This window comes from Streptomyces sp. NBC_00075, assembly GCF_045041225.1.
Taxonomy (GTDB): Bacteria; Actinomycetota; Actinomycetes; order Streptomycetales; family Streptomycetaceae; genus Streptomyces; species Streptomyces adonidis.
On the sequence record NZ_CP108243.1, the window covers coordinates 8,323,879 to 8,554,564 of the forward strand.

Annotated in this window: 210 protein-coding genes, 1 pseudogene and 2 riboswitches (2 of these 213 running past the window's edge); of the genes and pseudogenes, 127 read left to right on the top strand and 84 right to left on the bottom strand. The window is 69.6% G+C overall.

Annotation, left to right across the window (positions count from 1 at the left end; translation table 11 throughout):
* Positions 1–62 carry the final stretch of a hypothetical protein gene (locus tag OG787_RS36435; protein ID WP_369037839.1) on the top strand. It extends 235 nt beyond the left edge of the window, so the window shows 62 of its 297 coding nt (coding positions 236–297); the start codon falls outside the window, past its left edge; its stop codon occupies positions 60–62.
* A gap of 43 nt (positions 63–105) precedes the next feature.
* Here the strand turns inward: OG787_RS36435 and OG787_RS36440 are convergent, their stop codons facing one another.
* The 4 genes from OG787_RS36440 to OG787_RS36455 form a co-directional block, all read right to left on the bottom strand.
* The gene (locus tag OG787_RS36440; protein ID WP_369037840.1) at positions 106–714 is read right to left on the bottom strand and encodes a PspA-associated protein PspAB; all 609 of its coding nucleotides are present in this window, start codon (positions 712–714) and stop codon (positions 106–108) included.
* A 17-nt stretch (positions 715–731) separates the two neighbouring features.
* Positions 732–1,661, bottom strand: a complete 930-nt coding sequence (htpX, locus tag OG787_RS36445; RefSeq protein ID WP_405538089.1) for a zinc metalloprotease HtpX — start codon at positions 1,659–1,661, stop codon at positions 732–734.
* A 459-nt stretch (positions 1,662–2,120) separates the two neighbouring features.
* Positions 2,121–3,488, bottom strand: coding sequence for a hypothetical protein (locus tag OG787_RS36450; RefSeq protein ID WP_405538091.1), 1,368 nt, complete (start codon positions 3,486–3,488; stop codon positions 2,121–2,123).
* Between the two features lie 126 nt (positions 3,489–3,614).
* The gene (locus OG787_RS36455) at positions 3,615–3,881 is read right to left on the bottom strand and encodes a hypothetical protein (RefSeq protein ID WP_369037843.1); all 267 of its coding nucleotides are present in this window, start codon (positions 3,879–3,881) and stop codon (positions 3,615–3,617) included.
* Positions 3,882–4,109: 228 nt separating this feature from the next.
* Between OG787_RS36455 and OG787_RS36460 the strand changes: the two genes are divergently transcribed.
* Positions 4,110–4,871, top strand: coding sequence for a tyrosine-type recombinase/integrase (locus OG787_RS36460; protein ID WP_405538093.1), 762 nt, complete (start codon positions 4,110–4,112; stop codon positions 4,869–4,871).
* A gap of 156 nt (positions 4,872–5,027) precedes the next feature.
* On the opposite strand, the gene OG787_RS36465 is transcribed toward OG787_RS36460, so the two are convergent.
* From OG787_RS36465 to OG787_RS36485, 5 genes are all read right to left on the bottom strand, one after another.
* Positions 5,028–5,462, bottom strand: coding sequence for an ATP-binding protein (locus tag OG787_RS36465; RefSeq protein WP_405538094.1), 435 nt, complete (start codon positions 5,460–5,462; stop codon positions 5,028–5,030).
* Between the two features lie 60 nt (positions 5,463–5,522).
* Complete coding sequence (locus OG787_RS36470) at positions 5,523–6,353, bottom strand: helix-turn-helix domain-containing protein (protein WP_405540695.1); 831 nt, start codon at positions 6,351–6,353, stop codon at positions 5,523–5,525.
* A complete protein-coding gene (locus OG787_RS36475; protein WP_405538095.1) occupies positions 6,350–6,871 on the bottom strand; it encodes a DUF6879 family protein in 522 nt (173 codons plus the stop codon). The genes OG787_RS36470 and OG787_RS36475 overlap by 4 nt, the downstream gene beginning before the upstream one ends.
* Positions 6,858–7,049: a hypothetical protein gene (locus OG787_RS36480; RefSeq protein WP_405538096.1), complete on the bottom strand. Its 192-nt coding sequence runs from the start codon at positions 7,047–7,049 to the stop codon at positions 6,858–6,860. Before OG787_RS36480 ends, OG787_RS36475 begins: the two co-directional genes overlap by 14 nt.
* Before the next feature lie 235 nt (positions 7,050–7,284).
* Positions 7,285–7,632, bottom strand: a complete 348-nt coding sequence (locus OG787_RS36485) for an Lsr2 family protein (RefSeq protein ID WP_405538098.1) — start codon at positions 7,630–7,632, stop codon at positions 7,285–7,287.
* 699 nt (positions 7,633–8,331) lie between these two features.
* On the opposite strand from OG787_RS36485, the gene OG787_RS36490 reads away from it, so the two are divergent.
* From OG787_RS36490 to OG787_RS36535, 10 genes and pseudogenes are all read left to right on the top strand, one after another.
* On the top strand, positions 8,332–9,171 hold the full coding sequence (locus tag OG787_RS36490; protein WP_405538100.1) for a hypothetical protein: 840 nt from the start codon (positions 8,332–8,334) through the stop codon (positions 9,169–9,171).
* A 402-nt stretch (positions 9,172–9,573) separates the two neighbouring features.
* Complete coding sequence (locus tag OG787_RS36495) at positions 9,574–9,906, top strand: hypothetical protein (RefSeq protein ID WP_405538101.1); 333 nt, start codon at positions 9,574–9,576, stop codon at positions 9,904–9,906.
* A gap of 314 nt (positions 9,907–10,220) precedes the next feature.
* Complete coding sequence (locus OG787_RS36500) at positions 10,221–10,691, top strand: hypothetical protein (protein ID WP_405538103.1); 471 nt, start codon at positions 10,221–10,223, stop codon at positions 10,689–10,691.
* 713 nt (positions 10,692–11,404) lie between these two features.
* Positions 11,405–12,780 (top strand): annotated as a pseudogene (locus tag OG787_RS36505) (IS1380 family transposase).
* Between the two features lie 235 nt (positions 12,781–13,015).
* Complete coding sequence (locus tag OG787_RS36510) at positions 13,016–14,224, top strand: hypothetical protein (RefSeq protein WP_405538104.1); 1,209 nt, start codon at positions 13,016–13,018, stop codon at positions 14,222–14,224.
* Positions 14,225–14,331: 107 nt separating this feature from the next.
* Complete coding sequence (locus OG787_RS36515) at positions 14,332–15,717, top strand: phage portal protein (RefSeq protein ID WP_405538106.1); 1,386 nt, start codon at positions 14,332–14,334, stop codon at positions 15,715–15,717.
* Positions 15,718–15,874: 157 nt separating this feature from the next.
* On the top strand, positions 15,875–16,261 hold the full coding sequence (locus OG787_RS36520; protein ID WP_405538107.1) for a phage scaffolding protein: 387 nt from the start codon (positions 15,875–15,877) through the stop codon (positions 16,259–16,261).
* 66 nt (positions 16,262–16,327) lie between these two features.
* Positions 16,328–17,296 carry a phage major capsid protein gene (locus tag OG787_RS36525; RefSeq protein ID WP_405538109.1) on the top strand — a complete coding sequence of 323 codons (969 nt, stop codon included), beginning with the start codon at positions 16,328–16,330 and terminating at the stop codon, positions 17,294–17,296.
* 71 nt (positions 17,297–17,367) lie between these two features.
* Positions 17,368–17,784 (top strand): hypothetical protein, encoded by a 417-nt coding sequence (locus tag OG787_RS36530; protein WP_405538111.1) that lies wholly within the window; start codon positions 17,368–17,370, stop codon positions 17,782–17,784.
* Between the two features lie 11 nt (positions 17,785–17,795).
* A complete protein-coding gene (locus OG787_RS36535; protein WP_405538112.1) occupies positions 17,796–18,182 on the top strand; it encodes a hypothetical protein in 387 nt (128 codons plus the stop codon).
* Positions 18,183–18,336: 154 nt separating this feature from the next.
* On the opposite strand, the gene glnA is transcribed toward OG787_RS36535, so the two are convergent.
* The gene (glnA, locus tag OG787_RS36540) at positions 18,337–19,746 is read right to left on the bottom strand and encodes a type I glutamate--ammonia ligase (protein WP_235479713.1); all 1,410 of its coding nucleotides are present in this window, start codon (positions 19,744–19,746) and stop codon (positions 18,337–18,339) included.
* A 197-nt stretch (positions 19,747–19,943) separates the two neighbouring features.
* Between glnA and OG787_RS36545 the strand changes: the two genes are divergently transcribed.
* Positions 19,944–20,411: an RDD family protein gene (locus OG787_RS36545; RefSeq protein ID WP_235479714.1), complete on the top strand. Its 468-nt coding sequence runs from the start codon at positions 19,944–19,946 to the stop codon at positions 20,409–20,411.
* 93 nt (positions 20,412–20,504) lie between these two features.
* Here OG787_RS36545 and OG787_RS36550 read toward each other — a convergent pair whose 3' ends face one another.
* The 4 genes from OG787_RS36550 to lipB form a co-directional block, all read right to left on the bottom strand.
* Entirely contained in the window at positions 20,505–21,203 is a 699-nt protein-coding gene (locus tag OG787_RS36550) for a DUF4191 domain-containing protein (protein ID WP_105975996.1), read from the bottom strand.
* Positions 21,204–21,283: 80 nt separating this feature from the next.
* Entirely contained in the window at positions 21,284–21,484 is a 201-nt protein-coding gene (locus tag OG787_RS36555; protein WP_235479716.1) for a hypothetical protein, read from the bottom strand.
* A 292-nt stretch (positions 21,485–21,776) separates the two neighbouring features.
* Positions 21,777–22,766, bottom strand: coding sequence for a lipoyl synthase (lipA, locus tag OG787_RS36560; protein ID WP_405538113.1), 990 nt, complete (start codon positions 22,764–22,766; stop codon positions 21,777–21,779).
* A gap of 311 nt (positions 22,767–23,077) precedes the next feature.
* Positions 23,078–23,917 carry a lipoyl(octanoyl) transferase LipB gene (gene lipB / locus OG787_RS36565; RefSeq protein ID WP_405538115.1) on the bottom strand — a complete coding sequence of 280 codons (840 nt, stop codon included), beginning with the start codon at positions 23,915–23,917 and terminating at the stop codon, positions 23,078–23,080.
* Between the two features lie 248 nt (positions 23,918–24,165).
* Here lipB and OG787_RS36570 point away from each other — a divergent pair, with 248 nt between their 5' ends.
* Positions 24,166–25,611, top strand: coding sequence for a regulator (locus OG787_RS36570; protein WP_369037851.1), 1,446 nt, complete (start codon positions 24,166–24,168; stop codon positions 25,609–25,611).
* A gap of 93 nt (positions 25,612–25,704) precedes the next feature.
* Here OG787_RS36570 and OG787_RS36575 read toward each other — a convergent pair whose 3' ends face one another.
* Both OG787_RS36575 and OG787_RS36580 read right to left on the bottom strand, forming a co-directional pair.
* Positions 25,705–27,108: an NAD(P)/FAD-dependent oxidoreductase gene (locus OG787_RS36575; RefSeq protein WP_405538118.1), complete on the bottom strand. Its 1,404-nt coding sequence runs from the start codon at positions 27,106–27,108 to the stop codon at positions 25,705–25,707.
* 217 nt (positions 27,109–27,325) lie between these two features.
* Positions 27,326–28,225 (bottom strand): TIGR01777 family oxidoreductase, encoded by a 900-nt coding sequence (locus OG787_RS36580; protein ID WP_369037853.1) that lies wholly within the window; start codon positions 28,223–28,225, stop codon positions 27,326–27,328.
* Between the two features lie 62 nt (positions 28,226–28,287).
* On the opposite strand from OG787_RS36580, the gene OG787_RS36585 reads away from it, so the two are divergent.
* Positions 28,288–28,827 carry an N-acetyltransferase family protein gene (locus OG787_RS36585; protein WP_369037854.1) on the top strand — a complete coding sequence of 180 codons (540 nt, stop codon included), beginning with the start codon at positions 28,288–28,290 and terminating at the stop codon, positions 28,825–28,827.
* Between the two features lie 34 nt (positions 28,828–28,861).
* Here OG787_RS36585 and OG787_RS36590 read toward each other — a convergent pair whose 3' ends face one another.
* Positions 28,862–30,046 (bottom strand): MarP family serine protease, encoded by a 1,185-nt coding sequence (locus OG787_RS36590; protein WP_369037855.1) that lies wholly within the window; start codon positions 30,044–30,046, stop codon positions 28,862–28,864.
* Between the two features lie 233 nt (positions 30,047–30,279).
* Between OG787_RS36590 and OG787_RS36595 the strand changes: the two genes are divergently transcribed.
* Together OG787_RS36595 and OG787_RS36600 are read left to right on the top strand one after the other, a co-directional pair.
* On the top strand, positions 30,280–31,056 hold the full coding sequence (locus OG787_RS36595) for a peptidoglycan recognition protein (protein ID WP_369037858.1): 777 nt from the start codon (positions 30,280–30,282) through the stop codon (positions 31,054–31,056).
* A 104-nt stretch (positions 31,057–31,160) separates the two neighbouring features.
* Positions 31,161–31,415 (top strand): hypothetical protein, encoded by a 255-nt coding sequence (locus OG787_RS36600; protein WP_369037856.1) that lies wholly within the window; start codon positions 31,161–31,163, stop codon positions 31,413–31,415.
* Between the two features lie 21 nt (positions 31,416–31,436).
* Here OG787_RS36600 and OG787_RS36605 read toward each other — a convergent pair whose 3' ends face one another.
* The 4 genes from OG787_RS36605 to OG787_RS36620 form a co-directional block, all read right to left on the bottom strand.
* On the bottom strand, positions 31,437–31,961 hold the full coding sequence (locus tag OG787_RS36605; RefSeq protein WP_235480195.1) for a DUF4240 domain-containing protein: 525 nt from the start codon (positions 31,959–31,961) through the stop codon (positions 31,437–31,439).
* On the bottom strand, positions 31,961–33,013 hold the full coding sequence (locus OG787_RS36610; protein WP_369037857.1) for a helix-turn-helix transcriptional regulator: 1,053 nt from the start codon (positions 33,011–33,013) through the stop codon (positions 31,961–31,963). Before OG787_RS36610 ends, OG787_RS36605 begins: the two co-directional genes overlap by 1 nt.
* 229 nt (positions 33,014–33,242) lie before the next feature.
* Positions 33,243–35,951, bottom strand: coding sequence for a pyruvate dehydrogenase (acetyl-transferring), homodimeric type (gene aceE, locus OG787_RS36615; RefSeq protein ID WP_405538119.1), 2,709 nt, complete (start codon positions 35,949–35,951; stop codon positions 33,243–33,245).
* Between the two features lie 234 nt (positions 35,952–36,185).
* A complete protein-coding gene (locus OG787_RS36620) occupies positions 36,186–36,809 on the bottom strand; it encodes a GntR family transcriptional regulator (RefSeq protein WP_369036745.1) in 624 nt (207 codons plus the stop codon).
* Positions 36,810–37,103: 294 nt separating this feature from the next.
* Between OG787_RS36620 and OG787_RS36625 the strand changes: the two genes are divergently transcribed.
* Complete coding sequence (locus tag OG787_RS36625; RefSeq protein ID WP_405538120.1) at positions 37,104–37,775, top strand: hypothetical protein; 672 nt, start codon at positions 37,104–37,106, stop codon at positions 37,773–37,775.
* A gap of 182 nt (positions 37,776–37,957) precedes the next feature.
* Here the strand turns inward: OG787_RS36625 and sucB are convergent, their stop codons facing one another.
* The 5 genes from sucB to OG787_RS36650 form a co-directional block, all read right to left on the bottom strand.
* Positions 37,958–39,757 (bottom strand): 2-oxoglutarate dehydrogenase, E2 component, dihydrolipoamide succinyltransferase, encoded by a 1,800-nt coding sequence (gene sucB / locus OG787_RS36630; protein WP_405538122.1) that lies wholly within the window; start codon positions 39,755–39,757, stop codon positions 37,958–37,960.
* Between the two features lie 58 nt (positions 39,758–39,815).
* Entirely contained in the window at positions 39,816–41,204 is a 1,389-nt protein-coding gene (gene lpdA, locus OG787_RS36635) for a dihydrolipoyl dehydrogenase (RefSeq protein WP_405538123.1), read from the bottom strand.
* A 356-nt stretch (positions 41,205–41,560) separates the two neighbouring features.
* The gene (locus tag OG787_RS36640) at positions 41,561–43,090 is read right to left on the bottom strand and encodes a leucyl aminopeptidase (RefSeq protein WP_405538125.1); all 1,530 of its coding nucleotides are present in this window, start codon (positions 43,088–43,090) and stop codon (positions 41,561–41,563) included.
* Between the two features lie 266 nt (positions 43,091–43,356).
* Positions 43,357–44,181 carry a hypothetical protein gene (locus tag OG787_RS36645; RefSeq protein WP_405538127.1) on the bottom strand — a complete coding sequence of 275 codons (825 nt, stop codon included), beginning with the start codon at positions 44,179–44,181 and terminating at the stop codon, positions 43,357–43,359.
* Between the two features lie 437 nt (positions 44,182–44,618).
* Entirely contained in the window at positions 44,619–45,458 is an 840-nt protein-coding gene (locus OG787_RS36650; RefSeq protein ID WP_405538130.1) for an adenosylcobinamide-GDP ribazoletransferase, read from the bottom strand.
* Positions 45,459–45,548: 90 nt separating this feature from the next.
* Here OG787_RS36650 and OG787_RS36655 point away from each other — a divergent pair, with 90 nt between their 5' ends.
* Positions 45,549–46,316: a hypothetical protein gene (locus tag OG787_RS36655; protein WP_405538132.1), complete on the top strand. Its 768-nt coding sequence runs from the start codon at positions 45,549–45,551 to the stop codon at positions 46,314–46,316.
* Here the strand turns inward: OG787_RS36655 and OG787_RS36660 are convergent.
* From OG787_RS36660 to cobT, 3 genes are read right to left on the bottom strand one after another with little or no spacing between them, the layout of a single operon-like run.
* Positions 46,253–46,954 carry a hypothetical protein gene (locus OG787_RS36660; protein WP_369036753.1) on the bottom strand — a complete coding sequence of 234 codons (702 nt, stop codon included), beginning with the start codon at positions 46,952–46,954 and terminating at the stop codon, positions 46,253–46,255. The two genes, OG787_RS36655 and OG787_RS36660, sit on opposite strands and share 64 nt — an antisense overlap.
* A gap of 17 nt (positions 46,955–46,971) precedes the next feature.
* Positions 46,972–48,753 carry a phosphatidylglycerol lysyltransferase domain-containing protein gene (locus tag OG787_RS36665; RefSeq protein WP_405538133.1) on the bottom strand — a complete coding sequence of 594 codons (1,782 nt, stop codon included), beginning with the start codon at positions 48,751–48,753 and terminating at the stop codon, positions 46,972–46,974.
* Positions 48,754–48,806: 53 nt separating this feature from the next.
* Positions 48,807–49,919 (bottom strand): nicotinate-nucleotide--dimethylbenzimidazole phosphoribosyltransferase, encoded by a 1,113-nt coding sequence (cobT, locus tag OG787_RS36670; RefSeq protein ID WP_405538134.1) that lies wholly within the window; start codon positions 49,917–49,919, stop codon positions 48,807–48,809.
* Between the two features lie 134 nt (positions 49,920–50,053).
* Between cobT and OG787_RS36675 the strand changes: the two genes are divergently transcribed.
* Positions 50,054–50,893, top strand: coding sequence for a class I SAM-dependent methyltransferase (locus OG787_RS36675; RefSeq protein WP_405538135.1), 840 nt, complete (start codon positions 50,054–50,056; stop codon positions 50,891–50,893).
* Between the two features lie 233 nt (positions 50,894–51,126).
* On the opposite strand, the gene OG787_RS36680 is transcribed toward OG787_RS36675, so the two are convergent.
* Positions 51,127–52,326, bottom strand: a complete 1,200-nt coding sequence (locus OG787_RS36680) for a bifunctional adenosylcobinamide kinase/adenosylcobinamide-phosphate guanylyltransferase (protein ID WP_369036757.1) — start codon at positions 52,324–52,326, stop codon at positions 51,127–51,129.
* Positions 52,327–52,439: 113 nt separating this feature from the next.
* On the opposite strand from OG787_RS36680, the gene OG787_RS36685 reads away from it, so the two are divergent.
* Positions 52,440–52,655, top strand: a complete 216-nt coding sequence (locus tag OG787_RS36685) for a hypothetical protein (protein WP_369036758.1) — start codon at positions 52,440–52,442, stop codon at positions 52,653–52,655.
* Positions 52,656–52,762: 107 nt separating this feature from the next.
* On the opposite strand, the gene OG787_RS36690 is transcribed toward OG787_RS36685, so the two are convergent.
* Complete coding sequence (locus OG787_RS36690) at positions 52,763–53,470, bottom strand: class I SAM-dependent methyltransferase (protein ID WP_369036759.1); 708 nt, start codon at positions 53,468–53,470, stop codon at positions 52,763–52,765.
* An 83-nt stretch (positions 53,471–53,553) separates the two neighbouring features.
* Positions 53,554–54,180, bottom strand: a complete 627-nt coding sequence (locus OG787_RS36695) for a DUF3043 domain-containing protein (protein WP_369036760.1) — start codon at positions 54,178–54,180, stop codon at positions 53,554–53,556.
* A gap of 225 nt (positions 54,181–54,405) precedes the next feature.
* Between OG787_RS36695 and OG787_RS36700 the strand changes: the two genes are divergently transcribed.
* The 6 genes from OG787_RS36700 (at position 54,406) to OG787_RS36725 (ending at position 63,242) form a co-directional block, all read left to right on the top strand.
* Entirely contained in the window at positions 54,406–55,233 is an 828-nt protein-coding gene (locus OG787_RS36700) for a PspA/IM30 family protein (protein WP_369036773.1), read from the top strand.
* 43 nt (positions 55,234–55,276) lie between these two features.
* On the top strand, positions 55,277–55,555 hold the full coding sequence (locus tag OG787_RS36705; RefSeq protein WP_369036761.1) for a PspA-associated protein PspAA: 279 nt from the start codon (positions 55,277–55,279) through the stop codon (positions 55,553–55,555).
* Between the two features lie 43 nt (positions 55,556–55,598).
* Positions 55,599–56,828 (top strand): sensor histidine kinase, encoded by a 1,230-nt coding sequence (locus tag OG787_RS36710; RefSeq protein ID WP_405538137.1) that lies wholly within the window; start codon positions 55,599–55,601, stop codon positions 56,826–56,828.
* A 50-nt stretch (positions 56,829–56,878) separates the two neighbouring features.
* On the top strand, positions 56,879–57,562 hold the full coding sequence (locus OG787_RS36715; RefSeq protein WP_369036763.1) for a response regulator: 684 nt from the start codon (positions 56,879–56,881) through the stop codon (positions 57,560–57,562).
* 180 nt (positions 57,563–57,742) lie between these two features.
* The gene (locus OG787_RS36720) at positions 57,743–60,853 is read left to right on the top strand and encodes an efflux RND transporter permease subunit (RefSeq protein WP_405538138.1); all 3,111 of its coding nucleotides are present in this window, start codon (positions 57,743–57,745) and stop codon (positions 60,851–60,853) included.
* A 121-nt stretch (positions 60,854–60,974) separates the two neighbouring features.
* Positions 60,975–63,242 (top strand): protein kinase domain-containing protein, encoded by a 2,268-nt coding sequence (locus OG787_RS36725; protein ID WP_405538139.1) that lies wholly within the window; start codon positions 60,975–60,977, stop codon positions 63,240–63,242.
* A gap of 34 nt (positions 63,243–63,276) precedes the next feature.
* On the opposite strand, the gene nadA is transcribed toward OG787_RS36725, so the two are convergent.
* Positions 63,277–64,461 carry a quinolinate synthase NadA gene (nadA, locus tag OG787_RS36730; RefSeq protein ID WP_369036766.1) on the bottom strand — a complete coding sequence of 395 codons (1,185 nt, stop codon included), beginning with the start codon at positions 64,459–64,461 and terminating at the stop codon, positions 63,277–63,279.
* Between the two features lie 291 nt (positions 64,462–64,752).
* On the opposite strand from nadA, the gene OG787_RS36735 reads away from it, so the two are divergent.
* Positions 64,753–65,109 (top strand): iron-sulfur cluster assembly accessory protein, encoded by a 357-nt coding sequence (locus tag OG787_RS36735; protein WP_369036767.1) that lies wholly within the window; start codon positions 64,753–64,755, stop codon positions 65,107–65,109.
* Between the two features lie 87 nt (positions 65,110–65,196).
* Here the strand turns inward: OG787_RS36735 and OG787_RS36740 are convergent, their stop codons facing one another.
* Together OG787_RS36740 and OG787_RS36745 are read right to left on the bottom strand one after the other, a co-directional pair.
* Entirely contained in the window at positions 65,197–66,771 is a 1,575-nt protein-coding gene (locus OG787_RS36740) for a hypothetical protein (protein WP_405538140.1), read from the bottom strand.
* 180 nt (positions 66,772–66,951) lie between these two features.
* The gene (locus OG787_RS36745; RefSeq protein WP_369036769.1) at positions 66,952–67,167 is read right to left on the bottom strand and encodes a hypothetical protein; all 216 of its coding nucleotides are present in this window, start codon (positions 67,165–67,167) and stop codon (positions 66,952–66,954) included.
* Between the two features lie 136 nt (positions 67,168–67,303).
* On the opposite strand from OG787_RS36745, the gene OG787_RS36750 reads away from it, so the two are divergent.
* Positions 67,304–68,278, top strand: coding sequence for a carbohydrate kinase family protein (locus OG787_RS36750; protein WP_369036770.1), 975 nt, complete (start codon positions 67,304–67,306; stop codon positions 68,276–68,278).
* Between the two features lie 64 nt (positions 68,279–68,342).
* Here OG787_RS36750 and OG787_RS36755 read toward each other — a convergent pair whose 3' ends face one another.
* Positions 68,343–69,719, bottom strand: coding sequence for a cysteine desulfurase/sulfurtransferase TusA family protein (locus tag OG787_RS36755; RefSeq protein ID WP_369036771.1), 1,377 nt, complete (start codon positions 69,717–69,719; stop codon positions 68,343–68,345).
* 316 nt (positions 69,720–70,035) lie between these two features.
* Here OG787_RS36755 and coxB point away from each other — a divergent pair, with 316 nt between their 5' ends.
* From coxB to OG787_RS36775, 4 genes are all read left to right on the top strand, one after another.
* Entirely contained in the window at positions 70,036–71,028 is a 993-nt protein-coding gene (coxB, locus tag OG787_RS36760; protein WP_405538141.1) for a cytochrome c oxidase subunit II, read from the top strand.
* Positions 71,025–72,761: a cytochrome c oxidase subunit I gene (gene ctaD / locus OG787_RS36765; protein ID WP_405538142.1), complete on the top strand. Its 1,737-nt coding sequence runs from the start codon at positions 71,025–71,027 to the stop codon at positions 72,759–72,761. Before coxB ends, ctaD begins: the two co-directional genes overlap by 4 nt.
* Positions 72,758–73,156, top strand: coding sequence for a cytochrome c oxidase subunit 4 (locus tag OG787_RS36770; RefSeq protein ID WP_369037389.1), 399 nt, complete (start codon positions 72,758–72,760; stop codon positions 73,154–73,156). Before ctaD ends, OG787_RS36770 begins: the two co-directional genes overlap by 4 nt.
* A gap of 130 nt (positions 73,157–73,286) precedes the next feature.
* On the top strand, positions 73,287–74,549 hold the full coding sequence (locus OG787_RS36775) for an Ig-like domain-containing protein (protein ID WP_369037388.1): 1,263 nt from the start codon (positions 73,287–73,289) through the stop codon (positions 74,547–74,549).
* Positions 74,550–74,629: 80 nt separating this feature from the next.
* On the opposite strand, the gene OG787_RS36780 is transcribed toward OG787_RS36775, so the two are convergent.
* Positions 74,630–75,031, bottom strand: a complete 402-nt coding sequence (locus OG787_RS36780) for a hypothetical protein (RefSeq protein WP_369037387.1) — start codon at positions 75,029–75,031, stop codon at positions 74,630–74,632.
* Between the two features lie 181 nt (positions 75,032–75,212).
* On the opposite strand from OG787_RS36780, the gene OG787_RS36785 reads away from it, so the two are divergent.
* The 6 genes from OG787_RS36785 (at position 75,213) to OG787_RS36810 (ending at position 82,251) form a co-directional block, all read left to right on the top strand.
* On the top strand, positions 75,213–75,833 hold the full coding sequence (locus OG787_RS36785) for a heme-copper oxidase subunit III (protein WP_369037386.1): 621 nt from the start codon (positions 75,213–75,215) through the stop codon (positions 75,831–75,833).
* 84 nt (positions 75,834–75,917) lie between these two features.
* Positions 75,918–76,730 (top strand): c-type cytochrome, encoded by an 813-nt coding sequence (locus OG787_RS36790; RefSeq protein WP_369037385.1) that lies wholly within the window; start codon positions 75,918–75,920, stop codon positions 76,728–76,730.
* A complete protein-coding gene (locus OG787_RS36795) occupies positions 76,727–77,794 on the top strand; it encodes a Rieske 2Fe-2S domain-containing protein (protein WP_369037384.1) in 1,068 nt (355 codons plus the stop codon). The genes OG787_RS36790 and OG787_RS36795 overlap by 4 nt, the downstream gene beginning before the upstream one ends.
* Entirely contained in the window at positions 77,791–79,434 is a 1,644-nt protein-coding gene (locus OG787_RS36800; RefSeq protein WP_405538143.1) for a cytochrome bc complex cytochrome b subunit, read from the top strand. The genes OG787_RS36795 and OG787_RS36800 overlap by 4 nt, the downstream gene beginning before the upstream one ends.
* A 142-nt stretch (positions 79,435–79,576) precedes the next feature.
* Entirely contained in the window at positions 79,577–80,641 is a 1,065-nt protein-coding gene (gene trpD, locus OG787_RS36805) for an anthranilate phosphoribosyltransferase (RefSeq protein ID WP_369037382.1), read from the top strand.
* A gap of 75 nt (positions 80,642–80,716) precedes the next feature.
* Positions 80,717–80,834: riboswitch (SAM riboswitch) on the top strand.
* A gap of 40 nt (positions 80,835–80,874) precedes the next feature.
* On the top strand, positions 80,875–82,251 hold the full coding sequence (locus OG787_RS36810) for an aminotransferase class V-fold PLP-dependent enzyme (RefSeq protein WP_369037395.1): 1,377 nt from the start codon (positions 80,875–80,877) through the stop codon (positions 82,249–82,251).
* Between the two features lie 142 nt (positions 82,252–82,393).
* Here the strand turns inward: OG787_RS36810 and OG787_RS36815 are convergent, their stop codons facing one another.
* Both OG787_RS36815 and OG787_RS36820 read right to left on the bottom strand, forming a co-directional pair.
* Positions 82,394–82,675 carry an Lrp/AsnC family transcriptional regulator gene (locus OG787_RS36815; RefSeq protein WP_369037381.1) on the bottom strand — a complete coding sequence of 94 codons (282 nt, stop codon included), beginning with the start codon at positions 82,673–82,675 and terminating at the stop codon, positions 82,394–82,396.
* Entirely contained in the window at positions 82,672–83,394 is a 723-nt protein-coding gene (locus tag OG787_RS36820) for a rhomboid family intramembrane serine protease (protein ID WP_405538144.1), read from the bottom strand. Before OG787_RS36820 ends, OG787_RS36815 begins: the two co-directional genes overlap by 4 nt.
* Before the next feature lie 158 nt (positions 83,395–83,552).
* On the opposite strand from OG787_RS36820, the gene OG787_RS36825 reads away from it, so the two are divergent.
* The 5 genes from OG787_RS36825 to OG787_RS36845 all read left to right on the top strand — a co-directional run bounded on the left by OG787_RS36825 (position 83,553) and on the right by OG787_RS36845 (position 88,988).
* Positions 83,553–83,792, top strand: a complete 240-nt coding sequence (locus OG787_RS36825) for a hypothetical protein (protein ID WP_369037379.1) — start codon at positions 83,553–83,555, stop codon at positions 83,790–83,792.
* Positions 83,793–83,832: 40 nt separating this feature from the next.
* The gene (locus OG787_RS36830; protein WP_369037378.1) at positions 83,833–85,182 is read left to right on the top strand and encodes an NYN domain-containing protein; all 1,350 of its coding nucleotides are present in this window, start codon (positions 83,833–83,835) and stop codon (positions 85,180–85,182) included.
* Positions 85,183–85,415: 233 nt separating this feature from the next.
* On the top strand, positions 85,416–86,447 hold the full coding sequence (locus OG787_RS36835; protein ID WP_369037377.1) for an NlpC/P60 family protein: 1,032 nt from the start codon (positions 85,416–85,418) through the stop codon (positions 86,445–86,447).
* A gap of 257 nt (positions 86,448–86,704) precedes the next feature.
* Positions 86,705–87,733, top strand: a complete 1,029-nt coding sequence (locus OG787_RS36840) for an NlpC/P60 family protein (protein ID WP_369037376.1) — start codon at positions 86,705–86,707, stop codon at positions 87,731–87,733.
* Positions 87,734–87,773: 40 nt separating this feature from the next.
* Entirely contained in the window at positions 87,774–88,988 is a 1,215-nt protein-coding gene (locus OG787_RS36845; protein WP_405538145.1) for a hypothetical protein, read from the top strand.
* A gap of 257 nt (positions 88,989–89,245) precedes the next feature.
* Here the strand turns inward: OG787_RS36845 and OG787_RS36850 are convergent, their stop codons facing one another.
* Positions 89,246–90,499 (bottom strand): glycosyltransferase 87 family protein, encoded by a 1,254-nt coding sequence (locus tag OG787_RS36850; RefSeq protein WP_405538146.1) that lies wholly within the window; start codon positions 90,497–90,499, stop codon positions 89,246–89,248.
* Positions 90,500–90,663: 164 nt separating this feature from the next.
* On the opposite strand from OG787_RS36850, the gene OG787_RS36855 reads away from it, so the two are divergent.
* Positions 90,664–91,806 (top strand): glycosyltransferase family 4 protein, encoded by a 1,143-nt coding sequence (locus OG787_RS36855; protein WP_405538147.1) that lies wholly within the window; start codon positions 90,664–90,666, stop codon positions 91,804–91,806.
* Between the two features lie 152 nt (positions 91,807–91,958).
* The gene (locus tag OG787_RS36860) at positions 91,959–93,545 is read left to right on the top strand and encodes a GMC oxidoreductase (RefSeq protein ID WP_405540697.1); all 1,587 of its coding nucleotides are present in this window, start codon (positions 91,959–91,961) and stop codon (positions 93,543–93,545) included.
* Positions 93,546–93,627: 82 nt separating this feature from the next.
* Here the strand turns inward: OG787_RS36860 and OG787_RS36865 are convergent, their stop codons facing one another.
* Complete coding sequence (locus OG787_RS36865; protein ID WP_369037374.1) at positions 93,628–95,424, bottom strand: long-chain fatty acid--CoA ligase; 1,797 nt, start codon at positions 95,422–95,424, stop codon at positions 93,628–93,630.
* A gap of 339 nt (positions 95,425–95,763) precedes the next feature.
* On the opposite strand from OG787_RS36865, the gene OG787_RS36870 reads away from it, so the two are divergent.
* From OG787_RS36870 to OG787_RS36895, 6 genes are all read left to right on the top strand, one after another.
* The gene (locus tag OG787_RS36870; protein ID WP_369037391.1) at positions 95,764–96,519 is read left to right on the top strand and encodes a metallophosphoesterase; all 756 of its coding nucleotides are present in this window, start codon (positions 95,764–95,766) and stop codon (positions 96,517–96,519) included.
* Positions 96,520–96,636: 117 nt separating this feature from the next.
* A complete protein-coding gene (locus tag OG787_RS36875) occupies positions 96,637–97,077 on the top strand; it encodes an SRPBCC family protein (protein WP_369037373.1) in 441 nt (146 codons plus the stop codon).
* Between the two features lie 210 nt (positions 97,078–97,287).
* Complete coding sequence (locus OG787_RS36880) at positions 97,288–98,469, top strand: ArsA family ATPase (RefSeq protein ID WP_369035360.1); 1,182 nt, start codon at positions 97,288–97,290, stop codon at positions 98,467–98,469.
* A 57-nt stretch (positions 98,470–98,526) separates the two neighbouring features.
* Positions 98,527–99,030, top strand: coding sequence for a DUF5304 domain-containing protein (locus OG787_RS36885; RefSeq protein WP_369035361.1), 504 nt, complete (start codon positions 98,527–98,529; stop codon positions 99,028–99,030).
* A 126-nt stretch (positions 99,031–99,156) separates the two neighbouring features.
* Entirely contained in the window at positions 99,157–100,110 is a 954-nt protein-coding gene (locus OG787_RS36890) for an ROK family glucokinase (RefSeq protein WP_369035362.1), read from the top strand.
* A gap of 208 nt (positions 100,111–100,318) precedes the next feature.
* Positions 100,319–101,074: an endonuclease/exonuclease/phosphatase family protein gene (locus OG787_RS36895; RefSeq protein WP_405538149.1), complete on the top strand. Its 756-nt coding sequence runs from the start codon at positions 100,319–100,321 to the stop codon at positions 101,072–101,074.
* Positions 101,075–101,226: 152 nt separating this feature from the next.
* On the opposite strand, the gene OG787_RS36900 is transcribed toward OG787_RS36895, so the two are convergent.
* A complete protein-coding gene (locus tag OG787_RS36900; RefSeq protein ID WP_369035364.1) occupies positions 101,227–101,829 on the bottom strand; it encodes a hypothetical protein in 603 nt (200 codons plus the stop codon).
* Positions 101,822–102,682: an alpha/beta hydrolase gene (locus OG787_RS36905; RefSeq protein WP_405540698.1), complete on the bottom strand. Its 861-nt coding sequence runs from the start codon at positions 102,680–102,682 to the stop codon at positions 101,822–101,824. The genes OG787_RS36900 and OG787_RS36905 overlap by 8 nt, the downstream gene beginning before the upstream one ends.
* 190 nt (positions 102,683–102,872) lie before the next feature.
* Between OG787_RS36905 and OG787_RS36910 the strand changes: the two genes are divergently transcribed.
* From OG787_RS36910 to OG787_RS36925, 4 genes are all read left to right on the top strand, one after another.
* Complete coding sequence (locus OG787_RS36910; protein WP_369035365.1) at positions 102,873–103,601, top strand: lysophospholipid acyltransferase family protein; 729 nt, start codon at positions 102,873–102,875, stop codon at positions 103,599–103,601.
* A 112-nt stretch (positions 103,602–103,713) separates the two neighbouring features.
* Positions 103,714–104,931: a MacS family sensor histidine kinase gene (macS, locus tag OG787_RS36915; RefSeq protein ID WP_405540699.1), complete on the top strand. Its 1,218-nt coding sequence runs from the start codon at positions 103,714–103,716 to the stop codon at positions 104,929–104,931.
* Positions 104,928–105,635, top strand: coding sequence for a response regulator (locus OG787_RS36920; protein WP_405538150.1), 708 nt, complete (start codon positions 104,928–104,930; stop codon positions 105,633–105,635). The genes macS and OG787_RS36920 overlap by 4 nt, the downstream gene beginning before the upstream one ends.
* Before the next feature lie 88 nt (positions 105,636–105,723).
* Entirely contained in the window at positions 105,724–106,752 is a 1,029-nt protein-coding gene (locus tag OG787_RS36925; protein ID WP_369035368.1) for a 6-phosphofructokinase, read from the top strand.
* Positions 106,753–106,919: 167 nt separating this feature from the next.
* Here the strand turns inward: OG787_RS36925 and OG787_RS36930 are convergent, their stop codons facing one another.
* On the bottom strand, positions 106,920–108,779 hold the full coding sequence (locus OG787_RS36930; protein WP_405538151.1) for an anthranilate synthase family protein: 1,860 nt from the start codon (positions 108,777–108,779) through the stop codon (positions 106,920–106,922).
* Positions 108,780–108,904: 125 nt separating this feature from the next.
* Positions 108,905–109,027, bottom strand: a complete 123-nt coding sequence (locus OG787_RS36935) for a trp operon leader peptide (RefSeq protein ID WP_369035370.1) — start codon at positions 109,025–109,027, stop codon at positions 108,905–108,907.
* 88 nt (positions 109,028–109,115) lie between these two features.
* Between OG787_RS36935 and OG787_RS36940 the strand changes: the two genes are divergently transcribed.
* Together OG787_RS36940 and OG787_RS36945 are read left to right on the top strand one after the other, a co-directional pair.
* Complete coding sequence (locus tag OG787_RS36940; protein WP_369035371.1) at positions 109,116–110,468, top strand: class II 3-deoxy-7-phosphoheptulonate synthase; 1,353 nt, start codon at positions 109,116–109,118, stop codon at positions 110,466–110,468.
* Positions 110,469–110,639: 171 nt separating this feature from the next.
* Entirely contained in the window at positions 110,640–110,867 is a 228-nt protein-coding gene (locus tag OG787_RS36945) for a bacterioferritin-associated ferredoxin (protein WP_369035372.1), read from the top strand.
* On the opposite strand, the gene bfr is transcribed toward OG787_RS36945, so the two are convergent.
* Positions 110,864–111,343: a bacterioferritin gene (gene bfr, locus OG787_RS36950; RefSeq protein ID WP_369035373.1), complete on the bottom strand. Its 480-nt coding sequence runs from the start codon at positions 111,341–111,343 to the stop codon at positions 110,864–110,866. The genes OG787_RS36945 and bfr overlap by 4 nt on opposite strands.
* A gap of 197 nt (positions 111,344–111,540) precedes the next feature.
* Between bfr and OG787_RS36955 the strand changes: the two genes are divergently transcribed.
* A complete protein-coding gene (locus OG787_RS36955; protein WP_369035374.1) occupies positions 111,541–112,188 on the top strand; it encodes a sulfite oxidase-like oxidoreductase in 648 nt (215 codons plus the stop codon).
* A gap of 17 nt (positions 112,189–112,205) precedes the next feature.
* On the opposite strand, the gene OG787_RS36960 is transcribed toward OG787_RS36955, so the two are convergent.
* The 6 genes from OG787_RS36960 to thiO form a co-directional block, all read right to left on the bottom strand.
* Positions 112,206–112,697 carry a DUF4396 domain-containing protein gene (locus OG787_RS36960; protein WP_369035375.1) on the bottom strand — a complete coding sequence of 164 codons (492 nt, stop codon included), beginning with the start codon at positions 112,695–112,697 and terminating at the stop codon, positions 112,206–112,208.
* A 69-nt stretch (positions 112,698–112,766) separates the two neighbouring features.
* Positions 112,767–113,639: a deoxyribonuclease IV gene (locus OG787_RS36965; RefSeq protein WP_369035376.1), complete on the bottom strand. Its 873-nt coding sequence runs from the start codon at positions 113,637–113,639 to the stop codon at positions 112,767–112,769.
* A gap of 192 nt (positions 113,640–113,831) precedes the next feature.
* Complete coding sequence (gene pknB, locus OG787_RS36970) at positions 113,832–115,811, bottom strand: Stk1 family PASTA domain-containing Ser/Thr kinase (RefSeq protein ID WP_405538152.1); 1,980 nt, start codon at positions 115,809–115,811, stop codon at positions 113,832–113,834.
* Between the two features lie 229 nt (positions 115,812–116,040).
* Positions 116,041–116,835 (bottom strand): thiazole synthase, encoded by a 795-nt coding sequence (locus OG787_RS36975; RefSeq protein WP_369035378.1) that lies wholly within the window; start codon positions 116,833–116,835, stop codon positions 116,041–116,043.
* 3 nt (positions 116,836–116,838) lie between these two features.
* Entirely contained in the window at positions 116,839–117,039 is a 201-nt protein-coding gene (gene thiS, locus OG787_RS36980; RefSeq protein WP_369035379.1) for a sulfur carrier protein ThiS, read from the bottom strand.
* Positions 117,036–118,208, bottom strand: a complete 1,173-nt coding sequence (thiO, locus tag OG787_RS36985; RefSeq protein WP_405538153.1) for a glycine oxidase ThiO — start codon at positions 118,206–118,208, stop codon at positions 117,036–117,038. The genes thiS and thiO overlap by 4 nt, the downstream gene beginning before the upstream one ends.
* Positions 118,206–118,317, bottom strand: a riboswitch (TPP riboswitch). (Overlaps the previous gene by 3 nt.)
* A 51-nt stretch (positions 118,318–118,368) precedes the next feature.
* On the opposite strand from thiO, the gene OG787_RS36990 reads away from it, so the two are divergent.
* The 6 genes from OG787_RS36990 to OG787_RS37015 all read left to right on the top strand — a co-directional run bounded on the left by OG787_RS36990 (position 118,369) and on the right by OG787_RS37015 (position 123,424).
* Positions 118,369–118,722, top strand: a complete 354-nt coding sequence (locus OG787_RS36990) for a hypothetical protein (protein ID WP_405538154.1) — start codon at positions 118,369–118,371, stop codon at positions 118,720–118,722.
* A gap of 53 nt (positions 118,723–118,775) precedes the next feature.
* On the top strand, positions 118,776–120,014 hold the full coding sequence (locus OG787_RS36995) for an NAD(P)/FAD-dependent oxidoreductase (RefSeq protein ID WP_405538155.1): 1,239 nt from the start codon (positions 118,776–118,778) through the stop codon (positions 120,012–120,014).
* A gap of 96 nt (positions 120,015–120,110) precedes the next feature.
* Positions 120,111–120,482, top strand: a complete 372-nt coding sequence (locus OG787_RS37000) for an Rv2175c family DNA-binding protein (protein ID WP_369035382.1) — start codon at positions 120,111–120,113, stop codon at positions 120,480–120,482.
* A gap of 102 nt (positions 120,483–120,584) precedes the next feature.
* On the top strand, positions 120,585–121,271 hold the full coding sequence (gene thiE, locus OG787_RS37005; RefSeq protein WP_369035383.1) for a thiamine phosphate synthase: 687 nt from the start codon (positions 120,585–120,587) through the stop codon (positions 121,269–121,271).
* Positions 121,272–121,376: 105 nt separating this feature from the next.
* Entirely contained in the window at positions 121,377–122,300 is a 924-nt protein-coding gene (metF, locus tag OG787_RS37010; protein ID WP_369035384.1) for a methylenetetrahydrofolate reductase [NAD(P)H], read from the top strand.
* 56 nt (positions 122,301–122,356) lie between these two features.
* Complete coding sequence (locus OG787_RS37015; protein ID WP_369035385.1) at positions 122,357–123,424, top strand: hypothetical protein; 1,068 nt, start codon at positions 122,357–122,359, stop codon at positions 123,422–123,424.
* Positions 123,425–123,457: 33 nt separating this feature from the next.
* On the opposite strand, the gene OG787_RS37020 is transcribed toward OG787_RS37015, so the two are convergent.
* The 5 genes from OG787_RS37020 to OG787_RS37040 all read right to left on the bottom strand — a co-directional run bounded on the left by OG787_RS37020 (position 123,458) and on the right by OG787_RS37040 (position 129,475).
* Positions 123,458–124,966 carry a phytoene desaturase family protein gene (locus tag OG787_RS37020; RefSeq protein ID WP_405538158.1) on the bottom strand — a complete coding sequence of 503 codons (1,509 nt, stop codon included), beginning with the start codon at positions 124,964–124,966 and terminating at the stop codon, positions 123,458–123,460.
* Positions 124,967–124,976: 10 nt separating this feature from the next.
* A complete protein-coding gene (locus OG787_RS37025) occupies positions 124,977–125,579 on the bottom strand; it encodes a DUF4126 domain-containing protein (protein WP_369035387.1) in 603 nt (200 codons plus the stop codon).
* 404 nt (positions 125,580–125,983) lie between these two features.
* Positions 125,984–126,613: a TetR/AcrR family transcriptional regulator gene (locus tag OG787_RS37030; protein ID WP_369035388.1), complete on the bottom strand. Its 630-nt coding sequence runs from the start codon at positions 126,611–126,613 to the stop codon at positions 125,984–125,986.
* A 44-nt stretch (positions 126,614–126,657) separates the two neighbouring features.
* Entirely contained in the window at positions 126,658–128,742 is a 2,085-nt protein-coding gene (locus tag OG787_RS37035) for a YhgE/Pip family protein (RefSeq protein ID WP_405538159.1), read from the bottom strand.
* Complete coding sequence (locus tag OG787_RS37040) at positions 128,714–129,475, bottom strand: ATP-binding cassette domain-containing protein (RefSeq protein ID WP_405538161.1); 762 nt, start codon at positions 129,473–129,475, stop codon at positions 128,714–128,716. The genes OG787_RS37035 and OG787_RS37040 overlap by 29 nt, the downstream gene beginning before the upstream one ends.
* A 182-nt stretch (positions 129,476–129,657) precedes the next feature.
* Between OG787_RS37040 and OG787_RS37045 the strand changes: the two genes are divergently transcribed.
* From OG787_RS37045 to OG787_RS37055, 3 genes are all read left to right on the top strand, one after another.
* Positions 129,658–130,233 (top strand): SAV_6107 family HEPN domain-containing protein, encoded by a 576-nt coding sequence (locus OG787_RS37045; RefSeq protein WP_405538162.1) that lies wholly within the window; start codon positions 129,658–129,660, stop codon positions 130,231–130,233.
* A gap of 136 nt (positions 130,234–130,369) precedes the next feature.
* Positions 130,370–131,140 carry a methyltransferase gene (locus OG787_RS37050; protein ID WP_369035392.1) on the top strand — a complete coding sequence of 257 codons (771 nt, stop codon included), beginning with the start codon at positions 130,370–130,372 and terminating at the stop codon, positions 131,138–131,140.
* 275 nt (positions 131,141–131,415) lie between these two features.
* Positions 131,416–131,829 (top strand): DUF3040 domain-containing protein, encoded by a 414-nt coding sequence (locus OG787_RS37055; protein ID WP_369035393.1) that lies wholly within the window; start codon positions 131,416–131,418, stop codon positions 131,827–131,829.
* A gap of 97 nt (positions 131,830–131,926) precedes the next feature.
* On the opposite strand, the gene OG787_RS37060 is transcribed toward OG787_RS37055, so the two are convergent.
* The 4 genes from OG787_RS37060 to OG787_RS37075 all read right to left on the bottom strand — a co-directional run bounded on the left by OG787_RS37060 (position 131,927) and on the right by OG787_RS37075 (position 137,520).
* Complete coding sequence (locus OG787_RS37060) at positions 131,927–134,317, bottom strand: DUF3488 and DUF4129 domain-containing transglutaminase family protein (RefSeq protein ID WP_369035394.1); 2,391 nt, start codon at positions 134,315–134,317, stop codon at positions 131,927–131,929.
* Entirely contained in the window at positions 134,314–135,678 is a 1,365-nt protein-coding gene (locus OG787_RS37065; RefSeq protein ID WP_369035395.1) for a DUF58 domain-containing protein, read from the bottom strand. The genes OG787_RS37060 and OG787_RS37065 overlap by 4 nt, the downstream gene beginning before the upstream one ends.
* Positions 135,675–136,715 (bottom strand): AAA family ATPase, encoded by a 1,041-nt coding sequence (locus OG787_RS37070; RefSeq protein WP_369035396.1) that lies wholly within the window; start codon positions 136,713–136,715, stop codon positions 135,675–135,677. Before OG787_RS37070 ends, OG787_RS37065 begins: the two co-directional genes overlap by 4 nt.
* A gap of 250 nt (positions 136,716–136,965) precedes the next feature.
* Positions 136,966–137,520 carry a beta-class carbonic anhydrase gene (locus OG787_RS37075; RefSeq protein WP_405540700.1) on the bottom strand — a complete coding sequence of 185 codons (555 nt, stop codon included), beginning with the start codon at positions 137,518–137,520 and terminating at the stop codon, positions 136,966–136,968.
* 269 nt (positions 137,521–137,789) lie between these two features.
* On the opposite strand from OG787_RS37075, the gene rsmH reads away from it, so the two are divergent.
* The 16 genes from rsmH (at position 137,790) to OG787_RS37155 (ending at position 155,814) form a co-directional block, all read left to right on the top strand.
* Positions 137,790–138,746: a 16S rRNA (cytosine(1402)-N(4))-methyltransferase RsmH gene (rsmH, locus tag OG787_RS37080; RefSeq protein ID WP_405538164.1), complete on the top strand. Its 957-nt coding sequence runs from the start codon at positions 137,790–137,792 to the stop codon at positions 138,744–138,746.
* A 52-nt stretch (positions 138,747–138,798) separates the two neighbouring features.
* A complete protein-coding gene (locus OG787_RS37085; RefSeq protein ID WP_405538165.1) occupies positions 138,799–139,362 on the top strand; it encodes a hypothetical protein in 564 nt (187 codons plus the stop codon).
* Positions 139,363–139,367: 5 nt separating this feature from the next.
* Positions 139,368–141,320, top strand: coding sequence for a peptidoglycan D,D-transpeptidase FtsI family protein (locus OG787_RS37090; RefSeq protein ID WP_369035400.1), 1,953 nt, complete (start codon positions 139,368–139,370; stop codon positions 141,318–141,320).
* Between the two features lie 30 nt (positions 141,321–141,350).
* The gene (locus OG787_RS37095; RefSeq protein WP_405538166.1) at positions 141,351–143,039 is read left to right on the top strand and encodes a UDP-N-acetylmuramoyl-L-alanyl-D-glutamate--2,6-diaminopimelate ligase; all 1,689 of its coding nucleotides are present in this window, start codon (positions 141,351–141,353) and stop codon (positions 143,037–143,039) included.
* Between the two features lie 4 nt (positions 143,040–143,043).
* On the top strand, positions 143,044–144,474 hold the full coding sequence (gene murF, locus OG787_RS37100) for a UDP-N-acetylmuramoyl-tripeptide--D-alanyl-D-alanine ligase (protein WP_369035402.1): 1,431 nt from the start codon (positions 143,044–143,046) through the stop codon (positions 144,472–144,474).
* Positions 144,471–145,544, top strand: coding sequence for a phospho-N-acetylmuramoyl-pentapeptide-transferase (gene mraY, locus OG787_RS37105; RefSeq protein WP_369035403.1), 1,074 nt, complete (start codon positions 144,471–144,473; stop codon positions 145,542–145,544). The genes murF and mraY overlap by 4 nt, the downstream gene beginning before the upstream one ends.
* Positions 145,526–146,968, top strand: coding sequence for a UDP-N-acetylmuramoyl-L-alanine--D-glutamate ligase (gene murD / locus OG787_RS37110; protein ID WP_369035404.1), 1,443 nt, complete (start codon positions 145,526–145,528; stop codon positions 146,966–146,968). The genes mraY and murD overlap by 19 nt, the downstream gene beginning before the upstream one ends.
* Before the next feature lie 169 nt (positions 146,969–147,137).
* Positions 147,138–148,511 (top strand): putative lipid II flippase FtsW, encoded by a 1,374-nt coding sequence (gene ftsW / locus OG787_RS37115; protein WP_405538168.1) that lies wholly within the window; start codon positions 147,138–147,140, stop codon positions 148,509–148,511.
* A 6-nt stretch (positions 148,512–148,517) separates the two neighbouring features.
* Positions 148,518–149,609, top strand: coding sequence for an undecaprenyldiphospho-muramoylpentapeptide beta-N-acetylglucosaminyltransferase (gene murG, locus OG787_RS37120; RefSeq protein ID WP_369035406.1), 1,092 nt, complete (start codon positions 148,518–148,520; stop codon positions 149,607–149,609).
* A 29-nt stretch (positions 149,610–149,638) separates the two neighbouring features.
* The gene (locus tag OG787_RS37125) at positions 149,639–150,454 is read left to right on the top strand and encodes a cell division protein FtsQ/DivIB (protein ID WP_405538169.1); all 816 of its coding nucleotides are present in this window, start codon (positions 149,639–149,641) and stop codon (positions 150,452–150,454) included.
* Between the two features lie 276 nt (positions 150,455–150,730).
* Positions 150,731–151,921 (top strand): cell division protein FtsZ, encoded by a 1,191-nt coding sequence (gene ftsZ, locus OG787_RS37130; RefSeq protein WP_369035408.1) that lies wholly within the window; start codon positions 150,731–150,733, stop codon positions 151,919–151,921.
* Entirely contained in the window at positions 151,918–152,655 is a 738-nt protein-coding gene (pgeF, locus tag OG787_RS37135) for a peptidoglycan editing factor PgeF (protein WP_369035409.1), read from the top strand. The genes ftsZ and pgeF overlap by 4 nt, the downstream gene beginning before the upstream one ends.
* A 6-nt stretch (positions 152,656–152,661) precedes the next feature.
* Positions 152,662–153,381, top strand: coding sequence for a YggS family pyridoxal phosphate-dependent enzyme (locus tag OG787_RS37140; protein WP_369035410.1), 720 nt, complete (start codon positions 152,662–152,664; stop codon positions 153,379–153,381).
* 129 nt (positions 153,382–153,510) lie between these two features.
* Entirely contained in the window at positions 153,511–154,170 is a 660-nt protein-coding gene (locus OG787_RS37145) for a cell division protein SepF (protein ID WP_369035411.1), read from the top strand.
* 50 nt (positions 154,171–154,220) lie between these two features.
* Entirely contained in the window at positions 154,221–154,511 is a 291-nt protein-coding gene (locus OG787_RS37150) for a YggT family protein (RefSeq protein ID WP_369035412.1), read from the top strand.
* A gap of 52 nt (positions 154,512–154,563) precedes the next feature.
* Complete coding sequence (locus OG787_RS37155) at positions 154,564–155,814, top strand: DivIVA domain-containing protein (protein ID WP_405538171.1); 1,251 nt, start codon at positions 154,564–154,566, stop codon at positions 155,812–155,814.
* Positions 155,815–156,037: 223 nt separating this feature from the next.
* Here OG787_RS37155 and ileS read toward each other — a convergent pair whose 3' ends face one another.
* Positions 156,038–159,187, bottom strand: coding sequence for an isoleucine--tRNA ligase (gene ileS, locus OG787_RS37160; protein ID WP_405538173.1), 3,150 nt, complete (start codon positions 159,185–159,187; stop codon positions 156,038–156,040).
* A 581-nt stretch (positions 159,188–159,768) separates the two neighbouring features.
* On the opposite strand from ileS, the gene OG787_RS37165 reads away from it, so the two are divergent.
* The 4 genes from OG787_RS37165 (at position 159,769) to OG787_RS37180 (ending at position 163,030) form a co-directional block, all read left to right on the top strand.
* Positions 159,769–160,827 carry a TraR/DksA family transcriptional regulator gene (locus OG787_RS37165; protein WP_369035415.1) on the top strand — a complete coding sequence of 353 codons (1,059 nt, stop codon included), beginning with the start codon at positions 159,769–159,771 and terminating at the stop codon, positions 160,825–160,827.
* A 101-nt stretch (positions 160,828–160,928) separates the two neighbouring features.
* A complete protein-coding gene (lspA, locus tag OG787_RS37170; protein ID WP_369035416.1) occupies positions 160,929–161,531 on the top strand; it encodes a signal peptidase II in 603 nt (200 codons plus the stop codon).
* A gap of 84 nt (positions 161,532–161,615) precedes the next feature.
* The gene (locus OG787_RS37175; RefSeq protein ID WP_369035417.1) at positions 161,616–162,560 is read left to right on the top strand and encodes an RluA family pseudouridine synthase; all 945 of its coding nucleotides are present in this window, start codon (positions 161,616–161,618) and stop codon (positions 162,558–162,560) included.
* The gene (locus OG787_RS37180; RefSeq protein WP_405538174.1) at positions 162,557–163,030 is read left to right on the top strand and encodes a GNAT family N-acetyltransferase; all 474 of its coding nucleotides are present in this window, start codon (positions 162,557–162,559) and stop codon (positions 163,028–163,030) included. Before OG787_RS37175 ends, OG787_RS37180 begins: the two co-directional genes overlap by 4 nt.
* A 31-nt stretch (positions 163,031–163,061) precedes the next feature.
* On the opposite strand, the gene OG787_RS37185 is transcribed toward OG787_RS37180, so the two are convergent.
* Positions 163,062–164,177, bottom strand: a complete 1,116-nt coding sequence (locus OG787_RS37185) for a mechanosensitive ion channel family protein (RefSeq protein WP_405538175.1) — start codon at positions 164,175–164,177, stop codon at positions 163,062–163,064.
* A gap of 116 nt (positions 164,178–164,293) precedes the next feature.
* On the opposite strand from OG787_RS37185, the gene OG787_RS37190 reads away from it, so the two are divergent.
* Positions 164,294–164,863 (top strand): dienelactone hydrolase family protein, encoded by a 570-nt coding sequence (locus tag OG787_RS37190; RefSeq protein ID WP_369035420.1) that lies wholly within the window; start codon positions 164,294–164,296, stop codon positions 164,861–164,863.
* A 29-nt stretch (positions 164,864–164,892) separates the two neighbouring features.
* Here OG787_RS37190 and OG787_RS37195 read toward each other — a convergent pair whose 3' ends face one another.
* The 4 genes from OG787_RS37195 to OG787_RS37210 form a co-directional block, all read right to left on the bottom strand.
* Positions 164,893–166,563, bottom strand: a complete 1,671-nt coding sequence (locus OG787_RS37195) for an alkaline phosphatase D family protein (protein ID WP_405538176.1) — start codon at positions 166,561–166,563, stop codon at positions 164,893–164,895.
* Between the two features lie 137 nt (positions 166,564–166,700).
* Positions 166,701–167,549: a thioredoxin domain-containing protein gene (locus tag OG787_RS37200; protein ID WP_369035422.1), complete on the bottom strand. Its 849-nt coding sequence runs from the start codon at positions 167,547–167,549 to the stop codon at positions 166,701–166,703.
* A gap of 96 nt (positions 167,550–167,645) precedes the next feature.
* Positions 167,646–168,329, bottom strand: a complete 684-nt coding sequence (locus tag OG787_RS37205; protein WP_405538177.1) for a hypothetical protein — start codon at positions 168,327–168,329, stop codon at positions 167,646–167,648.
* A gap of 115 nt (positions 168,330–168,444) precedes the next feature.
* Entirely contained in the window at positions 168,445–169,770 is a 1,326-nt protein-coding gene (locus OG787_RS37210; RefSeq protein ID WP_369035083.1) for a DUF2252 domain-containing protein, read from the bottom strand.
* 201 nt (positions 169,771–169,971) lie between these two features.
* Here OG787_RS37210 and dnaE point away from each other — a divergent pair, with 201 nt between their 5' ends.
* Positions 169,972–173,511 (top strand): DNA polymerase III subunit alpha, encoded by a 3,540-nt coding sequence (gene dnaE, locus OG787_RS37215; protein WP_369035084.1) that lies wholly within the window; start codon positions 169,972–169,974, stop codon positions 173,509–173,511.
* Positions 173,512–173,582: 71 nt separating this feature from the next.
* On the opposite strand, the gene OG787_RS37220 is transcribed toward dnaE, so the two are convergent.
* Positions 173,583–173,756, bottom strand: coding sequence for a hypothetical protein (locus OG787_RS37220; protein WP_369035085.1), 174 nt, complete (start codon positions 173,754–173,756; stop codon positions 173,583–173,585).
* Between the two features lie 237 nt (positions 173,757–173,993).
* Between OG787_RS37220 and OG787_RS37225 the strand changes: the two genes are divergently transcribed.
* From OG787_RS37225 to OG787_RS37240, 4 genes are all read left to right on the top strand, one after another.
* A complete protein-coding gene (locus OG787_RS37225; protein ID WP_369035086.1) occupies positions 173,994–175,214 on the top strand; it encodes an NYN domain-containing protein in 1,221 nt (406 codons plus the stop codon).
* Between the two features lie 109 nt (positions 175,215–175,323).
* Positions 175,324–176,295: an ABC transporter ATP-binding protein gene (locus OG787_RS37230; protein WP_369035146.1), complete on the top strand. Its 972-nt coding sequence runs from the start codon at positions 175,324–175,326 to the stop codon at positions 176,293–176,295.
* A gap of 127 nt (positions 176,296–176,422) precedes the next feature.
* Entirely contained in the window at positions 176,423–177,250 is an 828-nt protein-coding gene (locus OG787_RS37235; protein ID WP_369035087.1) for an ABC transporter permease, read from the top strand.
* A gap of 34 nt (positions 177,251–177,284) precedes the next feature.
* Positions 177,285–178,016, top strand: a complete 732-nt coding sequence (locus OG787_RS37240; RefSeq protein WP_369035088.1) for a hypothetical protein — start codon at positions 177,285–177,287, stop codon at positions 178,014–178,016.
* Between the two features lie 347 nt (positions 178,017–178,363).
* On the opposite strand, the gene ybaK is transcribed toward OG787_RS37240, so the two are convergent.
* The 4 genes from ybaK to OG787_RS37260 all read right to left on the bottom strand — a co-directional run bounded on the left by ybaK (position 178,364) and on the right by OG787_RS37260 (position 182,409).
* A complete protein-coding gene (gene ybaK, locus OG787_RS37245) occupies positions 178,364–178,867 on the bottom strand; it encodes a Cys-tRNA(Pro) deacylase (protein WP_405538178.1) in 504 nt (167 codons plus the stop codon).
* A gap of 19 nt (positions 178,868–178,886) precedes the next feature.
* Positions 178,887–179,627, bottom strand: a complete 741-nt coding sequence (locus OG787_RS37250; protein ID WP_369035090.1) for an LON peptidase substrate-binding domain-containing protein — start codon at positions 179,625–179,627, stop codon at positions 178,887–178,889.
* A gap of 11 nt (positions 179,628–179,638) precedes the next feature.
* On the bottom strand, positions 179,639–180,715 hold the full coding sequence (locus OG787_RS37255) for a hypothetical protein (RefSeq protein ID WP_405538180.1): 1,077 nt from the start codon (positions 180,713–180,715) through the stop codon (positions 179,639–179,641).
* Between the two features lie 95 nt (positions 180,716–180,810).
* Positions 180,811–182,409, bottom strand: a complete 1,599-nt coding sequence (locus tag OG787_RS37260) for an oxidoreductase (RefSeq protein ID WP_405538181.1) — start codon at positions 182,407–182,409, stop codon at positions 180,811–180,813.
* Between the two features lie 218 nt (positions 182,410–182,627).
* Here OG787_RS37260 and hisD point away from each other — a divergent pair, with 218 nt between their 5' ends.
* From hisD to hisF, 8 genes are read left to right on the top strand one after another with little or no spacing between them, the layout of a single operon-like run.
* Positions 182,628–183,953, top strand: a complete 1,326-nt coding sequence (gene hisD / locus OG787_RS37265) for a histidinol dehydrogenase (protein ID WP_405538183.1) — start codon at positions 182,628–182,630, stop codon at positions 183,951–183,953.
* On the top strand, positions 183,950–185,062 hold the full coding sequence (locus tag OG787_RS37270; protein WP_405538184.1) for a histidinol-phosphate transaminase: 1,113 nt from the start codon (positions 183,950–183,952) through the stop codon (positions 185,060–185,062). Before hisD ends, OG787_RS37270 begins: the two co-directional genes overlap by 4 nt.
* Positions 185,059–185,652 (top strand): imidazoleglycerol-phosphate dehydratase HisB, encoded by a 594-nt coding sequence (gene hisB, locus OG787_RS37275; protein WP_105975738.1) that lies wholly within the window; start codon positions 185,059–185,061, stop codon positions 185,650–185,652. Before OG787_RS37270 ends, hisB begins: the two co-directional genes overlap by 4 nt.
* Positions 185,653–185,655: 3 nt before the next feature.
* Complete coding sequence (locus tag OG787_RS37280) at positions 185,656–185,820, top strand: hypothetical protein (RefSeq protein ID WP_369035095.1); 165 nt, start codon at positions 185,656–185,658, stop codon at positions 185,818–185,820.
* Positions 185,817–186,467, top strand: a complete 651-nt coding sequence (hisH, locus tag OG787_RS37285) for an imidazole glycerol phosphate synthase subunit HisH (protein WP_405538186.1) — start codon at positions 185,817–185,819, stop codon at positions 186,465–186,467. The genes OG787_RS37280 and hisH overlap by 4 nt, the downstream gene beginning before the upstream one ends.
* Positions 186,467–187,195 (top strand): bifunctional 1-(5-phosphoribosyl)-5-((5-phosphoribosylamino)methylideneamino)imidazole-4-carboxamide isomerase/phosphoribosylanthranilate isomerase PriA, encoded by a 729-nt coding sequence (priA, locus tag OG787_RS37290; RefSeq protein WP_405538187.1) that lies wholly within the window; start codon positions 186,467–186,469, stop codon positions 187,193–187,195. Before hisH ends, priA begins: the two co-directional genes overlap by 1 nt.
* Positions 187,192–187,590, top strand: coding sequence for a RidA family protein (locus OG787_RS37295; protein WP_405538188.1), 399 nt, complete (start codon positions 187,192–187,194; stop codon positions 187,588–187,590). The genes priA and OG787_RS37295 overlap by 4 nt, the downstream gene beginning before the upstream one ends.
* Positions 187,587–188,342 (top strand): imidazole glycerol phosphate synthase subunit HisF, encoded by a 756-nt coding sequence (gene hisF / locus OG787_RS37300; RefSeq protein ID WP_369035098.1) that lies wholly within the window; start codon positions 187,587–187,589, stop codon positions 188,340–188,342. The genes OG787_RS37295 and hisF overlap by 4 nt, the downstream gene beginning before the upstream one ends.
* Positions 188,343–188,413: 71 nt before the next feature.
* On the opposite strand, the gene OG787_RS37305 is transcribed toward hisF, so the two are convergent.
* A complete protein-coding gene (locus OG787_RS37305; RefSeq protein WP_369035099.1) occupies positions 188,414–189,049 on the bottom strand; it encodes a TIGR03085 family metal-binding protein in 636 nt (211 codons plus the stop codon).
* Between the two features lie 83 nt (positions 189,050–189,132).
* Between OG787_RS37305 and hisI the strand changes: the two genes are divergently transcribed.
* The 11 genes from hisI to lgt all read left to right on the top strand — a co-directional run bounded on the left by hisI (position 189,133) and on the right by lgt (position 198,182).
* Positions 189,133–189,540: a phosphoribosyl-AMP cyclohydrolase gene (gene hisI / locus OG787_RS37310; RefSeq protein WP_369035100.1), complete on the top strand. Its 408-nt coding sequence runs from the start codon at positions 189,133–189,135 to the stop codon at positions 189,538–189,540.
* A gap of 11 nt (positions 189,541–189,551) precedes the next feature.
* On the top strand, positions 189,552–191,030 hold the full coding sequence (locus OG787_RS37315; RefSeq protein WP_369035101.1) for an anthranilate synthase component I: 1,479 nt from the start codon (positions 189,552–189,554) through the stop codon (positions 191,028–191,030).
* Between the two features lie 83 nt (positions 191,031–191,113).
* Positions 191,114–191,761: a TIGR02234 family membrane protein gene (locus tag OG787_RS37320; protein WP_405538191.1), complete on the top strand. Its 648-nt coding sequence runs from the start codon at positions 191,114–191,116 to the stop codon at positions 191,759–191,761.
* A 221-nt stretch (positions 191,762–191,982) separates the two neighbouring features.
* The gene (locus OG787_RS37325; protein WP_369035103.1) at positions 191,983–192,225 is read left to right on the top strand and encodes an HGxxPAAW family protein; all 243 of its coding nucleotides are present in this window, start codon (positions 191,983–191,985) and stop codon (positions 192,223–192,225) included.
* Between the two features lie 84 nt (positions 192,226–192,309).
* Entirely contained in the window at positions 192,310–192,759 is a 450-nt protein-coding gene (locus tag OG787_RS37330) for a DUF2752 domain-containing protein (RefSeq protein ID WP_405538192.1), read from the top strand.
* Between the two features lie 165 nt (positions 192,760–192,924).
* A complete protein-coding gene (trpC, locus tag OG787_RS37335) occupies positions 192,925–193,734 on the top strand; it encodes an indole-3-glycerol phosphate synthase TrpC (protein WP_369035105.1) in 810 nt (269 codons plus the stop codon).
* 22 nt (positions 193,735–193,756) lie between these two features.
* Entirely contained in the window at positions 193,757–193,924 is a 168-nt protein-coding gene (trpM, locus tag OG787_RS37340) for a tryptophan biosynthesis modulator TrpM (RefSeq protein WP_405538193.1), read from the top strand.
* A 107-nt stretch (positions 193,925–194,031) separates the two neighbouring features.
* A complete protein-coding gene (gene trpB, locus OG787_RS37345; RefSeq protein WP_369035107.1) occupies positions 194,032–195,324 on the top strand; it encodes a tryptophan synthase subunit beta in 1,293 nt (430 codons plus the stop codon).
* Complete coding sequence (trpA, locus tag OG787_RS37350; protein ID WP_405538195.1) at positions 195,321–196,139, top strand: tryptophan synthase subunit alpha; 819 nt, start codon at positions 195,321–195,323, stop codon at positions 196,137–196,139. The genes trpB and trpA overlap by 4 nt, the downstream gene beginning before the upstream one ends.
* A gap of 101 nt (positions 196,140–196,240) precedes the next feature.
* Complete coding sequence (locus OG787_RS37355; RefSeq protein ID WP_369035109.1) at positions 196,241–197,017, top strand: DsbA family protein; 777 nt, start codon at positions 196,241–196,243, stop codon at positions 197,015–197,017.
* Positions 197,018–197,153: 136 nt separating this feature from the next.
* Positions 197,154–198,182, top strand: coding sequence for a prolipoprotein diacylglyceryl transferase (gene lgt, locus OG787_RS37360; protein WP_405538196.1), 1,029 nt, complete (start codon positions 197,154–197,156; stop codon positions 198,180–198,182).
* A gap of 64 nt (positions 198,183–198,246) precedes the next feature.
* On the opposite strand, the gene OG787_RS37365 is transcribed toward lgt, so the two are convergent.
* The 7 genes from OG787_RS37365 to OG787_RS37395 form a co-directional block, all read right to left on the bottom strand.
* The gene (locus OG787_RS37365) at positions 198,247–199,074 is read right to left on the bottom strand and encodes an HpcH/HpaI aldolase/citrate lyase family protein (protein ID WP_405538197.1); all 828 of its coding nucleotides are present in this window, start codon (positions 199,072–199,074) and stop codon (positions 198,247–198,249) included.
* Positions 199,071–200,306 carry a CaiB/BaiF CoA transferase family protein gene (locus tag OG787_RS37370; protein WP_405538198.1) on the bottom strand — a complete coding sequence of 412 codons (1,236 nt, stop codon included), beginning with the start codon at positions 200,304–200,306 and terminating at the stop codon, positions 199,071–199,073. Before OG787_RS37370 ends, OG787_RS37365 begins: the two co-directional genes overlap by 4 nt.
* The gene (gene rbsK, locus OG787_RS37375; RefSeq protein ID WP_405538199.1) at positions 200,303–201,205 is read right to left on the bottom strand and encodes a ribokinase; all 903 of its coding nucleotides are present in this window, start codon (positions 201,203–201,205) and stop codon (positions 200,303–200,305) included. The genes OG787_RS37370 and rbsK overlap by 4 nt, the downstream gene beginning before the upstream one ends.
* Positions 201,202–202,671: an ADP-ribosylglycohydrolase family protein gene (locus OG787_RS37380; protein ID WP_405538200.1), complete on the bottom strand. Its 1,470-nt coding sequence runs from the start codon at positions 202,669–202,671 to the stop codon at positions 201,202–201,204. The genes rbsK and OG787_RS37380 overlap by 4 nt, the downstream gene beginning before the upstream one ends.
* Positions 202,659–203,846: an ADP-ribosylglycohydrolase family protein gene (locus tag OG787_RS37385; protein ID WP_405538202.1), complete on the bottom strand. Its 1,188-nt coding sequence runs from the start codon at positions 203,844–203,846 to the stop codon at positions 202,659–202,661. The genes OG787_RS37380 and OG787_RS37385 overlap by 13 nt, the downstream gene beginning before the upstream one ends.
* 8 nt (positions 203,847–203,854) lie before the next feature.
* The gene (locus OG787_RS37390) at positions 203,855–205,057 is read right to left on the bottom strand and encodes an ADP-ribosylglycohydrolase family protein (RefSeq protein WP_405540702.1); all 1,203 of its coding nucleotides are present in this window, start codon (positions 205,055–205,057) and stop codon (positions 203,855–203,857) included.
* Between the two features lie 187 nt (positions 205,058–205,244).
* Positions 205,245–206,339: an ADP-ribosylglycohydrolase family protein gene (locus tag OG787_RS37395; RefSeq protein WP_405538203.1), complete on the bottom strand. Its 1,095-nt coding sequence runs from the start codon at positions 206,337–206,339 to the stop codon at positions 205,245–205,247.
* 274 nt (positions 206,340–206,613) lie between these two features.
* Between OG787_RS37395 and OG787_RS37400 the strand changes: the two genes are divergently transcribed.
* The 3 genes from OG787_RS37400 to OG787_RS37410 all read left to right on the top strand — a co-directional run bounded on the left by OG787_RS37400 (position 206,614) and on the right by OG787_RS37410 (position 213,799).
* Positions 206,614–207,357, top strand: a complete 744-nt coding sequence (locus OG787_RS37400; RefSeq protein WP_405538205.1) for a VIT1/CCC1 transporter family protein — start codon at positions 206,614–206,616, stop codon at positions 207,355–207,357.
* Positions 207,358–207,720: 363 nt separating this feature from the next.
* Positions 207,721–212,346, top strand: coding sequence for a glutamate synthase large subunit (gene gltB, locus OG787_RS37405; RefSeq protein ID WP_369035119.1), 4,626 nt, complete (start codon positions 207,721–207,723; stop codon positions 212,344–212,346).
* A complete protein-coding gene (locus tag OG787_RS37410) occupies positions 212,339–213,799 on the top strand; it encodes a glutamate synthase subunit beta (RefSeq protein ID WP_369035120.1) in 1,461 nt (486 codons plus the stop codon). The genes gltB and OG787_RS37410 overlap by 8 nt, the downstream gene beginning before the upstream one ends.
* Before the next feature lie 112 nt (positions 213,800–213,911).
* Here the strand turns inward: OG787_RS37410 and OG787_RS37415 are convergent, their stop codons facing one another.
* Complete coding sequence (locus tag OG787_RS37415; RefSeq protein ID WP_405538208.1) at positions 213,912–214,751, bottom strand: chitosanase; 840 nt, start codon at positions 214,749–214,751, stop codon at positions 213,912–213,914.
* Between the two features lie 90 nt (positions 214,752–214,841).
* Here OG787_RS37415 and OG787_RS37420 point away from each other — a divergent pair, with 90 nt between their 5' ends.
* The 6 genes from OG787_RS37420 to OG787_RS37445 all read left to right on the top strand — a co-directional run bounded on the left by OG787_RS37420 (position 214,842) and on the right by OG787_RS37445 (position 220,738).
* The gene (locus OG787_RS37420) at positions 214,842–215,561 is read left to right on the top strand and encodes a VWA domain-containing protein (RefSeq protein WP_405538210.1); all 720 of its coding nucleotides are present in this window, start codon (positions 214,842–214,844) and stop codon (positions 215,559–215,561) included.
* 75 nt (positions 215,562–215,636) lie between these two features.
* Positions 215,637–217,277, top strand: coding sequence for a cytochrome bc complex cytochrome b subunit (locus tag OG787_RS37425; protein WP_369035123.1), 1,641 nt, complete (start codon positions 215,637–215,639; stop codon positions 217,275–217,277).
* A 54-nt stretch (positions 217,278–217,331) separates the two neighbouring features.
* Positions 217,332–218,120, top strand: a complete 789-nt coding sequence (locus OG787_RS37430) for an SDR family oxidoreductase (RefSeq protein ID WP_405538212.1) — start codon at positions 217,332–217,334, stop codon at positions 218,118–218,120.
* A 31-nt stretch (positions 218,121–218,151) separates the two neighbouring features.
* Positions 218,152–218,766 carry a TetR/AcrR family transcriptional regulator gene (locus OG787_RS37435; RefSeq protein ID WP_369035125.1) on the top strand — a complete coding sequence of 205 codons (615 nt, stop codon included), beginning with the start codon at positions 218,152–218,154 and terminating at the stop codon, positions 218,764–218,766.
* A 23-nt stretch (positions 218,767–218,789) separates the two neighbouring features.
* A complete protein-coding gene (locus OG787_RS37440; protein WP_369035126.1) occupies positions 218,790–219,947 on the top strand; it encodes an acetyl-CoA C-acetyltransferase in 1,158 nt (385 codons plus the stop codon).
* Between the two features lie 32 nt (positions 219,948–219,979).
* Complete coding sequence (locus OG787_RS37445; protein WP_405540703.1) at positions 219,980–220,738, top strand: SDR family oxidoreductase; 759 nt, start codon at positions 219,980–219,982, stop codon at positions 220,736–220,738.
* A gap of 337 nt (positions 220,739–221,075) precedes the next feature.
* On the opposite strand, the gene OG787_RS37450 is transcribed toward OG787_RS37445, so the two are convergent.
* Together OG787_RS37450 and OG787_RS37455 are read right to left on the bottom strand one after the other, a co-directional pair.
* Positions 221,076–221,813, bottom strand: a complete 738-nt coding sequence (locus tag OG787_RS37450) for an ankyrin repeat domain-containing protein (protein ID WP_405538213.1) — start codon at positions 221,811–221,813, stop codon at positions 221,076–221,078.
* A 75-nt stretch (positions 221,814–221,888) separates the two neighbouring features.
* The gene (locus tag OG787_RS37455; RefSeq protein ID WP_405538214.1) at positions 221,889–222,821 is read right to left on the bottom strand and encodes a hypothetical protein; all 933 of its coding nucleotides are present in this window, start codon (positions 222,819–222,821) and stop codon (positions 221,889–221,891) included.
* A gap of 191 nt (positions 222,822–223,012) precedes the next feature.
* Between OG787_RS37455 and OG787_RS37460 the strand changes: the two genes are divergently transcribed.
* Positions 223,013–223,807 carry a trypsin-like serine protease gene (locus tag OG787_RS37460; RefSeq protein WP_369035129.1) on the top strand — a complete coding sequence of 265 codons (795 nt, stop codon included), beginning with the start codon at positions 223,013–223,015 and terminating at the stop codon, positions 223,805–223,807.
* Between the two features lie 914 nt (positions 223,808–224,721).
* On the opposite strand, the gene OG787_RS37465 is transcribed toward OG787_RS37460, so the two are convergent.
* Positions 224,722–226,506, bottom strand: coding sequence for a glycoside hydrolase family 35 protein (locus OG787_RS37465; RefSeq protein WP_405538215.1), 1,785 nt, complete (start codon positions 226,504–226,506; stop codon positions 224,722–224,724).
* A 123-nt stretch (positions 226,507–226,629) separates the two neighbouring features.
* Here OG787_RS37465 and OG787_RS37470 point away from each other — a divergent pair, with 123 nt between their 5' ends.
* The 4 genes from OG787_RS37470 to pepN all read left to right on the top strand — a co-directional run.
* On the top strand, positions 226,630–227,520 hold the full coding sequence (locus OG787_RS37470) for an AraC family transcriptional regulator (RefSeq protein WP_369035131.1): 891 nt from the start codon (positions 226,630–226,632) through the stop codon (positions 227,518–227,520).
* A gap of 78 nt (positions 227,521–227,598) precedes the next feature.
* The gene (locus OG787_RS37475; protein ID WP_369035132.1) at positions 227,599–227,943 is read left to right on the top strand and encodes a chorismate mutase; all 345 of its coding nucleotides are present in this window, start codon (positions 227,599–227,601) and stop codon (positions 227,941–227,943) included.
* Between the two features lie 139 nt (positions 227,944–228,082).
* Positions 228,083–228,559: a two-component system response regulator gene (locus OG787_RS37480; protein ID WP_405538216.1), complete on the top strand. Its 477-nt coding sequence runs from the start codon at positions 228,083–228,085 to the stop codon at positions 228,557–228,559.
* A 126-nt stretch (positions 228,560–228,685) separates the two neighbouring features.
* Positions 228,686–230,686, top strand: the 5' portion of a protein-coding gene (gene pepN / locus OG787_RS37485; RefSeq protein WP_405538218.1) for an aminopeptidase N. Its footprint extends 519 nt past the window's final position; the window shows 2,001 of its 2,520 coding nt (coding positions 1–2,001); it begins with the start codon at positions 228,686–228,688; its stop codon lies beyond the right edge, outside the window.

The window sequence follows — 230,686 nt, forward strand, 5'->3', positions numbered from 1 at the left end:
AGCGCCGCTACCGTCGTGAGCGTCCCCTGGAGTCCCGCCGCCAGGACCGCAAGGGCAAGTAGCACGAGGAGGACTTGCAGAAGGGCGTGTCCCCGGTCTGTCACGTCACAGACCGGGGGCACCCCACACCGGGAACCACCGGCTCAGATCCTCCTCGATCCGCAGATCCCCGGAGAGTGCGGCCCGCACCTGCAACTCCAGGGAACTGTCCCGCCGTTGACCGTGACCGTCACCGCCGGCCAACGGAGAGAAGGGATAGAAGGTCCCGCGCTTGTAGAGATAGACAAGAGCAAGCCGCCGGGCACCCTCTCCCGAACCGTCGGGATCCTCGAACCCGACCACGGAACACAACAACTGCGGCCCGAACCCACTCGCCTCCAACGCACTGTTGACCGCGTGCAGATCCCCCACGAGCGCGGGCAGATCCTCGGGCCCGCGCCGCGACACCAGCCATGAGTACCCGTACTCGTCCCGGACCAGCTCGACCGGCGGCCCGGTCCGCTCCGTGTCCGCGTCGAGCAGCTCCTGGACCTCCTTGCGTACGTCGTCGAAGGCCGCGCCCTCCACGGTGGCGAAGCACACCGACCCGCGGCCCGTGGGCGTGAAGCCGGCCGCGGCCTGGAGAGTCACCGCGGCCGAGGGCAGCCCGAAGAGCCGGTCGAGATCGGGGGCGACGGGCCTGGTACGCCCGAGCAGAATGTCCAGCAGCCCCATAAGGCCTCCTCACACCTTCAAAGCTTCCCGGAGCCGCCGCCAGGAGCCGCGGCTTCCCCCAACTCGCCGGAGATCCGCCCGAGTTGGTCGAGCCGCTGCTCCAGGCTGGGGTGGGTGGAGAAGTACCGTGCCAGGCCCGGCTCCTTGCCGAGGGCGGGCGTGAAGTAGAAGGCGTTGAAGGCCTGCGCGGTCCGCAGGTCCTTCGACGGGATCCTGGCGATGTCGCCGGAGACCTTGGTGAGCGCGGAGGCCAGTGCCGAGGGCCGCCCGGTGAGCAGCGCGGCGGAGCGGTCGGCGGCCAGTTCCCGGTACCGGGACAGGGCACGGATCAGCAGGAAACTGATCGAGTACACAGCGGCGGAGACACCCATCACGGCCATGAAAATGACGGCGGTGTTCTGATCCCGCCGCCCCCCGCCGAACAACTGCGAGTAGAAGGCGAACCGCACGACGAGCCCGGCGATGACGCCGAGGAAGGACGCGACGGTGATCACGGCGACGTCCTTGTGCGCGACATGGGACAGCTCGTGCGCGAGCACACCCTCCAGCTCGGCGGGCTCCAGCCGCCGCAGCAGCCCGGTGGTCACGCACACCACGGCGTGATCGGCGTTCCGCCCGGTGGCGAACGCGTTCGGCATGTCCATATCCGAAACGGCGACCACGGGCTTGGGTAGATCGGCCACGGCACACAGCCGGTCGATCACCCCGTGGAGCTGCGGATACTCCTCCCGCTCCACGACCCGCCCGCGCATCGCGAAGAGGGCGACCCGGTCGGAGAACCAGTACTGCGCACCGAGGAACCCCGCCGCGACCACCACGACCAGCACCCAGGACTTCAGCAACACGATCAACGCGGCGACAAAGGCCACGTACAGCAGTCCGAGCAGAAACAGCGTGACCGTCATCCGCACGGTCAGCCCTCGATCGCTCCGCACCCGGTTCGACATCGGTACCACCCCGCAGTCAGGCACTCGCCCCACTGCCCAGTGTGCACCCGCCCCATCCCATGAAGCGGTCGCGCCCAGCCCTAGTCCCAGCAAAGGCTCGCCCCCGGCACCGACCTCGGACCACTCAGCACCCACTACCAGGCCAGCTGCCGCCCCCGGGCCAGCAACTCGACCACCTGCGCGGCCCAGCAGGGGTTCGGTTCCGATGCTGACCTGGGACCGGTCGTGCCCGCTCGGCAGGTGCTTCCGGCCAGCTGCCGTCCTGGGGCAGGCAGCGCGACCACCTTCGTGGCCCAGCAGGGGTTCGGTTCCGATGTCGACCTGGGACTGGTCGTGCCCGCTCGGCAGGCGCTTCCGGCCAGCTGCCGTCCTGGGGCAGGCAGCGCGACCACCTCCGCAGACCAGCAAGGGCTCGGCCCGACGCCGACCAGGCCCGCCGCCCCCCCCGCTCAGCACCCACTACCAGGCCAGCTGCCGCCCCCGAGCAAGCAACTCGACTACCTCCGCCGACCCGCGCGGCACATCGGCAGTCGCCTGCCAGCCCCGTACGGACGCCGCGGCCCATTCCCGCAGCCGAACGTCGGGATCGTCGAGCAATGAGACCGCGGCCCGCAGCCGTACCAGCCCCCCACACGCGTCCAGCAACCGGAACGCGGCCACCCGCGCATACCGGGGCCACTCGCCACCGAGCCGTTCCGTCAGCCGCTCGGTGTCCAGCGACCGTGCGAAGGGCAGCAGCGCCAGCGTCGCCTCCCGCACCACTCCGGGCGCCGGGTCGTCGAGCAGCGCACGCAGGCGTCGTACGTCCGTCACGTCCAGCGTCCGTAGCCCCGCCACCGCCCGCGCCCGCACCCTGGCGTCGGGATGCCCGGCCAGCGGCCACAGCAACTCCGCGTCGGCCCGCTCGCCGCACTCCGCCAGTCCGGCGACGGCACCGGGGGACAGCGCCGGGTCGTCCGGCCGGGCACATCGGTCCCGGTACCAGGCAGCCGGGTCACCGCCCACCTGCCGTACGACATACCGAGCACAGGCCCGCACCACCCCGGCCCGGTCGGCGAGAAACCCCTCGGCCCGCTCCCCCTGCCCGGCCCGCCGCAGCGCGGTCACCCCGGCGGACCGCACCCGAGGCCCCCGCGCCCCGAGCAGAGCGTCGAGCACGTCGCCCTCCGCCCCTCCCTCCCGTACGGCGGCCAGGGCGGCCTCGGCGCACAGGTCCTGGACGACGGGGTCGGGGTCGCGGGCGGCGGCACGGGCGAGTTCGGCGGGGGAGAAGTCCCCCTCGTCGACGGCCAGCCGGTACGCGAACCGGCGTACGCCACGGTCGGCGGAGGTGAACATCGGCGCGAGACGCTCACGGGGCGCCCGGCGCAGCACCTCGTCGAGCAGATCGACGGCGAAGACACCCCGGCCGCGCCGACCGCCCGTCAGGATCAGCGGGGCCAGCCCGACGGCCGTGTCCACGTCGCCGAGAACCGCCCGCAGCACCTCCCGGGCGCGCTCCCGCACGGGCGCCACCCAGTCGGCGGTCCGGACGACGACCAGCGGACACAGCCCGGGACACCTGGCCGCCGACCCGAGAGCCGCCTCACGTATCCGCCCGTCGGTGTGGCACAGGGCGAGCGCCAGCCGGGACTCGGGGAGTGCGTCGGGGTACCGGAGAGCGGCGACCTCGGCGGGCGGCAGCGGAAGCCAGTAGAGCCAGGACCGAATACCGGCATCCAGTCCGAGCCAGGCCCCGGGGTCCCCGGCGTCGACCACGTCCGACAGCGCGGCCCCCTCGGCCAGCCGCCGAGCTGCCGCTTCGCCACCCCTGATGTCCTCGCGCATACCCGCCCCCGGGGCCGTCCGCCGTGTCGCGTGATCGTAGGCCGGGGTGCACCCGCAGGTCGCGCGATATAAGGACGGCCAGGACTCACGCCAGCACGGCCAGCACAGCCAGTACGGCCGCTACGGCTAGTACGGAGCCCGGAACTGGACGTACCCCAGCACCAGAATGACCGCGGCGACACAGCCGAGCACCACGACCGTCGATATCCAGGACGACCTGCGCGGCCCCGCCCCCTCGGGCTCACCCCGGAACGGCACCGCTTCCGGCGGATTCTCCTTCCACCGAGCGGCCAGCATCCGCGCCCGAGCGGAGGGCTCCTTCAACTCGGCGTTGTCCGCCCACTTGATGTCGAACTCCCGCTCGTTGTCGTCCTGTTCGGACCTGCCCGTCATCCCCGTTGCCTCTCTGATCCCGTCCGGTCCCATGCCTGTGCGAGTGCCTGTGCGAGGTCTTTTCAGCATAGTCCGTACGTATGACAGCGCCCCCGCCACCGAAACCGGGGCGAGGGCGCTGACGTACACCGTTACCGGGCGCCTGGCGGCGCCGGCCGACTCACACGTCGAAGTACAGCTCGAACTCGTGCACGCGAAACGCAAAAATCGCGGGAGTTCGAAGTAGACATGGAACTTCGACAGGCACAGTCGGGAACCTGCTTGGCTCTAGCCTACGAGCGGCTGGAAGCACGGGCCATCAAAGACAACACGTACAGGAGCTATCTCCAGACTCTGAGGGCTCTGGAGATTGAAGACCTTCCCATCGAGAAGGCAACCGTTCGGGAGTTGGGCAAGAGGCTCAACACGGTCATCACGCAGAGCACTCGACGTAAGCACGCAGTCAACATCCAAGCTTGCCTTGGAATTAAAGTTCCCTGCGCAGCTCCGAAGCAAAAGGTCTATGACCTGGCAGAGGTCAAGGACGTCAAGGAAGCGTTCGCAGAGAGCAAGTACCGCCCTCACGTCTACGGGATGCTCTTTGCCGGTATGCGTATCGGTGAGTCCCTGGTCAATCAGCCTCTCAAGGGCAGCACCCTCACAATCGACAGGCAGAGGACACCGCAGAACGACATCACGCCCCCGAAGACAACCGGACCGGTCATCATCCCCGATTGGTTCGCAGAGGAGTACGCGACCTATCAGCTTGGCTCCATCAATCACGCAACGGTCTACCGGGGCATCAAGCGTCTCGGTAAGAAGGCTCTTGGGATTGACCTGAACCCCCATCAACTCAGGCACATGTTCGCAACCAATCTGGTCAAGCTGGGAGCACCCCCGGAAGTACTCCGCCGACAGATGCGGCATCACGACGTAGCCGTGTCCCTCCGGTATTACGTCCAGACGACCGATGCTGACGTTGCGTCGGTCATGGCGCAGTTCGGAGCCTGAGAAGCCCCGTACGCCTCTCTGACGTTTCCGGGGTACAACGGAGACCTGGAAAGGCTCACAGGCTCTCAGTCGGGCGCACAGAGCCTCACAGAGGCAAGCAAGAGCCCCGGTTACCCATCCAACTCGGAAGGGGCCGGGGCTCTTTGCTGTCCATGGTCACTTCTTGAGTTCGAACCAAACGGTCTTCCCTGACAGGTAGTTGCCTTTCCCGTCGTTGAACACCCTGTGTCTGAAACCCCAGTTGTCGGCAAGGTGAGATACCAGGATGAGCCCTCTGCCGCGCTCGTCATCATCGGCGGTGATAGTCACAATCGGCTCTTCGGCGGACGCGTCGTCTACCTCAACCCTGAGCTTGTCCTCATAGAGCATCCATCGAGTGGGAATCAGCCTGTCCGGCGGGCAGAAGCGAAACGCATTCGAGAACAGCTCCATGAAGAGAAGGCTTGCGTTCTCTTCATAGTGAGATGCATCTCTACCGGACAGCCACTTTCTGAGAACTAGCCGAGAAAGTGGCGCGCTTCCTTCGGCGCAAGACCAACGCCATTCCTTGATATCCGGCTTTTCTGTATCCTCCGGCACTGTAGCTTTCACGTGCGCTCCCTGGGGCCTGTGTCGCTTCCCCAGAAGGCTAGGCACACCGTGCAGAGCAACCTACCCAGTTTCCTGTTCGCGCAAGAAGTCGTCTTGCACGCTTCCCAGCATCGAACGCATGTCGTCACCGCACAGGGCTGCTGAGGCGAACCCCTCGAACTTCTTGACGTATTGGGAAACGTCTCTCGGGTCCGTGACCACAAGCTCAGCATGGACAGTCTCAACCGTGACTGTCCTGTCATCCCGGATGACGAACGCGTGATTGGCAATGTCCCTCTGTTCCGCAGTAAACGGAACTACGCGCATGTCAATGTTCCGCAAACGTGAGAGGGATATGAGCCTGCCTATTTGCTCGGCCATCCTCAAGGGCGACACTATGCGCCAACGCAAGACATTCTCGGTGATGACGAACTGAAGCTCTTTGGTGGAGTCGTAGAGAACCTGTTGCCGTTCAAGGCGTGCGGTTGTGGTTCTCGTCAGCACGTCCTCAGTGAGGTCATGCCGAGAGAGGATTGCCCGGATGTACTCCGGAGTTTGCAGGAGTCCCGGAATCAGAGCCGGTTGGAACAGCCGCAGCAGAGTCATTTGGGATTCAAGAGCCCTGGTCTGCTGCTGAGCCTTATGGACTCCCATGCGCCGGACAAGTCGCCAAGCTGTCGTTTCCGTCGTAGACGCTCGAACGACTTCCAGGTATTCGGCCTTGACCTCATCAGAGACACCAATTGCCGTGAGGATGCTCTCTACGTCGGCAACAGAAGGCGCAGTCTTGCCAGTCTCAATCTTGCTCAGCTTGCTTGTGGACATGAGAGCACTGCGGGCCACGGCCTTAGCTTCCTTTCCGGATGCTTGCCGTAGTGCCCGCAGTGCGGCTCCCAGCTCTCCTCTGTTCACTCCTCGTACTTCGCCCACCATTCGGGGAACGGAATAGCCTGTGAGAGTGCCCTGTCCCGGTATTCGATGAACTCTTGCGCCCGGCTTTCTGGGAGAACCTCGGACCCTGTGTATGCGCCGTTGTCGTCGTAGTTCATGACAGCAGCGTTCACGGAATCGAAGAGCCAGAAGTCTCCTACTCCTTCAAGCGGGTTGAGCTTGTCGGTGGTGTCGAGAATGAAGAACTCTTCACCGCCCGTCGCGTTCTTCCGGTAACCCCACCCAAGCTCAAACCGGAGATACGGAGTGAGAGGCCGAGAAAGGATGTGCACGCGATAGACGCGCTTGCCCTTGCTGGTGTGAGAGAGGAGTTCCGACACCCAACCGTCGTTGTAGTCGTCCGGCTGAGGCTCACCAGCAAGGAACGCCTGATACGCGTCCGTGTTCCCGGAATTGCTGTAGTCGTCGAGAGTCTCAAGCCGGAACGCTTCCCGCTCGAACGTGTCGAAGAGTTCACCAAGGCTCTTAGATGAGCCCATCGGCAATTGCCTTCCTGATGAGTTCCACGGGGAGTTCAACCACGGTTTCGTGTCCGGGAATCTGTAGCCCGTGGTCGGTAGGAGTCTCCCCCTGGAAAAGGAGCGTGCCCCTGTCCGTGGCGTAGATGGTGGGGCAATCCCTGATGTCGCACGTAGTCGCAAGCATGGTCACCTTCATGGGGTTCCCTCCCTGTGCTGCTGTGGTCGTGTCCCTGCCCGATGCTGGCCAGCATCAACCCATAGGCGCAAGGGTGTTGCGTTGCCAGAACAGGAAACCGGGTCGACACGGCACCCTGTGCGGTGCTCAGCGCACGAGAGGGCACAGGACCCAGGGGGAACGAGCCAACGGCCGTCCAGAGACGCGCAGAGGCTCGGAGAGCGATTTCCCCGAGCCTCTGCCATGTCCGGCACCCTTACGCGTCTGCTGTCTCGCGCATGGCCTTTTCATAGGCTTCAACGAACGGCTTTGGCACTCGGCCACGGTCGCTGATTGGCTTGCCGTCAATCTCAATGCCGTTCTCAGATGCCCACTTCCGAACCTTCACAGGGTCGGGACCGGTGGGCTGAGTCGGAATGCTGGCCTGCCCGGTAGACGTGGCTTCCTCAGCAACATCAAGGTACGGCTTGAGTACCTTGGCAAGTTCTTCCTTCTCTGCCTCTGTCAGGTCCACTGTGTAGGCGGTCCCGTCGAAAGCAAAAGAGACGGTTTCCGCATCCGGCTCACCGGACAGGTCCGACTCGGTGATTACACGCTTTGCCACGTTCTCTCTCCCGTTGCTTGATGGGTGGCAAGAGAATACCAGACCCCACTGACAGGGCGCCGCCGAGAAGAGCCCTGAGTTTTTATCTGAGCGCTTCAAAAATTCTTCGGACAGGTCGAGCCGGCTCGGGAATCCAGGCCCATAGAAAATAGCCTGTGGATATTCGACAGAAAGGCCAGGCCGTGCTACTTTTTCACCGCGTCACGAAGAAGAGTTCTTGCCGAATCCTGTATCCCTGTCAGGGTTGTATCCCTCAGAAGGATAGAGCCTATCCCTGCGAGGGATAGACCGACAGCTCTATATCAAGACGAAACGGTAATGTGCTCTGTATCTATCTTTTAGCCAAGATGAGCATTTGGAAAAGAAGACGCATACCGCTACGCGGCACGCGTAGATTCATTCTGCCTAACCACGGCAAAGGGAGATGAGGGGCTTAGTAACTGTTACCTTCTTGTGACAGTTAAAGAGGTTCGATAAACTCTCTCTTGTCGGTACATCATGCTATACTTGAAGAGTAGGTAAAAGAAGTCATTCGGACATGGACTAGATGCCCGCAGGAGGAATTCCAAGAAACTTATTCAAGCTGAAGTTCGCTTTGTCGGCGTTCTTTTCTCAGTGTGTTCTTGCCCTCAGCAAGCTAGTCCCTTGCTGAGGGCATTTCTTTTGCCTAAATACACTGAGACTAAGGACTAAGAATAAATGCAGAACAATATTAATTTCGGCGGTAACCAGAGATGGGCCGCTGTATCAGATTCATACAACTTGAGAATGGCTAGCAACACAGATTTCCCCTTGTACGTAAGGCTTGTGTTTCTCACAGAGGCTCGTATGAACCGCATCGGTCATGCTGAGTTCGCCTCTGGAGAGTTGGAATCTCTCTTGCCAACGGTTGACCGAAATACCGGCGAGATTCGATATCCCTCACAGAACACCATCTGTAAGGCAATCCGTAAGGCTGTTGAAAACGGGAGCCTAGGTCACGACTCAAGTGCACGTTGCCTAGTGCTGAATGGCAATGACGCGCAGAGAAGCGCTAAGGCCTCTTCCTCTTGCAAGCATCACGGATTGCAGAGGGTTTCGAGTGGAGCAGTAGAGCCGGTTTCTCTGGAAAAGGCTCAGAAGCCCCAGGAAATTACAGAGGTCCAGGAACCCCAGGAAGATAAAACAGAGCCTTACACGGGCACTGAGACCCCTTCTCAGCCTTGCTCTGAGGACACTGACAACCAAGCAACCGACGAACAGCAGAGAGTAGAGCATATGGAGAACAAGGAAGATAAGACAAGCCTAGACATTGAGGCTTGGTTCAGTCGTGAGGATGTTTCAGAGGTGAGCAAGAACGTAGCCGCATATGGAATCACGTTCCGCAAGGGAGACAGTTACGGATACATCCTTGCCGTATCCGAGGAAGCGACTAAGCCTGAGTACGACCTATGGGGCAACAATTTTCATATGCGGTACACGTATGCGGCTCAGAACGTGGATGAGACCTCTATCCCTCGGAGGGATACAAGGCCACTAGTAGATGCTGACGCATGGTGAAAACCAGGCGGATTTAAGGAGAGAGAAGTGATTGAAGAACCAGAGGAAGAGTACGGCTATACAGAAGACGGACTCTTGGTAGATGTACTAACCGGAATCATTGATGAGTAAGACACCCGCCCGGTTTTCGGGCGGGTCTACCTGAAAGAGGAGACATGACCACACTACTTATCTTCCTTGCAGTCGTAATCATCGCGTACTACTCGGGCAAGCGTAAGGGTCTACAGCTAGGAAGAGAGGAAGGGTCTCGATACATCATTGAGGTCAAGAGAAAGAAGTAATGGGCAGAACGATTAGATGCGCTAGATGCGGAAAGGGCATCAGTAAAGATGAGAAGTGGGTGTTCATCCGAGAAGAGCCGTACCACAAGAAGTGTGCGGAGAGAGTCGAGAAGAGCGAGAGGTGAAGACGTGCAACACGTGCCTTGAGAGCAAGCCTCTTGAGGAGTTCCACAAGAACAAGAACAGCCCGGACGGGCGGCAGTACATGTGCCGAGAATGTCAGTCGGCCTACTATAAGCAATGGCGTAAGGATAACCCGCAGAAAGACAAGGAGCACTCTTCAGAGAGCACCCGACGTCTCTTGGAGAGACAGCCGGACTACTTCAAGGAATACGGGCGGGATTACTACGAGAAGCAGAAGGCAACAGAGGAAGGAAGAGAGAAGTATAGGCGTAACGCATTGGCTTGGTATTACCGCAACAAGGCCAAGGAGAAGGCGCGAGAAGAGGAATAGAAATACCCGGTCCGTCGATGCGTCGGTATTTGCCTTTAGGGTGAATTGCCTTTATGATTAGAGAGTAGCGCAAGAACTCCTTCTTTGTGGACACTCATTTTGTGATTGCGTTACATCTCCTTATTTCTATAGGGCACCCCGGCAAGCAATGTCAAATGGCTAGGCACTTCTCTAGCTTGCCGGGGTTTCTTATTATCGAGATATTGAGGCGACTCGACATCTAGTCGAGATGAGAAAAACTAAGAAAGGAAACGAGCGAGGAACAAGGGAATGTTTAATACCCGAGTTTCACGTATTCGTAATGGAAAATATCAGTGCCTGGACGAAAGTATACAGAACGGGAAAAGTTGGAGTATCTGGAAAAAGCTTCAGATATTGGACATAGTAGGGCTAAGCGTGAGCTTGGGTATCCAAACAGTTGGAGTACCGCAAACAGTTGGGCAAGGGAATTTGGGGTAGAGATTGCACTTTCTGAGCTAAAGCAGAAGTCAGCAGCATTTAACCAGTGGTATCGGGACGAAGAACTACTAATCGCTATGCAAGACATCATTGACCGAGGAATGGAATATATCAACGACTATGAGGGTCTAACGCCTGATGGATACAAGAAGACCGTAGAAGGTATTAAACGGGCAATCGAGACAAAGAATCTCATTGAGGGTAAGGCAACCTCTCGGGCCGGTGTCGAGACTGCCGAGAGCACCGATGAGGTCTTCAAAAACCTCCTGAGTGCCTTTCAGGGCGACGAACGGACTCCAGTCGGACAGGAACACCAAGGCTCTTGAGTTAGGCCCACGGGGGGCCACCTAGAGGCCATGCTACAAACATTGCTACAAAGGTAGTGCCGGCCTCTGGGGGTTGGTACAAATAGTGCTACAAAGCTCCGTGTCGGCAAGCAGGGGTGTCTGAGTTGGCCCCCAACTTCGACACCTAGGCATCTGACCAGGGGTTATCTACAGAAAGGAATGAACTAAGACAAAGCATGAAGATTACGAAATATATGACAACACTCGCAAAGGAGGTAGTCAGTGACCTAGGTACACGGGAAGGCAGGATTAGGCAGACAAGAGATAATCCCGCACTGTTCGCCATTCTCTACCTGCCGCATCACATTACGAATGATGCCGGGGTCAAGAGCGTCAGTGAATTCCATTTGGCTCTCTGTGAGTACGCAAAGAGTTGGGCCACTAAGCCAACCAAGGAAAGAGAGAGCCGAGACTCATTCATTGCTCCGAGAAACGGGGGCAAGAGTACGTGGCTGTTCACCATCCTTCCTATGTGGGGCGCAGCACACGGGCACATCACGTTCCTGGCAGCGTTCGCAGACTCGGCCGGACAGGCAGAGGAGCACCTACAGACGTTCAAGACAGAGCTAGCCTCGCGCTTTCATGAAGCGGGCTGTCCGATAGGCGGTCAGGCAAGCAGAAAGTGCCTCTGACCAGCAAGAATGAGGATTGTCTAGGTCCTTGTTCCCGCTGAAACCAAAGGCACTTTCCAGGTGAAGAAGCCTATCGGGTCCTACCCCCGTGTCCGTATCCGGGAGGACGGCCGGGCCGTGGTCTCGCAGGCCGGTTCGGTCCTGCTGATCGAAACTGTCCGCAAGACCGGTCTTGACCAGGCCTTATCCGCAGCCCTGACCTTGTGGCGGAAGCCGCGGGCCGTCCACGACCCCGGCAAGATACTCGTGGACCTCGCACTGGCGGTCGCGCTGGGCGGGGACTGCCTCGCCGATATCACCCTGCTGCGGTCCGAGCCTGCCGTGTTCGGGCCGGTCGCCTCCGACCCTACGGTCTCCCGGCTGATCGACACCCTTGCCGCCTCGGGCGAGAAGGCGCTGACCGCCATCCGCGCCGCACGTTCCGAAGTCCGCCGACGCGTCTGGGAGTTGGCCGGCAACCGGGCTCCGGACACCGGCGGACAGGTGACCGTGGACCTGGACGGGGTCCTGGTCGTCGCGCACTCGGACAAGCAGGACGCGGCCCCGACCTGGAAGAAGTCCTACGGTCATCACCCGCTCATGGGGTTCGTCGACCACGGTCCGGGAGGGACCGGTGAACCCGTCGCCGCCCTGCTGAGACCCGGGAACGCGGGCTCGAACACGGCCGTCGACCACATCGCAGCCGCCCGCCTGGCCCTCGCTCAACTGCCCAAAAAGTACCGGCAAGGACGGCGGACGCTGATCCGCTGTGATTCTGCGGGCGGCACCCATGAGTTCGTGGCCTGGCTCGCCCAGCGCGGGCGTTGGCTGTCCTACTCGGTCGGCATGGTGATCACCGAGGCCATCCACCAGCACGTTCTTCAGATCCCCGCATCGGCCTGGACGCCCGCGGTCGAGCCGGACGGCGAGGTTCGTGACGGGGCCTGGGTCGCCGAACTCACCGGAGACCTGCTCGACGGCTGGCCGCAGGGCATTCGGTTGCTCGTCCGCAAGGAACGTCCCCACCCCGGAGCCCAGTTGCGGATCACGGATGCGGACGGCATGCGTCTCACGTGCTTCGCCACCAACACCGCCGACCGGCCGATCGCCGAACTCGAGCTCCGTCACCGGTTGCGGGCTCGCGCGGAGGACCGGATCCGAGCCGCCCGGGCCACCGGGCTCCGCAACCTTCCCTGCACGACACCGCGCAGAATCAGGTCTGGCTGGAGACCGTCCAGATGGCGCTCGATCTGCTGGCCTGGATGCCCATGCTCGCCCTGACCGGCCAGGCGAGACTTTGGGAACCGCGTCGCTTGCGGTTCCGCCTGTTCTCCGCGGCCGGCCAGCTCGTCATCACCGGCCGGCGCCGCCTCCTCCGCCTTGCCCGCCACTGGCCCTGGACCCGCGAGATCACAGACGCCCTCGAACGGCTCGCACTCTTGCCGAACCCCGGCTGACCAGCAGCTTTCCCACCCCTACGAGCAGCATCACCCTCACCCGGAACAGTGGAAACCGGCGTCCACCCGAGACGACACCCGGGCCCCCGGCCTGCCCGGTCTCGGCCATCGACAACGAAATGGGCCGCCGACTTCGTCGACGGCCCATCAAGAAAGATCGAGGCTAGAGGGCAACAAGCCTCTTGCTGCTGACTTCCCTGAGCTGTGCACTCCTTTGGTCGGCAAGCGCAAGAACATGGCTGTTGCTCAGTCTCGTGACCAAATCAGGCAGGCTAACGGATTCATCTTTGTCGCCAAGGGTGCTGACTCTAAGACTCTTGGGCTAAAGATTGATAGCACGAGACCTAATCTAATTCTCTTTGATGACATCGAGCCGCAAGAGGCTAACTACTCAGAGAATGAAGCATTGAAGCGCAGGGGAACGGTATTGAATGCCATTCTCCCGATGAACATTTATGCGCGGGTTTGCTTTGCGGGAACAACAACAATGCCGGGCTCAATCATTGACCAAATGAGAATGGTTGAGGAAAAGCAGAGGGAGTACCTAGCTGAGAAATTGCACAATAGTAGGGTCCCTAATTCTCCGGAATGCAAAAGCGGTACTAAAGAATTCGATTCGAATCTACCTATATCTACACCCTTTCCAAATACAGAAAATCTGAAAACTTCGGACCCTGACTTCTATGAGTCTCTTGACCCTGACTTGCGGTGGGTGCTCGATGAGAACATCAGGGTTCACTACTTCCCGGTCATTGTGAAGGATGAGGACGGCTCGGAGCGTTCACTGTGGCCTGAGTTCTGGTCTATGGACTTCTTGAACTCGATTAGGGGCACTCGCTCTTTTGCGATGAACCTGATGAACCGGCCGGTGTCTCTTGATGCTGCCTATTGGCAGGACAAGGATGTTCAGATTGGTGAGCCTGCCGGTGGCTATGGGAACACTCTCCTTGTCGTTGACCCTGCTGTTACGACCAAGAAGCGCTCTGACTACACAGGCATAGCGGTTCTCTCCAGAGGCTTTGACGCTGAGGGCAAGCAAGAGGATTGCCTGTACGTCCGGTACGCGGAACAGCACAAGGTAAGTCCCGGTCCTGAGCTGAGAGACCTTGTCACGGGCCTATGTGAGCGCTATGGGGCCAAGGTGGTCTACGTCGAATCAAATCAAGGAGGGGATGTTTGGCGTTCTGTCTTTGACGGCATTCCGGCAAAGCTCCGCCTTGAGAGGTCGGTAGGGGCAAAGGAAGTGAGGGCAACCCATGCCCTTGACTTCTATCAGCGTAGAAAGGTCTGGCATACTGGCTTCTTCGACACGCTACAGACTCAGATGTTTGCCTTTCCGAGAGTGACGCATGACGACGTAGTGGACGCTGTTTGTTCTGGGGTTCTGTACTTCCTCGGTAAGCCTCAAGTGCAGCCAAGTATCAAGTCTCAGAGCTATGTCTGAGAAGTAATTGAGTGCAGCTCGGGAATCCCGAGCCGGCTCGGACCCATTAATTTGAATTAGGAAAGGAAATGACTTATACTCTGAATAAGAGTTGAGAACGAATATAAATGACAGACCTGACCCTTGCGGTTAACGAAATCCTTGATAGGAGAGATGGCTATCTAACCGCAGAAGAATATTATGAAGGAACCGCCGAAGAGGTATACACAACGGCGGCTATCAAGCGTGCTTTGAGGAAGACCGTCAATCGGTTCCGCCTCAACTTCGCAGCAACACCCGTTGATACGGTGAATAACCGCCTTGAGATTGCCTCTGTGTCCGCTATTTCAGAGAAAGCGGGCAGCTATCTCGACAAGGTATGGGCTTCGAATGAACTGACCCTAGAGGTTGGGGAGATTCACAAGAGAGCCCTGATTTACGGTGACGCCTATCTCATTGTCTGGCCTGATGGTGATTCGCTTCAGATTCACTACAACTCTCCGCTTACAACGGTTGTTCTCTACGATGAGGAGAACCCCCGCCTAAAGCGCGTCGCCGCTAAGGTCTGGGAAATCACCGTCAGTGGCAAGGCTAGGACTCGCGTAAACCTCTACTACGCCGACCGCCTAGAGAAGTACATCAGCCTTGGGGAGAGGCTTCCTCTTACTCCAAAGGATGCCGACTTTATCCCGTTCGTTGATGACACGACGGACGCTGACGGGGTCATGGTCCATGGCCTTGGGGAAATCCCTGTCTTCCACTTCCGTACGGAAAGGCCGAAGGGGAAACCGGAGCACCTAGCGGCATACGGCGTTCAGGACATGATTAGCAAGCTAGTCGTTATGCAGATGGCTAGCGCTGATTTCCACGGATTCCCCCAGAGATACGCCCTTGCTGCTGAGGGTTCGTCAGAGAGTGCTGACTTTGGCGACGACAGTGAATCGGTGGGTATCTCAAGCACTCCCGGCGAACTTGCCATTCTCAACGGCATTAAAGAAGTCGGGCAGTTTCCGGCCGCTGAGCCTTCTACCTTCCTTGAGCCTTTCAAGGCGTATGTCCGCTCAATGGCCAGCACCACATCAACGCCACTGCATTACTTTGAGCCAACCGGAAATGTCCCATCGGGTGAGGCTCTGAGAACGGCAGAGGCGCCGCTAGTGAAGAAGGTTCGAAATCGTCAGTTGGCCTTTGGGGCAACGTGGCGAGAAGTCTTCTCTTTTATTCTCCGTGACGGAGCATTCAACGAGGATGTACAGGTTCATTGGAAGCCTGTAGAGACTTTCGACACTAAGGAAGCGATGGAGATTGCTTACAAGAAGATTCAGATTGGCATCCCTCTTGCTCAGGTAGCCGCAGAAATGGGATACGACGCGGCCCTCATCAAGACCTGGATTGTCGAGAAGGAATCAACATCAGTGCAGCCCGGCAATGACATTCCGGGTGAGACATCAACGCATGACTTGCAGCCGGATACGGCCGGGGTTCCGGATAGCCCTTACGGGAAGGCAGCATGAACGAGGAAATACAGGCAAAGATTCAAGAGCTGCAAAGAGAGTTGGCCACACAACAGGCCCTAGAGAGACTCCAGAAAGCAGCAGACCACTTTGAAACATTCGGATACAGCGTATCCATTTCCATCACAAGGAAGGAACCGAGACGGAGGAAAACACAGTGACGGACAACGAACGACCAAACGACATTGAGGCTATGCAGGCGGCCCTACAGAAGGCTAATGCAGAGGCTCAGAAGCACAGAGAGCAGAGGAACACCTACCGGGGAATGGCGACGCGTCTAGCGGCTGAGAAGACACTCTCAGAGGCTGGACTGACCAACTCCAAGGTTGCTAAGTATCTCGATTTCTCACAGGTGACCGTGACGGACACCGGAGAGCTAGAGGGACTTGCCGAACAGCTCGATGCACTAAAGGAAGACCTCCCCGAACTATTCGGGGTTACTAAGCGAATCTCAGGTGGTGGGGATGCTGCCGATAAGGCACCGGCTACCCGTAAGCCCAAGACTTCCGCTGATGCTCTCGCTAACCAGCTCATGGGCAGTTAGTGAACAGCATGGAATGACCGGGTTGGCTCAGCCTTCCCGGGCTAACTGAATAAACAACTTAATCGGGTGCCTGTGAGCACCTACGGGATGCCTCTTCGGAGGCTCCCAACAAATAAATATTTTGGAGAACAACTAAAAATGGCACATGTAAATGCCGATGCGTGGATTCCGGAGGAGTATGACTCAGAAGTAGTCACGCGCGTTAATCAGAACTCGGCCGTTGAGGCTCTTGCCAAGCGCAAGGTAATGGGTTCAAACACAATTGAAGTTCCCCGCATGGGAGCTGTAAGCGTTGACGTTGTTGCTAAGGGCGTTGATTACACCGACGCTGAACCAACGCTTGACGTTGTAACGCTTACCACTCGCAAGTTTGGTAAGACGTTCACGATTACTGAGGAAGACCTAGGCGACACTCTCGTGGATGTCGTTACGGGTTATCAGAATGAGTGGGCAGTCTCTTACGCACGTAAGTTGGATAATGCCGCTCTTGCTTGCACCGGTACCGAGAATGGCGGAACTGTTCCGTTCACCTCTCTGTACAAGGCTGCGGGCTCAGGACAGAAGGTAAGTACTGCCGGTGCTGTGACCTACGCAAAGCTGTCACAGGCATTCGGAGTTTACGAGGGTGGCGACTATGCAAATGACGCCGACACCATCGTTATTGCTCATACTTCCTTCAAGGCTGCTTTCCGTGGAATCTTGGACGACAACAGCCGTCCAATCTTTGTTGAAGGTCTGGCGGGTACACCGTCAACTCTCTTCAATGTTCCCGTTCAGTTCTCTTACGGTCTGAAGTTGTCCACTACGGCAACTGACTCCCCAACTGGAACTGTTGGCGCTGCTGGAACTGCCGGAAACCCAATTCTTGTGGTTGGTAACCGTCAGCACCTTCTTCTAGGTCTTCGTTCCGGTCCTGAGTCATTGGTCGGTGAGGAATTCCGTTCTGACGAGAAGATTCTCAAGGTTCGCGCTCGCCGTGGATTTGCGGTAACCCGTACCGAAGCGTTCGGAATCCTTGAGGTTACCTCTTCCTAATCCCTGATTAGAAAGACTGTAGGGGCAGGGTTTCGGCCCTGCCCCTCTCTCATGAAAGGAGTGAGTTATGAATGTTCGCAACGATTGTTGAAGTGGAAGAAATCGCGGGGGTTACCGTTGATGAGCCTGCCATCAAGAAGGCGCAAGCCATTGTCGAGACAGCAGCAGGAAGACCAGAGGAAGTCATCATGGATGCGACAGACCTCATTTGGCTCAAGAAGGCTACGGCTTACCAGTGTGCCTATATGGCCGAAGACCCAACATCTGTCTTTGAACAGCCAAATCTGGAGTCTGTGACTCAGGGCGAGAACAAGATGGTGTTTGGGGACAAGGCTGTATGGCTGTCTCCGGTTGCTCAGAAAGCCCTGGGCAATCTGTCATGGCGTAGAAGCCGTTTGGTCCCTCTGCGGCCGTTCAACTACCGCAAGGAGCTATGGCGGCAGGATGTTGAGACCGTGCGCATGCGCGGTAGGTGGTGGTCCTGGTGAGACTTATGGCTATGAAGCGCTATGAGCTTCGGGCAGAGGTCTACATTGCGGCATGGACTCAAGACCCTGACTCAGGAAGTCTTGTCTACCAGTACGACTACGAGCATCCGACACACATCAAGTGCACCGGTAACTCTGTGAGGCCGTGGGGCTCTGTCCAGGACTTTGGAGCGACGTACAGATATCAGGACTACCTACAGCTCTTCACGCCGACAGAGGTTCCCTTGGTCGGCCGCATTGGCAAGGTGAAGAACAGGGCCGGTGAAGTTCTCTGGAGAGAGGACGACGGCAGTGCGACCCTCTTTGATGTCTTCGGTTGCTTCCCCGAGAACGATGCCAGCGGAAGAACCGTTGATTACAAGGTCTTGCTAGCCAGAGCAGTAGTGGATGACTCATGAGAAAGGACCCCCACCAATAATCGGTGAGGGTCCTTCTCGTTTTGGCCTAAGTAGAGGCTGGCTTATCGGGCCAATTACTCAGCTTGACAGCACTGCTAGACTCTTATGCTTGTCAGGCGTGCTTGAGTAGAACTTCTACTTCGACCGGAATGCATCACACGTCGAAGTAGAGCTCGAACTCGTGCGGGTGCGGACGCAGCTGAAGCGGCGCGATCTCGTTCGTGCGCTTGAAGTCGATCCACGTCTCGATCAGGTCCGGCGTGAACACGTCGCCCTGGAGGAGGAACTCGTGGTCGCGCTCCAGGGAGTCGAGGACGGCCGGGAGGGACGTCGGGACCTGGGAGACGCCCGCGTGCTCCTCGGGAGCCAGCTCGTAGAGGTCCTTGTCGATCGGCTCGGCCGGCTCGATCTTGTTCTTGATGCCGTCCAGGCCCGCCAGCAGCAGCGCCGAGAAGGCGAGGTACGGGTTGCCGGAGGAGTCGGGCGCGCGGAACTCGACGCGCTTGGCCTTCGGGTTCGAGCCCGTGATCGGGATACGCATCGCGGCGGAGCGGTTGCGCTGCGAGTACACCAGGTTGACCGGAGCCTCGAAGCCCGGGACCAGACGGTGGTACGAGTTCACCGTCGGGTTGGTGAACGCGAGCAGCGACGGGGCGTGCTTGAGGATGCCGCCGATGTAGTAGCGGGCGGTGTCCGACAGGCCCGCGTAGCCGGCCTCGTCGTAGAAGAGGGGCTGGCCGCCGGTCCACAGGGACTGGTGGACGTGCATGCCCGAGCCGTTGTCGCCGAAGATCGGCTTCGGCATGAAGGTCGCGGTCTTGCCGTTGCGCCACGCCACGTTCTTCACGATGTACTTGAAGAGCTGGAGGTCGTCGGCCGCGGCGAGCAGCGTGTTGAACTTGTAGTTGATCTCGGCCTGGCCGGCGGTGCCCACCTCGTGGTGCTGGCGCTCGACCTGGAGGCCGGAGTTGGCCAGCTCCAGGGAGATCTCGGCACGCAGGTCGGCGAAGTGGTCGACCGGCGGGGTCGGGAAGTAACCGCCCTTGTAGCGGACCTTGTAGCCGCGGTTGTCCTCCAGCGCACCGGTGTTCCAGGCGCCCGCCTCGGAGTCGATGTGGTAGAAGGACTCGTTCTCGCGGGTCGCGAAGCGCACGGAGTCGAAGACGTAGAACTCGGCCTCGGGACCGAAGTACGCGGTGTCCGCGATACCGGTCGACGCCAGGTACGCCTCCGCCTTCTTCGCCACGTTCCGCGGGTCACGGGAGTACTGCTCACCCGTGATCGGGTCGTGGATGAAGAAGTTGATGTTGACCGTCTTGTCCTTGCGGAACGGGTCGACCCGCGCGGTGGACAGGTCGGCGCGGAGCGCCATGTCGGACTCGTGGATGGCCTGGAAGCCGCGGATCGAGGAGCCGTCGAAGGCAAGTTCCTCGTCCGGGTCGAAGGCCGTCGCCGGCAGCGTGAAGTGCTGCATCACACCCGGCAGATCGCAGAATCGGACGTCGACGAACTTGACGTCCTCGTCCGCGATGAACTTCTTGGCCTCGTCGGCGTTCTGGAACATCCAGCTCCTCCTACTCCCGGCCGTCCGTGCCGGGGTGGTAGTTCGTTCGTGCGGCCAGTGCGGTGGCACACGTTGGATCCGACCTTAGGGACAGGTGATTTCTCAGGCATGACCCATTTGTTTCGACCAAGTTAACCGGACTCCGGCCGGGCGACCCACCTGTAGGTATCGAAAATCGGGCGCAGTACGGTGGTCGGGTGGACAACAGGGACGCAATCGGCTCGTGGCTCTCCGGACCGCGCGCAGCCGCGGAGGAAGCCGGTGTCGACTTCGGATACCGGGGCGAACAGCTCGGTCTGCCCGAGGAGGGCCCCGGCTCGATCGCCCGCCCGGGCCGCCGCCTCGGCGCCCTGGCGGTCGACTGGGGCCTGTGCCTCTTGATCGCATACGGCCTGGTCACGGACAGCTATAACGAGGCCGCGCAGGTCTGGGCGCCGCTCATCCTCCTCGCCCTGCTCCTGCTCACCCTGGGCACACTCGGCTTCACCCCGGGCAAGCGGCTCTTCGGCCTCCGGGTCGTCGCCCTGGACACCGGCCGCGTCAGCCCGCTCCGCGCCGCGCTGCGAACGATCCTGTTCTTCCTCGCCCTCCCACCCCTGATCTGGGACCGCGACGGCCGAGGCCTGCACGACCGGCTGGCACGCACGGTGGAGGTCCGGATCTAGCACTTCCGTGCCGTACGACGAGCCGTACGACGATGGGGCGCCCGGAGCAGATCGCTCCGGGCGCCCCATCGTCGTACAACGGGAATGTCGGTGTCAGCGCATCTTGCCGCCGCGCGGCATGCGCATCCCCTTGGGCATCGGGCCCTTGGGCAGTGGCATGTTGCTCATCAGGTCGCCCATCGCCCGCAGCCGGTCGTTGGTGGCGGTCACCTGGGGGCCGGCGAGAACGCGCGGCAGCTTGAGCATCGTCGTACGGAGCTTCTTCAGCTCGATCTGGCCCTCGCCCGTGCCGACCAGCAGGTCGTGCACCGGTACGTCCGCGACGATGCGGGCCATCTTCTTCTTCTCGGCGGCCAGCAGGCTCTTCACCCGGTTCGGGTTGCCCTCGGCGACCAGCACGATGCCGGCCTTGCCGACCGCGCGGTGCACCACGTCCTGGCTGCGGTTCATCGCCACCGCCGGGGTCGTCGTCCAGCCCCGGCCGATGTTGTCCAGCACGGCTGCCGCGGCACCCGGCTGACCCTCCATCTGCCCGAACGCGGCCCGCTCGGCCCGGCGCCCGAACACGATCGCCGTCGCGAGGAAGGCGAGCAGGAGCCCGAGAATTCCGAGATAGATCGGGTGACCGATCAGGAAGCCGATCGCGAGGAAGACACCGAAGGTGAAGATTCCGACAGCCGCGAGTACAAGACCGATCTTCTTGTCGGCCTTGCGGGTCATCTTGTACGTCAGAGCGATCTGCTTGAGTCGCCCGGGGTTCGCGGCGTCCGCCGCGGTTTCCTTCCTCGCCATGCCGTGAAGTCTACGTGGCCTTGGAAGCGCCGACGACGGCGGTGCCGTCGGGAGGCAGTCGGGAAGCGGGGGAGCGGTGCTCAGTGACGGGTGGCCAGGGCCTGCTCGAGGACGCGCTGCGCCTCGACCCGGTCCTTGGCGCGACGGCGGTCCTCCAGGACGGAGGTCCAGGCGTTCTGCCGGGCGGTGCGCTGGCCGCTGCTCATCAGCAGCGACTCGACGGCACGCAGTGCGTCGGTGAACGACGGAATGGGTGTGGCGCGAACGGGCGCGGCCTGCATGGTGGTGTTCCCCCCTCGGAACGGCTCTGGGTAAGGGTGCACATCGTGTAAAGCCAGGGTCACTGATTGGTGTTACCAGGGCGTGACCTGCCGGTCAAACACCGATGAAGCCTTGATACGGAAGGCGAAAACGCCGATGCGGCCCTGACGTATGCCCTCAACTGGGAGGACGGTCAGGACCGCACGGAATCGGCCGTTACTGGCGGGTAGTTACTTGTGCGCGAATTCACACGTCTGCTGCGCCCTTGCTGGGCAGGGCGGGTGACGGTGTGTCAGGCGCCGGGGGACCGGTTCAGACCGCCTGTGAGGCGATGTACGCGCCACCCCGCTGCGGAGCAGCTGATTGACGCAGCTCGACGGCCATCTGGTAGAGGCGGCCGGCGCGGTACGAGGAACGCACCAGCGGGCCGGACATGACCCCGGAGAAGCCGATCTGCTCGGCCTCCTCCTTCAGCTCGACGAACTCGTGCGGCTTCACCCAGCGTTCGACGGGGTGGTGCCGGACGGTCGGACGCAGGTACTGCGTGATGGTGATCAGCTCGCACCCGGCCTCGTGCAACTGCCGGAGCGCCTCACTGACCTCCTCGCGGGTCTCGCCCATGCCGAGGATGAGGTTGGACTTCGTGACCAGACCGTAGTCGCGGGCGTCGGTGATGACCTTGAGCGAGCGGTCGTAGCGGAAGCCCGGGCGGATGCGCTTGAAGATGCGGGGGACCGTCTCGACGTTGTGCGCGAAGACCTCGGGGCGGGAGGAGAAGACCTCGGCCAGCAGCTCCGGTACGGCGTTGAAGTCGGGCGCGAGCAGCTCGACCTTGGTCCGGCCGGCCTCGCGGTCCGCCGTCTGCTCGTGGATCTGGCGGACGGTCTCGGCATACAGCCATGCCCCGCCGTCCTCCAGGTCGTCACGGGCGACGCCGGTGATGGTGGCGTAGTTGAGATCCATGGTGACCACGGACTCGCCGACGCGGCGGGGCTCGTCGCGGTCGAGGGCCTCGGGCTTGCCCGTGTCGATCTGGCAGAAGTCGCAGCGGCGGGTGCACTGGTCGCCGCCGATGAGGAAGGTCGCCTCGCGGTCCTCCCAGCACTCGTAGATGTTGGGGCAGCCGGCTTCCTGGCAGACGGTGTGCAGGCCCTCGCTCTTCACGAGGTTCTGCATCTTCGTGTACTCGGGACCCATTTTCGCCCGGGTCTTGATCCACTCGGGCTTGCGCTCGATGGGGGTCTGGGCGTTCCGGACCTCCAGGCGCAGCATCTTGCGTCCGTCGGGTGCGACTGCGGACACGATGGCTCCCTGTAGCTTCGATTCTTCGGCGTACACCAGGGTACGCCCGTGCGCTTCCCGCCCTACGAGACGGGCAACCTTCGGGAGCGGGGGTGCATTCCCGAGGCCGTTTTTTCTCGCCCCCGCCGCCCCTACCCGTCCCATCCTCGGGGGCTCCGCCCCCGAACCCCCTTGTCCTCAAACGCCGGACGGGCTGACTACCCAGCCCGTCCGGCGTTCGAGGACGAGGCCGTTCAGGCCGACAGCGGGGGTCTGGGGGCGCAGCCCCCAGAAGGATGGGAACGGGTAGGGGCGGCGGGGGCGAAGAACCCCTACGCCGACGCCCGCTCCACCACCCGCGCCCGCAACTCCGCCCCCTCCAGAACCTCCCGCAACCGCCGCTCCACCACCGGCAGCACCTCCCCCACCGTCACATCCCGCCCCAGCTCGTTCGCGAGCGACGTAACCCCCGCGTCGCGAATCCCGCACGGGATGATCCGGTCGAACCACACATTGTCCGGGTTCACGTTCAGCGAGAAGCCGTGCATCGTGACGCCCTTCGCCACCCGGATCCCGATCGCCGCCAGCTTGCGGTCCTCGCGGCGCTGCCCGGCGTTCGAGGGTGCGTACTCGGGGCCGTTCAGCCGGGGGTCGAACTCGTCGTCCGTCAAGCGCGGGTCCAGGTCCAGGGAGAGGCCGCCGAGCGATGCCGCGGGGCGGGACTCCACCGGGTCCCCCAGCACCCACACCCCGCTCCGCCCCTCCACCCGGGACGTCTCGACACCGAACTCCGCGCACGTCCGGATCAGCGCCTCCTCCAGCCGCCGTACATGCGCCACGACGTCCACCGGACGCGGCAGCTTCTGGATGGGGTAGCCCACCAGCTGGCCCGGGCCGTGCCAGGTGATCTTGCCGCCGCGGTCCACGTCGATGACCGGAGTGCCGTCGAGAGGGCGCTCACTCGGGTCGGTACGCCGTCCGGCCGTGTAGACCGGGGGGTGTACGAGGAGCAGGCAGGTGTCGGGGATCTCGTCCGCGAAGCGGGCCGCGTGCACCCGGCGCTGCTCGTCCCAGGCCTCCTGGTAGTCGACGTACTCGACGCCGTCGACGACATCGGTGCCATCGGCGCCCTCCGCGCCGAATCCCATACGGACGAACCGCAACTCACTCACGGCAAGCGCCTCCCCGGCTACCTGGCTCCCTGGTTCCGTCAGGCACATAACGCGCCCAAGCCACTGTACGTCCGCCCGCTTCCCGTCAGTCCGGCGCCCAATCCTCACACGATCGGATGAATGTACGTCGAAATGTGCGATCGGCTGCTTACGCTCCGCTACATTCGCGCCGTTCGCCAGGCCATAAGGGCTGCTCACCAGCAAACCGGGCACATCAGAGGGCCCGAAGGCAGGAGACCGCACCGCAGATGACGGAACGACCCGCGCAGCGCACTCCCAATCGACAGCTCGCCGCGCTCATCGCAGAAGCGGGATTCTCCAACGCGGGTCTGGCCCGTCGGGTCGACCAGCTCGGCCTTGAACACGGACTCGATCTCAGATACGACAAGACATCGGTGACCCGATGGCTGCGTGGACAGCAGCCGCGCGGCACCACCCCCGCCCTCATCGCCGAGGTGTTCACCCGGCGCCTGGGGCGACGCCTCACCGCCCAGGACCTCGGGCTCGACGCCTGCGCGCCCGTCTACGCGGGGCTGGAGTTCGCGGCCACCCCCGAGGAGGCCGTCGACATCGTCAGCGGCCTGTGGCGCAAGGACTCCGGCAGCCATGCCGAGCTGCGCAAGATCGCCTTCACGCCGGCGGGGCTCGTCGTGCCCAGCCGGGACTGGCTGATCGGGCGGCCCGACGACCGGGTGGGACGTGGCGAGCAGCCGCCGCCCGCGGTCCGGGTGCCCGTGCAGGGGCGACCCGGCGTGCCCCGGCAGCGCGGGCAGGCCGAGCGCGGGCCCGGGCAGAAGGTCACCGGCGGCGACATCGCCGCCCTCCGTTCGGTGGGCGAGTTGTTCCGCACCCTCGACGACGCCTACGGGGGCGGCCACGCCAGACAGGCGCTCGTCCGCTACCTCGAACACGAGACCGAGCCCATGCTGCGCGGCACATACGGCGAGCAGACGGGCCGCCGCCTGTTCGCGGCGGCCTCCGATCTCACCCGGCTCGCGGGCTGGACGTCGTACGACATCGCCGCGCACGGCCTCGCCCAGCGCTACTTCGTCCAGGCGCTACGGCTCGCGCAGGCGGCGGGGGACCGGGCGTACGGCTCGTATGTGCTGGCCACGATGAGCCGGCAGGCCGTCTATCTCGGGCACGGGCGGGAGGCCGTGCAGCTCGCGCGGGTGGCCCAGCAGGGAGTCGGTACGACCGCGCCGCCCGTCGTGCAGTCGCTGCTGCACGCGTGCGAGGCGCGCGCGCATGGGGTGCTCGGTGAGGTTCGGGCCTGTACGGCCTCGCTCGTACGGGCCGAGCGCGCGCTCGAAGCGGCGCGGCCCGGTGATGAAGTGCCGCACTGGGCGCGGTTCTTCGACGAGGCGCAGCTTGCCGACGAGTTCGGGCACTGCCACCGTGATCTCCAGCAGTTCCGGGCCGCCGCGCAGCATGCGGAGCGCTCGTTGCAGCTGCGTGCGCCCGCTTTCGCCCGCAGCCGGCTCTTCTGCCGGGTCGTGCTCGCCTCGGCCCGGCTGGGCCTGGGTGAGCTGGACCAGGCCTGTCAGTTGGGGGCCGAGGCTGCGGGGGCGGCGGCGGAGATGCGGTCGGTGCGGGCGTCGGAGTATGTGCGGGACTTCGAGCGGCGGTTGGAGCCGTATCGGGACGCGGCGCCCGTCAGGGGGTACCGGGACAAGGTTGCTGCGCTCGGGTAGTCGGTTCGGTGCGGCGCCGTCGTGGCTGGTCGCGCAGTTCCCCGCGCCCCTGAAGGGGCGCGGTCGAACCGTCGCTATCAGGCCCGCGCCCGCTCAGGCCGCCTCTGCTGTCGCCGTCGTACACCTCGGCAACGGCTCCGGTACCCGCACCGGGTCCGCGCCCAAATCCGTCAGGATCGCTGACGCGGCCCGGTGGCCGGAGTGCAGGGCGCCCTGGACGGTGCTGGTGTCCCGGTGGTCGCCGCATACGTACAGGCCTGCCAGGAGGCGTACCGGGCGGCGTAGGTCGTGGGGTGGGCGCATTGCCGGTACCGCCTCGGCGGTGTGGTGGACGGCGAGGGTCTCCCAGTGGGTGGTCGACATGCCGTAGAGGCGGGACAGGTGGGCTCGTACCGCCGTGTCCACGTCCTGTGGAGGGGGGCCCAGCACCGTCGACGAGATCAGCGGGCGGCCCGCGGGGGAGCGGGACGGGTCCACGCGGCTGATCACCGACGTGTGTGCGACCGGGCCCCGGCGGTCCGCGTCCAGGAGCAGGAACGCGCCGGTCTCCGGGGGCTCGTCGGTCGTGTGGTGGACGACGGTCACCGGGTGGAAGTCGGGTACGCGCAGGCCGGGCAGCAGATCGGCGGCGGCGCGGGCGTCGGTCGCCACCAGGAGGGCCCGGCAGCGCAGTTCGCCGTGGTCGGCGGTGGTCACGAGGTTGGTGGCGATGGACGTGACCCGCACCCCGGTGTGCACCGTGCCCGGCGGCAGTGTCCGCGCCAGCAGCTCCGGCAGGGTCTCCGCGCCGCCCTCCGGCACACACAGCCGGCCGCTCGCGAACGCCCGCAGCGCGAGATCCGCGCACCGGCTCGACGTGGTCAGCTCGGGGTCGCAGAGCAGCGCGGCGAGCAGCGGGCGCAGGAAGCCCTCGATCGTCCGTGCGGGCAGGCCGCGGTTGGCCAGGGCGCGGGCGGCCGGTAGCTCGGGGCGGGCCAGTAGGCGCTGTACGGGGACGGCGGCGAGCCGGCCCAGTGCGGCGCCCAGCCGGGCTTGGTCGACCGCTCCGCCGACCGCCCCGGCGAGCGGTGCGCCGGTGCGCGCCCCCGCCGATGCCACCGGCCGGGGGGACCTGGCCGCCCGCGCCGGCCTGGGGGCGCTCGCCAGGGCGCGCACCGCACCGAGTGCGCCCCGTGCGCCCCCGCCGCTCAGCGGAGCGCCCGCGCGGTGCCTGCGTCCGTCGCTGTGCACCAGGACACCGGGTGCGAAGGGACGCAGGACGAGTGCGTCGAGGCCCGGGGTCAGCCGCAGTTCGGGGTACGACGTGGACAGCAGCTGCCCGATCCGGTCGAGCCGGAAACCGTCGACCTTCTCGGTCGCCATCCGGCCCCCGACGTAAGGGGCGGCCTCCAGGACCGCGGTCGTTACTCCTGCGCTGGTCAGCCGATGGGCGGCCGCGAGTCCGGCGACCCCGGCCCCCACGATGACGACGTCCGCCTGGTACGCGGGCTCAAGCACGTGCCCTCCCTCGATCGCGGTGTGACGCGGCCGGTCAGGGCTCCGCTGCCCCAACAGGCGTACGGGATAAGCGAGTTCGGTCGTTCGGACCGTTCGGACCGAGAGTAGGGCGGCTCGCGGCGGGCGGAAGTCGCGCATGAACAGGGCACGGTCGCACAGCGGTCGCATGCCGTCGCACACGGTCAACCGGGGTGCGGACCCGGGGCGCGGAGGGGGATCAGGCGAGCGCCGCCCGGATCGCGTCGTCTATCTCCGGGAACGCGAACGTGAACCCGGACTCGAGGAGCCGCTTCGGCAGCACGCGCGCGCTGCCGAGCACATCGCCGGACATCTCGCCCAGCACCAGCCGCAGCACGGGCGAGGGCACCGTGAAGAGCGTCGGCCGGTGCAGCACACGCCCCATCGCCGCCGTGATCTCGCGGTTGGTGAGCGGCTGGGGTGCGGTCAGGTTGAACGGCCCGGACAGCCCGTCGGTGTCGATGAGATGCCGGATCGCGGCCACCTCGTCGTGCAGCGAGACGAACGACCAGTACTGCCGCCCGTCGCCCATCCGCCCGCCGAGGCCCGCCTTGAACAGCGGAAACAGCTTGGCCCAGGCCCCGCCCGCGCGCGCCACCACCAGCCCGGTCCGCGCGAAGGCCGTCCGGACGCCCGCCTCCTGGGCCGGGCCCGTGGCCGCCTCCCACTCCACGCACAGGGACGGCAGGAAACCGTCCCCCGCGGGGGCGTCCTCGTCCACGGACCGCTCGCCGGTCTCCCCGTAGTAGCCCATCGCGCTGCCGTTCACGAAGACCCGCGGCGGCTCGTCCAGCGAGGCGACCGCCTCGGCGAGCGTCGCCGTCCCCAGGAGACGGCTCTCCCGGATCGTCCGCTTGTACGAGTCCGTCCAGCGCCGGTCCCCGACCCCCGCCCCGGCCAGGTTCACCACGGCGTCGCAGCCCACGAGCCCGGCCGTGTCGACCGTCCGCCCCGCGGGGTCCCAGCGGACCTCGTCCTTCGTCCGGGGCGCACGCCGTACCAGGCGGCGCACCTCGTGCCCGTCGGCGGTCAGGGACCGCACCAGGGCCGTACCGATGAGACCGGACGCACCGGCCACCACGATTCGCGAGCGTTCCATGGTCCTATCCTGCGCCACCTGCCCCTGACCCGTTGTCGTACCCCCGCTCTACAGTGATCTCCATGCCGCCCGACTCACAGCGATCACACCAGCGGAACGACGCGTACGGGAGCGGCGAGCCGTTCGTGCGCCTCGCCCAACCCGACGACGAGGACGTCCTCGGCCGGCTCGACCGCGCCACCTGGTCCACCCTGCACGCCGTCTCGCCCCGGCCCAGACAGCCGTACACCCCGTTCTTCAGCGAGAACTCCGAACCGGGCGACCATCTCGTCGCGGTGGCCGGTGACGGTCTGGTCGTGGGCTATGTCAAGCTCGCCCGGCCCACCCCGCTCGCGTCGAACGCGCATGTCCGGCAGATCCAGGGGCTCGCCGTCGCCGACGAGGCGCGTGGCATGGGCGTGGGGCGGCTGCTGATCCGGGCCGCCGTGGCCGAGGCCCGCAGCCGGGGCGCCCTGCGCCTCTCGCTGCGCGTCCTCGGACACAACACCCCGGCCCGCAGGCTGTACGAGTCGGAGGGCTTCGTCGTCGAGGGCATACAGCCCAGGGAGTTCCTCCTGGACGGGGAGTTCGTGGACGACGTACTCATGGGCCGGGAGCTGTAGCCACCAAGGAGCAGCCAAGGAGCCGCCAGGACGTCTACGACGTGACCAGGTCGCCCGTGTCCACCGGTGTCGTCGAGGCCGCCGCGCGTTCGGCGTCACCGGAGACCTCGTCCACCGTCAGGACGTAGCCCGTCTCGTCGTCGGACGTGGAGCGGGCGAAGACCACGCCGTACACCTCGCCGTCCGTGGTGAGGAGCGGGCCGCCGGAGTTGCCGGGGCGGACGGTCGAGCGGATCGAGTAGATCTCGCGGGTCACCGTCTCGTCGTTGTAGATGTTCTGGCCCCGCGCCCGCACCTTGTCGGCGACCGTCGCCGCCTGGAGATTCAGGTCGCCGTCCTGCGGATAGCCCGCGACCACCGCCGAGTCGCCCCGCTTCGCGCTGTCGTCGAAGCGCAGCACGGGGGCGCGCAGATCGGGGACGTACAGCACGGCCACGTCCTTGTCGGGGTCGAAGAGCACCACCCGCGCCTCGTACGCCGTCCCGACGCCGCCCACCCGGACGGTCGGGTCGTCGATGCCCGCCACCACATGGGCGTTGGTCATCACATGCCGGGCGGAGTAGACGAAACCGCTGCCCTCGCGGCCCTGGTTGCCCGCGACGCCCTCGATCTTGACCGTGCTCATCTTGGCCGCGTTCGTCGCGCTCGCCGTGACACTGTCCCCGGTGGGCTTGGCGACACTCGTCGCCGGTTCGTTCTCGAAGGGGTTGAAGACCTGCGGGAAGCCCGCCTGGGTGAGCGCGGACGTGGCCCGGGAGAACCAGGTCGGGGTGGTCTCCGGCATCGCGTCCTGCACCGCGCCCAGCAGCGCCGAGTCCCGGATCGCCGTCGTGACCAGCGGCGAGGAGGAGGCACCGAGGACGCTCGCGGCCACCCAGGACACCATCAGCACGGCGATCGCGTTGGCCACGGCCCCGCCGACCCCGTCGGCGACCCGCAGCGGCCCCTGGTCCAGCTCGCGGCGCAGCTTCAGCGCGAATCTGCCCATCAGCTCATGACCCACCACCGCAGGCACCAGCACCGTGAGCACGGCCGTCACCGTGGCACCGGGCGTCCCGGACTCGACCAGCTCCATGATCCACGGCAGCACCCACACCCCGATGACGGCGCCGCCCACGAACCCCGCCAGTGAGACACAGCCCGCCACCAGGCCACGCCGGTAACCGGACGCGGCATAGCCGAGGATCACCAGCAACAGCAGGATGTCGAGCAGGTCCACTCCGGCCGCCTTTCTCCTGGACCCCTTGGTCCCCCTGTACATGCGGTTTACATGCGGTAGTACGCGCGGGACGGGTCCGGTGATCAGCCGCCGCCCACTCCCACAGGCGCTTCAGATCCCCGGACCTCTAAAAACGTCCCGGACCGGGACGTTGGTTCCACCAAGTGGCACACCACACATCGCGGGCGGAACGGAACCGACCCACAGTTGGGCCCATGGGTTCCAAGGGGTCCATGGGCGACTCGCGTGTTCGCCGCGTGCCGGGCCCCGCCCGCGCGGTGCTCGCCTGCCTGCCCGGAATCGCCGCCGCCGTCGGCCTGGTCCTGTGCGCGGCAGGCATCGACCGGACGACCGCGCGTCCCGCCCACCCCGTCGCGGCCCGCCCGGCCGTCGCCCACCCCGCCGCCAAGCCGCGCATCGTGCCCCGTACCGCCTGGATCGCGGACGCCGAACGCAGCCAGCCGCCGCCGCGCTACGACGACCGGGTCGTCGCCGTGTTCATCCACCACACCGACTCCCCCAACGGCTACGACTGCGCCGACGCGCCCCGCATCATCCGCTATCTGTACGCGGGCCAGACCGGCAGCCGGGACTGGGACGACATCGGCTACAACTTCGTCGTCGACCGCTGCGGCACCATCTACGAGGGCCGCGCGGGCGGCGTGGACCGCCCCGTCACCGGCGCCCACACTCAAGGCTTCAACCACCGCACCACCGGCATCGCCGCCCTCGGCACCTTCACCGCGGGCGTACCCGTGCCGCAGGCCATGACCGACGCGATCGCCGCCCTCGCCGCCTGGAAACTCGGCCTCTCGGGCGTCGACCCGCGCACCCGCGTCCCCCTGGTCTCCAGCAACAGCCTGAGCCGCTACCGCTCCGGCACCAAGGTCTCCCTGCCCGCCCTGGCGGGCCACACGGAGGGCTATATGACGAGCTGCCCGGGCGCCGCCCTCACGGCCCGCCTCCCGGCGATCAGACAGACGGCGGCACGCCTTCAGGGCAGACGATGAGGCGGCAGCCGAAAAGGGCTCACAGGTACAGCACAGCGCACTCAACGGGGCGCCCCAACTCCCGGTCCTACCTTCGTCGTACGCACTGACTGGAGGTGGGGATCATGAGCAGCAGCAGTCGTACGAACCCGCTGGAGCGGACCGGCGGCAAGAGGTCTTCCGGCGGCTGGGTCGGGGGAGCGCGGGGTCCGTGGACCGTGCTCTGCGCGGTGGCGACGGTCGTCCTGGGCCCGGCGGCGGTCACGGCCTCCGCCCTCGACCAGGCCAACGCGGCTCCCATGCACCACGCGGTACGGGCCGACCAGACGCAGCAGGCGTACATCCCGTCGGACCTGACCCGCAGGCGCACGGCGGTATGACGAACGGGGCCCGTGGGCGGGTCAGCCGCCCTTGAAGCGCTGCCACAACTTGGGGAACCGGTCGGCGAGCGCCCCTTCGTCCGCGAGGTCGATCGGCGTGCCCTCGGGCTCCGCGGGCGCGGGCGGAATACCCAGATCCGGGGTGACGGTGCCGGTGAGCTGCTCGTACGCCTCGTCGGCCGCGTAGCCCAGCTCCTCGCCGTCCCCGTCGATCTCGTCGTCGAAGTCGTCGAGCAGATCGGCGAGCGAGTCGGGATCGCCGTGCAGAGCGCCCTCGAAAACCTCCCGGCCCTGCCCGATCAGCCAGCACCGGAAGAAGTCGAAGCCGTCCTCGCCGGCCCCGTCGAGCAGCACCCGGGCGGCGCCCCACAGGTCCCAGCGGTAGGCGCGGTTGTAGCGCGACTCGAAGTGCCGGGCGAAGTCGAGGACCGAGTCCGGATCGAGCTGGAGCAACCGCTCGACCAGCAGATCGGCCTGATCCTCGGGGTCACCCTCGGCGGCCTCACGGGTCGCGTCCACCAGCTCCCAGAACTCCGTCTCGTCCATCACGGGTCCAGCATCGGCCCTGGGGGAGAGGCGCGCACGTGGAGCTGCACGGATTGTGATGGGGTGTACAGGGCGGTGAGCCGTCGTGCGTCCTGTGCGAACCGCGTCCGCAGTTCCGGCGGAGCCAGCACCTCCGCCTCCGGCCCGAGCGCCGCCAGCTGCGAATGGGCGACCTCCGCCGACTCGACCCCGAGCGTCACGGTGACCCGGCCCTGGTCGTCCGGGTCGCCGCAGGCGGACAGCGCGTCCCTGGCAGCAACAGGATCGACGGCGTACGGCAGTCTGCGCGCCCCTTCCGCAGAGAGCCGTACGACGACCTCCGCGCGCAGGATCGACCGGGCGAACTGCGCCGCGCGCTCCGCCCAGAACGCGGGGAGGTCGAAGGTGTCGTCGCGGGTGAAGCGCTCGCGCTCCGCGGACACCTGGACCGAGGAGAACCGGTCCACGCGGTACACCCGAAAGGGACCAGGACCGGTGTGCTCCGGCACCCGGGCGCACAGATACCAGACGCCTGCCTTGAGGACGAGCCCGTACGGCTCCAGCGTGCGCTCCACGTCGGTGTCGGCGGGGCCGCGACGGTAGCGGGCCAGGACCGTACGGTCGTCCCACACGGCTTCCGCGACGGTGGGCAGCGACTCGGGGGTGGGGGGTTCGCTGAACCAGGCGGGGGCGTCCAGGTGGAAGCGTTGGGCCGCTGTGCGGGGGGTGTCGTGGAGGGCGGGCTGGAGCGCGGCGGCCACCTTGAGGCGGGCCGCCGAGGCGGCGTCCTCCAGGCCCATCTCGCGCAGGGCGCCCGGGACTCCGCTCAGGAACAGGGCCTCGGCCTCGCTGCGGGCCAGTCCGGTGAGACGGGTGCGGTACCCGCCGACCAGCCGATACCCGCCGACCCGCCCCCGGTCCGCGTACACGGGCACGCCCGCCTCGGACAGCGCCTGCGCGTCCCGGGCGACGGTCCGCTCGGAGACCTCCAGCTCCCGGGCCAGCTCGGCGGCGGTCATGGCGGGCCGGGCCTGAAGAAGCAGCACCATCTTGATGAGACGAGCAGCACGCATGGAGCCCATGATGCCGGGTTGTCTCGCCCCCGCCGCCCCTACCCGTTCCCATCCCTGGGGGCTGCGCCCCCAGACCCCCCTTCGTCCTCAAACGCCGGACGGGCTGAGTCAGTCAGCCCGTCCGGCGTTTGAGGACAAGGCCCGTTCAGGGCCGGAGCGGGGGTCTGGGGGCGGCAGCCCCCAGGGATGGGACGGGTAGGGGCGGCGGGGGCGAAGAAACTGCGGGTGCCTACAGCCCGTACCGCTCCCGCGCCTCCTTCACCGCCGTCGCCTTCACTTCACCCCGCCGAGCCAGCTGCGCCAACGCCGCGACGACGATCGACTCCGCGTCCACCCCGAAGTACCGCCGCGCAGCATCCCGCGTGTCCGACAGACCGAATCCGTCCGCGCCCAGCGACGAGTAGTCCTGCTCGACCCACTGCGCGATCTGGTCGGGCACCTGGCGCATGTAGTCCGACACCGCCAGCACCGGGCCCTCGGCACCCTGGAGCACCTGACGGACGTACGGCACCCGCTCCTCGCCCCGCAGCAGCGCCGCATCCGCCTCCAACGCATCCCGCCGCAGCTCCGTCCAGGACGTCGCCGACCACACGTCCGCCGCCACACCCCACTCCTCGGCGAGCAGCCGCTGCGCCTTCAGGGCCCAGTGGATCGCCGTACCGGAGCCGAGCAACTGGATGCGCGGCGCGTTGGCCGCCGGGGACAACCCCGCCGACTCCGCCGTGTTGAAGCGGTACAGCCCCTTGACGATGCCCTCGTCGATGTCGACACCCGACCCCGCCGGCTTCGCGGGCTGCGGGATCGGCTCGTTGTAGACCGTCAGGTAGTAGAAGACGTTCGGGTCCTCGCCGGGCGCAGCCTCGCCGTACATCCGGCGGAGGCCGTCCTTCACGATCACCGCGACCTCGTACGCGAACGCCGGGTCGTACGACAGCGCCGCCGGGTTCGTCGCGGCGATGACGGGGGAGTGACCGTCCGCGTGCTGGAGGCCTTCGCCCGTCAGCGTCGTACGGCCCGCCGTCGCGCCCACCAGGAAGCCGCGGCCGAGCTGGTCGCCGAGCTGCCACATCTGGTCGGCCGTGCGCTGCCAGCCGAACATCGAGTAGAAGATGTAGAAGGGGATCATCGCTTCGCCGTGCGTCGAGTACGACGTCGACGCGGCGATGAAGTCCGCCATGGAACCGGCCTCGGTGATCCCCTCGTTGAGGATCTGGCCGTCCTTGGCCTCCTTGTAGTACATCAGCTGGTCACGGTCGACCGGCTCGTACGTCTGGCCCTTGGGGGAGTAGATACCGAGGGACGGGAAGAGGCTCTCCATGCCGAACGTGCGTGCCTCGTCCGGCACGATCGGTACCCAGCGCTTGCCCGTCTCCTTGTCGCGGACCAGGTCCTTGACCAGGCGTACGAAGGCCATCGTCGTCGCCACGTTCTGCGAGCCGGATCCCTTGTCGAACGACGTGAACGTCTTGTCGGCGGGGGCGGGGAGTGCTGCCAGCGGCTGTGTGCGGCGGGCCGGAGCCGGGCCGCCGAGGGCCGCGCGGCGCTCCTGGAGGTAGCGGACCTCGGGGGAGTCGGCGCCCGGGTGGCCGTAGGGGACCACACCGTCGACGAAGTCGCTGTCCTTGATGGGGAGTTCGAGCAGATCACGCATCTGCTTGAACTCGTCCACCGTCAGCTTCTTCATCTGGTGGTTGGCGTTCTTCGACGCGAAGCCCTCGCCGAGAGTGAAGCCCTTGACCGTCTGGGCCAGGATCACCGTCGGCGCGCCCTTGTGCGCGAGCGCCGCCCTGTAGGCCGCGTACACCTTGCGCGACTCATGGCCACCGCGCGAGAGGTGGAAGCACTCCAGGATCTTGTCGTCGCTCAGCAGCTTCGCCATCTCGGCGAGCGCCGGGTCCTTGCCGAAGAAGTCGGCGCGGATGTAGGCGGCGTCACGGGTCTGGTACGTCTGCACCTGGGCGTCCGGCACCTCACGGAGCCTGCGCACCAGCGCGCCTGTCGTGTCGAGCTGGAACAGCTCGTCCCACGCCGTACCCCACAGGGTCTTGATGACGTTCCAGCCCGCGCCGCGGAACTGCGCCTCCAGCTCCTGCACGATCTTGAAGTTCGCGCGGACCGGGCCGTCGAGGCGCTGGAGGTTGCAGTTGATGACGAAGGTCAGGTTGTCCAGGCCCTCGCGGGAGGCCAGCGCCAGTGCCGCCGTCGACTCCGGCTCGTCCATCTCGCCGTCACCGAGGAACGCCCACACGTGGGACGCGGAGACGTCCTTGATGCTGCGACTGGTGAGGTAGCGGTTGAAGCGTGCCTGGTAGATCGCCGAGAGCGGGCCGAGGCCCATCGACACCGTCGGGAACTCCCACAGCCAGGGCAGCCGGCGCGGGTGCGGATACGACGGGAGGCCGTTGCCGCCCGACTCGCGGCGGAAGTTGTCGAGGTGGCCCTCGTTCAGCCGGCCGTCGAGGAAGGCGCGGGCGTAGATACCGGGGGAGGCGTGGCCCTGGATGTACAGCTGGTCTCCGGAACCGTCGCCCTCCTTGCCCCGGAAGAAGTGGTTGAAGCCCGTCTCGTACAGCCAGGCGGCCGAGGCGAAGGTGGCGATGTGGCCGCCGACGCCGTGTTTGCTGCCCCGGGTCACCATGGCAGCCGCGTTCCAGCGGTTCCACGCGGTGATCCGGTGCTCCATCGCCTCGTCGCCGTCCACGACGGGCTCGGCGGCGGTCGGGATGGTGTTGACGTAGTCCGTCTCCAGGAGCTTGGGCAGCGCGATGCCGTTGCCCTCGGCGCGCTCCAGTGTGCGGCGCATCAGATACGCGGCACGGTGCGGCCCGGCCGCCTTGGTGACCGCGTCCAGCGAGGCCTGCCATTCGGCGGTCTCTTCGGGGTCGCGGTCAGGGAGCTGGTCGAGCTCGCTCGGCTGGATGGCCTTGGGGTCGGTCATGTCGCCGCCTTCCTCGGTCGAAGGGGGGTGCCCATGGTCTTTGGCAGGACAGGGCTGTGGGTCCTTGTGGGGACCCGTCGGTGACAATAACTCTCTGATCGATGATCGATCAAAGGGGTGAAGGGCAAAACCTCTTGATCACGAGAAAGTAGGCACGGGGTGCCTTGCGGGCGGGCACGGGGTGCCGCGATTTCCCGGGGTTTTCGCAGGTGAGCGCCTATGGGCTCGCTTGCGTCACGGGCGCGGCGCGCACCCCAGCACATGCGCCTTCACCAGCTCCGCGATCCGCGGATCCCGGCGGCGGAATGCGGCGACCAGCTCCTCGTGCTCCTCCGCGTACGACTGCTGGACCGTTCCCAGCCAGCGGATCGACAGGGCCGTGAACACCTCGATGCCCAGCCCTTCCCAGGTGTGCAGCAGCACCGAGTTCCCGGCCGCGCGCACCATCTCGCGGTGGAACGCCACCGTGTGCCGGACCTGGCCGGTTCCGTCCGCCGCGCGGTCGGCCTCGTATAGGGCGGCCACATGCGGTTCGAGGGCCGAGCAGTCGTCCGCCAGCTTCGCCGCCGCCAGCTCGGCCGCGATGGCCTCCAGACCGGCCCGGACGGGGTAACTCTCCTCCAGGTCGGCGGCGGTCAGATTCCGTACCCGCACGCCCTTGTTGGGGGCCGACTCGATCAGCCGCAGCGACTCCAGCTCGCGCAGCGCCTCCCGTACGGGGGTCTGGCTGACCTCCAGCTCGGTCGCGATCCGGCGCTCGACGATCCGCTCGCCCGGCTTCCAGCGCCCGCTGACGATCCCCTCCACGATGTGCTCGCGGATCTGCTCGCGCAGCGAGTGGACGACGGGCGCGGTCATGAGGGCTCCTTGAGGGAGGGGCTTCGGCCCCAGGGGCGTTGACCTATAGACAATACGGCCGCGTCCCTGTCCAGAGGGTTTCCGGGCGCGAGTGCGGGCGTCCGTGAGACGAGCGTTACAGACCGGACAGGGCGCACGCCACAGCGCGTAGGGCGGCGCATGTACCGGAGCCGGTCCGGAGCCGTCACCGCCGTGTCACCGCCCTCTCGTCGGCGAAACCCGGTGGCCCGAAACGGTGTCGCCGCCTGCGGAGGGTTCGCGAACGGGGCGTCCCTCGGACCATCGGGGGATGGGATGAACGGTTTCGGGCTGTGGGTCGCGGTGGTGGTGGCCGGGGTGGTCGTGAGCGGGACGGGGTGCCGGTCGGGCTCCGTCACGAGTGGCGAGGAGAAACCGGCCACGGTGACCGGTACCGCGGAGGGGCTCCAGGGCATGTCGGCCGCCGCCGGGCCCCGGCGTTCCGGCGGTGCCTGCGTCTTCGTGAAGCCCGACGGTGCGCAGAAGTTCGGGCACGTCGGCTGGGGCTTCCGGGTCACGGGCACCGACCGCTGGGTGTACGGGGCGGTCGAGAACCCGTCGGGCAAGCTGTACACGCCGCCCGGCGGTGACATCGGGGCCTGGCACGCGGAGGGCTCGTACAAGAGGATGCTGAGCGAGATGTCCCGGGACGCGCACTATCCGGGGAAGTCGGAGCACCCGTACAGCCGCTATCGCTGTACGAACTCGTCGCGGAGCGATGTTCCGGCGGCCCGGGAGATGATCCCCGTCATCGAGGGGCGCGGGTTCCTGGTCGGCGTCGACCCGAAGACCGGCGAGTTGACCTCCAGGGACTGCCTGGACGCCACGTACGACGTCCTGAAGGCCTACCGGACCAGGCACCTCCCGAAGGCCGCCGAGCTGGCGATCCCGAACGTGTGGGTGGAGACGCTGGTGGGCTGGACGGACAACAAGCTGAAGCCCCACTGAGTGCTCTGCTGGAGGGCGGTTCGCCCGCTGCGGGCCGGTGGGGGCTGGTCGCGCAGTTCTCCGCGCCCCTGGGGGGCGCGTTCTGGACCCGGATTCCCAAGCTCGGCCAGACGCCTGCGCGAAACGGCGGTGCCCCGCCGGAGGACTCCGGCGGGGCACCGTACGTACTGCGTCGAGGCTGGTCAGAGGCCCAGCTCGACCTCGAACTCGCCTGCCTCCAGGATCGCCTTGACGGCGGTCAGGTAACGGGCCGCGTCGGCGCCGTCGACCAGGCGGTGGTCGTAGGACAGGGTCAGGTACGTCATGTCGCGTACGCCGATGACGGTGCCCTCCTCCGTCTCGATGACCGCCGGACGCTTGACCGTCGCGCCGATGCCCAGGATCGCGACCTGGTTCGGCGGCACGATGATCGTGTCGAAGAGCGCGCCGCGCGAGCCGGTGTTGGAGATGGTGAAGGTCGCGCCGGACAGCTCGTCCGGGGTGATCTTGTTGGCCCGGACCTTGCCCGCCAGCTCGGCCGTGGCCTTGGCGATGCCGGCGATGTTGAGGTCGCCCGCGTGCTTGATGACCGGGGTCATCAGGCCCTTCTCGGAGTCCACCGCGATACCGATGTTCTCGGTGTCGAAGTAGGTGATCGTGCCCTCGTCCACGTTGATCCGGGCGTTGACGGGCGCGTGCGCCTTCAGCGCCTGGGCCGCGGCCTTGACGAAGAACGGCATCGGGGACAGCTTGACGCCCTCGCGGGCCGCGAAGGAGTCCTTGGCCTTGCTGCGCAGGCGCATCAGGCGGGTGACGTCGACCTCGACGACCGAGGACAGCTGGGCCTGCTCGTGCAGGGCCTTCACCATGTTGTCGCCGATGACCTTGCGGATGCGAGGCATCTTGATGGTCTGGCCGCGGAGGGGAGAGGCCTCCAGGGCCGGAGCCTTCTTGGCGGCCGGGGCAGCGGCGGCAGCGGGCGCCGGAGCGGCAGCCGCGGCCTTCGCGGCCTCGGCGGCGGCGAGGACGTCCTGCTTGCGGATACGGCCGCCGACGCCGGTGCCCTTGACGGTGCCCAGGTCGACGCCGTTCTCGGCGGCGAGCTTGCGCACCAGCGGGGTCACGTACGCACCCTCGTCGGTGGCCCGCGCGGCGGCGGGAACCGGCGCCGGGGTGACCGGGGCGGGAGCGACCGGCGCGGGCGCCGGGGGAGCGACCGGCGCGGGCGCCGGGGGAGCGACCGGAGCCGCGGCCTGGACCGGCGCGGGGGCCGGGGCAGGAGCGGCCGGAGCCACGGGGGCCGGGGGCGCGACGGGCGCGGGCGCCGGGGCGGCGGCGACGGGCGCCGGAGCCGGGGCGGCCGGAGCCGGGGCAGCCGCCGGAGCGGCACCCGGGGCGCCGATCACGGCCAGCTTGGCGCCGACCTCGGCGGTCTCGTCCTCGCCGACCACGATCTCCAGGAGCACACCGGAGGTGGGCGCCGGGATCTCGGTGTCGACCTTGTCCGTGGAGACCTCGAGCAGCGGCTCGTCGGCCTCGACGCTGTCGCCGACCGACTTCAGCCAGCGGGTGACGGTGCCCTCGGTGACGCTCTCACCGAGCGCGGGGAGGGTGACGTCGGTGCCGGACGCGCCACCGGCGGGGGCGGCCGGAGCCGCAGCGGGGGCAGGAGCCGGAGCGGCTGGCGCCTCGGCCACGGGGGCCGGAGCGGCGGGCGCGGCGACCGGCTCGGCGGCCGGGGCAGGGGCGGCAGCGGGCGCGCCGCTGCCGTCGTCGATCAGGGCCAGCTCGGCGCCGACCTCGACCGTCTCGTCCTCGGCGACCTTGATGGACGCCAGGACACCGGAGACGGGCGAGGGGATCTCGGTGTCGACCTTGTCGGTCGACACCTCCAGCAGCGGCTCGTCGGCCTCGACGCGCTCGCCCTCGGCCTTCAGCCAGCGGGTGACAGTGCCCTCGGTGACGCTCTCACCGAGCGCCGGAAGGGTTACGGAAACCGCCATGGTTTCGGTTGCTCCTTACGAATTGCGGAAGTCTGTGTCGTCGTCCGTCGACCGAGGGTCAGTCGTGGGCGTGCAGCGGCTTGCCGGCCAGGGCCAGGTGGGCCTCGCCGAGCGCCTCGCTCTGCGTCGGGTGGGCGTGGATGAGCTGCGCGACCTCGGCCGGCAGCGCCTCCCAGTTGTAGATCAGCTGGGCTTCGCCGACCTGCTCGCCCATGCGGTCGCCGACCATGTGGACGCCGACCACGGCACCGTCCTTGACCTGGACGAGCTTGATCTCGCCCGCGGTCTTGAGGATCTTGCTCTTGCCGTTGCCCGCGAGGCTGTACTTCAGAGCGACGACCTTGTCCGCACCGTAGATCTCCTTGGCCTTGGCCTCGGTGATGCCCACGGAGGCGACCTCGGGGTGGCAGTACGTCACCCGGGGGACACCGTCGTAGTCGATCGGGACGGCCTTCAGACCGGCCAGCCGCTCCGCCACCAGGATGCCCTCGGCGAAGCCGACGTGCGCGAGCTGGAGCGTCGGGACCAGGTCACCGACGGCCGAGATCGTCGGCACGTTCGTCCGCATGTACTCGTCGACCAGGACGTAGCCGCGGTCCATCGCGACGCCCTGCTCCTCGTAACCGAGGCCGGCGGAGACGGGCCCACGGCCCACCGCCACGAGCAGCACCTCGGCCTCGAACTCCTTGCCGTCGGCAAGGGTGACCTTGACACCGTTCGCGGTGTACTCGGCCTTCGAGAAGAAGGTGCCCAGGTTGAACTTGATGCCGCGCTTGCGGAACGCGCGCTCAAGAAGCTTGGAGGAGTTCTCGTCCTCGAGGGGGGCCAGGTGCTTCAGACCCTCGATGATCGTGACGTCCGTACCGAAGGACTTCCACGCGGACGCGAACTCGACGCCGATGACACCGCCGCCGAGGACGATGGCCGACTCCGGCACCCGGTCCAGTACGAGGGCGTGGTCCGAGGAGATGATCCGGTTGCCGTCGATCTCCAGGCCCGGCAGCGACTTCGGCACGGAGCCGGTCGCCAGCAGGATGTGGCGGCCCTGGATCCGCTGGCCGTTCACATCGACGGAGGTGGGGGAGGAGAGCCGCCCCTCACCCTCGATGTAGGTGACCTTGCGGGAGGCGACGAGCCCCTGGAGTCCCTTGTACAGGCCCGAGATGACCTCGTCCTTGTACTTGTGGACCGCCGGGACGTCGATGCCCTCGAAGGTGGCCTTGACGCCGAACTGCTCGCTCTCGCGGGCCTGGTCGGCGATCTCGCCCGCGTGGAGCAGGGCCTTGGTGGGGATGCATCCCCGGTGCAGGCAGGTACCGCCGACCTTGTCCTTCTCGATCAGGGCGACGTCAAGCCCCAGCTGGGCCCCGCGCAGCGCCGCGGCGTACCCGCCACTGCCACCGCCGAGGATCACTAGGTCGAAAACGGTGCTGGCGTCGTTCGCCACGTCACGTCCTCCATGCATGTGCGCCGTACGCCGGTCGTCAGTGACCGGGCGGCGGCTGGTGTCCGGCCGTCTTTCTTCGGCCCTGTGGTGGGGGCCCTATCCTGCCGAGCCCCATCTTCGCACTTGTCGGACGCAGAAGAGACGCCGGGCTGGTGTGACGGACACCCCACACACTTTTCGGAGAAGGGTGAGATGACCCACCCAGGGGCGCGGGGCTGTGACATGTGCGGCTCCGCCGCGCGGGCGCGACAAGCCACGCACGACCCGCACCCGCCGATCAACACCAGGAACCGAGCTGCTGGGCGCGACGGGACCTCGGACTACCCGCCCACGAGGTCCCGTCACAAAAACGCCCCTCAGCCCAGGTCGCCGACAGCGGTCAGCTCGGCCAGCCGCACCAACGTACGAACCGCGGTCCCGGTACCGCCCTTGGGCGTGTACCCGAAGGGCCCACCCTCGTTGAACGCGGGCCCCGCGATGTCGAGGTGTGCCCAGGTGATCCCCTCACCCACGAACTCCCGCAGGAACAACCCCGCGACCAGCCCGCCCCCGTACCGCTCACCCATGTTCGCGATATCGGCGGTCGGGGACTCCATCCCCTTCTTCAGGTGATCCGGCAGCGGCATCGGCCACGCCGCCTCCCCGACCTCATCCGCCGCCTCGTGCACCGCGGAGCGGAACGCGTCGTCGTTCGCCATGATCCCGTACGTCCGGTTCCCCAGCGCCAGCATCATCGCGCCGGTGAGCGTCGCCACGTCGACGATCGCGTCCGGCTTCTCCGCCGAGGCGGCCCACAGGGCGTCGGCGAGGACGAGCCGGCCCTCGGCGTCGGTGTTGAGGACCTCGACCGTCTTGCCGCTGTACATGCGCAGCACGTCACCGGGGCGGGTGGCGGAGCCGGACGGCATGTTCTCGGCCAGCGCGAGCCAGCCGGTGACGTTGACCTCCAGGCCGAGCCGCGCGGCGGCGACCACGGCCGCGAAGACCGCCGCCGCCCCGCTCATGTCGCACTTCATCGTCTCGTTGTGCCCGGCGGGCTTGAGCGAGATGCCGCCCGAGTCGTAGGTGATGCCCTTGCCGACGAAGGCGAGGTGCTTGCTCGCGGCCTCGTGCGTGTACGTCAGCTTCACCAGCCGGGGTCCGGCGGCGGAGCCGGCGCCGACGCCGAGGATGCCGCCGTAGCCGCCCTCCTCCAGCGCCGCCACGTCCAGCACCTCGACCCCGATGCCGTGCTCCTCGGCCGCCGTCTTCGCGACAGCGGCGAAGGCCTCCGGGTCGAGGTCGTTCGGCGGGGTGTTGATCAGGTCGCGGGCGCGGTTCAGCTCCTCGGACACGGCGGTGGCACGGGCGACGGCCGCCTTGTACGCGGCGTCGCGCGGCTTGCCGCCGAGCAGGGCGATCTCGGCGAGCGGCGCCTTGCCGTTCTTGGCGTCCTTGCCTGCCTTGCCGATCTCCTTGTACGCGTCGAAGGAGTACGCACCGAGCAGCGCGCCCTCGCCGATCGCACCGGCGTCGGCCGCGTCCTCGATGGGCAGGGCGAAGGCGGCCTTCTTGGCGCCGGCGAGGGTGCGGGCGGCGACACCGGCGGCCCGGCGCAGCGACTCGGCGCCGAAGGTCTCGTCCTTCTCGGGCAGCGGGCCGAGGCCGACGGCCACGACGATGGGCGCCTTGAAGCCGGCCGGCGCGGGCAGCTTGGTCACCTCGCCCTCGGCACCGGAGGCGCCGAGGGTTCCCAGGACGTCGGCGAGCTTGCCGTCGTACGCCTGGTCCACGGCCTCGGCGCCCGGTGCGACGACCGGTCCTTTGGTGCCCTTGGCGACACCGACGACGATCGCGTCGGCCCGAAGGCCGGGCGCCGCGGCGGTGCTGAGAGTGAGAGCAGTCACGGTGGTGAATTCTCGCTTCCGTCTGAAAAGTTTCTGTGGCCGAGTGGAGTGGGTCGACCGGGCCCGACAAGCGACCCTAAATCCGGCCCTGGGGGGTGGTCCGTACCGGGGTCGGTACACCCGGCACGAGCCTACGCTCGGTGGCCGGTTTCGCTCATTCCTGCGGACGTTCACCCGAGGCGACGGCGCGGACACCGGGCGACCGCACTCCCGGCCACCGCAACTGGACGCTCGCTCAAGGCCTTTCGGCCGAACGCGCCGAGCCGCTACTTCGGGCTGAAGGTGAGTACCGGGGTGAAGTCGGTTCCGGCGTTGAACTGCACCCGCTGCGTACCCGTCGGTGAGCCGAGCCGGCTCAGCGGCAGCGTCCAGGTGTAGGTGGAGCCGCTGACCGTCTCCGTGGGACGGGCCGCGATCTCGCTCCACTTCCAGCTGGTCGACCGGCTCCGGTAGAGGACGCCGTTCTCGATCATGTAGTCGGCGCCGAGGGCCGAGGGCGACGGATAGGGGAGCTGGTAACCGGTCGCGGTGTTGCCGTCGGTGTCGAAGAAGGCGTGCAGGAAGCGCTCCGAGGTGTGGAAGGTCACCTGGAGACGGACGTTTCCGGCGGATGCGCAGGCGAAGTAGCCGGTGATGGCGCCGGAACCCGCGGTGGCGGTGCAGGAGGTGTCGGCATCGCTGCTGACCGACCCGTTCGCGACACCGCCGTCGTCGTCGGCGGCGGCCACGGTGGCGGACGGCTCGTCCTGAACGGGCGCGCCGGCACCGCTGTCCTTGGTGGGTTCCGCGGCCGGTGACTTCGGCGACGCGCTGGTGCGGTTCTTCGCCGACGGCGAGGTGGACGGCGAGACGGACGGCGAGGCCGAACCGGGCCTGCTCGGCTCACCCGCGGACGGCCCGCCGCCCTGGGTGGTGCCCGATACGGCACTCGGCGCGGAAGCCGACGCCTGCCCGTCATCGTCGTCGTCACCGGAGCCGACCACGATGATGGCACCGCCGATCAGCGCGGCCCCGACCACGATGGCACCGGCCAGCAAGGCGACTTGGGGCAACCGCCGCCCGGCCGGAGGCGGCGCGACAGTGGCCTTCACGGTCCTCGCGGGCTGCGCCGACGTCTCTGGCTCGGCGGGCGTTCCCGGTTTCGCCGTTTTCGCCGGCTGCGCGGGCGTCGCGGGTTCTGCCGGCTCCTCCACCACGAACGCGGCCGCCGCCGCGGACATCGGCGGTGTCGGGGCCTCGGGTTCCGGGCGGGGCTCGGAATCGTCCTCGGATTCGGAACCCGGCCTGGCGACGGCAGCGGAGGCTGCGGCGATCGCCGACGGTCCCTTCGACCGGCGTGGCAGCGGAGCCTGCACTGTGTCTCGATGTCCTTCCACGTGGGTCGCGTCGAACGCGTCCGGCGGCGCTGAGGCGCAGATCGTACCGGGGTTCGATATGAATCCGGGCCACGTTCCGGTGGCGCGCCGCGGCCAAGTGGTCTGCCAAGAGCCCGAGTTGGGCTCCGCGTCCGAGGAGGCGCCCGTCCGCACTACCCCAGCGAGAGCACGACCAGTGCCGCCGTCGCCGCCGTCTCCGCGAGGGCGCCGAAGACGTCGCCGGTGACCCCGCCGAGGCGGCGCGTGCAGTGCTGGAGGAGGCGTTCGGCGGCGGCGCAGGCGGCGAGGACCGCGAGGGCGGTGAGCACGGCGTCGTACGCCCCGAAGAGCGCGCCGTAGCCGGCCGCCACGGCCGTGACCAGGGCCGTCACCAGCAGCGCCGAGCGCACGGGCACCGTTCCCGCGACCGCCGCCCCCAGCCCGGCCGGCCGCGCGGCCGGTACGCCGGTGCGGGCGGCCAGGGTGAGGGCGAGGCGGGCGGCGGTCGCCGAGACGACGGCGGCGAGCGCACCCCGGCCCCATGAGTCGCCGTACAACTGGGCGAGCGCGGCCACCTGGGCCAGCAGCACGAACAGAAGGGCGATCACCCCGAACGGGCCGATGTCCGACTGCTTCATGATGCGCAGCGCGTCCTCGGCGGGCTTGCCGCTGCCCAGCCCGTCGGCGGTGTCGGCGAGACCGTCGAGATGCAGCCCCCGGGTGAGGACAGCGGGTACGGCGGCCGTGGCGACGGCGGCGAGCAGCGCGCCCGCGCCCAGGAAGAGCAGCAGCAGACCGGTCAGGGCGGCACCCGCACCGACGGCCAGACCCGCCACCGGCGCGCACAGCATGCCTCCGCGCGCCGCGTCCCGGTCCCAGCGGGTCACCTTCACCGGCAGCACGGTCAGCGTGCCGAAGGCGAACCGGATCCCGTCCAGGGGATCGGAGGGCGGGGAGTCGGAAGGCGGCTCGGAGGGCCTGGGCGGCTCGGTGGGCGGCGGGGGCGTGGACACCGGCGCAGAGTACCCGCGACGGTGCGACCTGCCCAGGGCGCCGGTGAGGCAAGCAGCCGATAACGGCGTATAAGCGGATAAAGTGCGCGCATGGGTCATTGGCTGGAGCGGAACATCGTCGAGCCGGGCAAGCTGCCGCTGCTCCTGGCGCTCGCCGCCTTCGTCCTGACGTTCCTGATCACCCGGGTCGTCACCCGGATGATCCGCGCGGGCAAGGGCCCGTTCGGCAACGTCAAGGCGGGCGGGATGCACATCCATCACGTCGTGCCCGGGGTCGTCCTGACCGTCGTGGGCGGATTCGGGGCCGTGGCCAGCGGACAGCGCGGCTTCGGCGCGGGACTGTGCGCGGTGATCTTCGGGATGGGCGCGGGGCTGGTGCTGGACGAGTTCGCGCTGATCCTGCATCTCGACGACGTCTACTGGACCGAGGCCGGCCGGCAGAGCGTCGAGGTGGTGGTGCTGACGGCGGCCCTGGTCGGCCTGGTCCTCCTGGGCTTCCTGCCGTTCGGCGTGAACGACCTCTCCGACGAGGACCTCCAGAACCGGGGCGGCGTCATGGTCAGCATCGCCATCAACTTCCTCTTCTCCCTCCTCGCCCTCAGCAAGGGCAAGCCCCGCACGGCGATCTTCGGTGTGATCGTCCCCTTCGTCGCGATCATCGGTGCGATCCGGCTGGCCCGCCCCGGCTCGCCCTGGGCGAAGCGCTTCTACGTCCGCCGCCCGCGCTCCCGTTCCCGCTCCACCCTGCGCGCCTACCGCCACGACCGCCGCTGGGCCGGCCCCCGCCGCCGCCTTCAGGACCTGATCGGCGGCAAGCCCGACCCCGAACCCGCCCGGGCTCCCGTCGTACGTCCGTGACGCAGCGCCGAGACCCCGCACAGGACGAGTACGGCCACGATGGCCGCCAGATGCTCCTTGCCCGCGAGGTTGTCCTTGAGGATCACCTCCACCACCATCGCGACGATCACCGCGGCGGCGGTCACGTACGCCCGGTAGCGCCAGCCCAGGAACACGGCGAGGCCCACCACGGCCGCCGACGGACCGGTGTCCACGACATGCGCGTCCGCGCCGGGCAGCCCCAGGAAGCCCGACGGGCCCACGGCGATGCCCACGCGCGCGTAGAGCGTGCCGGCGAGGGTGGCGACGTACGCGATGACGAGGGCGCGCCACCAGCCGAGGCAGATCTCCGCGATGCCGAACACGACCAGGATCTGCGCCAGCGCACCCCACACCGGCAGGTCCAGGGCGGGCACGAAGAGGGAGAGCGGGGTGCGGAGCAGCGCCAGCCAGAGGGGGTCCTCGGCGCGGACGGCACCGAGGTTCTGCACGAACCGATAACCCCACGACTGGTTCTGCGTGAACTGGACGAGCGCGGTCAGACAGACGGCGCCGAGGGTCATGGGCAGCGCCCGCCACCGGCGCCGGAGCAGGGGCCCGCGTACGGCGACGTACAGCGGCCCCCACTCGGCGCGGGCCCAGCGGACGACCGTACCCATCACTCATCTCCCCGCTGTCATCTCTTCGACTCCAGGTGCTTCCGGTGCAGCCACTTCGGCAGTCCCGGTGCCTCCAGGAAGCCCTCCGCGCGGGCCGCGGCGATGCCGATGCGCGGCAGGTCCGCGCTCTTCTCGAAGAGCAGGAACCGGGGCTCCCAGATGGGCCGGTACTTCGCGTTGGCGCGGTACAGCGACTCGATCTGCCACCAGCGGGAGAAGAAGCTGAGCAGCGACCGCCACAGCCTCAGCACCGGCCCCGCGCCGATGCGCCCGCCACGTTCGAAGACGGAACGGAACATCGCGAAGTTGAGCGACACCTGAGTGATCCCGATCTCCTGGGCACGCTGGAGCAGCTCGATCACCATGAACTCCATCAGCCCGTTGTCGGAGTCCCGGTCACGCCGCATGAGGTCGAGCGACAGCCCGTTGGGCCCCCAGGGCACGAAGGAGAGCACGGCCCTCAACTCGCCGCCTCCCCCCGCGCGGCTATCCGCACATTCGAGCATCACGCACTGCCCGTCCTCCGGGTCGCCGAGCCGCCCCAGCGCCATGCTGAACCCGCGCTCGGTCTCGCCGTCCCGCCAGTCGTCGGCGCGCTGGAGGAGGTACGTCATCTCCTCGGCCGGGATGTCCGCGTGACGGCGGACGCGCACCGTGTACCCGGCCCGCTTGACCCGGTTGTAGGCCTGCCGGACGGTCCGCATGGCCCGCCCCTCCAACGTGAACTCGGCGGTCTCGACGATGGCCTCGTCGCCGAGTTCGAGGGCGTCGAGACCGTGCCGTGCGTACACCGTCCCGGCCTCCTCGCTCGCCCCCATCACGGCCGGGATCCAGCCGTGGACGCGGGCCTCGGCGAGCCACGGCTCGATGGCGCCGGGCCAGGCCTCCGGGTCGCCGATCGGATCACCGGCGGCCAGCGAGACCCCGCCGAGGGCGCGATAGGCGATGGCTGCTTTGCCGGTGGGGGACCAGATGACGCTCTTCTCGCGGCGCAGGGCGAAGTAGCCGAGGGAGTCGCGGTCGCCGTTGCGGTCGAGGAGGGCGCGCAGCCTGGTCTCGTCGTCCTCGGTGAGCGGGTCGACGGCACGACGGGAGCGGAAGGCGGCGTAGAGGACGGCGAGGATCAGCAGCGTACTCATGACGTTGATGACGACGTCGACCCAGTTGGGCGTGGAGATCCCCGTGAAGCCCGAGTCGTCGGCGGCGACGGAGATCAGCCGCATCGTGCCGTAGTTCCAGCGCTCCAGGAACGTCGAACGGTGGCTGTCGTCCGCCTGGTTGGCGACGGTGACGAGGAGCGCGGCGAGGAGCGAGCAGACGAGCAGCCCGCCGACCCCGACGGCGGCGGCGAGCCGCGCGTTGGACCGGTCGCCCTTGGCGTAGAACTCCCGCTTCCCCACGACGAGCGCGGCGACGAACGCGGCGGTGAGGACGAGCGAGACCCAGTTCTGAGCGTGCTCCCGGATCTCCGCGAAGAACATCGCGAGGGCGAACAGCAGCAGGAACAGCGAGCCGAGCACGATGTTCAGGATCCAGGCGGCCCGTTTGCGGCGCCGCATGGTGATCGCGAGGAACATCGTGAAGACCCCGGAGGCGAAGCCGGCGGTCAGCAGGTACGGCGTGTAGAAGTTCTCCTCGTTGTGCCGCCGTACGTCGTTCCCGAAGGAGACCCACACCGCGCTGAGGAGATTGACGAAGGTGACGACCCGCAGATACCAGACGGCGAACGCGGCGGCTCGCCGTGAGGCGGTGGTGCTGGGGCGTCGCTGAACGTTCGGCGCGAGCGGGGCATCTCCCATAGAGGGAGATCATATGGGGCATGTTGTGTCGTATGCCCCATATGTCCCGCCGGTCAGAGGCCCTCTGCCCCGGAGGTCTCCTCCGCGGCCTCGGGAGTCGCCTCCTCCGTCTTGGGCGCCTCGGGGACCTCGGGAAGCTCTGCCGCCAGGGCCGCCGCGGCCTGCACCAGCGGCAGGGCCAGCAGTGCACCGGTCCCCTCGCCCACGGTCACGCCGTGGTCGAGCAGCGGCTCCAGTGCCATCCGGTCCAGGGCCTTCGCCTGGGCCGGCTCCCCGCTGTTGTGCCCGGCGAGCCACCAGTCCGGCGCCCGGAAGGCGATCCGCTGCCCGACCAGCGCACAGGCGGCCGATACGACACCGTCCAGGATCACCGGCATCTTGCGTACCGCGGCCTGCAACAGGAACCCGGTCGTCGCGGCGAGGTCGGCGCCGCCCACCGTCGCCAGGAGCTGCAACTGGTCCCCGAGCACCGGCCGGGCCCGCCGCAGCGCGTCACGGATCGCGGCGCACTTGCGCATCCACGCCAGGTCGTCGATCGGCAGCCCGCCCCGCCCGGTGACGACAGACGCGTCGGTCCCGCACAGCGCGGCGACCAGCACCGACGCCGGGGTGGTCCCGCCGACGCTCACATCGCCGAGCACCACCAGATCCGTACCCGAGTCGGCCTCTTCGTCGGCCACGGCGACCCCCGCGAGGAAGGCGGCCTCCGCCTCCTCCAGGGTCAGTGCGTCCTCGACGTCGATCCGCCCGCTGCCGCGCCGCGCCCGGTGCCCGGCGACCCCGTCGGGCAGCGCGTCCGGTTCGCAGTCCAGCGCCATGTCGACGACCCGTACGGGCACCCCGAGCCGGCGTGCGAGCACGGCGACCGGGCTGGAGCCGTCGAGCACGGCCCGCACGGACCGGTCGGCGCTGCCTGCGGGGCGCGCCGACACGCCCAGTCCGGCGATCCCGTGATCCCCCGCGAACAGCACGACCCGCGGCCGTTCGACCGGCTTCACCGGTACGGAGGACTGCGCCGCCGCCAGCCACTCACCCAGGTCGTCGAGGCGCCCGAGCGACCCGGGCGGCACGATCTGGCGCTCCCTGCGCGCCTCCGCGTCGCGGCGCACACCGCCGTCGGGACGCTCGATCAGATCGGTGAAGTCGTCGAGATTAAGCGAGCTCATTCGCCGAACAGTACCGGCAGCGATCGAACAGGGCGCCGCCACGTGGAAGCCATGTCATTGCACCCGGGATCACGATCCCCTACGTAACGTTTTGATACGCAATGTCGGAGCACCGCAGTCGGCAGGAGCCGCCCATGCCCCCCGCCCCACAGGAGACCGGGACGATCGACGGGTTCCACGAGCCGCGCCGGGAGGACTGCCCGTGGTGCGGCTCGAAGCGGCTACGCACGCGCCTGCGCGCACCGGACCTCCGACAGCGGGGGCGGCGCGGGCCGGGGACGTCCGTCGTGGACGAGTGCGGAGACTGCGCGCACGCCTTCCAGAACCCGCGTCTCACCGCGGAGGGCCTCGCCTTCTACCACCGGGACCTGCCCGAGGCCCGGCACCCGGTCGCGCCCCGCCGGCACCGGGCGGCGGCCCGCGCGATGCTGCGCTTCCCGGAGCCGGAGAGCTGGCTGGACGTGGGGACGGGGGAGGGGGCGTTCCCTGCGGCGGCGAAGCGCTACTTCCCGTACACGGCGTTCGACGGCGTGGACACGACCCGCCGCGTGCAGAAGGCGCGGGCGTCGGGCCACATCGAGGAGGCGTACAGAGGCCGCCTGTCGGACGAGAGGATCGTCAACGGCCTGCGCGCCCGCTACGACGTCGTCAGCATGTTCCATCACCTGGAACACACCCCGGATCCCCGCGAGGAGCTCCGCGCGGCTCTTCGGGTCCTGCGACCCGGCGGCCACCTCCTGATCGAGGTTCCGGATCCGCAGGGTGCGTTCGGCACGCTGCTGGGGAGGTGGTGGCCGTGGTACGCCCAGCCGCGCCACCTCCACCTGATGCCGCCGGCGAACCTGGTGACGGAACTGGAGTCCCACCACTGCACGATCATCACGACGACCCGCCGCGAGCCACAGGCTCTGCTGCGCAGGGCCCGCTTGGCGAACACGTACCGGATCATCGCGAGGAGAAACGGGGCGGTGTAGCGGCTGCGGGCCGGTGGGGGCTGGTCGCGCAGTTCCTCGCGCCCCTGGAGGGGCGCCCCGGCTGGGCGGGATTCGCAGGTGACGGGCCGCGTGGTCAGCTTGCGCGGCGGCTCCCGCTCAGCCCACCCAGCTGCGGGCATGCGTGCCGCTAAGGGCGGCTCCCGTCCCACCGAGAGCGGCACCCCGTACAGCGCCGGGTTGCGCGACCGCTCCCGCCTCAGCCGCAGCCGGCCTCAGCCTCGGAGTGCGACCGCCTGGCCCGCCACCACCAGCAGGACGTGCTCGCACTCGGCGCCGAATGCCGTGTTCAGGCGTCCCAGTTCGTCTCGGTACCGGCGGCCGGATGCCGTCGCCGGGACGATCCCCGAGCCCACCTCGTTCGACACGGCGACGACGGTTCGTCGCGTCGACCGAACCGCCCCCGTCAACTCCCGTACCCGCCGCCGCAACTCCTTCTCGCCGCCCCCCGCCCACTCCGCGTCGTCCCACGCCCCCACCCGATCCATCGCATCCGTCAGCCACAGCGACAGACAGTCGATGAGCAGCGGCGCCCCGTCCTCCTCCAGCAGCGGTACGAGGTCGCAGGTCTCGGCGGTACGCCACGACCCGGGCCGTCGTTCCCGATGCGCGTGCACCCGCGCCGCCCACTCCCCGTCCCCGTTCCGCGCCCCGCCCGTCGCCACGTACAGCACATCCGGAAACGCCTCCAGCCGCCGCTCCGCCTCCACCGACTTCCCGGAACGGGCGCCCCCGAGGACCAGCGTCCGCCGAGGCACGTCCGGTACGTCCTCGTACACCCCCACCGTCAACGTCGTACCGTCCGCCACCGCCCGCGCACCCGCCGCCGCGAGCCTGCGCCGCAGCTCCGCACCCGGCGGCACGTCATGGTCCAGATGGACGGCGATGACGTCCGTGGCCGGGCCCAGCGCCCCCACCGCCCGCAGCCGGGCCAGCGCGTCCGGCCGGCTCACCACGTCCGCGAGGACCATGTCGTACGCGGGCCCGTTCTCGTCCAGCCCGGACGGCGCCCCGCCCGGCGGCAGGTACAGCAGCCGCTGCCCGTCCGGACCGGTCACCGCGTACCCCGTACCCGGCGCGTCCATCGGGACCGCGCGCACCCGGTGCCCGGTCAGCAGCGCCAACTCCCGCCCGTCCGGCACCCGTCCGGGCTGCGGCAGCCCCGCCGGCACCTCCACGGCGGGCCCGTCGTGCGGATGCGACAGCAGCACCTGCCGTACGCCGCCCAGCGAGTGCCCCGCGCGCGCGGCCGCGAGTACGGCGCCGGGGGTGAGGTCGAGCAGCAGCGTGCCGTCCACGAGCAGCGCGGTGGCCGCCCGCGCGTGCACGCCGAGCGCGCCGGTACAGGCCGCGCACGCACAGTCGGGGCGGGGGAGTCCCGCGGGGGCACCGGTGCCGAGCAGAGTGAGTTCCACGAACCTGATTTTCGCGTGTCCCCGCAGGTCTTGCGCGTCCGGCTAGGCTCGGGGCAGGAGCCGGATCAAGATCCGGCTCCTGGTCTGCAGTGGTTCACATCTGGGAGGCGTACATGGCGGCATGGACGTGGCGGTTCGAGAAGACCGACGGGGCGGAGGTCCAGCCCGCGGTGGAGCCCGAGGAGTTCACGACGCAGGGGGATGCCGAGTCCTGGATCGGTGAGTACTGGAAGGACCTTCTCGCAGGCGGCACGGACCAGGTACGGCTGTTCGAGGACACCACAGAGATCTACGGCCCGATGAGCCTCCACGACGCCCAGGACGCGTAGCGGTACCTGAAGGGGCGCCCCTAAAAGCGCCCCTTCAGGGGCGCCTTTTAGGGGCGCGGGGAACTGCGCGACCAGCCCCCACCGGCCCGCAGTCAACACACAACCGCTCAACCCCGAACCCCACACAGGTGCAACAACGCAGCCACCTGCCGATAGGGATCCGTCCGCCCCGCCCGCTCCTCCACGGCCAGCAACGCCTCAACCTCGGCCTCGCCAGGAATCTCCGCGTCGTCGGACGCCGTATCCGTGAACACCCGCACCCCGTACCACGCATGCAACGGCGCCCCGATCCCCGCAAGCGTCCCCGTCAACACCGACAACCGATCGGCCCGCACTTCCAGCCCGAGCCGATTCGTATAAGAGTCCGTGTCGAAGGCACCCATCGCGCCCGCCCAGTCCCCGGCAAGCCCCGCCCGCATCGCCAGGGCGTCGCCGTTGCGCACCAGCAACGACAGCAGCCCGCCCGGCGCCAGCATCCGCGCCAGCCCCGCCAGCAGGGCGTCCGGCAGTTCGACGTACATCAGTACGCCGTGGCACAGCACCACATCGAAGCTGCCCGGGAGGAAGTGCACCCCGGTGTCGCGGCCGTCGCTCTCGAAGAGCCGGACGCGCTCACGGATGCCCTCCGGCTCGGCGGCGAGGGCCTCGCGGGCCGCGGCGAGCATCTTCGGGTCCTTCTCGACACCGGTGACCTGATGGCCGGCCCGGGCCAGCCGCAGCGCCTGCGTGCCCTGGCCCATACCGACGTCAAGGACCCGCAACCGCTGCCCGACCGGGAACCGCCCGGCTATCTGCTCGTCGAGCTGCCGGGCCACCAGTTCCTGTCGTACGACATTCCGCAGCCCGCCCAGCTTGTGCAGCCAGGCATCCGCCGCTCCCCCGGAGAAAGGCGTCGTGCTCAGGGCCGCTCTCCGCGCTTGACCTGCGGCTTCGGCAGCCGGAGGCGACGCATCTGGAGGGAGCGCATCAGCGCGTAGGCGACCGCGCCCTTCGTCCGCTCGTTCGGGAAGCGAGCGGCGAGCTGCTTGCGCAGCCGGATCGCGATACCGACCGAGTCGACGATGATCAGCACGATCACGAAGAGCCACAGCAGCAGCGCGATGCTCTGGAGCGCGCCGACCCGCACCATGCTCAGGACGAGGATGACGACGGCCATCGGCAGGAAGAACTCGGCGACACAGAAGCGCGAGTCGACGAAGTCGCGCGAGAAGCGGCGCACCGGGCCCTTGTCGCGGGCGGGGAGATAACGCTCGTCCCCGCTGGCGAGGGCCTGGCGCTGGCGGTCCATCGCGGCACGGCGCTCCTCGCGCTGTCGCTTGGCCCCCTCCTTGCGCGTCTTCGGCGTATTGGCCACGCTGCGGCGCTGGGTCTGGGCCTCGCTCCGCTTGGGAGTGGGCCTGCCCTTCGGGGCCTGCGGGTCACGGGTCTGCTTGGAGTCGGTCACGGCCGCCTTGTCGGCGGGTGCCTTCTCTTCCTTGGCGCGGCTACGGAACACAAAACCCAAGGGTAAGGGGTATCGGGGCATGGACCCCAGCCGAGTGGGGAACGATCCGGCAACGCCGGTCGTCTCTCAAGGGACAGACCGTAGGGGGCCACCTACTCCCTACGCCGGAGTGGGACAGATCGCAGTCGTCCTTGGGGATGAGCGCATCGGGCCCGGAACAGTGCGGTAATGGAGGCAGGGCCCGTACTGTTGGTCCTGTTGCAGGTGCTGGAGCTGGAGTCCGTCAGAAGGGGGCGCGCGAAGCCCATGAGCGGTGTCATGAAGCGTATGGGGATGATCTTCCGCGCGAAGGCGAACAAGGCCCTTGACCGGGCCGAGGACCCGCGCGAAACCCTCGATTACTCGTACCAGAAGCAGCTGGAACTGCTCCAGAAGGTGCGCCGCGGAGTCGCCGACGTGGCGACCAGCCGTAAGCGCCTGGAATTGCAGCTCGCCCAGCTGAACAAGCAGTCCTCCACGCTGGAGGACCAGGGCCGCAAGGCGCTCGCGCTGGGCCGTGAGGACCTGGCCCGCGAGGCGCTCTCGCGCCGTGCCGCCCTCCAGCAGCAGGTGACCGATCTGGAGACGCAGCACCAGACCCTCCAGGGCGAGGAGGAGAAGCTCACCCTTGCGGCGCAGCGCCTCCAGGCCAAGGTCGACGCCTTCCGCACGAAGAAGGAGACGATCAAGGCGACGTACACCGCCGCCCAGGCCCAGACCCGGATCGGCGAGGCGTTCACCGGCATCTCCGAGGAGATGGGCGACGTCGGCCTGGCCATCCAGCGGGCCGAGGACAAGACGGCACAGCTCCAGGCGCGCGCGGGCGCGATCGACGAGCTGCTCGCCTCGGGCGCCCTCGACGACCCCACGGGCATGGCGAAGGACGACATCCAGGCCGAGCTGGACCGGCTCTCCGGTGGTACGGATGTAGAGCTGGAGCTACAGCGCATGAAGGCCGAGCTGGCTGGGGGCACCTCCCAGGCTATTGGCACTGGGGGAGGTTCGTCCGCCGGACAGCAGGCCATCGAGGGCGGTGCGGGCCAGCAGCAGTCCCAGCAGCAGCCGAAGGACACTCCGCGCTTCGACAAGCAGTAACCCACAGCGGTATCCCGTGGTGGCCCAGCCTGAGGAGGGCGACATGATCGTACGGATCATGGGGGAGGGGCAGGTGAGGCTGGCGGACAGCCACCTCACCGAACTCAACAAGCTGGACGACGTGCTCCTGGCGGAAATGGAGACCGGCGACGGCCCCGGCTTCCGCCGCACCCTCCACCTCCTGCTGGACAAGGTCCGCGAACTCGGCGAACCCCTGCCGGACGACGCCCTGGACCCGTCGGACCTCATCCTCCCGTCGCCGGACGCGACGCTGGAGGAGGTCCGGGAACTACTGGGCGACGACGGCCTGATCCCGGGCTGAGGTTCCATTCGGCTCAACGCCTCGGTGGGTTACCTTGACAAACGTGAGCACCCTCCAGCGCGCCCGAAGGCATCTGAAAGCGCATCCCCTCGTGCTGGACGTGGCCCTCGCAGCGGCCGTCCTCGTCTGCATGCTGGCCGCCTCGTTCGTCGACCCGCACGGCAAGCACGGCGGCGGCTGGACCGCCCGCAACCCCGACTCCCTCAGCCTGGTCCTCATGGTGCTCGGCGCCGCCGCGATCGTCTTCCGCCGCCGCGACCCCATGAAGGTGCTCGCGGTCACGGGCACCGCCTCCGTCGTCGAGTCCATCACCGCCGACCCCCGCGCCCCCGTCGCGATGTCCGCCGTGATCGCCCTCTACACCGTCGCGTCGACCACCGACCGCCCCACCACCTGGCGCGTCGGCCTCCTCACGATGACCGTCCTCACCGGCTCCGCGATGCTCGCCGGCCCTCTGCCCTGGTACGCGCAGGAGAACCTCGGCATCTTCGCCTGGACCGGCATGGCCGCGACCGCCGGGGACGCCGTACGCAGCCGCAGGGCCTTCGTGGACGCCATAAGAGAGCGCGCCGAGCGGGCGGAGCGCACCCGTGAGGAGGAGGCCCGCCGCCGGGTGGCCGAGGAGCGGCTGCGGATCGCCCGTGATCTGCACGACGTGGTCGCCCACCACATCGCCCTCGTCAACGTCCAGGCCGGAGTCGCCGCGCACGTCATGGACAAGCGCCCCGACCAGGCCAAGGAGGCCCTCGCCCACGTACGGGAGGCCAGTCGCTCCGCGCTGAACGAGCTGCGCGCGACCGTCGGGCTGCTGAGGCAGTCCGGGGACCCGGAGGCGCCTACCGAGCCGGCCCCCGGTCTGCACCGGCTCGCCGAACTCGTCGGGACCTTCCGCAACGCCGGTCTCCAGGTCGAGGTCGCCCGCGCCGACCAGGGCACCACCCTCCCCGCGGCCATCGACCTGGCCGCCTACCGGGTCATCCAGGAAGCCCTGACGAACGTACAGAAACACGCGGGGACGGAGGCGAAGGCCGAGGTCAGCGTCGTACGCGTGGGCCCGAACATCGAGATCACCGTGCTCGACAACGGGCCCGGGCAGGACGGCGGGCCGGAGGAGGGCGGCGGGCACGGGCTGCTCGGGATGCGGGAGCGGGTCACCGCGGTCGGCGGCGACTGCACCGCCGGTCCCCGATACGGAGGCGGCTTCCGGGTGCATGCGATCCTGCCGGTGAAGAGCAGCCCGCGAGCCGCGGACACCGCCGCCACCCCCGTATGAGAGCGCGTGACGACGTACGAGACGCGCATGACGATTTGTGAGGGCCGCCCATGACGATCCGTGTCCTGCTCGCCGACGACCAGGCCCTGCTGCGCAGCGCCTTCCGCGTGCTCGTGGACTCGGAGTCCGACATGGAGGTGGTCGGGGAGGCGTCCGACGGGGCGGAGGCGGTGCGGCTGGCGCGGGAGCAGCGGGCCGACGTCGTGCTGATGGACATCCGGATGCCGGGCACCGACGGACTCGCCGCGACCCGGCTGATCAGCGCGGATCCGGGGCTCGCGCATGTCCGGGTGGTGATGCTGACGACGTTCGAGGTCGACGAGTACGTGGTGCAGTCGCTGCGCGCGGGCGCGTCCGGGTTTCTCGGCAAGGGGTCCGAGCCCGACGAACTGCTCAACGCCATCCGGGTCGCCGCCGGCGGCGAGGCACTGCTGTCGCCGGCCGCCACCAAGGGGCTGATCGCCCAGTTCCTCGCGCAGGGCGACGTACTGGACGACGGCCGCGACCCGGCCCGCGCCGAACGGCTGGGCGCGCTGACCGGACGCGAGCGCGAGGTGCTGGTGCAGGTTGCCGGTGGGCACTCCAACGACGAGATAGCGGAGCGGTTGGAGGTCAGCCCGCTCACGGTGAAGACGCACGTCAACCGGGCCATGGCCAAGCTGGGCGCCCGGGACCGGGCCCAGCTGGTCGTCATCGCGTACGAGTCGGGGCTGGTACGGCCAAGGGTGGAGTGAGATTCGAAGGGCGTACTGCGGCCGGAGTAGGAAGCGGGTAAGGAAACGGGACCTGAGGGCTACGAAACAGGGGTGCCCTATGGCTCAGGGTGTAGGGGCAGGCGCTCATATGTGTGATGCGTGTAGGTATCACGCGTGCGCCCTTCCTCCGCTCAGGCCACAGAAGAGAGACGCTCACCCATGTCCTGGCTGTCCAGGTTCAGCCTCGCGCAACGGGCCCTGATAGGGCTGATGTCGATCGTCGCGATCGTCTTCGGAGCGATAGCGATACCGCAGCTCAAGCAACAGCTGCTGCCCACCATCGAACTCCCGGTGGTGTCCGTCCTGGCGCCGTATCAGGGTGCGTCCCCCGACGTGGTGGAGAAGCAGGTCGTCGAGCCCATCGAGGACAACCTCGAAGGCGTCGACGGCATCACCGGCGTCACCTCCACGGCCAGCGAGGGCAACGCCCTGATCACGGCGTCCTTCGACTTCGGCAACGACACCAAGCAGCTCGTCGCCGACGTCCAGCAGGCCGTCAACCGGGCCCGCGTGCTGCTCCCGGACGACGTCGACCCGCAGGTCGTCGCCGGTTCGACGGACGACATCCCCACTGTCGTCCTCGCCGTGACGTCCGACCAGGACCAGCAGGCCCTCGCCGACCGGCTCGACCGCACGGTGGTCCCCGACCTGCGGGCCATCGACGGCGTCGGCCAGGTCACGGTCGACGGGGTACGGGACCTCCAGATCACCGTCACCCCGGACGACAGGAAACTGACGGCGGCGGGCCTCACGTCCACCGCCCTCGCCCAGGCGCTCCAGGCGGGCGGCGCGACCGTCCCGGCGGGCTCCTTCGACGAGGACGGCAACAACCGCACGGTCCAGGTCGGCGGCGGCTTCACCTCGGTCCAGCAGATCGAGGACCTGATGGTGACGGGCCTGCCGGGCAAGGCTCCCGTGCGCCTCGCCGACGTCGCGGCCGTCAAGCAGGAGTCGGCGAAGGCCGACTCGATCACGCGTACGGACGGCAGGCCGAGCCTCGCGGTCAGCGTCACGATGGACAACGACGGCAGCGCGGTCGCGATCTCGGACGCGGTCGAGGACAAGCTCGCCGACATGCGGGGGGACCTGGGCGCGGGTTCGACCATCACGGTGGTCAGCGACCAGGGCCCGGCGGTGGCCAAGTCCATCAAGGGCCTGACGACGGAGGGCGGCCTCGGCCTGCTCTTCGCGGTGATCGTCATCCTGGTCTTCCTGGCGTCGGTCCGCTCGACCCTCGTCACGGCGGTCTCGATCCCGCTGTCGGTGGTCCTGGCGCTGATCGTCCTGTGGACGCGCGACCTGTCCCTGAACATGCTGACGCTGGGCGCGCTGACGATCGCGATCGGCCGGGTCGTCGACGACTCGATCGTGGTCCTGGAGAACATCAAGCGCCATCTCGGCTACGGCGAGGAGCGCCAGGAGGCCATCCTCAAGGCGGTCAGGGAAGTCGCGGGCGCGGTGACGTCCTCGACGCTCACGACGGTCGCGGTGTTCCTGCCGATCGGCCTCGTCGGCGGCATGGTCGGCCAGCTGTTCGGCGCGTTCAGCCTGACGGTGACGGCGGCCCTGCTGGCGTCGCTCCTGGTCTCCCTGACGGTCGTACCGGTCCTCTCGTGCTGGTTCCTGCGCGCCCCGAAGGACACCCCGGACGACGCGGACGAGGCCCGCAGGCTGGCCGAGGAGAAGGAGGCGAAGAGCAGGCTCCAGCGGGTGTACGTGCCTGTCCTGCGGTTCGCGACCCGGCGCCGGCTGATGAGCGTGGCGATCGCGGCGGTCGTCCTGATCGGCACCTTCGGCATGGCCCCGCTCCTGAAGACCAACTTCTTCGACCAGGGCGAGCAGGAAGTCCTCACCGTCAAGCAGCAGTTGAAGCCGGGTGCGAGCCTGGCGGCGACGGACGTCCAGGCGCAGAAGGTCGAGCAGCTGCTCGCGGACGTGAAGGGCGTCAAGGACTACCAGGTGACGATCGGCTCGTCCGGCTTCCTGGCGGCCTTCGGCGGCGGCACGGACACCAACCAGGCCTCGTACCAGATCATGCTGGAGGACTCCGCGTCGGCGGACGACGTCCAGGACCGGATCGAGGAGGGCCTGGGCAAGCTCTCCGGCATCGGTACGACCACCATCGCGGCCGGTGACGGCTTCGGCAGCCAGGACCTGAGCGTGGTCGTGAAGGCGGCCGACGCGGACGTCCTGCGCGAGGCGGCGGACGAGGTACGCGACACGGTGGCCGGCCTGGACGACGTCACCGACGTCACCAGCAACCTGGCGCAGAGCGTGCCGCGCATCTCGGTACGGGCCAACTCCAAGGCCGCGGCGGCCGGTTACAACCAGCAGACGCTGGGCGCGGCGGTGGCCGAGGCGGTCAAGGGCACGACGGCCGCCAAGGCGATCCTGGACGACACCGAGCGTGACGTCGTCATCAGGGCGGCCAAGCCGGCCGAGACCCTGGACGAGCTGAAGGCGCTCCGACTGGGCGCGGTGAAGCTCGGTGACATCGCGGACGTACAGCTGGTGGACGGCCCGGTGTCGATGACCCGGATCGACGGCCAGCGGGCCGCGACGATCACGGCCCGCCCGACCGGCGACAACACGGGCGCGGTCAGCACGGACCTGACGACGAAGCTGGACGCCCTCAAGCTTCCCGAGGGCGCGACGGCGGAGATCGGCGGGGTGACGTCGGACCAGGACTCCGCGTTCAAGAACCTGGCGCTGGCGATGCTGGCGGCGATCGCGATCGTCTTCATGCTCCTGGTGGCGACGTTCCGTTCGCTGATCCAGCCGCTGATCCTCCTGGTGTCGATCCCGTTCGCGGCGACGGGCGCGATCGGCCTGCTGGTCGCCACGGGCACCCCGATGGGCGTCCCGGCGATGATCGGCATGCTGATGCTCATCGGCATCGTGGTGACGAACGCGATCGTGCTGATCGACCTGATCAACCAGTACCGCGGCCAGGGCTACGGAGTCGTCGAAGCCGTGGTGGAAGGCGGCAGGCACCGTCTTCGCCCGATCCTGATGACGGCCCTGGCGACCATCTTCGCCCTGCTCCCGATGGCCTTGGGCGTGACCGGCGAGGGCGGCTTCATCGCCCAGCCGCTCGCGGTGGTCGTCATAGGCGGCCTGATCACGTCGACTGCCCTGACCCTGCTGCTCGTTCCGACGCTCTACGCGATGGTGGAGCTGCGGAAGGAACGGCGGGCGAAGAAGAAGGCGGCGAAGAAGGCCGACAGGACGGGCACCCCGGTGCAGGAGGCTGAGCCCGCGGGCGTCTGACCGTCCGACCCCACGGCGGCCGGGTACCGAACCCCCCAAAGGTTCGGTACCCGGCCGTCGGCGTGATCGGGTTCCGTATTGTGTGGCTCGAACTGCCGTACACGGGAAGGGGAATTCGGGCGTGCTGCTGCACAAGGAGGACCCGAAATCGGTCGGCGGGTACAAATTGGTCGACCGGCTCGGCTCCGGCGGCATGGGCATCGTCTACCGGGGCAGATCACGCTCCGGGCGTGAGGTCGCCGTCAAGGTCGTGCACGCCCAGTACGCCGAGGACAAGGTCTTCCGCGCCCGCTTCCGGCAGGAGATCGAGTCCGTCCGCAAGGTGAGCGGCGCCTTCACCGCACCTGTCGTGGACGCCGACCCCGAGGCGGTACGCCCCTGGATGGCCACCCAGTACGTGCCGGGACGCTCCCTCGCCGACCGGATCCGCGAAGGCGGCGCCCTCCGCCCGGCCGAACTGCGCCAACTGGCCCTCGGGCTGGTCGAGGCGCTGCGGGACATCCACCGGGCCGGGGTCGTCCACCGGGACCTGAAGCCGGCGAACGTCCTGCTGGCCGACGACGGCCCCCGTGTCATCGACTTCGGCATCTCCCGAGCCGCCGAGAACCACCAGACCCTGACCGAGACCGGCCAGATGATCGGCACCCCGCCCTTCATGTCACCGGAGCAGTTCACCGACGCCCGCAAGGTAGGGCCCGCCTCGGACGTCTTCTCCCTCGGGGCGCTCCTGGTCTTCTCGGCCACCGGACGCGGCCCGTTCGACGCCGACAGCCCCTACATGACCGCCTTCCGGGTCGTCCACGAGTCGCCCGAACTGGACGGCGTACCGCAGCCGTTGCGCGCGGTCCTGGAGCGCTGTCTGACCAAGGAGGCCGCCGACCGGCCCGGACTCGACGCGCTGGCCCTGGAGTTCGCGGCGGTCCTGCCCGAACCCGACCCCGGTGATCCGGGCACCGTGACGCTCCGCCGGGACGTGCTGCGGACCATCGAGGAGACCCACGCCGGTGGTGCCGACCCGGCGGCGCCCACCCGGGCCGCGGCCAGGCGCGCACGGGGGCGCAGGGGCCGCCGGGTCCGCCCGGTGCTGGCGACGGTCTGCACCTTGGGCGTGCTGGTCCTGGGGACGGGCTGGTACATCCGGTTCGGGCCGGGCTTCGCGGACGACTCCTCGGTGAGCACCGCCCCGGTCGCGGGCTCCCGCTGGTCGGCGGCCCCCAGAGGCTGGCAGCCCTGGCAGACGACGGTGCTGGAGACGGCCCAGCGGGGCGAGGTCAACCCGCTGGGCACCGAGAACGGCAACCGGGGCGACTCCACCTGCCAGCGGTACGAGGACGCCGTCTACTGCGCGGGCAGCAGCATCCTGCCCGTACGTCTGGACGCCCTCACCGGCGCCACCGTCTGGCGCTCCTCCCTCGCGACCGCCGCCGAAGGAGGCGGCGGGGGCCGGAACGACTTCGCGCTCCTCGGGGTGCGGGACGGCGCGATGCTCGTCCGGTACGCCGCCTACGCGGACGAGAACTCCGTCGACGCGACGACCCGCGTGATCGCCCTCGACACGGAGAGCGGCGACGAGCTGTGGTCCCGTGAGGTGAACGACACCAACATCGAGGCGGCCCTGACCGGCGACCTCGTCATGACCACCGACGCCGAGGGCCGGCTGGTGACGGCCCGCTCCCCGCGCACCGGCTCCGACCGCTGGACCACACAACTGCCCGCCGGCACCTACTGCACGTTCACCACCGTCGGCACCGGCCTGTACGCGCACTGCCTCCCGATGACGGACGACCCCCGGACCGCCGAGATCCTCCGGCTGGACCTGTCCGACGGCTCGGTGGTCCAGCGGTTCAAGGTCCCGTACCAGACCGTCCTGCTCGGTGCCGCCGGCGGCAAGCTGGTCGTCCTGGCGGCGGGAACCGACGGACAGGCGTCCGCCGAGGACGGGACGTCCGGCACGTTCCTGCTGGTGGACCCGGACACCGGGGCGAGCACCACGACGACACCGGCGAAGCCCTACACGGGCTCGGTGACACTGGCCGCCGACACCCTCTGGATCACCGGGGCCGACGGCCAGGTGAGCGCCGTGTCCCCGCTGACCGGCGAGCAGCTGTGGACGACCCGGACCGGCGTCGAGCACTCCGGCCCGCCCACCTACGACGCCGGGACCCGCACCGTGTACGCGGCCAGCCCCAGCGGCCGGGTCGCGGCGCTCGACGCGGCCAAGGGCACGCTGCTCTGGGAGACGCCCGCGCGCGTCGAGCAGGTGACGAACGGCGACGCGATCAAGCCCGCGGTGCTGCCGTACGGCGGCGCGCTGATCGCGGCCACCCCGGACGGCACCGTCTTCAGCCTCGACCCCGCGCACCCCGAGCGGAAACCCGTCTCGGGGTGACAGCGGGGCACGGGGCCCGAGGCGGGAACAGGCCCTACGGCAGCGCCAGCATCCGCTCCAGCGCCAGCTTCGCGAACGCCTCCGTCTCCCGGTCCACCGAGATCTGGTTCACCAGCTTGCCCTCGGCCAGGGACTCCAGGGTCCAGACCAGGTGGGGGAGGTCGATGCGGTTCATCGTCGAGCAGAAGCAGACCGTCTTGTCGAGGAAGACGATCTCCTTGCCCTCGGGCGCGAAACGGTTCGCCAGCCGGCGTACCAGGTTCAGCTCGGTCCCGATGGCCCACTTGGAACCGGCCGGGGCCGCCTCCAGGGCCTTGATGATGTACTCGGTCGAGCCGACGTAGTCCGCCGCCTCGACCACCTCGTGCTTGCACTCCGGGTGGACCAGGACGTTCACACCGGGGATGCGCTCCCGGACGTCGTTCACCGAGTCCAGCGAGAACCGCCCGTGCACCGAGCAGTGGCCGCGCCACAGGATCATCTTGGCGTCGCGCAGCTGCTCCGCCGTCAGACCGCCGTTGGGCTTGTGCGGGTTGTACAGGACGCAGTCGTCGAGCGACATGCCCATGTCCCGTACGGCCGTGTTGCGGCCCAGGTGCTGGTCCGGCAGGAACAGGACCTTCTCGCCCTGCTCGAACGCCCATTCAAGGGCGCGCTCGGCATTGGACGACGTGCAGATCGTGCCGCCGTGCTTCCCGGTGAACGCCTTGATGTCCGCCGAGGAGTTCATGTACGACACCGGCACGACCTGTTCGGCCACCCCGGCCTCCGTCAGGACGTCCCAGCACTCGGCGACCTGCTCGGCCGTCGCCATGTCGGCCATCGAGCAGCCGGCGGCCAGGTCGGGCAGGACCACCTTCTGCTCGTCGCCGGTCAGGATGTCCGCCGACTCCGCCATGAAGTGCACACCGCAGAACACGATGTACTCCGCCTCAGGCCGCGCCGCCGCGTCCCGGGCCAGCTTGAACGAGTCGCCCGTGACGTCCGCGAACTGGATGACCTCGTCGCGCTGGTAGTGATGGCCGAGCACGAAGACCTTGTTGCCGAGCTTCTCCTTGGCCGCACGGGCACGTGCCACCAGGTCCGGGTCGGAGGGGGAGGGCAGGTCGCCGGGACACTCGACGCCACGCTCGCTCCGCGGGTCGGCCTCACGGCCGAGGAGCAGCAGGGCGAGGGGCGACGGCTGTACGTCGAGTTCCTGGGTCTGGGCGGTGGTCACGACACGCACCCTTTCTGTTCTGCGGGGCTGCCTTTTCGTCGAATTGACGCTATCTATGGTAAGCCCTTCACGTCACTTTGACGAGGTCCATAGCGTCGATGTGACATGAATCCCGCAGCCTGTCCGGAGCCTGTCCACAGGTCGCTGTTCGCGCTTCTGCGCGTGTGCGAGCATGGGAGGGAGAACGAAAAGTGAGAACGGTAAGACAGACTCTCGGCCCGGAATGAATCCGCGGCCTCGCCGGTTGCACTCGTCGGCAAGCAGTCTCCGTACAACCCGGGAGAGATGTAGATGTCCGTATCGGACGAGACCAGCACCGTCACCGACGGCATCATCCTGTCCGACGCCGCCGCGGCGAAGGTCAAGGCCCTGCTCGACCAGGAAGGCCGCGAGGACCTCGCCCTGCGTGTCGCGGTCCAGCCCGGCGGTTGCTCGGGTCTGCGCTACCAGCTGTTCTTCGACGAGCGTTCCCTCGACGGTGACGTTCTCAAGGACTTCGGCGGCGTCAAGGTCGTCACCGACCGCATGAGCGCCCCCTACCTCGGCGGCGCCTCCATCGACTTCGTCGACACGATCGAGAAGCAGGGCTTCACGATCGACAACCCGAACGCGACGGGCTCCTGCGCCTGCGGCGACTCCTTCAGCTAGGCCATGGTTCACACAGCCAGGCCATAGTTCAAACAGGAAGGCGGCGCCCCCCTCCGACGGGGGCGCCGCCTTCATCTGTGCCGAGGGTCACCTCTTGGCGAAGTCGCCCTCGGGGATCGCCTGCCCGTCCGCCCCGACGACCTTCCGGTCACCCAGGGGCTCGTCCAGTTGCACAGTCTCGTACGTGGCCTTGGCGAGCATGATGCAGACCTTGCCCTTCTCGGTCGTCGAGGTCACGGTCACCGTCACCTCGCCGTTCTCCTCCGCCGAGGCCGAGTACTTGCTGCACACCCCGCCCCAGAAGCCCACGGTCAGCTCCTTGCCGTCGTCGGCGACCGTGTAGCCCTCGATCTTCATGTCACGCGTCGTCGTCCCGGACGTCGGCTCCTCGCCCGGCGCGGTCGGCGTGGCCGTCGGAGACGGCTCCGCACTGGTCCCGGCCCCGGCGAGATACTTCGGGTCGACCGCCGGATACGTCACCGTGAAGCCCTCGGCGGCACCCTCCGCCCGTACCTCGAACAGCCACGACGGCACCAGCGCCGGCCGCCCGGAAACGGAGTGCGAAGCCAGCCCGAACACCGCCTTGTCGACGGTGAGCGACTCCTTCGCCCGCGTCGTCGTACCGCAAGGCGCCTCCAGGCGGTCCTTCAGCGGTACGGGGGTGGCGCAGCCCCCGATGCCCATGCGGGGCTCGGGAGTCGTCACCGCACCGGGCTCGTTGAGCAGGGCCAGCGTCGCCTTGGCGCCGAGCACCGGATAGGTGTCACCCTTCACCGGCGTCGCCAACTGGCCGCTGCCGCCCACCACTTCGCCCTGCGCGCTGACCTGGATGCCCGTCGTCCAGCCGTACGTCGGCAGCCCGCCGACCACCGGGTCGGCGTTCACCACCCGCTGGGTGTCCATGAGCTGGCTCGCGTCGAGCTTCGCGTCGTCCTGGCCGACCGCCTTCAGGATCGGCAGCGCGGCCTTCTTCGCCACCGCCTCGCTCACCGGCTCGACGGTCGTCTCGTCGCCGGAGTTCTGCGTGCACACGGTCGTGCTCTCGCAGTTGTCGGTGCCACCCGCGAGATACCGGCTGAAGGACCAGGTCCCCGGCGCCTGCTTGTTCACCCGCAGTACCGGACCCGTCCCGTCCTTCGCCGCGCCGACCAGCCAGCTCTCGGCCTCCGTGACCGGCTTCCCCTCGACGCCGAGCGCCTTGGCCAGCCGGGTCACCTCGGCGGCGGTGATCTCGTCCTCCGCCGTCGAGTACACGGGCGCGGAGGCGGGCCCGGCGGGCAGCGTGCCGTCGGCGCGATAGGTCACGCCGTTCGGGTCGGGCTCGCCGGGCGCGATTCCGCTCGTACCGCCCGTGCCGTCGCCCCCGGTGTAGCCGTCGAGGGCCAGCGCCGGGGGAGTGGTGCCGTCGCCGCCCGGCGCCGCGGTGTTGTCCGTACGGCCGTCGCCGCCCGAGCCGCCGGTCGCGCTGGTGGCGAGGTACGCCCCGCCGCCCCCGACGAGCAGGACCGCGGCGGCGACCGAGGCGACGAGCACCGGGGACCGGCGCGGGGACGGGCGCTCCTCGGCGCCGCTCTCCTCCGGTACGGCCTCGGTGGTGCCGCCGGCGTCGGCCTCGGGGGCCTTGTCGTCGGCGTCGTCGTGATCGGGTCGCTCGGTGTTCACCGCATCGCTCCTTCGGCTCCCAGCTGTCCCGGCTGTCCCGACCGGCCCGGTCCTGTCACCGACAGGCACCGTGGGGTCGTACACCGCGTCCTCTTTACGGGGGACAGCGATGGGACGCAACGGGGGAGCGCACGGTTCCCGTCGAGCGCTGGTCGGCGGGGTGGAGCCGGTCGCCGCCCGTCAGTCGCCGTACTCCGGCATCGCGTCCACCAGCCGGGCCGAGGCGGGCGGGACCGTCACTCCATGGATACGGGACGGAGAGACGGGCAGGGTGACGACCCGGTCCGGAGCCGCCCAGTGCGGTGCCATCCGGGCGCAGTCGCCGCGCAGGGAGGCCAGGCCGCCTTCGAGGTCGTGGCGCACCTGCTGGACCGGGTTGACCTTGAAGTTCGTCATACCGGAACCGTATGCACCGGATACCCGTCCGAGAAAGATCTACTATCGGGTAGTTTTGCCTGCTACAGCGCGCACGGGCCGACCGGGTAGCGTGAACTGTCAATCCCGCCTCCCCTTGCAGGAGAGTGTCCTCGTCGTGCGTATCGCAGTCACCGGCTCCATCGCCACCGACCACCTCATGACTTTCCCCGGCCGTTTCGCCGACCAGCTCGTAGCGGACCAGCTGCACACGGTCTCGCTCTCCTTCCTGGTCGACAACCTCGACGTACGCCGGGGTGGCGTGGGTGCGAACATCGCCTTCGGCATGGGCCAGCTCGGCACCAGGCCGATCCTGGTCGGGGCCGCCGGCGCCGACTTCGACGAGTACCGCGCCTGGCTGGACCGCCATGGCGTGGACACCGGCTCGGTGCGTATCTCCGAGACGCTGCACACCGCGCGTTTCGTGTGCACCACCGACGCCGACCACAACCAGATCGGCTCCTTCTACACCGGCGCGATGAGCGAGGCCCGGCTCATCGAGCTGAAGACCGTCGCCGACCGCGTCGGCGGCCTCGACCTGGTCTCGATCGGCGCGGACGACCCGGAGGCGATGCTCCGCCACACCGAGGAGTGCCGCACCCGGTCCATCCCGTTCGCCGCGGACTTCTCCCAGCAGATCGCCCGCATGGGCGGCGACGACATCAAGGTCCTGCTGGAGGGCGCCGCGTACCTCTTCTCGAACGAGTACGAGAAGGGCCTCATCGAGTCCAAGACCGGCTGGTCCGACAGCGAGATCCTCGGCAAGGTCGGCACCCGGGTCACCACGCTCGGCGCACGGGGCGTACGCATCGAGCGTGCCGGCGAGGACCCGATCGAGGTCGGCTGCCCGGACGAGGAGGCGAAGGTCGAGCCGACGGGTGTCGGCGACGCGTTCCGGGCGGGGTTCCTGTCGGGGCTGGCGTGGGGGGTTTCGCTGGAGCGGGCGGCGCAGGTCGGTTGCATGCTGGCGACTCTCGTCATCGAGACGGTGGGTACGCAGGAGTACCAGTTGCGGCGGGGTCACTTCATGGAGCGGTTCCGTAAGGCGTATGGGGATGACGCCGCGGTGGAGGTTCAGGGGCATCTGGGCTGAGTTTGCTGTCTGCGGGCGCGTGGGGGCTGGTCGCGCAGTTCCCCGCGCCCCTGAAAGGGGTCGGTCAGCTCAACCGGCGGACCAGATAGGCCGTTCCTCCTTCCGCCGGCTCCTCACCGGCGTACTCCTGGCCCCTCATCTCGCACCACGCGGGGATGTCCAGGCGGGCTGCCTCGTCGTCCGAGAGGACGCGGATCGTGGCGCCCACCGGGACGTCGCCGATGACCTTCGCCAGCTCGATCACCGGGATCGGGCAGCGCTTGCCGAGGGCGTCCACGACGAGGGTGTCCTCCTCCCGTACCGTCACCGGAGCAGGCGCGCCCAGCTTCTCCCGTACGGTCGCCACCGCGCCCGGCAGGACGGTCAGGAACCGTTCGACGTCCTCGGCCGGGGTCCCGACGGGCAGCGACACCCTCACATTGCCCTCGCTCAGTACGCCCATCGCGCGCAGTACGTGGCTCGGCGTCAGGGTGCTGCTCGTGCAGGAGGATCCGGACGAGACGGAGAAACCCTCCCGGTCCAGCTCGTGCAGCAGAGTCTCCCCGTCGACATAGAGACAGGAGAAGGTGACGACACCGGGCAGTCGCCGCACCGGATCGCCGACCACCTCCACGTCCGGGACCAGCTGAGGCACCCGCGCCCGGATCCGCTCCGTCAGCTCCCGCAGCCGTACCGCCTCCTGGGCCGCCTCGGCCCGTACGGCACGCAGCGAAGCCGCCGCCGCGACGATCGCCGGCAGGTTCTCGAACCCGGCCGCCCGCCCCGACTCCCGCTCGTCCACGGGCCCTTGAACCGCGAACCGCACCCCTTTGCGCACGGCGAGCAGCCCGACCCCGGAGGGCCCACCCCACTTGTGGGCACTGGCGGTGAGCAACGACCAGGGCCCGGCCACCGCCCCCCACCCGAGCGACTGCGCCGCGTCCACCAGCAACGGCACCCCGGCCGCCCGGCACACCTCGGCCACCTCCGCGACCGGCTGCTCGGTCCCCACCTCGTGGTTGGCCGACTGAAGACAGGCCAGCGCGGTGTCCGGCCGTACGGCGTCCTCGTACCCCTCGACGCCCACGGCACCGCCACGATCCACCGCGACCGTCGTCACCGCCCCGCCCGATGCCTCCCACTCCTCCGCCGAATGGAGCACCGACGAGTGTTCGACAGCTGACACGATCAGGTGGCGTCCGATGCGACGCCGCCCCGCGAGAGCGCCCGCCATGCCCGCGTGCACCGCCCGCGTACCGGACGACATGAACGTCAGTTCATCGGTACGGCACCCAACGGCCTCCGCCGCGGCCTCCCGTGCCGCGTCGAGCAACATCCGAGCCCGCCGCCCCTCCCTGTACAAACGTGCGGGATCGGCCCACCCCTCATCGAGCGAGGCCAACAGAGCCTGCCGGGCAACAGGGTGGAGCGGGGCTGAGGAAGCGGCATCGAAGTAGGACACACCCCAACGCTAAGTCCTCGAGAAGGGGTACGAGGTCCCACCCAGGGGCGCGGGGAACTGAGCGACAGGCCACGACGGCGCCGCACCCGCCAACTATCAGAACCCCCCACCCCCTTAGGCGCCCAACCCCTCGTCAGACCCCTTCGGGGTGACCCCCGGCGCGTTGGGGACCCTCCCCGCGCGACCCCAAATTGCGTCCAGTAGGGTTTGGTCCGCATAAACATCCAAACCCCTGCCCGACGCAGGGCGGCGACCGACCCCCCAGAAGGCAGGCCGCAGCCAACCCGCGCGGGCGAGACTCTCGGGAAGGCGCTACGTGAGTCCCAACGGCTCCGACCTCCCCCGCTGCCTGAAGGGCGCGGGCGGTACCCCCACGCCGCGGCGCCCGATGCGGCGGAAGCTGCTGCAGGCGATGACTGCGGGCCTGGTCCTGGTGACCGCGACCGGTTGCACATACAAGGACTTCCCCCGCCTTGGTATGCCCACCCCCACCACGGAAGAGGCTCCGCGGATCCTCTCCCTGTGGCAGGGATCCTGGGCAGCCGCGCTCGCCACCGGCGTGCTGGTCTGGGGCCTGATCCTGTGGAGCGCCATGTTCCACCGGCGCAGCCGCACCAAGGTCGAGGTACCCCCGCAGACCCGGTACAACATGCCCATCGAGGCGCTGTACACCGTGGTTCCGCTGATCATCGTCTCGGTGCTCTTCTACTTCACGGCACGTGACGAGTCGAAGCTCCTCGACACCTCCAAGAAGCCCGACCTGACGGTCAACGTCGTCGGCTTCCAGTGGAGCTGGGGCTTCAACTACATCGAGAACGTCGAGGGTTCCACCGGCGACGCGAACACCGACGAGAACCTGGCCGCCATTCCGGACCGGTTCAAGAAGGACTTCCCGGCCGACGCCGGCGGTGTCTACGATGTCGGCACGCCCGCGACGAAGAACCCGCAGACCGGGAACCCCGGTCCGACCCTCTGGCTCCCCAAGGGCAAGACGGTCCGCTTCGTCCTCACCTCGCGTGACGTCATCCACTCCTTCTGGGTGGTTCCGTTCCTGATGAAGCAGGACGTCATCCCGGGCCACACCAACGCCTTCCAGGTGACCCCCAACAAGGAGGGGACCTTCCTGGGCAAGTGCGCGGAGCTCTGCGGTGTCGACCACTCCCGGATGCTGTTCAACGTGAAGGTCGTCTCCCCCGAGCGCTACGAGCAGCACCTCAAGGACCTCGCGAAGAAGGGGCAGACCGGTTACATTCCCGCCGGCATCGCGCAGACGAGCCACGAGAAGAACCGGGAGACGACAAACCTGTGAGCATCCTCAACGAACCCCAGGGTGCCGCCGCAGCTGAGGACTCGTACGAGAACGAGCTGCCGGTACGGCGCAAGCAGCCCGGCAACGTGGTCATCAAGTGGCTCACCACGACGGACCACAAGACGATCGGCACGCTGTATCTGGTGACGTCGTTCGCGTTCTTCTGCATCGGTGGCGTGATGGCGCTGTTCATGCGCGCCGAGCTGGCCCGGCCGGGCCTTCAGATCATGTCGAACGAGCAGTTCAACCAGGCGTTCACGATGCACGGCACGATCATGCTGCTGATGTTCGCGACACCGCTGTTCGCCGGTTTCACCAACTGGATCATGCCGCTCCAGATCGGCGCCCCCGACGTCGCCTTCCCGCGGCTGAACATGTTCGCCTACTGGCTCTACCTGTTCGGCTCGCTCATCGCCGTCGGCGGCTTCCTCACCCCCTCCGGCGCGGCCGACTTCGGCTGGTTCGCCTACTCCCCGCTCTCCGACGCCGTCCGCTCCCCGGGCATCGGCGCCGACCTGTGGATCATGGGCCTGGCCTTCTCCGGCTTCGGCACCATCCTCGGCGCGGTCAACTTCATCACCACCATCATCTGCATGCGCGCCCCCGGCATGACCATGTTCCGCATGCCGATCTTCGTGTGGAACGTGCTGCTGACCGCGGTCCTGGTCCTGCTCGCCTTCCCCGTCCTCGCCGCCGCGCTCTTCGCGCTGGAGGCGGATCGGAAATTCGGGGCACATGTCTTCGACGCCGCGAACGGCGGGGCGTTGCTCTGGCAGCACCTGTTCTGGTTCTTCGGGCATCCAGAGGTGTACATCATCGCCCTGCCGTTCTTCGGCATCATCAGCGAGGTCATCCCGGTCTTCTCCCGCAAGCCGATGTTCGGCTACATGGGCCTGATCGGCGCCACCATCGCCATCGCGGGTCTGTCCGTGACGGTGTGGGCCCACCACATGTACGTCACCGGCGGCGTCCTCCTCCCGTTCTTCTCCTTCATGACGTTCCTCATCGCCGTCCCAACCGGCGTGAAGTTCTTCAACTGGATCGGAACCATGTGGAAGGGCTCCCTGTCCTTCGAGACCCCGATGCTCTGGGCCACCGGCTTCCTCATCACCTTCACCTTCGGCGGCCTGACCGGGGTCATCCTGGCCTCGCCCCCGATGGACTTCCACGTCTCGGACTCCTACTTCGTCGTCGCCCACTTCCACTACGTGGTGTTCGGCACGGTGGTGTTCGCGATGTTCTCCGGCTTCCACTTCTGGTGGCCGAAGATGACCGGCAAGATGCTCGACGAGCGCCTCGGCAAGATCACGTTCTGGACGCTGTTCATCGGCTTCCACGGCACCTTCCTCGTCCAGCACTGGCTGGGCGCCGAAGGCATGCCGCGCCGGTACGCGGACTATCTCGCGGCCGACGGCTTCACGGCCCTGAACACGATCTCGACGATCAGCTCGTTCCTGCTCGGCCTCTCGGTCCTCCCGTTCTTCTACAACGTCTGGAAGACCGCCAAGTACGGCAAGAAGGTCGAGGTCGACGACCCGTGGGGCTACGGCCGCTCCCTGGAGTGGGCCACGCCCTGCCCGCCCCCGCGCCACAACTTCCTCACCCTGCCGCGTATCCGCAGTGAATCCCCGGCGTTCGACCTGCACCACCCGGAGATCGCCGCACTCGACCAGCTGGAGAACGCCGGTCACGGCGAGAAGGCCCTCGTCGGCGGCAAGGAGGCGGGCAAGTGAAGGTCCAGGGCAAGATGTTCATCTGGCTCGCCGTCTTCGTCCTCGCCATGGCGATCGTCTACGGCGTGTGGTCGAAGGAGCCGGCGGGCACCACGGCGCTCTTCCTCGCCTTCGGCCTGTGCATCATGGTCGGCTACTACCTGGCCTTCACGGCCCGGCGGGTCGACGTGGGCGCCCAGGACAACAAGGAAGCGGACATCGCGGACGACGCCGGCGAGGTCGGGTTCTTCAGCCCGCACAGCTGGCAGCCGCTCTCGCTGGCGATCGGCGGCGCGCTGCTCTTCCTGAGCGTCGCGATCGGCTGGTGGCTGGCGTACTTCGCGGCCCCGCTGCTCCTGATCGGCCTGTGGGGCTGGGTCTTCGAGTACTACCGCGGTGAGAACCGCACCCAGTAACACGCTCGGTACCCGAGAGAGCCCGGACACTCCGTCAGGAGGGTCCGGGCTCCCTCTTTTGCCACACCCACGTTCCCTCGCACGGATCACCCGCCGCGCCGAGGCCGACGTACGTTCTTAGCGTGAGGGCATGAGCCACTCACCGCGTAACCGTACGGTCGTCAGCTGCACCCTCCTGGTGGCCGCCCTGGGCGCGTCCGCCACCGCCTGCGGGTCAGACGGCCACCCCCTCTCGGCGAAGCCGTACGACGCGGCTGAGCAGATCTCCTTCGGCGGCTCCCTCGACGACGGGAAGAAGGCCGACCCGGACAAGCCCCTGGAGGTCACCTCCGAGGACTCCGACGGCCGCATCACGGACGTCACGGCCGTCGACGCGACCGGACGCTACGTGGCGGGCGAACTCTCCGCCGACGGCAGCCGCTGGCACAGCACCTCACCCCTGGCCGCGGGCGCCCGCTACACGGTCCACGTGAGCACCGAGGACGAGGACGGGGCCCCCGGCCGCGAGACCATCGCCTTCGACACCAGCAGGCCCACCACCAAGAAGCGCCTGAACGTCACCTTCGGCCCGAAGGCGGGCACCTACGGCGTGGGCCGGCCGGTGACGGCCGAACTCAGCCAGCCCGTACGGGAGAAGGCGCAGCGCGCGATAGTCGAGCGCGCCCTCAAGGTGGACTCGACCCCCGCCGTCGAGGGCGCGTGGCACTGGGTGGACGACAAGGAACTCCACTACCGGCCCAAGGAGTACTGGCCCGCCAAGGCCACCGTCCGGGTGCACAGCAACCTGCCCGGCATCAAGGTCGCCGACCGCCTCTGGGGCGGCACGGCCAAGCCCCTGAAGTTCACCACCGGCGACCGGGTCGTCGCCGTCACGGACGCGTCGTCCCACGAGATGACCGTCTACAAGAACGACGAGGTGATCAACACCATCCCGGTCACCACGGGCAAGCCCGGCTTCGAGACCCGCAACGGCGTCAAGGTCGTACTCGGCAAGGAGTACTTCGTACGCATGCGCGGCACCAGTATCGGCATAGCCGAGGGCAGTGCCGAGTCCTACGACCTGCCGGTCTACTACGCCACCCGGGTGACCTGGAGCGGCGAGTACGTCCACGCCGCCCCCTGGTCCGTCGGCTCCCAGGGCTCCGCCAACGTCAGCCACGGCTGCACCGGAATGAGCACCGGCAACGCCGAGTGGTTCTTCGACAACGTCCGCGAGGGCGACGTCGTCAAGGTCGTCAACTCCTACGGCGACACCATGGAAACCTTCGGCAACGGCTTCGGCGACTGGAACCTCGACTGGCAGAAGTGGCAAGCGGGAAGCGCCCTGACAAACGGCACAACAGCAGGCCAGACCACTGTCCAGACGGCAAGACTACGACCGGCGTCAGCCTGAGGAGCCTTCAGGGGCGCGGGGAACTGCGCGACAAGCCACTACGGCGCAGCACCCGCCAACGAACCGAACGCCCCACCCCACTAGGCGCTGAGTGCCTTCCGCGAACGCAACAAAGAAGCCAACGCAGAAGCGAACTCCACCGGATCCACCGGCAAGGTGACCGCCGAGTCCGCCCGAGACCACGTCGCCAGCCACGCATCCTGAGGCCGCCCGATCAGCAACAGCACCGGCGGACACTGGAACACCTCGTCCTTGATCTGCCGGCACATCCCCATGCCCCCCATGGGCACGGCCTCACCATCAAGCACGCACACATCGATCCCGCCCTTGTCCAACTCCCTGAGGACAGCAGCGGGAGTCGCACACTCAAGGAACTCGACGGCGGGAACATCCGGCGCAGGCCGCCGCCCCGTCGCCAACCGCACCTGCTCGCGGGTGTTGGAGTCGTCGCTGTAGACCAGCACCGTGGCGGTCGGCTGCATTGTTCCCTCCGAGACATCAGCGTCGTACGGACAGCCGGATGCTACTCCTTCGGACCCCCGGTCTGAACACCGTCGGAACACCGCTCACACGGCTGTCCGATGGGCCATACGGGCTGGACACACCCCACCAACACTCCGAACGGCACCCCCCGGGGTGAGGGCGGGATAAGCGACCGACATAATGTCGGTCGTGGCGACAGCAACGACAGTAGAAACCGGGCACGCGCACCCGTCGGTCAACCGGCCGAACCTCACCAGCGTCGGAACCATCATCTGGCTGAGTTCCGAGCTGATGTTCTTCGCGGCCCTCTTCGCGATGTACTTCACCCTGCGATCGGTGACCGGTCCGGATCACTGGAAGGAGATGGCCTCCAACCTGAACTTCCCGTTCTCGGCGGCCAACACCACGATCCTGGTGCTCTCCTCCCTCACCTGCCAGCTCGGCGTGTTCGCCGCCGAGCGCGGTGATGTGAAGAAGCTCCGGATGTGGTTCATCGTCACCTTCGTGATGGGTGCGATCTTCATCGGCGGTCAGGTCTTCGAGTACACCGAACTGGTCAAGCACGAGGGCCTCTCGCTCTCGTCGGACCCGTACGGCTCGGTGTTCTACCTGACCACCGGGTTCCACGGCCTGCACGTGACCGGCGGTCTCATCGCCTTCCTGTTCGTCCTCGGCAGGACGTACGCGGCGCGAAGGTTCACTCATGAGCAGGCGACCGCCGCGATCGTCGTGTCCTACTACTGGCACTTCGTCGACGTCGTCTGGATCGGGCTCTTCGCCACGATCTACATGATCAAGTAGCCGGGCCCGCCCGATCCTCACATCGGGTCCGCCCGATACCTCCCAGAAGACTCGACGCTGAAGATCCTGACACCGGGGTAATCCGTGAAAAAGCTCTCCGCACGACGACGCCATCCGCTGGCGGCGGTCGTCGTCCTACTCATCGCGCTGGCGGCCGTCGGGGGGCTGTACGCCACACTCGCACCCGCGAGCAAGGCAGAGGCCGATGAAACCGCCCAGTCCCTCACCATCACCGAGGGGCAGCGGCTGTACTCCGTGGGCTGCGCAAGCTGCCACGGCACCGGCGGTCAGGGCACCTCCGACGGTCCGAGCCTGGTGGGTGTGGGCGCCGCGGCGGTCGACTTCCAGGTGGCGACCGGCCGTATGCCGGCCGCGACCTCGCAGGGCGCGCAGATCCCGAAGAAGAAGAACATCTACTCGCAGGCCGAGATCGACCAGCTCGCGGCGTTCATCGCGTCGCTGGGCGCCGGTCCGTCCGTGCCGACCGAGGAGCAGTACGGCCCCGACGGCGCGGACATCGCCAAGGGTGGCGAACTCTTCCGGACCAACTGCGCCCAGTGCCACAACTTCACCGGCAAGGGCGGTGCGCTCACGCACGGCAAGTTCGCCCCGGACCTTGAGGGTGTCGACCCGAAGCACATCTACGAGGCCATGCAGACCGGCCCGCAGAACATGCCGTCCTTCCCCGACACGACGCTGTCGGAGAAGAACAAGAAGGACATCATCGCGTACCTCGACGCGGTCAACGGCGATGACACCGTGGAGCCCGGCGGTCTCGGTCTGGGCGGTCTCGGACCGGTCAGTGAGGGCCTGTTCGCCTGGATCTTCGGCCTCGGAGCGCTCATCGCGGTCGCCGTCTGGGTCGCCGCTCGGACCGCAAAGGCCAAGAAGTCATGAGTAGCCAAGACATTCCAGAAGAGAACCTGCCCGCCGAGCGGGCCACCGACCAGCACAATCACGGTGCTGTGGGCGTAGCCGACGACAAGGACCCGTTCGCGGACCCGGGGCTGCCGCCCCACGAGCACCGCGTCCAGGACATCGACGAGCGGGCCGCCAAGCGGTCCGAGCGCGCGGTCGCCTTCATGTTCACGCTGTCGATGCTGGCCACCGTCGGCTTCATCGCCTCGTACGTCGGGATCCCGCACGACAAGGCGATCTACGTCTTCCCGATCGGGCACATCAACGCGCTGAACTTCGCGCTGGGCCTGACCCTCGGGATCGCGCTCTTCGCGATCGGCGCGGGCGCGGTCCACTGGGCCCGCACCCTGATGTCCGACGAGGAACTCGTCGACGAGCGGCACGCGATCGCGGCGCCGCCCGAGGTCAAGGCGAAGGTCCTGGCCGACTTCAAGCAGGGCGCCAAGGAGTCCGCGATCGGCCGGCGCAAGCTGGTCCGCAACACGATGTTCGGCGCGCTGGCCCTGTTCCCGCTCTCCGGCGTCGTCCTGCTCCGCGACCTCGGCCCGCTGCCCGGGACGAAGCTCCGCCACACCCTGTGGTCCAAGGGCAAGCTGCTCGTCAACATGAACACCAACGAGCCGCTGCGTCCCTCGGACGTCGTGGTCGGTTCACTCACCTTCGCCAAGCCCGAGGGCCTGGAGGAGGACGACCACGAGTTCCAGACCGAGATCGCCAAGGCCGCCCTGATGATCGTCCGCATCCAGCCGGACAACATCAAGGACAAGCAGGAACTCGACTGGTCCTACCAGGGCATCGTGGCGTACTCGAAGATCTGCACCCACGTCGGTTGCCCGATCTCCCTGTACGAGCAGCAGACGCACCACGTGCTCTGCCCCTGCCACCAGTCCACCTTCGACCTCTCCGACGGCGCCCGGGTGATCTTCGGCCCCGCCGGTCACGCCCTGCCGCAGCTGCGCATCGGTGTGAACGACGAGGGCTACCTTGAGGCGCTCGGCGACTTCTCCGAGCCCGTCGGTCCTGCCTTCTGGGAGCGCGGATGAGCACTACGGCAAACACCACGGACGCGCGTTCGTCGCGCGAGAAGGCGCCCGCCGGTGAGCGGGTCGCCGACTGGGCCGACGGCCGGCTGGGCATCTACGGCCTGGCCAAGGCCAACATGCGCAAGATCTTCCCCGACCACTGGTCGTTCATGCTGGGCGAGGTCTGCCTCTACAGCTTCATCATCATCATCCTCACGGGTGTGTATCTGACGCTGTTCTTCCACCCGTCGATGAACGAGGTGGAGTACCACGGCAGCTACGTCCCGCTCCAGGGCCAGCTGATGTCCGAGGCGTTCAACTCGACCATGCACATCTCCTTCGATGTGCGCGGTGGTCTGCTGATCCGGCAGATCCACCACTGGGCGGCGCTGATCTTCCTCGCCGGCATGTTCGTGCACATGATGCGCGTGTTCTTCACGGGTGCGTTCCGCAAGCCCCGCGAGGTCAACTGGGTGTTCGGGTTCCTGCTGTTCGTCCTGGGCATGTTCACCGGGTTCACCGGCTACTCGCTCCCGGACGACCTGCTCTCCGGCACCGGTGTGCGCTTCATGGAGGGCGCGGTCCTGTCCGTGCCGGTCGTGGGCACGTACCTGTCGTTCTTCCTGTTCGGCGGCGAGTTCCCGGGCGGCGACTTCGTGGCCCGCTTCTACTCGGTCCACGTACTGCTGCTGCCGGGCATCATGCTCGGCCTGCTGGTGGCGCACCTGATCCTGGTCTTCTACCACAAGCACACGCAGTTCGCGGGCCCCGGAAAGACGAACAACAACGTCGTCGGCATGCCGCTGCTGCCGGTCTACATGGCGAAGGCCGGAGGCTTCTTCTTCCTGGTCTTCGGTGTCATCGCGGTCATCGCGGCGATCGCCTCGATCAACCCGATCTGGACCATGGGCCCCTACCGCCCGGACCAGGTGTCCACCGGCGCCCAGCCCGACTGGTACATGGGCTTCTCCGAGGGTCTGATCCGTGTCATGCCGGGCTGGGAGATCAACGCCTGGGGTCACACACTCGTCCTGGGTGTGTTCATCCCGCTGATCATCTTCCCGCTGGTCCTGGTCGCGATCGCGGTCTACCCGTTCATCGAGTCCTGGGTCACCGGCGACAAGAGCGAGCACCACATCCTGGACCGCCCGCGCAACGCGCCGACCCGTACGGCCTTCGGTGTCGCGTGGATCACCTGGTACATGGTGCTGCTGATCGGTGGTGGGAACGACCTCTGGGCCACCCACTTCCATCTGTCGATCAACGCGATCACCTGGTTCGTACGCATCGCGTTCTTCGTCGCCCCGGTCCTCGCGTTCATCGCCACCAAGCGGATCTGCCTCGGCCTCCAGCGCCGCGACAAGGACAAGGTGCTGCACGGCCGCGAGTCGGGCATCATCAAGCGCCTGCCGCACGGTGAGTTCATCGAGGTGCACGAGCCGCTCAGCCAGGAGGCCCTGCACACGCTCACGGCTCACGAGCAGTACGAGCCGGCCGCGATCGGCGCGACGGTCGACGAGAACGGTGTCGAGCGCAAGGTGAAGGGCCCGGAGAAGCTGCGGGCCAAGCTCAGCAAGTCGTACTACGGCGAGGACGGCCAGATCGCCAAGCCGACCGCCGAGGAGTACAAGGAGATCACGAGCGGCCACGGCCACCACTGATCCCCTCGCTTCGCCACACAGTCGAAGGGCCCCGTCCGATCACCGGACGGGGCCCTTCGCCGTGCTCCTGGCTGGATAGGGTGGGAGCACACTTTCTGACTGTCGAGAGTTCTCCTCTCGTACGACACCCTGGAGCGGCCTTATGAGCGCTGTGACCCCCGCAGGAGGCGACACCGCGGCGGGCCGTTCCTGGCCCGAGGTGCTGAACGCCCTGCTGTACGGCCGGGACCAGAGCGCCGACGCCACGGCCTGGGCGATGGACCAGATCATGCGGGGCGAGGCGACCGACGCGCAGATCGCCGGGTTCGTGGTGGCGCTGCGGGCCAAGGGCGAGACGGTGGAGGAGATCACCGGCCTGGTCCGGGCGATGTACGAGCACGCGAACGTCATCGAGGTGTCCGGGCGGACCGTCGACATCGTCGGCACGGGCGGCGACGGCGCGAAGACGGTGAACATCTCCACGATGTCCTCGCTCGTCGTGGCCGGCACCGGCGCCAAGGTCGTCAAGCACGGCAACCGGGCGGCCTCGTCGGCGTCGGGCTCCTCGGACGTCCTGGGCAAGCTCGGCGTCAACCTCGACCTGACCCCGCAGCGGGTCGCCGAGGTGGCCGAGGAGGCCGGCATCACCTTCTGCTTCGCCATCAAGTTCCACCCGGCGCTGCGTCACGCGGGCGCCGCCCGCGGCCAGTTGGGCATCCGTACGGTGTTCAACGCCCTCGGTCCGCTGACCAACCCGGCGAAGGTCAAGGCCCAGGCGGTGGGTGTCGCCGACCCGCTGATGGCGCCGATCGTCGCCGGTGTCTTCGCCGAGAGAGGCAACTCCTCCCTCGTCTTCCGCGGTGACGACGGCCTCGACGAGCTGACGACCACGGCCACCTCCCATGTCTGGATCGTCCGGGACGGCAAGGTCACCGAGGAGACCTTCGACCCGCGCGACGCCGGACTCGAACTGGTGCCGGTGGAGGCGCTGCGCGGCGGCGACCCCGGGCACAACGCGGAGGTCGCGCTGCGCCTGCTGGACGGTGAGACCGGGCCTGTACGTGATGCCGTACTGCTGAACTCGGCGGCGGCGCTCGTGGCCTTGGACCCGACGGGGGGACCGCTCGCCGAGCAGCTCCGGGCCGGTATGGAGAAGGCCGCCGAGTCGATCGACTCGGGTGCGGCCAAGCGGACGCTGGAGCGCTGGGTGGCGGCCAGCAACAAGTAGTTCCGTGCCGATGGGCGTCCCGCGATCCGGACACGGGTTGCGGGGCGTCGATCACTTCACGTATTTTCTGCACCAGGTCATGAGTGACAGTCATGAGGCCCCGGCCGACTGTCCGGCAACCCTCCGTCCGTGGCGGGGTGCCCCGGGATGAAGACCAGGCCGTGAGCAGCAAGGCTCACGGCAAGCGCGGATCCCTCACGAAACCAGGGGTCCTGGTCGTCGAGGAGTTCGTCGTGTCTGTCTCCACCGTTGCCATCGCCCAGACCACTTGTGCACCGCTGCCCGTTCTCGGCCGTGATGTCACCGTCCCGCTCGTCACCGGCGGCGAGGTCACCTACGCGGCGCTCGACTACGCGGCCAGCGCGCCCGCGCTCCAGCGGGTCTGGGACGACGTGGCGGCGTACGCGCCCTACTACGGCAGCGTGCACCGGGGGGCCGGCTATCTCTCCCAGCTGTCGACGGACCTCTTCGAGAACGCCCGCCGGACGGTCACGGAGTTCCTGGACTGCCGGGCCGACGACCAGCTGATCTTCACCCGGTCCACCACCGACTCCCTCAACCTGCTCGCCGCCGCCCTCCCCGACGGCTGCCAGGTCTTCGTCTTCGAGACCGAGCACCACGCCTCGCTGCTGCCCTGGAAGGACGCCCAGGTCACCTACCTCAACGCCCCGCGCACCCCGCAGCAGGCCGTGGCCACGCTGGAGGAGGCCCTCGCCGCCCGCACTGCGTCCATTGAAGAGGGTCAGGGCCCGGCGCTCGTCTGCGTCACCGGCGCCTCGAACGTCACCGGTGAGCTGTGGCCCGTACGGGAGCTGGCCGCCGTCGCCCACGCGCACGGCGCCCGGATCGTCCTGGACGCCGCCCAGCTCGCCCCGCACCACCCCGTTTCCGTTCAGGACCTGGACGTCGACTGGGTCGCCTTCTCCGGGCACAAGCTGTACGCGCCCTTCGGCTCGGGTGTCCTTGCCGGACGTGCCGACTGGCTGCGCGCGGCCGACCCGTACCTCGCCGGGGGTGGCGCCAGCCGTAAGGTCACGCGGCGTGCGGACGGGGGAGTGGACGTGGAGTGGCACGACAGCGCCGCGCGGCACGAGGCGGGGTCGCCGAACGTGATCGGCGCCTACTCGATCGCCGCCGCCTGCAAGGCCCTCACCGAGGCCGGCTTCGATTCGCTGGTGGCCCGGGAGCAGTACCTGATCGACACCGTGCGGGCGGGGCTGGCGGAGGTGCCCGAGGTCAGGGTGCTCTCGCTGTTCGGCGACGATGCTCCGCGTGTCGGGGTCATCTCGTTCGTCGTCGAGGGGTGGAACAGTTCGCACTTCGCGGCGGCGCTGTCGGCGGAGTACGGGATCGGGGTGCGGGACGGGTTGTTCTGTGCGCATCCGCTGGTGCGGACGCTGCTGGGGAGTGACCCGCAGACGCAGGGGGAGTGCGGGGCGCCTGAGGCGGCGCCCGGCGAGAAGTCGCTGAACGCGATCCGGGTCAGCTTCGGGGCCGGTACGCCGGACGAGCATGTCGAGCGGTTCGTGGGTGCGGTGAAGGAGCTTGTGCGGGACGGGGCTCGGTGGCAGTACCGGACTGAGGACGGGCGGTGCGTTCCGGCGGTTTGATCGCCCCCGTCGCCCCTACCCGTCCCTCCCCCAGAGGGGGGACCCCCACTGGGGGCTGCGCCCCCAGACCCCCCTTGTCGCGCTGAACGCGCTCGTCCTCAAACGCCGGACGGGCTGAGAGTGCTGGCCCGGGCTGGAAAAGTCAGCCGTCCAGGCCGATGGCGAACGCTGCCTCCAGGTCGTGCTGGGAGTACGTGCGGAATGCCACGTGGGTGTCCGTTGCCTCTACGCCCGGGATCTTGCTGATGCTGCCCGGGATGATCTCCGCCAGGTCCTCGTGGGCCTTGACGCGGACCATCGCGATCAAGTCGTACGTGCCGGTGACGGAGAAGACCTCGCTCACGCTTTCCAGCGCGGCGATCCTCTCCGCGATCTCGGGGATCCGGTCCACGCTGGTCTTGATGAGCACGATCGCGGTGATCACGGCTGGTTCTCTCCCTCGGGCGCCTTCACTGGGGCCCTCACTTTAGTCGCACCGCGATATCTCACCCACGCGTAGACGAAGCCCAGGCCGAAGCCCACCACGTGCGCCAGGTACGCCACCCCGGGGCCCGACGACGCCCTCCCCGCCGCCACCCACTGGAGGGTCGCCCAGAAGGGGAGGGTCAGCCAGGCCGGGAAGCGTAGGGGGAGGAAGAAGAGGAACGGGAAGAGGCTTGTGACACGGGCGCCGGGGAACAGGTACAGGAACGCGCCCAGGATCGCCGAGATCGCACCGGACGCCCCCACCAGCGTCTGCTGCGAGTCGGCGTTGGCGGCGGCGTAGCCGAGCAGGGCGAGGTAGCCGCAGCCCAGGTAGAAGAGGGCGAACTCCAGGTGGCCGAGGCGTTCCTCGGTCATCGCGCCGAAGACGTAGAGGAAGAGCATGTTGCCCAGCAGGTGGACCCAGCTGCCGTGCACGAAGAGGGCGGTGGCCGGGGTGAGGGTGGCGCGCGGGGCGCCCGTGAAGAGGTCGGCGGGGACCACGCCCCAGCGGCGGAAGTAGGCGCGCTGGGCGGCGAGGAGGGCGTCCCCGGTGCCGTAGCCGGGGTTGAGGCCCGAGGCGGGGCCGATGACGAAGAGCAGACAGCACACGGCGATCAGGCCGTACGTCACCGGCGCCGACCGGGCCGGCGTACGCCACTTCTCGAACTTGCCGATCATGGCTACAGAGCATGACGTAAGGGGATCGAACCGTGCAGATCGCCTCGCCGCTGTGGACGGACGGGCGGTGGGTACCCGCCAGGCCTTAGGGTTACGAGCCACACGCTCCAGGGAAACTGGCCAGCACGGACACTAGAAGGAAAGCGAACATATCCACGATGACGGTTCCTCTGCCGACCGAGACGACCCGGTGGCGCTGTGCTCTGTGCGGCAACCTCACGCGATTCGACGTGACCCGCTCCTCCAAGGTGGTGGAGTACGTGCACCTGGACCTCGCCGGAGCACCGAACGTGGAGGAGCGCGAGGTGGTCAGTGAGACCATCGAGTCGGTGCGCTGCCGCTGGTGCAACGCCGTGGATCAGGTGGAACTCGTGGACAGGCCGGGCGCCGGCTCCTGACAGGGAGCGGGCCCCGCACAGGAATGGGCTGGGGTGACGGATGGTGGAGACCACAGGCGGGGGGCCGGGCGACGGCGCCGCCGAGGTGCTCGACCGCCCGCTGCCCGACGGCGTGCGCAGGCGCGTCGTACAGATCGTGTCCGATGGGTTCGGTGGGCTCACCGTTGCCGAACTGCCCGCCCAGTTGCGGCAGTACGCGCGGTTCGCGCCCAATCGGCGGGCCAAGTTCGCCGGTAATGCCATGGCTGCCGCCTTGGAGACCGACACCTTGTTCCGGCAGCGCATCGGGGAGAAGCTGCGGGAGGCGCAGGCGGAGCTGGCGGGCGCTCTCGACGCAGGTTCGCCGCCCCCGGCCGCCGATCCGCTGGACGTGGCCGCCGCGGCCTATGTGCTGCGGCCCACGGGCTGGGTGAAGCTCGTCACCGCGGCCGGCGAGGAGGCGCAGCGGGCCGACGCCGAGCGCGCCGACGAGGAGAGCCGGGCCGAGCTGGAGCGGCTGCGCGAGGAACTGAGCGCCGCCCGCGACCTCACCCGTACCGAGAACGAGCGGCTGCGTACGGAGCTGGAGTCGGCGAAGAAGGAATCCGAATCGCTTCACCGCAAGCTGCGCGCCGCCCTCAGTGACGTCAAGCGCGGCGAGGCCGCCCTGCGCAAGGTGCACGCCGAGATCGACGCCGTACGGACCGAGGAGCACGCCCAGGTCTCCGCGGCCGAGAGCGAGGCCCGGCGGCTCAAGGGGCGGCTCGTGGAGGTCGAGGCGGCCCTCGAGGCCAGCAGACGCGCCGCCCGGGAGGGGCGGAGCGTCGAGGACATGCGCGTACGGCTGCTGCTCGACACCGTACTCGACGCGGCTCAGGGGCTGCGGCGGGAGCTGGCGCTGCCGCCGGTCTCGGTGCGGCCGGCCGAGACCGTGGACGCGGTCGAACCGGGACGAATGACCCCGAAAGACATCGCCGCGCGGGCCCTGTCCGAGAACGACCCTGCCATTCTCGACCAGCTTCTCGCGCTGCCGCAGGCCCATCTGGTCGTCGACGGCTACAACGTCACCAAGACCGGCTATCCCCAGATGCCCCTGGAGAAGCAGCGGTTGAGGCTGCTCGGGCAGCTCTCGCAGCTCGCCGCGCAGACCGGCGCCGAGGTCACCTGTGTCTTCGACGGGGCCGAACTGGCCGCTCCGGTGCTGCTGGCGCCGCCGCGCGGGGTCAGGGTGCTGTTCTCCAAGGCCGGTGTCACCGCCGACGAGTTGATCCGTCAGCTGGTGCGCGCGGAGCCGCCGGGGAGGCCGGTCATCGTCGTCTCGACGGACCGCGAGGTGGCCGACGGGATCGCCAAGGCGGGGGCGCGGCCGGTGGCTTCGGCGGTGCTGCTGAAGCGCTTCTCACGCGGCTGACGGCGGTCCGCAACATACGTGCTGAATGCCCGAATTGGCGGAACTGTCACGCAACGTAGTGTCAAACGAGCGTTACCTGACGTGAGTTGTGTGTAAAGAATGCACGTGTGACAAACATTTTTCATGGGAGGATTTGAAGTGATCACAGGGTGGTCACTAGGGTCAGGCCTCGAACCTCCGCTCGGGTGATCACTCAATGGGAGTGACGGCGGGAGAAGAAGGAGTTCGCCTCCGTGGCGTCCCATCGTCGACCGAAGCAGCCGAGCCGCACCCGCGTGACCGTGCTCACCACCGCCGCAGCTGCCGCCATGGCCCTCAGTGCCAACGCCGCCAACGCCGCTCCGAGCGAGAAGCCGAGCAAGGACGAGGTCAAGGCCAAGGTCGACAAGCTCTACGAGCAGACCGAGCAGGCCAGCGAGAAGCTCAACGGGGCCGAGGAGAAGCAGGACAGGCTGGAGAAGGAGATCTCCACCCTCCAGGACAACGTCGCCCGCGGCCAGGAAGAGCTCAACGAGCTGCGCGACAGCCTCGGACTCGCCGCCGCCGCCCAGTACCGCACCGGCAGCATCGACCCCTCCGTGCAGCTCTTCCTCTCCGCCGACCCGGACGACTACCTCGACAAGGCGTCCACGATGGACCAGCTGAGCAGTCAGCAGGTCGAGACGCTCAAGAAGGTCACGGAGAAGCAGCGCGCGCTCGCCCAGCAGCGCTCCGAGGCCACCGAGAAGCTCGAGGACCTCGCGGACACCCGCACCGAGCTGGCCAAGAAGAAGAAGGAAGTCCAGAGCAAGCTCGCCGAGGCGCAGAAGCTGCTCAACTCGATGACGGCTGCGGAGAAGGCGGCCCTCGCGGCGGCCGACGACCGCGCCAGCCGGGCCAGCGCGCGCTCCGCTCTCGACGGCTCGACTGCCGTCACGGGCCGTGCGGGGTCCGCGTACGCCGCCGCGCAGAGCAAGATCGGCTCGCCGTACGTCTACAGCGCCTCGGGCCCCAACTCCTTCGACTGCTCGGGCTTCACCTCGTGGTCGTTCGCCCAGGCCGGCATCACCATCCCCCGGACCTCGCAGGACCAGGCCAACGCGGGTACGCGCATCTACTCGCAGAGCGATCTCCAGGTCGGCGACCTGGTCATCTTCTACAGCGACCACCACCACGTCGGCTTCTACGCCGGCAACGGCCAGGTCCTGCACGCGCCGCGCACCGGCACGGTCGTGCGGTACGAGTCGATCGACAACATGCCCTTCCAGTTCGGCGTACGGATCTGATCTGCTCTTCGCCGGATCGGATCGTCGTACTCCTTCCGGGTCTGTTCAAGATCAGGACACGTTGACGCCCGAACGGGCGAATCCCGACACCCTTCGCTGACCCCGCGCCCCGCCGATGACCTGCGTCATAGGCGGGGCGTGACTGTGTGTGGCCGTCGAGGTCTTTGGCCCACGCGTAGTCGCACGGCTACTGTCTGCCGCGCCCCCAAACACCGGGGGAACGTCAGCGTCCGCCAGCGGAAGGAGTGCGGCTTCTCGTGGGGTTCCATCGCCGCCTTGCACCGTCCGGGTTCGACCGGGGCGCCGCCGCCGCGGGCACCGTTCTCACCGTGCTGTCCGCCGCCGCGGCCGCCTTCGGCGCCGCCGTGCCGTCGGCCGTCGCCGCACCGGGCGACAACACCCGGGCCGAGGTGGACCGGCTCTACACGGAGGCCGAGAAGGCCACCGAGTCCTACAACCGGGCCGACGAACGCGCCGACGCGCTGCGCGAGCAGGTGACCCGGGCGCAGGACCGGATCGCCCGGCAGCAGGAGAGCATCAACACCATGCGGGAGGCGCTCGGTTCGCTCGCGGGTGCCCAGTACCGGGCCGGGGGCATGGACCCCTCGCTCGCCCTGCTGTTCTCCGACGACCCGGACGAGTACCTGGAGAAGGCCGCCGCGCTCGACCGGATCAGCGTCCACCAGGCCGGTGAGCTGCGGGAACTCCAGGCGGCCATGCGGGAACTCGCCCAGGAGCGCTCCGAGGCGACCGGCAAGCTCACCGAACTCGACAAGAGCCGCAAGGCGGTCGCCACGCACAAGCGGACCGTCGAGCGGAAGCTGGCCAAGGCGCGGGCGCTGCTCAACTCCCTGCCGTCCGCCGACCGCGCCGCCTACGACCGGGCCTCCCGTTCCGACCGCGCAGACCTGCCCGACCCCGGGAACGCCGCCGCACCGAACGGCCGTGCGGCGACCGCCGTCGCCGCGGCCCGGGCGGCACTCGGCAGCCCCTACATCTGGGGCTCCAGCGGGCCCTCCGGCTTCGACTGCTCGGGCCTCATGCAGTGGTCGTACGCGCAGGCCGGGGTCTCCCTGCCGCGCACCTCGCAGGCCCAGCGGTACGCCGGACAGCAGGTCCCGCTCTCCCAGGCCCAGCCCGGTGACCTGGTCACCTACCGGTCCGACGCCAGCCACGTCGGGATGTACGTGGGCAACGGCCAGGTGATCCACGCCCCCTATCCGGGCGCGCCGGTGCGGTACGACCCGGTGGGCATGATGCCGGTGTCGTCGGTCACGAGGGTCTGAGCTTCCCCTTTCCCGACAATCGGCCCGTACGATCGTCGGCGTGGCTGGTCGAAGGCGGGCGTGGGATGTGTGGCGGGTCCGGGGCATGGCGCTCTGGCTGGTCCTGGGCTCGCTCGTCGCTCTCATGGCGTGCGGCGGCGGCTCCTCGAACTCCGACACCGCCTCGGCCGACGTACGACGGCTGCTGGACCGGCGGGCCGCGGCCGTCCTGGCCGGTGACGGACCGGCGTACGCGCGGACCGGTGCGCCGGGGGAGTTCACCCGGCTGCGCGCGCTCCCGCTGGCGGCCTGGTCGTACCGGCTGACCGCCCTGCACCGCACCGACGGCGAGGCGGCGACCGCCGACGTGGAGCTGAGCTACCGCGTCGAGGGCATCGACAAGGCACCCGTGAAGGTCGGCCGCACGCTGACTCTCACCGAACGGGACGGCGGCCGGTGGTACGTCGACACCGACGAGCCCGCGCGGAAGACCGGCCAGCAGCTGTGGGACCAGGGGACCGTGCAGTCCGTGCACGGCACGCACAGCCTCGTCCTCGGGGTCGGGCAGTCGACGGAGTCCCTGCGCCGGTACGCGGGGCTCGCCGACCGGGCCGTGCCCGCGGTGACGGAGGCGTGGGGCCGGGCCTGGACGAGACGGGTCGTGGTCCTCGTACCGAAGTCGCTGGAGGGCATGGCGGGCCTGCTGGGGTCACCGGCCTCGTCGTACCGGGGCATCGCGGCCGTCACCACGGGGGAGGTGGGCGGCTCGGCGAAGGCACCGGCGGACCGGGTCATCGTCAATCCCGAGGCGTACGGGGTGCTCGGGGACTTCGGCAAGCAGGTCGTACTCACCCACGAGACCACACACGTGGCGACGCGCACCGCCACGACTGCCGCCACGCCGCTGTGGCTCTCCGAGGGGTACGCGGACTGGGTCGGCTACCGGTCCACGGGCCGTACGGCGGTCCAGGCGGCGCCTGAACTGGCGCGGGCGGTGGCCTCCGGGGAGGTGCCGGAGGCGCTTCCGCGGGACTCGGACTTCGGCTTCGGAGGGGATGCGGGGAAGCTGGCGCAGGCGTACGAGGGGGGCTGGTTGGCGTGTCGGCTGATCGCTGATCGGTGGGGGGAGGTGCGGCTGGGGGAGTTCTACCGGGCGGTGGGGGCGCACGGGACGAGGGCCGGGGCGGTCGAGGGGGCGATGGCGGAGGTGCTGGGGACGACGCCGGGGGAGTTCACGGGGTTGTGGCGGGACTATCTGCGGGCTCAGCTCGTTTAGTTCCTCGCCCCCGCCGCCCCTACCCGTCCCATCCCTGGGGGCTGCGCCCCCAGACCCCCGCTACGGCCCTGAACGGGCCTTGTCCTCAAACGCCGGACGGGCTGAAATACCTGGGCCTGGGCTGAAAGATCAAGCCTGGCCGGCGCCACATCCAGCCTGTCCGGCGTTTGAGGACGAGCGCGTTCAGCGCGACAAGGGGGGTCTGGGGGCGTAGCCCCCAGGGATGGGACGGGTAGGGGCGGCGGGGGCGAAGAACGTCAGGGTGAGCCCAGGGACTGCTTCTCGTGGGTCGGGTGGTTCGGGATCGGGGGGAGTGGGGTCCGGCGGGGCGGGACCGTCGTGCGCCACAGCTCCAGGGACGCCGTCAGGGCCGCGACCACCAGGAGGCCGTTGCGGGTGAACAGGAGGGTCATGCCGTAGGTGTCGCTGGCGACCACGTGGGCGAAGCCGATGGGGAACTCCAGGACCGTCACCAGGCAGGCGATCACCACCAAGGCGGCCGGCAACACCATCGTGCTCGCGCGGAAGCAGAGGCAGACCGCCGCCAGGCCCACCAGCCACACCATGTACTGGGGGCTGATGACTCGGCTGGTCACCGTGAACAGCAGCACCGCCACGAACGCCGCGTCCGCCAGGGTGTGGGAGTGGAAGCGGGTCGCGCACAGGCGCCACAGCAGGAGCCAGCCGAAGGCGACCACCGTCAGCAGCAACGCCACCGTGCTCACCGTGTTCACGAACGGGCCCAGGAACTCGATCGAGCCGTAGTTCAGCGCCACCTGGCCCTCCCAGCCGAAGTGCCGGCCGACATGGAAGACGAGGGCGCCCAGCGACTCCACCTCGGTGCCCCGGTCGCCCTGGAAGGTCAGGAAGGCGAAGGCTCCGGGCATCGTCACCGCGAAGGCCGACGCCAGCGCCGCTGCCGTGACGGCCGCCGAGGCCCATGCCCGGCGTCGTACGGCCCCTACGAGCAGCAGCGCGGGCCAGACCTTCAGCAGCGCCCCGAAGGCCGTCAGGGCGCCCATGAGGCGCGGATGCCGGGCGCCCGCGAGCAGCGCGGCCACGGCCACGGCGGTCACCATCACGTCGTACCGGGCGTACACGGTCGGGCCGAGCAGCGGTACGCCCACCACCCACACCCAGGCACCGCGCAGCGTCCGGCCGGGGCGCAGACCCGCGTAGAGGAGGAGGGAGAGGACCGCCAGGTCCGCCACGAACGCCAGGACGAAGAACGCCTGGGCGTAGGACAGGAAGGGCAGGGTCGCGGGGGAGAGGATCGCCAGGGCGGCGGCGGGCGGGTACTGCCAGGTGACGTCGGCCAGCGGGAAGGTGCCCTCGCGCAGCACCTCGTACCAGCCGTGGTAGATCACCGAGACGTCGCTCGTGACGTCCGGGCCCGGGAAGACGAACACCTTGAACACGAACAGCAGCAGGAGCAGCCGGGTCAGGCCCCAGGTGCCCAGCAGCGCCAGTGCCATGGGGAGCCGCAGCCGTGCTCTGCCTGCGATGTCCACCTGAACCCCTGTTCGTGCCACCTGCTTGCCCTGCGGTGCGCGTGCGCGTCAACCGGTGAGCGGTCATGATCTCCCGCTCTGCTGTGCGAATGCCATCAAACGGGGCCGGACTTCTGTGAGGGTTCTGGGAGGGTGCGGGGGGCGGTTCGGTAGGGTCGGCGGCGATGCACAAGACCCTGATCGTGACGAACGACTTCCCGCCCCGGCCGGGCGGTATCCAGGCGTTCCTGCACAACATGGCGCTGCGGCTCGACCCCGCGCGGCTCGTCGTCTACGCCTCCACCTGGAAGCGCGGCCACGAGGGCGCCCGGGCCACCGCCGCCTTCGACGCCGAGCAGCCCTTCACCGTCGTACGGGACCGGACGACGATGCTGCTGCCGACGCCCGCGGTCACCGCGCGGGCCGTCGGGCTGCTGCGGGAACACGGCTGTACGTCGGTGTGGTTCGGGGCGGCGGCGCCGCTCGGACTGATGGCGCCGGCCCTGCGCAAGGCGGGCGCCGAGCGGCTGGTGGCGACGACCCACGGTCACGAGGCCGGGTGGGCGCAGCTGCCGGCGGCGCGTCAACTGCTGCGCAGGATCGGCGAGTCGACGGACACGATCACCTACCTGGGTGAGTACACGCGGTCGCGGATCGCCGGCGCGCTCACCCCGCAGGCCGCTCGGCGGATGGTCCAACTGCCGCCCGGGGTCGACGAGAAGACCTTCCATCCGGAGTCGGGGGGTGCGGCCGTCCGCGCGCGGCTCGGGCTCACCGACCGGCCCGTCGTCGTGTGCGTCTCGCGGCTCGTTCCGCGCAAGGGGCAGGACACGCTGATCCTCGCCATGCCCCGGATCCTCGCCGCCGAGCCGGAGACGGTCCTGCTGATCGTCGGCGGCGGGCCCTACGCGCGGGAGCTGCGCAAGCTCGCGCACGAGACCGGGGTCGCCGACTCGGTCCGCTTCACCGGGCCGGTGCCCTGGGCCGAGCTGCCCGCCCACTACGGCGCCGGGGACGTCTTCGCGATGCCGTGCCGGACGCGCCGGGGCGGTCTGGACGTCGAGGGGCTCGGGATCGTGTACCTGGAGGCGTCCGCGACGGGGCTGCCCGTGGTCGCCGGTGACTCCGGGGGCGCGCCGGACGCGGTCCTGGACGGCGAGACCGGCTGGGTGGTGCGCGGCCGCTCCGTGGAGGAGGCCGCCGACCGGATCACCGTGCTGCTCGGCGACGCCGAACTGCGTGCCCGGATGGGGGAGCGGGGACGGGCCTGGGTCGAGGAGAGATGGCGCTGGGACCTGCTGGCGGAGGGGCTGAAGACGCTGCTGTGACGCATGCGTCCGGAGTGCCCAATACGTAGGTGCGCAAAGGTACGCACCTACTAGGCGGAAGGTGAATTTCCGCCGATGCTGCGAGCATGACAGAAAAGCTGATACACCGTCAGTTGATGCAGCATCAGCTGACGAGACGTCAAATACTGGGCATGGCCGCGTTCCAGACGGCCGCCGCTCTCGGATTCACCCGCGTCGGCCTCCAGTCGGCCCAGGCCGTCGAGCCCGCCGCGGTCGAGTCCGCCCCCGCGATCGTCATCGGTTCCGGGTACGGGGGCGCTGTCGCCGCCCTCCGTCTCGGTCAGGCCGGTATCCGCACCCTCGTCATCGAGATGGGCCGCCTCTGGAACACGGCGGGCCCGGACGGCAAGATCTTCTGTTCCACCTCCGCTCCCGACAAGCGCTCCATGTGGTTCAAGACCCGTACCGAGGCGCCTCTCGCCAGCTTCCTGTGGCTGGACGTCGTCAACAAGGACATCACCCCCTATCCCGGCGCCCTGGACCGCGTGCACTACAACAACATGTCCGTGTTCCTCGGGCGGGGGGTCGGCGGCGGTTCGCTGGTCAACGGCAGCATGGCCGTCACCCCGCTCCAGTCGTACTTCGCCGAGCAGTTCCCCGGTGTCAACGCCACCGAGATGTACGCGACCTACTTCCCGCGGGCCCGGGCGATGCTCGGCGTCAACACCGTCGACCCCGCCTGGTTCGAGTCCACGGAGTGGTACCGCTTCTCCCGGATCTCCCGCGCCCACGCCCAGAACACCGGCCTGAAGACCACCTTCGTACCGAGCGTCTACGACTTCGCCTACATGCAGCGCGAGGCGGCCGGCACCGCCACCAAGTCCGCGCTCGCCGGCGAGGTCATCTACGGCAACAACTACGGCAAGAAGAGCCTCGACAAGACGTACCTCGCCTCCGCGCTCGGCACCGGCAACGTCACCATCACCACCATGGAGCGCGTCAGGGCGATCACCCGGGCCGCCGACGGGACGTACGTCCTGACCGCCGACCGGATCGACGACACCGGCGCGGTCGTCGCGACCAAGCAGTACGGGTGCACCTACCTCTTCCTCGGCGGCGGCAGCGTCGGGACCACCGAACTCCTCGTCCGGGCCCGGGAGACGGGCGCGCTGCCCGCGCTCGACGCCAGCGTCGGGACCGGCTGGGGGACCAACGGCAATGTGATGCTCGGGCGCGCCAACCACCTGTGGGACACGGTCGGGGCCAACCAGTCGACGATGCCGGTGATGGGCATCGACGACTGGGCCAACGCCGACAATCCCGTCTTCGCCGAAATCGCTCCGCTGCCGACGGGGTTGGAGCACTGGGTGAGTCTGTACCTGGCGATCACCAAGAACCCTCAACGGGCGTCCTTCACCTACGACTCGGCGACCGACTCGGCGCGGCTGGGCTGGACCGCCGCCCAGAGCGCGGTGTCCGTCGCCATGGCCAAGAAGCTCTTCGACCGCATCAACGCGGCGAACTCCACCATCTACCGGTACGACCTGTTCGGCTCCGGCAACAAGGTGTTCGCCGACGACTTCACCTACCACCCGCTGGGCGGCTGCGTGTTGGGCAAGGCGACCGACAACTACGGGCGAGTGAAGGGCTATTCGAACCTGTACATCACCGACGGCTCACTGGTCCCCGGCTCGATCGGGGTCAACCCGTTCGTGACGATCACGGCGCTCGCGGAGAGGACCATGGCACGGGTCCTGGCAGAGGACACCTCGCCATGAGCGCCCCGATAGGGGCGCGGGGAACTGCGCGACAAGCCCCCACCGGCCCGCAGGCAAACGAACCGCATGTCCCGCGGGGTACTCAACCCCGGTAAATCGCCTCGATCTCGTCCGCGAAGTCCTTGGCCACCACATTGCGCTTGAGCTTCAGTGACGGCGTCAGGTGGCCCGACTCCTCGGTGAACTGGGAGGCCAGAATGCGGAACTTCCGCACCGATTCCGCCTTCGACACCGCGGCGTTGCCGTCGTCGACCGCGCCCTGGATCGCCGCGAGCAGATCCGGGTCATGGGCGAGCGACGCCGCGGTGGAACCGGCCGGCTTGCCGTGCTCGGCGGCCCAACGGCCCAGGAACTCCTCGTCGATGGTGACCAGCGCGCCCACGAACGGCCGCCCGTCGCCCACGACCATGCACTCCCCGACCAGCGCGTGCGCGCGGATCCGGTCCTCGATCACCGCCGGGGCGACGTTCTTGCCGCCCGCGGTGACGATGATCTCCTTCTTCCGGCCGGTGATCCGGAGGTAGCCGTCCTCGTCGAGGGTGCCGATGTCGCCGGTGTGGAACCAGCCGTCGGCCAGCGCCTCCTCCGTCGCGCCCGGGTTGTTCCAGTACTCCTTGAACAGGTGCTCGCCGTGCAGCAGCACCTCGCCGTCGTCGGCGATGCGCACGACCGAGCCGGGCAGCGGCTGGCCGACCGTGCCGATCTTCTGCCGGTCCCAGGGGTTGAACGCGGTGGCGGCACAGGACTCGGTGAGGCCGTAGCCCTCCAGGACCGTGAAGCCGATGCCCCGGAAGAAGTGCCCGAGCCGCTCACCGAGCGGGGCGCCGCCGGAGATGGCGAACTCGCCCTTGCCGCCGAGGACGTTGCGCAGCTTGCTGTAGACGAGCTTGTCGAAGGTCTTGTGCTTGATCTTCAGACCGAACGACGGGCCCGACGGGTCGTCCAGCGCCCGGCTGTACGCGATGGCCGTGTCCGCGGCCTTGTCGAAGATCTTGCCCTTGCCGTCCGCCTGTGCCTTGGCCCGCGCCGAGTTGTAGACCTTCTCGAAGACCCGCGGCACACCGAGGATCAACGTCGGCCGGAACGAGGCCAGTTCGTCGGTGAGGTTCTTGATGTCCGGGACCAGGCCCAGTTTGATCGGCGCCATCATCGGCGCGATCTGCACGAGCCGTCCGAAGACGTGTGCGAGCGGCAGGAAGAGGAGGACGGAGCACTCGCCGGTACGGAAGAGGGGCCGCAGCCGCTCGACGATGTTCCCGCACTCGGCGAAGAAGCTGCGGTGGGTGAGCACACAGCCCTTGGGCCGGCCGGTCGTACCGCTCGTGTACACGATGGTCGCCGGGTCGTCGGCCTTGGCGAGCGAACCGCGCTCCTCGACGGCCGCGTCGCTGACGTCCTTGCCGGCCCGCCCCAGTTCCTCCACCGCGCCGGCGTCGATCTGCCAGACGTGCTTCAGCGCGGGCAGCCGGTCGCGCACCGACTCGACGGAGGCCACGTGGCCGTCCAGCTCCACGACGATCGCGGTGGCCCCCGAGTCACTGAGGATCCACTGCACCTGCTCGGCGGAGCTGGTCTCGTACACCGGCACGGTCACCGCGCCCGCGCACCAGATCGCGAAGTCGAGCAGCGTCCACTCGTAGCGCGTACGGGACATCAGGGCGACCCGGTCGCCCGGCTCGATCCCGGAGGCGATGAGGCCCTTCGCGGCGGCCTGCACCTCGGCGAGGAAGGTGGTGGCCGTCACGTCCTGCCAGGCGCCGCCCACCTTGCGGGCGATGACGGCGACATCCGGATGCTGCGCGGCGTTTCGACGGACGATGTCGGTCAGATTTCCGTCCGCGGGGACCTCGTACAAAGCCGGAAGGCTGAACTCGCGCAAGACTGCTGCTCCTCATAGGGCGCCGGCGCCACGACGTTGTGCGATGCGACGGTGCGGTCCATGGCTCGGGCAAGTGCTCCTGGACCTCGTAGTTGAAATCCTGAGCACGACTGGACTGCCCGGACGTTACCCGTCGGTATGGCCGGTACGACAGGGGGGTCCGGCGAGATGTTCGCGGCGTCACACGGGTTGGTGTCTTTTACGCACAGTAGTGCACGGTTTTCTTGACTGACCAGTAACCGTCGGCGACCCCCCTGTCCTGTTCACCCATGCCCCACACGCCTACGCTTGATCGCCATGGCACCCACACCGCAGGGCAACCTGAGGACGCGTATTCATGTGGTCAGCGACGTGCACGGCAACGCGCGGGACCTGGCCGCGGCCGGTGCGGGCGCGGACGCCCTGATCTGCCTGGGCGACCTGGTCCTCTTCCTCGACTACGCCGACCACTCGCGCGGCATCTTCCCCGACCTCTTCGGCGCGGAGAACGCGAGCCGCCTCGTGGAGCTGCGCACGGCCCGCCGCTTCGAGGAGGCGCGCGAGCTGGGGGCCCGGCTGTGGGCGGGCATCGGCACGGACCGGGCGACGGCCATCGAGAAGGCGGTCCGCAAGCAGTACGCCGAACTGTTCGCCGCGTTCCCGACACCGACGTACGCCACCTACGGCAACGTCGACATGCCGACACTCTGGCCGGAGTACGCCGGCCCGGGCACGCGGGTCCTGGACGGGGAGCGGGTGGAGATCGGCGGGAGGGTCTTCGGCTTCGTCGGCGGCGGGTTGCGCACCCCCATGCGCACGCCGTACGAGATCAGCGACGAGGAGTACGCGGCGAAGGTCGAGGCGCTCGGCGAGGTCGACGTGCTGTGCACGCACATCCCGCCGGAGGTGCCGGAGCTGGTGTACGACACGGTCGCGCGCCGCTTCGAACGCGGCAGCCGCGCCCTGCTGGACGCGATCCGGCGCACACGCCCCCGGTACGCGCTGTTCGGTCACGTCCACCAACCGCTGGCCCGGCGGATGCGGGTCGGCGCCACCGAGTGCGTCAACGTGGGGCACTTCGCGGGGAGCGGGAAGCCGTGGGTGCTCGAATGGTGAGGCCGGTGAGGGCGGGTGGGGATGACAGCGGGCCGGGCTGCGCGGGGTAGCCTTCACGCTGCACATACGTGCGCACCAAACCTCCCTCACCGGACCGCATCTGGAGGAGCCACAGCGATGGCTGAATTCACCAGTTCGAGCATCACGATCGAGGCGGCACCGAACGAGGTGATGGCGGTGATCGCCGACTTCGCCCGTTACCCGGACTGGACCGGCGAGGTGAAGGAGGCGGAGGTCCTGAAGACCGACGCCCAGGGCCGGGCCGAGCAGGTCCGCCTCGTCATGGACGCCGGCGCGATCAAGGACGACCAGACCCTCGGCTACACCTGGACCGGCGAGAACGAGGTCTCGTGGACGCTGGTCAAGTCCCAGATGCTGCGGGCGCTGGACGGCTCGTACATCCTGAAGGCGGCGGGGGCCGGTTCGACCGAGGTCACCTATCAGCTGACGGTGGACGTCAAGATCCCGATGCTGGGGATGATCAAGCGCAAGGCGGAGAAGGTCATCATCGACCGTGCGCTGGCGGGCCTGAAGAAGCGCGTGGAGGAGCCCAAGTAGTTTCCTCGCCCCCGCCGCCCCTACCCGTCCCATCCCTGGGGGCTGCGCCCCCAGACCCCCTTTTGTCCTCAAACGCCGGACGGGCTGACTGACTCAGCCCGTCCGGCGTTTGAGGACGAGCGCGTTCAGCGCGATACGGGGGTTCGGGGGCGGAGCCCCCGAGGGATGGGAACGGGTAAGGGCGGCGGGGGCGAGATACCGTTCACCCCCATGCGCACCATCCTCCTTACCGGGCCAGGCGGCTCCGGCCGCACCACCCTCGCTGCGGCCACCGCACTGACCGCGGCGCGCGACGGCACCCCCACCCTCGTCCTCAGCACCGACCGCACCGACACCCTCGGCGCCGCCCTCGGCATCCAGACCGGCCCCAACCCGGTCTCCGTACCAGGCACCCCCCACCTCACCGCCTGGCGCCCCGACGCCGCCGACCGCTTCCGCGCCGACCTCACCGCCTTCCAGGAACGTGCCACGAACGTCCTCGACTTCCTCGGCGCCTCCCGGCTCGACCCCGAGGAACTCACCCCCCTCCCCGGCGCCGAGGAACTCGCCCTCCTGCGCGCCGTCCGCGACGCCGCGCTCTCGGAGGCGTACGGCCTCCTGGTCGTCGACCTCCCGCCCACCCCGCAGGCCCTCGCCCTCCTCGCGCTCCCCGACGAACTCCGCCGCTATCTGCGCCGACTCCTCCCCGCCGAACGCCAGGCCGCCCGCGCCCTGCGCCCCGTACTCGGCCGCCTCGCCGGAGTCCCGATGCCCGCGGACTGGCTGTACGACGCCGCCGCCCGCTGGGACGTGGAACTGGCCGCCGTCACCGCGGTCGTCCAGGACCCGGGCACGGTCGTACGACTGGTCGCCGAGCCAGGCCCCGCCGGCACCGACGCCGTACGCGCCGCCATCACCGGAGCCGCCCTGCGCGGCCTGCGCACGGACACGCTGATCGCCAACCGCGTCCTGCCGGAACCCTCCATCGACCCCTGGCTGGCCTCCATCACGGCCCAGCAGCGCAAGGCGCTGGAGGACTGGCCGCAGACGTACGCCCTCCCTCTCCATCAGGTCCCGCACCTCGGGCACGACCCGCGCGGCACCGACGACCTCGCCGCACTCCGCGCCCCCGCCGTCAACGCGGCCACCACCCCCATCGAGTGGCCCGTCACCGACCACCTCGCCGACGACGGTGTGCTCGTCTGGCACATCCCGCTGCCCGGCGCGATACGCGACGACCTCGACCTGGTCCGGCGCGGCGACGATCTCGTCCTCACCGTCGGCCCGTTCCGCCGTATCGTTCCGTTGCCCTCGGCACTGCGCCGCTGCACGGTGGCCGGGGCCGCCCTGCGCGAGGGCGAGCTGAGGATCCGTTTCGCGCCGGACCCGGATCTGTGGCCGCAGACACGATGAACCGCCCGCACCCGTTCGGGTACCGTCAAAGAGACGAACCGTAGTCAGGAGTCCGCCATGAGCGAAGAGCGCCCCCCGTCCGACGCCGCTCAGGAGGACGCGGCCGACGAGGCACCGTACGAGACGCGCGCGACCGACGCCGACGCCTGGGCCAAGGCCTGCGCCGAGGACCTCGAAGCGGAGAAGGCCCGCCGCCGGGCCCGGTACGGCCCGCCCCCCGGCTCCGCCGCCGAGGAACTGCGCAAGCTCGTCGACGCCGTCTCGGACAAGCTGTCGTCCCTCCAGTCACCGCTGCTCGGCGCGGTCGCCCAGGGCACCGCCCAGCAGGTGGTGCAGCAGGTCGTCCAGCAGGCCAAGGCCGCCGTCGAACCGGTGATCGAACGCAACCCGGACGTCTTCGACCACCTTGCCGCCGCCGGCAACGAACTGCTCGCCGCCTACCGTTCGGCCGTCGAGTCCCAGGAACGCCGCTGGACGTCCCGGGAGACCGACCGCGCGAAGAACTGGGGCGAGGACCGGGGCGAGGGCACCGGCTCCGGCGAGCGCATCGATCTGGACTGACACCCCCCTCGCCGGGGCCCTGTCGCCCTCCCGCCTGGCCCGCCCACGGTGCGGACGACGGGAACCCGGCGACAGGGGCTCGGGTACGGTTGGCCGTAGCGGGGCTCGACCGAAACTGAGGGATTCATGGGACTCACCATCGGCGTCGATATCGGCGGCACGAAGATCGCGGCCGGTGTGGTCGACGAGGAAGGCAACATCCTCTCGACCCACAAGGTGCCGACCCCGGGCACGCCCGAGGGCATCGTGGACGCCATCGCCGCCGCCGTCGAGGGCGCGCGCGCCGGGCACGAGATCGTGGGCGTCGGCATCGGCGCCGCCGGATACGTGAACCGCCAGCGTTCCACGGTCTACTTCGCGCCCAACATCGACTGGCGCCAGGAACCGCTGAAGGACAAGGTCGAGGCACGCGTGGGCCTGCCGGTCGTCGTCGAGAACGACGCGAACGCGGCGGCCTGGGGCGAGTACAAGTTCGGCGCGGGCAAGGGCCACCGCAACGTCATCTGCATCACCCTGGGCACCGGCCTCGGCGGCGGCATCATCATCGGCAACAAGCTGCGCCGCGGCCACTTCGGCGTGGCCGCCGAGTTCGGCCACATCCGCGTGGTCCCGGACGGCCTTCAGTGCGGCTGCGGCAGCCAGGGCTGCTGGGAGCAGTACGCGTCGGGACGCGCCCTCGTGCGGTACGCGAAGCAGCGCGCCAACGCGACGCCCGAGAACGCCGAGGTGCTCCTCTCCCTCGGCGACGGCACCCCGGACGGCATCGAGGGCAAGCACATCTCGATGGCCGCGAGACAGGGCGACGCCGTCGCCGTCGACTCGTACCGCGAACTGGCCCGCTGGGCCGGCGCCGGCCTCGCCGACCTGGCCTCCCTCTTCGACCCCTCCGCCTTCATCGTCGGCGGCGGCCTCTCGGACGAGGGCGAACTGGTCCTCGACCCCATCCGTAAGTCCTACAAACGCTGGCTGGTAGGCGGCAACTGGCGTCCCGTCGCCGACGTCATCGCAGCCCAACTGGGCAACAAGGCAGGCATGGTGGGAGCGGCCGACCTGGCCCGCGAACCCGACCCGATCATGTAAACAGGCCCCATGGCTGTGGCTGCTCGCCGTCCCCTTGCAGAGGACGGCGAGCGGTCTTGTTTTTTAGGGGCGCGGGGCTGTATCTGATCTGCGGCTACCGCCGCGTGGGCGCGACAAGCCCCCACCGCCCGTAACCACGGCCAACTACCCCACACCCCACGGCGAGTTCCCGATCACCCCACCAACGCCCGCCCGTATCTTGACCCGCATGGCGACGAACCCCCCACTCCCCACCCCCCGTACCAACCCCGACGGTTCCGCCGTCATCCGAGTCCTCAGCTACAACATCCGCTCGATGCGAGACGACACCACCGCCCTGGCCCGAGTCATCACCGCCTGCACCCCCGACCTCGTCCTCGTCCAAGAAGCCCCCCGCTTCTTCCGCTGGCGCAAAAAACTCGCCCGCCTCGCATCCGCCTCCGGCCAGGTACTCCTCTCCGGCGGCGCCACCGCCGCCGGCCCCGCCCTCCTCTGCTCCCTGCGCGCGACAGTCGAACGCACCGAGGACGTCCTCCTCCCGCTCACCCCCGGCCAGCACCGCAGAGGCTTCGCCACGGCCGTCGTCCGCTTCGGGGGTGCCCGGCTCGGCGTACTGAGCTGTCACCTCAGCCTGCGGAAGGACGAGCGGTACGAGCAGTCGGGCCTGCTCCTCGACCGGCTCGCCGCACTGGACGTACCGCACGCGATCGCGGGCGGCGACCTCAACGAACGCCCCTCCGGCCCCAGCTTCCGGCGCCTGTCCACCGACCTCCAGGACTGCTGGGCCACGGCCCCCTGGGGCACGGAGTACACGTCGACCCCGACCGACCCGCACCAGCGGATCGACGCGATCCTGGCGACGCCGGGCATCGAGGTACTGGGCTGCGGGGTGCCGATAGGGCACCCGGGGGTGCTGGAGCAGGATCTGATGGCGGCGACGGATCACCTGCCCGTGCTGGCGGCATTGCGTGTACCGGCAGCCTGAGCCCGGTCCGCCGGACGGAGTCCGGCGCAGCCGCCCGAAGCCTGTGAGGCCCCCTGGGGCCGAGCAGTGCGAGGGCGGCATCAAGAGGTTCTGCCCACTTGCCGGTCCTGGCCGCCCTCAGAATCCCGGCGTCCTGAAGCAGGTGGCCGGGGTCAGACCACAGCCCCCCGCCCCGGATCCTCCTCGTCGTCCTCGTCGCCCTTCATGCGCATCACCAGCGTCGCGAACCCGCCGAGGAACCCGCCGATGCCCAGTGTCGTCAGCCACCAGGTCATGTCCCAGCCCAGCAGGACGGCGAGCAGCAGCAGGAGCGGACCGCCGAGGACCGCCAGCCACGCGAACCGGGCGGTCGTGTCGGCGGCGGGCAGCGGAGGCGGCTCCGGCGGGACGAAGTGGCCCTCGTCGTCATCGTCGAAGTCGTCCTCGGTCGCGTCCGGCGCCGAGTAGTCGCGCGGGCCACCGCCGCCGACGCCGGGGGCGAAGGCGACGGAGCTGCCCAGCGGCTTCGGGGGCTGCCCGTCGCCCTTGGCCACCTTGTCGGCGTTGCCCTTAGGGTCGGGGTCGCCGGAGTCACCGGTCTCGTCGTTCGTGTCCGATTCGAGCAGCGCGAGATCCTCGACCGACTTGAACGGCTTGGCGCCGGGCGGGTCCGGCGGCTCGTCGCCGTACGCCTCGACGATCGCGGCCCACGCGGCCGCCTCGTCGAAGGGCACGCCCTTCTCCTCCGGCTCGCGGTCGGAGTCGTGCTCAGCCACCCGTGGCCGTCCCTTCCTGCTGCCCCACTTGGTCTCCCTGCCGGCTCTGGTGCGGCACCTGTGCGTCCCCCGAGTCCTCGCCCGAGTCCGTGGCCTCCTTGCCGGCCGCGGGTGCGAGCCGGAGGACGAACGCGTGGCTCTCCTCGAAGATCCGGTCCGCATCATGGTCCAACGTCGCGACGTGGTAGCTCTGTTCCAGCAGGATCTCCGTCACGTCCGTCGACGAAACGCGGCTGAGGATCCGGGCCGAGTCGGCCGGCGGCACCACATGGTCCTGCGGACTGTGCAGAAGCAGTACCGGCTGCGTGACCTGCGGCAGTTCACCGTCGACCAGCCGGTAGAACCGGCGCATCGAGTGCGCCGCGTGCAGCGGGACCCTGGGGTAACCGACCTCCTCGACGCCCTCCTTCTTTATGTCGCTCACGATGCCGGGCACCGAGGGCACGACATGACGCAGTACCGGAAGGGCGTACGCGGCAAGGCCGTGCACCTTGTTCGCCGGGTTGACGACCACGATGCCGCTGATCCGGTCGCCGTGCTGAGCGGCGAGCCGCAGCGTCAGGGCGCCGCCCATCGACAGACCGAAGACGAACACCTGTGCGCAGCGCGCCAGCAGGGCGCGCAGCTCGCGGTCCACCTCCGCGTACCAGTCCTGCCAGCCGGTGAGCTGCATGTCCTCCCAGCGCGTGCCGTGCCCGGGCAGCAGCGGCAGCGAGACGGTCAGTCCGCGCTCGGCGAGGTACTCCGCCCAGGGGCGCAGTGACTGAGGGGAACCGGTGAAACCGTGACAGAGGAGGACTCCGACCTCCCCGCCCTCATGGCGGTACGGCTCGGCTCCAGGAAGGACCGGCACCATCGGTCTCCTGTTCATGGGAAGGGGTGACTGGGGCGGGTGATCACACGAGGAAGCCCCGAGGCTCCGAGGCGTACTTCACCGTACGCGACCGCACTGACACCGACCAGGGCCGTCGGGCTCTTTGACAGTGCTGCGGGTTAAGGTCTGATCGACAGACACAGGAGGAACTCGGTTGTTGTACGGCGCGATGAAGGTTTCCGTCGGGGTGCCGCTGAAGCTTGCCTTCAGGCCCTGGGTGGAGGGCCTGGAGAACGTTCCGGCCGACGGCCCGGCGATCCTGGCGAGCAATCACCTGTCCTTCTCCGACTCGTTCTTCCTCCCCGCGGTCCTGGACCGCAAGGTCACCTTCATCGCGAAGGCCGAGTACTTCACGACGCCCGGCCTCAAGGGCCGGATGACCGCCGCCTTCTTCAGGGGCGTCGGCCAGCTCCCGGTGGACCGCTCCGGGGCACGCGGCGCCGGCGAGGCCGCGATCAGGAGCGGTGTCGAGGTCATCGAGCGCGGTGAGCTGTTCGGTATCTACCCGGAGGGCACGCGCTCGCCCGACGGCCGCCTCTACCGGGGCAAGCCCGGTGGCCTCGCGCGCGTGGCGCTCGCCACCGGGGCGCCGGTGATCCCGGTCGCGATGATCGACACCGAGAAGATCCAGCCGCCGGGCAAGGTGATGCCCAAGCTGATGCGCCCGGGCATCCGCATCGGTGAGCCGCTCGACTTCAGCCGGTACCACGGCATGGAACACGACCGCTTCGTGCTCCGCGCCGTGACCGACGAGGTCATGTACGAAATCATGAAGCTCTCCGGCCAGGAGTACGTCGACATCTACGCGTCGGCCGCCAAGCGCCGGATCGCGGACGCGGCGAAGGCCGAGAAGCAGGCACAGAAGGCGCTGGAGAAGGAACGCGCGGGCGCCAAGTAGCGGCACCACGGGGCGGGTTCGGGGGATGGTGGGGAACATGGCCGTACGCGAGAAGGCCGTAGTAGCGGTACGCGGTAAGGGCGGGCGTCCGAAGACCGGGCAGCCGAAGGTGATGCGGATGTCGGTCGAGCAGCCGCTGTGGCGTGCGCTCACCGGCTACCGGATCATGACGATGCTGTACGCGATCGGGCTCTTCGCCAACTCGTACGAGGGGTTCGCCCGGCCCTGGGTGGCCGTCGCCTACTTCTCCGTGCTGTTCGTCTGGACCCTCGCGACCCTCCCCAAGGTGGCCAACGCGGCCAGCTGCACCAAGCGCTTCCTCGCCGCCGACCTGACCGTCGCGCTCACCGGAATCCTCCTCACGCCCGTCGCCGACGCGCACGAGCGGGTCGCCTCGGGCGGTCCGACGATGCCGTCGATATGGACGGCCGGTTCCGTGCTGGCCTTCGCGATCAAGGGCGGCTGGCGCTGGGCGGCCTTCGCCTCGACGCTGGTCGCCGTGACGAACCTGGTCGAGCGCGGCACCCCGGCCCGCGACACCGTCCACAACGTGGTCCTGGTGTGGGTCGCCTCCATCGCCATCGGGTACGTCGTCGAGGTCGCCCGCGCCTCCGAGCGCACCCTCGCCCGCGCCCTGGAGATCGAGGCCGCGACCCGCGAACGGGAGCGGCTCGCCCGGGACATCCACGACAGCGTCCTCCAGGTCCTGGCGATGGTGCAGCGGCGCGGCGCCGTGCTCGGCGGCGAGGCGGGGGAACTGGGCAGGATGGCCGGCGAGCAGGAGGTCGCGCTGCGCGCCCTGGTCTCCGGCGGCCTCGTAGCGGGGGCACGGGCGCCGGAGTACGCGGGACCGGGGGTGCCCATCACCGTCGTACACACGACGGACGAGTCCGAGCCGGACTCGGCGGACCCCGTCGACCTGCGCACCCTGCTCGTCCCGTACGCCACCTCGACGATCACCCTCTCCGAGCCCGGCGCCCCCGTGCCGCTCGCCCGGGCCGCCGCGAAGGAGCTGGCCGCGGCGGTCGGCGCCGCGCTGGACAACGTACGGAAGCATGCCGGGGAGGGCGCCAGGGCCTGGATCCTGGTCGAGGACGAGCCGGACTCGGTCGTCGTGACCGTGCGCGACGACGGGCCGGGCATCCCGGAGGGGCGGCTCGCGCAGGCCGAGGGCGAGGGGCGGCTCGGTGTGGCCCAGTCGATCCGTGGCCGGCTGCGCGACCTCGGCGGCGGCGCCGAGCTGATCTCGGTGCCGGGGCAGGGCACGGAGGTCGAACTGACGGTACCGAAGGACACGAAGGCGGCACGGGGGAAGGCGGAGAAGCGATGACGGACACCGGCAGCGAGACCGTGAACGGGGACGAGGTGCGGGGGCCGCTCCGCGTGATGGTGGTGGACGACCACCCCATGTGGCGCGACGCGGTCGCCCGCGACCTCGCCGAGTCCGGGTTCGACGTGGTCGCCACGGCGGGCGACGGCGAGCAGGCCGTACGCCGGGCCAGGGCCGTAGCGCCGGACGTCCTCGTGCTCGACCTGAACCTGCCCGCCAAGCCCGGTGTCCAGGTCTGCAAGGAACTGGTCGGCTCCAACCCGGCCCTGCGGGTCCTGGTCCTCTCGGCGAGCGGCGAGCACGCCGACGTACTGGAGGCCGTGAAGTCGGGCGCCACCGGCTATCTGCTGAAGTCGGCCTCTACGGAGGAACTGCTGGACGCGGTGCGCCGTACGGCGGTCGGCGACCCCGTGTTCACCCCGGGACTGGCCGGTCTGGTCCTCGGCGAGTACCGCCGCCTCGCCTCCGAACCCGCCCCGGCCGCGGGCGCCGACGAACCCAAGGCCCCACAGCTCACCGACCGCGAGACGGAGGTGCTGCGGCTGGTGGCCAAGGGCCTCAGCTACAAGCAGATCGCCGAACGCCTGGTCATCTCCCACCGCACGGTCCAGAACCACGTACAGAACACCCTCGGCAAGCTCCAACTGCACAACCGGGTGGAACTGGTGCGCTACGCGATACAGCGCGGCCTCGACGACGAGTGACCGGGCGGCGAGTCAGGAGCCTCGACGCCGCGTGAGACGCACGTCACACTGATCCTTCGTCACGTATCCGCGGCGAAGGGACATTTCCATGCGCGTCGGAGTACTGACCGGAGGCGGCGACTGCCCCGGGCTCAACGCCGTCATCCGGGCCATCGTCCGCAAGGGCGTACAGGAGTACGACTACGACTTCGTCGGCTTCCGGGACGGCTGGCGAGGTCCACTGGAGGGCACCAGCGTGCGCCTCGACATCCCCGCCGTGCGCGGCATCCTCCCGCGCGGCGGCACCATCCTCGGCTCCTCCCGCACCAACCCGCTGAAGCAGGAGAACGGCATCGCCCGCATCCGGGAGACCCTCGCCGCCCAGCAGGTCGACGCGCTCATAGCGATCGGCGGCGAGGACACCCTCGGAGTCGCGGCCCGTCTCACCGACGAACACGGGATCCCGGTCGTCGGCGTACCGAAGACGATCGACAACGACCTGTCCGCCACCGACTACACCTTCGGCTTCGACACCGCGGTCGGCATCGCGACGGAGGCGATCGACCGGCTGCACACCACCGCCGAGTCGCACATGCGCGTCCTCGTCTGCGAGGTGATGGGCCGGCACGCGGGCTGGATCGCGATCCACTCCGGGCTCGCGGGCGGCGCCAACGTCATCCTCATCCCCGAACACCGTTTCGACGTCGACCAGGTCTGCGCCTGGGTGACCTCACGGTTCAAGGCCTCGTACGCCCCGATCGTGGTCGTCTCCGAGGGCGCGATGCCCAAGGACGGCGACATGGTCCTCAAGGACCAGTCCCTCGACCCCTTCGGGCATGTCCGCCTCTCCGGCGTCGGCGAATGGCTGGCCAAGGAGATCGAGAAGCGGACGGGCAAGGAGGCGCGCACCACGGTGCTCGGCCACATCCAGCGCGGCGGCACCCCCAGCGCATTCGACCGCTGGCTCGCCACCCGCTTCGGCCTGCACGCCATCGAGGCGGTCCGCGACGGGGACTTCGGCAAGATGGTCGCCCTGCGCGGCACGGACATCGTCCGCGTCCCGATCGCGGAGGCGACGGCCAAGCTGAAGACGGTCGATCCGAAGCTGTACGAGGAGGTCGGTGTGTTCTTCGGCTGACGGTGGGTGGGGGCTGGTCGCGCCCCGCGGCGGAGCCGCAAATTGACACAGCCCCGCGCCCCTAAAAACTCCGGCCCTGCGGGCCTGAAAGGCACGGGGCGCAGCCCCGGCCTTTCAGGGGCGCGGGGAACTGCGCGACCAGCCCCCACCGGCTCGCGGCAAAAGAACTACCGCGCTTGCAAGGACTGAACCCCGGCCACCAACTCCCGTACGACACTCGCCCCACCCAGCGTCAGCACCGACTCCGGATGGAACTGAACACCCGCGAACCCGGGCCCCCGCACCGCATGCACCTCCCCACCCTCACTCCTGCTGACCTCAACCCCATGCGCCGCCAGCTCCGCCGCGGCCTCGTCGTCGCAGTGCGCCACGAAGCTGTTGTAGAAGCCGACCGTCTCCGTCCGCCCGAACAGATCGATCTCCGTCTGCGCGCCCTGGTACGGCACTTCCTTCCGTACGATCTCCAGCCCCAGCTCCACCGCGATCAGCTCGTGCCCGAGACAGACACCGAGGACACCGTGCCGATGATCGCGGAGCACCTCGGCGGTCAGCTCGCGCAGGAACCGCATCTTCGGGTCGGCCGGATCGCCCGGATCACCGGGGCCGGGCCCGAGCACCAAGGGCCCCTCGTGCCGTACGACCGCCTCCCGCAACCCCGGTTCGTCGTAGCGCCGCACGGTCACCTCAAGTCCCGACGAGCGCAGGACGTGCGCCAGCATCGCCGTGAAGGTGTCCTCGGCGTCGACGACCAGCGCGTGCCCGGTGAGTTCCTCCGTCCGCTCCTGCATCCGCAGCCAGAACGGCGCCAGCGACGCCCGCCGCCCGTCCAGCGCCGCCCGCACCCGTGGATCGTCCGCGAGCCGAGGCCGTACGCCCGTCTCCCGCGCCCTCCCCGGCACAACACCCAGCGCCGCCAGCACCCCGGCCGCCTTGGCGTGGGTCTCGGCGACCTCGCTCGCCGGGTCCGAGCCACGGACGAGCGTGGCGCCGACCGGCACCCGCAGCCGTCCGTCCGGCGCGATGTCGGCGGTCCGGATGAGGATCGGCGAGTCGAGGGTCTGGGCCCCGCCCGCATCCCGCCCGACCAGTGCCAACGCCCCCGCGTAGTAGCCGCGCCCACCGACCTCGTGCCGCTCGATGACCCGGCAGGCGTTCTGGACGGGCGACCCGGTGACGGTCGCCGCGAACATGGTCTCCTTCAGCACCTCCCGCACATCCAGGGAGGACCGCCCGCGCAACTCGTACTCGGTGTGCGCGAGATGGGCCATCTCCTTCAGCCGGGGCCCGACCACCACCCCGCCCATGTCACCGACGGTGCACATCATCTTGAGCTCCTCGTCGACGACCATCGACAGCTCCTCGATCTCCTTGCCGTCGGCGAGGAACGAGAGCAGATGCTCGGGGGTCGGCCCCTCGGCCGGATAACGGTACGTCCCGCTGATCGGGTTCATGACCACCGTCCCGCCGGACATCCGGACGTGCACCTCGGGGCTGGCCCCGACGAGTGTCCGCTCCCCGGTGTGCACGACGAACGTCCAGTACGCGCCCCGCTCCCCGACCAGCAGCCGCCGAAACAGCGCGAGGGCGTCGGCGCGTCCGAACCCCGGGATCCCACCCTCGTACGTCCGCCGGATGACGAAGTTGGCCCCCTCGCCGCGCCCGATCTCCTCCCGCAGCACCCGCCCGACGATCTCCGCGTACTCCTCGTCCCCGACATCGAACCCACCGCCCGCGACCCGCACGTCGTGCGCGGGGAGCTGCTCCAGCGCGTCCGCCAGCGGGAGTTCGTACGTCTCCTCGGGCGTGAGCACCGAGAGCGGGGTGCCGTCGTCGCGGACGTCGAAGCCGCGCTCGCGGATCTGGCGGTAGGGGATCAGGGCGAGGCCCTCGTCGGGGATGTCGGCGAGCCGGTCGTACGTGGTCACCGGGCCGAGCAGCAGTTCGACCATGTCGTGATCGTGGCCGGGGGTGCGGCGGCGGAGCAGGGCGAACGGGCGGGTGTCGTGCAGGAGCCGGTCAAGGCGCATGGTTCCTCGTTCCTCTTCCATCGATGACTGGATCAGTGATCGGGAGGAACGGCCGGTGCGAAAGTCCGCGGAAACACCGAAGGCCGCCCCTCGGGCGGCCTTCGCGAAGACTTGCGTACGCGCAGTCAGTGGGCCGCCGGGTGAGCGGTCCACCACCAGTTCTGGTTCTGGGTCGGGTGCGCGAACATGCGAGGGACCATACACCACGAGTCTCCCGCGCAGCGCGAACCGGCGCACGGACCGGCCATTCCGCCCACCGGACCCGAACGAGCGAACCGTGTCTCACTTGATGAGCAGGCGGTCGGACGCCCGACTTGACCCCGTAATGTTGGGGCCGTGACCGTGAACGCTAAGACCAGCGCGAGCGCTGGCAACACCTGGCGAGACCTGCCCGCGGCGCAGCAGCCCGAGTACCCCGACACCGAGGCTCTGCGCGCAGTCGTTGCGGAGCTGGAGTCGTATCCCCCGCTCGTTTTCGCGGGGGAGTGCGACCAGCTGCGCGCCCGGATGGCGGCCGTCGCCAAGGGAGAGGCGTTCCTGCTCCAGGGCGGCGACTGCGCCGAGTCCTTCGACGCCGTCGGCGCGGAGCACATCCGCGCCAAGCTGAAGACCCTCCTCCAGATGGGCGCCGTCCTCACGTACGCGGCCTCCGTGCCGGTCGTGAAGGTCGGCCGGATCGCCGGCCAGTACTCGAAGCCGCGCTCCAAGGGCACCGAGACCCGCGACGGCGTGACCCTGCCGACCTACCGCGGCGACTCGGTCAACGGCTTCGACTTCGACGAGAAGTCCCGGATCCCGGACCCCGAGCGCCTGAAGCGGATGTACAACGCGTCCGCCTCCACGCTCAACCTGGTCCGCGCCTTCACCACCGGCGGTTACGCCGACCTGCGCCAGGTGCACGCCTGGAACCAGGACTTCGTGAAGTCGTCCCCGTCCGGCCAGCGGTACGAGCAGCTGGCCCGCGAGATCGACAACGCGCTGAACTTCATGCGCGCCTGCGGGACGGACCCGGCCGAGTTCCAGACGGTCGAGTTCTACTCCTCGCACGAGGCGCTGCTCCTGGACTACGAGTCGGCGCTGACCCGCGTCGACTCCCGCACCGGACGGCTGTACGACGTCTCGGCGCACATGGTGTGGATCGGTGAGCGCACCCGGCAGCTGGACGGCGCGCACATCGAGTTCGCCTCCCAGGTCCGTAACCCGATCGGCATCAAGCTGGGCCCGACGACGACGGCCGAGGAGGCGCTCCAGTACATCGAGCGTCTCGACCCGGACCGTGAGCCGGGCCGGCTGACCTTCATCGTCCGCATGGGCGCCGACAAGGTCCGGGACAAGCTGCCCGAGCTGGTCGAGAAGGTCACGGCGTCGGGTGCGACGGTGGCCTGGGTGACCGACCCGATGCACGGCAACACCTTCGAGGCGGCCTCCGGTCACAAGACCCGCCGCTTCGACGATGTGCTCGACGAGGTCAAGGGCTTCTTCGAGGTCCACAAGGAGCTGGGGACGCACCCCGGCGGTATCCATGTGGAGCTGACGGGCGACGACGTCACCGAGTGCGTGGGCGGCGGCGACGAGATCTTCGTCGACGACCTCCACCACCGCTACGAGACGGCCTGCGACCCCCGCCTGAACCGCAGCCAGTCCCTTGACCTGGCGTTCCTCGTCGCGGAGATGTACCGCGACCAGTAGTAGATCACCAGGCTTTTCGCCTGTTACAGGAGTATGGCGTGGGGCGCGGATCACATACGATCCGCGCCCCACGCCACTTTTAAGCCTTCTGTGGGCCGGGTAAGGTTAGGTTAGCCTCACCGATCTTCGGGACGGCGCAACCTTTGTATTCCCGTCGGGAGGTGGACCCGCGTGTACGTCTGCAACTGCTTCGGAGTGACCGAGGCGCAAGTGAAGAAGCACGCGGCGGACGGCGCCTGCACCCCCCGTCAGATCGCCTCGGCCTGCAAGGCGGGCACGGACTGCGGCTCGTGCGTACGACGCATCCAGGCGCTGCTGGGCAGGGGTGCGTACCCGACCCGTGGACTCGTGGACGAGGGTCAGCCGGTCCTGGCCGAACAGCTCGACGAAGCTGCTTAGCTCTCCGGCTGCTCGATCAGCTGCGCGATGTACAGCGCCTCGCCGAGCTTCTCCACCAGTTCCAGCTGGGTGTCCAGATAGTCGATGTGGTGTTCCTCGTCGGCGAGGATCGACTCGAAGATGTTCGCGGACGTGATGTCGCCCTTGCCGCGCATGACCTCGATACCGCGCTTGAGGCGGTCGATGGCCTCCACCTCGACCTGTCGGTCGGCCTGGAACATCTCCGTGAGGGTCTGTCCCACCCGCACATGGAAGAGCCGCTGGTAGTTCGGCAGGCCTTCCAGGAACAGGATCCGGTCGGTGAGCACCTCCGCGTGCTTCATCTCGTCGATCGACTCGTGCCGCGTGTACTTCGCGAGCTTCGTCCAGCCGAAGTTCTCCTGCATCTTCGCGTGCAGGAAGTACTGGTTGATCGCCGTGAGTTCGGCGGTCAGCTGCTCGTTGAGAAATTCGATGACCTCGGGGTCGCCCTGCATTGCAGAGGCTCCTTCCAAAGCGGGGGAACTAGGGAGGTTGCCGCCGAATGATTGCACCGCCGTCGAAGATCGTCCAGTAAGTGCGTACTTAGTAAGTTAGGGCATGCTTAGTCCAAGTTATCCGGACTTGTTGGAATCCATGCATGTCTGGACAGGCCTGGTCATGCGCACTCTGCCTGGTCTGTCAGGATGGAGTCATGGGTCAGCCGGTGGAACGTGAATCGGGAGAGCGCGATTCAGGAGGTGCGGCGCAGCCCGAATTGCCGCCGGGTCAGCGAGTGCAACGCGGCTGGCCGGTCACCCATTACGGCCCGGTGCCCAAATTCCGCTCCGAGCGCTGGGAGTTCAGGGTCTTCGGCGCCACCGCCGACGGTGAGAAGCACTGCTGGAACCATGACGAGTTCACGGCTCTGCCGTACAGCTCCGTCGTGGCCGATCTGCACTGCGTCACGAAGTTCAGCATGCTCGGCGCGGAGTGGGGCGGAATTCCGGCCCGGACGATTCTCGAGGCCGCGCCGCCGGCGCCCGAGGTCACGCACGTCATGGTCTGGGCCGAATACGGCTTCAGTTCGAACCTCCGGCTGGCCGATTTCGCGTCCGACGGCACGATCTTCGCCACCCACAAGGACGGCGAACTCCTCACCGCGGAACACGGCTTCCCGCTCCGCCTGGTGGTGCCCCATCTGTATGCCTGGAAGGGCCCCAAGTGGGTGCGCGGGATCGAGTACATGACCGCCGACCGCCGTGGCTTCTGGGAGGAGCGCGGCTATCACAACGTCGGCGACCCGTGGCGTGAGCAGCGCTACTCGTACCAGGAGGAGCCCGGGGACGGTCCCGAGCTCTGACTCCCGTGGTCTCCGGGTCAGTGGTGGTACTGGTGTACCACCGCGTGGCCCTTGCCCCGGCCGATCGTCCACTTGTTGACCGGCGTGGTGATCACGAAGGCGACGGCCAGTGAGATCGCCAGCGCGCCCCAGAACAGCGGATCGCCCAGCTCGGCGTCCATCGCGCCCGGCCACAGCGTGATCACGCCGTTGTCGACCAGCTCCATCACGGCGATGGAGAGGGTGTCGGCGGCCAGCGCGACCCGGACGGCCGTGCGGAATCCGACGCCCGCCTTCAGGACGCCGCGCAGGGTGAGCGCGTACCCGAAGAAGAAGGCGAGGACGATCGCCAGGATCAGTGTCGGTACGTTGCCCCAGCCGAAGGCCGTGCCGATGACCATGCCGAGCACCTCACCGATGGCGCAGCCGGTGAGGCAGTGCAGGGTGGCCTGGACGGCCACGGACCAGGTGGCGGCCGGTGCGTGGTGGTGTGAGTGCTGCTGGTCGTGTGCGTGTGTCTCGTGCTCCATGGGTACCCCCGGGTGTCACGGTCTGACGGTGTGGTGGGCCTTGTTCTGCACTCACCAACCGTATACCCCCTAGGGGTATTCCCGGAGCTTCTTCAGCCGTTCCACGTCCGCCGCGTGCCCTTCCTTGCCGCCGGGCGTCTCGATGATCAGCGGTACGCCCTCGGTCGCGGGGTGGGTCATCAGCGCGCGGAACGGGTCCTCGCCGATGTGACCGGCGCCGATGTTCGCGTGCCGGTCCTTGTGGGCGCCGACGACGTCCTTGGAGTCGTTGGCGTGGATCAGCTTCAGCCGCCCCTCGCCGACCGTGTCGACGAGCAGGTCGAGGGTCTGGTGCATCCCGCTGGGCCCGGTCAGATCGTGCCCGGCCGCGAAGATGTGGCAGGTGTCGAGACAGACGCCGAGCTTCGGATGGGCGTCGAGTGCCTCGAAGTACGGCCCGAAGTCCCAGGTGCGCGAGCAGAGGGAGGAGCCCTGCCCGGCGGTCGACTCCAGGAGGAGGAACGGGTCGTCGTCGTGGGTCAGCTCGTCGAGCAGCGGCAGCAAGTGCTCCCGGACCTGCTGGAGGGCCACGGACCGCTCCCGCCCGCCCGTCGCGCTCCCGGTGTGCACCACGACGCCCAGCGCGCCGATCTCCCGCCCGCGCCGCAGCGAGTGCCGCAGCGACTCCACGGACCGCTCGACGGTCGCCTCGGTGTGCGAGCCGAAGTTGATCAGGTACGGGGCATGGACGTACGCCGGGATCGACGCCTCGGCACAGGCCGCGCGGAACTCCTCGTCCTGGCGGGGACTGCCGACGGGCGTCGCCCAGCCGCGCGGGTTGGCGACGAAGACCTGCACGGTCTCGGCCAGGAGGTCGCGGGCGTAGGACAGGCCGACGGAGTGGAGACCGCCGGCCACGGGAACATGGCCGCCGACGGGGTTGCGGAGCTGCTTGCTGGTCACCCTGCCAGGGTGTCACGCGACGCGGCGCCTCCCGTCGGCGGATGCCTGACACTGACCTCTCGGGGCGCCCGCCATCGCGGCCCCGCCAGGGGGTCCGCCATGGTGGCCGCCGCGATCGGCGCTGCCGTCGCCAGGACACGTCGACCGGGAGCGGGCTGCCCTCCCGCTCCCGGGTGGGGCGCAGATCCGAGGTCAGCGGATCGTGATGGTGATGGTCGACCCCTTGGCGGCGGTCTTGCCACCCTTCACGGACTGCTTCTTCACGGTGTCGCCGAAGAGCCCGAGCAGCCCCCGGTCCTCGTCGACCTGGAACCCGGCCGCTTCCAGGGCCTCCTTGGCGTCGGCGACGCTGTCGCCCACGACATCCGGGACCTCGATCATCTCGGGGCCCTTGGAGATCGTCAGCGTGACCGTGTCGCCCTCGGCCGCCTCCGTGCCGCCCTCGGGCGACTGGACGGCGACCTGCCCCGCCTCGAACTCGTCCGAGGCGACGGTTCCGGTGGCGACCTCGACCTTGAGCCCGGCCTCCTCCAGCTCGGCCTGCGCGTCGGCGAGGGTCGCGCCGGTGACGTCGGCGACCTCCACCGGGCTGCCCTTGCTGACGACGAGGGCGACCGCGGAACCCGCGCGCCGCTCGGTGCCGGGATCAGGGTCGGTGCTGATCACGGAACCCAGGGGCACGTCCTCGCTGAACTCCCGGGTGACCCGCCCCGGCTCCAGACCGGCCCGCTTCAGCTGGGCCCTGGCCCTGTCGAGGCGGTAACCGGCGAGCCGGGGCACCGGCACGGTCTCCGGCCCCAGGGAGACGATGAGGTCCACGGAGTCGTTGTTCCGTATGCGGGCGCCGACGTCAGGGTCGGTGCTGATGACGGTGCCGCGCTCCACGGTGTCGCTGTAGGCCTTGTCGACTTTCCCGAGGTCGAGTCCGGCGTCCGCCAGCCGATCCTCGGCTTGCGCCTGGGTCTGCGCCAGCACCGCCGGGACCTGTGTGAACTGCCCGGAGTTGATGTACCAGACGCCCGCGCCCACACCGAGGACGAGCAGCAGGGCGACGAGGATGGCGAGCGGCGCACGCCGTTTCGGGCTCCGGGGGGCCCGCCGGGAGGGCGGGGCGGACGCCGGGGGAGCGGTGGCCACGGACTCCAGCCGGCTGGTCCGGTTGAACCGCCGCTCGTCGACGGGGGGTTCGTCCTCGTTGACGGGCAGGGGCCGCTGCACGTTCAGGGCCCGCTGCACCGACACCGCGCGCGGGATGACGCTCGTCAGGTCCTCGGCGTTGTCGTGCCCCGAGGCGACGGCCTGCGGCGGTACGGCGTCCAGCTGCTCGGCGTCGAGCGAGCCACGTGTCTCCAGGACCTGCGCGAGCAGCGCCACGGCGTCGTACGGGCGGATGTCGGCGTTGCGCGCGGTGGCCAGGGCGACCAGTTCGTCCAGCTCGAAGGCCAGCCCCGGTACGAGGGCCGACGGCGGCGGCACGTCCTCGTGGAGGTGCTTGTAGAGCACCAGCGCGGGGGAGTCGCCGTAGTGCGGCTGGTCGCCGGTCAGCATCTCGTAGAGGACGATGCCGCAGGCGTACACATCGACCCGGGGATCGGTGGTGCCGGTCTCGATCTGCTCGGGCGCGAGATAGGAGACGGTGCCCATGACGGCACCGGTGGTGTTCGTCACCGTGTCCACGGCGCGCACGAGCCCGAAGTCGGCGACCTTGACCCGCCCGTCGTCCCCTATCAGGACGTTCTCGGGCTTCATGTCGCGGTGCACGAACCCGGCCCGGTGTGCGGCGCCGAGCGCGGCGAGGACGGGCTCCAGGATGTCGAGCGCGGCCCTCGGCTGGAGCGCGCCGCGCTCGCGCAGCACGTCACGCAGGGTGCACCCGGCGATGTACTCCATGGCGAGATAGACGTACGACCCGTCGGCGCCCTGGTCGAAGACCTGCACGACGTTGGGGTGCGCGAGCCGGGCCACGGACTTCGCTTCCCGGATGAACCGCTCGACGAAGGACACGTCGGCCGCGAGCCCCGGATGCATCACCTTGAGGGCGAGCACGCGGTCGAGACGGGTGTCCACGGCCCGGTAGACCGTGGCCATCCCGCCGACCGCGATCCGCGCGTCCACGCGATAGCGGCCGTCGAGCACCTGCCCGACGAGAGGGTCCTGAAGGGTCGTATCCACGCAGGTGAGTGTACGAGCAGACACTGACAAGCCCACGGTTTCACCCAGGAAAGCAGCGGGACTGAAGCCGACCTGTGACGCAGATCGCACGAGCGGAGAGCAGCCGACTGCCACCGAACCGCACCCGCAGCCGCCGATGGCGAGAACCCCCACAGGAGAGGTCCACTGGTTAACGGGCTGGAAACGGGTGGTGCGGGCGGGAAATCAAGGGGGGTGAAACCCAGGGCACCTAAAAACCAGGCCGCTCAGGATCCAACCAGGCAACCCCAGCAACAGGAGACGAAGCCGCAGCGAAGTGCCGCCGAGGAATCCGCCCCGCCAGGTAGGCCAACCGCCCCGCAGAAACCCCGTACCGCATCCCCTCCGCCATCAGCACAGGATCCTGCGCCCGGGTGACAGCAGACGCCAGCATCACCCCCGCACACCCCAACTCCATCGCCAGAGCGACATCGGACGCGGTACCGGCCCCCGCATCCAGAATCACCGGCACACGCGCGTGCTCCACGATCAGCTGAAAGTTGTGCGGGTTACGAATCCCCAGCCCCGACCCGATGGGCGACCCGAGCGGCATCACAGCGGCACACCCCACGTCCTCCAGCTTACGAGCCAGCACCGGGTCGTCGTTCGTGTACGGCAGCACAGTGAACCCGTCCTCCACCAACACCTCCGCCGCGTCCAGCAACTCGACCGGATCCGGCAGCAGCGTCCGCTCGTCGGCGATGACCTCCAGCTTCACCACATCCGTACCGAGCGCCTCCCGCGCCAGCCGAGCCGTCAGCACGGCCTCCCCGGCGGTGAAGCACCCCGCCGTGTTGGGCAGCACCTGGATGCCGAGCCGCTCCAGCACCGACAGCACAGACCCGTGCACCGAGGGATCGACGCGCCGCATCGCGACCGTCGTCAGCTCCGTGCCGGAGGCCACCAGCGCCCGCTCCAGCACATCGAGGCTGGGCGCACCCCCCGTACCCATGATCAGCCGGGACGTGAAGGACGTACCACCGAGGACAAACGGATCGTCGGCCATGGCTCAGCCTCCTTGGACGGCGGTGAGGACTTCGACGCGGTCTCCCTCGGAGAGGCGGGTCGACGACCACCGCGCGCGCGGGACGACGGTTTCGTTGAGCGCGGCGGCCACTCCGGAGGGCGCCGCGGTGAGGGACTTGACCAGGACGTCGAGTGCGGTACCGGGGGAGACCGCGCGCGGCTGGCCGTTGACCAGAACATTCATACGAGCTGCTCCATACGTTCCATGCGTACGGTGTCGAACCGCCGGGGTGTGAAGGCCCGCGCCTCGTCCGGCAGTTCACCGGTGACCAGCGCGTGCGCCAGGGCATCGCCGGTGACCGGCGTCAGCAGCACACCGTTGCGGTAGTGGCCCGTGGCCAGCAGCAGTCCCTCCAGCGCGGTCGGCCCGAGCAGCGGTGCGTTGTCCGGGGACCCGGGGCGCAGCCCGGCCCGCGTCTCCGTCAGCGGCAACTCGGTGATCCCGGGGACGAGTTCATGGGCGTCGCGCAGCAGCTCGTACACGCCGCCCGCCGTGACCGTCGTGTCCCAGCCCAGCTCCTCGCTCGTCGCCCCGACGACCAGCTCGCCGTTCTCGCGCGGCACCAGATAGAGCTGGCTGCCGCGCACCACGGCCCGCACGGTACGGTTCAGGAACGGCGCGTACCGCTCCGGCACGGTCATCCGGACCACCTGCCCCTTGACGGGCCGTACGGGCGGCAGCACGGCCTCAGGGACCCCCGCGAGCCGCCCGCTGAGGCTGCCCCCGGCCAGCACGATCGACCCGGCGGCCAACTCGTCGCCGTCGGAGTCCAGGACCGACACGGCCCGCCCCCGCCGTACGTCGAGCCGCTCGGCCCACGTCCGGCGCAGCACCACCCCGGCCCGCCCGCACGCGTCCACCAGCGCCCCGGCCAGCCGCCGCGGATCGATCTGGTGGTCGCCGTCCACCCGCAGGCCCCCGCGCACGCCCGGCGCGAGCATCGGCTCCAGGCGCCGGCACTCGCGCCCCGAGAGCCACTCCGATTCCAGCCCCGACCGCCGTTGCAGGGCGTGCAGTTCGCGCAGTTCGGCGCGGTCGTCGGCGTCGAGGGCGACGGCGAGGGTGCCGCAGCGGCGGTAGCCGAGGTCGCGGCCGGTCAGTTCGGTCAGCTCGGCCACGAAGTCCGGGTAACGGCGGGCCGACTCCAGGTTCAGCCCGAGCAGGGTCTGTTCGCCGTGGTGCAGTTCCGTGACGGCGGCCAGCATCCCGGCCGCCACCTGCGCGGCCCCACCGCCCGGCGCGGGATCCACGACGGTCGTGGTCAGCCCGCGCTGTGCGGCCCGCCAGGCCGTCACCAGCCCGATGATCCCGCCTCCGACGACAACGACGTCCGAGGTGTGTGTACGCGACATGGGCGTCCAGCCCCTCCCTTCGCCGGCATGACCCGGATCAGGTTCGTACGGTCGGAGGCCGCCAGCCTCCCTCTCAGCCCGGTCCGTCCGGGCTCCCGCGAGTGCTTACGCTGGCCACCCTAGCCCGCAGTGCACCGCACGTGTAAGGGAGCCTCCGCCCATGCCCCGCTCGCTCGACGGTCTCGTCCTCGCCCCGGTCGAAGACCAGGCACCGGGCCAGGTCGGCACGCGAACCCGCTTCACCTACCACGAGAAGGACGGCGAGATCTGGGCCGAGTACGCGGGCGGCGACGTCGTACGCGGCCATCTCGTGGGGACGCGGGAGGGCGACCGGCTCGACTTCCGGTACGTGCAGCTGAAGCAGGACGGGACGACGTCCTCGGGCCACTGTGTCTCCGAGGTGACCGAACTGCCGGACGGGCGGCTGCGGTTGGCGGAGACCTGGGAGTGGGAGTCGCGGCCGGGCAGCGGGACGAGCGTGGTGGAGCAGGTCGAGCGGGCGGGTGTGGAGTAGGTCACGGACCGCGCCCACTGACTGACAATTTGTCAGTTGTCTATGGTGATCGGGTGAGCGAGCAGACGCAGGCACAGGGCGCGCGGGGTGTGTCGCAGCCGCGGCGCGTGGTCGTCGTGGGCGCGGGCATGGCCGGGGTGCAGACCTCGGTGGCCCTGCGCGAGCAGGGGTTCACCGGCACCGTCACCCTGATCGGCGCCGAACCCCATCAGCCGTACGACCGGCCGCCGCTGTCCAAGGCCGTGCTGCTCGGCAAGGCCGAGGGCTCCGCCTTCGACGTCGACTTCGAGGCCCTCGGCATCGAACTGCTGCTCGGGCGAGAGGTGCTGGGCGTCCGCCCCGGCGCACATGAGCTGGACACCGCCGACGGGCCCGTCCCGTACGACGCCCTGGTCCTCGCGACCGGTGCCGAGCCGATCCGCCTGCCGGGCACCGAGGGTGTCCCCGGAGTGCATCTGCTGCGCACCCTCGACGACGCCGAGCGGCTGCGGCCCGTCCTCGCGCGCCAGCACGACATCGTGGTCGTCGGGGCCGGCTGGATCGGCGCCGAGTTCGCCACCGCCGCGCGCGAGGCGGGCTGCGCCGTCACCGTCGTCGAGGCCGCCGACCGGCCGCTCGCGGGCGCCCTGCCCGCCGAGGTGGCCGCGCCGATGGCCGCCTGGTACGCCGACAGCGGCGCCTCGCTGCGCACCCACGCGCGCGTGGCCCGCGTCGAGCCCGGCGCGGTGGTGCTCGACGACGGCGCGCGGCTGCCCGCGGATGCCGTCGTCGTCGGCATCGGGGCCCGCCCGGCCACGGCCTGGCTGGCGGACTCGGGGATCGCCCTGGGGGAGCACCGGGAGGTCGTCGCCGACGACCACCTGCGCACCTCCGCGGCGGACGTCTACGCGGTCGGCGACTGCGCCTCCTTCCCTTCGGGAAGGTACGGCCGACGCCTGCTGGTCCACCACTGGGACAACGCCCTCCAGGGCCCCCGTACGGTCGCCGCGAACATCATCGGGGAGTCCCCCGAGGTCTACGACCCGGTCCCGTACTTCTGGTCGGAGCAGTTCGGCCGCTTCGTCCAGTACGTCGGCCACCACGGCTCCGCCGACACCACCCTGTGGCGCGGCGACCCGACCGGCCCCGCCTGGACGGTCTGCTGGCTGCTGGAGGGCCGTCTGGTCGCCCTGCTGGCCGTGGGCCGCCCCCGGGACCTGGCCCAGGGCCGCCGACTGATCGAGGCGGGCGCTCTCATGGACGCCGAGGCGCTGAGGGACCCGTCCCGGCCGATGAAGGCGGCCACGGCATAGCGCGGCGCGGCTCGACACGGCCTCGACGCGACCGTAACGGCGCAGGTCGGAGGGGTCCGGCTTCCGACTGTCAGTGCGGGATGGCAGGCTTGTCCCGTGACCGAGATTGACGCAAAGATCGATGCTCTCGTCCCCGCCTGGCTCACGCTGCCCGACATCGCGGAAATCCTCGACATCGAGGTGACACGCGTCCGGCAGCTGGTCAAGGAGGGCCAAGTGATCGCCGTACGCCGTGGCGAGAACCGCGCGCTGCACGTCCCCGCCGCCTTCATCGACGGGACCGAGCAGAAGGTCGTCAAGGGCCTCACCGGCACCCTGACGCTCCTGCGGGACGACGGCTTCTCCGACGAAGAGATGCTGGAGTGGCTCTTCACTCCCGACCCCAGCCTGCCCGGCACCCCCGCGCAGGCCCTCAGCGAGAATCGCGGCACGGAGGTGAAGCGCCGCGCCCAGGCGCTCGCCGTCTGATCAGACCAGCCGTTCGGCGCGCGGGCAGGGTCCGTACGCCGCCACACAGGGGCGCGCCCAGGGAGAACACCTCCCATGGGTGCGCCCATGGGGGACACACGTATGCCCGAGACGACCGACACCGTGCCCGGGGCGACCGCCGACGCCGGCACCGCCCGCGCCCGGCTCGCCGACGCCCGGGTCTACCTCTGCACCGACGCCCGCCGACGCCAGGGCGACCTCGCCGAGTTCCTGGACACCGTCCTGGCCGCCGGGGTCGACATCGTGCAACTGCGCGACAAGGGCATGGAGGCCGCCGAGGAGCTGGACCACCTCCAGGTCTTCGCCGACGCCTGCGCCCGGCACGGCAGGCTCCTCGCGGTGAACGACCGCGCGGACGTCGCCCACGCCGCCCGTGCCGACGTACTGCACCTCGGCCAGGGCGACCTGCCCGTCCCGGCGGCCCGCGCGATCCTGGGCCCGGACGTGCTCATAGGCCGCTCCACGCACGCAGAGTCCGAGGCCGCGGCAGCCGCCGTCCAGGAGGGCGTCGACTACTTCTGCACGGGCCCCTGCTGGCCGACCCCCACCAAGCCGGGCCGCCACGCCCCCGGCCTCGACCTGGTCCGGTACACGGCCGGGCGGGCCACCGAGCGCCCCTGGTTCGCCATCGGCGGCATCGACCTCGGCAATCTGGACGAGGTGCTGGAGGCGGGCGCCCGCCGGGTCGTCGTCGTACGGGCGATCACCGAGGCGGACGACCCGGGCGCGGCGGCGACGGAGTTCGCCAAGCGCCTGCGTTCGTCGTAGACGTTCGTCGCGAGGGTGTCCGAGGGGTGGACAACAACCCGACAATCCGGGGCAAATTTCCGCCATCCGGTTGGGGGACCGCCGCCCCCTGACTAACCTTCGGGTATGGCCCTCGGAACCGCGTCCACCAGGACTGACCACGCACGCACTGTGCGTGACATGCTCGCCTCCGGCAAGACCACGTTCTCCTTCGAGTTCTCGGCGCCGAAAACACCCAAGGGCGAACGGAACCTGTGGAACGCGCTCAGGAGGGTCGAGGCGGTCGCCCCGGACTTCGTGTCCGTGACGTACGGCGCCGGCGGGTCGACGCGCGCGGGCACGGTCAAGGAGACCCAGCAGATCGTCTCCGACACGACGCTCACCCCGGTCGCCCACCTCACCGCGGTCAACCACTCCATCGCCGAACTGCGCAATATCATCGGCCAGTACGCCGACGCGGGCATCCGCAACATCCTGGCCGTGCGCGGGGACCCGCCCGGCGACCCGATGGGCGAGTGGGTACCGCACCCGAGCGGTCTGACGTACGCCGCCGAACTCGTGCGCCTCATCAAGGAGTCGGGCGACTTCTGCGTAGGTGTCGCGGCCTTCCCCGAGACGCACCCGCGCTCCCCGGACCGGGACACGGACGTCACGCACTTCGTTGACAAGTGCCGGGCCGGCGCCGACTACGCGATCACCCAGATGTTCTTCCACCCGGAGTCGTATCTGCGGCTGCGTGACGCGGTCGCGGCGGCGGGTTGTCCGACCCCCGTCATCCCCGAGGTCATGCCCGTGACCAGCGTGCGGATGCTGGAGCGGTTGCCGCAGCTCAGCAACGCGGCGATCCCCTCGGCTCTGAAAGAGCGGATCCTCACAGCCAAAGACGACGCGGCGGCTGTACGCTCCATTGGCATCGAGTTCGCCACGGAGTTCTGCGCGCGACTGCTGGCCGAGGGAATCCCCGGACTGCACTTCATTACGCTGAACAACTCCACGGCATCGCTGGAAATCTACGAGAACCTGGGTCTGCACCACCCACAGCGGGCCTAGACCGGCCGCACCGGCGTACGACACACTGCGTAGCGGCCACTGGGAGAGGGGCGTACATGGGCTGGACGGTCCTCTACATCGCGTTCGGCGTCGTCGCGCTGTGGCTGCTCGGCGAAGTGCTGTTGCAGTACAAGGCGCGGCTGCGCTGGCGACTGCTGGCCTTCGTCGGCTTCCTCGGCGTGGTCCTCGGCGTGCTCATCCCGTCGGTGCCGGTCATCGGCCTGGGCGCCGCGGCCTTCGCGGTCGGGCAGACCTACGTCACGCTGTCGTTCCGCAGCGGCTTCTCGGCCGGCTGGGCCGTCGCGGGTCGCCCGGGCTTCCTCGCCCGCTTCGGCAAGGACAAGGACCGTGGCGAGGGGGAGTACAAGGACCCGAGCCTGGAGGTCTCCGACCTCGAAGCGTCCGAGGGCGCGTACGCGCCGGGCAACGGCACCGACGCGGCCTTCCCCAGCACCTCCGCCGACGGCTTCGGGAACGACGCCTACGACACCGGTGCCGGAACGTACCGCCAGAGCGAGGACTTCGACCGCGACTACGACCGGGACGACGTCTTCACCCCGGCCCGCTCCGGCCGGCCCATGGCCGCCGACAGCGCGGCCGTCTACGAACCGCAGCCCCTCCCCGACGACACCGGCTCGTACGGCATATACAGCGATGCCGCCTACGCGGCGGCGACCGGCCAGGACCAGTCCTACGCGGGCGCGGGCCAGGACCAGTCGTACGCGACGGCGGCCCAGGGCACCGACCAGAACTACGGGTACGACGGCTACACGGGCTACGACCAGCAGCAGTACGGCTACGACGCCTCGGGCCAGCAGCAGTACGCCGCCTACTCCGACCCGTACATCGGCCAGGGCTACGGCGGCACCTCGTACGACGCCGGCTACGACCAGCAGCAGTACGGCCAGCAGGGCTACACCCAGGACCAGTACGGCAACGGCGGCTACGGCGAGACTCCGGGGAACGGCGTCTGGGTCCCGCAGCAGCGCAACACCGACGACCCGCTGTTCGGCGGTGAACTCCCGCCGGAGCAGCAGTACTACCAGGACAACGGCGACGGCCAGGGCAACGGCAACGGGCAGACGCACGGGAACGGGTACGACGAGCAGCAGTACCGCTTCTGAGGACCGCTGCCCTGTCGGGGCGCGTTCATGGGCTCACTGCGAGCCCATGAAGTCCGGTCCCTCCACGATCAGCCCCGCCACCAGCGCGCCCGACATCCCCGCGTGCGGCAGCCCGCCTCCCGGGTGCGACCAGCCGCCCACGCGGTACAGCCCCGGCAGCCGGGTGCTGTTGGCGGGATGCAGGAAGTCGCCCTTCCCGCTGGCGAGGGACGGTGCCGGAACGCCCCCGAGGAAGGCGCCCGTCTCGTCCGCGCTCCGGCCGGGTGTCCGGATCTCCCGCCACAGGACGCGTTCGCGCAGCCCGGGGACGGCTGTCCCGGCCGCGTCGATCATCAGTTCCGCGAAGCGTTCCGCCGAACCGTCCGCCGTCCAGTCGCCCTTGGGCGGTGCCACCGCCGTCAGGACCACGGACTCGTGCTCCGCGTCGGGCCTCAGCGCGGGATCGTCGGGCCGCAGCACGGTGACGGTGGGCGTCACCGGGCCGTGTCCCTCCCCGCCGACCCAGTCCAACTCGGCCTCGCGGCCGGGCGTGTGCACGACCGTGCGATGTGCCGTACCCGCCTCACAGGCCCCGCGCAGGGCCAGCAGCACGGTGAACGTGCCCGGCGACGGCGTCGACGTGTCGGAGATCACATCGCCCTCCTCGTCGAGCACATGCTCCGTCAGCCCCCTCAGCCGTACGGGGTCCACGCCCGCGACGACATGGTCGGCCTCCGTCACCGTGCCGTCGGCCAGAACGACCCCCGCCGCCCGGCCGTCCTTCTCGACGATGCCCGTGACCTCGGCGCCGAAGACGAACTCGACCCGCCGGTCCAGACACCGCTCGTACACCGCACGCGCCAACTCCCGGATACCGCCCCGGACATACCAGGTGCCGAAGGCGTGCTCCATGTACGGCAGCACGGCCGCGCTCGCCGGGGTGTCCCGGGGATCGAGGCCGAACGCCAGGGCGTGGCTCTCCAGGAGGGCGGCCAGCCGGGGGTCGCGCAGCTCCCAGGCGCCGATCTCGGCGAGGGTGCCGGCCCGACGGGTGCGCAGCAGCCGCTTGTGGGGGACTGCCGGATAGGGCTCGCGCTCGGCCAGCACCTGCCAGTCGGTCCACAAGGGCTCCTCCAGGAGGGGCCTGCGGGTGCGGTCCCAGGCCTCGCGCGCCCTGACCAGGAAGTCGCCCCAGCGGTCGCCCGCTCCGGCCCCGAGAGCCGCGTCCAGGGCCTGGACGACGCCCGCGCGGGACGCGTTCGGCACGGAGACCGCCGTACCGTCCGGGAAGACGTGCCGCGCGGATGGGTCGACCTGGACCAGCTCGACGCAGTCCTCCAGGGGTTGCTTGCCGGTCTTGACGAACAGGTCGCGGTAGACCGCGGGCAGGGTGAACAGCCCCGGACCCGTGTCGAACGAGAAGCCGTCGCGCTCGACGCGGCGCACCGCTCCGCCGTACTTCTCCCCACGCTCGTACACCGCCACCCTGTGACCCGCGACGGCCAGCCGGGCAGCGGCCGCCATCGCGCCCATGCCGGCGCCGATCACCGCAACTTGTGCCATGCCAGGGACTTTATCCGCCCCCACTGACAAGCCGTCTCTCCTCGCGCCGCTGGGCCCGGCGCCGCAGGAACCGTCTGATCCGGGAGACGAGGAAGAACAGCACGACCAGCCCGGCGAGCAGCAGTGTGCCCGCGATGACCGCCGCCGCCTCCGGGTGGAACATCGCGAACGTCACGATGCCGCCGACCCCGAGATCCTCGGCGAAGCTCACGATCACGTTGCTGAAGGGCTCCGGCGAGGTGTTGACCGCCATCCGCGTCCCGGCCTTGACCGCGTGACTGGCCAGCGCCGTCGAACCGCCGATCGCGCCCGCCGCCAGATCGGACAGCGAACCGCTCTGCCCGGCCAGCAGCGCCCCGACGACGGCCCCGGAGACCGGTCGGATCACGGTGTGCGCCGCGTCCCACATCGAGTCGACGTACGGGATCTTGTCGGCGACCGCCTCGCACAGGAACAGCACGCCCGCCGCGACGAGCACCTCGGGCCGTTGCAGCGACTCGGGCACCTCGTCCGTCAGCCCGGTCGCGCCGAAGAAACCGAGGAGCAGCACCACCGCGTACGCGTTGACACCGCTGGCCCAGCCACTCGTGAAGACCAATGGGAGTACGGACACGCCCGCGATCGTAACCACTCGGCAACGGCGCGTCCTGGGGATGAGTGCGCAGTGCTGAGTACACGTACCTAGGGGAAGAGATGAGTACGCGCACGGATGGGCCGCGACCTGCGGGAACGAGAGAGTGGAGACACGGAAAGGGGCACGGCTCCGGTACCGCCGACACGGGGCGGCGGAACGGTGCCGACGCCCTGGACCGCTCCTTCCGCCGATCCGTCGGCGGGAGCGAGACACCGGGGGACCCGGGGAAGCGACCGCACGGGGGCCAACGGGGGAAAACGGGGGAACGGGGAAAACGGGGGAGCAGGAAGGAAGCGCCGGTTCGAGGTGGCCCGCGGGGGACGCGGCCACATCGGACCGGCGCTTTCCTGTGCGCCCAGACCCGATGTGCCCGACCCGCTCGCTCAGCGGTTGCCGCCCACCCGCCCCTGGAGCAGCCGGGACAGTGCCGAGTGGACGTCGTCCAGGGAGCGTTCCGGCTGGAAGGACTGCCAGTCCAGGGCGGCGACCAGGACCATGCCGACCAGGGCCGCCGCGGTCAGCGGGACGTCGATCTCGTCGCTCAGCTCGCCGCCCGCCACCCCCTCGCGCAGGACGCCCTCGACGACCGCCACCGCCTGCTGTCTGACCACCATCAGGGTCGACTGCCAGCTCCGGTTGGTGCGCCACAGCTCGGCCACGTAGAGCTGGGTGAAGGCCGGGTAGCGGCTGATGAATTCGAGCCCGGCCCGGATCATCGCGTCCAGGGCGTCGACCTTGGTGCCGCCGTCCCGTTCGGTCTGCTCCGCTGCCTCCCGCAGGGAGGCGGTGAGGAGTTCCACGCCGTGCCGCAGCAACTCCTCGAAGAGGACGGACTTGCTAGCGAAGTTGTAGTAGACCGTGCCCTTGGCGACCCCGGCCCGCTCGGCGATCTCGTCCACCGTGGTGGCGGAGAAGCCCTGTTCGGCGATGAGCGTGACGGCGGCCTCGTAGAGCTTCTGCCGGGTGGCCTCGCGGCGTGTACTGCCGCCCGACGGGGTGCTGCTGCGTTCCATGGACCTGATTCTCACAGGAACATCGGCCAGGTGCTGACGAGTTGTCACAGGCTCAGCTCCGGGTGCAGCCGGTCCAGGGTCCACACCTGCCTGCGCCGGGCCGACACCGCGGTCAGCGCCAGGGCGCCCGCCGTGAACGCGGCCAGCACCGCACACGCCTGCCACACCGGGCCGAGCCCACCGCCCGTGATGAGCCTGCGCAGGGCCTCGACGACGTAGCTCATCGGCATGAAGGGATGGATCGCGTTGAAGAAGTCGGGGCTTGTCTGCACGGGATAGGTGCCGCCCGCGGACGTCAACTGGAGCATCAGGAAGGCGAGTACGAGAATCCGGCCCGCCGCCCCGAAGCGCGCGTTCAGCCACTGGACGATCGCCGCGAAACACGCCGTGACCAGGAACAGGAAGCCCACCGTCCCGGCCGCCCGCACCATCTCCAGACCGATCGCCCAGTGCAGTACGGACATCAGGGCCACCGTCTGGAGCACGCCCAGGGCGGCCACCGGCAGCCAGCCCGCCAGCGTGATCCGCCAGGCCGAGGCACCCGTGGCGAGCGCCCGCCGGTTGAGCGGCGGGATCAGCATGTAGGCGACCATCGCGCCGACCCACAAGGACAGCGGGATGAAGTACGGGGCGAACCCGGTGCCGTAGTTGGGCGCCTTGTGCAGGTCCTGGGAGGCGAGTCGGACCGGGTCGGACATCACCTCGGTGCGCGCGTCGCGGTCCTGGCGGTCGTAGTCGGGGATCTGCGCGGCGCCGTCGTGCAGTCCGCCGGCGAGCTTCCCGGAGCCGTCGACGAGCTTGAACATGCCTCCGGAGAGCGTGTCCGCGCCTGCCTTGAGGTCGCCGACGCCCGTGTCCAGGGCGACCGCGCCGGTCTTGGCGGTGGAGAGCCCGGTGTGCAGCTTCTTCGCCCCCGCGGCGACCTGTGCGGCCCCTTCGTTCAGCTCGTCGACCTTGCGGACGGCGTCGTCGAGGTCCTCGGAGAGACGCGGGGCGCGGTCGGCGAGCGCCTGGGCCTGCTTCTGGAGGGTGGCGAGGTGCTGGTCAAGTTTGTCCAGATCGCCGTTCTGGTCGGCGATCAGCGTGTCGACGTCGTCGGCGACCGTCGCCACGTCCGCCGCGGCCTGCCGGGCCTTCTTCAGGTCGGCACACGCGGCATCGGGCAGCACCGCGGTCTCGCAGCGCGCCCTGTAGACCCCGTCCAGGGTGTCGGAGGCCGCGTGGGCGCCCTCGGCGGCGGCCGGGGCGGCCTTCACCAGGGTGCCGAGGTTGCGCCGGACCGTACCGGCCGAGTCGGCGACCAGCCGAGCGGTGTCCCCAATGGTCTTCTCGTTGTCCCTGAGGAAGGGCCCCAGCCGGTCCGTGACCCCGTGGACCCTGTCGGCGAGCGTCCGCGTGCCCGCCGCGACCTGCCGTGAACCGTCCGCCAGATCGCCCGCGCCCGTGTCGAGCTTCTTCAGCCCGGTGACCAGCTTGCCGCTGCCCGTCTCGGCGTCCTTCAGCCCGTCGGCGAGGTCCTTGGACCCCTGCTCGGCCTTGTCGATGCCACCCGTGAGCGTGTCGGCGCCCTCGGCGGCCTTCACGGTCTCCCCGTGGATGTCGGAGAACGAGACGAAGATCTTGTCCAGGAACGATCGCGACGCCTTCGTGGAGGCGGCCGTGCGCACCTCGCCGAACACCGTCCGGGAGATCTGCCCGACGATGTAGTTGTTGGCGTCGTTCGTCCGCACCTGGAGCGCGCCCGTCTCCGGGGAGTCGCCCGAACTGGACGCGATCCGCGCGCTGAAGTCGGCCGGCATGGTCAGCGACAGGTAGTACGTGCCGTCCTCGACGCCCTCCCGGGCCTCCGCCGCGCTCACCTCGTGCCACTCGAAGGTGTCACTGTCGCGCAGCCCCTTGACGATGTCGGCACCGGCGGCGAGCTTCTTCCCGGCGACGCTCGCCCCCTTGTCGTCGTTCACGAGCGCCACGGGGATCCGGTCGAGCCTGCCGTAGGGGTCCCAGAAGGACCACAGGTACAGGGCGCCGTACAGCAGCGGCAGCAGCAGGAGCGAGGCCAGGGCCGCGCGCGGGAGCCTGCCCCGGCCGAAACGCCTCAGCTCAAGCGCGGCCAGTCGCGGGGAGCGCATCCACCGTCTCCTTCTCGTGAGTCTCCGTCGGTTTCCCCTGGGGCGCCGTCGACACGACGACCGCCCCTTCGGGAGCCTCGCTGCACACCGCCACGACGGTCGTCCCGGCCTCGGCGAGGGACCGCAACAGCGCCCACACCTCGGCCCGTTCGGCGTCCGACAGTTTCAGGTCGCTGTCGTCCACCCCCAGCAGCCGAGGCCCGCCGACCAGCGCCAGCGCCACGGACAGCCGCAGCGCCTCCAGCCGCTCCAGATCGCGTACGGCGGTCCGGGAGCCCCTGGGCAGGGCCGCGAGGTCGAGACCGGCGGCCGTCAGCGCGGTGTCCACGCGCAGCCTCGTCTCGCCCGCCCGTTCCGCCCGTGGCCGCAGCAGCCCCCGCAGGGAACCGCCGAACCGGCGCTCCAGCAGCGCCCGTTCCCGCAGGTGCTCCCCGACGGTCAGGGCGGGGTCCAGGTCGGTGACACCGGGGACGTGCGCGAGCGCGCCGGCACGACGTACCGCCGCCAACTGCTTGGGCAGGCTCCACTCGCCGATCGTGGCCGACCCCTCGGTGGCCCTCATCCGGCCCGTGAGCGCGAGCAGCAGGCAGGTGCGCCCGGATCCGGACGGCCCCTCCACCGCGATCAGCGAGCCGGGCTCCGCGTCGAAGGACACCTCACGGAACGCCCAGCCGCGAGGCCCCTTGAGCCCGAGGCCCCGGGCGGTCACCCCGAGCCCGTGCGGACCGTCCACAGCTCCCCCAAATTCTCTGCGCCGATATTTTTGCACTGACTGGTCAGTGCAAAAACTAACTCGAACCTTCGATCGAAGCAAAAGACCAGGTCAGAACGGATTGTCAGTGGCATACCTCACGATGGGCACATACGGCACCTCCCGTCGGGACGGGCCGTCACACAGACGACAGGAGGTTCGTCATGGCCAGCTCGAACGCAGCCGCCGCCCGTCGGCGCCGCGCCCCCGGCCCTGCCCCCTCACTGACCGGACCGGCGGGCGACGTGCACCCCGTGCTCCGCCGGGCCACGGCCCCGCCCGCCGCCCTCGACCTGCTCGCCCAGGCCCGCGCCGGACTCGACGAGGCCGCCGCCCTGGAGACCGCGAACGAGCGGTACGCCACCGCCCACCTCGCCGCCCTGCGCACCGCCGCCGCGGTGCTCGCCGCCCGGGGCCGCTCCGAACCCACCTCCAGGCGCCGCGCACGCATCCGCAGCGCCTGGGAGGTGCTCCCCGAGATAGCCCCCGAACTCGCCGAGTGGAGCGTGCTGTTCGCCTCCGGCGCCCGCCGCCGGGCCCGCGCCGAGGCGGGCATCCAGGGCGCGGCCAGCAACCGCGACGCCGACGACCTGATACGCGACGTGGCGATGTTCCTGCGCCTCGTCGAGCGGATGCTCGTCCTCCAGCCGGTGCTTCCACAGCCCCGCCAGGACCCGGAAACGCCCCCGGAGCCGGGCCGCCGACAGGACGAGGACCGGGACGTCCCGGACGCGGGCTGAGACGGATGACCGGGTATGTCACCGGAGGCAATAGGGTGGGGAAGTCGCAGCCTTTCCGCAGCCCACCGGGGCCGGGAAGGCGCCCCGTTTCGCTCCGCCGCACAAGTGGCGGTGCCGCGTCGAGGAGTCAACTGCCGTGTCGGACCCGATGCGCCCCCGCGCTTCTCTCCGTACAGCCGTGGTCTGGGATGTCCTTCAGGACGCCCTGGAGCGGCAGGTCAAAACCACGGGGCGCGAGTCGCTGGACGTCCTCGACACCGGAGGCGGCAGCGGCAACTTCGCGGTGCCCGTCGCCCGCCTCGGCCACCGTGTCACCGTCGTCGACCCCAGCCCCAACGCGCTCTTCGCACTGGAGCGCCGGGCCGCCGAGGCCGGCGTCGCCGACCGCGTCCGGGGCGTCCAGGGCGACGCCCACGGTCTCTTCGACGTGGTCGAGCGCGGCGGCTACGACGCGGTGCTCTGCCACGGCGTCCTGGAGTACGTGGACGACCCCGCCGAGGGCGTCCGCAACGTGGTGGCCGCCCTGCGCCCCGAGGGCGTCCTCAGCCTGCTCGCCGCCGGCCTCGGCGGCGCCGTGCTCGCGCGGGCCCTCGCCGGGCACTTCAAGGAGGCCATGCGGGCGCTCGACGACCCGAACGGCCGCTGGGGCGAGGGTGACCCCGTACCCCACCGTTTCACCACCGAACAGCTCACGTCGCTCGTCGAGGGCGCGGGCCTGAGCGTGGGCGCCGTGCACGGTGTGCGGATCTTCGCCGACCTGGTGCCCGGTGTCCTCGTGGACACCGAGCCGGGAGCCCTGGACGCCCTGCTGAAACTGGAGGCCGCGGTGGCCGAGCAGGCCGCGTTCCACTCCGTGGCCACGCAGCTTCACGTGCTCGGCGAGACGCCGGGTGCCGCCGAGGTCTGAGCCCCCTGCGGCGGCGGACCGCTGATCAGGGGCTCGGCCGCACATGGAGTACGCCACAGGCCCCCCGATCGGGCGCCCGGAGCCGTATGATCGAGGGAGACCGCTCGGCATGACGGGCCGGTTGCTGGGGAATGAACGCTTCAGCGAACCGGGACGGCCATGGCGGATTCCGGTTGCCAATTGGCGTAGAGGGGCGGGTTTCACGGGGGCGATTCCCTGCCTATCCTGAAGGGGACCCCCGGTCGCCCCGGCGACTGCACGATGAGGAGGACTCCGTGCCGCTCTCGGAGCACGAGCAGCGAATGCTTGAGCAGATGGAGCGAGCGCTGTACGCCGAAGACCCCAAGTTCGCGACAGCGCTTGAGGGAAGCGGGCTGCGCACGTACACCCGGCGACGGGTGTATCAGGCGGTCGCTGGATTCCTCGTGGGTATCGCGCTCCTCATGGCCGGAATGGTCGCACAGCAGATTTGGGTCAGCGTGGTGGGGTTCCTCGTCATGCTGGGCTGTGCGGTCCTGGCCGTGACAGGTTGGCGCAAGGCCCCCAAGCCGGGTGAACAGCCCGCCGCGGGTGCCGCCGCCCCCGGAGCCCCGCACGCTCGCCGTCAGGGTCGGCAGCGGCGCTCCATGATGGACCGCATCGAAGAGCGCTGGCAGCGGCGCCGTGACGAACAGCAGGGTGGCCAGTAGCCCTCAGGGGTGCTGAACCCGGCATCGAGACGTGAATGGCCGGTGGCCCGAAACCCCCAGGGGTTTCGGGCCACCGGCCATTCCGGCCTCCGGGCTGTCAGCTGTGCTGACCCCACGGCTTGCGCAGGTTCGGCCTGGCCGCCGACGCGCGCTCACCGAGCGCCGCCAGCCGCGCCGACAGAGCCCACACCACTCGTACGGTCGAACGCGGGGCGAACATCGCACGCAACTGTGTGCCCCGGCCCACCGTGGTGCGCAGGGCCTCGGTCACCCGGCGCACATCCTCCGCGAGCCCCGCCGTCGGGCGTGGAACCGGCGCGTACAGGACCTGCTCCACGGCATCCGCGACCCGGTGCACCGCGTCCGCCGCCGGCGGATCGAGATGGCCGAGACGCACGATCCGGGCAGCCGCCTTGCGAGGCGTCTGCGACTCCTCCGGACTGATGCCGAAGTCCCAGGCCGTGTCCGTCAGTTCCTGCCAGGCCGACAGGGCGTGGACCGCCGCGTCGGCCTCACTGCGGCCGTGCGCCCCGAGCCGTACGGCCCGGATCCGCAGCCGCCACAGCATCGGCAACAGCAGAAGACCCACCAGGGCCAGCGCACCCAGCGTCCAGCCCAGAGCGGCCGACCACCAGCCACCGTCGTCGCCCTGGCTCAGCGCCACCGCCGCGGACTCGCTCGCGCACCCGCCGTCCAGCCGCCGCTGCGCCGCCGTGCACGTCTCGCTCGCCGAGGCGGAGTCGGAGGGCGCCACGGAGGCGTTCTGGGAGGGCACGTCCGGGTCCGGGATGGTGCTGCCCGGCGCCTGGGACTGCGTGTACTCGGGCACCGAACCACGGGTCGGGGTCGGCTCGAAACGGGTCCAGCCGACACCCTCGAAGTACAGCTCCGGCCAGGCGTGCGCGTCGCGCAGCCCCACCGACACCGTGCCGTCGGGCTCCGGCGTACCCGGCGCGAAGCCCACCGCGACCCGGGCCGGAATGCCCAGCGTGCGGGCCATCGACGCCATCGCGAAGGAGAAGTGGACGCAGAAGCCCTCCTTGTCCCGCAGGAACCGCGCGATCGCGTTGGAGCCGCTGCCGACCTGCACCTGGGTGTCGTACCGGAAGCCGCCGCTCACCGAGAACCAGTCCTGGAGCTTGACCGCCTGCTCGTAGGCGTTGGTCGAACCAGCGGTGACCTCGCGCGCGGTGCGCGCCACGATCGCCGGCAGCGACTCCGGGACCTGTGTGAACTCACGCACCAGCGCCGGGTCCGGCTCCGGAGCCTCGGCGAGCTGCTCCGCGGTCGGCTGCACGTCCAGGCTCGTCACCGTGTACCGCACACCGCGCGTGTTCTGGCCGTGGTCACCGACGAGGGTGCGGCCCACCGGCTCGAAGCGCCAGCTGCCGTCGATCTTCACCCCGGTCGCCGGATACGGCATCGGCAGCCAGTCCTGGGCGTACCAGTCCGCCGCCGAGATGGTGGTCGTGATCTCGGTGCGCCGCACGTCCGCGCTGAGGCCGAGCGGAGTCGGGAACTTGTCCGGCACATCCTGGATGTGCCGCTGGGACGGCTTCCACGCGGTGCCGTCGAAGGAGTCGAGCGAGACGATCCGCAGATACAGGTCCTGGGTGTCCTCGGTGCTGTTGCGCACCGACATGACCTGGCGGTCCTCGTCCACGTTCAGGCTGTCCCGCAGCGACACCAGCGGGTTCACGGCGGAGATCGTGCCGCCGTCCCCGCTGCCCGAGCCCACACCGGTCCCGGTGGCGTCCAGCAGCCCGCCGTCGAGCGAGGGCAGCGCCAGCGGCACCACCAGGGCGACGCCCAGCGCGACCGCGCCGATCCGCCGTCCCGTGCGTACGGGCGCGATCGCACCGCCGGACGACTGCTCGCCCGGGGCGCGCGGCGCGCCGCCGAAGACCCGGCCCCACTGGGACAGCCGGTCCCGGCCCTCGGCCAGCAGCAGCATCAGATAGCCCGCCGCCGCCAGCAGGAACCACAGCCAGGCACCGCCACCGTCGGACAGTCCGGCCGCGACCGAGTACAGCGCGAGCAGCGGCAGCCCGGCCGGAGCCGCGGCCCGGAACGTCACCGCGAGGGTGTCCACCGCGAGCCCGATCAGCAGGACACCGCCGACCAGCATCAGGCGTATGCCGTCGGACAGCGGCGCCGGAATGGCGTACCGCCCGACGTCCTCCGTGCCCGTCTGGAGCAGCGTGCCGAACTGCTGGAAGGCGTCGGGGCCGGGGATCAGGCCGAAGAACGCCTGCTCCCGGACGAAGAGCAGGGTCATCAGGACGAGCGTGACCAGAAGCTGCGCCGCCACCGTCAGCGGCCAGGCCAGCGGCACCCGCCGGGCCCCCGCGCCGACGACCGTCTGCACGCCCAGCAGGAAGGCCACCTGAAGCAGCCAGCTCACGTTCTCGACCAGCGGCAGCAGGGCACACGCCGCCAGCATCGTCGCCACCCAGGCGCACAGCGCCAGTCGTGCGCGCCCGCTCATGACCGTCCCTCCCCGCCGCTGACGGCGCCGAGACCGGAACGCACCCGGTCCGCCTGGCGCCACACGTCGCTCATCGCGGCCCCTCGTGGCACCCGCACCGCCGTCCAGCCCGCCTCGCGCAGCATCCGCAGCGACTCCTCGCCCGGGTCCTCAGGACCCGGCACATCGTTGGCTTCGCGCACCCAGGTCTCACTGTCCAGCACGAAGGCGACCGCTCCGCCGCTGCGCTGGCGCATCTTCGCGGCCACCTGGGCCTGCTCCTCGTCGAGGTCGCCGAAGAACGCCATCAGCAGCCCCTCGCCGCCGCCGCGCAGCACGTCGTACGCGCGGGAGATGTCCATGCCGTCCGAGTGGTCGATCACCGCGAGCGTGTCCATCATCAGCCCGGCCGCGTCCGCCGACTCCTGGCTGGCGCCCGCGAAACCCTCGCCGCCCTCGCCGGGCACGGAGTTGCCCGTGTCCGTCAACAGCCGTACGGAAAAGCCCCGTTCGAGCATGTGGACCAGGACGGACGCGGCGCCCGAGACCGCCCACTCGAAGGCCGAGTCCGGGCCCGCGCCCAGATAGGCGATGCCCCGGGTGTCGAGGAGCACCGTGCAGCGGGCACGCTGCGGCTGCTCCTCGCGGCGCACCATCAGCTCGCCGTAGCGGGCCGTGGAGCGCCAGTGCACACGACGCAGGTCGTCGCCGTAGCGGTACCCGCGCGGGATCACGTCGTCCTCGCCGGCCAGCGCCAGCGAGCGCTGCCGTCCCTCGCCGTACCCCTTGGCCTCGCCGGTCAGCCGCACCGGCGGCAGGGCCTCCACGCGCGGGATGACCGTCAGGGTGTCGTACGTCGAGAAGGAGCGGGTCAGCTCGCACATGCCGAACGGGTCGGTCAGCCGCAGCTGGAGCGGGCCCAGCGGATAGCGGCCGCGCAGGTCGGAGCGGACACGGTAGGACACCTCGCGGCGTCCGCCCGCCTCCACCCGGTCCAAGACGAAGCGGGGGCGCGGACCGAGCACGTACGGCACCCGGTCCTGGAGCATCAGCAGGCCCGTGGGCAGCCGCGAGACGTTGTCCATGCGGAGATGGACCCGGGCCTCCTCCGCGGCGGGCACGCGCGCGGGGGAGAGCCTGCGGCTGCCCGCCACCCGGTAGCGCGTGCGGTACAGGACGGTCGCGCAGACCAGCGGGAGTACGGAGAGCAGCAGCCCCACCCGGAGCAGATCGCTCTGCCCCAGGACGTACGCGCAGATGGCGGCGGCGACCCCGGCGGCCAGGAAGGAGCGCCCGCGGGTGGTGAGACCGGCCAGCGCCGTACGCACCCCGCCCTTCTCGCCCTGGTCGTCCTCCGGGTGCCCCGGCGCGCCTGCGCTCATCCAAGCCTCCGGGGCGGCTGCTGCCCGAAGTCGGGCGCCGAGCGGCCCATGCCGAAGCCGCTCTGCTGCTGGGGCGCCGCGGGCACCGCGGTGCGCTGGAGGATCTCCTGGACGACCTGTTCGGACGTCCGGCGGTTCAGCTGGGCCTGGGCGGTGGGCAGCAGGCGGTGGGCCAGGACGGCCACGGCGAGGGCCTGGACGTCGTCCGGCAGCGCGTACTCCCGGCCGCTCAGGGCGGCGGACGCCTTCGCTGCGCGCAGCAGATGCAGCGTCGCGCGCGGCGAGGCGCCGAGTCTGAGGTCGGGGTGGTTGCGCGTGGCGCCGACCAGGTCCACGGCGTACCGCCGGACCGAGTCCGCGACGTGGACGTTGCGGACGGCCTCGACCAGCTTGACGATGTCGTGCGCGTGGGCCACCGGCTGGAGGTCGTCCAGCGGTGAGACACCGCCGTGCACGTCCAGCATCTGCAGTTCGGCCTCCGGGCTCGGGTAGCCGATGGAGACGCGGGCCATGAAGCGGTCGCGCTGTGCCTCGGGGAGCGGGTAGGTGCCCTCCATCTCGACCGGGTTCTGGGTGGCCACCACCATGAAGGGGCTGGGCAGTTCGTAGGTCGTCCCGTCGATGGTGACCTGGCGTTCCTCCATGGACTCAAGCAGCGCGGACTGGGTCTTCGGCGAGGCACGGTTGATCTCGTCGCCGATCACGATCTGCGCGAAGATCGCCCCCGGTTTGAACTCGAAGTCGCGGCGCTGCTGGTCCCAGATGGACACACCCGTGATGTCCGAGGGCAGCAGGTCCGGCGTGAACTGAATGCGCCGCACGGAACAGTCGATGGACTTGGCCAGCGTCTTCGCCAGCATGGTCTTGCCGACGCCGGGCACATCTTCGATCAGAAGATGCCCCTCGGCGAGCAGCACGGTCAGCGAAAGCCGTACGACCTCAGGCTTGCCCTCGATCACTCCCTCCACCGAACTGCGGACTCGCTCCACAGTGGCGGTCAGATCAGTGAGGCTCGCTCGATCGTCATAGGTCGTCACACGGCCCTCCTAGGCCCGTTCTTTCTCCGGGCCGACGCGCTGCGATGCGGACCGGCCCACCCCGAAACACGGACGGCACGCGGGAGAAGTTCCGCGTGACGCCACACCCGCATTCTTGTTGCCGTTACCGGTTCGTGTCACTCGCCTGTGGATAACTGGCAGGGCTATGTCTGGTTTTCCGGCCTTTTCGGCCCTGAAGTGCAGGGTAAATTTCGTAGAGACATACGTAAGGATGCGCGTTCCGGTTCGGTTACGCGGGGTCGATCTCACGCAGCAGGCCGGACTTCACGTCGAAGACGAAGCCGCGGACGTCGTCGGTGTGCAGCAGGAACGGGTTGGTGCGCACGCGCTGCATCGACTGGCGTACGTCCTGGTCGACGTCCCGGAAGGCCTCCACCGCCCACGCCGGACGCTGTCCGACCTCGACCTCCAGCTCGTGCCGGAACTCCTCGGTGAGGGACTCCAGGCCGCAGCCGGTGTGGTGGATGAGGATGACGCTGCGGGTGCCGAGCGCCCGCTGGCTGATGGTCAGGGAGCGGATCACGTCGTCGGTCACCGCACCGCCCGCGTTGCGGATGGTGTGGCAGTCACCCAGCGCCAGACCGAGCGCGTCGTGCAGGTCGAGACGGGCGTCCATACAGGCCACGACCGCCACCCGGAGCACCGGACGGGCGTCCATCCCCGGGTCGGTGAAGGCGGCGGCATAGCGCTCGTTGGCCTCGACGAGACGGTCGATGACGGCGTCCTCGGTGGATATGGCGCCTTCGGGTCCGGTGGGAACTGATGCAGAAGTCGTCATAACCATGACGGTACTGGTCACGGCCCTTCCGGGCCCGCTGTGAGAGGGGACAAAGAACATCAATGAGTGTTGTTGTGAGGTAACCCACACGCGTGGTGCGAGTGTACCCGTATGGGTGATTGCTGGCGATTTACGGCTTCGGTGTGCGGGGTGCCGCGACGCGCAGGGCCGGTTGATTGACCGGCAGTCACCGTGGACTAAAGTGACGCGAAGTTTGATTTCCCGCGTGCGCGGCGCGTACGTATGGCTGGCCGTGCCGGACCTGAGAGGGCCCCTTGAGCCAGAGTCGACACGTTCCGGTGATGCTCCAGCGGTGCCTGGACCTGTTGGCCCCCGCACTGGAGCGGCCCGGAGCGGTCGTCGTCGACTGCACCCTCGGCCTCGGCGGCCACAGCGAGGCACTGCTCGACCGTTTCCCCGAGGCCAGGCTGGTCGCCCTCGACCGCGACAAGGAGGCACTGCGCCTCTCCGGCGAGCGGCTCGCCCCCTTCGGCGAGCGGGCCGAGCTGGTGCACGCGGTCTACGACGAACTGCCCGACGTACTCGACCGGCTGGACCTGCCGAAGGTCGACGGGATCCTCTTCGACCTCGGGGTCTCCTCCATGCAACTCGACGAGGCCGACCGGGGGTTCGCCTACGCCCAGGACGCACCGCTCGACATGCGCATGGACCAGACGACCGGGATCAGCGCCGCCGAGGTCCTCAACACCTACCCCGCCGGTGAACTCGTCCGGATCCTCAGGGCGTACGGCGAGGAGAAGCAGGCCAAGCGGATCGTCTCCGCGGTCGTGCGCGAGCGCGACAAGGAGCCGTTCAGCAACAGCGCCCGGCTGGTCGAACTGATCCGCGACTCGCTGCCGCAGGCCGCCAAGCGCACCGGCGGCAACCCCGCCAAGCGGACCTTCCAGGCGCTGCGCATCGAGGTCAACGGTGAACTGACCGTCCTGGAACGGGCGATCCCGGCCGCGGTGAAGGCGCTCGCCGTCGGCGGACGGATCGCCGTCCTGTCGTACCACTCGCTCGAAGACCGGCTGGTCAAGCAGGTGTTCGCGGCCGGTGCCGCCAACACCGCGCCCCCCGGACTGCCCGTCGTGCCCGAGCGCTACCAGCCGCGGCTCAAGCTGCTCACCCGTGGTGCCGAACTTCCCACCGAGGAAGAGGTCGCCGAGAACCGGCGAGCCGCCCCGGCGCGACTGCGCGGGGCCCAACGCATCAGGGAGGACGCCGAGTGAGGCGTACGGAGGGGACGACGGGTGAGCGCTGTGTCTTCCCGGGGAGGGACGAGTGAGTAGGAATCCCGAGCTGAAGGGCCGGGCGGCCCGGCTCGCGCGGCTCTTCCCCGCGGGGCCGGGGCAGGCCGCCCGTACCCCCTTCGTCCTGCTCGTCGTCTTTCTGCTGGGCGGGGGTCTCATCGGGCTCCTGGTGCTGAACTCCGCGCTCAGCGAAGGCGGGTTCCGCCTCGACGACCTCCAGAAGGACACCAAGAGCCTCACCGACGAGGAACAGGCCCTCCAGCGCGACGTGGACGCCTACGCCGCGCCCGACGCCCTCCAGCGCCGGGCCAGGGAACTCGGCATGGTGCCCGGCGGCGACCCGGCCTTCCTGAACCCCGACGGCACCGTCAAGGGCGTCCCGGGGCCGGCGGAACAGGCGGCACTGCGCATCCCCGAGGTGATCCCGCCCGAGGCGATCGTGCCCGAGCCGGTGCCCAGCCCTACGCCGACGCCCACGCCGAGCGCCACTCTGACGCCTACGCCTACGCCCACGCCGACCCCCTCCGTGTCGGCGTCCCCCGCGCAGGTACCCGTAGCCACCCCCACCCTCCCCTCCACGACCCCCGGCAGGTGACGGAAGTGTCCGACAGGGAACCGCCGCGCCGCCGTGTGCCCGCACCGGCCAGGTCCGCCCGCCCCGGCGTCGCCCGCCGGCCGGGCCCCGGCGCCCGCCCCGCCCGCCGCCCCGCCGCCCCTCGCCCGGGCGGGCCCAAGGTCATCCGGCTCGGCAGCCCCCGGCCCCGGCTGCGCATGGTCAGCCTCGCGCTGGCCCTGGTGCTGATCGCCTTCGTCGTACGGCTGCTCCAGGTGCAGGCCGTCGACGCGAGCGAGTACGCCGCCAAGGCCGAGCAGAACCGGTACGTCGGCCGCACCCTGGCCGCCGAGCGCGGCGAGATCACCGACCGCAACGGCGTCGAACTGGCGACCAGCGTGGACGCGTACGACATCACCGCCGACCCGATGATGTTCACGCCGAAGAGCACGAAACTGGCCGACGCCCCCGAGCAGGCCGCCGCCCTTCTCGCGCCGATCCTCGGGCAGGACGCGGACGCCGTCGCGAAGAAGCTGAAGACGCCGAACACCCGCTACATGCTCCTCGCGCACCGCCAGACCCCCCAGGTGTGGACGCAGATCAAGGATCTGAAGTCGACCCTGGCGGCCAAGTCCGGAACCGATCCGGACACCGTGAACGTCCTCGCCGGTGTGCTGGCCGTGCCCGCGAGCAAGCGCGTCTATCCGAACGGCGGGCTCGCCGCCGGACTGCTGGGCTGGGTCAGCGCCGACGGCAAGGGCGGCGGCGGCCTCGAACAGCAGCTGAACGGCGAACTGGCCGGGCAGGACGGCAAGATCCGGTACGCGCAGTCAGGGGGACGGCAGGTGCCCACCGCCGATTCCACCGAGACGCCCGCCGTGCCCGGTACCGATGTCGAGCTGACCATCGACCGCGACATCCAGTGGGCCGCGCAGAACGCCATCACCGAGCAGGTGAAGGAGTCGAAGGCGGACCGCGGGTACGTGATAGTGCAGGACACCCGGACCGGACAGATCCTGGCCATGGCCAACTCGCCCGGCTTCGACCCCAATGACCTGACGAAGGCGAACCCGGACGCGCTCGGCAACGCGGCTCTCCAGGACGCCTACGAGCCCGGTTCCACCGCCAAGGTCATGTCGATGGCCGCCGTACTCGAGGAGAACGTCGCCACGCCCGCGACGCATGTCGTCGTACCCAACCGGCTGCACCGGGGCGACCGGCTCTTCAAGGACGACATCGACCACCCGACCTGGTACCTCACGCTCAACGGCGTGCTCGCCAAGTCCAGCAACATCGGCACCATCCTGGCCACCGGCCAGCTCGGCAAGAGCCAGGCGCAGTCCAACCAGGTCCTCTACTCCTATCTGCGCAAGTTCGGCATCGGCGGCTACACCGGGATCGACTTCCCCGGCGAGACCAAGGGCATCCTCGCGTCCCCCGGCGAGTGGTCGACCTCGCAGCAGTTCACGATTCCTTTCGGCCAGGGCTTCTCCCTCAACGCGCTCCAGGCGGCCTCCGTCTACTCGACGATCGCCAATGGCGGCGTCCGCGTGGAGCCGAGCCTGATCCGGGGCACCAAGGGCGCCGACGGCCGGTTCACCCCCGCCGCCGAGCCCAAGAAGACCCGTGTCGTCAGCGAGAAGACGGCGAAGACCCTCGCCAGGATGCTGGAGTCCGTCGTGGACGACGAGGAGGGCACCGGCACCAAGGCGCGCATTCCCGGCTACCGCGTGGCGGGCAAGACGGGTACGGCCAACCGCGTGGATCCGGCCACCGGCCGCTACCACGGCTACACCTCGTCGTTCGCCGGGTTCGCGCCCGCCGACAACCCCCGCATCACCGTCTACTGCGCCATCCAGAACGCCACCAAGGGCAGTTACTTCGGCGGCCAGATCTGTGGCCCCATCTACAAGGAGGTCATGGAGTTCGCCCTGAAGACCCTTCAGGTACCGCCCACCGGGGCCGAGGCCGCGAATCTCCCCGTGACCTTCACACCCTGATCAGCACGGAAACCAGCCAGGAAACAGCTCGTGAACACGATCTCTCCCGACTCTCCCGACCCGGGGCACAGCGACCCGGCGCACGCCCCGGCCGCGCCCTCACTTCGCTCGTCCGGGGGTGCGCCCGGTACGCTCACCGCCGTGCCAAACGCCGATCAGTACCAATCCACCCAGAAGGGCGTTCCTGTGACATATCCGGGACCGCCGAGGCCGGTTCATGTGTCCGCCACACCCCTCGCGGAACTGGCCGGACAGCTGGGTGCCCCACAGCCCCCGACCACGGGGGACGCAGTCGTCGCGGTCACGGGCATCACCCATGACTCGCGCGCCGTCCGCCCCGGCGACCTGTACGCCGCCCTCCCGGGGGCCCGGCTGCACGGCGCCGACTTCGTCACGCAGGCGGCCGGCCTCGGCGCCGCCGCCGTGCTGACCGACCCGACGGGCGCCGAGCGTGCCGCCGCCACCGGGCTCCCGGTGCTGGTGGCCGACGACCCGCGCGCGCGGATGGGCGAGCTGGCGGCCACGATCTACGGCCGTCCGGGGCGTGACCTGCTCCAGATCGGCATCACCGGCACCTCCGGCAAGACCACCACCGCGTACCTCGTCGAGGGCGGTCTGAAGACGGACCGGGCCACCGGACTGATCGGCACGGTCGAGACCCGCATCGGCGACGAGCGCATCAAGTCCGAGCGCACCACGCCCGAGGCCACCGACCTCCAGGCCCTGTTCGCGGTGATGCGCGAACGCGGGGTCGAGGCGGTCGCCATGGAGGTCTCCAGCCACGCCCTGGTCCTCGGCCGGGTCGACGGCTGCGTCTTCGACATCGCCGTGTTCAACAACCTCAGCCCGGAACACATGGAGTTCCACTCCGACATGGAGGACTACTTCCAGGCCAAGGCCGGGCTGTTCACTCCCCGACGCAGCAAACTCGGGGTCGTCAACCTCGACGACGCCTACGGCCGACGGCTCGCCCGGGAGGCCGCCGTACCGGTCGTCACCTTCTCCGCCGAGGGACACCCGGACGCCGACTGGCGCGCCGACGACGTCCGGATCGGCCCGATGGACTCGACGTTCACCGTGGTCGGCCCCAAGGACCAGCGGATCAGCGCCAGATCGCCGCTCGCGGGCACCTTCAACGTCGCCAACACCCTCGCCGCGATCGTCGCCCTCGCCGAGGCCGGGCTCGACCCGCAGGCCGCCGCCGACGGCATCGCCGCGGTGCCCGGAGTGCCGGGGCGCCTGGAGCGGGTGGACGTGGGCCAGCCGTACCTCGCGGTCGTCGACTACGCGCACAAGACGGACGCCGTCGAATCGGTGCTGCGGGCCCTCCGCAAGGTCACCGAGGGCGAGTTGCACGTCGTGCTCGGCTGCGGCGGCGACCGGGACAGGACCAAGCGCGAGCCGATGGGCGCCGCCGTGGCCCGGCTCGCCGACACCGCCGTACTGACCTCCGACAACCCCCGCTCCGAGGACCCCCTCGCGATCCTCGCGACGATGCTCCAGGGCGCGGCCTCCGTGCCGGCGCACGAGCGCGGCGAGGTCCAGGTGTTCGAGGACCGGGGCGCGGCCATCGCCGCCGCCGTGGCCCGCGCACGGCCCGGGGACACCGTGCTGGTCGCGGGCAAGGGCCATGAGCAGGGCCAGGACATCGCCGGGGTGGTCCGTCCGTTCGACGACCGCCAGGTGCTTCGAGAAGCCATCCAGAAGACCCAGGGATGAACTTGTGATCGCCCTCTCCCTCGCCGAGATCGCAGCAGTCGTCGGCGGGCAGACTTACGACATACCGGATCCGTCGGTCCAGGTCACCGGACAGGTCGTCAGGGACTCCCGTGAGGTGGAGCCCGGCAGCCTCTTCGTCGCCTTCGCCGGCGAGCACGTCGACGGCCACGACTTCGCCGCCCAGGTCGTCGAGGCGGGCGCCGTCGCCGTACTGGCGTCCCGTCAGGTCGGCGTACCCGCGATCGTCGTGGACGACGTACAGCGGGCGCTGGGCGCCCTCGCGCGGCACGTGGTCCAGAAGCTCGGCGCGACCCTCGTGGCCCTCACCGGCTCCGCGGGCAAGACCAGCACCAAGGACCTGATCGCCCAGGTGCTCCGGCACAAGGCGCCGACCGTCTTCACACCGGGCTCGTTCAACAACGAGATCGGGCTGCCGCTGACCGCGCTGAGCGCCACCGAGGAGACCGGGTTCCTGGTCCTGGAGATGGGCGCCCGCGGCATCGGGCACATCCGCTACCTGACGGATCTGACGCCCCCGCGGATCGGCCTCGTCATCAACGTCGGCACCGCCCACATCGGCGAGTTCGGCGGCCGCGAGCAGATCGCACAAGCGAAGGGCGAACTCGTCGAGGCACTGCCCTCGGCGGCGGACGGCGGCACCGCGATCCTCAACGCCGACGATCCCCTCGTACGGGCCATGGCGGCTCGAACAAAGGCGAAGGTGATCTTCTTCGGAGAGTCCGGCGAAGCGGACGTACGCGCCGAGAACGTACGACTCACGGACAGGGGACAGCCCGCCTTCAGGCTCCACACACCCTCCGGTGCAAGCGACGTGACCATGCGCCTGTACGGTGAGCATCACGTGTCGAACGCGCTCGCCGCGGCCGCCGTCGCCCATGAGCTGGGCATGTCCGCAGACGAGATCGCCACCGCGCTCTCCGAGGCGGGCTCCCTCTCCCGCTGGCGCATGGAGGTCACCGAGCGCCCGGACGGCGTGACGATCGTCAACGACGCCTACAACGCGAACCCCGAGTCCATGAGAGCGGCTTTGCGCGCGCTTGCCGCCATGGGTACAGCCTCACGGGCAAGGGGGGGCCGTACGTGGGCGGTGCTCGGCAAGATGGCCGAGCTCGGGGACGAGGCGCTCGCCGAGCACGACGCGGTCGGACGGCTCGCCGTCCGGCTCAATGTCGGCAAGCTCGTCGCGGTCGGGGGCAGGGAAGCGTCCTGGCTCCAACTGGGCGCATATAACGAGGGTTCGTGGGGTGAGGAGTCGGTGCACGTGTCCGACGCACAGGCGGCTGTCGACCTGTTGCGCAGCGAGCTGCGCCCAGGGGATGTCGTGCTCGTGAAGGCGTCCCGGTCGGTCGGGCTCGAACGGGTGGCGCAGGCGCTGCTCGTCGGCGGCGTCGAGGGTGAGGTCGCCGCCCGATGATGAACCAGATCCTGTTCTCGGGCGTCATCGGTATGTTCCTGACGCTGGTCGGCACCCCGCTGCTGATCAAGCTGCTGGCCCGGAAGGGCTACGGCCAGTACATCCGTGACGACGGCCCGCGCGAGCACCACGCCAAGCGCGGTACGCCGACCATGGGCGGTATCGCCTTCATCCTGGCGACGATCGCCGCGTACTTCCTGTCCAAGCTGATCACCGGCAAGCCGCCGACCTTCTCCGGGCTGCTCGTGCTCGGTCTGATGGGCGGCATGGGCCTCGTCGGCTTCCTGGACGACTACATCAAGATCGTGAAGCGGCGCTCGCTCGGTCTGCGGGCCAAGGCGAAGATGGCCGGTCAGCTGACCGGCGGTATCGCCTTCGCGGTGCTCTCGCTCCAGTTCGCGGACAACCGCGGCAACACGCCGGCCTCGACGAAGCTCTCCTTCGTCCAGGACTTCGGCTGGTCGATCGGCCCGGTGCTGTTCGTCGTCTGGGCGCTCTTCATGATCCTCGCGATGTCGAACGGCGTGAACCTGACGGACGGTCTGGACGGCCTCGCCACCGGCGCCTCCGTCCTCGTCTTCGGCGCGTACACGTTCATCGGCGTCTGGCAGTTCCAGGAGTCCTGCGCCAACGCGGCGACCCTGACCAACCCGTCCGCCTGTTACGAGGTACGAGATCCACTGGACCTCGCCGTCGTCTCCTCGGCGCTGATGGGTGCCTGTCTCGGCTTCCTGTGGTGGAACACGTCGCCCGCCAAGATCTTCATGGGCGACACCGGTTCACTGGCCCTGGGCGGCGCGCTCGCCGGCCTCGCGATCTGCTCCCGTACGGAGCTGCTGCTCGCTCTCCTCGGCGGCCTGTTCGTGCTGATCACCATGTCGGTGGTCATCCAGGTCGGCTCCTTCAAGCTCACCGGCAAGCGGGTCTTCCGGATGGCGCCACTCCAGCACCACTTCGAGCTCAAGGGCTGGTCCGAAGTGCTCATCGTGGTCCGCTTCTGGATCATCCAGGGCATCTGCGTGATCGTCGGACTGGGCATCTTCTACGCGGGATGGGCGGCCGACAAGTGACGTCCGGTCAGGGCAGCGACTGGAACGGCGTGCGTGTCATCGTCGCCGGACTCGGCGTGAGCGGCATCAGCGCCGCCCGCGCCCTGACCGCTCTCGGCGCCGTCGTCACCGTCGTGGACGGCGGCGACTCCGAGGCTCACCGGGAACGCGCGGCGGCCCTGGACGGCATCGAGGTCCGCCTCGGCGACGCGGAGACACTGCCCGAGGGGACCGAACTGGTCGTCACCTCGCCCGGCTGGAAGCCGAGTTCACCGCTCTTCGCGGCGGCGGCGTCCGCGGGCGTGGACGTCGTGGGTGACGTGGAGATCGCCTGGCGGCTGCGCGGCCCGGACGCAGCCCCCTGGCTGGCGATCACCGGCACCAACGGCAAGACGACCACGACCCAGATGCTCGCCTCGATCCTGCGCGCGGCGGGCCTGCGTACGGCCGCCGTCGGCAACATCGGCACACCGATCATCGACGTGGTCCTCGGCGAGGAGACGTACGACGTCCTGGCCGTCGAGTTGTCGAGCTACCAGCTCCACTGGGCGCCCTCCCTGCGCGTCCACTCCGCCGCCGTCCTCAACCTCGCCCCCGACCACCTCGACTGGCACGGCTCCATGGAGGCGTACGCCGCCGACAAGGGCCGTATCTACGAGGGCAATCGGGTCGCCTGTGTCTACAACGTGGATGCCACCGACAAACCGTCCACCGAGGACCTGGTGCGCGGCGCGGACGTCGAGGAGGGCTGCCGGGCGATCGGGTTCACGCTCGGTGCCCCCGGGCCGTCCCAACTCGGCGTCGTGGAGGGCATCCTGGTCGACCGCGCCTTCGTCGAGAACCGGCAGCAGAACGCCCAGGAACTGGCCGAGGTCGGGGACGTCGATCCGCCGGCCCCGCACAACATCGCCAACGCCCTTGCCGCGGCTGCCCTCGCACGGGCCTATGGAGTGCCCGCGAAGGCCGTACGGGACGGGCTGCGGGCCTTCACCCCGGACGCGCACCGCATCGCACACGTGGCCGACGTGGACGGGGTCGCATACGTCGACGACTCCAAGGCGACCAACACGCATGCGGCCGAGGCCTCCTTGGCGGCGTACGAGTCGATCGTGTGGATCGCGGGCGGGCTCGCCAAGGGCGCGACCTTCGACGAGCTGGTCGCCAAGTCGGCGAAGCGACTTCGCGGGGTGGTGCTGATCGGCGCCGACCGGGCGCTCATCGGCGAAGCGCTCGCGCGACACGCGCCGGAGGTACCCGTCGTCGACCTCGACCGGACCGACACTGGGGCGATGCTCGCGGCGGTCCGCTCGGCGCGGGGCCTGGCCGGTGCCGGGGACACGGTGCTGTTGGCGCCTGCCTGTGCGTCGATGGACATGTTCGCCAACTACAACAAACGCGGTGACGCGTTCGCGCAGGCGGTTCGCGAACTCGGGGCGGAGACCTGACGGTCGGTCTTCGGCCGCGGACGGTGTCTTCGGGGGCCTTGGAGGGACGCGTGAGGTCGGATATGGCTCGGGAATCATCGGCGGTTTGTCTGCTGCGGGCCGGTGGGGGCTGGTCGCGCAGTTCCCCGCGCCCCTTCGAGGGCGCTGCGCGCCACTCTCGGAGGCGCTGATGGCCGCCAGTAGTCGTACTGGGCGTCCGCCTGTTCAGCGGGCCGTTCGGGTTCGGCGGCCTGCTGCCCCTCGGCCTCCCCGCGACAACCCTGTACGCGCCCTCCAGCGGCGGATCCAGCGGGCCTGGGACCGGCCGCTGACCGCCTACTACGTCATCCTCGGTGGGTCGCTGCTGATCACCGTGCTCGGGCTGGTGATGGTCTACTCGGCCTCTCAGATCACCGCGCTTCAGTTGTCCAAGCCCGGGACGTTCTTCTTTCGCAAACAGTTGCTGGCCGCCACGATCGGCGGGGTGCTGCTGTTCGCCGCCTCCCGGATGCCGGTGAAGCTGCACCGGGCGCTCGCCTATCCGATCCTCGCCGGGGCCGTCTTCATGATGGTCCTCGTGCAGGTGCCGGGGATAGGGGTGTCGATCAACGGGAACCAGAACTGGATCTCGCTGGGCGGCTCCTTCCTGATCCAGCCGAGCGAGTTCGGCAAGCTCGCCCTGGTGCTGTGGGGCGCCGACCTGATCGCCCGCAAGGAGGACAAGCGGCTGCTCACGCAGTGGAAGCACATGCTGGTGCCGCTCGTCCCCGTGACGTTCATGCTGCTCGGCCTGATCATGCTCGGCGGCGACATGGGGACGGCGATCATCCTCACCGCCGTCCTGTTCGGGCTGCTGTGGCTGGCCGGGGCGCCCACGCGGCTGTTCGTGGGCGTGCTGTCGATCGCCACGTTCATCGGGCTCGTCCTCATCAAGACCAGCCCCAACCGTATGGCCCGCTTCCAGTGCATCGGCGCCACCGAGCCGGGCACCGGGGCCACCTCCTGCTGGCAGGCCGTGCACGGGATCTACGCGCTCGCCTCCGGTGGCCTGTTCGGGTCGGGCCTCGGCGCGAGTGTGGAAAAATGGGGGCAACTACCCGAAGCGCACACGGACTTCATCTTCGCCGTCACCGGTGAGGAACTGGGCCTGGCGGGGACGCTGTCGGTGCTCGCCCTCTTCGCGGCCCTAGGCTATGCGGGTATCCGCGTGGCCGGACGCACGGAGGACCCCTTCGTGAGGTATGCCGCGGGAGGCGTGACCACCTGGATCACCGCTCAGGCGGTGGTCAACATCGGTGCGGTGCTCGGTCTGCTGCCGATCGCCGGTGTCCCGCTCCCGCTGTTCTCCTACGGGGGTTCCGCCCTGCTTCCGACCATGTTCGCCATCGGACTGCTGATCGCCTTCGCACGTGACGAACCGGGTGCGCGGGCGGCGCTTTCGTTGCGGCAACCCCGCTTTGGTAGAAAGCGGGGGGCTGGGGGTCCGGTGTCCGATCGGAGCCCCCGGAGATGGAACACGATGCGACGGCGTGCCTCGGCGGCGCGTTCGTCCGGAGAGCGGTGAATTTCGGTGCATGTCGTACTCGCCGGTGGGGGGACCGCCGGCCACATCGAGCCCGCGCTCGCCCTCGCGGACGCCCTGCGCAGGCAGGATCCGACCGTGGGGATCACGGCCCTGGGCACGGAGCGCGGTCTGGAGACCCGGCTCGTTCCCGAGCGGGGCTATGACCTGGCCCTCATCCCCGCGGTCCCGCTGCCCCGCAAGCCCACCCCCGAACTGATCACCGTCCCCGGGCGGCTGCGCGGCACGATCAAGGCCGCCGAGCAGATCCTGGAACGCACCAAGGCCGACTGCGTCGTCGGCTTCGGCGGCTATGTGGCCCTGCCCGGCTACCTCGCCGCCAAGCGCCTCGGCGTGCCGATCGTCGTCCACGAGGCCAACGCCCGGCCCGGCCTCGCCAACAAGATCGGCTCGCGGTACGCCGCCCAGGTCGCCGTCTCCACCCCGGACAGCAAGCTCCGGGACGCCCGCTACATCGGCATCCCGCTGCGCCGCTCCATCGCCACCCTGGACCGCGCCGCCGTACGCCCCGAGGCACGCGCCGCGTTCGGGCTCGACCCGAGCCTGCCGACGCTGCTGGTCTCGGGCGGCTCGCAGGGCGCCCGGCACCTCAACGAGGTGATCGAGCGGGTCGCGCCGTACCTCCAGCAGGCCGGCATCCAGGTGCTGCACGCGGTCGGCCCGAAGAACGAACTGCCGCAGGTCCACCAGATGCCGGGGATGCCCCCCTACATCCCGGTACCGTACGTGGACCGGATGGACCTCGCGTACGCCGCGGCCGACATGATGCTGTGCCGCGCGGGCGCGATGACCGTCGCCGAACTCTCCGCCGTCGGACTTCCGGCCGCCTACGTCCCGCTGCCCATCGGCAACGGCGAACAGCGGCTGAACGCCCAGCCGGTGGTCAAGGCCGGCGGCGGACTCCTGGTCGACGACGCGGACCTGACGCCCGAGTGGGTGCAGCGACACGTCCTGCCCGTGCTCGCCGACCCGCACCGGCTGTACGAGATGTCCCGCGCCGCCAGCGAGTTCGGCCGCCGGGACGCCGACGACCTGCTCGTCGGCATGGTGTACGAGGCGATCGCCTCACGCCACCGATAGGCGAGACGAGGGAAGGCGGGGCAGGGCCAGTGGCCGGAGCGACGACTGCCGAACGTGGCGAACGACAGCAGGACACCTCCGGCCCGCCCCGTCTGTCGGGCCTCCTGCGGCGGTTGGGGCCGCGCAGGGTTCGTACGATCGTCATCCTGGCCCTCGCCCTGCTCCTCCTCGGCGGAGGCGTCCTGTGGGTCCTCTACGGGTCCCGGTGGACGCGTGTGGAGCGCGTATCGGTGTCGGGGACCGGGGTTCTGACGCAGGCACAGGTGCGCGAGGCCGCCGACGTGCCGGTCGGGGATCCGCTCGTTTCCGTCGACACCGGCGCCATCGAGTCCCGACTGCTCAGGAAATTGCCCCGAATTGACTCGGTTGAGGTCACTCGATCCTGGCCGCACGGAATCGGGCTGAAAGTGGTCGAACGCACCCCTGTGCTGATTGTCAAAAGTCCCGGGAATGGGAGCAAGTATGTCGAAGTGGACGCGAAAGGCGTGCGTTTCGCGACGGTTTCCCGCGCCCCGGAAGGCGTACCCGCATTGGAATTGACGCTGTCCCGGACCGGTTCGCAGACCGCGAGTCTGCGCCGTTTCGGCAGTGACCGGCTGACGCGCGAGGCGGTGCGGGTGGCGGGCGACCTGCCGAGTACCGTCGCGCGCCTCACCAAGGCCGTCAAGGTCCGTTCGTACGACTCCATCTCGCTGGAGTTGGGCGACGGCCGGACCGTCGCGTGGGGGAGCGGTGAGCAGGGCGACGCGAAGGCGCGGGCCCTCACCGCCCTCATGAAAGCGGCTCCGGGGGCGCGGCACTTCGACGTGAGCGTTCCCACCGCCCCTGCGTCATCAGGGAGTTGACGCACATCCGCGCAGGCCAGCACCCTGGTTGGGCATGGCTATGCCTGATCACATAGGGTGAAAAGAAAAACGGGAGGTTCGGCGTGTTCGTTGAACGTGCGCCACTTGTCGACTTAGTGTCCTGTTCGGAAGAGTCCAAGGAACAGACACACTGGTAACCCTAAACTTCAACGTTAGGGTTCGGGTCGGCGTTCGGACCGTCCCACTTCGGCATGAGTTGTCGGTTCGCGGCACCGCGAGGCGGCGACACGTAACTCGAGGCGAGAGGCCTTCGACGTGGCAGCACCGCAGAACTACCTCGCAGTCATCAAAGTCATCGGTGTCGGCGGCGGTGGTGTCAATGCCATCAACCGGATGATCGAGGTCGGTCTGAAGGGCGTCGAGTTCATCGCCATCAACACCGACGCGCAGGCGCTGTTGATGAGCGACGCCGACGTCAAGCTCGACGTCGGCCGCGAACTCACCCGCGGACTCGGCGCCGGAGCCAACCCGGCCGTCGGCCGCAAGGCAGCCGAGGACCACCGCGAGGAGATCGAGGAGGTCCTCAAGGGGGCCGACATGGTCTTCGTGACAGCCGGCGAAGGCGGCGGCACCGGCACCGGCGGCGCGCCCGTCGTGGCCAACATCGCCCGCTCCCTGGGCGCCCTCACGATCGGCGTGGTCACCCGCCCGTTCACCTTCGAGGGCCGGCGCAGGGCCAACCAGGCGGAGGACGGCATCGCCGAACTCCGCGAAGAGGTCGACACCCTCATCGTCATCCCCAACGACCGCCTGCTGTCCATCTCGGACCGCCAGGTCTCGGTCCTCGACGCCTTCAAGTCGGCGGACCAGGTCCTGCTCTCCGGTGTCCAGGGCATCACCGACCTCATCACCACCCCCGGTCTGATCAACCTCGACTTCGCGGACGTCAAGTCCGTGATGTCCGAGGCGGGTTCGGCCCTCATGGGCATCGGTTCGGCCCGTGGCGACGACCGCGCGGTGGCGGCTGCCGAGATGGCGATCTCCTCGCCGCTCCTCGAAGCCTCCATCGATGGCGCCCGGGGCGTCCTGCTCTCCATCTCCGGCGGCTCCGACCTCGGCCTGTTCGAGATCAACGAGGCCGCCCAGCTGGTCAGCGAGGCCGCACACCCGGAGGCCAACATCATCTTCGGCGCCGTCATCGACGACGCGCTCGGGGACGAGGTCCGGGTCACGGTCATCGCGGCCGGCTTCGACGGGGGCCAGCCCCCGGCCAAGCGCGACAACATCCTCGGCTCGGCCGGCGCCAAGCGCGACGAACCGACGCCGGTACGGTCCGCCGACAGCCGTCCGTCCTTCGGCTCGCTCGGCAGCGTCACGCCGAAGGAGGCCCCGGCACCCGCCCCGGAGCCGGTCAACGAACTCCCGGTCTCCCCGCCGGTCCCGCCGTCCCGGTCCTACTCGGACAGCGCTGCCGAGGAGCTGGACGTGCCGGACTTCCTGAAGTGATAGGACAGCGCTCCGGAACGAGCGACGCGAGCGGCGCGCACTTCGCCTTCACCGACCGGTGGGGCGGGGTGAGCGCCGTTCCGTACGAGGGGCTCAACCTCGGCGGGGCGGTCGGCGACGACCCGGCCGCCGTCCGCACGAACCGTGAACTGGCCGCCAAGTCCCTGGGTCTCGACCCGGACCGGGTGGTCTGGATGAACCAGGTGCACGGCAACGACGTCGCCGAGGTCGACGGACCGTGGACCACCGGTCTCACCCCGCCCGTGGACGGCCTGGTGACCGCCGCCCGCGGTCTCGCGCTGGCCGTCCTCACCGCCGACTGTGTACCGGTCCTGCTGGCCGACCCGGTGGCCGGGGTGGTCGCCGCGGCCCACGCGGGCCGGCCCGGTATGGTCGCCGGAATCGTCCCCGCCGCCGTGGACGCCATGGAATCGCTCGGCGCCGACCCCGCCCGGATCGTCGCCCGCACCGGCCCCGCCGTCTGCGGACGGTGCTACGAAGTGCCGGAGGAGATGCGCGCCGAGGTCGCCGCCGTCGAACCGGCCGCGTACGCGGAGACCAGCTGGGGCACCCCGGCGGTCGACGTGGCCGCGGGGGTGCACGCGCAGTTGGAGCGGCTCGGGGTGCGCGACCGGGAGCAGTCGCCGGTGTGCACACGGGAATCCGCCGACCACTTCTCGTACCGACGGGACCGCACGACCGGGCGGCTCGCCGGCTATGTCTGGCTGGACTGATAGGACATGACGGAACGCAGGGACGAACTCGCCGTGAATCTGGCGGCGGTGGAGGAGCGCATCGCGACGGCCTGCTCGGCGGCGGGCCGCAAGCGCGAGGAGGTGACGCTGATCGTCGTCACCAAGACCTACCCCGCGAGCGATGTGCGGATTCTGTGCGAGCTGGGTGTACGGCACGTGGCCGAGAACCGGGACCAGGACGCGGCGCCCAAGGCCGAGGCGTGCGCGGATCTGCCCCTCACCTGGCACTTCGTGGGCCAGCTACAGACCAACAAGGTGCGTTCCGTGGTCGGTTACGCCTCGGTCGTGCAGTCCGTCGACCGTGACCGGCTGGTCTCCGGGCTCTCGAAGGAGGCCGTACGGACCGGGCGCGAGGTGGGCTGTCTGATCCAGGTCGCGCTCGACGCGGAGGAGAGCGGGCGGGGGGAGCGCGGAGGCGTCGGACCGGACGGGATCGGGGAGTTGGCCGACCTCGTGGCGGGGGCCGAGGGGCTCCGGCTCGACGGTCTGATGACCGTCGCACCACTGACCGGACCGTACGCGGGACGTGAACTTGTGGCGTTCGAGCGGCTGATGGATTTGTCGACTGCTATGCGCCGCACGCATCCGGCTGCGAACATGGTGTCCGCAGGGATGAGTGCGGACCTCGAACAGGCCGTGGCGGCCGGAGCGACACATGTGCGCGTCGGCAGTGCGGTACTCGGAGTCCGTCCCAGGCTCGGGTAACGTCGCCAGGAAGTCGGACCACAGCAGAAAATATGGTCATTACCGCCGATGGGCGGTCATAACGACCTCGTGGATCGCGGGCACTTGGCATTCGTCAGTCGATCCACCACAGAGCGGAGGACTCGGAGCATGGCCGGCGCGATGCGCAAGATGGCGGTCTACCTCGGCCTCGTGGAGGACGATGGGTACGACGGCCGGGGATTCGACCCCGATGACGACTTCGAACCCGAACTGGACCCGGAGCCCGAGCGCGACCTGCGGCGGCGTGAGCCCTCGCACCAGTCGCACGGTTCGCACCAGTCCCACCAGCCTCATCAGTCCCAAAGGGACGAATCGGTACGAGTGGTGCAGCCGTCCGCGCCGCGTGATCCGGTGCCGCATTCCGCTTCGCTCGGTGCGGAATCCGGGCGTCCGGCGCGGATCGCGCCCGTGGCATCCATCACACAAGAACGTCAAAGCCTGGAGAAGAACGCACCGGTGATCATGCCCAAGGTCGTGTCGGAACGAGAGCCTTACCGGATCACCACACTCCACCCCCGGACCTACAACGAGGCCCGTACCATCGGGGAACACTTCCGTGAGGGCACGCCAGTGATCATGAATCTCACTGAGATGGATGACACAGATGCGAAGCGACTTGTCGACTTTGCGGCCGGTTTGGTGTTTGGTCTTCACGGCAGCATCGAGCGGGTGACGCAGAAGGTGTTCCTGTTGTCGCCTGCTAACGTCGATGTCACGGCGGAGGACAAGGCCCGCATCGCAGAGGGCGGGTTCTTCAACCAGAGCTGAAACGCAGGGCCAGACAGCAGTACCGAACAGGGGAGAGGGAAGCACGGATCATGAGCGTGGTTCTACAAGTGCTCTACGTCGCGCTGATGTGTTTCCTCATCGTGCTGATCTTCCGGTTGGTCATGGATTACGTCTTCCAGTTCGCCCGTTCGTGGCAGCCTGGCAAGGCGATGGTGGTCGTTCTCGAGGCCACCTACACTGTCACTGATCCACCGCTCAAGCTTCTGCGGCGGTTCATTCCGCCGCTGCGTCTCGGGGGCGTGGCACTTGACCTGTCCTTCTTCGTACTGATGATCATCGTCTACATCCTGATCACCGTCGTGACCAAACTCGCGGGGTGACTGTGGACGATACGGTCTTGCCGACTGCCGATGACTACGTTGAGGTGAAGAGATGCCGTTGACCCCCGAGGATGTGCGGAACAAGCAGTTCACGACCGTCCGCCTCCGAGAAGGCTATGACGAGGACGAGGTCGATGCCTTCCTCGACGAGGTCGAAGCCGAACTGACCCGCCTGCTCCGCGAGAACGAGGATCTGCGCGCCAAGCTGGCCGCTGCCACGCGTGCCGCCGCGCAGAACCAGCAGCAGGGCATGCGCAAGCCTCCGGAACAGGATCAGCAGCAGGGCATGCAGCAACAGGGCATGCCCCAGCAAGGCATGCAGCAGGGAATGCCCCAGCAGGGCATGCGAGGACCGGGCGGCCCGGTGCCCGCCGGCATATCGGGCCCGCCGCAGCAGCAGATGGGTGGCCCCATGGGCGGCCCGCCCCAGCTGCCCAGCGGTGCGCCGCAGTTGCCCCCCGGCCCCGGTGGCCAGGGCGGCCCGCAGGGTCCCGGCCCGATGGGTCAGGGCCCCATGGGTCAGAACCCGATGCAGGGTCAGATGGGTCAGGGCCCCATGGGCCAGGGTCCGATGGGCCAGGGCATGCCCGGCCAGATGCAGCAGATGCCCGGTCAGCAGATGCAGGGTCAGATGCAGCAGATGGGCGGTCCCATGGGTGGCCCCCCGCAGATGGGCGGCCCCGGTCAGGGTCCCGGTGGCGACAGCGCCGCACGCGTTCTCTCGCTGGCCCAGCAGACCGCCGACCAGGCGATCGCCGAGGCCCGTTCCGAGGCCAACAAGATCGTCGGCGAGGCCCGCAGCCGCGCCGAGGGCCTGGAGCGCGACGCCCGCGCCAAGGCCGACGCGCTTGAGCGGGACGCGCAGGAGAAGCACCGCGTCGCGATGGGCTCCCTGGAGTCCGCCCGCGCCACGCTGGAGCGCAAGGTCGAGGATCTGCGCGGCTTCGAGCGCGAGTACCGCACCCGTCTGAAGTCCTACCTGGAGTCGCAGCTGCGTCAGCTGGAGACCCAGGCCGACGACTCGCTGGCTCCGCCGCGCACTCCGGCCACGGCATCCCTGCCGCCGTCCCCGGCGCCCTCGATGGCTCCGGCCGGCGCCGGCGCGCAGTCGTACGGCGGCAACCAGGGCATGGGCGGTGGCATGAGTGGTCCCGGCCCGGCTGCTCCGTCCTACGGCGGCCAGCAGCAGATGTCTCCGGCCATGACCCAGCCCATGGCTCCGGTCCGGCCGCAGGGTCCGTCCCCGATGGGTCAGGCTCCCTCGCCGATGCGTGGGTTCCTGATCGACGAGGACGACAACTGACGGCCTTTAGTACGCCTTAGGCGTCGGCGGCGTTCAGGGCGGGGCCCCGGATTTTCATCCGGGGCCCCGCCCTTTTGCGTTGCGCTCCGCGGGATGGGCGGTTCTTTGGCTGTGGGCCGGTGGGGGCTGGTCGCGCCCACGCGGCGGAGCCGCACGTCGACACAGCCCCGCGCCCCTTACAGGCCCCTTGCGGGGCGCTGTAACCGGGCCCTCGTACGTGCTGTTACGCCTTGCGCAGGCGGAACGTCAGGGACAGGCCCTCGTCGGTGAACGGCTCGCCGTACGTGGTGTCCGCCTCGCCCTCGACGAAGTCTGTTGCCAGGACCTCGTCAGCGATCAGGGGTGAGTGCTCGGTCAGGGCCGCCGTCACCGCCGGGTCCGTGGACGTCCAGCGGAGGGCGATGCGGTCGGCGACGTCGAGGCCGCTGTTCTTGCGGGCCTCCTGGATCAGGCGGATCGCGTCACGGGCGAGGCCCGCCCGGCGCAGCTCCTCCGTGATCTCCAGGTCGAGGGCGACCGTCGCGCCCGAGTCGGACGCCACCGACCAGCCCTCGCGCGGGGTCTCCGTGATGATGACCTCGTCCGGGGCGAGGGTGACCGTCTCGCCGTCCACCTCCACCGACGCCGTGCCCTCGCGCAGGGCCAGGGACAGCGCCGCCGCGTCCGCGTTCGCGACCGCCTTCGCCACGTCCTGGACGCGCTTGCCGAACCGCTTGCCCAGGGCGCGGAAGTTGGCCTTCGCGGTCGTGTCGACCAGGCTGCCGCCCACCTCGGAGAGAGACGCCAGGGAGCTGACGTTCAGCTCCTCCGTGATCTGCGCGTGCAGTTCGCGGTCCAGGGTGTCGAAGCCGGTCGCCGCGACCAGCGCGCGGGACAGCGGCTGGCGCGTCTTCACGCCCGACTCCGCGCGCGTGGCCCGGCCCAGCTCCACCAGCCGCCGTACGAGCACCATCTGCTTCGACAGCTCCGGGTCGATCGCGGACAGGTCCGCCTCGGGCCAGGAGGTCAGGTGTACGGATTCGGGGGTGCCCGGGGTCACCGGCACCACCAGGTCCTGCCAGACCCGCTCGGTGATGAACGGGGTCAGCGGGGCCATCAGCTTCGTGACCGTCTCGACGACCTCGTGCAGGGTGCGCAGCGCGGCCTTGTCGCCCTGCCAGAAGCGGCGCCGGGACCGGCGTACGTACCAGTTGGACAGGTCGTCGACGAACGCCGACAGGAGCTTGCCGGCGCGCTGGGTGTCGTACGACTCCAGGGACTGCGTCACCTGGTCGGTGAGCGCGTGGAGTTCCGACAGGAGCCAGCGGTCCAGGACCGGGCGGTCGGCCGGGGCCGGATCGGCCGCGGACGGGGCCCAGTTGGACGTACGCGCGTACAGGGCCTGGAAGGCGACCGTGTTCCAGTACGTGAGGAGCGTCTTGCGGACGACCTCCTGGATGGTGCCGTGGCCGACGCGGCGGGCCGCCCAGGGGGAGCCGCCAGCCGCCATGAACCAGCGGACGGCGTCGGCGCCGTGCCGGTCCATCAGCGGGATCGGCTCCAGGGTGTTGCCCAGGTGCTTGGACATCTTGCGGCCGTCCTCGGCGAGGATGTGGCCGAGGCACACCACGTTCTCGTAGGACGACTGGTCGAAGACCAGGGTGCCGACCGCCATCAGCGTGTAGAACCAGCCGCGGGTCTGGTCGATGGCCTCGCTGATGAACTGCGCCGGGTAGCGGGACTCGAAGAGCTCCTTGTTCCGGTACGGGTATCCCCACTGCGCGAACGGCATCGAACCCGAGTCGTACCAGGCGTCGATGACCTCCGGGACGCGGGTGGCGGTGCTGCCGCAGCCGTCCTGGGGGCAGGCGAAGGTGACCTCGTCGATGAACGGGCGGTGCGGGTCCAGGTCCGACTGGTCGGTGCCCGTGAGCCCGGTCAGCTCCGCGCGGGAGCCGACGACCGTGAGGTGGTCGTCCTCGCAGCGCCAGATCGGGAGCGGGGTGCCCCAGTAGCGGTTGCGGGACAGCGCCCAGTCGATGTTGTTGTTCAGCCAGTCGCCGTACCGGCCGTGCTTGACCGTGTCCGGGTACCAGTTGGTCTTCTCGTTCTCCTGGAGGAGACGGTCCTTGACGGCTGTGGTGCGGATGTACCAGGAGGGCTGCGCGTAGTAGAGGAGCGCGGTGTGGCAGCGCCAGCAGTGCGGGTAGCTGTGCTCGTACGGGATGTGCTTGAAGAGCAGCCCGCGCGCGTGGAGGTCCTCGGTGAGCTTTTCGTCCGCCTTCTTGAAGAAGACACCGCCCACGAGGGGGACGTCCGCCTCGAAGGTGCCGTCCGGGCGGACGGGGTTCACGACCGGCAGGCCGTACGCGCGGCAGACCTTGAGGTCTTCCTCACCGAAGGCGGGGGACTGGTGGACCAGACCCGTGCCGTCCTCGGTCGTCACGTACTCCGCGTTCACCACGTAGTGGGTGGGCACGTCCGCCGGGAACTCGACCAGCTCGAACGGTCGTTGATAGGACCAGCGCTCCATCTCGGCGCCGGTGAAGGTCCGGCCGGTGGGCTGCCACTCCTCGCCGAGCGCCTTGGTGAGCAGCGGCTCGGCGACGACCAGTTTCTCGCTGCCGTTCGTCGCCACCACGTAGGTGACGTCGGGGTGCGCGGCGACCGCCGTGTTGGAGACCAGCGTCCAGGGCGTCGTCGTCCAGACGACGAGGGCGGCCTCGCCGGCCAGCGGACCGGAGGTGAGCGGGAAACGGACGTACACGGAGGGGTCGACGACCGTCTCGTAGCCCTGTGCCAGCTCGTGGTCCGACAGGCCCGTGCCGCAGCGCGGGCACCAGGGGGCGACGCGGTGGTCCTGGGTGAGCAGGCCCTTGTTGAAGATCTCCTTCAGGGACCACCAGACCGACTCGATGTACTCGGGGTCCATCGTGCGGTAGGGGTCCTGGAGGTCGGTCCAGTACCCCATGCGGGTCGTGAGCGCCTCGAAGGCGTCCGTGTGCCGGGTCACCGACTCGCGGCACTTGGCGTTGAACTCGGCGATGCCGTACGCCTCGATGTCCTGCTTGCCGGAGAAGCCCAGCTCCTTCTCGACCGCCAGCTCGACCGGGAGGCCGTGGCAGTCCCAGCCGGCCTTGCGGGCCACGTGGTAGCCGCGCATGGTGCGGAAGCGCGGGAACACGTCCTTGAAGACGCGGGCCTCGATGTGGTGGGCGCCCGGCATGCCGTTCGCGGTGGGCGGGCCCTCGTAGAACACCCATTCGGGGCGGCCCTCGGACTGCTCAAGGCTCTTGGCGAAGATCTTCTGCTCGCGCCAGAAGTCGAGCACGGCCTGCTCGAGCGCGGGCAGGTCGACCTGGGCGGGCACCTGGCGGTACGTCGGCGTTGTCATCAGCGAGCTTCCTCCGGCGGAACTTTCTGCCTTCCGTCGGAGGGACGAGAGCCGGAATTCTCCGGACGCCGTGTACGGCGTACTCCCGCGGTACCACCCTCCTTGGCTCCCCGGTGCGTCGTGCGCACCGATGAGCCCCCTCATTGGGGTCGCGATACCGGGTCTACTGGCCTCGGCTGTCCTGCTCGCCTCACTGCGGCTTTCTTCCGGCGGCTCCGGGGTGATCTTCGCGTCGCGCTCGCCCCCGGGCTTCCACCGTCCCCGGGTCGCTCTGGGCTGCGTACGCCGCTACTCGTCCCCATCCACGCTTCTCGCTCCGCCCAGTGTACGGCGACCCACGGACAGCGGCCGACCGGTTTTCCGAGCCACCCGAATGGCGAGGGTCGGGTGTCCGCATTCCGGGACGCCCGGCTCGGCGGATTACCCGGCGGGGAGCTGGGCACAACGCTTGCAGGCTTGCCCCGCGGGACCGGCGGGGCGGGCGAATCGGGCGGCGTGCCCCGTTGCCGCGGGACTCGAGTCGATTTATCGTCCCAGCACGATTCGCGAGCAAGATCACAATATGTGAAGGGGCCGCGGCCATGGTGGCGAAAAAGACCGCCGTACAGCAGTCGGCGTCCAGCAGATCCACCGGATCCGCGGCGGAAGCCTCCGGCAACGGCAAGGGGGCGGACGTCAAGAAGAGGGTCGGGGGAGGGCCGGCGGAGGGCTCGGCCGTGGGTGCCGCGGGGGCGAAGCGGGCCAGGGTGAAAGAAGCCGTCCCCAAGGGGGACGCTCCGAAGAAGATCGCGGTGAGGAAGAGCGCCGCGAAGAAGACGGCGGGCGCGCGGGCGGCTCCGGAAGCGGCGGTCGCGCAGGCGGCCGCCGACGAGACGGCTGCCAAGGGGATGCCGGTCAAGGAGACAGCTGCCAAGAGGGCGGCGGTCGGGGAGACGGTCGCCAAGGAGGCGGCTGCCACAGAGACGGTGGGTACGAAGACGGTTGCCACCAAGGCGGTGGCGAAGAAGGCGCCGGCCAAGAAGGGCGTCGCCAAGAAGGCCGTCGGGAAGAAGACCGCCGCCTCCGGAAGCGCCGCAGGCACACGCACCTCCACGAAGAGCACGGCCAACAAGGCGGGCGCGGCCGAGGCCGCGAAGACGACGGGAGCCACGACGGTGGTTGCGAAGAAGACTCCTGGCACGGCCACGGCGGCGAAGAAGCCCAGCGCGGTACCCAAGGCACGGCTCGCCGCGGCGGCGGAGCCCGGCGAACTCGCCGTACGCCCCGGTGAGGACCCGTGGACCCCGGAGGAGGTGGCGGAGGCGCGCACCGAGTTGCAGTCCGAGGTGCTGCGGCTGCGCGCCGAGATCACCAGGTCCGAGCAGTCGCTCGTGGGTCTCATGCGGGACTCGGGGGACGGCGCGGGCGACGACCAGGCGGACACCGGTACGAAGAACATCACGCGGGAGGGGGAGATGGCCCTTGCGGCCAACGCGCGCGAGATGCTCGTCCAGGACGAGCGGGCCCTGGAGCGGCTGGACGCGGGCACCTACGGCCTGTGCGAGAACTGCGGCAACCCGATCGGCAAGGCGCGTATGCAGGCCTTCCCGCGCGCGACACTGTGCGTCGAGTGCAAGCAGAAGCAGGAGCGGCGCTACTGACCGCGCCACTGACCGGCCGTGGAACGCCCGGTGCTCTCCTGTGGCCCAGGAGGCGTGTCGTACCCTCGTCCTCAGTCAGGAACCTAGGTTGAGGGACTCACGTGGCAGAGGCGGAGCGCATCATCGGTACGCCGGACATCCCAGACGCGGCGGGGGCCGAGCCGGAGCAGCCCGGTTCCGACGGCGCCGGGACGCCGAGCCCGGACGAGCGGCCCCGGGGCAAGCGCCGGATCCTCGTGCTGTTCACGGTCGCCGCGCTGGCGTACGCGCTGGACCTCGTCAGCAAGATGATCGTGGTCGCCAAGCTGGAGCACCACGCGCCGATCGAGATCATCGGGGACTGGCTGAAGTTCGAGGCGATCCGCAACGCGGGCGCCGCCTTCGGCATGGGTGAGGCCTTCACCGTGATCTTCACGGTCATCGCGGCGTCCGTGATCGTCGTGATCGCCCGGCTGGCCCGCAAGCTCTACAGCCTGCCCTGGGCGATCGCGCTCGGGCTGCTGCTCGGCGGTGCGCTGGGCAATCTGACCGACCGGATCTTCCGCTCGCCGGGCGTCTTCGAGGGTGCGGTCGTCGACTTCATCGCGCCCAAGCACTTCGCGGTCTTCAACCTGGCCGACTCGGCGATCGTCTGCGGCGGCATCCTGATCGTCCTGCTGTCCTTCAAGGGGCTCGACCCGGACGGCACCGTCCACAAGGACTGAAGAGTCGTAGGACTGTAGTGCTGGGCCGGGGTTTATCCACAGGCTCGGTCAGGGGGTGCCGGGCCGGTCCGGCATACTCGACGGGTGAGCACCGTTCCCGAGATCCGCAACCTGCCCGTGCCCGACGGCCTGGAGGGCGAGCGCGTCGACGCCGCCATCTCCCGCATGTTCGGCTTCTCCCGTACCAAGGCGGCCGAACTCGCCGCCGCGGGGAAGGTCATGGTCGACGGATCGGTGGTCGGGAAGTCCGAGCGGGTGCACGGCGGAGCCTGGCTCGAGGTCGAGATGCCGCAGGCGCCCGCGCCCGTGCAGATCGTGGCCGAGCCGGTCGAGGGCATGGAGATCGTGCACGACGACGACGACATCGTCGTGATCGTCAAGCCCGTCGGCGTGGCCGCGCACCCGTCGCCCGGCTGGACCGGGACGACCGTCATCGGCGGTCTCGCCGCCGCCGGCTACCGCATCTCCACCTCCGGTGCCGCCGAGCGCCAGGGCATCGTGCACCGGCTCGACGTCGGCACCTCGGGCCTGATGGTGGTGGCCAAGTCGGAGCGCGCGTACACGTCGCTCAAGCGCCAGTTCAAGGAGCGCACGGTAGACAAGCGCTACCACACGCTCGTCCAGGGCCACCCCGACCCGATGAGCGGCACGATCGACGCGCCCATCGGCCGGCACCCGAACCACGACTACAAGTGGGCGGTCACGGCCGAGGGCAAGCCGTCCGTCACGCACTACGACCTCATCGAGGCGTTCCGCGCGGCCTCCCTGCTCGATGTGAAGCTGGAGACCGGCCGCACCCACCAGATCCGTGTCCACATGGCCGCCCACCGGCATCCCTGCGTAGGCGACCTGACGTACGGGGCGGACCCGACGCTCGCCAAGCGGCTCGGCCTGACCCGCCAGTGGCTGCACGCCGTCCGGCTGGGCTTCGAGCACCCCGGGGACGGGACGTGGGCGGAGTTCGCGAGCGTGTACCCGGACGACCTCGCCAATGCCCTGGAGAAGGTGCGCGAGGAGACGTACGCATGAGCCTGCCGACCGCGTACGTCGTGCGTGTCGCCGAGCATCCCGCCGACCGCGAGGCCTGCTTCGCGGTGCGCAAGGAGGTCTTCGTCGCGGAGCAGGGCGTGCCGGAGGACCTGGAGTACGACGAGTTCGACGCCGGCGCGCTGCATGTGCTGGCCGTCCGGGAGGACGGGGTGGCGCTCGGCACGGGGCGGTTGCTGTACGGGGAGGCCGCCGCCGGGCGGACCGGGGGCGATCTGTCCGTGGGGTCGCTCGGGCGGCTCGCGGTGCGGAAGGACGCGCGCGGACTGGGCGTCGGGGTCGCGCTGGTCCGGGGGATCGAGGGAGCGGCTCGGGAGCTGGGGCTCGGCGCTGTGGATCTGCATGCGCAGACCTCGGCGTTGGGGTTCTACGAGCGGCTCGGGTACGCGGCGTACGGGGACGAGTTCTTCGAGGCCGGTATCGCGCACGTCGCGATGCGCCGCGCTCTCTGAGTCTTCTCGCCCCCGGGTACCCGCCTGTGGTTCAGCCCCGGCCGGCGGTCCGTGGTGTCTCGTGCGCCCTTCGAGGTACTCCGTCCTGGGACCGGCGTGCGGCCTCCGTGCCCGGGGGCAGGGACGCGTCCGCCGTGTTGACCCGGGGGAGGGCGTACGGGTGGTGTTCGGTCAGCCAGCGGATCATGCCCTCGCGGACGTGGACCCGGACCTTCCAGACGTCGTCCGCGTCCTTCGCGGTCACCAGCGCGCGTACCTCCATGGTGCTCGGGGTGGCGTCCGTGACGCACAGGTCGCAGGCGCGGCCGTCCCAGGCCGGGCACTCGCGCAGCAGGTCGCGGAGCTTCTCGCGCATCGCCTCCATGGGCGCGGTGTGGTCGAGCTGCCAGTAGACGATCCCGGTCATCTGGGCGCCGCCCCGCGACCAGTTCTCGAAGGGCTTCGACGTGAAGTAGGACACCGGCATCGTGATGCGGCGCTCGTCCCAGGTGCGCACGCTCAGGAACGTCAGCGTGATCTCGTCGACCGTGCCCCACTCGCCGTCCACCACGACCGTGTCGCCCAGGCGGACCATGTCGCCGAAGGCGATCTGGAACCCCGCGAACATGTTGGCCAGCGTCGACTGGGCCGCCACACCGGCGACGATGCCCAGGATGCCGGCCGACGCCAGCAGTGAGGCGCCGGCCGCGCGCATCGCCGGGAACGTCAGCAGCATCGCCGCCACCGCCACGACGCCCACGATCGCCGCGACCACCCGCTGGATCAGCGACACCTGGGTACGGACCCGGCGGACCCGGGCCGGGTCGCGGTGGGCGCGGGCGTACCGCGAGTACGAGGTGTCCACGATCGCCATCGCGATGCGCACGATCAGCCAGGCCGTCGCGCCGATCAGCACCAGGGTCAGGGCCTGGCCGACGGCTTCATGGTGCTCCTGGAGCAGGTCGGCCTGGTTGTACGACCCTCTGAGCAGTGCCGCGCACAGGACGAGCTGGTAGGGCACGCGGGCCTGGCGCAGCAGTCCCCACAGGGGTGTCTCGGTCCGCCGTTCGTCCGCCTTCCGCAGCAAGCGGTCCGTGACCCAGCCGATGAGCAGCGTGAGCACGACCGAGCCACCGACGACGATCAGCGGGCGCAGTACGTTCTCCATCCGGAGAACGTAACCGGAGAAGGGGGGTCGTGAACATGTGACTTCGGGTGTCCTCACGCACACTGCGAGGTTCGGCTGCCGGGGCCGTTGTCAGTGGTGGCTGGCACGATGTCCTCATGAACGTCATGCTCTTTCACTCGACCTATGGGCTCCGTCCCGCGGTGCGCGCCGCCGCCGACCGGCTGCGGGCGGCCGGACACGAGGTGTGGACGCCCGACCTCTTCGACGGGCAGACCTTCGAGACCGTCGAGGAGGGCAGGGCCTGCAAGGACGCCATAGGCAAGGACGAGCTGCTCAAGCGGGCGATCCTGGCCGCCGCGCCCTACTCGGGGCGGGGCCTGGTGTACGCCGGGTTCTCCTTCGGCGCCGCGACAGCGCAGACGCTCGCGCTCGGCGACGAGAAGGCCCGCGGGCTGTTGCTGCTGCACGGCACGTCGGACATCGCCGAGACCGCCTCGGTGGACGAGTTGCCGGTCCAGCTGCACGTGGCCGAGCCGGACGCCTTCGAGACCGACGACTGGCTTGGCTCCTGGTATCTCCAGATGGGCAAGGCGGGCGCCGACGTGGAGATCTACCGGTACGCCGGGGCCGGTCACCTCTACACCGACCCCGACCTGCCGGACTACGACGAGGAGGCCGCCGAGGCCACCTGGCGGGTGGCGCTCGGCTTCCTCGACAGCCTGTAGGGAGCCTCCAGGGCTATTCCGCTACAGGGCTACACCGGGTCGTACGTCCGTTGCATCTTCTGCGTGCCGCTGGGCGTGCGGTACGAACGCCACCAGGTCGACGTCGCGTTCGTCTTCGTGCGGTCGGAGAGCACGTAGTAGTCCATCTGCGCCCGGGCGGCGGTGATGTCCAGGACGCCGTAGCCGTGGCGGTCGGTGTCGACCCAGTGGACGTGCCGGTTGGCCGCGCGGATGATCGGCGCGGCGAGCGCGGTGACCGTGCCCTCGGGGACCTTGAGAAGGTCGTCGAGGTTGTCGGAGGTGACCGACGTGACGACGAACTCCGTGGCGGCCGACGGGGACAGAGGATAGGTGCCGGCGTCCACGGGCACGTCGTTGGCCCAGGCCATGTGGATGTCGCCGGTCAGGAAGACGGTGTTGCGGATCCCGTTGGAGCGCAGGTGGGCGAGGAGTTCACGGCGGTCGTCCGTGTAGCCGTCCCACTGGTCGGTGTTGAGGGCGAGGCCCTCCTTGGGCAGGCCGAGCAGTTCGGCGAGCGGCTTCAGAAGGTCGGCGGTGAGGGAGCCGATGGCGAACGGCGAGATCATCACCGAGTTCCCGATCAGCCGCCAGGTGGTGTCCGAGGCCTTCAGTCCCGCCTTCAGCCAGTCCAGTTGGGCCCGGCCGGTGATCGTACGCTCCGGGTCGTCGACCGAGCCGTTGCCCACGGCCACCTGCTGGGAGCGGAAGGAGCGCAGATCGAGGAGCGAGAGGTCGGCCAGCTTGCCGAAGCGGAGGCGGCGGTAGGTGGTGCCCGCGATCGCCGGACGGACCGGCATCCACTCGAAGTACGCCTGTTTCGCGACGGACTGGCGGGTCGCCCAGGCGCCCTCCGTGCCCTCGGTGTGGTTCTCGGCGCCGCCCGCCCAGGCGTCGTTGGCGAACTCGTGGTCGTCCCAGATGGCGACGACCGGCGCTGCCGCGTGCAGGGCTTGCAGGTCGCTGTCCGTCTTGTAACGCCCGTGCCGTACGCGGTAGTCGGCCAGGGAGAGGATCTCGTGCGTGGGGGCGTGCGGGCGTACGACGGTGTCGCGGGTGCCGTACTCGCCGGTGCCGTACTCGTAGATGTAGTCCCCGAGATGCAGCCAGGCGTCCAGGTCGCCGCGGGCCGCGAGATGGCGGTACGAGGAGAAGTAGCCGGCCTCCCAGTTGGCGCAGGAGACCACGCCGAAGCGGAGGTTGGACACGGCGGCGTCCGCGGCGGGCGCGGTGCGGGTGCGGGCGGCGGGGGAGTCCGTGCCGCCCGCCGAGAAGCGGAACCAGTAGTCCGTGGCGGGCGCGAGGCCCCGGATGTCCGCCTTGACCGTGTGGTCGGAGGCGGCCGTCGCGGTGGTCGAGCCCTTGGAGACGATGTCCGTGAACGCCTTGTCACGGGCGACGGTCCAGCTCACCTCGGTGTCCGGGCCGAGCCCGGAGCCGGGTATCGCCTCGGCGGTGGGCGTCACCCGCGTCCACAGCAGGACACCGTCCGGCAGCGGATCGCCGGAGGCGACGCCGTGCAGGAAGGCCGGCGCCTCGGCGGCGCGGGCGGGTAGCGCGGCGGCCAGCGGGCCGGCCAGTACGGCGGTGGCCGCCGCGGCCTTGACGACCGTACGGCGGCGCGGGGCGAGGGAGTTGACCCGGGCGCCCGTGGACTCGGAGGAACTGCTTCGACTCGTCACGGGCGCTGAGATTACTGATCAGTAAGGCAGTAGAGCGGGCGAAATCACTAAAGTTCGCCCGCTCTTCGGCTGATCGTCCACCGGGGCCGGGCGGCGGAGCGTACGGCAGACGCTCCGGCCGGACCGGAACCCGCTGCTCAGGCCTTCAGCGCCGCCTCGATCGCCGTGTTGAAGTCGGCGACCGTCATGGGCGCGTTGTCGCTGTTCGGGGCGGTGAGCTTCTTGCCGTCCATCACCAGGCTCGGGGTGCCGTTGACGCCGTCCTTGTTGGTGTTGAACGTCTCGGACATCGCCAGCGCCCAGGCGTCGTACGTGCCGTTCTTGACGGCGGTCTGGAACTTCGTGTTGTTCTTGAGCGCGCTGACCGTGTTCGCCACCTTGATCAGGTAGTCGTCGCTCTTGAACTTGTCGTCGCTCTCGTCGGGGTGGTACTTCGCCGAGTAGAGCGCGGTCTTGTACTCCAGGAACGCCTCCGGGCTCACGTTCAGCGCGGCGCCCATGGCGCTCATCGCGTTCTTGGAGCCCTCGCCGCGGGAGCCGATCTCGATCTTTCCGTTGCTGTCGGTGTCACCGTCGAGGAACGTGCCGCCGATGTACTGGATCTTGAACTTGCCCGCGTCGAAGTCCGCCTTGAGGGTCGAGCCGACCGTCTGCTCGAACTGGGCGCAGATCGGGCAGCGCGGGTCCTCGTACAGCTTCAGGGTCTTCTTGGCGGTGCTCTTGCCGAGGACCACCGTCGTGCCGTTCGTGCCCGTGGTGTTGGCCGGCGCGACGACCTTCGCGTCCTTCGCCTCGTCCCAGTAACCCGGCTTGTTGTTCTGGACGACCGCGTAGCCGATGCCGCCGGCTATCGCGAGGACGCCGACGACGGCGCCGGCCACGATGAGCTGCCGCCTGACCTTGTCCCGCTTGGCCTGGCGCTCGCGCTCCTGACGCAGCCGCTCACGGGCCGCGTTCTTGGCGTCTTGGCTGTTCCGCTTGCTCATGCTGATGATCTCCCTGAGGAACGCGTACGCGTCATGGGCGTCGTACGCGGATACGAATGAGGGGACTTGCCGGTGCTCGGTGCTCGGAGCTGTCGCTCAGGCGAAAGCGAGCGGACTCGGCGGTCCTCGTCGTCCCAGGGAGTGCGCGAACAGGCGCGCGCGGGGAGTCGCGACGCGCTGCGCCGGTCGCGGCAGGCGGCGTACCGCCAGGGTCGACCGGACGGTCACCGCGGCGGCGGCCAGCAGCAGCGGGCGGAAGCCGGCGGCGGTGAGCGCGTCCAGCAGTCGGCCCAGGGCCCGTTCGCCCCGGCGCAGCCAGGCGGCGGCCAGCAGTCCCACGCCGATGTGCGCGGCCAGCAGCAGCCAGGCCGTCGACGGGCCCGCGTGGGCGAGCAGCGCCCCGACCCGGTCGGTGTCGGCCACCCGGGCCAGCGGGGTGCCGACGTTGTCGCCGGCGCACAGCACGTCGAAGCCGACCGAGCGCAGCGGGCCGGCGACCGGGCCGCCCGCCCGGCCGTAACAGACGGTCTGACCGGTGGTGAAGACCGTGTCGGCGGCCAGCTCCAGCGGGATCAGCAGGGCCGCGATCCGGCCGAAGCCGCGCTCTCGGCTGGCCAGCGCGTACGCGACGACGAAGACGGCGGCGGCGATCACGGCCACCGTCCCCATCGGCAGCGGGACCCGGGACAGCAGCACGTGCGACGCGCTGCTGAGCGTCACGACGAGTGCCGTGAACAGCGCCGCGCGTACGGCTCTGAGCTGGGTCCCGGATATGTCCATAGCGGGGGAAGTGTGTCACGGACTCCCGTAAGAGGCCCCTAAAAGGTCCCTGTGAGCGCGTGCACGGTCCACAGGGGGTCCGGAAGGGGCCTCCGGGAGGTGTCCCCAGGCCTGTCTACAGGCCCGGGATCCGGCCGTTGCGGAACAGGTCCACGAAGATCTGGTGGTCGGCACGCGCGCGTGCGCCGTACTCGTGGGCGAAGTCCACCAGGATGTCCGCGAAGCCCGCCTCGTCGGCCGCGATCGCCGCGTCGATGGCCCGCTCCGTGGAGAACGGCACCAGGGACTCACCGGACTGGTCGTCCGCCGCCGCGTGCATCGTGGCCGTCGCCCGGCCCAGGTCGGCCACCACGGCCGCGATCTCCTCCGGGTCGTCGATGTCGCCCCAGTCCAGGTCCACGGCGTACGGCGACACCTCGGCGACCAGCTGGCCGCGGCCGTCCAGCTCGGTCCAGCCCAGCCACGGGTCCGCGTGGTCCTGGAGGGCGCGCTGCGAGATCACCGTGCGGTGGCCCTCGTGCTGGAAGTAGCCGCTGATCGCCGGGTCGGTGATGTGCCGGGAGACCGCCGGGGTCTGGGCCTGCTTGATGTAGATCACCACATCGTTCTCCAGGGCGTCCGTGGCGCCCTCCAGAAGGATGTTGTACGAGGGCAGCCCGGCCGAGCCGATACCGATGCCGCGCCGGCCGACGACGTCCTTCACCCGGTACGAGTCCGGGCGGGTCAGGGACGACTCCGGGAGGGTCTCCAGGTAGCCGTCGAAGGCGGCCAGCACCTTGTAGCGCGTGGCCGCGTCCAGCTCGATGGAGCCGCCGCCCGGTGCGAAGCGGCGCTCGAAGTCACGGATCTCCGTCATCGAGTCGAGGAGCCCGAACCGGGTCAGCGAGCGGGCGTCGCGCAGCGCGTCCAGCAGCGGGCCCTCGGCGGTGTCCAGGGTGAAGGGCGGCACCTCGTCGCTCTTCGCGCCGGTCGCCAGGGCGTGGATCCGCTCGCGGTACGCGCCCGCGTACGTCCGCACGACTTCGCTGATCTGCTCGTCGGAGAGCGCCTTCGCGTACCCGATGAGGGCCAGGGAGGCGGCGAGGCGCTTGAGGTCCCAGGTGAAGGGGCCGACGTACGCCTCGTCGAAGTCGTTGACGTTGAAGATCAGCCGGCCCTGGGCGTCCATGTACGTGCCGAAGTTCTCCGCGTGCAGGTCGCCGTGGATCCACACGCGCGCGGTGCGGTCGTCCAGGTACGGTCCGCCCCGCTTCTCCTCGTCCAGGTCGTGGTAGAAGAGGCACGCCGTGCCCCGGTAGAACGCGAACGCCGAGGCCGCCATCTTGCGGAACTTCACGCGGAACGCGGCCGGGTCGGCGGCCAGGAGCTGGCCGAACGCGGTGTCGAAGACGGTGAGGATCTCCTCGCCGCGGTGCTCGGCGCTGAGCTGCGGAACCGACATCGCTGGGTGCCTCCTGGTGCATGTGTACGACAGCGTTTCTGTCGTATCCAACGGGTGGGGCCGCGCGAAAGTGCCCGCGGTCCTCGGTGTGAAGGTACGCGGGGTGGCCCCCTGAGTGTCAGTGCCGAGACATAGACTTCGACGACGCTTGAGACTTGCCGCTGTCCGTCGAAACCTGCCCTTTTCCTGGAGGCCGAAGCCGTGTCAAAGCCGCCGTTCACGCACCTGCACGTCCACACCCAGTACTCGCTGCTGGACGGTGCCGCGCGGCTCAAGGACATGTTCAACGCGTGCAACGAGATGGGCATGACCCATATCGCCATGTCCGACCACGGCAACCTCCATGGGGCCTACGACTTCTTCCACACCGCCAAGAAGGCGGGGGTCACGCCGATCATCGGCATCGAGGCGTATGTGGCGCCCGAGTCCCGGCGCAACAAGCGGAAGATCCAGTGGGGCCAGCCGCACCAGAAGCGCGACGACGTGTCCGGTTCCGGCGGTTACACCCACAAGACGATCTGGGCGGCCAACTCCACGGGCCTGCACAACCTCTTCCGGCTGTCCTCGGACGCGTACGCGGAGGGCTGGCTTCAGAAGTGGCCGCGCATGGACAAGGAGACCATCTCCCAGTGGTCCGAGGGCCTCATCGCCTCCACGGGCTGTCCCTCCGGCGAACTCCAGACCCGGCTGCGCCTCGGCCAGTTCGACGAGGCGGTGAAGGCGGCCTCCGAATACCAGGACATCTTCGGCAAGGACCGCTACTTCCTGGAACTGATGGACCACGGCATCGACATCGAGCACCGGGTCCGCGAGGACCTGCTCCGGGTCGGCAAGAAGCTCGGCATCCCGCCGCTGGTCACCAACGACTCGCACTACACGTACGCGCACGAGTCGGTCGCGCACGACGCCCTGCTGTGCATCCAGACCGGCAAGAACATCTCCGACCCGGACCGCTTCAAGTTCGACGGCACCGGCTACTACCTGAAGTCCACGGACGAGATGTACGCCATCGACCAGTCGGACGCCTGGCAGGAAGGCTGCGCCAACACCCTCCTGGTCGCCGAACAGATCGACACCGCTGGCATGTTCGAGGCCAAGAACCTCATGCCGAAGTTCGACATCCCGGACGGCTTCACCGAGGTCACCTGGTTCCAGGAAGAAGTCCGGCTCGGCATGAACCGCCGCTTCAACGGCAACGTCCCCGAGGACCGCCAGAAGCAGGCCGAGTACGAGATGGACGTCATCATCCAGATGGGGTTCCCCGGGTACTTCCTCGTCGTCGCCGACTTCATCATGTGGGCCAAGAAGCAGGGCATCGCGGTCGGCCCCGGCCGTGGTTCCGCCGCCGGTTCGATCGTCGCGTACGCCATGGGCATCACCGACCTCGACCCGATCCCGCACGGTCTGATCTTCGAGCGGTTCCTCAACCCCGAGCGCGTCTCCATGCCCGACGTCGACATCGACTTCGACGAGCGTCGGCGCGTCGAGGTCATCAGGTACGTGACGGAGAAGTACGGCGCCGACAAGGTCGCCATGATCGGCACCTACGGCAAGATCAAGGCGAAGAACGCCATCAAGGACTCCGCGCGCGTGCTGGGTTATCCGTACGCGATGGGCGACCGCCTCACCAAGGCCATGCCCGCGGACGTCCTCGGCAAGGGCATCGACCTCAACGGCATCACCGACCCCTCGCACCCGCGCTACAGCGAGGCCGGCGAGATCCGGTCGATGTACGAGAACGAACCCGACGTGAAGAAGGTCATCGACACCGCCAAGGGCGTCGAGGGCCTGGTCCGGCAGATGGGTGTGCACGCGGCCGGCGTCATCATGTCCAGCGAGCCCATCGTCGACCACGCCCCGATCTGGGTGCGCCACACCGACGGCGTGACCATCACACAGTGGGACTACCCGCAGTGCGAGTCGCTCGGCCTGCTCAAGATGGACTTCCTGGGCCTGCGCAACCTCACGATCATGGACGATGCCGTCAAGATGGTGAAGGCCAACAAGGGGATCGACCTCGATCTGCTGGCCCTGCCGCTCGACGACCCGGCGACCTTCGAACTCCTCCAGCGCGGCGACACCCTCGGCGTCTTCCAGTTCGACGGCGGGCCCATGCGCTCCCTGCTGCGGCTGATGAAGCCCGACAACTTCGAGGACATCTCCGCCGTCTCGGCGCTCTACCGTCCCGGCCCGATGGGCATGGACTCGCACACCAACTACGCTCTGCGCAAGAACAAGCTCCAGGAGATCACCCCGATCCACAAGGAGCTGGAGGAGCCCCTCGAAGAGGTCCTCGCGGTCACCTACGGCCTGATCGTGTACCAGGAGCAGGTGCAGAAGGCCGCCCAGATCATCGCCGGGTACTCCCTCGGCGAGGCCGACATCCTGCGCCGAGTGATGGGCAAGAAGAAGCCCGACGAACTGGCCAAGAACTTCACCATCTTCCAGGCCGGTGCACAGAAGAACGGCTACAGCGAAGAGGCGATCAAGGCCCTGTGGGACGTCCTGGTCCCCTTCGCCGGATATGCCTTCAACAAGGCCCACTCGGCCGCGTACGGACTAGTCTCGTACTGGACCGCCTACCTCAAGGCCAACTACCCGGCCGAGTACATGGCCGGACTGCTCACCTCGGTCAAGGACGACAAGGACAAGTCCGCGATCTATCTCAACGAGTGCCGGCGCATGGGCATCAAGGTGCTCCCGCCGAACGTCAACGAGTCGATGTCCAACTTCGCCGCCCAGGGCGACGACGTGATCCTCTTCGGCCTCTCCGCGGTGCGCAACGTCGGTACGAACGTCGTCGAGTCGATCATCAAGTCCCGCAACGCCAAGGGGAAGTACGGCTCCTTCCCCGACTACCTCGACAAGGTCGAGGCGGTCGTCTGCAACAAGCGGACCACGGAATCGCTGATCAAGGCCGGCGCCTTCGACAGCATGGGGCACACCCGTAAGGGCCTCACCGCGCACTTCGAGCCGATGATCGACAACGTGGTCGCGGTGAAGAGGAAAGAGGCCGAGGGGCAGTTCGACCTCTTCGGCGGCATGGGCGACGAGGACACCAGCGAGCCCGGCTTCGGTCTCGACATCGAGTTCACCACCGACGAGTGGGACAAGGCCTATCTGCTCGCCCAGGAGCGGGAGATGCTCGGCCTGTACGTCTCCGACCACCCCCTCTTCGGTCTGGAGCACGTCCTCTCCGACAAGGCCGACGCCGGTATCTCCCAGCTCACCGGAGGTGAGCACGCCGACGGCGCGGTCGTCACCATCGGCGGCATCATCTCCGGCCTCCAGCGCAAGATGACCAAGCAGGGCAACGCGTGGGCCATCGCCACCGTCGAGGACCTCGCCGGTTCCATCGAGTGCATGTTCTTCCCGGCGACCTACCAGCTGGTGTCGACCCAACTCGTCGAGGACGCCGTCGTGTTCGTCAAGGGACGCCTCGACAAGCGCGAGGACGTGCCCCGGCTGGTCGCGATGGAACTCCAGGTCCCCGACCTGTCGAACGCGGGCACCAACGCGCCCGTGATCCTCACCATCCCCGCCCTGAAGGTCACCCCGCCGATGATCAGCAGGCTCGGCGAGATCCTCAGCCACCACAAGGGCGAGAGCGAGGTCCGCATCAGGCTCCAGGGACCGAGCAAGACGACGGTCCTGCGGCTCGACCGGCACCGGGTGAAGCCCGACCCGGCGCTCTTCGGTGACCTGAAGGTGCTGCTCGGGCCGTCCTGCCTGGCCGGGTGATCAACTGATGTGAACAAGGGGCGCACCCTGAACGGGTGCGCCCCTCGCGGTGCTTGAGCTTCAACAACGGCTCAGTTGTGGCCGAATCGCTTCTGCCGGCCCTTGCGTGCCATATCACCGGGAGTCACCTGGGTGGCGCGCTGCTCGGCCTGCGACTCCATCGAGGAGGACTTCGCCTCTTCGGCACCGCGCTCGGCCTGGGACGCCTGGTGCTGCTGGCGACTCTGCTTCTTGTTCTTGGCCATGGTGATCTGCCTCCTGAGGGGGATCTAGGGACCAGGACCGACTTCAGATTCACATGGCCCGACAAAGCGTGCATGTCGGAGAATTACCCTGCGTAATAAGGTCTTGTCGTGCGGTGGGACCCTCGGCCGACGAGGGAAACGCCACGCCGAAGATCGAGTTCGGGCCGTTAACCTCCGCGCGGTCGGGCAGACTCGAAGCAAGCCCGAAGCAAACCTCCCGGAAAGAGGGTGGATCGCGTGGACCGCTGCATCGTCCTGGTGGATGCCGGGTATCTGCTCGGCGCCGCGGCGAGTCTTCTCGCCGGAGAGCCCTCGCGGTCCCGCATCACCGTCGACCACACCGCCCTCATCCAGGGCCTTCGCGAACGCGCCGAGTCGGACACCGAACGGCCGCTGCTGCGCATCTACTGGTTCGACGGCGCCCCCGACCGGGTGCCCCAGCCAGAGCACCGCAGGCTGCGCGTGATGCCCCGGGTCACCGTCCGCCTCGGCGCCCTGACCCGCAGCGACGGACGGTGGGCCCAGAAGGGCGTCGACGCCGCCATGCACGCCGAGCTGACCGAGCTGGCCCGCAACCGCGCCTGCTCCGACATCGTCCTCGTCACCGGCGACGGCGATCTGCTGCCGGGCATGATGGCCGCCAAGGAGCACGGCGTCGCCGTACACCTGTGGGCCGTGCAGGCTGCCGACGGTGACTACAACCAGTCGGAGGATCTGGTCGCCGAGGCCGACGAGCGGCGCGTCCTCGACCGTACGTGGATCACCAAGGCCGTACGGGCCAAGGACCTCGGCGGGGTCTGCGCGCCGCCGCCCGCGCCCCGGCCCGAGATCGCGGCGATCCTCTCCGCGCCGCTGCCCGAGTCCGCGCTCGGGCAGACCGCCGAGCGGGCCGCCGACGAGCAGCAGGAGCACGCGACGGCGCCCGCCGCGCAGAACGGCTCGCAGGAGCGCGTGCCCGCCCCCAAGGGCGTACCGACCCCCAAGGACCTGGCCGCGCTGCGGGCCCCCGGAGCCCAGCCCGCCCAGCAGCCCGCGAACGCGACCCTGCGCTGGTCCTCCGACAAGGGCTGGGTCGACCGGCCGGGCGTGGCCGCCGAGCCTCCCGAGGTCGCCGCCATGCCGACGCTCGCCCAGCTCACCTCCGCCGAGCAGCGCTGGGCGGACCGCGAGGAGGACATCACCACGGTCGGCGGTGATCCGTACGAGGTCGGACAGGTGTTCGCGCGCCGGTGGATGGAACGCCTCCCCGAACCCGCCAACCTACAGAAACTGTCCACGATGTACCCCCGCATCCCGCACCGCATCGACGGCGAGCTGCTGCGCTACGCCGCCCGCTTCGGCCTGCTCGCCCACAAGGACGACCAGATCGACGAGCACGACCGGTATGCGATCAGGGCCGGTTTCTGGCGCGAGATCGACGTCCGTACGGCCGCGGAGCACGCGCCCGCGGGGGAGTGAGCCGGCCCCCTGTGACCGGGGTTGGATTTCTGGCGGAGTCGGGCACCCCGTACTCTCGTCCTTCGTGAGTACGCGCACGGCACACGAAGCCCGACACGGTGACGATGTCGTGTGCGCGGTGCGCGATCTCACGAAGACCTACCGGGCCGTTCGCGGCCGGCGCGGTTCCCCCGGAACACCCGAGGTGAAGGCCACCGACGCCGTGGATCTGGACGTCCGGCGCGGTGAGATCTTCGGACTGCTCGGGCCGAACGGCGCCGGCAAGTCGACCCTCGTCCGGCAGATCACCGGCCTGATGCGTCCCGACCGGGGCAGCGTGGAGATCCTGGGCCACAACATCGTGCGGCACCCGGAGCGGGCGGCACGCATCCTCGCCTATCTGGGCCAGGAGTCCAGTGCCCTCGACGAGCTGACCGTGTCGCTCGCCGTCGAGACCACCGCACGGCTGCGCGGCCTGGAGGTACGGCTGGCGCGGGCGGAACGGGACGCCGTCCTGGAGGAGCTCGGGCTCACCGCACTGGCCGCCCGGCCCATCCGCAAGCTGTCCGGCGGGCAGCGGCGGCTCGCCTGCTTCGCCACCGCGCTGGTCGGGGAACGGCCGCTGCTCGTCCTCGACGAACCGACGACCGGCATGGACCCGGTGGCCCGGCGGGCCGTGTGGTCGGCGGTCGACCGGCGGCGGGCCGAGCGCGGTACGACGGTGCTGCTGGTGACGCACAACGTGATCGAGGCCGAGACGGTTCTCGACCGGGTGGCCGTTCTCGACCGGGGGCGCGTGATCGCCTGCGACACCCCGGCCGGTCTGAAGGAGCAGGTCGCGGGGGAGGTGCGGGTCGATCTCGTCTGGCGGGAGTCGGCGCCCCTGCACGTCCCCGAGGTCGCCGCGCTGCGCGACCGGGCCGTCGAGTCGGGGCGTCGGTGGACGCTGCGGCTGGCTCCGGAGGAGGCCCGCGCGGCCGTCGCCACCGTCACCGGCGGGGCCGCGTTCACCGCGCTGGACGACTTCACGCTGGCCACACCGAGCCTGGAGGACGTGTATCTGGCGCTCGGGGGGAATGTGACGGGGCTGGTGAAGGCATGAGCGGCATGAGTGCTGGGGGCTCCCGATCCGTACGTGTATGCGTACGGATGCGAGAAAGGGCACAGGTGCGGGTGCCGGCGGGGGAAAGGGCGGCTGTCGTGACCGGGACGAAGAGGAGCAGCTCGACGTGAGTGTCGTACCCGCGGAAGCGCTGCCGGGCACAGCCCTGGCCGTGGAGGAGGCGCCCGCGCGCCGCGCGACGGCCGAGCTGGGGCCACGTGCCCGGCTGTGGCCCGCGCTGGTCGCGGTGTACCGGGCACAGCTGTCCCGGGCCCGGGTCGCGCGGATTCCGCTGCTCTTCGTGGCGACCTTCCAGTCCATCGGGATCATGATCCTGATGCGCGGGGTCGTGGAGGGCGGCGGGGAGGCCCGGGCGGTGGTGGCCGGGGCGTCCGTGCTGGTGGTCGCCTTTGTCGCGCTGAACCTGCTCGCCCAGTACTTCGGGCAGCTGCGGGCCAGCGGCGGGCTCGACCACTACGCCACGCTGCCCGTGCCGCCCGCCGCCGTGGTGCTGGGCGCCGCGGGGGCGTACGCCTCCTTCACCGTCCCGGGGACCGTCGTGACGGCCGTGTTCGGATGCCTGCTGTACGGGCTGCCGCTGGCGCATCTGTGGGTGCTCGCCCTGGTGATCCCGCTCGCGGGGGCCGCGCTCGCCGGGCTCGGTGCCGCGTTCGGGCTGCTCGCGCCGCGGCCGGAACTGGCCACGCTGCTCGGGCAGTTGGGTATGTCGGCGGCGCTGCTGCTGGGGGTGCTGCCGGCGGAGCGGATGCCCGGGGTGGTGCGGTTCGCGCGGGATCTGCTGCCCTCGACGTACGGCGTGGAGGCCTTCGCCCGGACCTTCGGGCCGGACCCCGACTGGGCCTTCGTCTTCGGTGACCTGGCCGTGTGCGCGGGGGTCGGGGTGGTCTCGCTGGCCGTCGCGACCTGGGCGTACCGCCGGGCGGCCGTCCGGTGACGCGCCGCACAGACGGGCCTGGCACGATGTCAGGGTGACCGCACCGCTGACTCCGCCTCCGCCGCCGCACCAAGAGCCCTCGCGTGAACGTGAAGAGGCCTCACGGCCCCAGCAGCCCTTGCAGCAGCAGCCCTCGCTCCAGCAGGCACCGGACAGCCGGTCCTGGCAGGACTGGCCGACGCCGGCCGGGTCCTCTGGGGGCGGGTTCGGAGCGGCGTACGGACAGGACGGCCCCGGGATGAAGACGGAACTGCGGGAGGCCGCTGTCGTCACGGTCGTGGTGGCGCTCGGTGGGGTGCTGCTGGGGCTGCTGTGGTGGTGGCTGGCGCCGAGTGTGCCGTTGGTCGGGGACATCGTCGAGAACCGCTGGGTCGTGTACGTCAAGGACAGCGAGGGCGAACAGGCGATCGGGGTCGACGGAACGTTCACTCTGCTGGCGTTGGCCCTCGGTGCGGTGAGCGCGCTGGGGGTGTTTCTCTTCCGGCGGCGTGGGGGTGTGCCGCTGGTGGTCGGGCTGACAGTCGGGGGGCTGCTCGGGTCGGTGCTGGCTTGGCGGCTGGGGGTGTGGCTCGGGCCCGCCCAGGATGTGATCGCCGCGGCGAAGTCCGCGGGCAAGGGGGTGACGTTCTCGGCGCCGTTGAAGTTGGGGGCGAAGGGGGCGTTGCTGGTGTGGTCCGTGGCGGCGCTGGTGGTGCATCTGGGGTTGACGGCGTTGTTCGGGCCCCGGGATGCGGAGGAGGGCGTGGCGCCGCCGGTTCAGGGGTGAGTTTCCTCGCCCCCGCCGCCCCTACCCGTCCCATCCTCGGGGGCGCTGCCCCCGAACCCTCGCTCCTCAAACGCCGGAGGGGCTAAAAGATCAAGCACCGGCCGGCACCACATCCAGCCCGTCCGGCGTTTGAGGACGAGCGCGTTCAGCGCGATATGGGGGTTCGGGGGCGGAGCCCCCGAGGGATGGGACGGGTAGGGGCGGCGGGGGCGAGGGAAATCGGTCGGTGGCTTATGCCGGGCGGTGGCCGTGGTTTGAGCGGCCCTTCTTTGTGCGCCACTTGCGTTTGCGTGTTTTCTTCGACATGTCCATTCTGCTTAGTCCGGCAGGGGGACTTCGTCGAGGGGTTACGCGCGGGCGATCGGGGCTCGTACCGCCTGGGTGAGGGTGGTGAGGTCCGTGGGGGAGAGTTCTACCTCCAGGCCACGGCGGCCCGCCGAGACGCAGATCGTGTCGTGGGCGTCGGCCGAAGTGTCCAGGATCGTGCGGAGTTTCTTGCGCTGGCCCAAGGGGGAGATGCCGCCTCGGACGTAGCCCGTCGTGCGTTCCGCCAGGGTCGGGTCCGCCATTGATGCCCGCTTGCCCGATACCGCCGTCGCCAGCGCCTTCAGGTCCAGCTGGCCCGCCACCGGGACCACCGCGACCGTCAGCACCCCGTCCACGTCCGCCACCAGCGTCTTGAAGACGCGCTCCGGCGACACCCCCATCGCCTCGGCGGCCTCCTCGCCGTACGAGGGATGCGCGGGGTCGTGCTCGTACGCGTGCACCTTGTACGGGACGCCCGCCGCCGTCAGGGCCACTGTCGCCGGTGTTCCGCCCGGCTGCTGCTGATTCTTTTGCTTCTTCGCCATTTCCGGATCCTGCTCCCCGTCAGTTGAGACTCGTCGGGCCGCGGGTCAGGTCCGACGCCGGCAGTGACGGGAGGTTGCGGATGATCGCCGTCTCCGTGCGCAGGAGCGTCAGTTCCTCGCGGAGGCGGGACGCCGTGTCCGGGGCCTGGAGCAGGCGCTGCTTGGACGGGGTGTCCAGCATCATCGCCGCCGCCACCAGGTACGACACCACCGCAGGTTCGTCGGGGAGTTCGGCGCCCGTCGTCAGGGAGCGTTCCCGCGCGCCCGCCAGGCGCTTCTGGTACTGGCGGAAGGCCCTCAGGACGCCCTCTGCGAGCGCGCCCGCCTCGTCGCCGGGGGATTCCGCCAGCTCCTCCAGTTCCGCCGTCAGGAACGCGCCCGACGCGTCCACCGACACCAGCCGGACCCGGGTCGTGCCGGTGGCCAGGACCTCGAAGGTGCCGTCCGGGCGTTCCCTGATCGTCGCCGCGTCGGCCACGCAGCCCACGGAGTGGAACGCCTTGAGCGGGTCGTCGCCGAAGCCCGCCGCGGGCCCGCGCTCGGGCACCGCCGTCCGGTCGGGCATGCCCTGCGCGCTGGGCGCCACCTCGTGGCCGTCCCGGATCGTCACGACGGCGAACCGGCGCGGTTCGTCCTCGGGGGTCTTCAGGAGTTCGCGCATCATGGCGCGATAACGCTCCTCGAAGATGTTCAGCGGGAGGACGAGTCCCGGGAACAGCACCGAGTTGAGCGGGAAGAGTGGCAGCCGGACGGTGGTCACGACGGGAAAGCCTAATGGTCGCCGGAGTGTGCGCGTCCGCCGTGCTCACTCTGTGGATGACCGGCACAGGCCGCACAGCGGGCGGCGGGCGCCTTCCGGCGGATCTCCTCGCGTGCTTCGAGGAACCTGCCGAGGGGGTCGTCCGAGAACCGGTCCCAGGGGAACGACGTGGCGTACGGACCGGTCAGACGCAGTTGGAGCAGGGCTTCCTGCCAGCGGTCGAGGCCGATCAGGACGTATGTCAGCAGGTTGCGGAGTTCGGCCGGGCGGGGATCGGCCGCCGGGAGCGTCGCCGACAGGGCGATCGCCGTGTCCGCCGCCGCGTCCAGCCGGGCCCGGTCCACCACCGTCCTGCCGTCGCTCTCGGTCAGATAGGCGAAGGCCGCGCGCAGCGGCAGGGCCTGGACGAGCGAGCCGGGCGGGGCGTCCTGCGCGGCCCACTCGGCGAAGTCGAGGCACTCGCGATGCGAACCGCGCCCGCCCGCGGACCGGAAAGGGCCCGTGGACAGGTACTGGAGCGCCGCCACATGGCAGCCGTAGTGGTGCGGGGAGCGGCGTACGGCCTCGCCCCAGAGCCGTTCGAACTCGTCGTGGCCCGCGTCGCTGCCCCGGGCGCGGTCCAGCGCGATGCGCCAGGGCACCGGGTCGCGCGGGTCGCCCGCCGCGGCCGCCTCGACCAACGGGCCGGTCTGGAGCAGGAGTTCGGCCCGGGCGGGGGACTCCCAGGCGTGGACCACCGCCAGCTCGGCCGCGACCAGCAGCGCGTCCGGGTCGTCGGGGGCGGCGGCGCGCCAGGACGTGAACCACTCGGCGCGGAAGTGCGCGAACGCGGCCAGCCGGACCACGTACCGGTCCCGGTTCTCCCAGTCGGTCGTGGCACGGGTGGCGGCCAGCAGCTCGGCCGCCGGGCCGTACTCGCCCCGGCCCGCCGCGACCAGCGCGGGGCCGAGCCGGGCGTCGGGCGCGTCGAGCAGTACCTCGTCATCGGCGGGCAGTCCGGCGGTGGCGAGGAGTGGAGACGGCGGAGTGTTCCGTTCCGCCCTGGTGGCACGGAGGAACGCACGCAGCGAAGCCATGGTGTCGACCATTGAAAGGCGCAGGTCGGGACCGCGCCAGCCCAAATGCGCACCCTGTTTTTAGTTGTACGGCCGACGGTCAAGAAATGGAAAAAGATGAACCGGGCTCAGTTTCTGCGCAGCAGCCTGGTCGCCCCCGCCGCCACCGTCGTCGCCAGGACCCAGCCCAGCATGATGATCACGGCGGACAGCCACTGCCAGCCGCCGCGCAGCTGCCAGAAGCCGACCTGGCCCAGATCGATCACCGGGAGCAGCAGATCGAGGGCGAACAGGGAGGGGTTCCACGGCGGGTGCTCCCCGCTCTTCAGCGGCGGATGGCTGGCGTGCGAGAACGCCACCGAGGTCGCCGCCCACAGCACCGCCATCCACACGGCGGCCCGGCCGGGCCGGTATCCGTAGGCGACCGTCCAGTCCTGCACGTACCCCCACAGCTTGGCCGCGGGCGGCAGGGTCTCGCGGCGGCGGCGCTGCTTGGCGAGCAGCACCTCGCGCGCGTCCTCGTCCTCGCCGCCGTTGCGCAGGACCGTGGCCAGCCGCTCGTACGGCTCCGGGCTGTACTCGGCGGTCGCCGCCGCCACCCATGCCAGCCGCTCCGCCGGGGGGAACGGCCCCTGCGGTACGAGGTTCTCGTACCCGAAGCCGCCCATGTGCAGGTTGCCCGGTCCGGGCCAACTGCCCGCCCGGTCCACGAGGTTGACGACCTTGGCGCCCGACAGCACCACCTTGCCCCGCTCCGGCCGCTCCCCGAGGAAGCGCAGCTCGGGCGTCTGCACCCGGCGCAGCGACAGCTCCTGCTCGTCCGTGAAGGTCAGCCGGGCCCGCTCCAGGTCGACGGAGTCGCCGAACCTGCCGTCGTCCAGCCGGATCCCGCCCTGGCACTCGAAGCGCTGGATGCGTGTCCCGCGCGCGGGGGTCGTGCCGCTGGTCACCATCGGGTTCCAGACGCCCGCGGGGGTCAGGTACAGCGTGCGGCCCACGGTCAGCTGGGGGGCGTTGAGCGCGAGCCGCCCGTACGGGTTGGTGAGCCGGCTGCCGCGCAGGCTCAGCGAGACGCCGATCGTCGCCCCGCGCAGACTCAGCTCGCCGTGCGACTCCAGCATCTCGGCCTGGAGGTCCTGGCCGACGCTCATGCCGTCCCCGGCGATCGAGCGCCCGCGTCGGTCCCGGTAGACGACGGCCTGGTTGAGCAGCAGATCCGTACCGATGTGCGCGTCGGTGAGCCGCGCGCCGTTGTGGAAGCGGCAGCGGGGGAGGTGCAGATCGCCCTCGGTGTGCACCCGGGCCGCCTCGAGCCGCGGCACCGAGCAGTTCACCAGTCGTACGGTCGTGAAGCGGGCCTCCGGCAGGAGGACCTCCTTCTCGAAGCGGCAGCCCTTCAGTTCGATGTACGGCACGACCGTGCCGCCCGCCAGGTCCAGCGTGCCGCTGATCTGCACACCGGTGAGCTTCAGGGACGACACGCGCCCCGCGAGCGCGGGCGGGCCGTCGAGGAGCAGCCAGCACACGATGCGGGCCCGCACCGTCCGGTCGGCGCCCCAGGGATGGCCGCCGTGCGGATCGTCGACGACGGTGTCGCCACTGCTCAGGTCGTACACGCTGCCGTTGCGGAAGGCCTGCCACATGCCGACCTCGGCGGCGCTCAGATCGTCCGGCGGATCCCCCGCGTTCCCCGTGCCCCCCGCGCGGATGCCGTCACCCTCGGTCACGACGTTTTCCCACTCCTCCCCGTGCCACCAAGTGTTACCTGCGAGTTTCGTACAGCCGTTCTGCCCGCTCAGTAACTCTCTGAACTCAAAACGTGAAGGTGATCTTCCAAGTTCCCGAGGATTTCGCGTGGGGTTCCTCCCTGGCGAACCGCAACGCTCTGTATCAGCCACTGATACGCGCGGACGGCGCCCGATCCCCGTCTGAGAGAATTGGCCGCGTGATCTCCCGAATCGATCTGCGCGGCGACGCCCTCCCCGAGGGACCCGCCCTGCGCGACCTGCTGCCCCGAGCCGACTTCGACGTCTCGGCCGCCCTGGACAAGGTGCGTCCGATCTGCGAGGCCGTGCATCATCGGGGCGACGCGGCGCTGATCGACTTCGCCGAGAAGTTCGACGGAGTGCGGCTGGAATCCGTACGGGTCCCCGCGCGCGCGATCACCGACGCACTGGAGACGCTCGACCCGACCGTCCGCGCGGCCCTGGAGGAGTCCATCCGCCGCGCCCGTCTCGTCCACCGCGAGCAGCGCCGGACGACCCACACGACCCAGGTCGCACCCGGCGGCACGGTCACCGAGAAGTGGGTCCCCGTGGACCGCGTCGGGCTGTACGCGCCCGGCGGCCGGTCCGTGTACCCGTCGACCGTGGTCATGAACGTGGTCCCGGCCCAGGAGGCGGGCGTCGAGTCGATCGCCCTCGCTTCCCCGGCGCAGGCCGAGTTCGACGGGCTGCCGCACCCGACCATCCTCGCCGCCTGCGCGCTGCTCGGCGTCGACGAGGTGTACGCGGCCGGTGGCGCGACCGCCGTCGCGATGTTCGCGTACGGCACCGAGTCCTGCGCCCCCACGAACATGGTCATGGGCCCCGGCAACATCTGGGTCGCCGCCGCCAAGCGGTACTTCGCCGGGAAGATCGGCATCGACACCGAGGCCGGCCCGACCGAGATCGCGATCCTTGCCGACGACACCGCCGACCCGGTGCACGTCGCCGCCGACCTGATCAGCCAGGCCGAGCACGACCCGCTGGCCGCCGCCGTCCTCGTCACGGACTCCGTGGCGCTCGCGGACGCGGTCGAGAAGGAGCTGGAGCCGCAGGTCGCGGCCACCAGGCACATCGATGACCGGATCGTCCCGGCCCTGGCGGGCAGGCAGTCCGCGATCGTCCTTGTCGACGGAATCGAGGAGGGCCTGCGGGTCGTCGACGCGTACGGCGCCGAGCACCTGGAGATCCAGACAGCGAACGCCGCGGCCGTGGCCGACCGGGTACGGAACGCCGGTGCGATCTTCGTCGGCCCCTGGGCGCCGGTCTCCCTCGGCGACTACGCGGCCGGGTCCAACCACGTCCTGCCGACCGGCGGCTGCGCCTGCCACTCCTCCGGTCTCTCCGTCCAGTCCTTCCTGCGCGGCATCCACATCGTCGACTACACGCGGGACGCGCTGGCCGACGTGGCGCATCACGTGGTGACGCTGGCGGAGGCGGAGGACCTGCCCGCGCACGGCGCGGCGGTCAAGGCAAGGTTCGGGTGGAAGGTGCCTGAGAGCAAGTGAACTTCGGAATCGACGATCTCCCCGTACGCGACGAACTGCGCGGCAAGTCCCCCTACGGCGCGCCCCAACTCGACGTCCCCGTACGGCTGAACACCAACGAGAACCCCTACCCGCTGCCCGAACCGCTCGTCGAGCGGATCGCTGAGCGGGTGCGCGAGGCGGCCCGGAACCTCAACCGCTACCCCGACCGGGACGCCGTGGAGCTGCGCACGCAGCTCGCCAAGTACCTGACGGACACCTCCGGGCACGAGGTCGGCCTCGCCAACGTGTGGGCCGCCAACGGCTCCAACGAGGTCATCCAGCAGCTGCTCCAGACCTTCGGCGGACCCGGCCGTACCGCGATCGGTTTCGAGCCCTCGTACTCGATGCACGGCCTCATCGCGCGTGGGACGGGTACCGGCTGGATCTCCGGCCCCCGCAACGACGACTTCACGATCGATCTCGCGGCGGCCGAGAAGGCCATCGCCGAGCACCGGCCCGACGTCGTGTTCATCACCACGCCCAACAACCCGACCGGGAACGCGGTCCCGCGGGAGACCGTCCTCGCGCTGTACGAGGCCGCGCAGGCCGCCAAGCCGTCGATGGTGGTGGTCGACGAGGCGTACATCGAGTTCAGCCACGGCGACTCGCTGCTGCCCCTCATCGAAGGTCGGCCGAATCTCGTCGTCTCGCGGACCATGTCCAAGGCGTTCGGCGCGGCCGGCCTGCGCCTCGGCTATCTCGCCGCGCACCCGGCCGTCGTCGACGCCGTACAGCTCGTACGGCTGCCCTACCACCTGTCGGCCGTGGCCCAGGCGACCGCCCTGGCCGCCCTGGAGCACACCGACACGCTGCTGAAGTACGTCGAGCAGCTCAAGACCGAGCGGGACCGGCTGGTCGCCGAACTGCGCGCCATCGGCTTCGACGTCACCGAGTCCGACGCCAACTTCGTGCAGTTCGGCACCTTCGCCGACTCGCACACCGCCTGGCAGCACATCCTCGACCGGGGCGTCCTGGTCCGGGACAACGGCGTACCGGGATGGCTGCGGGTCACCGCCGGAACCCCCGCCGAGAACGACGCGTTCCTCGACGCGGTACGAGACCTCAAGAAGGAGCAGGACGAGTCATGAGCCGCGTCGGACGCGTGGAGCGCACCACCAAGGAGACGTCGGTCCTCGTCGAGATCGATCTCGACGGCACCGGCAAGGTCGAGGTGTCGACGGGAGTCGGCTTCTACGATCACATGCTCGACCAGCTCGGCCGGCACGGTCTGTTCGACCTCACCGTGAAGACCGAGGGCGACCTGCACATCGACTCGCACCACACCATCGAGGACACCGCCCTCGCCCTCGGCGCCGCCTTCAAGCAGGCCCTCGGCGACAAGGTGGGCATCTACCGCTTCGGCAACTGCACGGTCCCCCTGGACGAGTCCCTCGCCCAGGTCACCGTCGACCTGTCCGGCCGTCCCTACCTCGTGCACACCGAGCCCGAGAAGATGGCGCCGATGATCGGCGAGTACGACACCACGATGACCCGGCACATCCTGGAGTCCTTCGTCGCCCAGGCCCAGATCGCGCTGCACGTGCACGTGCCCTACGGGCGCAACGCCCACCACATCGTGGAGTGCCAGTTCAAGGCCCTCGCGCGGGCCCTGCGGTACGCCTCCGAGCGCGACCCGCGCGCGGTGGGCATCCTCCCCTCCACGAAGGGCGCCCTGTAAGCCATGAGCGGCCTCTCCACCGTACTGATCGTCGTCGGGCTCTTCCTGGCCGGCGGGGTCTACTCCTTCGCCAAGCAGAAGATGCCGGCGAGCCTCATCGTGTTGCTGTCGATAGGCGCCGGGATGTGTCTCGTCGCCGGCGTGCTGAGGCTGGAGGTCTGGAATTGAGCGCATCCAACGCATCCAAGAAGGTCGTCGTCTTCGACTACGGCTTCGGCAATGTCCGGTCCGCCGAACGTGCTCTCGCGCGCGCGGGTGCCGACGTCGAGATAACGCGTGACTTCGACAAGGCCATGAACGCGGACGGGCTGCTGGTGCCGGGCGTCGGCGCCTTCGCCGCCTGTATGCGGGGCCTCAAGGAGGCGCGCGGCGACTGGATCGTCGGGCGACGGCTGGCCGGCGGGCGTCCCGTGATGGGCATCTGCGTGGGCATGCAGATCCTGTTCGCGCGCGGGATCGAGCACGGTGTCGAGACCGAGGGCCTCGACGAGTGGCCCGGCTCGGTCGAGCCGCTCCAGGCCGACATCGTGCCCCACATGGGCTGGAACACCGTCGACGCCCCGGCGGACTCCCAGCTCTTTGCGGGCCTGGACCCGGACGCGCGCTACTACTTCGTCCACTCGTACGCCGTCCACGACTGGTCCCTGGAGATCACGAACCCGCTGATGCGCGCCCCCGGGGTCACCTGGTCGACACACGGCAAGCCCTTCGTGGCGGCCGTCGAGAACGGCGCCCTGTGGGCCACCCAGTTCCACCCCGAGAAGTCCGGCGACGCCGGAGCGCAGCTGCTGAACAACTGGATCGGAACCCTCTGATGCCCTCGAAGCTCGAACTCCTCCCCGCCGTCGACGTCCGCGACGGCCAGGCCGTCCGCCTCGTGCACGGCGAGTCCGGCACGGAGACCTCGTACGGCTCCCCCCTGGAGGCCGCCCTCGCCTGGCAGCGCTCGGGCGCCGAGTGGCTGCACCTGGTCGACCTGGACGCGGCCTTCGGCACCGGCGACAACCGCAAGCTGATCGCCGAGGTCGCCGGCGCGATGGACATCAAGGTGGAGCTGTCCGGCGGCATCCGCGACGACGACACGCTGGCCGCCGCCCTGGCGACGGGCTGCACGCGCGTGAACCTCGGCACGGCCGCCCTGGAGACCCCCGAGTGGGTCGCCAAGGTCATCGCCGAGCACGGCGACAAGATCGCGGTCGGCCTGGACGTACGCGGAACCACCCTCCGCGGACGCGGCTGGACCCGCGACGGCGGCGACCTCTACGAGACGCTGGAGCGGCTCAACGGCGAGGGCTGCGCGCGCTATGTCGTGACCGACATCGCCAAGGACGGCACGCTCCAGGGCCCCAACCTGGAGCTGCTGCGCAACGTCTGCGCGGCGACCGACCGCCCGGTCGTGGCCTCCGGCGGCGTGTCGTCCCTGGACGACCTGCGTGCCATCGCCGAGCTGGTGCCGCTCGGTGTCGAGGGCTCCATCGTCGGGAAGGCCCTCTACGCGAAGGCGTTCACCCTGGAAGAGGCCCTGGAGGCGGTGGACCAGTGAGCGACGTACGGCGTGTCACGACCGGTGCCCCCTGGGAGGAGGCCTTCGGCTACTCCCGCGCGGTGGAGCTGCCCAATGGTCTGGTGCTGGTCTCCGGCTGCACGTCGATAGTGGACGGCCAGATCGCCGGGGGCGGTCCCTACGAGCAGACCGTCAACGCCTTCAACGTCGCGTTCGCGGCGCTGGAGCAGCTCGGACTCGGCCGTGACCACGTCGTGCGTACGCGCATGTACATCACCCACGCGCGGGACGTGGACGACGTCGGACGCGCCCACAAGGAGCTGTTCGACGCCGTCCGGCCCGCCGCATCCATGATCATCGTCTCCGGCCTCGTGGACCCCAGCCTGGTCGTCGAGGTCGAGGTGGAGGCGTACCGAGGAGAAGCCGCAGCATGACCCTTGCCGTACGAGTCATCCCCTGCCTGGACGTGGACAACGGCCGGGTCGTCAAGGGCGTCAACTTCCAGAACCTCCGCGACGCGGGCGACCCCGTCGAGATGGCCAAGGTGTACGACGCCGAGGGCGCCGACGAACTGACGTTCCTGGACATCACCGCCTCCTCGGGCAACCGCGAGACCACCTACGACGTGGTTAGGCGCACCGCCGAGCAGGTGTTCATCCCGCTCACCGTGGGCGGCGGGGTGCGCGCGGCCGAGGACGTCGACAAGCTGCTGCGGGCCGGGGCGGACAAGGTGGGCGTCAACACGGCCGCCATCGCGCGGCCGGAGCTGATCCGGGAGATCGCGGAGCGGTTCGGGCGGCAGGTGCTGGTGCTGTCCGTGGACGCGCGCCGGACCGAGTCCGGGTCCTTCGAGGTGACGACCCACGGGGGTCGTCGCGGTACCGGTATCGACGCCGTCGAGTGGGCGCATCAGGCCGCTGAGCTGGGCGCCGGGGAGATTCTGCTCAACTCGATGGACGCGGACGGGACGAAGGACGGGTACGACATCGAGATGATCGAGGCTGTGCGGAAGCATGTGCGGGTGCCGTTGATCGCCAGTGGGGGAGCGGGGCGGTTGGCTGACTTTCCGCCTGCCGTGGCGGCCGGGGCGGATGCTGTTCTGGCTGCCTCTGTTTTCCACTTCGGGGATTTGCGGATCGGGCAGGTGAAGGATGTGTTGCGTGGCGCTGGGCATCCTGTTCGTTGACGGGTGGTTCTTTGGCCGCGGGGCGGTGGGGGCTTGTCGCGCAGTTCCCCGCGCCCCTGTCGGGGCGCGTTTCAGATGCCCAGTTGCTTTGATTCGTGGAGCTTGGTGATTGCTTCCTTGTCGCCCTCCAGGTCCACGTCCGCGGCGTTCTGGCGGCCGTACGCGAACAGGAGCAGCTCCGACGGCTCGCCTGTCACCGTGACCACCGGGACGCCTCGGTGGGCTACCGCTGTGCGGCCGTCGGGGCGGCGTAGGACCAGGCCTGTGGGGGCGCTGCGGCCCGTCAGGCGGGCGGTGCGTTCCAGGCGGGACCAGAGGGCGTCCTGGAAGACCGGGTCCAGCTCGCGCGGTGTCCAGTCGGGCTGTGCGCGGCGTACGTCCTCGGTGTGGACGTAGAACTCTATGGTGTTCGCCGCCTCGTCGATCTGCTTCAGGGAGAACGGTGAGAAACGCGGTGGGCCCGTACGGATCAGCTGGATCAGCTCTTCGTAGGGCTTCTCGGCGAACTCCGTCATCACCCGCTCCAGCCGGGGCGCGAGCTGTTTGATCCAGGTTCCTCCGACGGCGTCCGCGCGGCGCTCGCGCACCACCACGTGCGCGGCGAGATCACGGGTGTTCCAGCCCTCGCACAGGGTGGGGGCGTCCGGACCCGCGGTTTCCAACAGGTCGGCGAGGAGAAGTCGTTCACGCTTCGCATGGGTCGACATGTCAGCAAGCCTACGACCGTCCACAAGGTCCGCCCAGTGGACACCCCGCCGGGACTGTCAGTGGGGCGCGGCACAATGGGCCCATGACCAGCAGCACGCCCCCGCCCAGCCCTCTGGCCCCGGAGATCGCCGCCCGCCTCAAGCGCGGCCCCGACGGGCTCGTCCCCGCCGTCGCCCAGCAGTACGACACCGGTGAGGTGCTCATGCTCGGCTGGATGGACGACGAGGCGCTGCACCGCACCCTGACCACCGGCCGCTGCACCTACTGGTCGCGCAGCCGCCAGGAGTACTGGGTCAAGGGCGACACCTCGGGCCACTTCCAGCACGTGAAGTCCGTCGCCCTCGACTGCGACGCCGACACGGTGCTCGTCAAGGTCGACCAGGTGGGCGCCGCCTGCCACACCGGCGCGCGGACCTGCTTCGACGCCGACGTCCTGCTCGACGTGTCGTTCGAGGACGCCGATTCCGGCGTACTCCCGCAGGGTCAGTAAGGTCAGCCGCCATGGACCTCGAGACCTTCCGTAAGCTGGCCACCGACCGGCGCGTCATCCCCGTCACCCGCAAGCTCCTCGCCGACGGCGACACCCCGGTCGCGCTCTACCGCAAGCTCGCCGCCGAACGCCCCGGCACCTTCCTGCTGGAGTCCGCCGAGAACGGTCTCTCCTGGTCCCGCTACTCCTTCGTCGGCGTCCGCTCCAGCGCCACCCTCACCGCGCGCGACGGCGAGGCCCACTGGCTCGGCACCCCGCCCGTCGGTGTCCCCGTCGACGGCGACCCGCTCGCCGCCCTGCGCGCCACCATCGAGGCCCTCCACACGCCCCACCAGGAGGGCCTGCCGCCCTTCACCGGCGGCATGGTCGGCTACCTCGGGTACGACATCGTGCGCCGCCTGGAGAAGATCGGCCCCGGCGAGCGGGACGACCTCAAGCTGCCCGAGCTGACCATGCTGCTCACCAGCGATCTGGCCGTCATGGACCACTGGGAGGGCTCGGTCCTGCTGATCGCCAACGCGATCAACCACAACGACCTCGACACGGGCGTCGACGAGTCCTACGCCGACGCCATGGCCCGTCTCGACGCCATGCAGGCCGACCTCGCGCGCGCGGTGTCCCAGCCGCCCGCCGTGCTCCCGCCCTCCGAACTCCCCGAGTACACGGCCCTGTGGGGCGGCCCCGACTACCAGGTCGCCGTCGAGGACATCAAGGAGCGCATCCGCGCGGGGGAGGCCTTCCAGGTCGTCCCCTCCCAGCGCTTCGAGACGCCGTGCACGGCAAGCGCGCTGGACGTGTACAGGGTGCTGCGGGCGACCAATCCCTCCCCCTACATGTACCTGTTCCGCTTCGACGGGTTCGACGTCGTCGGCTCGTCCCCCGAGGCCCTCGTCAAGGTCGAGGACGGGCGCGCGATGGTCCACCCCATCGCCGGCACCCGGCACCGCGGGGCGACCCCGCAGGAGGACCAGGCCCTCGCCGAGGAACTGCTCGCCGACCCCAAGGAGCGCGCCGAGCACCTCATGCTCGTCGACCTCGGGCGCAACGACCTCGGGCGCGTGTGCGAGCCCGGCTCCGTCGAGGTCGTCGACTTCATGTCCGTCGAGCGGTACTCGCACGTCATGCACATCGTCTCGACCGTCACCGGCCGGGTGGCGGCGGGCCGCACCGCCTTCGACGTCCTGACGGCCTGCTTCCCGGCCGGCACGCTCTCCGGGGCGCCCAAGCCGCGCGCGATGCAGATCATCGACGAACTGGAGCCGTCCAGGCGGGGGTTGTACGGCGGCGCCGTCGGCTACCTCGACTTCGCGGGCGACTCCGACACCGCCATCGCCATTCGCACGGCCCTGCTGCGCGACGGCACGGCGTACGTCCAGGCGGGCGCCGGCGTCGTCGCCGACTCCGACCCGGTCGCGGAGGACAACGAGTGCCGCAACAAGGCGGCGGCGGTCCTGCGCGCCGTCCACACGGCGAACCGGCTCGGACAGTAGGCCCTTTCCGCTGACAAGGTCCCACCAATGGGGCGCTTCTCACGCGGGCCCCGGGTGCCGGTTCACCCGGGGTTGGGGCGATAGTGGGGTACGTGACAGCCGTACCCGTACCTTCCCCACGTTCCGAAGCCCCCCTTCCCGGCCGGGCCGGCCGGCTCAGCCTCGCCGTCGCCCTGTCGGCCGGTGCGCTGGGCGCGGCCGTCGCCCTGCTCGCCACCCGCCAGCGCTGGTCGGAGGGCACCGCGACGGTCGCCGGCGGCGCCTTCCCGCTGACCGCCAGCGGCAGCGACGTCACGGGCGTGCCGGCGGCCCTCGCGATAGTGGGCCTCGCCGCGCTCGTCGCCGTCTTCGCCGTCCGCCGCTCCGGCCGCCTCCTGGTCGCCGCGCTGCTCGCGCTGTCCGGCGCCGGTACGGTCGCCGCGGCCGTCCTCGGCGCCTCCGACAGCTCCGCGCTCGACGAGAAGGCCGCCCAGGCGAGCGGGGACACGGCGGCCACCGTGAGCACCCTCAGCCATACGGCCTGGCCGTACGCGGCAGCCGTCGGCGGTGCGCTGATCCTGCTCGCGGGGCTGCTGGCGCTGCGGTACGGGCGGCTGTGGCCGGCGATGTCCGGGCGGTACGAGCGGGGTGGTGCGCCTCGTCCGCGTCGGCGGGCGGCGCCGGCCGACCCCGAGCGGCCCGAGGAGATCTGGAAGGCGCTGGACCGGGGTGAGGACCCCACTGGTGTGTAAGGGCTCCGCTCTGGGGTCGTGTGTTGTCCGCGGGGCCGTCGTGGCTGGTCGCGCAGTTCCCCGCGCCCCTTTGGGGCGCTCCGGCCGGGGTGACTCGCTGGGTTGACCCCGGGCATCATGCACGCGTGCGCGTGCGGGAGAATGGGCCGCGAGTGTCCGGCTCACCCAGCAGTGCATTCACGAACCAACAACTTCAGCAACTCAGCAACGAGGAGCAAGTCATGGCGGGCAGCAGCCACGGTCACACTTTGGCCGCCTGGACCGGCGTCACCATCTCCATCATCGGCTTCTGCGTAGCGGGCGCCTTCATGGTGATGGCCGAGCCGCTGGGCTTCTGGGCCGGCATGGTGCTCTCGGTCCTCGGCGGGGTCGTCGGCTGGATCATGGCCGCCATGGGCCTCGGCAAGCAGAAGCCGTCGCACCAGGTCGCGTCGACGCGTGAACCGGCGGGCGCCGAGAGCTGAATCCCGTATTCGAGGATTGGCAGGGGCGGCACGGCGACGACGCCGGGGCCGCCTCTCGCGCGTGTACACCCCGCAGGGGGCAGAATGCGTGGGGTGAACACCGAGCGGGCTCAGCAAGGCGTGCCCTCGGGCGCCGGTGCCGTCCTGGGACGGGTGGCCGTGCCCGCCGGGGTGCTCGCGGCCGTCGTCGGGGCCTTCGCGTACGTCGGGACGGTCGACCCCAACGAACCCGGGCACTACCCCGTCTGCCCGCTCCTGCGTCTGACCGGCGTGTACTGCCCCGGCTGCGGCGGACTGCGCAGCGCCTACGCCTTCGTGCACGGGGACTGGGTGACGGCCCTCGGGGCCAACGCGCTCGCCGTGGCGGGATACCTGGCCTTCGCCGTCGTATGGACCGTCTGGGTGGTCCGCGCGGTACGCGGACGACCGATGCGGATCGATCTCGGGCCGGTGCACCTGTGGAGCCTGGGGGCGTTGTTGCTGGTCTTCACGGTTGTCCGGAACCTGCCGTTCGGTGGCTGGCTCCACCCTTGATCAAATGATGAATGTCCAGGTAGTGGGACCGGTGTCAACCGGATGTGAGGGGCATGCCCTCCTCCGGATACCATCGGAGTGACCAGCTTTGACAGTTCGTGCAGCTTCAATGGTGTGAATGGCTGGAACAGTCAATCGCCTACCGTCTGGAAGGGGGCCGCTCGCGTGAGTGTGCTCGACGAGATCATCGACGGAGTCCGTGCCGACCTCGCGGAGCGGCAGGCGCGCGTCAGCCTCGACGAGCTCAAGGAACGCGCGGCGAAGGCTCCCGCCGCCAAGGACGGGGTCGCCGCACTGCGCGGCGACGGCGTCAAGGTCATCTGCGAGGTCAAGCGGTCCAGCCCCTCCAAGGGCGCGCTCGCGGCCATCGCCGACCCGGCCGGCCTCGCGGCCGACTACGAGGCGGGCGGCGCGGCCGTCATCTCCGTCCTCACCGAACAGCGCCGCTTCGGCGGCTCCCTGGCCGACCTGGAGGCCGTGCGCGCCCGGGTGGACATCCCGGTGCTGCGCAAGGACTTCATCGTCACCTCGTACCAGCTGTGGGAGGCACGGGCGTACGGCGCCGACCTGGCCCTGCTGATCGTCGCCGCCCTCGACCAGCCCGCCCTGGAGTCCCTCATCGAGCGCGCCGAGTCCATCGGACTCACCCCGCTCGTCGAGGTGCACGACGAGGACGAGGTCGAGCGGGCGGTCGAGGCGGGGGCCCGGGTCATCGGCGTCAACGCGCGCAACCTGAAGACCCTGGAGGTCGACCGCTCCACGTTCGAGCGGGTCGCCCCCGAGATCCCCGACAGCATCGTCAAGATCGCCGAGTCGGGCGTCCGAGGCCCGCACGACCTCATCGCGTACGCCAACGCCGGCGCCGACGCGGTCCTGGTCGGCGAGTCCCTGGTGACGGGCAAGGACCCGAAGACCGCGGTCTCCGACCTGGTGGCAGCGGGCGAGCATCCCGCATTGCGGCACGGCCGCGGCTGATCACCGGCTAGAGTTTCCCCCGATGACTATCACCATGACACCCACGGACAGGTACGCCCGCCTCGCGCGCGGCTGCCGCCCCCGTGGCTGCCGCGCCCCGGCACGCAGGGTGTACGGCCGTCGAGTCCGATACGTCATCGGAGACGAACCTGGGCAGGTAAACGGCCGCCGATGGCAGCGCGCCCCATAGGGGCGCGGGGAACTGCGCGACAAGCCCCCACGGGCCCGCGGCCAACTCACAAAACCCCCGCCCCACGGCGACTAGTGCCCAACACAAACTCACCGTGAGGTTCAGCCATGCCCAGCGAGTTCTTCATCCCCGACCCCGAGGGTCAAATCCCAAGCGCCGAAGGTTACTTCGGCGCCTTCGGCGGCAAGTTCATCCCGGAGGCCCTCGTCGCCGCCGTCGACGAGGTCGCCGTCGAGTACGACAAGGCGAAGTCGGACCCCGAGTTCGCCCGTGAACTGGACGACCTGCTCGTCCACTACACCGGCCGCCCCAGCTCCCTCACCGAGGTGCCCCGGTTCGCCGAGCACGCCGGTGGCGCCCGGGTCTTCCTCAAGCGGGAGGACCTGAACCACACCGGGTCCCACAAGATCAACAACGTGCTCGGCCAGGCCCTCCTCACCAAGAGGATGGGCAAGACCCGCGTCATCGCCGAGACCGGCGCAGGTCAGCACGGGGTCGCCACCGCGACCGCCTGTGCGCTGTTCGGGCTCGAATGCACCATCTACATGGGCGAGATCGACACCCAGCGCCAGGCCCTGAACGTCGCCCGGATGCGCATGCTCGGCGCCGAGGTCATCGCCGTGAAGTCCGGCAGCCGCACCCTCAAGGACGCCATCAACGAGGCGTTCCGCGACTGGGTCGCCAACGTCGACCACACGCACTACCTCTTCGGGACCGTCGCCGGGCCCCACCCCTTCCCGGCCATGGTGCGCGACTTCCACCGGGTGATCGGTGTGGAGGCCCGCAGGCAGCTCCTGGAGCAGGCCGGGCGGCTGCCCGACGCCGCCGTCGCCTGTGTGGGCGGCGGGTCCAACGCCATCGGGCTCTTCCACGCCTTCATCCCCGACGCCGACGTCCGCCTCATCGGGTGCGAGCCCGGCGGACACGGTGTCGAGACCGGCGAGCACGCCGCCACCCTCACCGCCGGTGAGCCGGGCATCCTGCACGGGTCGCGGTCCTACGTCCTTCAGGACGAGGAGGGGCAGATCACCGAGCCCTACTCCATCTCCGCCGGACTGGACTACCCGGGCATCGGACCCGAGCACTCCTACCTCAAGGACACCGGCCGCGCCGAGTACCGCGCGGTCACCGACGACGCCGCCATGCAGGCCCTGCGCCTGCTGTCGCGTACCGAGGGCATCATCCCGGCCATCGAGAGCGCGCACGCGCTGGCCGGCGCCCTGGAGGTCGGCAAGGAGCTGGGCAAGGACGGCCTGATCGTCGTCAACCTCTCCGGGCGCGGCGACAAGGACATGGACACCGCCGCCCGGTACTTCGGCCTGTACGACAACCAGCCCGACGCCACCGTCGCGGCCAACGCGGACAGTGCTGCCGCCGAGATCGAGGGGGACGCCAAGTGAGCGGCAACATCCAGCTGTTGAGCGACACCCTCGCCGGTGCCAAGGCCGAGGGACGCTCCGCGCTCATCGCGTACCTCCCCGCCGGGTTCCCGACCGTCGACGGCGGGATCGAGGCCGTCAAGGCCGTGTTCGCGGGCGGCGCCGACATCGTCGAGGTCGGGCTGCCGCACAGCGACCCGGTGCTCGACGGACCCGTCATCCAGACCGCCGACGACATCGCCCTGCGCGGCGGCGTCAAGATCGCGGATGTCATCCGCACGGTCCGGGAGGCCTACGAGGCCAGCGGGAAGCCGGTGCTCGTCATGACGTACTGGAACCCGATCGACCGCTACGGCGTCGAGCGGTTCACCGCCGAACTCGCGGAGGCGGGCGGCGCCGGGTGCATCCTGCCCGACCTGCCCGTGCAGGAGTCGGCGCTGTGGAGGGAGCACGCGGAGAAGCACGGCCTCGCGACCGTGTTCGTCGTCGCGCCCAGCAGCAAGGACGGACGACTCGCCGAGATCACCGCGGCGGGCAGCGGATTCGTGTACGCCGCCTCCCTCATGGGCGTCACGGGGACCCGGGCGTCGGTCGGCGCCCAGGCGGAGGATCTGGTTCGGCGCACTCGCGGGGCCGGCACCGACCTGCCCGTCTGTGTCGGGCTCGGGGTCTCCAATGCCGCCCAGGCCGCCGAGGTCGCCGGCTTCGCCGACGGGGTGATCGTCGGCTCAGCCTTCGTCAAGCGGATGCTCGACGCCCCGGATCACGCGGCCGGTGTCGAGGCCGTGCGGGAACTCGCCGCCGACCTCGCGAAGGGCGTGCGCGGCACGGCGTAGACGGGCAGGGCATACAGGCAGGACATTTCGTACAGGTCGCCCGAACGGGTGGACCTGGGGCCGGGGAGGCGCAATGCGTCTCCCCGGTTCGTTCTGCGGGTGTGAGCGAGAAGAATCGTGACGGAAAGCGCACCGCCCGCGAGCGGCTGGCGGTCGAGCGTGAGAAGCAGAAGTCCGCGGAGAAGCGGCGGCGGGCGTTGATCGTGGGCGCCAGTGTCGTCTGCGTGCTGGGCCTCGCGGCGGTGATCGGCGTCGTCGCCGCGAACTCCGGCAAGGACAGCAAGAGCGAGAGCGCCGGTCCGGTCGTGGCGCCCTCGGGTGCGCAGGGCAAGGACAGCCTGGCGATCCCGGTGGGCGAGGAGAGCGCCAAGTCGACGCTCACGGTGTGGGAGGACTTCCGCTGTCCGGCCTGCCAGTCCTTCGAGACCAACTACCGCTCGACCATCCATGAGCTGACGGCCGCGGGCAAGCTGAAGGTGAACTACCACCTGGCGACGATCATCGACGGCAACATGGGCGGCAGCGGCTCCCGGCACGCGGCCAACGCAGCCGCCTGCGCCCAGGACGCCGGCAGGTTCACCGCGTACCACGACGTGCTGTACGAGAACCAGCCGCAGGAGACCGACGACGCCTTCGCGAAGAACAGCAGACTCATCGAGCTGGCGGAGAAGGTCGACGGACTCGACACACCCACGTTCCGGACATGTGTCGAGGACGGCACGCACAACAGCTGGGTCGTGAAGTCGAACGAGGCCTTCCAGAGCGGCGGCTTCGGCGGCACACCGACCGTCCTGCTCGACGGGAAGAACATCTACCAGGACCAGACGATGACCCCGGCGAAGCTGAAGCAGATGGTGGAGGCCGCCGACAAGGCGTAGGCCTGGGCGCTTCTCGGGTTCCCCGGGGGCCTCCGGTTCGGCGTCGTGAGCGGAACCGGAGGCACCGCCCGTTATGGAGCCGTTGCCCGGGGCGGCTCACATCCGCCGCACCCGTCAAGGTAGCGTCGGGACTGCCATGGATATCGCCTACATTCCCAGTCCGTCGCGCGGGGTGCTGCACCTTGGACCCATTCCGCTGCGCGGCTACGCGTTCTGCATCATCATCGGTGTCTTCGTCGCGGTCTGGCTCGGCAACAAGCGCTGGCTCGCCCGCGGTGGCCGACCCGGCACGGTGGCCGACATCGCGGTCTGGGCCGTGCCCTTCGGCCTGGTCGGTGGCCGCCTCTATCACGTGATCACGGACTACGAGCTGTACTTCAGCGAGGGCCGCGACTGGGTGGACGCCTTCAAGATCTGGGAGGGCGGCCTCGGCATCTGGGGTGCGATCGCCCTCGGCGCGCTGGGTGCGTGGATCGGCTGCCGTCGGCGCGGAATCCCGCTGCCCGCGTGGGCCGACGCCCTCGCGCCCGGTATCGCCCTCGCACAGGCGATCGGGCGGTGGGGCAACTGGTTCAACCAGGAGCTGTACGGGCGCGAGACGACCGTCCCCTGGGCCGTCCACATCACCTCCTCGACCGACGGCCGGGTCCCGGGCTACTACCACCCGACGTTCCTCTACGAGTCCCTGTGGTGCGTCGGTGTCGCGCTGCTGGTCATCTGGGCCGACCGCCGCTTCACGCTCGGACACGGACGGGCGTTCGCGCTGTACGTCGCGTCCTACTGCGTAGGCCGCTTCTGGATCGAGTACCTGCGCGTCGACGAGGCCCACCACATCCTCGGCATGCGGCTCAACAACTGGACCGCGATCGTCGTCTTCGTCCTCGCGGTGGTCTACTTCGTGCTCTCGGCGAAGAAGCGCCCCGGCCGGGAGGAAGTCGTGGAGCCCGGTGCGGAGGTCTCCGACGGTTCGGCGGAGGACGCCGTCAAGGGTGACGAGGCTGACGAAGGCGATGCGGAATCGGCGGAGGTGAAGGCCGAGGCCGATACGGACGGCACGGCCGAGACCGAGGACGACGGCGCGGGCGAGAGCAAGGCCGACTCCGACTCCGAGTCCGCGGACAAGGCCGATGACAAGGCCGAGGCGGAGCCGAGCAAGAAGATCTAGCTGTTGGTGGTACGAGGACGAGGGCGCCCCGGTCGGACCGGGGCGCCCTCGTTCGTTGTGCGGGTCAGGGGCGGTCGCGGTCGGCCAGGGACAGGGTTCTGCGGGCCGCCGCCACCACCGCCGCGTCGATGAAGCGGCCGTCCGGGAGGGCCTGGGCGCCCTCGTCCGTCGCCCCCGCCTTGACGATCTGTTCGGCCTCCTCGATCTCCTCCGGGGTGGGGAGGTACGCGCGTTCGATGACCGGGAGCTGGCGGGGGTGGATCGCCGCCCGGCCCAGGAAGCCCAGGGCGCGGCCGTGGGCGCAGGACGCGGCCAGGGTGTCCAGGTCCCGGATGTCCGGGTGGACCGACTGGGGCGGCGGGGCGAGTCCGGCCGCCCGTGCGGCCACGACGACCCGGGAGCGGCACCAGTCGAGGCCTGCGTCTCCCCGTACCCCCAGATCGGCCCGGAGGTCTGCCTCGCCCAGCGCGATGCCGTGCAGGGCGGGGTGGGCGGTCGCGATGGCGAAGGCGTGTTCGATGCCGAGGGCGGTTTCGAGGAGGGCGTGCAGCGGGAGACCGGCTGCGGAGGGCAGGGTGGCCACTCGTACGACGTCCTGGGGTGCCGTCACTTTCGGGAGGCGTAGGCCCGAGATGCCGGGGAGGCCTTCGAGGGACCGGAGGTCGGGGGTGGCCAGGGGGCTGTCCAGGGCGTTGATCCGGACGTGGACCGGGACCGGTTGGGGGTCGGTGAGGCGTTCGGCGGTGGCTGTGCGCGCGTACTCCTTGCGGTCGGGGGCGACCGCGTCCTCCAGGTCGACGACGACCACGTCTGCGCCCGAGGCGAGGGCCTTGGTGACCACCTCGGGGCGGTCGCCGGGGACGTACAGCCAGGTCAGGGGGGTGGCTGTCACAGGGCGCCCTCGGTGCGCAGGGTGTCGATCTCGTGGTCGGCCAGGCCCAGTTCGGTGAGGACGGCGGTGGTGTCGGCGCCGTGCGGGCGGCCCGCCCAGCGGATCGCGCCGGGGGTCGCGGAGAGGCGGAAGAGGACGTTCTGCATGCGGATCGGGCCGAGTTCGGGGTCGTCGACGGTGGTGATGGTGTCGAGGGCCTGGTACTGCGGGTCGGTCATCACCTCCCGTACGTCCTGGATCGGGGCCACCGCCGCCTCCGCCTTCTCGAAGGCCGCCATGACCTCCGTATGGGGGTGGCGGGCGATCCACGAGCCGACCGCCTCGTCGAGGACGTCCGAGTGGCGGGCGCGGTCGGCGCCCGTGGTGAACCAGGGCTCGTCGATCAGTTCCGGGCGGCCGACGAGACGCATCACGCGTTCGGCGATCGACTGGGCCGAGGTCGACACGGCGACCCAGGTGCCGTCGGCCGTGCGGTAGGTGTTGCGGGGCGCGTTGTTCTGCGAGCGGTTGCCGGTGCGCGGCTGGACGTGGCCCAACTGGTCGTACCAGAGCGGCTGCGGGCCGAGAACCGTGAGGATCGGCTCGATGATCGCCATGTCGACGACCTGGCCCTCGCCGGTGCGGTCGCGGGCGGCGAGGGCCGTCATGACGGCGTACGCGGTGGCCAGGCCCGCGATCGAGTCGGCGAGGCCGAAGGGCGGGAGCGTCGGGGGTGCGTCCGGTTCGCCGGTGATCGCGGCGAAGCCGCTCATCGCCTCGGCGAGGGTGCCGAAGCCGGGGCGGTGGGCGTATGGGCCGAACTGGCCGAAGCCGGTGACGCGGGCGAGGACCAGGCGTGGGTTGGCGGCGGACAGCTCCGGCCAGCCCAGGTCCCATTTCTCCAGGGTGCCCGGGCGGAAGTTCTCGATGATCACGTCGGCTGTCGTGGCGAGGTGGAGGAGGGTGGCGCGGCCTCCGGACTTCGACAGGTCCAGTGTCATCGTGCGCTTGTTGCGGCCCAGCAGCTTCCACCAGAGGCCGATGCCGTCCTTGGACGGGCCATGGCCTCGGGAGGGGTCGGGTTTGGCCGGGTGCTCGATCTTGATCACCTCGGCGCCGAAGTCGCCGAGCATGGTGGCGGCGAGGGGGCCCGCGAAGAGGGTGGCCAGGTCGAGGACGCGGAGACCTGTGAGAGGGGCCGTGGCTTCCGTGGTCGTGCCGGGTGCGGGGGTGAGGGGCTTGGGTGCGTTCATGATGTGTACCTGGCCTCGATCTCCGAGCGGTACGGCATCGATGCCGACGCGCCCGGCCGTTGTACGGAGAGTGCGCCCGCCGCCGAGGCCCAGGCCAGGGCGTCCGGCATCGGGCGCCCTTCGGCCAGGGCCACCGCGAGGGCGCCTACGAAGGTGTCGCCGGCGCCGGTCGAGTCCACGGCGGTGACGGGTGGCGCGGGGACGGTGATCGTCGTGGTGGGTTCGGTGCCCCGGGTCGCGTAGAGGCTGCCGGCCGGGCCCAGGGTGACCACGACCTCCGGTACCTGGTCGAGGAGTGCGGTGGCTGCCTGGTGAGGGTCGGTCAGGCCGGTGAGGGCTGTGGCCTCGTGCTGGTTCGGCACCAACAGGTCGGTGACGGCGAGGAGTTCGGGTGGCAGCGGTTGGGCGGGGGCCGGGGTGAGGATCGTACGGACGCCGTGGCGGTGAGCGGCCTGGGCGCCCTCGATCACCGCCGTGAGCGGGATCTCCAGCTGGAGCAGCAGTGCGTCGGCGGTGGCGATCAGGCCCTCGTCGCCGGGGGCGAGAGCGATGACGGTGCCGTTGGCGGCGGGGATGACGACGATCGCGTTGCCGCCCTCGTCGTCCACGACGATGTGCGCGGTGCCGGAGGGGCCCTCGACGGTGCGGAGATGGTCGGTGTCGACGCCGGAGTGCTCCAGCGTGGAGCGGAGTTGGGTGCCGTACGTGTCGTTGCCCACCGCGCCGATCATCGAGACGTCGGCGCCCGAACGGGCCGCGGCCACAGCCTGGTTGGCGCCCTTGCCGCCGGGGATCGTACGGAACTCACGTCCCGTCACCGTCTCCCCGCGCTGCGGGGCCTTGCCGACGTACGCGACGAGGTCCATGTTCGTGCTGCCCAGCACGGCGATATGGGTCATGGGTGGGCTGCCTCCGAGTGGGTGAGGGAGTACGTCAGTCGGGCGAGGTCGTCGAAGCCGGTGCCGTTGAAGTCCGCGACGGAGGTGGCGAGTTGGTTCTTCAGGGGGGTGGTCCAGCGGTCGGGGAGGGCGTCGGGGGAGCCTGCGAGGAGGGCGGCGATGCTTCCTGCCGTCGCGCCGTTGGAGTCGGTGTCCCAACCGCCGGACACGGCACGGCAGATGGAGCCGGTGAAGTCGCCGTCGGCGTGGGTGAGGGCGGCGGCGATCAGGGCGGTGTTGGGGATGGCGTGGACCCAGTGGTAGGTGGTCGCGTGGGTGGCGTGGAGTTCGTCCACGACGGTGGTGAAGTCGGGGTGGGTTCGGGCCAGTTGGATGCCGTGGTGGATGGCTTTCGCCAGGCGGGAGTGTGGGGGGATCACTGTCAGGCCGGTGCGCAGGCAGGCGTGGATGTCGTGGGTGCCGGTGGCTGCCTGGGCGATGGTGGCCGCCGTGAACATCGCCGCGTAGACGCCGTTGGCGGTGTGGGTGAGGGTCGCGTCGCGGTACGCCTGTTCGGCGGCGGTGGCCGGGGCGCCGGGGTTCGTCCAGCCGTGGACGTCTGCGCGGATCAGGGCGCCGATCCATTCGCGGAACGGGTTGCGGTGGCGGGCGGTGAGTGGGGGTTCGAGGCCGGAGAGGAGGTTTCGGTAGGCGATGCGTTCGGCCGTGAAGGTGCGGCCTGCGGGGAGTTCGTCCAGCCAGAGTTTCGCCACGTCCGTGGTGGTGAAGTGGGGGCCGTGGCGTTGGAGCAGGAGGAGGTTGAGGAGGGGGTAGTTGAGGTCGTCGTCCTCGGGCATGCCGTTGATGTTCTCGGCGAGGGAGGTGGGGGCTGAGCGGCGGTTCCAGGGGTGGGCTGTCAGGAGTTCCTCCGGGACTCCTTTGGCTGTGAACCAGGTGTTCAGGGGCCAGTTGCCGGTTGCCTGGGCGAGGTGGCGGATCGCGCTGAGGGAGAGTTTTTCTACCGGTTTGCCCAGGAGGCAGCCTGCGGCTCTGCCCAGCCAGGCTGCTTCCAGGCGGGGGCGGAGTGGGGCTGGCGTCGGGGTGGGGTCGCTTGCCGGCGCTTGCCGGGTGCCGCCTCTCTGTGGGACGGGAGCCGCCCCAGCGGCACGACTGCCCGCAGGCTGGGCTGGTTGGGTGGGCTGTGCGGGCCAGTTGGGGCACAGCGCTCGGATCAGGGGTAGGTCCGTTGGCTCGTGCTCCGCCAATTTGCTTGGTAGGTCTGCCAGTTCGTCCAGCAAGTCCTCTGCCAGTTGGCGCACGTAGCGCGACGCCCGGTCCGGGGATGCGCCCGCGCGGGGCGGGGCCTCCGGGCCGCCCGCCGCTCTCCAGCGGGCGGCGATTCTGCTGGGCTCGCGGCCGTCCTGGGTTGCCTGGCGCAGTTCGTGGCCTAGCAGGTCCTCCGGCTGGACCCAGGTCAGTCGGAGCATCCTGGGCTCCTGAGCTGGGCGAACGCCTCCTCGTGGGAACGGCGTCGGTGGACGTCCCGTTCGAAGACCTCCCGGGTCACCTCGGTCAGTGTGCGGGCCGGTTCCCACAGGTCCAGGCGGCTCGCCTCCGCGACCGTCTTCGACCAGTCGGACGGCACCTCGGAGCCCAGGGCGCCCGCCAGGGCCCCGGCCATCGTGGCGATCGAGTCGCAGTCCCGGCCGTAGTTCACCGAACCCAGCACCGCATGCCGGAAGTCGCCGCCCGCCACCGTCAACATGCCCAGCGCCACCGGGAGTTCCTCGATCGTGTGGAGACGGGACGGGCGACGGGCGCCCAGTGACGGGGCGCGGTAGTCCGGGCCCACCGTGTCGTACGGCGTCACCGCCTCCCGAAGTGGGCGCAGCGCCGACTCGAAGTCCGAGTAGCGGGAGGCCACTTCGCACACCGTTTCGATGGCTGCTCGGGTGCCGTCCTTCGCCAGGGAGAGGCAGGCCTCGATCACTGAGTTGGGCGTCGCTCCTGGGGTGCACGCAGCCGCCACCGCCGCCGCGAAGACCGCCGCCGCCTCTCTGCCGTACGAGGACTGGTGGGCGCCCGCGATGTCGAGGGCCTCGGTGTACGCGCCCGCCGGGTTGGCCGCGTTGACCAGGCCCACCGGGGCCATGTACATCGCCGCACCGCAGTTGACGATGTTCCCCACGCCTGCCTCGCGGGGGTCGATGTGGCCGTAGTGGAGGCGCGTCACCAGCCATTTCTCCGCGAGGAAGATGCGCTGGAGGGGGAGTGCCTCCGCCTCCAGTTCCGGGATCCAGCGGGGGTTCGTCATCAGGTCCGGGACCAGGTGGCCGGCGATCGCGTACGCGTCCAGGTGGTCGCGGACCTTGGCGTAGACGCGGATCAGAGCGTGGGTCATCAAGGTGTCGTCGGTGACGTGGCCGTCGCCCTTGTGGTACGGGGCGATCGGGCGGGCCGTGCGCCAGGCGTCCCCGTTCCAGGGGCCGACGATGCCGTGGACGCGGCCCGCGTGGCGTTCGAGGATCTGCTCGGGGGTGTAGCCCTCGACGGGGCCGCCGAGAGCGTCTCCGACGGCCGCGCCCACCAGGGCTGCGGTGATCCGTTCGTCCAGGCTCAGCGCTTGGCCTAGTTCGTGCGTTTCTGTTGTTTTGGGCTTCATGCCCCGAATCATCCACCTGGAGCGGTCCGTTGCGTGGCTTCCAGGAGTTCGGCGAGTTCCACCAGGTCCGTGCCGGTCAGGCGGGGGAGTGCGCAGCCGGAGAGGGTGCGGCAGGCGTCCCGCCAGGCCGTCGGGATCGTGGCGCCGCCGCCCAGCGCTCCGGTGAGGGCGCCCGCGAGGGCGGGGGCCGAGTCCGCGACCCGGGAGAGGCAGGCCGCCGCCGGGACCGCTTCCGCGATCCGGCCCTGTGCCGCGGTGGCCAGCGCCAGCGCGACCGGGACCGTCTCGGCGGCGGCGATCCCGTAGCTGTAGACGTGGTCCACGATCTGGTGTTCCAGGAGCGGGACCAGGGCGAACGCGCCGTCCGTGTCCTGGGCGAGCTTCAGCGCGTGGCGGGTGTTGCGGCCGATCTCCGTGCCCTCGGGCAGTTCGGCGAGGGCCGCGTTCACGCACGCCTCGACGTTCTCGCCGGCCAGTGCCAGGGCGAGGGCCGCCGCCATCGCGCGGGCGCCGTGCACGCCGTCGCCGTCCTGGGTGTAGCGGGCGTCGAACTCGGCCAGTTCGGCGGCGAGTCGGGGGTTGCCGGGGTGGGCCACGGCCAGCACGCATGCCCGTACGCAGGCCGCGTCGTCGAAGTAGTGGGGGTTGTCGTGGCCGGTGGCGGGTGGGCGTAGGCCGGCGGCGAGGTTGCCGAGGCCTGCGCGTACGGAGATGCGGGCGCGTAGGGGGAGTACTGCCGATTCGACTTCGGGGGCGCGTTCGGCTGCGGCCGCTACCTCGCTGGCGACCGCGTTCCAGGAGAGGTCGATGGCGGCGCGGGCTCGCCGTTCGCGGCTCAGGTCGCCGAGCACGGTGTCGTCGCCGGCGCGTAGCAGGGCCTCTGCTGCGAATGCCGCCCACTCGGCGTCGTCGGAGGGGCCCAGGCGGAGGGGTTCCGGGGGTTGGTTGAGGGCGATCGGGACGGGGAGGGTGGTTGTTGCGTTCTGTTCGGCGAAGGTGTCGAGTTCGCGGGTGAGGCGGCGGGTCCAGTCGGGCATGCGGGCGGCTCTGTGGCGGGCGGCGGGCCAGCCTGCGGCGTCGCCTGCGGCCAGGCCCAGGAGGAGGCCCTCGATGCGGCGGGGGGTCATGGGTGGACCTCGGCTTCGGCTCGGGTGGTGTGTTTCGCCCCCGCCGCCCCTACCCGTCCCATCCCTGGGGGCTGCCGCCCCCAGACCCCCGCTTCGGCCTGAACGGCCTCGTCCTCAAACGCCGGACGGGCTGAAATGCCTCGGTCGGCCTTGTCCTTGAACGCCGGACGGGCTGAAATGCCCCGGTCGGCCTTGTCCTTGAACGCCGGACGGGCTGAAATGGCCGCGCCCGTGGTGGGAGAGTGTGGCAGATCCGCTGCCTGGGGTGGGTTCACAGCTCTACCTCCGTTTCCGTCGTCGTGTCTTGGTCCGCGGCCAGGACGAACTCCTCCTGCGCCCGTACCACCGGCTTCGCTCCCCACTTGCCGCCCTCGCCCGGTGTCAGTAGCTCTGCCACGTCGAGGACGTGGTGGCCTGCCATGGAGGGGAGGCAGGTGCCTCGGGCCGGGCCGATTGCCTCCGCCCAGTCCGGCGGGATCGCCGAGGCGCCGCGTGTCGCGCCTGCCAGGGCGCCTGCCACCGCTGCCGTCGTGTCCGCGTCGCGGCCCATGTTGACGGCTGTGAGGACCGATTCCGTGAAGTCGCCGTCGGCTGCCGCGTACGCGCCGAAGGCCAGGGCTACGGCTTCCGGGGCCAGGTCCGTCCAGGGGTAGCCGCCGATCACCACCGCGGAGCGGACCGCCCGTTCGCCTCGGTGGGCCACCGCCACCGCCCGGCGGAGGGAGCGTGCCGTCCAGCTGTCGTCGGGGACCACCGCCAGGGCCGATGCGACCACCGCGATCGTCGGCGCGCCCGCCATCGCCGCCGCCACGCCCGCCGCCACCGCCTGGCCGCCGTAGATGCCCTCGCCGTCGTGGCTCACCGAGCCGTCGATCGCCACCAGACGGGCCGCCTCGGCCGGGCGGCCCGCCGCGAAGACGCCGAAGGGGGCCGCGCGCATCGCCAGTCCGTCGCTCCAGGCGTGGCGGTGCTGGGCCGAGATGGGGGCTGCCAGGCCCCTGCGCAGGTTCTCCAGCGTGCCTCGCTCGCTGAAACCCGCGCCCCGGAACGGGCCCTCGTCGAGGTCGGCGATCCACTGGTGCCAGGCCGCCTCCACATGGGCCGGGGTGAGGGCCGAGCCGTGCCGGGCCAGCAGGAGGCCCGAGAAGATCGCATACTCCGTGTCGTCCGTGCCGGAGGGGTTCTCGGCCACATAGCCGGTGATGCGGCCCCAGCGGGCGCGGATCTCCGAGGGCTTCATGTTCTCGGCGGGGGCGCCGAGCGCGTCCCCCACGGCCAGACCCAGCAGGGCGCCGCGTGCTCTGTCGCGCAGGACGGCGGCGTCTCCGGGCGCCGGGACCGAGGGAATGCAGGCGATCGATGCCATACGCGGCCTCTCCTCCGGAGGGTTCCGGGTGCTCCCGCGCGGGGAGCGGAACCCTTTGCGGAACTGTCCCACCGGAGGCGTTCGCACGAGCCTATGGCGCCCCAGCGTCACCCGGTCGACATTTGTGCGAGCACCCCTACGGATGAGCGATCACGGTGAATGTGCAGGTGAGGGCAGCCTTTCCTTGCTGGCGAGGGTGGAATTCGCGGCGTATTTTTGGTGTTGTCGATAGTTGGAATCAGTCTAGGTTTGCTCCGGCAATGCCCGGAGCGGGATGGGGGACGGTGTGGCTGTCGTCGAGAGTGGGGCTGCGCTGCATGAGGCGCACCGGGACAATCACACCCACCGGGATGTGAGCGGGGGGTGGCTGCGGCCCGCCGTTTTCGGGGCCATGGACGGGCTTGTCTCCAACCTCGCCCTGATGACCGGTGTCGCCGGTGGCGCTGTCTCGCATCAGACCGTCGTCATCACCGGGCTCGCCGGTCTTGCCGCTGGCGCCTTCTCCATGGCCGCCGGCGAGTACACCTCCGTCGCCTCCCAGCGCGAGTTGGTGGAAGCCGAACTCGACGTCGAGCGGCGGGAGTTGAGGAAGTATCCCAAGGATGAGGAGCGGGAGTTGGCCGCTCTGTACCAGTCCCGGGGTGTCGAGCCGAAGCTTGCCCGTGAAGTCGCTCGGCAGCTCTCGCGCGATCCCGAGCAGGCGCTCGAGATACATGCCCGTGAGGAACTGGGTGTCGATCCCGGTGACCTGCCCTCGCCCGCCGTCGCCGCTGTCTCGTCCTTCGGGGCGTTCGCGCTCGGTGCGCTGCTTCCCGTACTGCCTTATCTGCTCGGGGCGACCGCGTTGTGGCCCGCCGTGCTGGTCGCGCTCGTCGGACTCTTCGGGTGCGGGGCTGTCGTGGCCCGGGTGACCGCGCGGACCTGGTGGTTCAGCGGGCTCAGGCAGCTCGCGCTGGGGGGTGCGGCGGCTGGTGTGACGTACGCCCTGGGCAACCTGTTCGGGGCGGCCGTAGGATAGGAAATCGCGCACTTATGCGTTGGGCCGCATAAGTAGCCGTTACTCGCTGGTTTCGAACGCTTAACCACTGGGCATGAGCCGTAAGCGCTGTGGGCAACGAAGCCTGCGGCGCACCCGCGAGGTGGGCGACGACGCTCCCCTTGCCATGGGCCGAAGGACATCGATCTGTCCGCTTCGACCCCCATTACTTCCACCGCAGCGCGGTCATCACGCCGCGCACGACGGTGTCCGCATGTTGGTACGTAGTATCCGGTTCCCGAGAACCGTCCCATCATGTAACCTGCACGAAATTTTGCACTCCAAGAGGGCCAACGTCGTCCCTCGGCTTAATGCATATGCCACACGACGACGACGGGAGAGCCGATGCGTACGCCGCGCCAGCCGTCCCAGCATTCGGAGAATGGCCAGAAGTGGTCCTTCATGGATGCTCGCCCTGCTGCGCAGGGTATGTACGACCCCCGCAACGAGCACGACGCCTGTGGCGTCGGCTTCGTGGCCACCCTCACCGGCGAGGCGAGCCACGCGCTGGTCGAGCAGGCGCTCACGGTTCTTCGTAACCTGGAGCACCGCGGTGCCACCGGCTCCGAGCCCGACTCCGGTGACGGCGCCGGCATTCTCTCGCAGGTCCCGGACGCGTTCTTCCGTGAGGTGGCCGGATTCGAGCTGCCCGCGGCCGGCTCCTACGCGGTCGGTACCGCCTTCCTCCCGGAGGAGACGGCGGCGACCGACGCGGCCCCGGCTCTCGCCGAAGCCGTCTCACGTATCGAGACGATCGCCGTCGACGAAGGTCTCGTCGTTCTTGGCTGGCGTGACGTGCCCGTCGCCCCGGGGCTGCTCGGTGCCACCGCCCGTTCGACGATGCCCGCCTTCCGGCAGATCTTCGTCGCGGACAGCGCCGCCGTGCCCGCCACGGGCATCGACCTCGACCGCAAGGCCTTCGCGCTGCGCAAGCGCGCCGAGCGTGAGGTCGGCGTCTACTTCCCCTCGCTCTCCGCGCGGACCATCGTCTACAAGGGCATGCTGACCACCGGCCAGCTGGAGCCCTTCTTCCCCGACCTGTCCGACCGCCGCTTCGCGTCGGCCGTCGCGCTCGTCCACTCGCGCTTCTCCACGAACACCTTCCCGTCGTGGCCGCTCGCCCACCCGTACCGCTTCGTCGCGCACAACGGCGAGATCAACACGGTCAAGGGCAACCGCAACTGGATGGCCGCGAGGGAGTCCCAGCTCGTCTCCGATCTCTTCGGTGACAAGGGTCTTGAGCGCGTCTTCCCCATCTGTACGCCGGACGCCTCCGACTCGGCGTCCTTCGACGAGGTGCTCGAACTGCTCCACCTCGGTGGGCGTTCGCTGCCGCACTCCGTGCTGATGATGATCCCGGAGGCGTGGGAGAACCACGGCACGATGGATCCCGCACAGCGCGCCTTCTACCAGTTCCACTCCACGATGATGGAGCCCTGGGACGGCCCGGCCTGTGTCACCTTCACCGACGGCGTCCAGGTCGGCGCGGTCCTCGACCGCAACGGACTGCGCCCCGGCCGCTACTGGGTCACCGACGAGGGCCTCGTCGTCCTCGGCTCCGAGGTCGGCGTCCTCGACATCGACCCCGCGAAGGTCGTCCGCAAGGGCCGCCTCCAGCCCGGCAGGATGTTCCTCGTCGACACCGCCGAGCACCGCATCATCGAGGACGACGAGATCAAGGCCGGCCTCGCCGCCGAGCAGCCGTACGCGGAGTGGCTCGAAGCCGGCGAGATCGAGCTGTCCGACCTGCCCGAGCGCGAGCACATCGTGCACACCCACGCCTCGGTCACCCGCCGCCAGCAGACCTTCGGTTACACGGAGGAGGAGCTGCGCGTCATCATCGCGCCGATGGCCAAGACCGGCGGCGAGCCCCTCGGCTCCATGGGCACCGACTCGCCGATCGCCGCGCTGAGCGAGCGCCCGCGACTGCTCTTCGACTACTTCACCCAGCTGTTCGCGCAGGTCACCAACCCGCCGCTGGACGCCATCCGCGAGGAACTGGTCACCAGCCTGCGCTCCTCCCTCGGCCCCGCCAGCAACCTGCTGGAGCCGAGCGCGGCCTCCTGTCGTAGCGTCACCCTGCCCTTCCCGGTGATCGACAACGACGAGCTGGCCAAGCTCATCCACATCAACGCCGACGGCGACATGCCCGGCATGAAGGCCGCGACCCTCTCCGGCCTCTACCGGGTCAGCGGCGGCGGCGACTCCCTCGCCGCCCGCATCGACGAGATCTGCGCCGAGGCCGACGCCGCGATAGACAACGGCGCCCGTCTCATCGTCCTCTCCGACCGGCACTCGGACGCCGAGCACGCGCCGATCCCCTCGCTGCTGCTCACCGCCGCCGTCCACCACCACCTCATCCGCACCAAGCAGCGCACCCAGGTGGGCCTGCTGGTCGAGGCCGGTGACGTCCGCGAGGTCCACCACGTCGCCCTGCTCATAGGCTTCGGCGCCGCCGCCGTGAACCCCTACCTGGCGATGGAGTCCGTCGAGGACCTCGTCCGCGCCGGTACGTTCCTGCCCGGCATCGAGCCCGAGCAGGCCATCCGCAACCTGATCTACGCGCTCGGCAAGGGCGTCCTCAAGGTCATGTCCAAGATGGGCATCTCGACCGTCGCCTCCTACCGGGGCGCCCAGGTCTTCGAGGCCGTCGGTCTCGACACGGCCTTCGTCGAGAAGTACTTCCTCGGCACCGCCACCAAGATCGGCGGCGTCGGCATCGACGTCATCGCCAAGGAGGTCGCCGCCCGGCACGCCAAGGCGTACCCGGCGTCGGGCATCGCCCCCGCCCACCGCGCCCTCGACATAGGCGGCGAGTACCAGTGGCGCCGCGAGGGCGAGCCGCACCTGTTCGACCCCGAGACGGTCTTCCGCCTCCAGCACTCCACGCGCACCCGCCGCTACGACATCTTCAAGAAGTACACGGACCGCGTGAACGAGCAGTCCGAGCGGCTCATGACGCTGCGCGGCCTCTTCGGCTTCAAGTCGGACCGCCCGTCGATCTCCATCGACGAGGTCGAGCCGGTCAGCGAGATCGTCAAGCGGTTCTCCACCGGCGCCATGTCGTACGGCTCCATCTCCCTGGAGGCGCACGAGACGCTCGCCATCGCCATGAACCAGCTGGGCGCCAAGTCCAACACCGGTGAGGGCGGCGAGGACCCGGAGCGCCTGTACGACCCCGCGCGTCGCTCCAGCATCAAGCAGGTCGCGTCCGGCCGCTTCGGTGTCACGTCCGAGTACCTGGTCAACGCCGACGACATCCAGATCAAGATGGCCCAGGGCGCCAAGCCCGGCGAGGGCGGCCAGCTGCCCGGCCACAAGGTGTACCCGTGGGTCGCGAAGACGCGTCACTCGACGCCCGGTGTCGGGCTCATCTCGCCGCCGCCGCACCACGACATCTACTCCATCGAGGACCTCGCCCAGCTCATCCACGACCTGAAGAACGCGAACCCGCAGGCGCGGATCCACGTGAAGCTGGTCTCCGAGGTCGGCGTCGGTACCGTGGCCGCGGGTGTCTCCAAGGCGCACGCCGATGTCGTCCTCATCTCCGGGCACGACGGCGGTACGGGTGCTTCTCCCCTTACTTCTTTGAAGCACGCCGGTGGTCCCTGGGAACTCGGGCTCGCCGAGACCCAGCAGACCCTGCTGCTCAACGGCCTGCGCGACCGGATCGTCGTCCAGACCGACGGTCAGCTGAAGACCGGCCGCGATGTCGTCATCGCCGCGCTGCTCGGTGCCGAGGAGTTCGGTTTCGCGACCGCGCCGCTCGTCGTCTCCGGCTGCGTCATGATGCGCGTCTGCCACCTCGACACCTGCCCGGTCGGCATCGCCACCCAGAACCCGGTGCTCCGCGACCGGTTCGCGGGCAAGGCCGAGTACGTCGTGAACTTCTTCCAGTTCATCGCCGAAGAGGTCCGCGAGATCCTCGCCGAGCTGGGCTTCCGCACCATCGAGGAGGCCGTCGGCCAGGCCGGCACGCTCGACGTCGAGCGCGCCGTGAACCACTGGAAGGCACAGGGCCTGGACCTGGCCCCCCTCTTCTACGTGCCCGAACTGCCCGAGGGCGCGGTCTACCACCAGGTCATCGAGCAGGACCACGGCCTGGAGAAGGCGCTCGACAACGAGCTGATCAAGCTCGCCGCCGACGCCCTCGCCGCGTCCAGCGCGACCGACGCCCAGCCGGTCCGCGCCCAGGTCGCCATCCGCAACATCAACCGCACGGTCGGCACGATGCTCGGCCACGAGGTGACGAAGAAGTTCGGCGGCGCCGGTCTGCCCGACGACACCATCGACATCACCTTCACGGGCTCCGCCGGCCAGTCCTTCGGCGCCTTCCTCCCGCGCGGTGTCACTCTGCGCCTCGAAGGCGACGCCAACGACTACGTCGGCAAGGGCCTTTCGGGCGGCCGGGTGATCGTCCGTCCCGACCGGGGCGCCGACCACCTCGCCGAGTTCTCCACCATCGCGGGCAACACCATCGCGTACGGCGCGACCGGCGGCGAACTGTTCCTGCGCGGCCGGACGGGCGAGCGGTTCTGTGTCCGCAACTCCGGTGCCACGGTGGTCTCGGAAGGCGTGGGCGACCACGGCTGCGAGTACATGACCGGCGGTCACGCGGTCGTCCTCGGCACGACGGGCCGTAACTTCGCGGCCGGTATGTCGGGCGGCATCGCGTACGTCATCGACCTGGACCGCGACAACGTCAACGTCGGCAACGTGGACGCGATCGAGGCCCTCGACGACTCCGACAAGGTCTGGCTGCACGATGTCGTGCGCCGGCACCAGGAGGAGAGCGGCTCGACGGTCGCCGAGAAGCTCCTGGCCGAGTGGGACGTCGCCGTCGAGCGCTTCAGCAAGATCATCCCCAGTACGTACAAGGCAGTGCTCGCCGCCAAGGCCGCCGCCGAGCAGGCCGGTCTCACCGAGACCGAGATCACCGAGAAGATGATGGAGGCGGCGACCAATGGCTGATCCCAAGGGCTTTCTGAACCACGGCCGCGAGGTCGCCAAGTCCCGCCCGGTGGACGTCCGTCTCAAGGACTGGAACGAGGTCTACGTTCCCGGCTCCCTGCTGCCGATCATCAGCAAGCAGGCCAGCCGCTGCATGGACTGCGGTATCCCGTTCTGTCACAACGGCTGTCCACTCGGGAACCTGATCCCCGAGTGGAACGACTACGCCTACCGCGAGGACTGGACGTCGGCGTCCGAGCGTCTCCACGCCACCAACAACTTCCCGGAGTTCACCGGCCGTCTGTGCCCGGCTCCGTGCGAGTCGGCGTGCGTGCTCGGCATCAACCAGCCCGCGGTCACCATCAAGAACGTCGAGGTCTCGATCATCGACAAGGCCTGGGAGACGGGCGATGTCGCCCCCCAGGCCCCCGAGCGCCTCTCCGGCAAGACGGTCGCGGTCATCGGCTCGGGCCCGGCGGGTCTCGCCGCCGCCCAGCAGCTGACGCGGGCCGGTCACACGGTCGCGGTGTACGAGCGCGCGGACCGCATCGGCGGCCTCCTGCGCTACGGCATCCCCGAGTTCAAGATGGAGAAGCGGCACATCAACCGCCGTATCGAGCAGATGCGCGCGGAGGGCACCCGCTTCCGTACGGGCATCGAGATCGGCCGCGACCTCAAGGCGACGGACCTGCGCAAGCGGTACGACGCCGTCGTGATCGCCGCCGGTGCGACGACCGCCCGTGATCTCCCCGTCCCCGGGCGGGAGTTGAAGGGCGTCTACCAGGCGATGGAGTACCTGCCCCTGGCCAACAAGGTCCAGGAGGGCGACTTCGTGGCCCCGCCGGTCTCCGCCGAGGGCAAGCACGTGGTCGTGATCGGCGGCGGCGACACCGGCGCGGACTGCGTGGGCACCGCCCACCGCCAGGGCGCGGCCTCCGTCACCCAGCTGGAGATCATGCCGCAGCCGGGCGAGGAGCGGAACCCGAACCAGCCCTGGCCGACCTTCCCGATGCTCTACAAGGTCACCTCGGCGCACGAGGAGGGCGGCGAGCGCGTCTACTCCGTCTCGACGACCCACTTCGAGGGCGACGAGCACGGCAACGTGCAGTGGCTGCACCTCACCGAGGTCGAGTTCATCGACGGCAAGCTGACGCAGAAGCCGGGCACGGAGCGCAAGATCCCCGCCCAGCTGGTCACCCTCGCGATGGGCTTCACGGGCACCGACCAGGACAACGGCCTCGTCTCGCAGTTCGGCCTGGACCTCGACGAGCGCGGCAACATCGCCCGCGACGCCGACTTCGCGACCAACGTCCCGGGCGTGTACGTCGCCGGTGACGCCGGCCGCGGCCAGTCGCTCATCGTGTGGGCCATCGCCGAGGGCCGCTCGGCCGCTCGCGGAGTCGACCGCTTCCTGACGGGCGTGAGCGAACTGCCCGCCCCGATCCGCCCGACGGACCGTTCCCTGATGGTCTGAGGGCCCCAAAGACGTCCCGTACAAAGGCGTACGGAACGAACAACCACGGCGCTCGCCACAGTCCCCGACCGGACGTGGCGGGCGCCGCGGCGCGTTCGGTGCCGGACCCGCCTCAGGGGATCTTGTACGTGTCCCCGTACACCTTCCACTCCAGCGGTGTACGGAGGTCCAGGTTCCCCTCGTCGAGGAAGCGCCGTTGGGCGGTGTCGACGCGGCTGGTGTTCACGCCCGGCCGTTTGTCCAGCATCGCCTGGCGGCGGGCGTCGAGGAACGCGTCCAGGTACGCTTTCTCGTCGCCGCCCTCCGCCGGGCTGTCGGCCTCCGCCAGGGCGGCGGCGCGGATGCCGCCCATGCTGAACCAGTCGCTGCCCGGGCCGTGGTACACCATCGCGTCGTAGTAGACGAACTGGCCCAGCAGCCCCAGCCCGTCGTCGACGGCGAGCCGCAGCGCCGGTTCGAAGTAGCCCTTGTCCCGCTTCACGTCCTGGGCCTCGCGGAACGCGGCGACCGTCGACTCCTGCTTCCAGGCCGCGGGGAAACCGGGGTCGAGCCCCTCGTGCGAGTCCGTGCCGTCGACCGCGCGCAGCGCCGGGATGTAGGGCGCGAGGGCGTTGTCCGGGTGCTCCTTCGTGTAGGCCTCGACGAGGGTGAGGAGGTCGTGGGTGCCCGTGCAGAAGCCGATGATTCCGGCCGTGTAACCCTGCCCGTCGCCGATGTCCTCGACATAGCCGTACGCGCTGCGCCAGTCGAGTGTGCTGTTCTCGGCGCTCGCGACGATCTGCTGGGCCAGTTCCTTCTTCGCCGGGTCCGCGAGTGTTGGCTCCGCCTCCAGGGAGCCGGTCTCCAGACGCTTGGCGTCGGGGCCGTGCGAGTCGTCCGACGTGACGGACAGACAGGCGGTCGTTGCCAGTAACGGCACTACGGCGAGGAGGAGAACGCCGGTACGTTTCATGGGCAAAGGGTACGTGGGGCCCTCGCTCGTCCGGGTGACGTACCCTCAACATTTGCGTCGGTCCGGCGCATTCCGGTAAGGAGCCCACGCGTGGCCGCGATCAGTCTCACCAAGGTGCAGGAGAGCGCGCCCGCGCTGGTCAGCTTCTACAAGAGCGCCGGGGCGGCCGTGGACCGGCACGGTCTCGACGGTCAGCCGGCCGCCGTCTATCTCGTGGTCGACTACTCCGGCTCCATGAAGCCGTACTACAAGGACGGCAGCGTGCAGGCGCTCGCCGACCGGGTGTTGGGTCTTGCGGCCCACTTCGACGACGACGGGACGGTTCCCGTCGTCTTCTTCTCCACCGACATCGACGCCGTGACCGGTATCGCGCTCGACGACCACGCGGGAAGCGTCGACCGGATCGTGGCCGGGCTCGGCCACATGGGCAAGACCAGCTATCACCTCGCCATGGACGCCGTCATCGAGCACTACCTCGACAGCGGGTCGACGGCCCCCGCGCTCGTCGTCTTCCAGACCGACGGCGGCCCCATCAACAAGCTCGCCGCCGAACGGTACGTGTGCAAGTCGGCCCGGTTGCCGCTGTTCTGGCAGTTCATCGGGTTCGGGGACACGAGCAGCAAGCAGTTCGACTTCCTGCGCAAGCTCGACGAGTTGGCGGTGCCGGAGCGGCGGGTCGTCGACAACGCCGGGTTCTTCCACGCCGGTTCCGATCCGCGTGCCGTGTCCGACGACGAGTTGTACGACCGGCTGGTGGGCGAGTTCCCGAAGTGGCTGATCGCGGCGCGGGCCGAAGGGATCGTCGGCTGACACCGGCGTACGACCCGTTGGCACAGGTGCGCCGTCGTGCCACCCTGAGGATGATCCGAGGGGGAGGCAGTACGGATGAACACGGCTGTGGGCAAAGGGAGTTCAGCACGCAGGGGTGAGGTCCCGAAGGGGGAGAAGCTCGCCGACTGGGCCGACGGACGGCTGGGCCTCTACGCCCTCGCCAAGGCCAACATGCGCAAGGTCTTCCCGGACCACTGGTCCTTCATGCTCGGCGAGATCTGCCTCTACAGCTTCCTCATCCTGATCCTCACCGGCGTCTACCTCACCCTCTTCTTCGAGCCGAGCGGCGTCGAGGTCGTCTACGACGGCTCGTACACCCCGCTCAACGGCGTCATCATGACCAGGGCGTACGAGTCCACGCTCGACATCAGCTTCGACGTACGTGGCGGACTGCTGATCCGGCAGATCCACCACTGGGCGGCGCTCGTCTTCGTCGCCGGGATGCTCATCCACATGATGCGCGTCTTCTTCACCGGCGCGTTCCGCAAGCCGCGCGAGCTGAACTGGGCGTTCGGCTGGACCCTGTTGTTCCTCGGCATCATCACCGGCCTGACCGGCTACTCGCTCCCCGACGACCTGCTCTCCGGCACCGGCCTCCGCTTCGCCGACGGCGCGATCCTGTCCGTCCCGGTCGTGGGGACGTACCTCTCGATGTTCCTGTTCGGCGGGGAGTTCCCGGGCCACGACATCATCTCGCGGCTCTTCCCGATCCATGTGCTGCTGCTGCCGGGGATCATGCTGGGGCTGGTCGTCGCCCATCTGATCCTGGTCTTCTACCACAAGCACACGCAGTATCCGGGGCCCGGCCGCGACCAGAAGTCGGTCGTCGGCATGCCCTTCCTGCCGGTCTACATGGCCAAGGCGGGCGGCTTCTTCTTCCTCACCTTCGGTGTGCTGGCGGTCCTTGGCGGCATCGCGAGCATCAACCCCGTATGGGCGTTCGGCCCCTACCGTGCCGACCTGGTCACCACCGGCGCCCAGCCGGACTGGTACCTCGGCTTCTCCGAGGGGCTGATCCGGGTGATGCCGGGATGGGAGATCAACGCCTGGGGCCACACCCTCGCGCTGGGCGTCTTCATCCCCTTCTCCCTCTTCCCGCTGATCATGCTGGCCATCGGCGTCTACCCGTTCATCGAGGCCTGGATCACCGGCGACAAACGCGAGCACCACATCCTCGACCGGCCGCGAAACGTCCCCGTCCGTACGGGACTCGGGGTCGCCTGGCTGAGTCTGTACGGCGTGCTGCTCATCGGCGGCGGCAACGACATCGTGGCCACGCATCTGCATCTGTCGATCAACGCGATCACCTGGTTCGTACGGATCGGGTTCTTCGTCGTGCCGGTGCTCGCGTTCGTCGTGACGAAGCGGATCTGTCTGGGGCTCCAGCGTGCCGACCGCGACAAGGTCCTGCACGGCAGAGAGACGGGCACGGTCAAACGCCTCCCGCACGGCGAGTACGTCGAGGTCCATGAACCCCTCCCGCAGGAGGCGCTGTTCACCCTCACCCAGCACGAACAGGCCCCGCCGTACGAGATCGGTGCGCTCGTCGACGCCAACGGCGTCCGCCGCAGGGTGAGCCCCGGGCAGCGGCTGCGGGCCCGGCTTGCGCGGTCGATGTTCGGCCCCGACACGCGGATCCCCAAGCCGACGGTGGAGGAGTACCGGGAGATCAGCAGTGGGGATCACCACCACTGAGTCCATGGGCGGCAAACCTTCCCTAACAAGTGTTTGGTAGGTTACGGTGGCTCCATGGGAGACGTCGACAGTCCGGCGTACGTACCCGGACATGGGCTGCTGAAGGGCCGCACCGCCGTGATCACGGCAGCCGCGGGCGCTGGAATCGGCGGGGCCACCGCCCGCCGGTTCCTGGAGGAGGGCGCACGCGTGCTGATCAGCGACGCGCACGCGCGGCGGCTCAAGGAGTACGAGGGGGAACTGGCCGCCGAGTTCGAGGGCGCCGTCGACTCGCTGCCCTGCGACGTCACCGACGAGAGCCAGGTGCGGGCCCTCTTCGACACGGCCGTGGAGGCGCACGGGCGGCTCGACATAGTCGTCAACAACGCCGGTCTCGGCGGCACTTCGACTCTCGTCGACATGACGGACGAGCAGTGGTCGAGGGTGCTGGACGTGACGCTGAACGGCACGTTCCGGTGCGTACGGGCCGCGCTGCGGGCTTTTCGCGACAGCGGCTCGGGAGGCGTGGTGGTCAACAACGCGTCCGTCGTCGGCTGGCGGGCCCAGGCCGGGCAGGCGCACTACGCCGCCGCCAAGGCGGGCGTGATGGCGCTGACCCGGAGCGCGGCGATCGAGGCGGCGGAGTACGGCGTCCGGGTCAACGCGGTGTCACCGAGCCTCGCCATGCATCCCCACCTCGTGAAGGTGACGACGCCCGAACTCCTCGCCGAACTGACGGCCCGTGAGGCTTTCGGGCGGTACGCCGAACCCTGGGAGGTGGCCAACGTGATCGTGTTCCTGGCGTCCGGCTACTCCTCGTACATGACAGGGGAAGTCGTCTCCGTCAGCAACCAGCACCCCTAGGACGACTCATGCCGGGGACCACAATGGACACGTGCCTCCTACGAAGAAGAAGCCCCAGGTGACCGCCGTGCCCGCCCGCCGCCACGAACTCCTCGCCACCGCAGCCGAGGTCTTCGCGGAACAGGGCTACAACGCCACCACCGTACGCAAGATCGCGGACCACGCCGGCATGCTCGCGGGCAGCCTCTACTACCACTTCGACTCCAAGGAATCGATGCTGGAGGAGATCCTCCGCACGTTCCTCGACGAGCTGTGGCACGGCTACGACGCCGTCCTGGACGCCGAGTCCGGGCCGCGCGAGACGCTGGAGGCGCTGGTCACCGAGTCGTTCCGGGAGATCGACCGGCACCGCGCCGCCGTCGCGATCTACCAGAAGGAGAGCAAGCAACTGGTCGCGCAGGAGCGGTTCGCGTTCCTCGCCGAGTCGCAGCGCAAGTTCGAGAAGGCGTGGCTGTCCACGCTGGAACGCGGAGTCGCCGCCGAGATCTTCCGCGCCGACCTCGACATCCGCCTCACCTACCGCTTCGTGCGCGACACCGTGTGGGTCGCGGCGTCCTGGTACCGGCCCGGCGGACAGCACAGTCCCGAGGAGATCGCCCGGCAGTACCTGTCGATGGTGCTGGACGGGATCGCAGTACGTGAATAGCCCTTTTCTGTGAGGGAGTTGCCATGGCCGAGGCCTATGTCGTCGAAGCGGTTCGTACGCCTGTCGGGCGGCGCGGAGGTGGTCTGAGCGGGGTGCATCCCGCCGACCTGGGCGCGCACGCGCTGACGGCGCTGATGTCGCGGGCCGGGGTGGACCCGGCCGCCGTGGAGGACGTCGTCTTCGGGTGCCTGGACACGGTGGGGCCGCAGGCCGGTGACATCGCCCGGACCTGCTGGCTGGCCGCCGGGCTGCCCGAGGAGGTGCCGGGGGTGACCGTCGACCGGCAGTGCGGGTCGTCGCAGCAGGCCGTGCACTTCGCGGCGCAGGCCGTGCTGTCCGGCACCCAGGACCTGGTCGTCGCGGGCGGCGTCCAGAACATGTCGATGATCCCGATCGCCTTCGCCTCCCGCCAGGCGGCCCTGCCCCTGGGGCTGACGGAGGGGCCGTTCGCGGGCAGCGCGGGGTGGCGGGCGCGGTACGGGGACCGGCCGGTGAACCAGTTCGCGGGCGCCGAGATGATCGCCGCCAAGTGGGGCATCAGCAGGCTGGACCAGGAGGAGTTCGCGCTGCTGTCGCACGAACGGGCGGTGCGGGCCATCGACGAGGGCCGCTTCGCGCGCGAGACCGTGGCCTACGAGACGGTGACCGTGGACGAGGGGCCGCGCCGGGACACGTCCCTGGAGAAGATGGCGGGCCTGAAGCCGGTGATCGACGGCGGCACCATCACTGCCGCCTGTTCCTCCCAGGTGTCCGACGGGGCGGCCGCGATGCTGCTCGCCTCGGAGCGGGCGGTGCGCGAGCACGGGCTGCGCCCGCGGGCCCGGATCCACCATCTCTCGGTACGGGGCGAGGACCCGATCCGGATGCTGTCGGCGCCGATCCCGGCCACGGCCCACGCCCTCAAGAAGACCGGCCTGTCCATCGACGACATCGACCTGGTCGAGATCAACGAGGCCTTCGCGCCGGTCGTCCTGGCGTGGCTGAAGGAGACGGGCGCGGATCCGGCGAGGGTGAACGTCAACGGCGGGGCGATAGCGCTCGGTCACCCGCTGGGCGCGACCGGGGTCAAGCTGATGACCACACTCCTGCATGAACTGGAGCGCACGGGGGGCCGGTTCGGGCTCCAGACGATGTGCGAGGGCGGGGGACAGGCGAACGTGACGATCATCGAGCGGCTTTGAGCGTGTTGAACGGCACGGACGGCTTGGCCGGCTTGAAGGGGCGTGTCGCTCTTGTCACCGGCGGAACGCGTGGAATCGGGGCGGGTATCGCCCGGGCTCTTGTCGAGGCGGGCGCGGAGGTTGTGGTGTGCGCTCGGCGACCCCCCGAAGTCCCGTTGCCCGGGGTGGAGTTCACGGCTGTCGATCTGCGGGACCGGACTGCCGTGCACGACTTCGTCGGGGGGCTGCCGCGGCTCGACGTGCTGGTGAACAACGTGGGGGGCAGTCCTTATCGGCCGCTGGGTGGGGGCGAGAGTGGCGGTGGTGGTGGGGATGTGGAGCGGCACGCTCGTGTCATCGAGCTGAACCTGATCACGCCGCTCACGGTTTCCCTCGCCGCGTACGAGCACCTGAAGCGGGCCCGGGGTTCTGTTGTGATGATCGGCAGTGTCAGCGGGAGCCGGCCGTCGCCGGGGACTGCCGCGTACGGGGCGGCGAAGGCGGGGCTGGAACATCTGGCCCGTTCGATGGCCGTGGAGTGGGCGCCGGAGGTACGGGTCAACACGCTCGTCGTCGGCATGGTCCGGACGGAACTGTCCCACCTGCACTACGGCGGGGCCGACGGCCTGGACGCGGTCGCCCGCACGGTGCCCGCGGGCCGCCTGGCCGATCCGTCCGACATCGGCGGGGCGGTGGTGTTCCTCGCGTCCGACGCGGCGGGGTACATCAGTGGGGCGAGCTTGCTGATGCATGGCGGGGGAGAGAGGCCGGCGTTCCTGGACGCGGCGACGGCCAACAAGGGGGGTTGCTGAGGCGGGGAGTTTCTCGCCCCCGCCGCCCCTACCCGTCCCATCCCTGGGGACTGCGCCCCCAGACCCCCGCCATCGGCCTGAACGGCCTCGTCCTCAAACGCCGGACGGGCTGGAGGGTGCCGGGCGGGCGTTCGAGGACAACCGCGCCCTGCCCGCCCCTTTCCCCGCCCGCACACGCCGCCTCCGCAGCATGGGCGGTGCCTCTTCAGCGTCGGCGGGCTTGATCTTTTAGCCCGTCCGGCGATTGAGGACGAGCGCGTTCAGCGCGACAAGGGGGGTCTGGGGGCGCAGTCCCCAGGGATGGGACGGGTAGGGGCGGCGGGGACGAAGAAAATGCTCACCCCACCCCCAGCACCTCCTCCAGCACCGCCACGATCTCCGCATGCCCCGTCCCCTGGTCAACCCCCGCCACCACCACCCCGTCCCGCACCAGCTCCACCGCAACCCCCTCCGCCCACCGCCGAGTCACATACTCCCCGCCGAACCCATGCGCCCGCGCCAACCCCGCCCGCAGCTCCGTCGCCACATCCACCCCCGTCCAGCGCCGCGCCTCCGCCAACGCCTCCCCCCTCGCCCGCGCCCCCCGAGCCAGCAAGGACCGTACGCACGCGGCAGAGCCCCGGCGGGCGGCCGTGACCAACGGGGGCTCGCCGGTCGGGCCGGGACGGTTCGGGTCCGCGCCCGCTGCCAGCAGGGCCTCCGCCACCGCCGCGTGACCGCAACGCAGCGCCCACGCCAGCGCCGTGAACCCGAACGCCTCCACCGCGTCGGGAACGGCCCCCGAGGCCAGCAGCGCGCGGACGACGTCCGTGTGACCGCCGCAGGCCGCCCCGCACAGGGGGAGGTCCGAACCCGCGCTCAGCCGGTCGGGCGCGGCGCCCGCGGACAGCAACAGCCGTACGATGCCGGGCGCGTCGCTCACCGCGGCCATGTACAGGGCGGTCTGGCCGTCCTCGTCGAGCGCCTCCGGGCTCACACCGAGCCGCAGCAGCCGTACGACCGCGTCCTCGTCACCCTCGTACACCGCGGTGAAGAGGTCGTGATCACTGCCTTGTGGCGGTTCTTGCCCGTTCATACCTTCCGACCTTCGCTCGCGAAGGGCCGGTGAGGCAAAGGCTTTCGGGGTGAAGTGCCCCACGCTTCCCCGACATCACGTGTCGCACTCCAGCACCGTCCGGCAGACCCCGCACCGCGCTCGCACCCGCCCCCGTACCGGTACCCGGATGCGCTGATGACACGTCGGACAGGGAAACGAGACCCGCAGCGGACCATGACCGTCAGAGCCACCAGAGGCATCGGACCCATCGGGGGTGAAGCTGTACGGGACGACGCCCGGCTGCGACGAGCCCGGCCCGTGCTGGCGGTCCTGCGCATGGCGGCGGTCGCGTGCGTACCGGCGGCGGCCCGCCCAGCCCGCCGCCGTCAGCGGAGGCTGACGCGAGTCGCGGCGGGCCAGCTCCATGCCCGCCGCGTACGCCGTGTACGCCTGCGGGCTGGTGAACCAGATCCCGGGGTCCTCGTCGAAGAGCAGGGCCCGCTTGGCCAGGACGTACCCGAACTCCTCCGGCGTCAGATAGCCGAGCTTCTGCGAGGAGTCCGCGTCCTCGCGGTAGGCGTCCAGGAGCAGCCAGCCCGCGCCCAGATACGCGGCCGCCGTGTCCGTCAGGATCTCGTTGTCGCGTGTCCCCGGGAAGGACAAATCCAGGCGGTGCAGATAGACATGCATCACCTCGTGCGCGAGGGCCGCGCCGATGTCCCTGCGGTGGGTGCGGAATCGGTCGTTCAGCTCGATGAAGTACTCGGGTCCCGCCGCCAGTTCGACATTCGCCGCGTGGGTCATCTCGCGGAAGCCGACGATCATGCGCGCGTCCGGGAGCCGGTAGTGCCGCACCATCTCACGGGCCACGCGCTGCGCGCCCAGATGCAGGTCGTCGGTGTCGCAGAACGCCACGTCGACCGGGGCCACACTCGTCGCGAAGGTCTGGACGGTGTCGTACGACAGCCTCTTGTAGAGCGCGTTGATCGCGGCCCGCACCGTCTCCAGATGTGGGTAGCCGTGCTCGACCGGTCCGTCGTTCGCCACGTCCTTACCCCCAAGACGCCCTGAACTCTTCTCCACCCTACGCGCAGGGGAGCTGTCGGTAAGAGCGGATTTCCTACCGTCCGGTTCCGCCGCGGGCACGTGATATCCGCCCTTGTTCCGCACCCGCCTTGATCTTCATACTTGCGTTCTTTGTCACCACGTCACCACCACCCCCCACGAAAGGACGTACGTTGACCCACACCTCGTCGGTCGGAAGAGGTCTCTCCCTGGTCAAGCGGGCCGCGGCGGTCGGTGCCGCGGCCCTCGCGATCGCGAGCCTCCAGCCGCTCGCCGCACAGGCCGCGCCCGCGCCCGTCGTAGGAGGAACGCCCGCCGCGCAGAACGAGTTCCCGTGGCTGGTGCACCTCTCGATGGGCTGCGGCGGCGCGCTCTACAAGAAGGACGTCGTCCTCACCGCCGCCCACTGCGTGGACGGCTCCGGCCCCACCACGGGCATCACCGTCACCGCGGGCGTCGCCGACCTGAACGCCTCGGGGGCGATCAAGGTCAAGTCGACCAAGGTCCTGCAGGCCCCGGGCTACAACGGCGCGGGCAAGGACTGGGCGCTCGTCAAGCTCGCCCGGCCGATCAACAAGCCCACGCTGAAGATCGCCACGACGACCCAGTACAACCGCGGCACCTTCACCATCGCGGGCTGGGGCGACACCAAGGAGAACGGCGGCACCGGCACGACCAAGCTCCAGAAGGCCACCGTCCCCTACGTCAGCGACGCGGGCTGCAAGCTGCACTACGGCAAGCGGCTCGTCCCCGGCGACGAACTGTGCGCCGGCTACCTCGCGGGCGGCGTCGACACCTGCCAGGGCGACTCCGGCGGCCCCATGTTCCGCAAGGACGACACCGGCGCCTGGATCCAGGTAGGCATCGTCAGCTGGGGCGACGGCTGCGCCCGCCCGGGCGTACCCGGCGTCTACTCCCAGGTGTCCACCTTCGCGAAGGCCATAGCCCGGGCGGCGTCCACGCTGTAGGCGACCCGAGTCCGGCGGGCCACCTGGCTCCGCCGGACCCGGCGGACGGACTCCGGCAAGCCGTATCCGAGGGACCGAAGACGGGCCCACGAGTCGAGATCGGGGAGCCCGGCCCCCGAGAGGCGAGCCCCGGAAGGCGGGATCCGGGACCGAGCCCTGGGAGCCCGCCCCGGAAGCCCCGACCAGGGAGGCAGGCCCGGGGAGACGGGTAGGCAGCCTCGGTTCCTGCCCGGGCCCACCGGAGCAGCAGCGGCCCCGGCACGTACGGCGAGTGTTGCGGATCCGGGGAAGCGGGATCCGAGGACAGGCCCCGGGAACCCTGACCGGGGAGGCGAGCCCGGGAAGACGAGCACGTCGTCTCGGTCCCTGCCCGGGCCCACTGGCCCCGGCACGTACGGCGAGCGAGCGCGGGACCGGGGAGGTGGGATGCGGGGACAGGTCCCGGGAGCCGCGACCTGAGAGGGCGGGCCCGGGAAGACCGGTACGTCGTCTCGGTTCCTGCCCGGGCCGGGCGGAGCAGCGGCGGCCCCGGCACGTACGGGGAGCGTTGCGGGATCGGGGAGGTGGGATGCGGGGAGAGGTCCCGGGAGCCCCGACCCGGGAGGCGAGCCCGGGAAGACGAGTACGTCGTCTCGGTTCCTGCCCGGGCCCGCCGGAGCAGCGGCGGACCCGGCACGTACGGCGGCGTCGAGGGACTGGGGAGGTGGGATGCGGGGAGAGGTCCCGGGAGCCGCGACCTGAGAGGGCGGGCCCGGGAAGACCGGTACGTCGTCTCGGTTCCTGCCCGGGCCGGGCGGAGCAGCGGCGGCCCGGCACGTACGGGGAGCGTTGCGGGATCGGGGAGGTGGGATGCGGGGACAGGTCCCAGGAGCCCCGACCCGAGAGGGCGGGCCCCGGAAGACGGGAACGTCGTCTCAGTCCCCGACCAGGCCCACCGGAACCAGCACCGGCCCCGCCCGCCCCGCCCCCTCCAGTTCCAGCACCCACACCTCGTTCGTGCCCTCCCGTAGTACCGGCCCCGGCACATACAGCGAGCGCTGTGGGCCCACGGACCAGTACCGGCCCAGGCCGAAGCCGTTGACCCACGCGAACCCCCGTGTCCACCCGGGCAGTTCGAGCCGGGCGTCCCCGGCCCCGCGCACCGTCACCGTCCCCCGGTACAGCCCCCGGGAGTCCTGGTCCGGCGACGGTGAGGGCAGCTCTCCGAAGGGCACCTCCTTTACCGCACCCTCCTCGAACGCGTCCAGCCGCAGCCCCCGTGCCCGCACCCCGTGCAGGAACTGCCGTTCGTGCAGCACGCCCCCGGTGATGCCCTTCGGCTCGCCGATGCGCGGGCCGTAGTTGACCCTCCCCAGGGACTCCACCCACAGCTCCACGCGCGCGTGCCCCGCGACCGGCTCCGGGAGGCATACGTCCCCCTCGCCCAGCACCCCGGCCCGTACCCCGTCGACGTACACCACCGCCAGATCCCGTAGCCCGCGCACGGACAGCGGATACGGCCGCCGCGGACCCGGAACGGTCACCGTGTAGCGCACGAGACCGCGGTCCACGTCCAGTTCCTCGAAGGTGGGCGGCACGGCGTGCTCCGTCTCGGGGCCGCCCAGGGTGTCGAGTACCGCGGTCAGGGGTGCTCGCTCTTCCAAGCACACGGGGACCGGCGTGCCCAAGGAGGTGGGGGCCGGCGGTGGTTCGGGCGGTGGGGTGTCCGCGTACGCCGACAGGATCTCCCTGAAGCGCCAGAACTTCTCCGTGGGGTGCCCGTGTTCGTCGATCGGGGCGTCGTAGTCGTACGACGTCACGTCCGGCTCCAGGGCGCCCTCGTGGGCTTCTCCGAGGGTGCCGTCGCCGGCCGCCCGGTTCGAGCCCGACCAGCCCGCGAAGCTCGTACCGCCGTGTGCCACGTAAATGTTGACCGACGCGCCGCACTCCAGGATCTCCCGGAGGGACTGTGCGGCGTCCTCGGGGTCGCGTACGACGTGTTCGGTGCCCCAGTGGTCGAACCAGCCGCACCAGAACTCCATGCACATCAGAGGGCCCGTCGGGCGGTGCCTGCGCAGCGTTTCGAAGGCCACGCGCGCGTGGGAGCCGAAGTTCACCGTCGCCAGGACGCCCGGCACCGAGCCGCCCGTCAGCATGTGGTCCTCCGGGCCGTCCGAGGTGAACAGCGGGACGCTCACGCCCCCGGCCCGCAGCAGGCCCCTCAGCCGGTCCAGATAGGCCCCGTCGGAGCCGTAACTGCCGTACTCGTTCTCGACCTGCACCATCAGCACCGGGCCGCCCCGGTCGATCTGCCGCGACACGATCTCCGGGAGGAGACGGCCGAACCAGCGCTCCACAGGACCCAGAAAACGGGCGTCACGCGTGCGTGCGTGTCCCGTCAGCCAATGGGGGAGGCCGCCGTTCTCCCATTCCGCGCAGATGTACGGGCCCGGCCGCACGATCGCCCACAGCCCCGCCTCCCGCACCGCGTCCAGGAACCGGCCCAGCTGTCCGACGTCCCTGAAGTCACCGGGACGCGGCTCGTGCAGGTTCCACGGGACGTACGTCTCCACACAGTTGAGGCCCATCGCCCGCAGCATCGCCAGCCGGTGCGCCCACTGCTCCTCGTGCACCCGGAAGTAGTGCAGCGCCCCCGACAGCAGCCGCACCGGACGGCCGTCCAGCAGGAAGTCCGTGTCGCCCACCGTGAACTCGCTCATGTGCCCCACCCTCACCTCTGGCGGCCGACAGCGTCCATGGACAAAGATCAGCGCCAGTTGGACCGAGGTCTTCCGCCCCTCCAACGGGCGGAGACGAGCACGACACAGGCGGGAGGACCGCGGATGTACCGCACCTGGATGCGCTTCTTCAGCCCCGCGCCCGCCCACCACCGCCTCGGCCTCGTCTGCCTCGGCGTAGGCCTCCAGCACGGCGCCCTGCCCACCGTCGGCCCCCGCGTCCTCGACCACCACGTGGCCGTCGTCGTCAGCGGCGGACGCGGCTGGTTCCAGGGCGCCGACGGACACCGCAGGACCGTCACCGCGCCCACCCTGATCTGGCTCACCCCCGGCACCGCCCACCACTACGGGCCCGACCCCGACACCGGCTGGGACGAGGCCTTCGTCGACTTCACCGGGCCCGCCACCGCCACGTACGCCGAACTCGGCTACATCGAACCCGAGCGGCCCCTCGTACCCCTCACCGACGCGGGCCCCGCCCGGGCCGTGATCGGACGCATGGCCCGCGCCGCCCGCCGCGACAACCCCGTCCTGGAGGTCGAGACGGCCGCCGCCGTCCACGAACTCCTCGTCGCCCTGCGCCGCACCCGCGCCGATCTGGCACCCGACGGCGACCAGGTCCTCGCCGCCCTCGCCCGGGACGCCTGCCGGCCCCTCACGGTCGCCGAACACGCCGCCCGGCACGGCATGACACCCGCCGAACTGCGCACCGCGGTACGACGCGGCGCCGGATGCAGCCCCAAGGACTACCTCCTCGGCATCAGGCTGAGCCGCGCCAAGGAACTCCTCGCCGCCACCGAACTGCCCGTCGCCGCCGTCGCCCGCCGCGTCGGCTACGACGACCCCGCGTACTTCTCCCGCCTCTTCACCCGCCGCGTCGGCATGGCCCCCGTCCACTTCCGGGCACAACAGGGACGCACGGTTCCGGGCGGCTGGAGCGACCGCGTCCCCGACCCCGCCGACCCACCGAGGATCGAACACCCGCACGCCACGTAGCGCTCATTTCCCGCCCACCTCAGGCCTTCCCGCCGCCCCACGAGACCGTCCATCCCGTGCCACGTAGGGTGGACGCCCATGACCACCAGCAACAACCGTGAGGTCGAGCCGGAGATCCGCGCGGAACTCGGCCGGCTGCGCGAGAGCATCGACAACATCGACGCCGCCGTCGTCCACATGCTCGCCGAGCGCTTCAAGTGCACCCAGCAGGTCGGCCACCTCAAAGCCGCACACCAACTGCCGCCCGCCGACCCGAACCGCGAGGCCCAGCAGATCGCCCGCCTGCGCCGACTCGCCGAAAGCGCCAACCTCGACCCCGCGTTCGCCGAGAAACTCCTCAACTTCATCATCGCCGAAGTGATCAGACACCACGAGCGCATCGCCGACGACGCCGTGAACGGCGGGAAACCACCGGTGAATTGACCCCCGGGGAGTGACAGCCGGGCACCCGCGGGCGCATGCTGCCCTGTGCACTCATCGCGCACTCGTAGTCAGCCGACGAGCACTGCGCGTCAGCACCACGGGTGCCGTCTGGTTGTCCACGCCGGAGGGACGTCGGGCCATGCCGTCGGATGCCAAGATCCTCATCGTCGACGACCACGAGGACACCCTCTACGCCCTGGAGAGCGCCCTCGCCCCGCTCGGCTACCGGCTCGCCCGCGCCACCAGCGGCGACGAGGCCCTCAAACAGGTACTGCGCGGCCAGGTCGGCCTCCTCCTGCTCGACGTCCGCATGCCCGGCGTCAGCGGCCTCGACGTCGTGCGCTACATGCGCCGCCTCGAACAGACCCAGCACATCCCCGTCGTCCTGCTCACCGGCTTCGGCCCCGACGCCGAACTCACCTCCACCGCCTTCGGCCTCGGCGTCGCCGACCTCGTCATGAAACCCATCGACCCCTGGACCCTGCGCACCAAGGTCCGCTACCTGTACGACGCCCACCGCCGCCACCTCGCCCTCGAACAGGAGGTGCGGGAACTCCGCGCCCGCGTCAAGGACCACGACTTACTCGCCGAACACGCCCTGGAAGACCGCACCTGAGGCCCTGAGGGTGATTCCGGAGGCGCCCCGGAGCCCGCGTCAGGGGCGGGCGGCGCACGTCCGGACAAACACCGTGTACCGATCCGCCCCTGTGCCCTGCCAGCGGCATCAGGCAGCATGTCCTCCATGTCCGTACTGACGCGCGACGAAGCGCAAGCCCGTGCCACCCTCCTGGACGTCCACCGGTACACGGTCGAACTCGACCTCACCACCGGGGACGACACCTTCGACTCCCGTACCGTGATCCGCTTCGCGGTGACGGCGGGCCACACCGGCGCGGACACGTTCGTCGAGGTCAGGCCCGCCGAGCTGCGCTCCGCCACCCTCGACGGCCACCCCCTGGACACCGCCACCCTCACCGACGGCCGACTGCCCCTCAAGGGCCTCGCCGAGGGCGAGCACGAACTGCGCGTGGACGCCGCGATGCGCTACTCCCGCACCGGCGAGGGCATGCACCGCTTCACCGACCCCGCCGACGACGAGACCTACCTCTACACCCAGATGTCCCTGGAGGACGCGGCAGCCGTCTTCGCCAACTTCAACCAGCCCGACCTCAAGGCCGTCTTCGAGTTCACCGTGCGCGCCCCCGAGGGCTGGACCGTCCTCGCCAACGGCATCACCACCGAAACCGCCGACGGCCTCTGGCAGGCCGCCCCCACCCCCCGCATCTCCACCTACCTCGTCGCCGTCGCCGCGGGCCCCTGGCACTCCGTCCGCAGCGAACACCGCGGCCTCCCCTTCGGCCTCCACTGCCGCCGCTCCCTCGCCCCCCACCTCGACACCGACGCCGACGAACTCCTCGACATCACGCGCGCGTGCTACGACCGCTACCACGAGAAGTTCGAGGAGCCCTACCCCTTCGACTCCTACGACCAGGCGTTCGTCCCCGAGTTCAACTTCGGCGCCATGGAGAACCCCGGCCTCGTCACCTTCCGCGACGAGTTCGTCTACCGCTCCGCCGTCACCGACACCGAACGCCAGACCCGCGCCATGGTCATCGCCCACGAAATGGCCCACATGTGGTTCGGCGACCTCGTCACCCTCCAATGGTGGGACGACATCTGGCTCAACGAGTCCTTCGCCGAGTACATGGGCTACCAGACCCTCACCGAAGCCACCCGATACACCGACACCTGGACCGACTTCGGGGTCTCCCGCAAGGCCTGGGGCTACGACGCCGACCAACGCCCCTCCACCCACCCCGTCGCCCCCGAAGCCGTCGACGACACCGCCGCCGCCCTCGTCAACTTCGACGGCATCTCCTACGCCAAGGGCGCCTCGGCCCTGCGCCAACTCGTCGCCTGGCTCGGCGAGAAGGACTTCCTCACCGGCATCAACACCCACTTCGCCCGCCACAAGTTCGGCAACGCCACCCTCGCCGACTTCATCGACTCCCTCGCCGCCGCCACCGAACGCGATGTCCACGCCTGGGCCGACGCCTGGCTGCGCACCACCGGCGTCGACACCCTCACCCCGCGCGTCACCAACGGCGACAACGGCTCCTGCACCCTCACCGTCCGCCACGAAGGCAGCCGCCCCCACCGGGTCGCGATAGGCCTGTACGACCACGACAGCGCCGGCGACGGCACCCTCGCCCTCCGCGAACGCCTCGACCTCGACATCCCCCAGGACGCCCCGCAGCCCATCGGCAAGCGCCCCGCCCTCCTCCTCGTCAACGACGGCGACCTCGCCTACGCCAAGGTCCGCTTCGACCCCGAGTCCTTCAGGACCGTCCGCAGCGCCCTCTCCGGCCTCCCCGACCCGCTCGCCCGCGCGGTCGTCTGGAACGCCCTCCGGGACGCCCTGCGCGACGGCCAGCTCCCGCCCGCCGACTACCTGGAGACCGTCCGCGCCCACCTCCCGCACGAAACGGACCTCGCCCTCGTCCAGGGCGTCCTCACCTTCGCCTCCACCGTCGTCGCCGACCGCTACCTGCCCCCGCAGGAACGCCCCGCCGCGCTCGCCACCCTCGCCTCCCTGTGCCGCGACCTCATCCGCCGCACCGAGGACGGCGACCACCCCGGCCTGCGCCTCATCGCCGTACGCCACTTCATCGACGTCGCCGCCCACCCCGACACCATCGCCGCCTGGCTCGCCGACGGCACCGTCCCCGGCGGCCCCGAACTC

Excerpts from the sequence above, each read along its gene's own strand:
- OG787_RS37280 (WP_369035095.1), top strand. The coding sequence starts at position 185,656 with ATGAGCGGCCTCTCCACCGTACTGATCGTCGTCGGGCTCTTCCTGGCC.
- OG787_RS36955 (WP_369035374.1), top strand. The coding sequence starts at position 111,541 with ATGGGTCAGCCGGTGGAACGTGAATCGGGAGAGCGCGATTCAGGAGGT.
- OG787_RS36600 (WP_369037856.1), top strand. The coding sequence starts at position 31,161 with ATGAGCAGCAGCAGTCGTACGAACCCGCTGGAGCGGACCGGCGGCAAG.
- OG787_RS36975 (WP_369035378.1), bottom strand. The coding sequence starts at position 116,835 with ATGGCCGACGATCCGTTTGTCCTCGGTGGTACGTCCTTCACGTCCCGG.
- OG787_RS36605 (WP_235480195.1), bottom strand. The coding sequence starts at position 31,961 with ATGGACGAGACGGAGTTCTGGGAGCTGGTGGACGCGACCCGTGAGGCC.
- OG787_RS36895 (WP_405538149.1), top strand. The coding sequence starts at position 100,319 with ATGGCGACGAACCCCCCACTCCCCACCCCCCGTACCAACCCCGACGGT.
- OG787_RS36720 (WP_405538138.1), top strand. The coding sequence starts at position 57,743 with ATGTCCTGGCTGTCCAGGTTCAGCCTCGCGCAACGGGCCCTGATAGGG.
- OG787_RS36610 (WP_369037857.1), bottom strand. The coding sequence starts at position 33,013 with ATGCGTGCTGCTCGTCTCATCAAGATGGTGCTGCTTCTTCAGGCCCGG.
- gltB (WP_369035119.1), top strand. The coding sequence starts at position 207,721 with ATGCGTACGCCGCGCCAGCCGTCCCAGCATTCGGAGAATGGCCAGAAG.
- hisI (WP_369035100.1), top strand. The coding sequence starts at position 189,133 with ATGACCAGCAGCACGCCCCCGCCCAGCCCTCTGGCCCCGGAGATCGCC.
- ftsW (WP_405538168.1), top strand. The coding sequence starts at position 147,138 with ATGGCCGCCAGTAGTCGTACTGGGCGTCCGCCTGTTCAGCGGGCCGTT.
- murD (WP_369035404.1), top strand. The coding sequence starts at position 145,526 with ATGGGCGGCCGACAAGTGACGTCCGGTCAGGGCAGCGACTGGAACGGC.
- bfr (WP_369035373.1), bottom strand. The coding sequence starts at position 111,343 with ATGCAGGGCGACCCCGAGGTCATCGAATTTCTCAACGAGCAGCTGACC.
- OG787_RS36830 (WP_369037378.1), top strand. The coding sequence starts at position 83,833 with ATGGTGGAGACCACAGGCGGGGGGCCGGGCGACGGCGCCGCCGAGGTG.
- OG787_RS37255 (WP_405538180.1), bottom strand. The coding sequence starts at position 180,715 with ATGGTCGACACCATGGCTTCGCTGCGTGCGTTCCTCCGTGCCACCAGG.
- OG787_RS36555 (WP_235479716.1), bottom strand. The coding sequence starts at position 21,484 with ATGCAGGCCGCGCCCGTTCGCGCCACACCCATTCCGTCGTTCACCGAC.
- OG787_RS36625 (WP_405538120.1), top strand. The coding sequence starts at position 37,104 with ATGAACGGTTTCGGGCTGTGGGTCGCGGTGGTGGTGGCCGGGGTGGTC.
- ileS (WP_405538173.1), bottom strand. The coding sequence starts at position 159,187 with ATGACAACGCCGACGTACCGCCAGGTGCCCGCCCAGGTCGACCTGCCC.
- OG787_RS36910 (WP_369035365.1), top strand. The coding sequence starts at position 102,873 with ATGAAGGTTTCCGTCGGGGTGCCGCTGAAGCTTGCCTTCAGGCCCTGG.
- trpD (WP_369037382.1), top strand. The coding sequence starts at position 79,577 with ATGAGCGCTGTGACCCCCGCAGGAGGCGACACCGCGGCGGGCCGTTCC.
- trpB (WP_369035107.1), top strand. The coding sequence starts at position 194,032 with ATGCCCAGCGAGTTCTTCATCCCCGACCCCGAGGGTCAAATCCCAAGC.
- OG787_RS36745 (WP_369036769.1), bottom strand. The coding sequence starts at position 67,167 with ATGACGAACTTCAAGGTCAACCCGGTCCAGCAGGTGCGCCACGACCTC.
- OG787_RS37190 (WP_369035420.1), top strand. The coding sequence starts at position 164,294 with ATGAACGTCATGCTCTTTCACTCGACCTATGGGCTCCGTCCCGCGGTG.
- hisF (WP_369035098.1), top strand. The coding sequence starts at position 187,587 with ATGACCCTTGCCGTACGAGTCATCCCCTGCCTGGACGTGGACAACGGC.
- OG787_RS36925 (WP_369035368.1), top strand. The coding sequence starts at position 105,724 with ATGCGCGTCGGAGTACTGACCGGAGGCGGCGACTGCCCCGGGCTCAAC.
- OG787_RS36685 (WP_369036758.1), top strand. The coding sequence starts at position 52,440 with ATGGCGGCATGGACGTGGCGGTTCGAGAAGACCGACGGGGCGGAGGTC.
- macS (WP_405540699.1), top strand. The coding sequence starts at position 103,714 with ATGCGGATGTCGGTCGAGCAGCCGCTGTGGCGTGCGCTCACCGGCTAC.
- thiE (WP_369035383.1), top strand. The coding sequence starts at position 120,585 with ATGCCCGAGACGACCGACACCGTGCCCGGGGCGACCGCCGACGCCGGC.
- OG787_RS36695 (WP_369036760.1), bottom strand. The coding sequence starts at position 54,180 with ATGCCCCGATACCCCTTACCCTTGGGTTTTGTGTTCCGTAGCCGCGCC.
- OG787_RS36530 (WP_405538111.1), top strand. The coding sequence starts at position 17,368 with ATGTTCGCAACGATTGTTGAAGTGGAAGAAATCGCGGGGGTTACCGTT.
- thiO (WP_405538153.1), bottom strand. The coding sequence starts at position 118,208 with ATGTCGCGTACACACACCTCGGACGTCGTTGTCGTCGGAGGCGGGATC.
- OG787_RS36550 (WP_105975996.1), bottom strand. The coding sequence starts at position 21,203 with ATGGCGAGGAAGGAAACCGCGGCGGACGCCGCGAACCCCGGGCGACTC.
- OG787_RS36700 (WP_369036773.1), top strand. The coding sequence starts at position 54,406 with ATGAGCGGTGTCATGAAGCGTATGGGGATGATCTTCCGCGCGAAGGCG.
- OG787_RS37145 (WP_369035411.1), top strand. The coding sequence starts at position 153,511 with ATGGCCGGCGCGATGCGCAAGATGGCGGTCTACCTCGGCCTCGTGGAG.
- OG787_RS36655 (WP_405538132.1), top strand. The coding sequence starts at position 45,549 with ATGGGTCATTGGCTGGAGCGGAACATCGTCGAGCCGGGCAAGCTGCCG.
- hisB (WP_105975738.1), top strand. The coding sequence starts at position 185,059 with ATGAGCCGCGTCGGACGCGTGGAGCGCACCACCAAGGAGACGTCGGTC.
- OG787_RS37415 (WP_405538208.1), bottom strand. The coding sequence starts at position 214,751 with ATGAAACGTACCGGCGTTCTCCTCCTCGCCGTAGTGCCGTTACTGGCA.
- OG787_RS36450 (WP_405538091.1), bottom strand. The coding sequence starts at position 3,488 with ATGCGCGAGGACATCAGGGGTGGCGAAGCGGCAGCTCGGCGGCTGGCC.
- OG787_RS36455 (WP_369037843.1), bottom strand. The coding sequence starts at position 3,881 with ATGACGGGCAGGTCCGAACAGGACGACAACGAGCGGGAGTTCGACATC.
- OG787_RS37075 (WP_405540700.1), bottom strand. The coding sequence starts at position 137,520 with ATGGTTATGACGACTTCTGCATCAGTTCCCACCGGACCCGAAGGCGCC.
- OG787_RS37210 (WP_369035083.1), bottom strand. The coding sequence starts at position 169,770 with ATGTCGGTTCCGCAGCTCAGCGCCGAGCACCGCGGCGAGGAGATCCTC.
- OG787_RS37015 (WP_369035385.1), top strand. The coding sequence starts at position 122,357 with ATGGGCTGGACGGTCCTCTACATCGCGTTCGGCGTCGTCGCGCTGTGG.
- sucB (WP_405538122.1), bottom strand. The coding sequence starts at position 39,757 with ATGGCGGTTTCCGTAACCCTTCCGGCGCTCGGTGAGAGCGTCACCGAG.
- OG787_RS37325 (WP_369035103.1), top strand. The coding sequence starts at position 191,983 with ATGGCGGGCAGCAGCCACGGTCACACTTTGGCCGCCTGGACCGGCGTC.
- OG787_RS36795 (WP_369037384.1), top strand. The coding sequence starts at position 76,727 with ATGAGTAGCCAAGACATTCCAGAAGAGAACCTGCCCGCCGAGCGGGCC.
- OG787_RS37370 (WP_405538198.1), bottom strand. The coding sequence starts at position 200,306 with ATGAACGCACCCAAGCCCCTCACCCCCGCACCCGGCACGACCACGGAA.
- OG787_RS36510 (WP_405538104.1), top strand. The coding sequence starts at position 13,016 with ATGGCTGTTGCTCAGTCTCGTGACCAAATCAGGCAGGCTAACGGATTC.
- OG787_RS37470 (WP_369035131.1), top strand. The coding sequence starts at position 226,630 with ATGTACCGCACCTGGATGCGCTTCTTCAGCCCCGCGCCCGCCCACCAC.
- OG787_RS37400 (WP_405538205.1), top strand. The coding sequence starts at position 206,614 with ATGGGGGACGGTGTGGCTGTCGTCGAGAGTGGGGCTGCGCTGCATGAG.
- OG787_RS37305 (WP_369035099.1), bottom strand. The coding sequence starts at position 189,049 with ATGTCGACCCATGCGAAGCGTGAACGACTTCTCCTCGCCGACCTGTTG.
- OG787_RS36930 (WP_405538151.1), bottom strand. The coding sequence starts at position 108,779 with ATGCGCCTTGACCGGCTCCTGCACGACACCCGCCCGTTCGCCCTGCTC.
- OG787_RS36785 (WP_369037386.1), top strand. The coding sequence starts at position 75,213 with ATGTCGGTCGTGGCGACAGCAACGACAGTAGAAACCGGGCACGCGCAC.
- OG787_RS36580 (WP_369037853.1), bottom strand. The coding sequence starts at position 28,225 with ATGGAACGCTCGCGAATCGTGGTGGCCGGTGCGTCCGGTCTCATCGGT.
- priA (WP_405538187.1), top strand. The coding sequence starts at position 186,467 with ATGCCCTCGAAGCTCGAACTCCTCCCCGCCGTCGACGTCCGCGACGGC.
- OG787_RS37205 (WP_405538177.1), bottom strand. The coding sequence starts at position 168,329 with ATGGACATATCCGGGACCCAGCTCAGAGCCGTACGCGCGGCGCTGTTC.
- OG787_RS36535 (WP_405538112.1), top strand. The coding sequence starts at position 17,796 with ATGAAGCGCTATGAGCTTCGGGCAGAGGTCTACATTGCGGCATGGACT.
- OG787_RS36885 (WP_369035361.1), top strand. The coding sequence starts at position 98,527 with ATGAGCGAAGAGCGCCCCCCGTCCGACGCCGCTCAGGAGGACGCGGCC.
- OG787_RS37330 (WP_405538192.1), top strand. The coding sequence starts at position 192,310 with ATGCGTGGGGTGAACACCGAGCGGGCTCAGCAAGGCGTGCCCTCGGGC.
- trpM (WP_405538193.1), top strand. The coding sequence starts at position 193,757 with ATGACTATCACCATGACACCCACGGACAGGTACGCCCGCCTCGCGCGC.
- OG787_RS36875 (WP_369037373.1), top strand. The coding sequence starts at position 96,637 with ATGGCTGAATTCACCAGTTCGAGCATCACGATCGAGGCGGCACCGAAC.
- OG787_RS36960 (WP_369035375.1), bottom strand. The coding sequence starts at position 112,697 with ATGGAGCACGAGACACACGCACACGACCAGCAGCACTCACACCACCAC.
- OG787_RS36515 (WP_405538106.1), top strand. The coding sequence starts at position 14,332 with ATGACAGACCTGACCCTTGCGGTTAACGAAATCCTTGATAGGAGAGAT.
- OG787_RS36890 (WP_369035362.1), top strand. The coding sequence starts at position 99,157 with ATGGGACTCACCATCGGCGTCGATATCGGCGGCACGAAGATCGCGGCC.
- OG787_RS36480 (WP_405538096.1), bottom strand. The coding sequence starts at position 7,049 with ATGAAGGTGACCATGCTTGCGACTACGTGCGACATCAGGGATTGCCCC.
- OG787_RS37150 (WP_369035412.1), top strand. The coding sequence starts at position 154,221 with ATGAGCGTGGTTCTACAAGTGCTCTACGTCGCGCTGATGTGTTTCCTC.
- OG787_RS37220 (WP_369035085.1), bottom strand. The coding sequence starts at position 173,756 with ATGGCCAAGAACAAGAAGCAGAGTCGCCAGCAGCACCAGGCGTCCCAG.
- lgt (WP_405538196.1), top strand. The coding sequence starts at position 197,154 with ATGGATATCGCCTACATTCCCAGTCCGTCGCGCGGGGTGCTGCACCTT.
- OG787_RS36855 (WP_405538147.1), top strand. The coding sequence starts at position 90,664 with ATGCACAAGACCCTGATCGTGACGAACGACTTCCCGCCCCGGCCGGGC.
- OG787_RS37315 (WP_369035101.1), top strand. The coding sequence starts at position 189,552 with ATGGACCTCGAGACCTTCCGTAAGCTGGCCACCGACCGGCGCGTCATC.
- OG787_RS36990 (WP_405538154.1), top strand. The coding sequence starts at position 118,369 with ATGCCCCGCTCGCTCGACGGTCTCGTCCTCGCCCCGGTCGAAGACCAG.
- OG787_RS37035 (WP_405538159.1), bottom strand. The coding sequence starts at position 128,742 with ATGCGCTCCCCGCGACTGGCCGCGCTTGAGCTGAGGCGTTTCGGCCGG.
- thiS (WP_369035379.1), bottom strand. The coding sequence starts at position 117,039 with ATGAATGTTCTGGTCAACGGCCAGCCGCGCGCGGTCTCCCCCGGTACC.
- OG787_RS37440 (WP_369035126.1), top strand. The coding sequence starts at position 218,790 with ATGGCCGAGGCCTATGTCGTCGAAGCGGTTCGTACGCCTGTCGGGCGG.
- cobT (WP_405538134.1), bottom strand. The coding sequence starts at position 49,919 with ATGAGCTCGCTTAATCTCGACGACTTCACCGATCTGATCGAGCGTCCC.
- OG787_RS36715 (WP_369036763.1), top strand. The coding sequence starts at position 56,879 with ATGACGATCCGTGTCCTGCTCGCCGACGACCAGGCCCTGCTGCGCAGC.
- OG787_RS37155 (WP_405538171.1), top strand. The coding sequence starts at position 154,564 with ATGCCGTTGACCCCCGAGGATGTGCGGAACAAGCAGTTCACGACCGTC.
- htpX (WP_405538089.1), bottom strand. The coding sequence starts at position 1,661 with ATGTCGAACCGGGTGCGGAGCGATCGAGGGCTGACCGTGCGGATGACG.
- rbsK (WP_405538199.1), bottom strand. The coding sequence starts at position 201,205 with ATGACCCATATCGCCGTGCTGGGCAGCACGAACATGGACCTCGTCGCG.
- OG787_RS37030 (WP_369035388.1), bottom strand. The coding sequence starts at position 126,613 with ATGGAACGCAGCAGCACCCCGTCGGGCGGCAGTACACGCCGCGAGGCC.
- OG787_RS37475 (WP_369035132.1), top strand. The coding sequence starts at position 227,599 with ATGACCACCAGCAACAACCGTGAGGTCGAGCCGGAGATCCGCGCGGAA.
- OG787_RS36665 (WP_405538133.1), bottom strand. The coding sequence starts at position 48,753 with ATGGGAGATGCCCCGCTCGCGCCGAACGTTCAGCGACGCCCCAGCACC.
- metF (WP_369035384.1), top strand. The coding sequence starts at position 121,377 with ATGGCCCTCGGAACCGCGTCCACCAGGACTGACCACGCACGCACTGTG.
- OG787_RS36825 (WP_369037379.1), top strand. The coding sequence starts at position 83,553 with ATGACGGTTCCTCTGCCGACCGAGACGACCCGGTGGCGCTGTGCTCTG.
- OG787_RS36570 (WP_369037851.1), top strand. The coding sequence starts at position 24,166 with ATGACGGAACGACCCGCGCAGCGCACTCCCAATCGACAGCTCGCCGCG.
- OG787_RS37020 (WP_405538158.1), bottom strand. The coding sequence starts at position 124,966 with ATGGCACAAGTTGCGGTGATCGGCGCCGGCATGGGCGCGATGGCGGCC.
- OG787_RS36675 (WP_405538135.1), top strand. The coding sequence starts at position 50,054 with ATGCCCCCCGCCCCACAGGAGACCGGGACGATCGACGGGTTCCACGAG.
- OG787_RS37185 (WP_405538175.1), bottom strand. The coding sequence starts at position 164,177 with ATGGAGAACGTACTGCGCCCGCTGATCGTCGTCGGTGGCTCGGTCGTG.
- OG787_RS37430 (WP_405538212.1), top strand. The coding sequence starts at position 217,332 with ATGGGAGACGTCGACAGTCCGGCGTACGTACCCGGACATGGGCTGCTG.
- OG787_RS36460 (WP_405538093.1), top strand. The coding sequence starts at position 4,110 with ATGGAACTTCGACAGGCACAGTCGGGAACCTGCTTGGCTCTAGCCTAC.
- OG787_RS37395 (WP_405538203.1), bottom strand. The coding sequence starts at position 206,339 with ATGGCATCGATCGCCTGCATTCCCTCGGTCCCGGCGCCCGGAGACGCC.
- OG787_RS36800 (WP_405538143.1), top strand. The coding sequence starts at position 77,791 with ATGAGCACTACGGCAAACACCACGGACGCGCGTTCGTCGCGCGAGAAG.
- OG787_RS37380 (WP_405538200.1), bottom strand. The coding sequence starts at position 202,671 with ATGCTCCGACTGACCTGGGTCCAGCCGGAGGACCTGCTAGGCCACGAA.
- OG787_RS36620 (WP_369036745.1), bottom strand. The coding sequence starts at position 36,809 with ATGACCGCGCCCGTCGTCCACTCGCTGCGCGAGCAGATCCGCGAGCAC.
- OG787_RS36490 (WP_405538100.1), top strand. The coding sequence starts at position 8,332 with ATGCAGAACAATATTAATTTCGGCGGTAACCAGAGATGGGCCGCTGTA.
- OG787_RS37045 (WP_405538162.1), top strand. The coding sequence starts at position 129,658 with ATGGCCAGCTCGAACGCAGCCGCCGCCCGTCGGCGCCGCGCCCCCGGC.
- OG787_RS36920 (WP_405538150.1), top strand. The coding sequence starts at position 104,928 with ATGACGGACACCGGCAGCGAGACCGTGAACGGGGACGAGGTGCGGGGG.
- OG787_RS37200 (WP_369035422.1), bottom strand. The coding sequence starts at position 167,549 with ATGAGCAAGCGGAACAGCCAAGACGCCAAGAACGCGGCCCGTGAGCGG.
- OG787_RS36440 (WP_369037840.1), bottom strand. The coding sequence starts at position 714 with ATGGGGCTGCTGGACATTCTGCTCGGGCGTACCAGGCCCGTCGCCCCC.
- OG787_RS36475 (WP_405538095.1), bottom strand. The coding sequence starts at position 6,871 with ATGGGCTCATCTAAGAGCCTTGGTGAACTCTTCGACACGTTCGAGCGG.
- OG787_RS36880 (WP_369035360.1), top strand. The coding sequence starts at position 97,288 with ATGCGCACCATCCTCCTTACCGGGCCAGGCGGCTCCGGCCGCACCACC.
- OG787_RS37450 (WP_405538213.1), bottom strand. The coding sequence starts at position 221,813 with ATGAACGGGCAAGAACCGCCACAAGGCAGTGATCACGACCTCTTCACC.
- OG787_RS37410 (WP_369035120.1), top strand. The coding sequence starts at position 212,339 with ATGGCTGATCCCAAGGGCTTTCTGAACCACGGCCGCGAGGTCGCCAAG.
- OG787_RS37060 (WP_369035394.1), bottom strand. The coding sequence starts at position 134,317 with ATGAGCGGGCGCGCACGACTGGCGCTGTGCGCCTGGGTGGCGACGATG.
- OG787_RS37385 (WP_405538202.1), bottom strand. The coding sequence starts at position 203,846 with ATGAAGCCCAAAACAACAGAAACGCACGAACTAGGCCAAGCGCTGAGC.
- mraY (WP_369035403.1), top strand. The coding sequence starts at position 144,471 with ATGATGAACCAGATCCTGTTCTCGGGCGTCATCGGTATGTTCCTGACG.
- OG787_RS36935 (WP_369035370.1), bottom strand. The coding sequence starts at position 109,027 with ATGGCCGGTCCGTGCGCCGGTTCGCGCTGCGCGGGAGACTCGTGGTGT.
- ybaK (WP_405538178.1), bottom strand. The coding sequence starts at position 178,867 with ATGGCGAAGAAGCAAAAGAATCAGCAGCAGCCGGGCGGAACACCGGCG.
- OG787_RS37465 (WP_405538215.1), bottom strand. The coding sequence starts at position 226,506 with ATGAGCGAGTTCACGGTGGGCGACACGGACTTCCTGCTGGACGGCCGT.
- OG787_RS37425 (WP_369035123.1), top strand. The coding sequence starts at position 215,637 with ATGAACACGGCTGTGGGCAAAGGGAGTTCAGCACGCAGGGGTGAGGTC.
- OG787_RS36775 (WP_369037388.1), top strand. The coding sequence starts at position 73,287 with ATGAGCCACTCACCGCGTAACCGTACGGTCGTCAGCTGCACCCTCCTG.
- OG787_RS36660 (WP_369036753.1), bottom strand. The coding sequence starts at position 46,954 with ATGGGTACGGTCGTCCGCTGGGCCCGCGCCGAGTGGGGGCCGCTGTAC.
- OG787_RS36780 (WP_369037387.1), bottom strand. The coding sequence starts at position 75,031 with ATGCAGCCGACCGCCACGGTGCTGGTCTACAGCGACGACTCCAACACC.
- OG787_RS37480 (WP_405538216.1), top strand. The coding sequence starts at position 228,083 with ATGCCGTCGGATGCCAAGATCCTCATCGTCGACGACCACGAGGACACC.
- OG787_RS36585 (WP_369037854.1), top strand. The coding sequence starts at position 28,288 with ATGCCGCCCGACTCACAGCGATCACACCAGCGGAACGACGCGTACGGG.
- OG787_RS36705 (WP_369036761.1), top strand. The coding sequence starts at position 55,277 with ATGATCGTACGGATCATGGGGGAGGGGCAGGTGAGGCTGGCGGACAGC.
- OG787_RS36595 (WP_369037858.1), top strand. The coding sequence starts at position 30,280 with ATGGGCGACTCGCGTGTTCGCCGCGTGCCGGGCCCCGCCCGCGCGGTG.
- OG787_RS36735 (WP_369036767.1), top strand. The coding sequence starts at position 64,753 with ATGTCCGTATCGGACGAGACCAGCACCGTCACCGACGGCATCATCCTG.
- glnA (WP_235479713.1), bottom strand. The coding sequence starts at position 19,746 with ATGTTCCAGAACGCCGACGAGGCCAAGAAGTTCATCGCGGACGAGGAC.
- OG787_RS36820 (WP_405538144.1), bottom strand. The coding sequence starts at position 83,394 with ATGATCGGCAAGTTCGAGAAGTGGCGTACGCCGGCCCGGTCGGCGCCG.
- OG787_RS37065 (WP_369035395.1), bottom strand. The coding sequence starts at position 135,678 with ATGAGCGCAGGCGCGCCGGGGCACCCGGAGGACGACCAGGGCGAGAAG.
- OG787_RS37140 (WP_369035410.1), top strand. The coding sequence starts at position 152,662 with ATGACGGAACGCAGGGACGAACTCGCCGTGAATCTGGCGGCGGTGGAG.
- OG787_RS37165 (WP_369035415.1), top strand. The coding sequence starts at position 159,769 with ATGGTGGCGAAAAAGACCGCCGTACAGCAGTCGGCGTCCAGCAGATCC.
- OG787_RS37180 (WP_405538174.1), top strand. The coding sequence starts at position 162,557 with ATGAGCCTGCCGACCGCGTACGTCGTGCGTGTCGCCGAGCATCCCGCC.
- OG787_RS36860 (WP_405540697.1), top strand. The coding sequence starts at position 91,959 with ATGGCCGCGTTCCAGACGGCCGCCGCTCTCGGATTCACCCGCGTCGGC.
- aceE (WP_405538119.1), bottom strand. The coding sequence starts at position 35,951 with ATGACCGACCCCAAGGCCATCCAGCCGAGCGAGCTCGACCAGCTCCCT.